Origin of the sequence: Rhodococcus sp. MS13, assembly GCF_013277835.1 — a bacterium.
GTDB classification, from domain to species: domain Bacteria; phylum Actinomycetota; class Actinomycetes; order Mycobacteriales; family Mycobacteriaceae; genus Rhodococcus_F; species Rhodococcus_F erythropolis.
This window is the reverse complement of the sequence record NZ_VBTL01000004.1, coordinates 461,374-688,305: the sequence shown is the minus strand read 5'-3', so window position 1 is coordinate 688,305 and position 226,932 is coordinate 461,374. Positions and strand designations below refer to the sequence as shown.

Sequence of the window (226,932 nt, the reverse complement as noted above, 5' to 3'; positions counted from 1 at the left end):
CTGCCCGTGTTGCTTCCGCAGCATCCGGTGGACCGGCAAATTTCCCGATCAGTGTCTCCATCGATGAACGGGGATCTGAGGGTCCGTCGTTGCTCAGGCGTTCCAGCATCGCGCTGTGATCGGGTGAAGGCTGTCCGCTGGGAATGCGCCTGGCGTCGTTCATGGCAATCAGTGTGGTTGTCGAAGTGAAGGCGACGGTGTAAGCCTGAGCGGCTTCTTCCCCGAACCCGGCGGCGGTCAGTGAAGCCAATCCGGCCTCCATGAGTTCCCGGCTGCGCTGGGTGGCAACTCCGTTCATCAGCAGCCACTGTGCCGCGCCTGGACACTCGATCAAGGCCTCTCGCATCTGCAAGAGCAGATGCGTCAGCCATTGACGCCAATCTTCTTGTGCGGATGGCACGTTCACGGCCGACACCGCACTGTCGACCACCGCAGCCGAGAGTGCGTCCCGATCTCCGACGAGTCGATAGACGACGGAGAACGACGTATCGAGTTCGCTGAGCAGCTGCCGCAGCGACCAGCCCTCGACTCCGTGCTCGCGACTGAGCCCGAGCGCCACGGTCAGCACGGCGTCCGCAGTGATCCCGGTGTTGTAACTCCGGCGGCGCTGTGATTTCGCGGCGGACTTCTTGTCAGGTGATGGCGCAGTCATGGTCCGACCGAGCTTAGCGGCGTCGGATCGGGTCGCGTAGTCGACGCAACCGATTGACGGATGAACTTAGGTGAGGTTTACTTGCCAAATCCGAGCGGTGCTCCGATTTGTAGCGAACCCCCGATTATTCGAAGCTGAAGGACACCATGAAGTTGAAAACGCGACCCGGTTACCTATCGAGGCTGGGTGCTTCGCTGCTGGTCAGTGTCGTTGCCCTGACTGCGGCCGCCTGTAGCTCGAGTGAGGCGGGACCGACGACGGAACCTGCCGAGGGAACGCGTGTTGTGTCCCACGAATTCGGTGAGACGTCGGTTCCGGGCGACCTCGGGCGAATTGTTTCCCTCGACGAATACGCCGCACTCGGTCTCCTTGCCGTCGGCATCACCCCTGACGTGGTCTTCACGTCGTGGGGATCGGAGATCGGCCAGGACATCTTGGCGTCAGCGGGTACCGAGGTGGTCACGGTGCCGCCGCTCGGTGCACCCCCGATCGAGCAGGTCCTCGCCCAGGATCCTGGACTGGTCATCTTCACGTCGATGGGCGATCGGAGCTACTACGACTCCCTTGCGTCGACCGTCCCCACAGTGCCGGTCCCGGCCGTCACAACTCCGTGGCGTGAGAATCTTGCCTTCTTCGGACGCGCTTTTGATCGTCAGTCGGTTGCCGACAAGTTGACTGTCGCTTTGGAAGGCAAGATCGCTGACGTCTCTGCTCGGTCCGGTGGTGAAGCGAACACCGTGTCGGTGTTGATGAGCAGTTCTGGAATCCTTGCCACTACCACCGAGCAGGCGCCGCCGTCGTTGCTGTTGGCGGAGAGCGGCTTCGGGCGTCCGGAATCCCAGCGAGCGAATGCCGCTGGAGGACTGCCGTATGCGCCCCTGTCCGACGAGGCGATCCCGGCGCAGGATGCTCGGATCGTAGCCGTGTTCGACGAGGGCGTGTACGAGTTCGGCAAGGTTGCCGGTGTTCCCGGGTTCTCGAGTCTTTCAGCGGTGCAGGAGAACCGAGTGGCCAAGGTCAACGGAGACATGTGGCTCGCCACTCATCCCTTCGCCACTTTCTGGATGATCGAGGACATGGATGCCATGGCTGCCGGCAATCTGACCGGCACCGGAACCGAAGCTGTTGCCGCGACGCGCTATCAGGAATTCACGGCGCTGACGGCATGAGTTCGAGTGCGTTGAGTCGGCGCCTGGCTCTGCGATGGGGAGCGGTGACTCTCGGCTCTGCGGCTGTGGGTTCTGCGGCTTTGGGTTCTGTGGCACTAAGTGCGTGCAGCCGTGGCTCGGCGAACGAAACCAGTTCTGAGATTTCACCGTTCGACGACGAAGTACGTGCTGCCGAACAGGCGAGAATTCGTAGCGGGCACACAGTCCAACGGAATCTGACAGCTGCACCCGCTCGGGTGAGTCTGGGCGCCAGAGGGGTGGACACATGGTCGTACGGTGCAGAAGCGGTGGGTCCGGAGATTCGAATCTCCAAGGGAGACCGGCTCAACGTTCGGTTGCAGAACGACCTTCCGACGGAGACCTCGGTGCACTGGCACGGCATTGCGATCCGCAACGACATGGACGGTGTCCCACCGGTCACCCAGGAACGAATCCGACCAGGTACCGAGTTCACCTACGACTTCGTGGCCCCGGATCACGGAACATATTGGTACCACTCCCATTCAGGATTGCAGGCCGATCGAGGGCTATTCGGTGCACTAGTGGTCGAGGACCCGAACGACCGGACCGGAGCCGACGAGGACGTCGTCATCGTGATCGACGACTGGCTCGACGGGCTGGGAACAACCCCGGATGGAGTGCTTCGCGCTTTGTCACCGGACGTGCAGGGAGGACACCACGGGAACGGCGGAGCTCCACCGGAAGTCGATGATGCAGAGATTGATTCTGCCGCAGAACTTCTCGCCAGCGGTCACGGTAATTCCGAGGCGCTCGGTGGAATGGCAACGCACATCACGTATCCACTGCACCTGATCAACGGACGGCCTGTGGAAGATCCCTTCGTCGTCAGTGCAGCGGCCGGAACACGGCTTCGATTGCGGGTGATCAATGCCGGGGCGGAGACTCCGTACCGTTTCTCTGTCGCCGGGCACGAGTTGACCGTTGTCAGTGCTGACGGGCAGGACATCGCCTACACAGCCGGAGACGAGATTCTGATCGCACCCGCGCAGCGATACGACGTATTGGTGACGGTGCAGTCCGGTTCGTGGCCTATCGCCGCGAAGGTGGAAGGGAAGCCAGGTGGCGCCGCGTGCCTGCTTCGGACACCGGATTCGGTAGCGAGCGTCGACCTGACTTCTCCTGCAGTGCTGTCAGGGTCCGGCGGCCGACTCGTTCTGGAACCGACGCTTCGACCGTCGGGCGCGTGGGAACAGCGGGTACCGGATCGTGAGTATTCGGTTGATCTCATCCAGGCCGGGGATCGATACGTCTGGGGAATGGCGGGCACCGATGTGGGTCGGTTGATCATGAAGCAGGGCGAGCGAATACGAATCGTCATGAACAACAACACCGATATGTGGCATCCGATGCACACCCACGGGCACACCTTCTCGGTTCCCTCGTACGGCGGGCTTCGCCGAGACACCGTGATCGTACTTCCGCGTGCACAATTGGCGATCGACTTCGACGCCGACAATCCAGGACGGTGGATGTTCCACTGTCACAACGCGTACCACTTCGAGGCCGGGATGACTGCCGACCTCCACTACGTTCGATGAGGAGAGCAGAATGTCAGTTCGCACCGGGTTGACCACATTGATCGCTGTTGCAGCGGTGTTCACGCTGACGTCGTGCGGAGGTGAATCACAGGGTTCCACCGAGCAAGCGCCGGTCGAGATCTCGGTGAAGAACCTTGCGTACTCACCGAACTCCGTCACTGTGCACACAGGACAGACGGTCACGTGGATTTTCGAGGACCAGGGAATGCCGCACGATGTCGTGTTCGCCGAGCTGGGGATCAAGAGCGATCTCCAAGGAAGCGGAACCTACAGTCAGACCTTCGACAAAGCCGGAACGTTCACCTACACGTGCACACCACATCCGAACATGACCGGCACGATCATCGTCGAAGAGTGAGTAACTCGATGACAGTGAACTCGATGACAGTGAAGGAGACTGTGGCCTTCGAAGACTCGCCTGGTCTGGTCGACCGAGACGCTTTGGGCCGCATGATCGCTCCCGTGAGAAATCGCCTGCTCCTGGGTGCGGGTTTGTCGGCGCTGTCGGTGCCGCTACGATTCCTGCCCTACGTTTCGGTGGTCGAGATCGCGCGGGTGCTCCTGACCGACTCGTCGTTGAACCTGGTCTGGCTGTGGGCCGCAATCGGTGCAGCGGGCACAATTCTCGGGTTTGTCGTCTACAACGCAGCGCTGACCGTGTGCCACACCGCCGACGCGCATTTCAAATACTCGATCCGCTCGCGTATCGCTCGGCATCTGTCCCGAGTTCCTCTGGGGTGGTTTGCAAATGGTGGCACCGGTGAAGTGAAGCAGGCGATGACCGACGACGTGAAGCGGATGCATCTTCTCGTCGCTCACCTTCCCGCCGACGTGGTACCCGCGATCCTGTCGCCGATAGTGGCCCTGATCTATCTAGTGGCGATGGACTGGAAGTTCAGCCTGATCTTGGTCGGCTACATCGGAGTGTGTCTCGCTCTTGCCGCGCCGTCGATGCGCAGAGCCTATCGAACGAACGTCGACTCCTGGAATCTTGCAATGTCGACATTGACTTCTGCGACAGTAGAACTGGGCGACGGTATCGAGGTCGTCAAGACGTACGGGAGTGGGAGTCGCGCATTCGCGCGCTACTCGAGCGCTGTCGATTCGATGGTTGCGGTGTGCGTGCGATGGATGTCGGGGATGGGAAGGCCGGTGGTCGCGATGTCGATCCTCCTCTCACCGGCGGTACTCATCGTGGTCATCACGGCGACGGGAACCGCAATGTTGTCCGGGGGTTGGATTACCCCGGTAGCTCTTGTTGCCTTTCTGGTCGTCGGAATCGGTGTTCCGTCGTCGGTTCTGCACATGGGAACGATGGCCAACCTCTACCGCGAAGGCCAACTGGGAGCGACTCACGTCGAGAGCATCCTCGGCGAACCAGAGCTGGCCGAACCTCAGGATGCATTGCCTGCTCGCAGCACTTTGATCGAATTCGACAGCGTCGGCTTCGAATACACCACTGGGCAGCGCGTCCTCGAGAACATCTCCTTCGAGATGCAACCGGGCACCGTGACCGCGATCGTTGGCCCCTCCGGCTCCGGAAAGACCACTTTGGCGCGTCTACTTCCGCGGTTCTGGGACGTCACGGACGGGTCTATTCGACTGGGCGGAAGCGATTTACGAGATCAGTCCAGTCGTGAAGTCTTGAAATCGATGGCCATCGTCTTCCAGGATGTCGTGCTCCTGCGGGACAGCGTGCGCGAGAATATTCGGCTCGGTCGACCGGATGCAACGGATCTGGAAGTGGAGACAGCGGCGAGGCGGGCGCAGATTCACGACGTGATCATGCGACTGCCGGACGGGTATGACACCGAGATCGGTGGTGGTTCGGGCGGTGAGCTGTCGGGTGGGGAGAAGCAACGCCTGACGATCGCCCGCGCCATCCTTCAGAACCCGCCGATCGTCATCCTGGACGAGGCGACTTCGCAGGCCGATCCCCACAGTGAATCGGCCGTTCAACGCGCACTGGGCGAGATCAGTGCAGACGGCGGCACCCTGATGGTGATCGCTCATCGACTGCACACCGTCCGATACGCCGATCAGATACTCGTTCTCGACGCCGGACGGATCGTGGAAAAAGGTACGCACGAACAGTTGTCGGCGCTCGGCGGAACCTACGCGCGGATGTGGGCGCTCCAGAACCCTCTCGTCGAAGACATATCTCCGCGAAAGGCGCTGCAATGATTCGAGACCTGGACGAAATCCTCGGGCGCGACAATGGGATGCGAGGTCAGATAGCAGGTTTCACGCTCGCCGGGATACTCGAGGGTGTCGTCTTTGCACTGATGATTCCGATCCTGAAAGCGGTGGTTCGCGGCGATTACGACGCCGCAGTTCCGTGGGTTGTCACGGCTGCTCTCGTGGCGGTGGCCTGTGGCGCCGTACGGTGGATCGCCGAGAATCGGGCGTACCGCATCGGAATCGAGGGTTTTGCCGGTGGAATCATGCATCGCCTCGGTGAGCACTTGGTGCAGGTTCCGCTCGGGTGGTTCAGCAAGGCAAACCGTGGAGCGTTCACTCGCCTGGTCACCGAGGGCACGGCTATCTTGATGAGCATCCCGGGAATGATCATCGCGCAACTCGTCACCGTCACGGTGACTCCAGCGACAGTGGCGATCGCTGTCTTGTTTGTGGACTGGCGACTGTCTCTCGCGATGGTCGTCTTCGTTCCACTGGGGATTCGGGCTTACCGCAACGTGCAACGGGCGGTTGTTCCCGAATACGAGGCGATCGGCAAGAGCGAATCCGAGTTGGCATCGCGCGTCGTCGAATATGCACAGGCGCAGCAAGTTCTACGTTCGGCCGGTAAGAGTGGCGAAGGCTGGACTCGGTTGGACGAAGCTCTTGTGTCCAACCGGTACGCACACCTGCAGGAAATCGGATCGGTCGACAAGTATCTGCTGCGCTTCATGATCGTCGTTCAGGTTGCCTTTCTCACCGTCCTGGTTCTGGCGGCACTGCTGGTCACCACCGGGTCCATCGACACAGCAAGCGTGATCGTTGTTCTCGTGTTGGCCGTGAGGTTCGTGGAGCCGATGCAAATGCTTGCAGGATTCGGTGAAGGTATCTCACTGGCCGGGGTGTCGCTCGGATCTGTCCGAGAGATGATCGATGTACCGGTGCTGGCGGAGCCTGAGGTGCCGAAAGAGCCTACCTCGTATGATATTCGGTTCGATTCGGTCTCCTTCGGCTACGGCCCGGATCGCGTGATTCGTAACGTGAGCCTCGAATTCCCGGACTGCTCGGTCACTGCTCTGGTCGGTCCTTCCGGTTCCGGAAAGACAACTCTGGTTCGGCTGATCTCCAGATTCTGGGACGTCGACGAAGGTGCGGTATCCATCGGGGGAGCCGATGTTCGCGACATCGGAACGAGAGCATTGATGTCTCGGATATCGACTGTCTCACAGCAGGTTTACCTGTTCGACGGAACCATCCTGGAGAACGTTCGGTTGGCGAGACCGGATGCCACCGACTCGGAGGTCCGTCAAGCAGTGGTGGATTCCAGGCTAGGCGAAGTGATCGACCGTTTGCCGAGCGGTGAGGAGACCAGGGTAGGTGAAGGCGGATCACTGCTGTCCGGCGGTGAACGTCAGCGGGTCTCGATTGCGCGGGCATTCCTCAAGGACACTCCGATTGTTCTTCTCGATGAAGCGACTTCCGCCCTCGACGGAGAGAACGAAGTCGCCATCACCGAGGCAATTCACCGATTGGCCCGTGGTCGAACGGTGGTGATCATCGCTCATCGCCTGTCGACTATTCAGGGAGCAGATCGCATCGTCTACCTCGAAGCCGGAGGGGTGGAGGAGGTCGGTTCCCACGAGGACCTGATCGCGCGAGGTGGAAAGTACTCGGGTCTGTGGGCCGAGCGCAGTGGCGCGGAGGGATGGAGGATCGACCGAGCACTCGAGCCATGAGCAAACCGTGTGGTTTGATCGACGAATGGACGAAGCTGCTGCAGATCCAGTGAAACCGCCGCGCAAGCGCAGGTGGCCTCGTTGGGTCGCAGGCATTGCGGTGCTCGGAGCAGTTGTCTACGCGGGCTCGATCGTGTGGATCTCCGTGGCGTCGGCCGGACATACGTCAGACGCCGCCGATGCTCCCGACGCTCCGGTTGTGATCGTGCTGGGCGCGCAGATCAAGGACGGTAAGCCGATGGCTTTCCTGAAAGGGCGGCTGGACGCAGCAGTCGAACTGGTGGAAGCGGGAAAGGCTAAAGCGGTCCTGGTCTCCGGCGACGCGAACGGCGGCTCGGGTGACGAGATCGCGGCGATGACGAACTACCTGGTGGAGCAGGGAATAGATGAGCGTCGCATCGTGGGGGATCCGTACGGCCTCGACACCTATGACACCTGCTTTCGGGCCATACATACGTATGGGGTAGCCAAGGCGTTGATCGTCACTCAGGGGTATCACGTGCCCCGCGCTGTTGCGTTGTGCCGAGACGTCGGCATCGACGCAGACGGTGTGAACAGCGATTGCGGGTGCGCAACTCCGACGCTGATCAAGAACGCCGCGCGGGAGTGGGTTCTTGCCAAGCCCAAGGCAGCGCTGGACATGCTCTGGAGTCGGGACGCAAAGGTGACGTCGCCGTCGGAGGACTCGGTCCAGGTGGCGCTGTCGATTCCCTGACGCGGGGTGAGTGCGCACGGTTTCTGTCGAGTGAACACACGCTCCGGAGAGTCGGAGCGTGTGTTCACTCGAGGTGAAGGGTGCTAGCTCGACAGTCAGATCAGTGCTGCGGCGGCGAATGCTCCCAGTGCGATCAATGCCGCGCCGGTGACGCTCTGCACGCGACGGTCCACGACGCACATGATCGAGAGGAATCCCGGCATCGACCCACCACGCTTGGTGTGCACGATTGCCGCGAGGCTGGGCATGCAGCGGCCAAGGGATACGACCGTGAACAGCGCCGCCCCGAGAGCCGGTGAACCCGAAGCCATGACGCCGAGTGCCAGGAGGTAGTACGCACTCGAGCGGATGAAGATCAGAAATCCCGGACCGATGATCGCGCCGAAGATCAGCGAGACCTTCCAGGGCGCCATTGTGCGGCGCAGATGGCGCGGAAGCTGTTGGCGCCGCATCGGAGTCGGCATCCTCACCGCACCCAACTCGTGCAGCCCGTACGCAACCGCGATGACGGCCCAGACGCCCAGCGCCCAGCCGATCGGGACGTACCCGGACATCGCCGCACCGAGAGCGCCGATCAATGCCCCGGTGACGGCTCCCGTCGTGACCGAACCCAGAGCGTGCCAGCCGAGTCGGCGGACGGGGGTCGAGGATCCCTTCCGATCTACCTGCTTCGGCGCGGCAACAACTCCGGCGACAGACATTCCGCAGGTCGACCAGTTCGCAGCCAGCGACGTAACCAGTCCGGCGCCGATAACAGCTGTGGTCAAAGCTGTTGTCGCAGATGGCGTGGCCACGAGTGCGAGGCCGGCACCCGCAGCAGCGCCCGCCGCGACGAGGCTGACACGGGTCGCGGTGCCGACCGAGCCTTGAAGGGTCGGCCGGATGTCAGGGACATCGGTCTGCAGTGGGCCGTGTGAGAGAACAGTAGTCATCAGATCCTCCGAAGTGTTTGTGGTTCAGGAAAAGTGTTGAGCCGAAGTCGCAGCGAAAAGTGATGAGCCAGGTTTCACAGCACTGTGATGACGCCGATCATGTACGGGTGGACGGAGCACGAATATTCGTAGACTCCGACACTCTCGAACGTGTGCCGGAATGTTCCGTCTCCGGTGATACCGCTGTCGAACAGGCCGGGTGATTCCACGTGATGCAGGAGTCCACCGTCGTCGAAGCGCCACTCGACGGTGCCGCCGTGCTCCACGGTGACGTCCATCGGGCTGAACTGAACATTGCTGATCTCGACCACCACGTCGGGGACGGGATCTTCTGTGCCGCAAGCTGGGACACACGTCGCCGCGACAGCGAGGCCGAAGCCGACGATCCACCTCCTCACTATTGAACGATCACGGTGCCCACCATCATCGGGTGGGGCGTGCAGTGGTAGGTGAAGGTGCCGGCGTCGTCGAACGTGTACGAGAAGGTTCCCTCGGTGAGCAACTCGCTCTTCAGTTTCCCGTCGAGATCACCGTTGCCGACCACGTCGTGGGGGAGTCCGCTGTCGTCGAACTTCCATTCGACGGTCTGTCCCTTCTCGATGGTGACCGATGCCGGTGTGTACGCCATGTTCTTCACCTCGATCACGACTGCAGGTTCGTCCGAAGACGCACCGGCATCACTACTGCAGGCGGTGAGGCTCAGGGCAGCGCACGCGGCCAGGAAAGCGGGAACGAGTTTCTTCATGAGGTGTTCTCTCCATTCTTCGACTTGTCAGCGGACGTAACGCAGATTTGCCGTCATGCCGGCCTCGAAGTGGTAGGCGTTGTGGCAGTGGAACATCCACTCGCCGGGATTGTCGGCGTCGAACTCGATGGCAAGCTCGGTGCCGGGTAGGACGTTGACGGTGTCGCGGCGAAGTCCGCCGTAATCCGGTACCGCAAACGTGTGGCCGTGGGTGTGCATGGGGTGCCACATCGTGGACGTGTTCTTCATCGTGATCCGGACCCGTTCGCCCTGTTTCATGACGAGCTTGCCCGCATCGGCTCCCGCCATTCCCCAGACGTACCGATCGCCGGCCTGGATCAATTCGATGTGGTAGTCGCGATCAGGCGACTTCGTCTCGAGCCGTGCGGATTCCGTGGGCCGGAGTTCGCTTTCGATGACCAGTCGGCCGGCCAGTTCCGAGAGGTTCCCGCCCACATCCGGATTCGCCAGCGCCAACGCGTCGGTGCTGCGTAGGACGGTCGACGCATAACCATCTCGGCCCTCGACCTTCGCCACCACCGGCCATGTTCCCGACTTCACCGTCACCAGTACGTCGTAGCGTTGGGCCATTCCGACGATGATGGTGTCGGCGGGAGTTGGTTCCACGTCGTAGCCATCGGTAGCGACGATTGTCATCTCGTGACCGGCCACAGCAAACCGGTATGGAGTTTCGGCCGCTGCGTTGATGATTCGCAGTCGAAGGGTCGAACCGGGCGCTGCAGTGACGACAGCAGGATCGTTGGGTGGCCGCCCGTTGATCAAGTGCAGTGGATACGCGATGTGTTGAGTCATCCCGCCGAGTGGTTCGGAAGAACCGTGTCCACCGCTCACCAACTGTTGCGCGACGGACATGTCGGCTTCCGAGTGTTCCGCCGGAGTCGTTGCCCCACCGCCGTGTCCGCCGTGCCCGCCCGAAATTGCCGGGTTCAGGGCCATCAGGACGGAATCCGGTGTGGTACCCAATCCGTCGAGCCAGTCGTCGAGCACCAGAACGGCATCGGCGTCGGCCCCGGTGATGTCGTTCGGATCCTCGACGATCATGGCGCCGAAGAGCCCCCGATCGGCTTGTAATCCGCTGTGCGAGTGGTACCAGTACGTTCCCGGATCCGGTGCGATGAAGTTGTACTCGAAACTCGAACCGGCGCCGATGGGGGCCTGCGTGGTGGGTGCCGCGCCGTCCATGTCGTTGCGGATTCGAATTCCGTGCCAGTGCAGTGTTGTTTCGGCATCGAGGCCGTTCTGGACGCTGACGTTCACCCGGTCACCGGACTTCAGTCGAAGTTCCGGAGCCACCGCAGCGCCTCCGTACGTCCACGTGTCCACGAGGCGTCCGCCAAGATCTACCGTCGAGAATCCGGCGGCAAGGGCAAACGCAGCGGTGGTCCCGTTCCAGGCTCGCGCCGATTCTGCGGCGGCAACTTCGGGGTCGGTGGGCAGAATGTAGTCGAGATCGGTTGTGGGCGTCGGAGATGCTGCAGTGGAACTGCATCCGGCAATCGTCCCCATTGCGCCGAGCCCGAGTGCTCCGGCGCCGAGTGCTCCCAAACTCAGGAAGCGGCGCCGGCCCATCACCACACCGGATCCGGGACGACTCATCGGAGTACTTCTGGTGTGATCAACCCGCTGACATCACCGACGTTGCCCGAGACATCGACGGAACTGACCTGCTCGCCGGTGCTCGCGTTGTAACCCACGATCTTCTGCGGAGCGGAGCCTTCGACCTCAGGTCCGGTACCGAGCACGTAGAACGTGGCGCCGTCGACGGAAAAGGTCATGCTCTTGATGTCTGTCAAGCCGAGGTCTGCCAGCGTCAAGCTCTTCACCGGGGCGAAGGTCGTTGCGTCGGACAAGTCGATCTTGACCAGTGAGCCTCCCCGAGCAGAGTCCGGATGAATAGCCGTGTCCGTGTACGCGATTGCGAGCCGGGTTGCGTCGGCATTGATGACGTTCTCCGAGAATCGACCGGAGTCCTGCCCGGCGTTTCCGATCGGCTTGACACCTTCCTGAGGCAGTCCGTTGGAGAAGTCGAAGACGTACACATCGCCGTTCTCACTGACCAGCAAGGCTTTTTGTGCTTCCGATGCCCACGTGACCTTGCGGGTGGAGACAAAATCCTCGGGTAGGACCTTGCTTCGGGCGGTTTCCTTCGGAACACCGTCGTCACCGATCGTGACGTGCAGCAGTTCCCGGGTGTCCTCGCAGACGCTGTACAGCTCGTGATCGACCATCCACGTGAACGGACCGCAGCCGACTATCTGGAGTGCACCGGTCGCTTCCTTCTTCTCGAGGTCGACCACTCTGATTCCGTACAAACCGTCGTCCCACGTGACGAAGAACTTGCCGTCGGACGTCACGGCGTTCGAGCCGGGACGGGAATGTACGCGTGCGACGTCCGGAAGCATGACCTCGGCTGGTTCCAGCAGGTTTCCGGAGTAGGTGCTGACCGTGAAATCTGCTGCGCCGCGGGAACCTCGGGGGCGCCACACCTCGGCAGCGAGCACCGCAGGATCCTCGGCGGAATCCCCGACGAATCCGTGAATGACCGGATCCCAGATACCCGGGCCGACGGTGATTCGGCTCTCGGCCACACCGGTTTTCGGATCGATGACGTTGACGCTGAGCTCGAGCTGGCCGAATCCACCTTCGACGCCCAGCAAGCGGTCAGCTGCGATCGGGGTGATCGAACCGACGTGCAATGGCTCGGGAATGGTATCGCCGATTTCCTGGTCGTCGTGACCGAGGGAGATCCCCTCGCCCGGAGCAGTGAACGGAACTGTCGGATAGGTGACATCACCTGCGCTGGACGGTTCGTCGTTGTCGGACGAACTGCAACCGGCCAGCGCGAGTACGACGGTGAGTGGGATGACGGCAACGGCGGGTCGCGCCAGTTTTCGGGTTCGCGGACTGCTCATGATCCGGCACCGACCTTGGGGCGCTCGGCCGGTCGAGTCTGGCAGTCCTCACCGATGATGGGCGCCATCGTGCAGGTGTATGCCTGAGACTCGTCGGAGACACACCAGATGATTTCCTGGTCGTAGCTTCCGGAGACCGGGTTGTACATCACGGCCTGCATGTCCGGTTCGCCGCAGAATGCGTTGGAACACGAAGGTGCACCGCAGCAGTCGTAGTAGGCGATCAGATAGGTCTTGCCGGTATCAGGGTTGGTGCAGCATCCGACCCAGAACTCTGCGCCGGGCTTGCTGCCGGGGGCGCAGGTGGTGACACCGCCGCCGTTGCATGCGGCACAGGACGTTCCGTCCATGTTGCACCAGCGCCAGTACTCGCACTCGGCCGGATCTTTACCGTCGTAGACAGGGACAAGAGGTTCGGGGCCAGGTGCCGGCGCAGGAACCTCGGGTTCCTGGGCGAAGGCACTACGTGTCACAGGAAGTGTGCTGATCAGTGCCACTCCTGACACACCCATGGTCCACTTGCCGATCCGACTGATCATGGATCGCCGCGAAACTCGTTCGGAGAGTTTGCGTCCGGTTCGACTGGTGAGCGAACCGCCCTGGCCCGCCATCCATTCGGCCTGGGCCTGAACTGTCGCCTCGTCGACGGGATATCGGTTCTCCGTCATGTTGTGCTGCGGGAATTCATTGTCGTCCAACGATTTTCTCCTGATTCGTGAAGAGGATCGAACTGTGCAGGAAGATCAGGCCGCGCTGCCGGATTTCGCCTGGGCATGAAGGTGCTGGAGTGAGGGGGTGCCGGATTCGAGCGCATTGAGCAGGCTTTCCACCTGAGCCATGTGATTGCACAGGCCCTTTCCTCGGATCTTGCCGTGCTCGTCGAGAATCACGCCGTACGGAGTGGTGCCCACCTGGTACGCGATACCGACGTCTCGAGCGTCGATGTAACTGAGCTCGGAACCGATCCCGCTGCCGGCCAGGAACTCGCGATGCTCTTCGGGTGTTCCGTCGGAGATGATGATCACGTCGAGATCCGATTCGGCTCGGGCCATTGCCCTTACGCCGGGAAGAAGACTCTTGCACGTCGAGCAACTCGGAGCGGTGAACAGCAGGAGTTGCGGCTTGTCGCGGTGACCACCGACTCCGACGGTCCGTCCTTCCTGATCGATGAGACCGGCAAACGACGGGCCGGCCTGTTCGACCTTGGGGCCGGTATCCATCATCCGGGCACCGAGAGGTCCGAGACGTACTTGTACGCGGCCGATTTCACGAGCCAGAGCAAGAACCATCAAGAACAGTACGGCTACGGCGATCACCAGGATCACTGTCGCGACAAGGAGGAAAGTGGTCATCGTGGTAGTCCTGCCTTCGAGTTTTCAGTGGTGGGGATGTGAGTCACGAGCCGTACCGGGACGCGGTTTCGGCGGTTCGTAGGCGGATGGAGGCGCTCGACAGGTAGTCGTCGACCGGGCGTCGTCCGAGGTGGACCACCGAACGAATCTGTGCGAGAGCAACTCCAGCCAGAACGAGGAGGAATCCGAAGGTCGCCGCCACGACCTGGACGCCGATCTCAGCCTGTCCGGCGGTGACCGACAGTGCCACAGCGATCACCGCGAGTGTTCCGGCGCGAACGGCGTGGAACCATCCGATACGCGGAATCTCGCCGACTCCGAATGCAAAACATCCGCAGTCCAGATCGCGTCGCCCACGCAGGAGGTTGATCGTGAGGCCCGTGAAGAACGACGCGAACATGATGGCAGCAACCAAGGCGGCGAGGCGATGGGCCACGCCGAGAACCAGAAGGATGCCTACGACGGTTTCCGCGACGGGAAGGATGCGAGCGATCGGTACTTCGAGTCGCACAGGCAACACTTTGTATCCGCGCACCGAACGAAGGACCCCGTCGTGGTCGTTCAGCTTGGGAATGCCGGCGAGCAGGAGAACAAATCCGATGATCGTCGAAGTGGTGGCGCTGACCAAGTCCATGCTTCCTCCGTTCCTCTCGGGTAGTGCCGGTGGTGTGTGGGACACATCCTGTACGGGCGATGCTGCGAACCCGCGTCGACCGCGCTACGCCTGGACGAGGTGCAACTGAGAGAGCAGCTGTCGTGTGAGAATCGGAGAACTCACAGGTCAACGTGCTGCCGGAGGGGCCGGATACCGTCGGCCGCCCTTGATCCGGCATGACGCTGGGTGGGAAACAGAGTCGGATTCTCACTTGAAAGTTCTGTGCGCGCCATCGTGGAAACTGCGCGGAAACATAAGCGGACTAACTTGACCGAATTCTGACAATTCGCTCGTAGGTTCGGGCCTGGACGCGACGGACGGTGACACATGGCCGTGAGTGCGGCACTGCGTGCGGCGATCACGCGAGCGCAGAATGCGGATCAACACAGTGAGCCCGTGTTCTCCCCGCTCCGTGGTCTCGGACGAGGACGTTTGACCCCGATCGACCTGTTGGGGCAATCACTCTCCACGATCGCGCCGGCAACGGGAATGGTGTTCATCGCCCTGTGGATGATCACCTACAGTCCCGGCTACGTCGGGTTGGCTGCGATTGCTGCGACAACTTCGGCGGTGTTTCTCGTTGCGTTCTGCATCACTCAATTCACGCGGAGACTGGCCGCAGCAGGATCGTTGTACAGCTTCGTCTTCCAAGGCTCCGGTATCCGGGCGACACTGACGGCGGGCGCCGCACTGGTACTCGGGTATCTCGGAATCTCGGTTTCGGTTTTCTCACAGGCAGTTCCGAGTCTGCTCGATACCATCGCCATTGTCGGCCCCGACGTGCGAGGGACTGCCGCGACGGTGATCACGACGGTGGCGATTGCCGTGGCCGTCGCGTGGATTGCAGTGCGCGGCGTCCGGTTCGCCACCCGAGCGATCTTGGTCGTCGAAGCGTGCTCGTTGATTCTCATCGTCGTGGTCATGCTGGCGACGCACAGTGACACGACAACTGCTGTTGCCCTGCCGAATCCGTCGCTGAGTGCAGTTCCGTTTCTCGCGATGCTGACGGTGCTCAGCATGGCGGGCTTCGAAAGTTCGGCCTTCTTCGGCCCGGAAGCGAAGCGACCACTCATCAGCGTCACACGCACGGTTCTCATTTCGCCGATCATCTGCGGGGTCCTCTTCGTTTTTGCGGCCTGGGCGGCGATGACCGGCCACGGCGCGACGATCGTCGGAGCGTACTTCGAGGGAACGGCATCCGGGGCCAGCGCGGAGGTGGTTCTGGCAGTCAAGATCGGAATGACGTGTTCCTGGTTCGCATCCACTCTCGGTTGTGCGCAGGCGGGTTCGCGGTTGTTGTACTCGATGGGGATCGAACGGGTACTGCCTGCGCCGCTCGCTCGCGTGCACAGACGGTTCCGCACCCCGTACGTTGCGGTACTTGCGTTCGTCGCGGTAAGTGCGGCAGGCGTATTCATCTATTCGGATACGGTTCGCGACGATTCGGGATCCTTCGACGGCGTGGTGGAGACCGCGTTGGTCTGCGCTTACACGCTGGTGGCCTTTGCTTCGTGGAAGTTCTTGCGCCGAATCGGGGAACATACGTCGCTGACCCGGATATGCACCCTGTCCGTGAGTACCGCCGGTGCGGGTCTACTGGTCTACATCGTTCTCGACGGTGCGGTTCACGGGATGTGGGCACTGCCGATCGCTGCTCTTGCTGTTGCTGTGTCGGGGACAGTGTGGAGCGCATTGCTCCGTAGAGCCAGACCTGAAAGCCTTCTGATGGTTGGCGCTTTCGACAGCGTCGAGACGGCGGACCTGTTGCCCGGTGCTGGCACTCTGCTGATCGACGGTGACGGGCGAAGGCGACTCGTTCCGGATCGTGGGACCTCCGAGGGTGACTCGCCGGAGCATGGGCGGTGACCGCGGACCGTGCAACCGCTGGTCCACGATCAGGAAAACAGATCGGCGAAGAGACCCACTTCAGTGGACAACAACCGCGTGCGGTTCAAAAGGCGCTGGGGATGCTCGAGGCGGTGGCTCATCTGGGACCGGGAACAACCGCGAAGGAGATCGCCACTTTTGCAGGCGTTCCATCGGCCACGGCGTACCGGATGCTGAATCTGCTGGTGGCGGAGGGCTTTCTCGTGCGGGTGCCGGACCTGTCAGGGTTCGCGTTGGGACGTCGGACTGCCGAGCTCTCGCATGCGGCGTCGTCGAGTGGTCCGGCGCCGACGCTGCACGAGCGCGTCGAGGACATGCGGACACACACGAGGTTCGGATTGCACGTCGCGTCATTCGCCGGTGGGCGCTTGCGGTTCGTCGACAAGGATCCGGATCACGAGATCATCGGAATAGCGGCGCTGCCGAAGAACCTTCACGCGAATGCGCTGGGGAAGGTTCTGTTGGCGCACGACGAGCGGTTGCTTTCGGGTTTGGAACTTCGCCGGGTCACGGAGTTCACCCTCGGTGATTTCGATGCGTTGTATGAGCAGCTGAGGTCTGTTCGCCTGCAGGGTTTTGCATTCGAGAACCAGGAATGCCGCCTGGGTCGATCCGCGGTGGCAGTACCGGTTCGAGATCACGCAGACCAGGTGGCCGGCGGTTTGTGTGTTCAGGGAGCGAGCGGGCGAGTGACGGACGAGGATCGAGAGTTGGTCGGTTTCCTACTCGATTGTGCGCGTCAGCTCACCGGATTGCTCTGACGTCACACGCGCAGGCTCAGGGGGAGCCCGGCGGTCATCAGGACCACGGACTCCGATTCACTGGAGATGCGGCTGTTCACCAGACCGAGTAGATCGCGGAACAGCCTCCCGGACTTCGTGTCCGGGACGACGCCGCTTCCCACTTCGTTCGTGACGGCGACAATCGGAACCGGACAGGCGGTCCAGGCGTCGGCCAAGACGTCGATATCTGCGTGGACGGCGCTGAGATCTTCTGTCGCCCACGCCTGATGTCGGTCCAGACGTGCGGTCAACCACGTGCCGAGGCAGTCGAGCAGGATCGGTGTTGTTGCGGCCGCGAGAATCTCGGCGACTTCGGAGGTCTCTACCGTCGTCCACGTCGACGGCCTCCGCGCGCGATGCGACGCAATTCGTTCGATCCAGTCGGGATCGTCGTCCTGCGGATCCCCGGTGGCGATGTACGTGACGTTCCGGTAGCCGGCAAGCAGGCCCTCCGCGTAAGTGGACTTGCCCGAGCGGGCGCCACCGGTGACCAGAGTTCGATGGCCCTGTCCTACCCCGATCTCGAGCACAGCTCCATCCGGAACCGCTCGCGCCCCGGACAAGCGAAGTGCTTCCGAGAGTTCGTTTTCGACTGGGTTGTGGTGCCCGAGGTGTACGGCGACCACATCGGTTCGATCGGTGATCGCGGTGCAATTGCGTAGTCGGGTCACCGTCTCCGCGAAACTCGGCAGATCATGGTGCCCGGTGCCGTGATCAGTTTTGTGGCCGAAGGTCTCTTCGAGAAAGACGGCGTCGAAACGCGCGTCGGCAAGTGCGTCGACAGTGGATTCGGGCAGAGGCCCGGTGTCGGTGGCCCAGAAGATTCGGGTTCCGGATGCGTCGGTGATGTCGTAGAGAAGGGTGGGTACTTCGTGCGCGGCTTCGAGTGCGCGAACACGATAGGTGCCCAACATGATCGACTGGCCGGTCTCGAGCGGTGTGAAGGTCACCGGGTCATCCGGGCCCACCCAGTCTCGGCAGAGAGCGAGCGCGTCGGGTGGTCCGAGAACCTGTAGTGGTTCGGTGCGCGAGGCCCAGGACCGGAACAGCAATGCCATCGGGCCGAGGTGATCGGGATGAGAGTGCGTCAACAGGATGTGTTCCACGTGTGCCAGCGTGCGACCGAATCGCGACGCGGCACGCGGTACTTCGGGTCCACAGTCCAACAGGATTCTGTTGTCCACCAGGACAGCAGTGTGCCCGCGGATGGTTTCACTCGACAGGGCGGACAGGCAGGAAGGGCAAGTGCAGAACGGGTTCGGCCAACCGTCGGCAGCGCCGGTGCCGAGCATCACCAATTCCATCAGCGGGTGCCTTCCTGCCGAATCGGAACAACTATGGGACCGCTGGGCCGGTCCAGGATTTCGACCCGGGCGCCGTACACGCGGCCGAGGAGGTCTGCCTCCAGCACCGCTGAGGGTGTGCCGTCGGCAACCACGCTGCCCTTGTCCAGCAGCACGATTCGTCGACCGTACTGACCCGCGAGAGTGAGGTCGTGCATCGCGGCGATGACCGTGATGTTGTCGGCTTCACGCAGTTCCTCCACCAAGTCGAGAACCTGCTGCTGGTGACCGATGTCGAGGGCGCTGGTGGGTTCGTCCAAGAGCAGTACCTGCGGTTCTTGGGCCAGTGCCCGAGCCAGGACCACGCGTTGCAATTCGCCACCGGAAAGTTCGGTGGCTCGTCGATCTGCGAACTCGGTGAGGTCGAGCCTCTCGATCACCGAAGAGATCACCGAACGGTCAGTGGCGGTTTCGGTTCCGAACCGTCGTAGATAGGGAGTGCGGCCGAGCGCAACCAGTTCCTTAACCGTTGAGCCCTCGGGTACTACCGGACGCTGAGGCATCAACGCGACGACGGCGGACATCGCCTTGCGGCTGGAATTGCGAGGACTCAGTCCCCCGACCGAGAGCTCACCGGTAGACGGAATCAATCCAGCGAGGGCATGCATCAAGGTTGTCTTGCCGGCGCCGTTCGGCCCGACCACGGCAACCCAATCGCCGGGTGTCACATCGAGATCGATGCCGTCGACGACGTCCTTGCCGCCGAGGTTGACTCGGAGGTCGCGGCACCGCACTGCGCTGTCGGTCATGCCGAGACCCGGCTGCGGCGCAGAACCAGAAGGAAGAACGGAGCGCCGATCATCGCGGTTACAACCCCGATGGGGAGTTCGGCCGGTGCCATGACCGTGCGGGCGGCAACGTCGGTGAGGACGAGAAACGCCGCTCCGAGCATGAGTGACAGGGGGAGAAGCAGTCGATGCGACGGGCCGACGACCAGTCGAACCGCATGGGGAACAACGATTCCGACAAAGCCGATCAGTCCACTTGCACTCACGACCGCCGCCGTTCCCAGAGTTGCGGCGAGCACCAGTACCAGGCGTGATCTGGCCGGGTCGACGCCGAGGCTGGCGGCTTCGACGTCACCTACGGCCATCACGTCGAGTACGCGTCGGTGTACCAGGATGACGGCAGATGCCAGCGCGACGTACGGCAGGACAACCAGAACTTCCGACCAACCGTCGGTGGATAGTCCGCCGAGCAGCCAGGAATAGACCTCGCGGAGTGAATCGTCGAACCGCTGCTGGACAAAAGTCTGCGCTGCATTCGTGAACGCCGCGACTGCGACACCGGCGAGGATGATGACTACCGCGTTCTGCGGCCCGCCAATGCTGCGGCCGAGCGAATAAGTTGCGAACACGGCCAGCACACCGCCGACGAAGGCGGCCATGGGAATTCCGAACATGCCCAGCGCTCCACCCGAAACGATGGCGAGGGTTGCGCCCAGTCCGGCTCCGCTGGAAACTCCGAGGAGATACGGATCTGCCAAGGGATTTCGGAACACGCCCTGGTAGGCGGCACCGGCAACGGCCAACATTGCTCCGACCAACGCGCCCAGGACTACTCGCGGAAGCCGGATCTGCCAGAGAATCGCCTGCTGTGTCGCGGTGAGACCGGAATCGAGGTGGATGCCGGGTATTCCGTCCAGAAGTTCGAGAATGGTTCGATCAGGCGTCAAACCGGCCGGCCCCACCAGAACACCGATCAGCAAGGCAGCGCACAGAATCAGCGCGGCGCCGAGCAGAACGGCCGTCCGATGATGGGAGATACCGGCTTTGATCATCGAGTGCTCAGGCCGCGGGAACTTGGGCAACGATGGCCGCGACGGCCTTCACCTGATCGGCGACACGAGGTCCCCAGCGGCTGGAAAGGTCTTCGTCGAGCACATGGATCTGGTTGCCGGTAACCGCTTTCATGCCGCTCCACCCGGGCCGGGCGGCGACGGATTCTGCTGTCACTCCACAGCATTGGGAGTCTGCGAGAAAGATGAGATCGGGATTGGCCTGCACCACGAATTCGGCGGACAGCTGCGGATAGTCGCCCTGCCCCGCGGCGTCGGCGATGCTCTTCATTCCGAACAGCGAGTAGATCTGCCCGACGAAGCTCGAGCTCGTGACGGTGTAGAGCGAGGAGTCGAGTTCGTGGAAGTACGTCAGCGGCTGTTGGCGCGCAGGAACACTGGCGACAGCGGCGTCGATGTCCGAGCGCATGGTGTCGACAACTTCGGTGCCCTTGTCCTCGTGGCCGGTGGCCTTCGCGACGCGCTCGATCTGGGCGTAGACGTCGTCGATGCTTGTGGCTGCCGGTAGCAGGAGTGTCGGCACCTTCGCCTTTTGCAGCCCGGAGACAAGATCGTTCATGTCATCCGATGCGATCACCAGATCCGGTGCGTAGCCGAGGATGGCTTCGACGTTCGGTTGAAAGCCCGAGAGATCGGTGACCGGGATACCGGCCGGGTAGTCGGACTGATTGTCGACGGCCTTCACCTGGTCGCCCGCGCCGACGGCCCACAGGGTCTCGGTGGCGCTGGGACTGAGTGACACGATCGACTGCGGACGTGACTCGATGGTGATGTCCGTGCCGGAATCCGTGGGACCGGAAACAACAGTCACCGGGAACGAGCCGTCCGAGGCGGCTGTGGTTGCGGGTGCATCGGACGTCGAGCTACTGCAGGCACCGGCAAGCAGTGCGGTGCTCACCGTCAGTGCTGCAAGTACAGATCTGAATCTACGTGTCGGCCGAGTACTCACAGCCACCCCTCCACTAGTGGTGAAGGGTCGCGAGCAGCGCGGCCACGAGGCGAAGCGCCACGAGCGGTCCTTCGTCCGAGAACCATCGTGTCGCCACGAGGCCGGTGACCTGACTCGTTCGCCTCGAGTAGTGACGGGCGAATTCACAGTTGCGTCGACAGTGCCGGGGTTTCACCGAACTTCACACGAGCAGCGTGGCACCCCGGTGAACCGGGGCATCTGCACTTTACAGGGGTCGTCTGGCTTGACCCGGGAGGTCAAGGCAGGGTAAATATCTATTCCACTAATGAACTAGTGAAAGGGTTCGGATGATCGACTTCCGTATCGACCGCCGATCCGGCATTCCCACTTACGTGCAATTGGTCCTTCAGGTGAAGCAGGCGCTCAGGCTCGGTGATCTCCAAGTCGGGGATCGGCTGCCCACAGCCAAGGACGTCGTGGGAGCGCTCGCGATCAACCCGAACACAGTCCTGAAGGCCTACAAGGAACTCGAGCGCGACGGACTTGTTGCCCCGAGGCCCGGATTGGGCACGTTCGTCGTGAAGTCCCTGGCCAAGCCCGGTATGGCGGAAAGCTCTGCGCTACGTCGTGAGTTGGCGCGTTGGGTTGCAGATGCCGTGGCCGCCGGACTCGAGCGCACGGACATCGAAGCATTGGTGAGTTTGGAGCTCGAGAAGACGTTCATCGAATCGGATCCGTCCGGAAAGCAGGGGGAGGCATCATGACTGCGCAAGAATCGGCACTGACGATGCAGGACGTGGACAAGCGCTTCGGCAAGAAGAAGGTGCTCGACGCCTGCACATTCGAGGTCGCGACAGGAAGCATCACTGCCCTGGTCGGGGTGAACGGAGCGGGCAAGTCCACACTGATGTCCTTGGCTGTCGGGTTGACGATGCCTGACCACGGTTCGATCTCCGTCCTGGGCAGCACGCCGGATCAGGACGGCATCTGCCCAGGCCTGTCGTACCTCGCTCAGCACAAGCCGCTGTATCCCAAATTCACTGTTGCAGAACTTCTTCGATTCGGTGCGTATACCAACGACAAGTGGGATGCGAAGTACGCTCTGGATCTGGTGGAGCGCGCTGGGATTGCTCTCGATGCAAAGGCGAAGACTCTGTCACCAGGTCAACGAACCAGGGTTGCACTGGCTTTGGCGCTCGGACGCAGACCGCAGCTGCTTCTACTCGACGAGCCTCTGGCAGATCTCGATCCGGTTGCACGGCGGTCTGTGGCGACCACTCTGCTCGAAGACGTTGCCGAGTACGGCACCACGGTTCTGTTGTCTTCACACATCGTTTCCGAATTGGCAGACATCTCGGATCGACTTCTTCTGCTGGGCGGCGGAAACGCGAGATTGTCTGGTCCGTTGGATGAATTGATCGCTGCCCATTACGTATTGATCGGGGACGGCGATCCTTCGGACGTGGTCGGCGCCGGTGCGGTCATTCATACCGACAAGGGGATGCGGTCGAATTCTCATGTGGTGGAGGGAGTCCGTCCGAGCCCTCGGGCCGGCTGGGTGATCGACGACGCAACTCTCGATGACGTGGTGCTCGGGCACCTGAGCGCAGAAACGATGGTGGCGGCATGATCTGGGTTACGTGGCGGCACCACCGGATATCGCTCGTTGTGTCGTTGGGATTCCTCGCGGCATTAGCAGTCATTGTCTTGTCGAGTGGTGCGATCATCAAGAGCGGCGGACAAGCCCAACTCTTCGGATCGCCTCTCAGTTGCTTCGATGACATCACCGCTATCTGCACGGCAGAGACTGCTCTCACCCTGACGACAGTGGTTGCGACGGCTCTGCCGGTGTTCCTCGGCGTGTTGATCGGTGTCACCGTGTTTTCGCGGGATATCGAACAGGGAACGCACGTATTGGGGCTTACTCAATCGGTCAGTCGGACTCGTTGGTTCTGGACCCGGGTGTTGATCGTCTTCCTGCCGATTTCTGTGGCTTCGGCATTGCTCGGATTTGCACTGCAATGGGCTCGATCTCTCCCGGACAACTCCCGGTATGCATTTGTTGCCGGGCGTTCGACTTTCGTCGAGATATCGAACCTGTCGTATCCGCTCTTTCAATCCAGCGGACTGGTCTTGGGTGCATACACATTCATGGCACTCATGCTCGGAGCAGCACTGGCTTTGTTGGTGCGTAGTTCGATCGGCGCAATGGCGATCACGATGGTCGGTGTTGTTGCGATCCTGGCAGCATTTCAGTTGGTTGCACGACCCGATTACGCCGAGCCGAGTGTCCGAACGTCACCCGTCGCCGGATTCAATTCCTACTATTCGAGCGATACCAGTATCCCCGCGGTCAATTGGGAACTCGCGCAGGGATATGTCGACCTCCGAGGTAACTGGGTCGACATCAAATACGACGAGTGCACGTGGGGTGGATCAGGCGGCGAGAACCCGTACGACCAGCGCCCGGAGGAGACCGGCGCCGAGTACAGCCTCCGCATGGATGTGCTCTCAGCGCAGCAGAACAGAGAGATGGAGATCTGTTTGCGGGAACACGGCGTCGACCACTACGAAGTTCGCTACCACTCAGCTGATCGGTTCTGGCGTTTCCAGTTCACGGAAGCTGCACTCGTCCTGATCCTTTCGGGCTTGTTCCTCCTGCCGGCGCTCTGGGGCCTACGACGCCTCAAGCCGTGACTCAGCGGGCGACCGGCGCGACCGTCAGCTGGTTGATGTTCGCGCCGGTCATCGAGCAACCCTTTGTGGGATAGGCAAGGAAGACCGAGTCGTAGCTGTTGGGCGGGTAAACCCTCAGTCCCGCAACGTCGGTCACGCCGCACTGATCTGCCGGGTAGTTCTCGACGTTCGTGGCGCGCACCAAAGACGTTGCGGCAGAGCCAGGGGCAAGGGAGACGAGTGAACCGGATCCGGAGCGGCCGGCTGCAGCACCCACTTCGCTTCCGGACGCTCCCGTGACATAGGAGACGCCGGGGAAACCGTCGAGCGTGCACGTGCGGCCGCCCGTGTTGGTGAAGACCACCGGAAGCTCCACAGAACCGGCGGCGCCACTCGACTCGCCTAGGGTGACGTTCAGTTCCCCGATCGCGCAGCCTTCGGGATTGGGTGCCGTCGAGGTTGTGGTTTGGGTGTGATCGGTATGGGTCGTCGAAGGTGCGGCAGTACCGGTCTGGGTCGTCGGCGCAGAGGCGCTCGTGGTTGAGGCGGGTGCCGGTGAACTCTCGGCCGTTCCCGTTTCATCCGAGCCGCAACCGCTGAGAAGGGCGAGAGCAGCAAGTGGAGCCGCCAACAAGCCGACGTTGCGCATGCGGTTGGGATTCATCGCTCTGTACTCCTCAAGTTGGTCGACAACTGGCTCCGGAACATCCGTGTCCGGTATATCCGAATCCGAGCCCGGATGTGCAGAAACGAATCAGGCTCGCCGGTGATCAGGACCTACTTCCCGGATGGATTGCCGCTGCGGATCTAGCATGAGAAATGACCTGTCCGGATCGCGACCACCGGGAGTAGCGCATGTTCACCTTCACCAGCGACGACGGAGTGGTCATTCATGTCCACGAATGGCCCACCGAGCAGGAACCTCGAGGGGTTGTTCAACTCGCGCACGGTATGGGTGAGCACGCAAAACGCTACGCACACGTCGCCGAAGCCCTGAATGCTCGCGGTTTCCACGTCTACGCGGCGGACCACCGCGGCCACGGTGAGAGCATGCACGCCGGCCCAGGCAACATCGGCGACGACGGCTGGAACCGCTTGGTGGCAGACATGGTGACCCTCACGGGCATCATCCGCGACAAACACCCCGGCCTGCCCGTCGTACTGCTCAGCCACAGCCTCGGTTCGTTCGCTTCGCAGCAGTACATCCTCGATCATTCGCACCTGATCGACGCCGTCGCACTGTCGGGGACCACCGCGGTCGATCAACTGATCGAGAGCCTCGTCAACGACGGCCCGGACGTCCTCGCCCAGTTCAACGCCGAATTCGAACCGGCCCGTACTCCGCACGACTGGCTCAGCCGTGACGAAGCGCAGGTGGATTTGTATATCAACGATCCGCTGTGCGGTTTCAGCCTGGACGACGCCGGCATGGGCGGACTTATCGCAGCGGGACCGAGGTTCGTCGAGGTCGAGGGTGTGCGGCAAGACCTTCCGATCCTGGTCTTCGTCGGCACCTCGGACCCTCTCAACGCCGCGCTGAGCCGTACCGACGTCGCAGTCGAACGGTACAACTCGGCGGGGATCGAAGACGTCACCTATTACACGTATCCGGGCGCCAGGCACGAGATCTTCAACGAGACCAACCGCGACGACGTCATCAATGATCTGACGACGTGGATGGACCGCGTACTCGAAGCGTGACCGCCTCACCGGAAGGGGAACACGATGTCCACAGTTCCGGCCGCACGACCCGATCCAGACCCGCGAGATGTCAAGCGCTGGAGACGATACCTCGCCGACGAACAAGCCGAGGCCGCCGTCTACCGCGACCTCGCGAGTAGGCGCAGCGGCGAGGAGCGCGAAATCCTTCTCGCCCTGGCCGACGCGGAGGGCCGACACGAGGCGCACTGGCGAGCGCTTCTCGGCGATCACGTCGGCAAACCACTACGCGGCGATATCCGCACTCGGATACTGGGCTTTCTGGCCAGGCGTTTCGGTTCCGTGTTCGTGCTCGCTCTTGCCCAGCGCGCGGAGACGCGGTCCCCGTATCCGAACGACGCCGACGCGACCGCATCGATGGGCGCGGACGAGAAGATCCACGAAGAAGTGGTGCGGGCCTTGGCCACTCGGGGTCGGAACAGACTTTCGGGGACGTTTCGTGCCGCCGTCTTCGGAGCCAATGACGGCCTGGTCAGCAACCTCGCTCTCGTGCTCGGCATCAGCGGTAGCGGCGTCTCCAACCAGATCGTTCTGATCACCGGCATGGCCGGGCTTCTGGCCGGCGCCCTGTCGATGGGAGCCGGCGAGTACGTTTCCGTCCGCTCGCAGCGAGAGTTGTTGGAAGCGTCCAATCCTGGTCCCGCGGCCAGCGAAGCCGTCGGACTGCTCGACGTCGATGCCAACGAATTGTCCCTGGTCTACCGGGCCCGCGGCATGTCCGCCGAGGAAGCGGACCAGCGCGCCGCCGAGGTCCTCGTGAACAGCACCTTCGGCGCCGCTGACGTTGTCGACGACCATGAAGCCGTCGGAACCGGGTTGGGCGCAGCGGCGGCAAGTTTTTGCTTCTTCGCCTCGGGCGCCATCATTCCGGTGCTGCCGTATCTGTTCGGCCTGGAAGGCATGACGGCTCTGATCGTCGCATCTGTTCTCGTGGGGATCGCGTTGCTGACGACGGGCGTTGTGGTCGGGTTGCTGTCGGGCGGGCCGCCGTTCAAGCGGGCGCTACGCCAACTTGCGATCGGCTACGGCGCTGCCGGCGCAACGTATCTACTCGGCATGTTGTTCGGGACCTCGCTCTGAGCGTCGGCTCATGCGCGCAGGGCTGGATCGCGGTGAGCGGGATCGATCCGGACCGGAATTTGGCACACCACGGCCTCGGTGTGTTTGCGCAGTGCATGAGCGATCTCATCGGTCCGTTGGCTCGGGAGGAATCGGTGCCATCTGGTCGCCGGGTCGATGGTGGCGACGACAACAAAGGTTTCTCGGTGGGGGAAGTGTGTGCGGATGTATCGAGCGAGGGTATTCCCCACGGAATTCTCGGTGTCCTCGATGACGATCAAACGCGAATTCGGGTGTCGGGCTTGCCATCGGCGGGTGAAGTCCGTCGTCGATTCGTGGGCAAGGCAGACTCGAATTGCGATGGGCTGCGACGACATTGCCGTTGCCGCGGCCATCGCGCGGGTGGAGAGCGACGTAATTTCGGACACGGGTACTAGGACCGCTGGTTTGTATCCGATAGACAGAGAATCGTTCTCACCCTGAACGGTTAACCGCGTACCGATATGTGTGTACGCACCGCGGATGCGTTCCATGCCGAGGACGAGCGCAGGGAGCGCGAGAGCGATCAGCCAGGCGCCCTCGGTGAACTTCATGGCGGTAGTCACCACTGCTGCGATCGAAGTCAACGCAGCCCCGAAACCGTTGAGCGCCAATCGCCACTTCCAGCCCGGTGTCCGTTCAGTGAGCCAGTGGCGCACCATGCCGAACTGCGCGAGCGTGAATCCGATGAACACACCGATGGCGAACAGCGGCACCAAGGTGTTCATGTTTCCGCCGGATCCGATGAGCAGGAGAGCACCGACGCCACCGAGCGACAAAACGCCGTACGTGAAGACGTCGCGCGTCGACTTCCGGCTGAAGCGGTGCGGGAGCACGTTGTCGTCGGCGAGGATCCGCATCAGGTTGGGAAGTCCGCCGTACGAGGTGTTCGCGGCCAACGCCAACAGAATCACGGTGGAGAATTGGACGACGTAGTAGCCCACACCATTTCCGAGGGCAGCGGAAGTGAGTTGCGACAGGACCGTTGTTCCAGGGACCGGGGCCAGTGAGAACTTCTCGATCAACACGGCAAGGCCGATCAGCATGGTGCCCAACAGGATTCCCAGAGCTACTTCGGCACGCTGAGCGCTACGCACGCGAGGCTTCTTGAAACTGGGTACCGCGTTGGCGATGGCTTCGACACCGGTCAATGCGGCGCAACCACTCGAAAAGGCCTTGAGCAGAAGGAGAATGCCGATCGTGTGTGCGTTGTCGGCGAGGAAGGGAGCCGTGGCGGCGGCAGGGTTTTCCCGAAGTAGTCCGGCACCGATCACCGTGAAGATGCTGACGACAAAAACCACGGTGGGCAACATGAATACCCGCGCGGAATCTGCGATGCCCCGCAGATTCAGTGCAGTGATGCCGCCGAGTATCGCCAGTGCGATCCAGACCGTGTAGGGAAGAAGCGCAGGGAAGGCGGAGGTCAGAGCCGCGACACCGGCTGCGATCGACACCGCGACGTTGAGGGTGTAGTCGACGATCAACGATGCGGCGGCAGTCAGGCTTGCGCGAGGACTCAGATGCTTCTTCGCGACGGCATATGCGCCACCGCCTTCGGGAAATGCGGCGATCACCTGGCGATACGACGCCACCAGGACCACAAGCAGCACGGCGATGGCGATCGTCACCGGCACGGTGAAGCCGATCCCCGCGCCGCCGGCGAGGGCCAACACCAACACGATGGCCTCTGGACCGTACGACACCGAGGCCATCGCGTCGAGCGACAGACCCGCCAGTCCGGTTGCGACGGAGAGCTTTTGCTTCTCAGGTTCGCCGCCGGCGCGGGTGGTCGACGATATGACTCCACGGTGTCCGAGTATCACTGCATGTCTCACCGAGTCAGTATCGTCATTTCCCGTAGCTCTGAGACTGATCTTGACGATGCCTTGACGCGATCACCAACAAATCTGTACGGGTTCACAACGGCGGTTCGAGTCGCGGGAAGCCTTGTGACAGCTGATCAATCCAGCGGGCGCGCATGGCGAGAATATCGCGGTTCCGAGACTCCGATTGGGCGGCGACGTGCGAAAGTAGGTCGCGAAGTCGGCCCAGAACGAGTGGTGAGTTCGATGCCGAGGCTATGACGTCGTCCAGTCCGGTTCTGACGAAGCTCGTGAAGTCGGGCAGCGGAATCACCACACGCAGATCACCACGCTCGTCGACGGCCCGGATCGAATCTGCGCGCACGGAGGCCACCAGAGAGAGGAGGTCCTCGATCTCGTCCAGAGCCTGCACGGCCGTCGCAGGATCGTTGATAGCGGGTGAGAGCGCTCTGAGCGCGATGTCAGCCAACAACCGAATCGCGAGTAGGGGGTCCTGGGTGAAGGTCCGCTCACTCCCACTGACCAAGGCGTCAAGGATCGTGTTGGCGGGCATGGGTCCGCCGTAGACGTCGGCGAGCGGCAATCCGTCTCGCAGCGTGCTACCCGGCGACACTCGGAGGACCACCATGGATCGGCAGTTCCGAGCGCTCTGCAGGAGATCTTCGACGAGGATCTGTTGCAGAACGGCTGGCGGTCGATGCCACTCGATAGTCGTGATCACCGGAAGTGTTGGTAGAGGAGGCAACTCCACATCGGTGGCGGGGTACACGGCGGCGAAGACTGCTCGGCCACGACTCGAGATCGAGGTCAGTACAGGAGCCAACTGGATGGCCGAGAATGCGCGCAGCTGGAGCAGCCTGATCAGCGTCAGCGTGGCCAAGAGTGCCAGCACTGCGAGACTTGGCACGACCACGGACACATCCGTTTCGTTGCTGATGGCGAGCGCTGCAGTGATGTCGAAAACCGACTGGCCTATGGCGAAGGCAAACGTTCGCCACACGATGGGGTCGTCGCGGAACAACAACAAGCGAGGAGTGAAGGTGGTCGCGGCCCACTGGACGACAAGGAACAGTAGCGAGAAGATCACTGCGACTACACCCAGTAACCCCAGCCCGAGTGCAACGAGCATCTCGCTGACCTGACGGGCGGGAATCATTGGGCCGCTACGTAAATATGGCATCGCCAGTCCGGCAGCCAGTCCTACGACGACGCACAGGATCTGGGTCAGGCCGGCACGCACACGGCGCCGGGGGACGAGGAAGGCATGCCCGATCGGGGTGGGAGCGAAACGTCCGGGCTGGTCCACACTTCAAGCCTCCACGCTGCGGCAATGGTGCGCCTTCACCCGAAACGGATGATGTCGACGTCGTCGTGATCCTGAAACGCTTGAAAGAGCCATGTGAGAGACAGAAGGCGAGACGTCATGACGGATCCGACAGGCCAGAGCCGCGCTGTACTACCGATTCCGGATCGACAACATCTTGGTCTGGTGACGTACGACGCGAAGGATCCGGACACGGAGTTTCCGCCGATCACTCCGCTACTGCCGCCGGCCGGGGCACCCAATGTTCTGGTGGTCCTGTTGGACGACGTGGGATATGGCGCGAGCAGTGCCTTCGGCGGACCAGCGGACACACCGACTGCTGAGCGATTGCAAAGTAATGGGCTCACGTACACGCGGTTTCACACGACTGCGCTGTGCGCACCGACCCGCGCCGCACTGCTGAGTGGGCGCAACCACCATTCGGTCGGAATGGGCTCGGTCACCGAAACCGCGACCTCGGCTCCTGGACTTTCCGGTCTGCGCCCGAATACCAAAGCCGCACTGCCGATGACGTTGAAACTGAACGGATACTCGACGGCGCAGTTCGGCAAGTGCCACGAGGTACCGCCGTGGCAGACATCCCCGGTGGGGCCGTTCACATCGTGGCCGACGGGAGAAGGCGGATTCGAGCACTTCTACGGATTCATCGGCGGGGAGAACAACCAGTACTACCCGGCGCTGTACGAGGGTGTCGCGCCCGTGGAGGCGGGCAAGACACCGGAGGAGGGTTACCACCTCACCGAGGACCTGGCCGATCACGCCATCGACTGGGTTCGGATGCAGAAGTCATTGGCTCCGGACAAGCCGTTCTTCGTCTACTTTGCACCCGGCGCCACACATGCACCGCACCATGTTCCGAAGGAGTGGGCAGATAAGTACGAGGGCCGGTTCGCAGGAGGTTGGGACGCGCAACGCGAATCGATTCTCGAGCAGCAGAAGCAGCGGGGAGTCGTCCCCGCGGATGCGGTCCTCACCCCGCGCCCCGAGGCCATTCCGGCGTGGGAGGACATGAGTGAGGAGATGAAGCCTGTCCTCGAACGCCAAATGGAAGTCTATGCAGGGTTTCTCGAACACACCGATTTCCATGTCGGCCGGCTTGTCGATGCGATCGAGGAACTCGGAGCTCTCGACAACACCCTCGTGTACTACATCATCGGCGACAACGGAGCGTCCGCAGAGGGGACGATCAACGGAGCCTTCAACGAGATGGCCAACTTCAACGGACTCGCCGCCATCGAAACACCCGAGTTCATGGCGGAAGTGAAAGACAAGTTCGGTACCAAGGACGCGTACAACCACTACTCCGTGGGGTGGGCATGGGCAATGTGCACGCCGTACCAGTGGACGAAACAGGTTGCCTCGCATTGGGGTGGCACTCGCAACGGAACGATCGTGCACTGGCCGGCGGGGATTCGGACCAAGGGTGAGACGCGGTCGCAATTCACCCACGTCATCGACGTCGCACCAACGATCCTCGAGGTCGCGAAACTGCCGGAACCGACCTTCGTCAACGGCGTCCAACAATCACCGATCGAGGGGACCAGCATGGTCTACACCTTCGACGACGCCGAAGCCGCCGAACGTCACGATCTGCAGTACTTCGAGATGGCCGGCAATCGCGGTATCTATTACAACGGTTGGAGTGCGGTCACCAGACACAGCACTCCGTGGCTGTTCGCGGAGGCACTCCCCGCTCTCGACGACGACGTGTGGGAGCTCTACGACGGGTCGCAGGATTGGACGCAGTCCAAAGATTTGGCGGCCGAGTTGCCGGAGAAACTCGCTGCACTGCAACGGTTGTGGTTGATCGAAGCGGTCAAGTACAATGTTCTTCCGATCGACGACCGAAGATTCGAGAGGTTCAACCCTCACATCGCGGGGCGTCCCCAGTTGGTGTCCGGGAATCGACAGGTTCTGTTTCCCGGAATGAAACGGCTGAGCGAGCACAGCGTGCTGAGTATCAAGAACCGATCGTTCAGTGTCACAGCAGCAGTCGACATCGCGGATGGCATTACTGCCAACGGTGTGATGATCGCGCAGGGAGGCAGGTTCGGCGGCTGGGCACTTTACGCGCGGGAAGGTCGCGCCAAATTCGTCTACAACCTGCTCGGCATGACCGAGTTCGTCGTCGGGTCCGAGGTTGACATTCCGGCAGGATCACATCAGATCAGAGTTGAGTTCGCCTACGACGGCGGTGGTCTCGCGAGGGGCGGCGGTGTCACGATCTATCATGACGGTCGCGAGGTGGGCTCGGGTCGCGTCGAGCAGACCCAACCGATGGTCTTCTCCGCGGACGAGACCACCGACATCGGTGACGATTACGGCATGCCTGTCAGTGTCGACTACAGTGGCGCAACCACATTCAACGGCCGTATCGAGGTAGTGCAGATCGACGTCGGCGACGATGACCATACCCACCTGATCGACCCGGAGGAGGTGGCGCGAGTGGCGTTGTCCAGACAGTGATTCCCCTGACAAGAGCAGCAGTCACAATCTCCTGAGGGAGGGTCGCAATGCCGACCGTCATCCGTACTGTTCACGATCTGGTCCGCCACGCGCGCGGGCCGACGCACCATCACCACCATCAATCCGTGCACGAGGCACGGCGAATGCGCGCCCACCACATACTGGTCACGCATTCGCTCGCCTGATTTCGGGGCTACAGGTCGCGCGCCAGTGCTCGTCCGGCTGCGCGGCCCGAGAAGATGCAGCCACCGAGGAAGGTCCCTTCGAGCGCGCTGTAACCGTGGACTCCGCCGCCGCCGAAGCCCGCGACCTCACCGGCTGCGTACAGGCCGTCGAAGACACTGCCGTCGGCCTTGATGACCTGTGAATCCAGGTTGGTTTCCAAGCCGCCGAGGGTCTTGCGGGTGAGCAGGTGCAACCGGACCGCGATCAGTGGGCCGTTCTTGGGGTCCAGGATCTTGTGCGGTGCAACGACGCGCACGATCTTGTCTGCCAACAGATTACGGGCACCGTGGATGGCGGTGACCTGGAAGTCCTTGCTGTACTTGTTGTCGACTTCGCGGTCGCGGGCGATCATCTCGCGCTCGATGTCCTCGTAGTCGAGGAGCGGTTCGTCGGTGAGGGCGTTCATGCCGTCGACCAGATCACGAAGGTTGTTGCGCACCACGAAGTCTGCGCCCTTCTGCTTGAACGCCTCGACCGGTCCCGGCGCGCCCTTCTTGATTCGTTCGAGGAGGAGCTTGAAGTCGCGGTTGGTGAAGTCCGGGTTCTGTTCCGATCCCGAGAGTGCGAACTCCTTCTCGATGATCTTCTGATCGAGGATGAACCACGTGTACTCGTGGCCGCTGTCGAGGATGTACTTGAAGGTTCCCATCGTGTCGAAGCCGGGGAAGTTGGGGACCGGCAGACGCTTGCCGGTGGCGTCGAACCACATCGAGGACGGTCCGGGGATGATTCGGATTCCGTGGTTGGGCCAGATGGGATTCCAGTTCTGGATGCCTTCGGTGTAGTGCCACATGCGGTCGCGGTTCACGATGTTCCCGCCCGCGGATTCGGTGATTTCGAGCATGCGTCCGTCGACGTGTGCAGGTACTCCCGTCAGCATGTGCTTCGGTGCCTTGCCGAGTCGCTCGGGCCAGTTCTTCTTCACCAGTTCGTAGTTGCCGCCGATTCCACCGGAGGTGACCACGACGGCCTGCGCAGCGAACTCGAATTCGCCGATGGGGGTGCGCGAGCTCTTCACGCCGCGTAGATCACTGGAAGGTTCGAGGACGGTTCCGCGTACACCAGTGACCGCACCATCGGTGACGACGAGTTGATCGACTTGGTGGCGGTGCTTGAACGTGACCAGTCCGCGCTTCTGGGCGGCGATCACCTTGGTCAGGAAGACATCGACCACGCCGGGGCCGGTTCCCCAGGTGAGGTGGAATCGCGGTACCGAATTGCCGTGTCCAAGAGCCATTCCGCGGCCGCGTTCGGCCCAACCGACATTCGGCATCAGGCGAAGCCCCAGGTCGTGCAGGTACTGACGCTTGTCGCCGGCCGCGAACTCGACGTACGCCTTGGCCCACTGGCGAGGCCAGTGATCTTCGCGCTCACGGTCGAATCCGGCAGTGCCCATCCAGTCCTGCATTGCCAACTCGAGAGAGTCCTTGATGCCGAGTCGGCGTTGCTCGGGGCTGTTCACGAGGAAGAGTCCGCCGAGCGACCAGAATGCCTGCGCGCCGAGGTTGGCTGCGTTCTCCTGTTCCACGACAAGGACTTTGCGGCCGGCGCGTGTCAGTTCGTAGGTGGCGACCAGTCCCGCCAGCCCTGCCCCGACAACGATGACGTCAGCTTGTTCGCTCACGACAGCTCCTCTTCCGATTGGTTGTTCTGGATTATTTCGCTGTAGGACAGCAGGATTCGAGTGAAGATATCGCGGCGCAGTGCGAAGGCGGCGTTGGTGTCGGTGTCGACGAGACACTGCACGCTGGTGCCGTCGTGCACTGCGACCAATGCCCGTCCCAACGCAGTCGGGTCGCCGACGATTGTTCGCCCGACGTCGCTGAGTGCGGACTCCACAATAGGCAACAGGGTGCGAAGGATCGCGTCTTCACGGTCGGCAAGGGCTTTGCGAAGTGCCGGGTTGCGGAGCGCGTGGGCTGTGAATTCCGCGTTGATCCGGTACCACTGCGGGTCGACCGGAACCACCGCCACGATCCGGGCGACAGCGGCATGGATGTCGACGGTGTTACCGGCGGTTATCGACTCCGTCGCCAACCGCAGATCAGCGAGCATTGCTGCAGATCGTTGCTCCCACATCGCGAAGAACAGTTCGTCGAGTGAATCGAAGTTGGAGTAGAACGCGCCTCGGGAGTAACCGCCGCGTTCGCAGATCTGCTCGACCGTGGCGTGCCCGAACCCCGATTCAGAGAAGGCGTCCGCAGCCGCGTCGAGCAGGCGCTGCCTGGTTTGACCACGGCGTTTGGTGACACGCTTGGCCGGCGAGTTGTCCGTTCCAGTCGTCATCGGCGCCTCCGTCGGGGTGGAACCCAAACGATACACCGATGTATCCGATGCGAAGACGTATCTCGATTAGATCTTCTTGGCAGGTATTTCTATCTATATCTAGCAAATATGCAAGATAGGAAGATATTTGTATGACGACAGCTACAAGTGCAGATCACGCTTCCTGATCGCCGCAGTGGCGACGACGCTGATCGCCGAGGTGGCCACGAGATATCCACATGCCAGCCACGGTGAACCGCCACTGGCGCCGATCAGTGCCGTCAGAATCAGAGGTGTGACGCCGGAGGCGTAGATACCAGAGAACTGGTAGACGACCGACAACCCGGTGTACCGGATTTCTGTGGGGTAGAGGCTCGCATACAGGGTTCCCTGGGCGCCGTAGAACAAGGCATGAATCACTCCGAAGACCACGACCATCGCGACTCCGAAGAGCAGGAGATTCTCGGTACCGAACAGTGCGAAGGCGGGGAAGATCGCGAGGCCGTACGCGGCGATGCCCACGATGTAGACCCGTTGCGGGCCGAACCGATCAGTGAGTAATCCGGAAAACGGCAGCAAGATCGCCATCACTAATGCGGCCACGGTGACCACAAGAAGTACGGGAACCTTTTCGAAATGCAGAGTCTTGGTTGCATACGTGATTGCGAAGACGCCCCAGGTGTTGAACGCGGCGCCCTCGCCCCAGCGAGACAACATGCCCAGTACGGTGTTTCGCGCGGCTTTTCCTTGAAAGACTTCCCTGAGCGGGGCGGACGAGCGCTGTTCGAGGTCGCGAACGGCCTGAAAGGCGGGCGTCTCGTCCACCTTCAAGCGGACCACCAACCCCACGATCACGAGCACCAGGCTCAGGACGAAGGCGATGCGCCAGCCGAAACGGAGAAACTGGTCGTCGTCGAAGACTGTTTGAAGCAGCGCGAACATTCCTGTGCCCAATGCCAACCCGAGAGCCAATCCGATCTGCGGGATGCTGCCGAACAGTCCACGCTTCTTCTCCGGACTGTGTTCGACTGCCAAGAGAACAGCTCCGGCCCACTCGCCACCGAGAGCGAATCCCTGCAGGATACGAAGCAGCAGAAGCAGAATCGGTGCAACGACTCCGATCTGAGCGGCGGTCGGAAGAACGCCCATCAGCGCCGTCGCGATACCCATGATGAACATCGTGAGAGCGAGCGTCTTCTTGCGCCCGATGCGATCGCCGATGTGACCGAACACCACTCCACCGATGGGGCGAACGAGAAAGCCGACTGCGAAGGTCGCAAAAGAGAGCATGGTCCCGACGAACGAACTCTGGTTCGGGAAGAACAGTTGGTTGAAGACCAGACTCGCTGCCGTTGCGTAGAGGAAGAAGTCGTACCACTCGACCGTCGTGCCGAGCAGGCTCGCGGCGACGACGGTTCTCAATCTGGATCGCCGCTCGTCGTCGGTCTCGTTCGAGAACGGTGAATTGTGCTCGACTTCGGCACCCCGGGTCGCGGTGCAAATTCACGAAGGTATCGCCGGCGCCGAAAGTGGGCACCCCTAGCGATCAGGGTGATTTCAACCCTGTTCTTCGAGGTGGACTGTGGTTGTAATGACAGAAGAGTTCTGCCTGTACGTCGACGAAAGGAATCACCGTGTCACTGCGCTTCCACTGGTTCTTGCCTACTTACGGTGATTCCCGGAATCTGATGGCGGGTGGGCACGGCAGCTCGATGTCCGGTGATCGTCCGGCGACGCTGAAATACCTCAATCAGATCGGCGCGGCCGCCGAGACGAACGGCTTCGAAGCCGTCCTCACGCCCACCGGCGCGTGGTGCGAAGACGCATGGCTGACGACGGCGATGATGCTCGAGACCACCGAGACACTCAAGTTTCTGGTTGCTCTGCGCCCGGGATTGCTCAGCCCCACGCTTGCCGCTCAGATGGCCGCAACCTTCCAATGGCAGTCGGGCGGTCGTCTGCTGCTCAACGTCGTGACCGGCGGGGAGGACCACGAGCAGCGCACGTTCGGTGACTTCCTCGACAAGAACCAACGGTACGCACGATGCGGCGAGTTCCTCGACGTGATCCGCCAGTTGTGGTCCGGTAACGGTCCGGTTGATTTCTCCGGCGAGTACGTCAACGTGGAAAAAGCTACGCTGCAGCGTATTCCGGATCCGGTACCGCCCATCTTCTTCGGCGGATCCTCGCCGGCGGCCGGCACCGTCGCATCGCGCTACGCGGATACCTACCTCACCTGGGGTGAGACGCCGTCCGCTGTCGCCGCCAAGATCGCCTGGATCCGCGACCTCGCGGAAGTCCAAGGTCGTCACCTCGACTACGGAATCCGTTTGCACGTCATCAGCCGGGACACCTCGGAACAGGCATGGGCAGAAGCGGATCGGCTGCTCAGTGCGCTCGATCCGGCGACCGTCGAGCAGGCTCAGGCGAGTCTTGCGCGATCCGGCTCCGAAGGTCAGCGTCGGATGCTCGAATTGCACGGCGGTGGTTCGGCTTACAAGGAGGGCATCGGAGCGCGGTCGCTGGAGATTGCGCCGAACCTGTGGACCGGCGTCGGATTGGTGCGAGGGGGAGCAGGTACCGCATTGGTCGGTTCGCACCAAGAAGTGGCTGATCGGATTGCCGAGTACGCGGCGATCGGACTGGATCACTTCGTATTGTCGGGCTATCCGCATCTCGAAGAGGCGTATCAGTTCGGTGAGGGTGTGCGTCCGATCCTCGAAAAGCGTGGATTGGTAGCACCGCACGGTTCGGTCGGCGGACCGGTGCGAACGCCCTTCGTCTCCAGTGGGAACTGAGTCGAAAAGCTAGCTCTTCGAGAAGGGGACGTTTGTCCCGATCTTTCGGGCATGCCCTCCCGGCGGGGTAATTGGGCCATTTCGGGCGCTAGATCCGATCTAGGCTGCGCACTGTTGCCGAACTCAAGGCGCAGTACGAAAGGATCCTCGATGAAGCTGGGCACGAGTGGAGTACGTCGCGTAGTGGGAACCGTGGCAGTCGCCGCTGCAACTGCAGCAGGCGTCGCGATGGTCAATCCTGCGACTGCGTCGGCCGAGGTGGTCCCGCCGGTCGTCTCGTACAAGGTGACCGGAAACGATCTGGCGCTGACGATCACGAACAACAACACGGGAATTGCCCCGTTGTGCCAGGCGTTTGTCGTCAATGCCGCGGATTCTGCTGCTGTGCTTGATGATCCGCTGAAACTGCTTGATCCGAACCTTGTGGTGTACCCCAAGATCACCGATCCGGCCTCGCTGTTCGACGTGGGCAAGGGGCAGACGGTCACCGATACCGTGACCGATGTTCCGGACGGAACCTACGCCGTGCTCGGTGCCTGCTCCGATCTTCTCGATCTCGAGACGTTGGGTAAGCCCGTTACTGGCGTGCCGAGCCTCGTTGTCATCGGTGGACCGTTCAGCGGCATCAATACCGGAAGCCTGAGCGACCTGTTCGGTAGCGGCAGCCTCGAAGGACTTTTCGGGTAGCTCGCTGCCTGTCTCCCCAATTTTCCGACTGAGCGGTCTATTCTTCATGCATCTGGTGATCTGACCGACTTGCCTGGAGGTTCGGAAATGCGAAGTCGTGGATTCAAACGCGCTCTCGGAAGCGTTGTCGCGGCGTCGGCCGCCGTCGTGGGACTGGTTGTCATGACCCCGGCGACGGCGTCGGCAGCACCGGCGATTCTTCCGCCTCCGGTATCGGTGAGCGCAGCGGACAATGCGATCACCTTCACCATCACCAACCCGAACCCGCGGTTCAGCTTCATCAACTGCACGGTGGCGATCCTCAATGCCAGGGATGTCCCCGACGTGATTCGTGATCCGGCAAAGCTGCTCCAGCCTGGCGTGTTGGTGTACCCGACCGTCAGTAACATCCTCGATCTGTTTGCCGTTTCGCCTGGGCAGACGATCACGCGGACCGTCGGTAATCTGCCGGCCGGGGTTTACGCCGTTGCGGGAGCGTGCGTTCGACTACTCGATCCGACCAACCCCACTATCGCGATTCCGCAGGCAGTTGTGGTCGGCGGCTGGTTCGAGGGCGCGGGAACCGGAAGTCTCTCAGGATCTTTGGAGGATCTGGGATACAACACGGTTCAGGACTTGATCGACGCATGGAATCGGATCAGCTCGGGAAGCAGCGGCGGTAGCTTTCAGTTCGAGTACCAAGGTGGCTCGGATTTCGAGGTAGTGGGTCCCACGTCGTAGTAGGTGCAACTCACTTGCGTGCACGATGTCGCCGCACCGCGTCGCGGTTCGCGCACGTGGGGGAGCAGTACCGCTGATTGCCGTTGCGGGAGGTGTCCGCGTAGATGTTGGTGCACTCGTCCAGGGTGCATCGACCTAATCGGTGCATACCGCGGCCGACGAGGTGTAGCGCCGTGCCTACCGAGAAGAGTGCCTTGAGGACCTCGGCGAGCGACTGTTGGGGATCGCGGTAGTGCAGATGCCAGCCGTCGTTCGCGTGGTTGGTCATGCGCGGATACGCCGACGCTTGCTCGAGCATGACGTTCACAAGTTCGGCGCGGGCTGCCTCCTCCGTGACGTCGACGATTTTCGACCACTCGATCAGAAGGTCGAGGGTCTCGTCGAGGTCCTTCTCGGCGATGGGGAAATCGAGAATGATGCCTGCATCGACGCAGCGTTCGACGAGTTCGGCCAAGGTCTCGGGGTTTCGATTGGCGAGGTCGGCGGCCAGCGTCACCGCATATTCGCCGTAAGGGTTGAGATGCACAATGCCATTACATCATGCTCGTTGCATGAAGAAAACAGAGATCACGCCGATCGGTTGCATCCATCGCTGGGAGGTCGAATCCCGGCACCGAACCAGCGAGGGGACGGTCACCTACCTGCGCTGCCATTGTGGGTCGTGGCAGACCTTGCTCGCCGAGTGGATGTCGGGCGGGGCAGCCTCGGCCGTCGCCGCACCGATAAAGGTCAGGTCCAGGTAATGATCAGCTAATCGTTCCGTTTTACCTCCGGCGACATGGAACGTGTTCTAGATTCAGGGTTATCTGCCTCGATGTCGCGGCGCGGACTCTGAAAGGAAAGACAATGCAGTTCAATCTTGCTGACATATTCGAGACCGTTGCCGGCTCAGTCCCTGATCGCGTTGCATTGACTTACGAGGGAGAGAACTTCTCCTACTCTCAGTTGGATGCGGAGGCTAACCGAACGGCCAACCTGTTCGCGCAAGCTGGCATCTCGAGCGGCGATCATGTAGCCCTGTTCCTGAAGAACAGCGTCGAACATGTCACGTCGATCCTCGGGTTGATCAAGATCCGTGCGGTCCCGATCAACGTGAACTACCGGTACACACCCGCCGAGCTCGAGTACATCTTCACCAACTCCGACTCGGTCGCAGTGGTCGTGGAACTCCCCGAGCATCAGCGTGTCCTTGCTTCCCTCTTCGGTGCATGCCCGAAGGTGAAGACGGTGATCGTGATCGGCGAGATCGACGCCGAACTGGTCGCCGCAGCAAAAGCGCATGAAGTTTCTGTGGTTTCGTTCGACGACGCTCGTGAACAGTCGCCGGTGGGGGAGTTCGACGCTCGTTCTGGCGACGACGTGTACCTCCTCTACACCGGCGGGACCACCGGATACCCGAAGGGCGTCATGTGGCGTCATGACGACTTCTTCCGTAAGCCGCTCTCCGGCGGCAATCCGTACGGTGAGGGAGCGCGGCAGGACCTCGCCGAGATTGCCAGTGCTGCAAAGGAATTTCCGGAACTCTCGTTCCTCATTGCTGCCCCGCTGATGCATGGCGCCGCGTTGTACTCGCTGTTCACCTTCCTCACCCTCGGTGCGCGAGTTGTTCTACGACGCGAGTTCGACGCGGAGAAGGTCGTCGAAGCGATCGAGAAGGATTCGGTACAGGTGATCTTGATCGTCGGCGACGGCATGGGACTGCCGTTGGTCGACGAGATGGAACGACGCAAAGACGAGGTCGATTTCAGCACCCTGTTCTCGATCACCTCGGGTGGCGCGATCTGGTCCACGAGTGTTCGGGATCGCATGCTGGCGGTGAAGCCGGACCTGCTGCTGCGGGACAACTTCGGAGCCTCCGAGTCCGGTAACGACGGCGCCTTCTCCATCGACGAGGCGGGCAATCTGCGAATGCCGCCCTCGCCGAACATGATTCTGGTCGACGAGCGCCTCGAAGAGATTCCAGCGGGCTCTGACGACGTGGGCTACATCGCTCGTATCGGAAACGTCCCGCTCGGGTACTACAAGGACGAAGAGAAGACCGCCCGCACGTTCCCGACCCGCGCCGACGGCACCCGCCTTTCGGTGCTCGGCGACATGGGCAAGGTGGAAGCAGACGGCACCATTGTCTTCCTCGGCCGTGGCTCGCAGTGCATCAACACCGGTGGCGAGAAGGTCTTCGCCGAAGAGGTCGAGTCTGCCCTTCACGCACATCCGGCGATCTCCGACGCGCTCGTTGTTCCCGCACCCGATGCGCGCATGGGGCAGCAGGTCGCAGCGGTGATCGCGACCTACCCCGGATCCGACGAGCTGACTCTCGAAGCGGTACAGGAACATTGCCGCAAGACGTTGGCCGGCTACAAGGTGCCGCGCACGATCGTGCTTGTCGATGAAGTCAAGCGAACCCCGGCCGGTAAGGCGGACTACCGCTGGGCGACGACTCTGGCGTCGTCCTAGCGGCGTGGAGTGGGCGACGACGATCTTTCACACGGATTTCACCACGACATAAGAGACATACCGGAAAGATGGTGCAGAGTAAGTCGTTCGCGCCTTGCGTCGTCACTCCACGAAAGGGCCTTGTCTCATGCTCATCATCGGAATACTCCTGTTCGGGATCGTCATCGGAGCGGGAGCCCAGCTGATTCTGGGGAAAACGACCGCACGAGTGGACTGGACCTTCGCGTTCATCGCGGGAATCGGTGGTTCGCTGGTCGGCGGATTGCTCGTGAGTTTGATTGCAGGCGACGGATTATCGTTGCGCCCGAGCGGCATCCTCGGGTCCCTTGCCGGCGCTGTCATCATCACCGCGGGGTGGCAGTGGTACCGCGGGAGGAACGCAACTACAACTACGCGTCCGTCTGATCGCTGATTTCCACAGTTCCGTCAGGGGACGGAGAGCGTCGACATATGAACGAACTACTCGATGAAGTCCTCACCGCACATGGCGGAGTCGAACATTGGCAGTCCATTTCAGCGATCACGGCACGGGGACGTTTGGGCGGTCTGCTGCCTCAGCGCTTCCCAGGCAACAAGTTGGCGAAGTTCACGGTCGAGGTTGAAGTCGCCGAGCAACGCACTGTCCTCCAAGACTTTCCGCGTGTCGGCGAGTGCGCTGTGTTCGACAAGGGGGTCGTGCGGATCGAAACTCGTGACGGCGAAGAACTCGGGAGTCGAACCAACCCACGTTCAGCGTTTTTCGGGTTGAGTGGAGTCCGGCGCAACCTCCACTGGGACGCACTCGACACCGCTTACTTCGCCGGCTACGCCTTTTGGAACTATCTGACGGCACCGCTGCTGCTCGCCCGCGACGACATCACTGTCACCGAAGCCGAACCTTGGCAGGAATCCGGGCAGCAATGGCGACGACTTCAGGCAACATTCGCGCCGGCGATCGATACCCATTGCCGGCAGCAGACCTTCTATGTCGACAACGGTGGCCTCATCCGCCGTCACGACTTCGTCGCCGAACCGGTAGGCAGCTGGGCGAAAGCTGCTCTCTACTGCGACCAGCATCGCGAGTTCGACGGTCTCACCTTTCCCACTCGGCGACGGGTGCTCCCGAGGGGCCAAGGCGGCCGCGTTCTCTCGCGGCCGACGCTCCTGGCGCTCGACTTCGACGACATCGAGATCAAGCGATGAAAATCGGTTCTCGGTTACCTGTTGTCGAGTGTGAACAAACGGAACACGGTCCGCATGCACAGAACGACGCCGACGAAGCCCAGTACCGCACTCACGAGTGCATAGCCCGACAGCTGAGGTGTGAGTTGTGGTCCGCCAGGTACGAACAGCAGGATCGCCGCGACAATCAGCGCGGTCACTCCCGCCGCCATACCCAGGGCGTTGTTCGCCGACCGTCGTAGCCATCGCCTGTCGTCGGGGTGTGCGACCGAGCGAGTGCGAAGTGTGAAGCTTCCCGATGCGATCGAGGTCGCGATCTGGTCGAGCTGACCAGGAAGGCGCCTGACCACCGCGGTTGTGACCGCCGTCGTCGACAGGATTGCCTGCGCGGCTGCAGTCGGGCTGGCGACCTGGGTCAACAGTCGGGGTACTTCGGCCCGAACAGCAGCGACGAGGTCGATCTGCGGATCCAGGAGCCGGAGGGCGCGCTCCAAAGACGCGAGCGAACGGAAAGCGGCGGCGACGTCTCCCGGCACTCCGATTCGGTGTTCTCGAAGCACGGTGAACATTCTCGCGAACGATGCCATGGAAACATTGGGTTGGACACTGAGCAGGGTGATCTCTCGGCCCACCTGGTGACGTAGTGCTCCGCGATCCACTTCGGGCGGTACGTCGAATGCCATCAGCATGGCGTCGACTGTCGCCACCGGATCACCTGCGAGGGCAGCGTTGAGGAGCACTGCGAACAAGATCCGTGTCTCGCCGTCCAGAACCCCTACTGCGCCGAAGTCGAGGAGCCCGACCCGGCCGTCATCGAGGATCATGATGTTGCCGGGGTGCAGGTCCGCGTGAAACACCCCGTGGACAAAGATCCCGTCGAGCAACGACGCAAGAAGTTCGTTGGCGACGCTGCTGCGGGTGTCGCGGTCGAGGCCGGTGAGCGCGGCCTCACCGTCGGAGAGCGGTGTGCCGTGAAGCCGTTCCATCACGAGCACCCGTCCACTACTGAGGTTGGGGTAGATGTGCGGAACGACGATATCCGGGCGGTTCGACATGGTGGAAGAAATCGCGCCGGTATTCGCTGATTCGGTGCGGTAGTCGAGTTCCTCGAGTAGTGACGTGACGAGGCCCCCGGCGAGTCGATGAACTCCGATATCGCGTGCCCAGGGAAAACGGGTCTCCGCGAGCGCCGAAACGCGAAGGAAGATATCGCAATCCACGCTCACTTGTGCGCTCGCCTCGGGACGTTGAACCTTCACCACAACGTCGACGCCTTCAACGGTGCGCGCGGAATGTACCTGTGCGACAGAGGCGGCGGCGAACGGCTCCACATCGAACGACGCGAACACCGACTCTGGTGCGTCGCCGAGTTCCGATGCCAGTAGCTCCGCGATACGGTCGGGATCAGCCGGGCGTGCCGAACTTTGCAGAGAAGAAAGGGCGCGAGCCAACTCGGGTGGTATGAGGTCGTCTCGCGTGCCGAGGATCTGTCCCAACTTGACGAAAGTGACACCGCACCGGTTGATTACTTCCACCAGTGCGTCCCCGAACTGAGGCGCTGACGGCCCAGCACGGAGAGCGGGCCCGCCTCCCGCTCGCACGACGATGCCCATGATCTGGACGTACCGCTTCGTTCGGCGCCACGATTTTCGGCTGCGCCGCAATGCTTCCGACGGACCTGGTAGGGATCCTGTAGGAACCACGACTTCGAGGAAAACCAATGCGGCCAGGCATGCTGCGAACACCCATAGCGCGACAACTCCGAAGAATATGAGTGCTGTTCCCACGCTCACCAGAAGTTGATCGTCCTGGCTGGCAATTCCTGCGAATGTCGCGGCGTAGCCAGACAGGGGGACACCCACCGAGAGCGCTATCACCGCGACCAGAAGTGTTCGTGGCCATCCGACTCTCGTCCCCAGCGTTCGTCGCATCACACCCGCCAGTGCTGCCGCAAGAAATGGCGTCGTGACGATCCAGACCATCAAGTCCATTGCGATAGCGTACGGGTTCGCAATCTGCGATACATCCAGGAAAACCCCGAGCCCACCCCGACTGACGGGTAACAAGCCCGACAGTGCCCAAGCGTCGAACATGCTTGGGCACTTCGGTGTTCATTCGCTCCGATGGCGACTCGTCCTGATCGACCGTCCAAAACTGCGTTCACTGACCATCCGCGAGGCCGAACTACGCATCATGCTCGTCAGCGATGTCCCGGCCCCCTTCGCGCGGAGCTGTACAGCCGAAGAACAGGCTGCGATGGACGCCGAGCAGAAGTGGAACCGAGTGGGCTCCTTTAAAGAATGGGGCCGCCGGTGAACAGGTTGACGAGACTCACCGCGAAGAACTGGACGATCGCTATGGCGGTGGCAAACGGGTCGCCCGCATACGTAGCTTGGTTGACCCATTCGTTGAATGCGTTGATCGAACCCATTGTGATTCCTCCTGAGTAGTGATGGCGTGATTGATTGAAACTGGTGGTATGACACTCGACACGAGGGACGTCAGTACGGACCCGGCGCAGTTGGGCATATGAGGCCACGAAAGGTCAGTGACGAGCGCCGATGGTACGCTGCGGTTGGTTGCCCTCTGCGTTTCGAATGTAGTTCCTCGACTTAGGAATACCGTGAAGGACGGGCGGATTCGGTTACGAGTATCCCGCGACAGACGACATCGTCAATATTACGATGTCGGCAACAAACGCGACGACGGCACCAATCGGATTCTGGACAATCCACGAAATTACTTCAGTCATGTTCTCGGTCCTTCCTTAGCGTAAGACGCGTGATCGAATACTCGACCAGCTATTGCAGTACCCGGCCCCGTTCGGCGAATTAAACCGTTACCGAGGATGATTGGCGCAAATAGATAGATCGCACACCGGGGGCGTTGAATCAACTCGCCCAATCGTTGCACCTCTATGCTCGGGGTTCGATTCGTTACCAACATCTTTCAGAGAAGGGGTGATCAGTCCCATCAGCGATCGGTACCCCGCGTGCGAAATCCTTCTTCGTAAACACCTGCCCAGCAACGTCGTAACGTCAGAGGTGGCAGTTGGCAAGGCCGACCGTCTTCTCGAGATCGTGGCGAGTTTTGCTGGGCAGATGTGACACTACCTCGCGGTCTCGCCGGATCAGTCTTCCTTTCGGACATCGATGGCTGTTCTTCGTGTGGTTGTTACACAATCGACGGAATCGCTGTTGGGGGTGGCGATGCGCAGCTATTTCCCCTACGAACCTTCAGGAATTGCCTGCGACACCCGTGGATACGGATCCTCGATCTCCACCGAGCACAATTCCGTGTGCCGACAACATCGCAGTGCTTCCGACCGGATCGATGCACCCAGAACCAATCGCCGTCACGCACAAAGGGCCAGACGGTTCTGGGAAAGACCCAAGCGCTCCTTCAGTTCCCGGCGATCTGTTGCGCCAGTTCGAGTTCACACCTGATCTAACTGGTCGACGCATAGTGGTGTACCGGTAGCCAAAAGAGTCCCGCCGGTCGGTTAGTGTTGACGGTGAAATACGACGCGGAGGTGACTGTGAGAATCTGGAACTGGTTGATGCTCAAAATTTCAGCAATCGGTGGGTCGCCGAAGTTTCGGAAGATAGTCGACAGTCCGATTTGGGCGGGCGCCAATGACCGCAAGCTCTGACTGAGCGGGCGGCAGATTCTCCAATTTGCAATTGCCGACCTGAAACTGCGAGCACGCTCACGGCCTGCTGCGACGGGAACGCGACTGTCGACCTGAATTTATCCGCAATCGATATGGGAGGGCTTGTGGGAGTCTGGGGTCCGGGAAACTTTGACAGTGACACCGTCGCGGATGGGTTGGGGGCCCTGACCGGTCGAATCGTGGACGACATCACTGCCGAGTTCGAAGACGATTCGAGTCTGGAGCCGGATGAATGGGGCGGGGAGATGGTGCCGGCGTGGCTCGAGATCCTCACCGATATTGCCCAGACGAAACGAGTCGGTGTGACCTTTCCATCGACGCAAGTGCTGATCGACTGGCGCGATCGATATCTGCGCGTGTGGGATGGCTACATTGACGAACTCGAACCGGACGAGGATCACAAGGTCGCTCGACGTGCAGTGCTCGTCCATACCTTTGAACAGGCGGTCGCCCTCGCCGCCGAGCGGGAACAGGCATAAACCTCGCGCGGCCGCGCTACTGACCATAGATCCGTCAGTTCCCCGGTGGAACGACGGTGAACGTGAACCCTCCGGAAGTCATTGCGTTGGCTTCTTCGAACATCGAACAGAGAGCTTCGGCGGCGTCGGTCGCCAATGCTCGGGCGGCGCTGGGGGTTCGACCTCGGGCCGTCACCGCGAGCCCAGGTACGTCCGCATCTGTGATCGTCAGATCGGACTCGTAGTCGGAAGCACTGCCGCCGAGTATCTGCGCGAGTTTTTCAGCAGGAACAGACATGCCGTTGGAGGCTTCCCGTTCGCCGATGTACGCATCGCGCGGGGACCCGTCGTAGAGTCCGGTTCGATTACTACTGAACTGAACTACTGCAGTTTCGGTGAAGGAGATGGTCTTCGTCCACCACAGACCTCCCGCTACGACCAAAATGGCGGCGGCAACGGCCACCATTACCTGACCGCGGCGGTCGGAGAGGAATGTTCTCATCTGTCAGTTGTACCGCCTTGGCCGGCTGATTGACCGGCTTCATCACTACCTTGTCGGCGGCTGGTCCGCGAGATCACGTCCGCTTCGCGTCGTCATGATTGCGGACGAACTTCATGAGTCGGGGAATTACCCGATCAGGTATGTGTCCCAGGATTCCGTGGCCGGTTCCGGCATAAATCTCCACTTCGGCTTCAGATACAAGATCAGCTAACCTCGCGGCCACCCGCTCGGGGCTGGAGACCACCGTCTCAGCGCCGGAGATTACGAGCATTGGAACCGAGATCGACTGCACTTCTGCATCTTTGAGCATTCGTGCCCACCCGACACCGGGCCGGTAGTTCAATGCCTCTGTAACCAAAGCGAACTCGCGATCGCCGATGACGTACCCGGGGGACAGCCAATCGTTGAGCTTGCGAATATTTTTGTCGGTGCGGCGCATACCGGCGCGGACCATCTTCAGCAGCACACGCCACGAGGGCTTGTCGAAGACTCCGCCCGGTTCGATTAGGGTCACACTCGCCAGTCGTTCAGGGGCGTGAAGTGCTACTAGAACGGCGTGCCACGCACCATGCGAGTAGCCGACCAGGTGGACGCGATCGACCCCGAGTTCGTTCAATACCTCGCCCACCCAGGTGGCGAAGTCGGATTCCCCGGTCAATGGAGCGGTCTGCACACTGCGGCCTGCAGTACCGATCGTGTCCAGCGCATAAACGACTCGGTCCCGGCACAGGTCCTCGATGACGATGTGCCATTGCAGACAATTGGCGCCGACTGCGTGCAGCAGGACGATCGGCGTCTCCGTGCCGGTCCCGACCTACGGACATGGGTGGTTCCGAACGATGTCGGCACGTCGAGTTGTGTCGACGGAACCGGCCAGGTGCCCTCCAGTTCTCGGTAGATGCTCTCGTACGCCTGCTTTGATGCTTCGTTCTTGAATCGTCCGATCTTCGGCATGAGCCTCCCTCTCGCTGCATTCAATTTTGATGGTATGACCGTATCACTAATGCGGTACGTGCGTATCATTAACGAGTCAAAGTCATCCATTCGAAAGGGGAAGGACAGCCTCATGCCGCGACTGGTCGACCATGAAGTGAGGCAACGGGAGATCACCGATGCGGTGCGGCGAGTGATTGTCGACGGTGGGCTCGCGGCGGTGACATTTCAGTCCGTTGCTGCCGAGGCTGGGATTTCGGTGCGACTTGTGCAGTACTACTTCGGCACGAAGCGGGAATTCCTTCTCGCGACGCATCAAGCTGTGCGTCAGGATGCGGGTGCTCGCTTGATGCAGGAGTTGTCTGTTCTTGGCGCGGAAGCGACACCCCGCGAGGTTATTTCAGCGTTCCTTGTCGGCATGCTGCCACTCGATCGACAACGTCGGGAGGAAGCGATTGTTCTCGGTGCCTTCCACGCTGCCGCACTGACCGGACAAGGAATCGCCGCCGAGGAAACCCTCACTGCCCCAAGAGAGTTGACAGCGCTCATTTCCGGCCAGCTTCAACGAGTGACCAATCGGGACGCGGTTGCGCCGTCAATGGATCCCGACCTCGACGCCGAGCTCATTCTGGCGGCTGTCGCCGGGCTCGCCCAGGGGATGCTTCCCGGCTACGCCACAGCAGAATTGGCGGCCCAGTTGGTTGAGCGTCTCCTCGATCGCATTCTCGGGCCGACGAGACCTCAGGCCACGAATGAACCCGAAGTCGGCCGCCGTTAGTATTCCGGGATGTCTCCTGTGAACCCAGCGCTCGCCGGCCGGGTGTTTCCCTCGTCTTCGTACCTTGTCGGGCGCGAGAAGATTCGCGAGTTCGCTCTGGCGGTGCGTTCGAGCAATCCCTTGCACCATGATGTCGGTGTCGCCAGGGAGGCCGGGTTCGTCGATGTCATCGCGCCGACAACATTCACAACCGTTGTCCAGCAACGAGCGATCATGGCACTGCTGCGCACACCGGATACTGGGCTCGATCCGACTCGTGTGGTCCATACTTCCGAGAAGATCGAGCATCAGCGTCCGATAGTCGCCGGCGATGACCTGTCTACGACACTGACGATTACAGGGGTGACAGTGCGAGCAGGCAGTGCGATCCTGTCGACAGTTTCCGAGATTCACGACGTGACCGACGCTTTGGTCGCAACGGTCACCTCGACCCTGCTGGCGCGAGGAGAAGGCGCATGACCGTACCCGCCGTGCCGGTTTTCGAAAACCTCGTCCTTGGTGACATCGTCGCGAAGGTTGATCTGGTCCTCACTCGTGATGACCTAGTTCGCTACGCCGGTGCCTCCGGCGACATGAACCCGATCCATTTCAACGACGCAATCGCTGCTGCGGCTGGGCTACCGGGAGTTCTGGCGCACGGAATGCTCACTGCCGGAATTGCTTTGCAGGTCATCGTCGACTGGGTTGGTGACCCGAGCGGTGTGATCTCGTATGAAACTCGCTTTACTCGGCCCGTCGTAGTCGATGCCGTCGATGGTGCTGATCTCTCCATCGCTGCGAAGATCGCGCGGATCGACTCCACAACGCGGACTGTGCGTATCGATGTCACCGTCATGCACAAGGGCCAGACGGTTCTGGGAAAGACCCAAGCGCACCTTCAGTTCCCGGGCGCCTGACAGGATTGCGGGCTGTCACTGGTCACATCGGGACCTACGCATCCGGGCGGGAGATCAACTGCATTGTGGCGCAGCACTACCGGAAAGACACCAACAGCTCGTCCGACGCTTGCATCGGTGCGTATCCGTCGGCGATGACGCGCCGACAGCCGTCGAGTTCGACGGTGAGTAATCGTTCCTCGTTCGTAGGACGGTCCACGTAGATCGTCGACGCCACCTCGGTGGCCACCGCGTCACAGTCGGGAGCGGGTGAAAGTCCGTCGAAGGTTTCCGTCGTAGACGATGTGCCTACGAATTCGGTGGCGGAGAATCGGCAGAAAACGCTGCCCGCCGACAGCGACGTCAGCGCCGCGGTACCTGTTGTGGCTGGTCGGTAGGCCGGCCGGCAATGCGACAGTTCGTAGATCTGGTCGTCGGACAACGCTATTCGGTGTTCGGTACTGCCGACCGGTGTCAGTTCCTTGATGGCGGCCAGGCCACCGGGTTTCGGTAGTCCACACGAATCGGAGGGATACCCCGGCCGAGTTGCTCGGCCTCGATCGTCGACCAACCAGAATTGGTCCAGGACAGCCAGGCTGTAGTTGTCACCGCAGCCTTCGGGGAACCAAGTCTTGTGCGCGGACGAGCGGTTCAGCATTTCCACCGCCCGACTGAAATCGCCCTCCCAACGATGAGCAGAGAAGCTGACGGTTCGGTCGGCTGCCACGTTGTCGCTGACAAACGGGTCGCACGTGACTGCGGCGACGGGTACGAAATCGTCTGGAACCGTCGCCGTTGATGTCGTCTGGAGCGGGCCGATCGGATACGGGGTCGCGCACCCCAGCGTCTCGGCGTCGACTATTGCGGCAACTGGTCGATCGGGGATGGTCACGTGCCAAATGCCGGCAACAGCGAGGATGACGATCACGACTGCGAACCAACGCCAGAGCATGAGCACACCGTATCGTTCCCGATGTACGCCGAGCGGGAACAGGCCTAGTCCTCCGTTAACCGCCGAAGTCCTCGCATCCAAATTGAGTGGATCCAGGTTGCGGCTCGCAGATATGGTCCACTGGTGACGCATCCGAATGGCCGAAACGACAGTCCGATCCTGGTGATTGGTGCCGGTGTCGTCGGCGCGTCGATCGCGTATCACCTGGCGCGCATTGGTCTCCGAGTCACGGTGCTGGACCACGGCTCGGTGGCAGGAGGGGTGACCGGCAACTCCTTTGCCTGGGTCGGCCTCTCGAAGAGTGCCGCAGAAACTTACTCAGATCCGTTCCGGCAAGGCGCTGCAGTCGAATTCGACCGCCTGGAGCGCGAACTCGTCGAGCCAATCGGTGTGCGCCGCAGAGGCGCGATCACCTGGGAAGAGACGGAAGCGGAGACTCGAGCGTTCGTAGATGCTCATCGAGCACTCGGCCATCCCGTCGACCTCATCGGTAAAGAGGAAATCCTTGCTCGTGAGCCGGGATTGCGGACGGCCCCCTCGGTCGCAGCGTACGCGCCTGATGACGGTGGCGTTGACCCGGTTGCGTTCGCTCGATCGCTCCTGCGAGGTGCCGAAGAGTGCGGTGCCACAGTGTATTCCGATGTCAGTGCGCGCGGGGTGCTCACGGAGGGCATGAGAGTGTACGGAGTAATGACTGCCGACGGTCCCGTCTACGGATCGGCCACCGTGCTCGCTGCGGGTACCGCGATCCCTGGACTCGCGGCGTCGGCGGGAGTCGACGTCGAGGTCGACGCCTCCCCGTGTTGCCTCATCAGATTCTCGACGCCCCACCCATTGGTGAACGGAATACTGTCCTCTCCGGATTTCGAGATCCGGCAATTGGACGACACGACACTGATTGCGGCTGAAGATGTTCCGGCCGGGTTCTCCGGAGATGCTCGTGAGCTTGCGGGGCCGACGCTGCACGCGATCCGCAGTCAGCTCGTGGACGGTGACCAAGTGGAACTGATCGAGGCGGTAGTCGCTGACCGTCCCATCCCGCGTGGTGGCCGCCCGCTGCTGGGCTTCGCCGAAGGCGTGTCGGGGCTCTATCTGGCCGCGACGCATCCGGCGATCATTCTGGCCGGAGCAATTGGAGCCCACGTGGCCGGGGACTTCGCCCGAGCGTCGAGCCTGGACGGTTAGACGACGATGCCGGAGCCCGGTTCGACAAGGTCGAGCCGATATTGCGGTTCCTAGTTCTCTCTAGGACACGCGCTAGAGAGCGGGATATTCGTCTACTCGGCTTGTACCGTCGATGGGCATGGACCCCGTGCGCAATCCGTATGCCCCCGGTGCCGGTCAACGCCCGCCGGAACTCGCCGGGCGCGACAAGCAGATCGACGCCTTCGACGTCGTTCTCGAGCGAATTGCGCGTGGCCGCCCGGAACGAAGTGTTGTCCTCACCGGCTTGCGTGGCGTCGGCAAGACCGTCCTGCTCAATCAGTTGCGTTCGGCCGCGATCTCCCGAAGTTGGGGGACCGGCAAGATCGAGGCGCGCCCCGATCAGGATTTACGACGCCCACTCTCGTCGGCGCTGCACATGGCAGTCCGAGAGATCGCGGTCTCCCATCGCGATCCCGAGCGGGTCGAGCAGTTCCTCGGAGTCCTCAAATCGTTTGCCCTACGCGCCACTGCGGACAAGGGAATGCGCGAGCGCTGGCAGCCAGGCATCGATGCACCCGCGATCAAGGGTCGGGCAGACAGCGGCGACATCGAGATCGACCTCGTCGAGTTGCTGCTCGACGCGTCGTCGCTGGCCAGGGATGTCGGCGTCGGGATCGCCATCTTCATCGACGAGATGCAGGACCTCGGTGCCGCGGATGTCTCGGCGATCTGCGGGGCCTGCCACGAGTTGAGTCAGGACGCGGCACCGTTGATCGTCGTCGGGGCGGGGCTTCCGCATCTGCCTGCTGTGCTGTCGGCGTCGAAAAGCTACTCGGAGCGCCTGTTCAGCTACCACCGGATCGATCGGCTCGAGCGGGAAGCTGCAGATCAGGCACTGATTGCGCCTGCTGAGCGTGAGGACGTCGAGTTCACCGAATCTGCGCTCGACGCTCTGTACGAAGCGGCTGACGGGTACCCGTACTTCGTTCAGGCCTACGGAAAGGCCACGTGGGATGTGGCGGCGTCGAGTCCGATCACGTCGGAAGACGTGCGCGTCGGCGCGCCGACGGCTGAGGAAGAACTCGCTGTCGGCTTCTTCGGATCACGGTACGAGCGAGCAACGCCCGCGGAGCGTGAGTACATGCGCGCCATGGCCGATCTCGCCGGTGACGACGGACCCGTCGCAACCGCGAAGATCGCCGTCGAGTTGGGGCGCAAGCCGGCTTCCCTTTCGCCGGCACGCGATGGACTGATCAAGAAGGGACTGATCTATTCGGCAGAACGTGGGTCCATCGGATTCACGGTCCCTCACTTCGGCCGATACCTGCGCGGACAAGCGGAGTGAACGCGCTCGAAACCGCGTGGGATCGGGTGGCGGCGCTCAGTCCCAATCCGCCGGCGTGGGTAGTTCAACTGGCCGCGTTGATCGCCGTGATCATTGTTCTCGAACCACACCTGTGGCGGATCGCCCGTAACGTCGTCACCATCGCACACGAGGGCGCTCATCTGATTGTCGCCGTCCTGGTCGGTCGACGGTTGAAAGGTCTTCGCCTGCATTCGGATACGTCGGGTGTCGCTATTTCGTCGGGCAAACCGACCGGCTTCGGCGTCATTCTGATGACGTTCGCGGGGTACGTCGGACCGTCGATTCTCGGACTCGGCGCGGCCGGGTTGTTGGGCGCGCAGCGTGCGGTCTCGGTGTTGTGGATCGGCGTATTCGTGATCGCGGTGATGATGGTTCTGATCCGAAACCTCTACGGAGTCTTCTCACTTGCCGTGGTGGGAGCCGTGTTGTTCGGACTCGTCTGGTGGGGGACCCAGGAGCAGCAGGTGGCTGCTGCCTACTTCTTGACGCTCTTCCTGCTCTTTGCCGGACCGCGCCCGGTCGTGGAACTTCAACGGCAGCGAATGCGGCGAGGCGGGGCACCGGACTCGGACGCCGACCAATTGGCCAGGCTCTCACCGATACCCGCGATCGTCTGGGTCGGTTTGTTTCTGCTCGTGAACGTCGCGGTGCTCGTGCTCGGCGGATGGTGGATCCTGCGCCCGGTGGGTGGCTGACCGCATTGATCAGTTGTCCTGACGGGACAACTGATCAACGATTATTGATGCTCCGCGGCCGTAGTCATCGCGTGAAGGCGCTCATATCGTGGAAGTCGACGAGTGGTCGTGCCGGGACTTCCCGCGGCCACAACCGCAGCGACGAAGACCGTCGACGATGACAAGGATTCGTTTTGGACGACAAGAACTTCCGCGGACGAACCGCGATCATGTCCGGGGGAAGCCGTGGCATCGGACTTGCCATCGCCCGTGCGATAGCGCGCCGCGGCGGAAACGTCGTGTTGCTCGCCAAGACCGATACGCCTGACCCCCGGTTGCCCGGAACAATCCACACGGCTGTGGACGAGTTGAACGAGCTTGGGGGTCATGCCGTTCCCGTCGTCGGTGACGTGAGGAACGACGACGACATCGCGCACGCCGTCGATGCAGCGGTAGAGCACTTCGGTGGTATCGACATCGTGGTCAACAACGCGAGCGTCCTCGACATTTCGAAAACCGAAGACCTCGCGATGAAGCGATTCGATCTGATGCAGCAGGTCAACGTCCGTGGCACTTTCGCGCTCACCCGAGCGTGCCTTCCGTACCTTCGGGTTTCGGCCAACGCGCACGTATTGACGCTGTCGCCACCGCTCAACTTTTCGCCGCACTGGTTGGGTGCTCATCCGGGCTACATGCTGGCCAAATACGGAATGACATTGGCGGCCTTGGGTATCGCCGCGGAGTATTCAGGTGCACCGATTTCGAGTAATTGTCTGTGGCCGGAGACCATGATCGCCACGGCGGCCGTCGGAAACCTGCTCGGGGGAGACGAAAGTATCGATCACTCGCGTTCACCCGAGATCATGGCTGATGCGGCTATCGAGATTCTCGGACGTCCCGCCGGCACGGATACCGGTCGGACGGTGCTCGACGTCGATGTCCTGCGCGAGGCGGGGATTTCGGACTTCTCGCAGTACGGCGGTCAGTCACCGTTGGCTATCGACATTTTCGTCGATGCTCCAATTCCGTGATCTCGGGCGATCTACAGGTATCTAGCCAAATCGCTAGATACCTGTAGATCTTCCTCACGCCACCTCGTGCTCGCCGCCCGGGGCAACCTTCTGAAGTCCGCGATATGCGTCGCTGGCACTTTGGCGACCACCGATGACGGCCTCGACCTCCGCGGCAATCGGCATGTCGACTCCGTATTCGCGAGCCAGATCCATGACGGTAGGGGCAGTTTTTACTCCCTCGGCGACCTGGCCGAGCTTGGCGACCGCCTCCTCGACGGTCAATCCCTGCGCCAGAGCTTCGCCGACGCGACGGTTGCGAGAAGTCGGAGCCATGCAGGTGGCGATCAAATCGCCGACGCCCGTCAAGCCGGCAAAGGTGCGCGGGTTGGCGCCCATCGCTTCACCGAGTCGGGTCATTTCGGCGAGACCGCGCGCGAGCACCATCGCACGAGTGTTGTCCCCGACTCCCAGGCCGTCGGCCATGCCCGAGGCGATGGCAACGATGTTCTTGAGGATGCCGCCGAGTTCACAGCCGAGCACGTCGGTGTTGCGGTAGACACGGAAGACCGACGACGCGAACAGGGGTTGCAGCGCGGCGGCGACGCGATCGTCCTGGGTGGCCACGACCGATGCCGCGGCCATGCCGTCGACGATCTCTTTGGCGATGTTGGGGCCCGCGAGCAGTCCGACGGGATGGCCGGGCAGGCACTCGGCGATCACTTCGGTGGGGCGCTGCCGGGTGCCGGGCTCGAGGCCCTTGGACAGTGACAACACCGGGACCCACGCCCGAACCTCGTTGGCGATCTCGGCGAGGGTGGCGCGAACGGCGTGCGAAGGCACCCCACATACGAGTACGTCCGCTTCACGAGCGGCTTCGACCAGATCCGAGGTTGCCTTGAGTCCCTTGGGAAGTTTGCGCTCACCAAGGTATTTGGAGTTGGTCCGTTGCGAATTGATCTCGTCGGCCGCTTCGGAATTTCGTGCCCACAGCAGGGTGGGAGTGTTGCGGGCAGCGAGGCCGGCCACCGTGGTTCCCCACGATCCGGCACCGAGGACGACGACGCGTACCGGGCGGGCCATCAGAGTGCGCTGTTCTGGGTAGCGAGTGCTGTCATGGCGCCAAGCGTTCCACTTGCGGAGCAGTTGCGGGCCAATTCCGGCGAGTCTGTGGCTCGACTTACAGATGAGGCGGCGGTTCGGGGCTTTCGCGCATTGTTTCGACCGCTTCTGCGGATTCCGCGACGATCGAGCGCATCGCGGTTTCTGCAGCGTCGGCGTCGCCGGACTGAATGGCTGATGCGACCACTCCGTGCAGGTGAATCGCTTCGGGGTCGGCTTCGTGGGGCATCAAGGAGTGGCGTGTGCGGCCTTCGAGTATCTCGACGACGATCTGCGACATCGCCCGCAGCATCGGGTTACCGGAGGCGGCGAGCAGGGTGCGGTGGAAGTCGGAGTCATGGCCGAGATAGGCACCGGTATCGGCAGCGCGAGAGGTAGCTGACATGCCGATGACGGCTGCGGTCAGAGCGCCGCACTGCTCGGGTGTTGCGCGAGTTGCGGCCAGTCGCGCCGCCAGGGGCTCGATACCGGAACGGAGTTCACTCAGGATCGAAAGCTGCTCGAACCGATCAGGACCGGCCAGTTGCCAGCGGATGACATTGGGGTCGAGCGAGTTCCAGTGTTCGGAGCCCAGGATGGTGATTCCGACGCGTCGACGAACCGAAGCCAATCCGAGAGATTCGAGAACGCGGACAACTTCGCGGATGACGGTTCGCGACACGTCGTAGCGCGTTGCCACCTCGTCGGCGGAGATCGTGGTTCCCGGGGGGAGCACACCACCGACTATGTCTTGGCCGAGCTGTTCCAGCATCGAGTCGTGTAACTGCTGAAACGGGACAGAAGGCATACGTAGATCGTCCCATGCGTATGGAGTAAGCCCGGTGCAAGGCGAATAAATACTACAAATTAGTGTCTGCTCTTGAAATTGTAGGTTAATTAAGGAACAGTGACCTCAATCACTCATCGGACTGGGAGTCCCTATGAACACCACAGCATTGCTGGCGGCCGAGGTCGTCCCCGCTGGTAGCGACGCACGATTGATCATCGCTGCAGTCGCCGGCGTCGCGGTCATCATCGCGCTGATCACCTGGCTCGACCTGCATCCCTTCCTCGCGCTGTCCATCGGCGCGGTAGGTGTCGGTCTGGCGGCCGGCCTCGGTTCGGCAGAGTCGGTTGCAGCATTCGCCACCGGTTTCGGATCGACCATGGGAAGCGTCGGAATCCTGATCGGTTTCGGCGCGATGTTCGGCAAACTCCTCGCCGATTCCGGTGGTGCCGACCGAATCGTCGACACACTGGTCGGCCGCTCCAGCACCAAGGCACTCCCGTGGACCATGGCTCTGGTCGGCGCTGTCATCGGTCTGCCGATGTTCTTCGAGATCGGTCTCGTTCTGTTGATGCCGGTCATCATCCTCGTCGCGCGGCGATCCGGATTGTCCCTGATGCGCATCGCGATCCCCACCCTCGCCGGCCTCTCGGCCATGCACGGGTTGGTTCCCCCGCACCCCGGGCCGCTGGTTGCAGTCTCGGCATTGAACGCAAACCTCGGCCTCACGCTCGCGCTCGGTGTCCTCGTCGCGATCCCCACTGTTGTTCTCGCCGGACCGGTCTTCAGCAAGTACGCAGCGCGGTGGGTCGACGTGAAGGTTCCGGATCTCTTTGTCACAGGCGAAGATCGAGGTGAAGAAGAGAAGCAGCAGCGCCCTTCGTTCGCGGCGACTCTCGCAGCGATCCTCCTCCCGGTCGTTCTCATGCTGGGCAAGGCATTCGCCGACGTGATCGCACCCGATTCCGAGGCACTCCCCAAGTCCGTCCTCGACTTCCTCGGAACACCCGTTGTGGCTTTGGGTCTCGCGGTTCTGGTCGGAATGGTGCTGCTGGGTCGCGGCGGCGGAATGGACCGCAAGGCCATCTCGAAGTCACTCGAGAGTTCCCTACCTCCCATCGCAGGCATCTTGTTGATCGTCGGCGCCGGTGGCGGTTTCAAGCAGGTCCTGATCGACACCGGTATCGCCGGAGTGATCGCCGACGCGATCAAGGGCAGCAGCCTTCCCGTGCTGTTCCTGGCCTGGCTGGTAGCGGTATTGATCCGCGTCGCAACGGGTTCGGCAACGGTGGCAACGGTGACGGCGTCGGGCATCCTCGCTCCGGTTGCGGCAGACCTCTCGTCCGCACATGTCTCGCTGATGGTCTTGGCGATCGGTGCGGGCTCGCTCTTCCTCTCGCACGTCAACGACGCCGGATTCTGGTTGGTGAAGGAGTATCTGGGCGTCAGCGTGGTACAGAACCTCAAGACCTGGACCGTGATGGAATGCATCATCTCGGTATCGGGTCTGGCCGGAGTGCTCGTGTTGAGCGCATTCATCTAGGTAGGCGAGCACATGAACAGCGAAGCGGCACAGCAGAAGCAGTATCCCGTGCTCGTCCTGATGGGTGTCTCGGGTTCGGGAAAGTCGACGGTCGGCGGCATGCTCGCCGGAGCGATGGGCTGGGACCTTCAAGAAGGCGACGATCTGCACCCGCAGGCGAACATCGACAAGATGGCGACCGGGCATCCGCTGAACGACGACGATCGCTGGCCCTGGCTCGACAAGATCGCCGTCTGGATCAAGAGCCATACCGACGCCGGTCAGCCGGGCATCGTCACGTGTTCGGCACTCAAGCGCAGCTACCGCGACGTCCTTCGCGGTGAGCACGTCGTATTCGTGCACCTCGCCGGTTCGCGGGATCAGATCGGCCAGCGATTGACCGCCCGCCTCGATCACTACATGCCCGCCTCGCTCCTCGACTCCCAGATCTCGACACTCGAGGCAGTCGACCCGGACGAGCAAGCCATTGTCGTCGACGTGGGCGGGAGTCCCGCCAAGATCGCGGAGGAGATCCTGCGACGGGTGGAGACGTTCGAATACTGAGCATGCCAGGCGTGTAAGCACCCGAGGTTCGGGTTACGGTGCATGGGTGACTGCTGCTGCTCAGACGGCCTGATCGTGACCGACTTCGACTTCCACAGCGTCTGGACGCTCCAGGCCTCTGCCGACCGCGTCTACGCCGTTCTCGCGGACGCCGAGCGGTATTCGCAGTGGTGGCCTCAGATACGCCGAGTCCGGGCGACCGACGAGCACTCGGGCTCCATGGCCATCCGCAGCGCTGTCCCTCTGACCCTGCTGGTCTTCGGACGACGCGAGGTCGAAGACCCCATTGCCCGCCATCTGCAAGTGCGTCTCTCCGGGGCAATGACCGGGTGGAGTAGCTGGGTGGTACGCCCCGCTGAATCTGGCTGCGTCGCCGACTTTCGGCAACAAGTAGCGGTGTCCGGAGCGCTCGGTCTGGCCTCGAAGATCGCGAAGCCGGTATTCGAGTGGAATCATGAAGCGATGATGCGTGGCGGGCACCGCGGACTCTCCGCTTATCTCTCCCAGCCGTGATTGCGAGCCGAACTTGCACATACTCGAGTAATTCATGCCTACCCGTCGTGTCGTTTTGACGCAGCGTCAGTTATCGTTCACAACAGCAGTCGACAAGTATGTGTAACTCACATGCACAAAACGTCTTGACCTGGGAGGACGCTATGCGGACGCGAGATTCGACGGTATGGCATTGGAACGTGAGTCCCCGAGCGCGGGTTATCTTCTGTCTGACCAGGACGTTCGTGAAGCCGATGTTCACCCTCTGGCCGACCACCGAACGCGGCATCCGCCAACTCGAGCGACTCGACGCGATGGCGGACAAACTGCCGAAGCCGAAGAACCTCGACATCGAGCCTTTCACGCTTGGTGGTGTGCCAAGCGAGAAGGTGCAGCATCCACGCAAAGCGCAGGGCGAGTTGGCCGGAGCCACGATCCTCTACTTCCACGGCGGGGGATTCGTCTTCTGCGGTCTGGCAACGCACCGAGCACTGTGCGGTTTGCTCTCGGCGAAGGCCGGAGTGCCGGTGATCTCCGTGCGCTACCGTCAGCTGCCGGAAGGTTCCATCGGCACCTCCGTCAAGGATGCGATGGCCGCGTACGCTGCGTTGCTCGAGACAGCGGAAGACCCGAACAAGATTGTGCTTGCCGGTGATTCGGCGGGCGGTTACCTGGCCATGAAGGTCGCCGAAATTGCCGCACTGCGCGGAATCACGCGGCCCGCTGCCGTGGTGGGATATTCCCCTCTTCTCAACGTGAACCTCGAGGACCACGATCCCGATTTCATGAAACGCGATGCCTACCTACCGATGTCACAGGTCGAAAAGCTCAAGGACCGGTGGCTGGAGGGTCCGGACGAGATTCCTGGTGCGCAGTCTCCGATCAACGCCGACGCCAGTCTGATTCCGCCGTCGTTCCTGGTGGCCGCCGAATACGAACTGATGCGTCCGGACGTCGAGATCATGACCGAAAACCTGATCAAGGCAGGACAAGCCGTCGAAACGCACATCTGGAGTGGGCAGATCCATGCTTTCCCGGTGATCGGCAAAGCTCTTCGGGAGGGTAAGGCGATCGTTGATCTCACGGTCAAGTTCCTCGAGCGAACGATGGCCTCGCAGAACCAGATCAGCGCCTGAGGTGTTTGTCAGCCGATCGACGTGAGTGTTGCGTAGTCGTCGTTGTCGAGAACGCCGTCGACGACTGCGCGAACTTCCGAGGCATGCAACGTGATCGAACCGCCGTGGTTGTCGAGGAAGGCGGTATCCGCGGCGTCTCGCCCGGTCGAGATCCGCACAAGATTGCTGCGCGGCGCCAATTGCGTTGCGTCGACAACGCGCCACACGTTGTCGATACTGGCTTCGACGACGGCGTGAAAATCCATCGGATCGCAGCCCGGCGCGTAGACGGCCACCAGGCGAGCGGGAATCCCCACCGCGCGTAGCAGCGAGATGGTCAGGTGCGAGTAGTCGCGGCACACTCCGGCGCCGGCCAGCAAGGTGTCTACCGCACTGTCGGTGCCACGGCTGGTGCCCGGGACATAACTCAAATGTGTACTCACCCAGCGCGTGACTTCGAGGAGGAGTTCGGCCGGGGGAGTGGCGAGATCGAATTGCCCGGCGACAAAACCGAAGAACTTGTCGGCCTCGGCATAGCGACTGGGGCGCAGATATTTCGACACGTCGTAGTCGCCGACCGACGCCGGTTCTGCGCGGCCGATGACGGTTGCGTCGTAGCTGACGATCAGTTTGCCTGGGGCGCAGTCGAGTAGGTGAATCCGGGTGCCGTGTTCGGCGATGACCTCACGGGGTTCGATCGGATTGCCGTCATGGACGAACGACATCGTTTCCAGCAGTTCGACACCCGGCGCGCGCGTCACCGCGATCTTGAACTCCAGGTTGGTCGCCTCGTCGATCTCGATGTCGAGCAGGGCGGCGACGGTACGTTTCATCGGATCATCTTTACACCGAATTCGGACACCCACCACCTGGGAGGATTGTGACAGTGCGATCAGGCTTCGGGATAGTCGACGTCGACGCCGCTGCTGAGGTCGCTGCACTCCACCAACTCCACGCCGTGTTCGCGTAGATAGGTGTTGGCGCCGCCGTCCCCGGTGAGTGACTCTGCAAGCGTCGGCCAATGGTCGCGTCCGATCAGGACAGGATGGCCGGGCCTTCCGTGAAAGACAGCTCTTCGCAGTATGTTTCGTGATGGGATGCCCTGACCCGCGATTCGCGTCACGGTGTCGGTGTTCAGGTCCGGGACATCGACCAGGGAGATCGCTGCCGCCTCGGCACCCTCGATCTGCATGGCTGCCTCGAGTCCGCAGCGTAGTGATGCGCTCATTCCCCGTTCCCAATCCGATTTCACCACAATGACATCGGCGGTGGGCAGCAGTTCGACGGCGTCCTCGGCCTGTGCGCCGAGAACCACGATGACCGGTGAGAGTCCGGCGGACTGCAGTGTCGCCACCCCGTGGCGAAGCCAAGGCTGGCCGTCCGTGCCCGTAACGAGAGCTTTCGGTTTGCCCATGCGGGATCCGGCCCCGGCAGCCAGCAGGATCCCGCACGTCGACATGATTATGCTCCGGTGACCCGCGGGCGCAGCCACTCGATCAGATCGTTCAGAACCTCTTCCTGCTCAGGCTCATTGAAGATCTCGTGATACAAGCCGTCGTACACCTTCAAGGTGACGTCCGAAGAACCGGCCAACTCTGCTACGAGCTTGCTGCCGGCGGGGTCCGTCAATCGGTCGTCCGAGCCGTGTTGAAGCAGTACGGGAATGGTGAGCGATGGCAGGCGCGCCGGGAAGCCTTCCGCGGCGGTGATCATGCCGCGCGCAATTCCGGCAGGAACCTTGCCGTGGTGAACCAGCGGGTCGGCGTTGTACTTGTCGACGACCTTCTGATCACGCGATACGGCAGCCGCTTCCAGGTTCTCGACAGGCACGTCGGGGAGGTACTTGCCGACGATCTTGCCCAACTGCATCACGATCTTCGGAGTGCCGGTTGCGATGATCACAGCAGGTCCGGACAGGGCGAGCGCTTTGAGATCGGCCTGATGGTCGAGGGCATAAGAAAGTGCGATTGCGCCTCCCATACTGTGGCCGAGCAGGAACTTGTCCTTGCCGGGATGTGCCGCCGTCACGATCGAGAACAACGTGTGGACGTCGTCGGTGAAGTCGGAGAATTCCTTCAGGTGAACGCGCTTGCCGCCAGAGCGCCCGTGTCCGCGATGGTCGGGTGCGTACACGATGAGCCCGAGTTCCCCGAGCCGCGCAGCAACATGGTCGTAGCGCCTCGCGTGTTCGCCGAGTCCGTGGCACAGGACAAGAACCCCGGTGGGTTCGCGGTCCGGTGTCCACACGTCGTAGACGATCTTGGTGCCGGCTACTCCGGTGAACGACGACTCTTCGTGCTGCATTGTTGCGCCCTCTCTGCGACCGGTTCCGGTACGCGGATTCTCACATGCTATTCGCCCCGTGGGCAGGGCGCGGGTGTTCAGGGTGTGAGGTCGTCGAGGAAACTTCGACACTTGTTTGTTACGGCTGGTTACATTAACTTAGGGGCGTGACCGGACAAACCGTTGATCGTTCCGACCCTGTTCCAGCCACCCGCTCGCGCCGATTGTGGCGACCCGCGGTTCGGGCCTTGCTGGACGGCGCGCTACCGCTGATCGACAAGCGAATGGCGGAATCGGTACGCCCGTTCGATCGGCCCGAGATGATGCGTCCGCACCTGGCTTCGCGGAAGTTCGCGTGGACGCACTACGGGATCTTCGTTCCCCGGCTGCCAGGGCCTTTCCGTTACCTCAACATCATGACGTTGATCGGTGCAACCGGGACGGTGGTGTTCGACAACGACTATCTCGCTGCACCCGACGCGCGAAACACTGCAACCGTGCTGAGTTCTACCGCAGCGCCGGGGCATCACTTCTATCGGGCGTACGACGCGGCCGATGAGTGTGCGTTCGAAGAAGATGGTTCGCGAATCGCCTTCGGTGACAACCTGATCATCGACAACAGCTATCCGAAGTTCCGTGTCACCGGACGATACGACTCTTTCGACGTCGATCTCGAGATCGTGGCATCAGATCAAGCGTCGTGGTTCGTGCGCAATCCCGTCTACGACCACGTCAGTCTGCTGGCGCAGTGTTCCGGGACGATCTCGAGTCCGGATGGCCCGGTGAGTATTTCGGCTCCGTGCACCGTCGAATACGCGCGGTGTATGACACCGCAATCGTTGACCCGCCGCGCCCTTCCCGAGTCCTGGAAGCTCCCGGCCGATTTCTTCACCTACCAGATCGTTCAGCTCGACGACCGGCATCAATTGTTGCTCACCGATGTTCGAGCTTCAGGGGTTACGGCGTGCAAGCTCGCCTACATTCGGACGGTGGACGGCAGCGCAAGAGTCTTCGACGATGTGGTGTTCGACGTACTCGAGTACGCTGACGCATTGCATGTCGACCCCCAGGGACGTGAGATGCGTGTGCCGCGCGTACTGCGTTGGCAGGTACGCGATTACGGCAGGGCGATTGTCGAGTTCGAGGCCGAGATCGACTCGGAGTGGCGCTATGGCCACGGTAAGGGATACGTCGGCGCGTACACCTACCGGGGAAGCTTCGACGGTGCGTCGATCAACGGCACCGGTTACATCGAATGGGTGGACTGCGAAGTGTAAGGCACCTAGTGTGTATCGGTGCCTTTCGTAGACCCCGCCTCGCTGACGACTCGTCCGCAGAAGATCCTTGTCGCGGGGACCTCGGGCGCCGGAAAGACGACTCTCGCCGGTCGAATCAGGCAGCTTCTCGGGATCGAACACACTGAGTTGGACTCGCTGTTCCACGGGCCCGACTGGGTTCCGCTCGAGAGTTTCGAAACCGAAGTACGACGCTTTTCCAGCGAGCCGGCCTGGGTGACCGAGTGGCAGTACGGCGCGGTGCGTGAGCTTCTGGCCGAGCGTGCGGACCTGATGCTGTGGTTGGATCTGCCTCGGCGGACGGTGATGCGCCAGGTGATCACACGAACCGTGCGTCGGCGATTGCAGCGAGAGGTGTTGTGGAATCGCAACATGGAGCCGCCACTGCACACCATTCTGTTCGATCCGGATCATGTGGTGCGCTGGGCCTGGCGAAGCGACGGACGCAACGGCGAGCGTATGGCCACGGTCCTTGTCGATGTGCCGTCGCTGCCGATAGTTAAGCTGCGCAGTCGAGACGAGATCGAGGCTGTGCTCGAAGTCCTCGGCCGTCTGCCCTCAGATCGTCTGAGCTAGGCGAAATCCCAAGTCGTCGATAGCAAACGTCGGGTGGCTTCGCCTCCTTACGGTAGCGCCGCAACCGCGCTCACTTTCGGCCCAACTGCCGCCGCGGAAGATCCGGTACGTGCCGTAGACCTCGGGGTCGTAGAGATCCCAGCACCATTCCCAGACATTGCCGATCATGTCGTACAGGCCCCAGTTGTTGGGTGCCTTCATCCCGACGTCATGTGCTCGTCCTTCTGAATTGTCGCTGTACCAGGCAATCTCGTCGATTTCGCCGTAGCGGTAGCCGGAGGTGCCGGCTTTGCACGCGTACTGCCACTCGGCCTCGGTGGCGAGTCGGTAGCCGGTTGCCGCCCGGTCCCACCGGGGAGACTCGGTGTCGATGTCGTGATACGCGGGCGACAGACCGTCCGCGACTGACAGTGTGTTGCAGGTTGCGATGACGTCTTTCCACGAGAGGTCGACCGCGGGTTTGCTCGGATCGTCCGCTGAATCTCCGTGAAGCAGTGCCCTGGTGGTGAGATGACGAGCGAGGCGGAATGATTCGACTTTCGAGGTCCACGCAGTGCCTTTGCGATCGTCTCTGAGATGCACCTCGCCGGCAGGGATCTCGATCATCAATTCCGCTGCTCCGGTCATTCGTTCATCATCGCAGAGGTTGTCGCTCACCCGGGGAGACGCTCGAACGCAGCTTGTGGGTCAAGGCCGGTACGCATGCGCCATGCGGTCAGTGCAAGCCCGAGACACACCACCTGCGCAGGATCGTCGAGGGAAACTCCCATCAGCTTCTCGATACGAGTGAGCCGTGCATAGAGCGACTGGCGCCGAATGCCGAGGAAATCCGCGGTTCTCGCCTTGCCACCCCGGTGTGCGAGGTACGCGTCGAGTGTCCGGACGAGATCGGCGGAATGTGCTGTGTCGTAAGCGATCAGCGAACCGAGTTGCTCCGTGACGAACGAGGACAAGGAAGCGGGCGTCGTGCCGGCGGCGAGCAGTCGTTGGACGCCGACGTCCCTGGCGAGGATCACTCCGGTCCGGGTGCCGAAACGCCGTGCGATCTGGACGACTTCGCGAGCTTGCGCGACCGCCGCACCGACGCCCGACAGATCCTCGACCGGCGTCGCCACTCCGAGCGTGCGTACCGCGGAACCGCCCGGCCCGCGGCGTAGCAGCTCGTCGGCTTCGGTGAACGCAGTCCGCACTCGAGCGGGGGATGCGGACGCCCACCCATGCGCGAGCACGATGACGTGATTGGCCGCAGTCCCGACGACACAGGAGCCGAGCACGGCCCGTACGGCGTCGCGTACTTGGTCAGCGAGCTCTCGAACCGGCGTTTGCCGATCGATGTCGACAGCGGCGACGAGGACGTGGTGCCCCTCCGACAACGGCGTCCACCCGGCCGCTGTCAGTCGCTCGGACAAGTCGCCGTGCGATGTGAGCACACCTCCCACCACGTCGGTGATCACCGATTGGGCGAGTGACTGTCTTGGGCCGAGATCGCCGTGACGGCCGAGTTCCAGAGCCACCGCGACGGCGGCGCAGTTTGCGACGGCGGTTCGGCGTGTAGTTGCGGGCCCGCACAGGACAAGTCGACCGAGTGAGTTCGTCGGACCGCGTACGTCGTGGATCGTGCGTTCGGTCTCGGATCGCTCTGCGCCGGTTGTGCTGCGCTCGACGGTTCTGCCATCCGCGTCGAGGAGATCGACGCCGCACCCCGCGAGTCGTGACACCTTGTCGAGCAGCGCGGTCATACCCTGGCCTGCCACCACGAGACTCAGAAGTTCTTGCCAGACAGGCTCGCCCGCCTGTGCCGAACCGAGAGTGCGGCGGAGCATGAGGTCGTGAAAGTCTTCGACCATCCGCTCGAAGGGCACTACTGCGTGCAGGGCCAAGAACGCGAGCCCGCGTCGGCGCGATGCTTCGACGAGTTCGGGAGGGGCCGTGAGGAACGAGCGGCCGACCTCCATCGCGAGCGCGACGCATCCCGCGTCCGCCAACTGGTCGATGTAGGCGGTGAGCTGCTCGGGAGATCGCCCGTGCAGACCGAGGCCCGTGGTCAGGAGGACCTCACCTCCGGACAGCAGCCCACCCATCTCGTACACCTCGGACGAATGGACCCAGCGGACCACCGCGGTATCGACGTCGCCCGCGAGCACCTCGATTGCGGCGGCCTTGAACGAGGGCATCGCAAGAACTTGTCGCAGAGTCGGGAGCATTTCTATATCGTCCGCCGAGGGGGCACTTCGTCATAGAGCTAGTTCTGCCGAACTGACAGGTTGTCCCTTGTCGGGCTGTTACCACCGTGGTCGGATTGTGACACGAGCCACAATCGACGATTTTGGTCAGACTCCAGGAGCGCACATGAACCACCCGGCACACACCGATGAGCATTTTCTCGGACTTGCGATCGAACAGGCGAAGATCGGTTGGGAGGAGGGCGGCGTGCCGATCGGCGCGGCGCTGATTCACCGCGGCGAGGTTCTCGCAGTCGGACGCAACCGCCGGGTCCAGATGAACAGCGCCATCCGTCATGGAGAGACCGACTGCATCGAGCGCGCCGGACGACTGCCGGCCTCGGTGTATCGCGAGTGTGTCCTCTACACGACTTTGTCACCGTGCTTCATGTGCGCCGGAACGGCGCGCCTGTACGAGATCCCTCGAATCGTGGTCGGCGAAAATCGTTCCTTCGAGGCGTCGGAAGAATGGTTGCGCAGCAGCGGAATTCAGGTCGACGTCGTCGATGACGCGGAGTGTGTGGCACTGATGGACCGCATGCTGGCCGAGCGCCCGAGCCTGTGGCTCGAAGACATCGGCGAAGTTGTATGAGCAGCGCCGTCGAACCTGCCACGGCCGCAAGCGATTCGGAGAGTGCGGGTCACCCCGTCGATCCGGACTATCCCGTTAGTCCGGTTCCGCTTCATGCACGAAAGCCGTTCTTCTCGCTCGCGGTGGTGTTGCTGGGGTTCACCATCTTCACTCCGACGATGTTGGCCGGAGCAGCGCTCGGTACCGCGTTCTCGTTCTGGAAACTGATGGTGGTGATCGCCGCCGGATCCGCCATCTTGGGGGTCTACGTCGCCATGATGGGGTTCGTCGGAGCCCGAACCGGGCTGACAACAGTTGTGATGGCGCGCTACAGTTTCGGCACCCGCGGGTCCAAGCTCGCTTCGATCCTGCTGGGCGGTACCCAGATCGGCTGGTACGGAGTCATCATCGGCACGATCGGCGATCTCACCGCGCAGGCATTGGGCTGGGATTCCTATCTCGCGCGGGCGTCGGTGATGATCGCGGCGAGCATCTTGATGTGCATCACCGCCTGCTACGGCTACCGCGGAATGTATTGGGTCTCGCTCGTCTCGACGCCCTTGATCCTGGCGTTGGCCTGCTGGGTCGTGTTCCGGTCCCTCGAGGAAGTCGGTGGGTTCTCCGGCCTGGTCTCGGTTCAACCGCAGACGACCATGACGATCGCGCTCGCAATCACCACTGTGGTCGGCACGTTTGTATCGGCGGGAACGCAAGCGCCCAACTGGACCAGGTTTGCCCGTTCCGGATCACAAGCGGTGTGGGCCTGCGTTATCGGGTTCCTCCTCGGAAACGGATTGATGATCCTGTTCGGTGCCATCGGAGCTATCACGTTCCACGAAGGTGACTTCGTGCTGATTCTCTACAACCTCGGGCTTGTCGGCTGGGGCCTGGTCTTGCTGTTCGGGAACCTCTGGAAGAGCAACGCCGACACCGCATACGCCTTCGGGGTGGCCGGCGCCGAATTGTTCAGAAAGCCCCGCAAGACCCCGTTCGTCATCGGTGGGTGTGTGATCGGCACGGCGCTCGCTCTGACCGGTGTGCACAACCATCTTGTCGACTATCTGAGCCTGCTCGGAACGTTCATCCCGCCATTGGGCGGTGTGATCATCGGGGACTTCCTGTGCCGCTGGCGGCGCGGCATTCCCGAGGGTTACACCCCGCAGCCGGTCCACTGGCGAAACCTCGCCGTCTATGCCGTCGCAGCCTTCCTCGCTTGGCTTTCCGGTGAGTTCGAGGTGGGAATCCCGCCGCTGATCGGAATCGTGGCAGCAATTGCTCTGACGATGTTCCTGCACAGGGTGTTTGGCAACAGCTCGGCAAATCGGGAGGTCTCGACCTCCACCGTCTGAATCGTGCGTCAGGCACCAGCGAGCCCCCGGTGGTTTCGACCCCGCCGGGGGCTCGCGTAATTGATGGAAAGGGCAGTCGATTCCGTTTCAACCGTCAGCGCAGAACAGGCAGGTACGGTGCCTCGATTCCCTGCTCTTCGAACGCAGTCAGCGCCGAGCGTGCAAATGCGCGCTGGACTGCCCACTGGCGCCCAGGCTTGACCTGCGCCGTCACTCGAATGGTAATTGCCTCGGCAGTAACCGAATTGACTCCCAGCATCTCCGGCTTGTCGATCATGTCCGCCCTGATCGGTTCGGACTCCGCCGCCTCGAGGACAGCTCGCGTCGCCACCTCGCACGCTTTGTGCACGTTCGCATTGTGGGCGATGGGGAGATCGAGAACTGCAGTGGCGTAACCCTGACTCATGTTGCCCACTCGCAGGATTTCGCCATTGCGGCAGTACCACAAGGTGCCGTTGGCATCTCGAATCGTGGTGACACGCAGGCCCACTGTTTCGACGGTGCCGACCGCGTCACCGAGATCGACGACGTCGCCGACACCGTACTGATCTTCCAGCAACATGAAGATGCCGGAGAGGAAGTCACGCACCAGGTTTTGTGCACCGAAACCGATGGCAAGACCGATGACGCCGGCGGATGCGATGAACGGCGCGACGTTGATCCCGAGGATGCCGAGGATCTGCAGCACACACCAGACGAGGATGACGATGGACACCGTCGATTTGAGTACCGAACCGATGGTCCGGGCTCGCTGCGATCGGCGCTCGTTCACCTTGGCGTTCGGAGACTTGCGAGGCTTCGACATTCGATCGATCCCGCGGTGCAGTGCGAAGCGCAGAACGACTGCGAGCGCCACGTAGATCGCGATCTCGACGGGTCGGTGAATCAGCCAGTCTCGGTTGGTGTCGGTCAGTTCCCATGCTTGTATTTCGGAAATCATCCCCATGCATTCTACGGATTCCGGCCGATCCGGGCATCGTCGCAGGGCAGGCGGTCCAAAGCCGTACAGGCAGCTAGGCTTACGCCATGGCTGCGTTCACTGGCATACCCGTTGCTGCACTCGACTTCTACGAAGACCTGGAGGCCGACAACAGCAAGACCTGGTGGGCAGCGCACAAGGAGACGTACGACGAAGTGGTTCGTCGTCCGATGGCGTCGTTGACCGCGGCGTTGGAGGACGAATTCGGCACGGCCAAGCTCTTTCGGCCATATCGTGACGTTCGATTCTCGAAGGACAAGATCCCGTACAAGACGCACCAGGGAGCGTTCGTCGGTCTCGCCGAGAGCTGTGGCTACTACGTGCAGATCGACGCGGCAGGGTTGATGGTGGCCGGTGGTTTCTACGCCAGCAGTTCGGAGACCATCGCGCGTTATCGTGCGGCTGTCGACGACGACGTTCGAGGGCCGGAGCTCGAGAAGATCCTGGCCTCCGTCGAGAAGGCCGGATTCACGATCGGCGGCGACAAGCTCAAGACGGCGCCTCGCGGATACACGGTCGACCACCCGCGGATCGAATTGCTGCGTCACAAGTCGCTGACTGCTGGTCGTAGTTACCCGAGCCCGTCGTGGCTGGACAGCGCCAGGACATTGAAGGAAGTTCGCACAGCGTGGCGCGCACTGACGCCTTTGGTCGAATGGTCCGGGCAGGTGCTCGGACCGAACTGACCGTCGGGGAGAAAAGTGTGACGTAGCCGTAGGAGAGTTCACCTCGAGTTCATCGAAACTCGAGACGCCTGGGGCTAGCGTGGTGTGTGTAACCGCAAGTTTCGGCCCCGCTTCGAGTCGCAGCGCCGCAGTTCGAAGCCATTTTCTCTCGATCGACATCGTGAACAACCCGTGTCAGTGGAGACCATCATGGCTATGTTTCTCGCTCTCGTCCTGATCATCTCGGTCCTCGGAATCGTCGGCACCTACCTCGCGTTCAGTGCGGTCTACTTCGTCGAGATGCGCAAACTCGACAAGTGAGGGGTGCGAATTGGCCTGATTCGACTATTTCTGGGCCGATCGCGACGACCCTCCCTGCGTACGCTGTTAGGGCATCCTTATCCGCTCGCAACAGTGGATGATTCATTTCTTCTGGAGGTTCGACACGCATGCCCGCTCAATCCACGCTCTTGCTTCCCGAGGGCTACTCCGACAACCGCCTCGTTTCGGACCTCACACGTCGGCAGTTCGGCTTCGGCGCCGGGATCGCCGGACTGGGCGCGTTCCTGGCGGCCTGCGGTGACAGCGGGAGCAGTTCGGGTGAAACCGAAATGCGTTCTGTGACGACACCTCTCGGTACCTACGACATTCCCGTCAATCCGAAGAGGGTTGTCGCGATCGACTCGCGGCTCGATCTGGAACCTGCTGTAGCTCTGGAACTTCCGCTCGTCGGCTACACGTACGCCCAGGCGACACCGTGGGTGCCTATCGATTCGTCGGTACCGTTCCTGTCGGAGATCCCCAACCGCGAACAGATCTTGGCGCTCGAGCCCGACCTGATCGTGTGTCTCAACTACGAGAGCGAGTGGTGGCCGGTAGCCGAGATGTCCACCATCGCACCGGTTCTGACGACCGAGTTCACCGACGACTGGCGTACAAACCTCTCGCGGTTGTCGGGCTGGCTCGGTCGAACGGCCACACTCGATCGATTGACGCTCGACTACGACAATCTGATTTCCGACATCCGCAGTCGTCATGCCGAGAAGATTGCGTCCAAAACCGTTGCCAGTGTCTCGTTCATGCCAGACACGAACACGCTGTACGTCACGAGCATCCGTACGTCCGAGAAGGGCGACAAGCCCAGCGACATGACGCTCGGCGACATCGGTGGCAAAACTGCCACCTCGGAGGGCCTCGATCCCGAGGGCGGCGTCAGCCTCGAAGGCCTCGATGTGCTGGCCGGCGTCGACGGCTTCATGATCACCGAAAACGAGGACAGTGCCGCGTACCAGGCATTGGTGGCGAGCAAGCTGTGGCAGCGACTCCCGGCAGTGCAGGCTGGCAACGTCACCAGTCTGGGCGGCTCCACGTTCTACGGTTCGATCTACACGATTTCATACGTGGCACAGGGTTGGGATGCCCTGTACAACAAGATCAGCTGAAGCCTCTGCCGACCGGACCGATGAGTTTCGGTAACGCGGGCGGTCTAATCAGGTAGGCATTGACCAAACCTGAGGAGATCGACGTGCAAACAGAGCAATCCCCAGCGGTAGTGCAATCCCGCGACGGTACGACCATCGCATACGAACGCTCCGGTGCCGGACCAGCAGTGGTTCTGGTTGCCGGAGCGTTCTGCGATCGAGGATGGTTCGATTCTCTCGCTGCTGCGTTGGCGGCGGACTTCACGGTGTACTCGTACGACAGGCGCGGACGCGGGGACAGCGGTGACAGTCGCGCGTTCTCGATCGACGCCGAGGTGGAGGACTTGCGGGCGGTCGTCGCTGCCACCGGTGAAACGCCGCTGGTCTACGGATTGTCGTCGGGTGCTGCGCTGGCTTTGGAAGCCGCAGCGCAGGCCGTGCCGATGCGTAAGCTCGCCGTCTACGAGGCGCCGTACATGGATGACGACCAGCGTGACGAGACTGCCCAAAGTGACCTGGAGCGGTTGATCGCGGCCGGCGACAGGGAAGGTGCTGTGACGCGTTTTCTGGATCTGACCGGTGCATCCCCCGGGATGGTCGACGAGATCAAGCGGAGCGCCGATTGGCCCGACATGTGCGCCATCGCGCACACCTTGCCTTACGACGTCGCCGTGTGTGATCACGGCTGTCAGTCGCTCGACTGGCTTGCCTCCATTACCGTCCCTACATTGGTCATGTACGGCGGTGACAGTGGTCAATGGGCACCTGCCTCGGCGACGAGAATCGCTGCAAAAGTCTCGGGGACAAAGACTTTGGAGATCCCCGGTCAGGGGCACGGCGTTGCCGACGACGCTATTGTCCCGGCTCTGCGAGAGTTCTTTTCCGGCTAATCGCAGTGCGGCGAAAACGATCGTCAACCTAGGGTTGACGTTTTCGATTGCGTCAACCTATGGTTGACGCATGAGCAAGCCAGTGGAAATGACCAACAAGGTTCGACTCGACGACCTCATCGACGCGATCAAGAAGGTGCACACCGACGCGCTCGACCAACTTTCCGACGCCGTGATCGCAGCTGATCATCTCGGTGAAGTTGCAGATCACCTGATCGGCCACTTCGTCGACCAGGCGCGCAGGTCGGGAGCGTCGTGGACGGAGATCGGTGCGAGCATGGGTGTGTCGAAGCAGGCTGCGCAGAAGCGTTTTGTTCCCAAGGTGCCGAGTGATCAGAAGCCGATGGATCCGAACGAAGGGTTCAACCGGTTCACTCCCCGGGCGAAGAACGTCGTCATGGCCTCGCAGAACGAAGCCCGCGCCGCCGGTAACGCAGAGATCCAGCCGGAGCACCTGCTCCTGGGGCTTGTCGAGGAGCCTGCCGGGTTGGCTGCGAAGGCGATAGTGGCGCAGGGGGTGGAGCTCGGGTCCGTCCGAGCTGCAGTGGCCGGTGTACTCCCGGCTCCGACTTCCGAACTGCCAGAACTTATTCCGTACGACGCTCGCGCGCGCAAGGTGCTGGAACTGACGTTCCGTGAGGCTCTTCGCCTGGGCCACAACTACATCGGAACCGAGCACATCCTGCTCGCGCTGCTCGAACTCGAAGACGGATCAGGTGTTCTGGCTGATCTCGGATTCTCGAAGTCGGTTGCGGAGTCGAATATCGTGGGAGCGTTGGCCGTCATTCAGGATCAGTGATTCAGGGGTGAATCTGATGCAGAAGAGGGCCGCACCCTTGCGGGTGCGGCCCTCTTCTTGTGTCACTGATTAGACAGCGCGCACATTGGTGGCCTGAGGACCCTTCTGGCCCTGGCCAACCTCGAACTCCACACGCTGGTTCTCGTCGAGCGACTTGTAGCCGTTGCCCGAGATTTCAGAGTAATGAACGAACACGTCCGGTGTTCCGTCGTCGGGAGCGATGAAACCAAAGCCCTTTTCGCCGTTGAACCACTTCACGATGCCCTGTGCCATACCGATACTCCCTACAAACTCGATCCGGGCCCTCACATCGAAGTCCCGATCTCGATGTGTCTATCCTCCCACGCCGCGCAAGTCGAACGGTGGGCGACGTGCAAAAGACGGTAATTCGGACGCTTTCGAGGAGGGAATGGCAACTGATCTTCGACTGATTTTCGACGCTGGAGCGACCCGATCGCCGAAGGCAGGGACTGGTGGCTCGCCCAACTGCCTGCGGTGATAGATCAGCGGGAATGTACTTGTCCGCTCGAGAACGGTCCATATTTATCGCTCCGATCTCTCGGAATCGCAAACGTAGGAACCCTATGGAAGATGAGGGTGGGCTAACCTCTCATTCGCTGTGCCCTCGGCGCGCGCAGCAGTCGCCGAGAAGGAGAGTGCATACATGTACGGAACGATTTGTGAATCCACGACGTCTGAACTGGTGGACCAGCTCAGTCGCCGTGGGTTCTTCGGCGTCGGCGCAGTGGCAGCGGCCGCCATCCTTGCGGGTTGTTCGACTACGTCAGATGCCGCTGATACCGGCGAACAACGCGAGGTGATCAATGCGCTCGGCACCACCACGATCTCGGGGAAGCCGGAAAGGATCGTTGTTGCCAGCGACTTCACGGATCTCGAATTTCTGCTCTCTCTCGGCGTTCACCCAGTCGCCTACGGCAATACGGGTGCGTGGGACCGCGGTGCACTGCCTTGGCAGAGCACCGCTGGAATAGCCGATCTCGAAAGCTTCGACACCACAGGCGAAATCAGCCCGGAAATCATCGCGCGCTACTCACCGGATCTCATCATCGGAATGAAGACCTATCTCGAACCGGTAGCCGAGAGGCTCAGCCAGATCGCGCCGGTCATCGCGCTGGACTGGACCACCTCGTGGCGTGACGGCGTCGCCACGGTCGGGCAGGCCGCTTTTGTCGACGAGGCCGCTGCTGCAGCGATCGCCCGGACCGACGCCCTGATCTCCGACACCGCCGCTTCGCTGAATGGCTTGGGTGGCAAGACGATCATGATCGGCTCGATGTACGGCGATCAGTTGTATGTGCAGGGGGATGCCAGTGCGCCCGGGGTTCTGCTGCGCGAACTCGGACTCAACTATCGCGGATACAACGCCGAGCAGATGACTGCGCTGTCGATGGAGCAGGCGGAGGTACTCGCACCCGCAGACATTTTGCTCAGCCTCGCTTCTGATCAGGAAGCGACGACGAGGCTGGAGAACTTCGCAGTTTTCCAGAACCTCCCCGCGGTGAAGGCGCGAGCCTATGCGCCGGTCGAACTTCTGCTCTCGAATGCCTTTGTCGACAATTTCGGTCCACTGAGCGCGCCGTACGCCTTGCCGCAGCTCGCCGAGGTCTTGACCGGGCTTGCGGCGGGCCAGGGAAAACAACTCCCCTGACCTCGCTTCCGAGCGTACGGACCCTGCGTCGGCCTAGCATCGAAACATGGTGGACATAGATCTGACTGGCCGCGCCGCAGTTGTCGGCGGATCACAACCGCTGCGAGCGATACTCGAAACCCCCACTACCCCCGGCCCGTGGCCGGGGGTAGTGATGATTCACGAGGCCTTCGGGCTCGAGGAGGTGATGCAGCGGCAAGCCAAGCGGCTGGCCTCTGCGGGATTCCTGACGCTCGCTGTCGACCTCTACAGCGCGGGCGGGGCGAAGCGGTGCCTCGTGCCCACCATGACGTCGATGCTTCGAGGACACGGCAAGGCGTTCACCGACATCGAAGTCGCTCGCAGTTGGCTGTTGGAATCCCCGGACTGCACCGGAAAGATCGGTGTCATCGGATTCTGCATGGGCGGCGGCTTCGCGATGGTCAGCGCCGGAGATTTCGACGCTGCCTCGGTCAACTACGGTCAGCTTCCACGCAAACTCGATGAGGCCGTGGTGGATGCGTGCCCGATCGTCGGGAGTTTCGGAGGCAAGGACTTCTCGCTCCGCGGTGCGGCAGCGAAGCTGGAGACGGCGCTCAGCAATGCCGGTATCGAGAACGACGTCAAGGAGTACCCCACCGCCGGCCACGCGTTCCTCAACGACGCGGAGGCCGGACCCAAGGTGCTTCGTCCGTTGGAGCGCATCCTCGGAATCGGTCCCGATCCTGTTGCAGCGCAGGATGCCTGGAAGCGAATCGACTCGTTCTTCGGGCGCCACCTGGCATGATCAGCGACTGGTTCTCTCACCGCCGTTGACTGCCAATACCTGACCGGTGATCTGCCGGGCGCCCGGTGAGGCCAAGAAGTGGACGGCTGATGCGATGTCGTCCGGTGTTCCGGCGCGCTTGGTGCTGGTGGACTCGATCAGCATCGCGCGACGCTCGTCCGTCAGAAAGTCTCGGAAGAACTCGGTGTCAGCGATGTAGCCGGGGGAGACGATGTTCGCGGTGATGCCTTCGGGCCCCAGCTCGGCGGCCAGATCGATATTCCACGTCGCAACTGCGGCTTTGGCAGCGCCGTACGCGCCCGCGCCCTTGTCGGCGGCAATCGATCCGATGGTGATGACGGCACCGCCGCTGGGGATTCGATCGCGAACTGCGGCTGTGGTCAGCACTGCCGAGATGAGATTGGAGTCCAGATTCGCACGCCACCCGGCGGCCAGGGATTCCAGATCTGACGGTGCTTCGCGATCGAAGTCCGTGTTGCCACCGGCGCAGTGCACCACGACGTCGATGGTTCCCGGAAGCGAATCCTGCAGCCGCTTCAGGTCTTTCGGGTCGGAGTTATCACACGTCAAGGCGTGAACATCGGAACCCAACTCCTCCGCGGTCTTTTCGAGTGGTTCCGTGCGTCGGCCGGTGACAAAAACTGTGTCTCCGTCTCGGGCGAACGCCGCTGCAACTGCGCGCCCGATCCCTGTTCCGCCGCCGGTTACCAGAACTGTGCGTGTCATGCCTACCTCCGTGAGCTACGTTTAGACCTATACGAAGAACGTATCATTTAGAGCTAAATGAGGTGTGCAGTGGTGGGCGATTACAACCCGGACGACGCGGTGGACGCGGTTGCGTTGGCCTGGCTTCGCGAAAGGCCGGGCACGCCCGTAGAGGGTATCGGCATTGTGACCAGGCTGTGGATGTGCGCCAAGCTGCTCGGTGAGGATCGCCGACGGGTACTCGCCTCGGCCGGTGCGGACACAGCCACGCTGGACCTACTCAGTGTCCTGCGGCGATCCGGCGAGCCGTATCAGTTGACGACTCGCCAGATCACCGAGCAGACCGGAGTCACGGCCGGTGCGATCTCGCAGCGACTCGCGCGCGCGGAGAACGCGGGTCTGGTGGAGAGGTCCTCCGCCGCGCAAGGGTCACGACTAGTGCTCGTGACCCTCACTGCCGCCGGTCACGAACTGGTGGAGCAATTGGTGGACCGAGTCCTCGGCCGTGAAGCCGAACTGACGTCGATTCTCACCGAGCAGCAGCAGGCCGAACTCACCGAACTGCTGCGTGTCTTTCTCGACGGTCTACGCGGCGAACTCGGTGACCCTGGCGTCGCGCACGTCGGGGCTTGATCAGGACAGACGCTCGAACACTGCAGCCAGGCCCTGCCCGCCGCCGATGCACATCGTCTCGAGGCCGTAACGCGCTTCGCGACGGTCCATCTCGCGCAACAGGGTGGCCAGGATTCGTCCACCCGTGGCACCGACCGGATGGCCGAGGGAGATGCCGGAGCCGTTGGGGTTGACGCGTGGGTCGTCGGCTTCGAGCTTCCAACTCTGCAGGACTGCAAGTGCTTGTGCCGCAAAGGCTTCGTTGAGTTCGATGACATCCATGTCCGCCAGGGTCAATCCGAGGCGGCCGAGTGCCTTCTCCGACGCCGGGACGGGACCGATGCCCATGGTGCGCGGGGGAACTCCGGCAACGCTCCAACTTGCCAGGCGTACGAGGGGTCGCAGTCCGAGTGCGCGGGCTTTGTCTGCGGTGGTGACGATCGCCAGCGCTGCGCCGTCGTTCTGGCCGCTGGCATTACCTGCCGTCACGGTGGAGTCCGGGTCGATCTTTGCGCGCATGGGACGAAGGCGTGCAAGCGATTCCATCGAAGTGTCGGCCCGCGGATGCTCGTCGGTGTCGACGAGCAGGGCCTCACCCTTGCGCTGCGGAACGGATACCGGAACGATTTCCTCGGCGAAGACGCCGTTCTTCTGTGCGGCAACGGCACGCTGATGCGACTGCACAGCGAGTGCGTCCTGATCTTCGCGACTGATGGAGAACTCGGCGCGCAGGTTCTCTGCCGTTTCGATCATTCCGCCGGGAACCGGGAAGTCGCGTCCGCCGGCTGTCACGCGGGCGCGCGCGAGACGATCGCTGAGCGCAACACCTTCACCCTTGACACCCCAACGCATTCCGGTTGCGTAGAACTCTGCCTGGCTCATCGACTCGGCACCACCCGCGAGGACCAGATCACTGCCACCGGACTGAACCTGCATGACGGCCTGGATGATTGCCTGCAATCCCGACCCGCACCGGCGATCCACCTGCATGCCGGGAACATCGACGCCCAGACCGGCGTTGAGCGCCGCGATGCGTCCGATCGCCGGAGCTTCACCGTTCGGCGAAGCCTGGCCGAGAATGACGTCGTCGATCTCCGCGCCGGAAATGCCGGTACGTGTGACGAGTTCGGCGATCAACGTCGAGGCGAGATCTTCCGGGGCTACGTCACGGAAGACACCGCCGAAGCGGCCGACAGGGGTGCGGAGCGGTTCACAGATGACAACGTCAGGCATTGGTTCTTCCTTGGGTATGCCCGGTCAGCGAGTGGCTGCCGAGTGATTGTTGGACGACTGAGTACGTCCGAGATCGACGGAGATGGCGTCCGCGGTGGCGACTGCGGCCGGAACCAGTTCACCGCGAACAGCTTCGGCGCTGTAGCGGGCGGCTTGGGTGGAGATGTTGACAGCCGCGACCACATCACCGGTTGCGTCCCGGATGGGTGCGGCGAGCGAGCGCAGACCCTCTTCGAGTTCCTGATCGACAATCGCGAATCCGTCGGCGCGAATCTTCTCGAGTTCGGCACGCAGACCGTCGGCGGTGGAGATGGTCTTGCCGGTCAGTCGGGTGAAGGACACTCGGGCGAGGTAGGCGTCCAGTGCGTCGTCCGGCAAGCCGGCGAGCAGAACTCGACCCATGGATGTGGCGTACGCGGGAAAGCGCGTGCCGATGGTGATGGAAACCGTCATGATGCGGCTGACCGGAACACGGGCCACGTACACGACGTCGTCACCGTCGAGGATCGACACGGACGTGGATTCACGGACCTTGGCGGACAAGGCTTCCAGATGCGGCCCGGCGATCTCGGGAAGGGACAGACTGGAGAGGTAGCTGTAGCCGAGTTCGAGGACTCGCGGCGTCAACCAGAACACTGAACCGTCAGTACGTACGTATTCGAGTTCGACGAGTGTGAGCAGGAAGCGGCGAGCAGTCGCACGCGTGAGATCGGTGTGCCTGGCAACTTCGCTGAGGGTCCGACGCGGGTGCTCACCGTCGAAAGCCTTGATGACGGACAGCCCACGGGCCAGCGACTGCACGTAGTCCGGTGACGGTCCCGGCGCTTGCTCGCTGCTGTTCTCACTCATGTTGTCTCGTTCTCCTCAGGTTCGGCCGAGAGGTCCGCGAGTGCTTGCTTTCCCAGCGCAAAAGCCAAGTTGCTGTTCGGCACACCCGCATAGACCGCGGTATGGAGAAATACTTCCACGAGTTCGTCGGGATCGATCCCGGCACGCAGCGCAGCGCGAATGTGCATGTCGAGTTCGTGTTCGTTGCCGACGGCGGTGAGGATCGCGAGAGTGAGGAGCCTGCGGGTGTGGTGATCGAGGCCGGGGCGTGACCAGATGTCACCCCACGCCGTGCGAGTGATGAAGTCCTGGAACGGGGCCGTGAATTCGGTGGCACCGGCGATGGAACGATCGACGTGGGCGTCGCCGAGCACCTGACGTCGTACGGTCATACCTGCCGATACCGCGGCGCTACGTTGGGCGAGCGCAGATGTGTGCGAGGCAATATGCGTTGCAAGCAGTTTGGTGACGCGCCCGGCCTGTTCGACGTTGGCGAGGTGTGCGCCGGGATCGACCACGTGCAGTACCGCATCGGCGATACCGTCGGCGATCGCGCTCAACGTCGCCGGAGGTGTCGACGGATCCTGCTCGCCCGCGACGAGGAGCGTCGGAGCGACGATGCGGGCCAGGTCGGCACGGCCGTCCCACACCGAAAGCGCCTCGCAGCAGGCGGCATAACCCTCGTCGGGTGTGGCTTCGACCATCGCGACGTGGCGGGCGACAAGTTCCGGATCGTTTTCGGCCAGTCCCGGCGTGAACCAGCGTCCGACGACGGCGGCCGCGATGGACGCGATGCCGTCCGCACGGACAGCCTGCGCACGATCGATCCACGGCTGAGCCGGGGCGAACTGCGAGGACGTGCACATCAACGTCAACGTCTCGACGCGAGTGGGGTGGTGCGCGGCGATCCATTGGCTGACAGCGCCGCCGAGGGAGAGCCCAACGAGATGTACGGACTCGAGTTCGAGCGAATCGAGGAGAGCGATGACATCGCCGGCAAGATCGGCAATGGAGTAGGGGCCCGCAGGCACCGGTGACTTGCCGTGGCCGCGATGGTCGACGGCGATGACGCGGTAGCGATTCGACAGCGCGTGAATCTGCGGCTGCCACATGGACAGATCGGATCCGAGTGAACCCAGGAGAACCACTGCCGGGGCATCGGGATTGCCGGTCTGTTGAAAGTTGAGCGCGACGCTCATCGAGATCCTCCTGTGGGGCGTTCGGCGAGGGCGCGGTCGACCAGATCGGTGGCGTGGCCCAGATAGTGTGCGGGGTCGAGTAGTTCGGCGATCTCGGTTTCGCTCAGGTGCTCTGCGATGGCGGGATCACGATCCAACCTGGTTCCGGAAGTGGCTGCCGCGGTGACGATGTCGCGTGCTCGATCAGTGTGTGCGGACAGGGCCTTGGTGACACGCTCGGCGAGAATCAGGCCACCGGTGATGTCTAGATTACGAGCCATCGACTCGGTGTGTACTTGCAGGCCGGTGAGGCTCACGGAAAGCTGGTGCGCTGCTCCGCCTGCCAGACGCAAGAGATCGGTGACTGTTTCCCACTCGGCGTGCCAGGGGCCTGCGGCGCGAGCGAATTCGTGATCCATGTTCGACAGGGCTGTGGCCACCAGTGCGGGAGCACGTCGCGCTGCCGCGCGGGCGGTGATCGCGGCAACCGGATTCTGCTTGTGCGGCATGGCCGATGAGCCGCCCGGAGCGCTCTCGGCGACCTCGGACAGCTCGGTGGACGCCATGACGGTGATGTCGGTGGCGGGCTTGGAAACGGCGCCGGCGACGATACCGAGTGTGGTCGCGAGTTCTGCGATGGTCACGCGGTCGGTGTGCCAGGGAGTGACCTGCCTGGCCAGACCGAGTTCGTCGGCCAGCGCGTCCGCGATCCTGAGCCCGTCGGGATACAACGCAGCGAGTGTTCCTGCGGCTCCGCCGAATTGAACCGGCAACGTGGACAGCACGATTTCGAGACGAATCGCTGCGGCGTCGAGCGCGGTGAACCAACTCGATGCCAGTAGCCCGAAGGTGGTCGGAAGTGCTTGTTGTCCCAGGGTTCTCGCGACCATCGGAGTAGAGCGATGTATGCGGGCGAGGTGGGCGGCGGAATCGGCGGCGCGGGTCAGGTCGGCGAGAACCACTGTGCCCGCGCGTCGCGTCAACAGCATCAGCGCACAGTCCATGATGTCCTGACTGGTGGCGCCCGGGTGCACCACGGAGGCAGGCACACCTTCCTGTCCCACCCTTTCGCGCAGCATCTTCACCAGCGGAATGACGGGATTTCCGCCGGTGGCCGACGCGCGGCCGAGCGCCACGATGTCCAGGCCGCCCGGTTGTGAGAGTTCAGCTGCGGCGGTCGCCACCGCGGCGCAATGTTCCCCGTCGGCCAACCCGACAGTGGCCATCGCACAACTCAGTGCGGCTTCCACGTCGAGCAGCGCGGTGACCCACGCCTGGTCGGACAGGTGCTCCGATACTCGGGTGGCCCCGAACACCGGGTCGAACAGTGCGCCGCGAGTGGGCATGTGTACTCCTCTTACAGCTCGAAGAAGGGCGTCTCGACGCCGTTCGCGTCCTCGTCCTGAACATAGACCGTCCAGGAGTACCCACCGTCGACCTTGGTTGCAACCAACTTCGCGCGTTCGGTTTCGCTCAGTGAGGACAGCACCGGATCTGTTACGTGTGCGTCGGTGTCCTCGGGGAAGTACAAGCGGGTGACCAGGCGGTCGAGCATCCCTCGAGCGAAGACCGACACGTTCACGTGTGGGGCCTCGTCCGCATCCGTTTCAGTGGGCTGCGCTCCGGGCTTGACGGTGTAGACCAGTGCGGTACCGGTGGAATCTGCTGCGCTGCGGGCGAATCCGCGATAACCCGCCGGAGTGAGGTCCACTGCGCCGCGGGGATCGTCCGGATGGTTGAAGCGTCCGAGCGTATCGGCCTGCCACGTTTCGATCATCGCGTCGGCGACGGGTGTGCGGGCGCCGTCGATCACCGTGATGGCCAGCGTGATTCGTCCGGGGGTGTCGCTCGGGGCAGCGTCGGGGCCGTCCGTCCAAGGGAGGCCGATGTGCCAGTACGGTCCGACGGTCTGAGAGGGCGTGACCCCGAAGGGGGCAGTGGTGAAGTCTCCGGGGACGACCGGATAAGTGGGTGCGGGCTTCGCGGTGCGATCAGTCATCGTGGTCTTCCTCGTTCTCGAATACGGAGGCATTACGGCCGCGCAGGACGATGTCGAAGCGGAACCCGAGAGCCCAGTTGGGGACTGTGGCGTCGTAGTCGAAGACGCTGACCATGCGGTGACGGGCTTCTTCGGGCACTGAGTTGTAGATCGGGTCCTGGAAGAACATCGGATCGTCGGGGAAGTACATCTGCGTCACGAGGCGCTGCGTGAATGCCGTGCCGAACAGCGAGAAATGGATGTGGGCCGGTCGCCAGGCGTTGTCGTGGTTCATCCACGGGTAGGCGCCCGGCTTGATCGTGGTGAAGCTGTAGTGGCCGTTCGCGTCGGTCACGCAGCGACCGAGCCCGTTGAAGAACGGGTCCAGCGGCGCGGGCCAGTTGTCGCCGGTGTGGCGGTAGCGTCCACCGGCGTTGGCCTGCCACACCTCGAGCAGTGTGTGGGGGACCGGCTTTCCGTCGCCGTCGAGTACACGGCCGTGAACGACGATGCGCTGTCCCTGTGCTTCGCCGCCGTTGGCGATGGTCAGGTCGTTTTCGCCGGCGCCGACGCGATCTTCGCCGAATACCGGCCCGGTGAGCTCCGTGAGGCGCTGGGGGAGCAGCTTGAGCGGTTGCTTCGGGTGGCGAAGAGAAGTGGTCTTGTAGTCCGCGAAATCGGCCGGGGCGTTGACGCCAGTCGGCCGCTGGTACCTCGGCGGTAGATGCAGCATAGGGAACCTCGTCGTTCGGTTACGTGAAGTTGTTCGCAATGTGTACATGTGTTGCGCTCTGCGAACAGAATAGTTCGTAGATGTGACCCAGGCAATGCCGGGGGCGAAAAATGTTCGTAATGCGCACGGGGGTTCACAATACGTACGCACCGCGCTACTGTGATCGACATGATGGACAAAGTCATTCCCACTGCTGCCGAGGCCGTCGCCGACGTGCCGGACGGCGTCACGATCGCTGTCGGAGGTTTCGGGCTCGTCGGAGTGCCGGAAATCCTCATCGATGCGCTCCTAGAGCAGGGCGCGACATCACTCGAAACGGTGAGCAACAACTGCGGCACCGACGGGTTCGGGCTCGGAGTGCTTCTGGAGAAGGGGCGTATCCGTCGTACTGTCAGCTCGTACGTCGGCTCCAACAAGGAGTTCGCGCGTCAGTACCTTTCCGGTGAGCTGGAAGTCGAACTCACGCCGCAGGGCACGCTCGCCGAGCGCATGCGCGCCGGGGGCGCGGGCATCCCCGCGTTCTTCACCCCGGCCGGCGTCGGCACCCAGGTCGCCGACGGCGGCCTGCCACTGCGCTACGACGGCAACGGCGGCATCGCAGTTGCCAGTCCGCCCAAGGAAACTCGTGACTTCGACGGCGTCACCTACGTGATGGAGCGCGGCATCGTCGCCGACTATGCACTGGTCCATGCCTGGAAAGGTGACCGGCACGGCAACCTCGTCTACCGCGCGAGTACCCAGAACTTCAATCCGGCTGCAGCAACGTCGGGGCGCATCACCATTGCGCAGGTCGAGCACCTCGTCGAGCCGGGTGAGCTCGACCCCGCCGAGATCCACACGCCGGGCATTCACGTTCAGCGTGTTGTCCACGTCGGCCCCGTGACGGTCGGCATCGAGAATCGGACGGTACGAGCATGACTTCTGTACTACCCACCAAACTCACCCGCGAAGAGATGGCGGCCCGCGTCGCGCGAGAACTCGAGGACGGGCAGTACGTGAACCTCGGCATCGGTATGCCGACGCTGGTTCCGAACTACCTCCCGACCGACATCACCGTTGTATTGCACTCGGAGAACGGCGTTCTGGGTGTTGGGCCGTACCCGACCGAGGACGAACTCGATCCCGAGCTGATCAATGCGGGCAAGGAGACCATCACCGTTCTCCCCGGTGCGTCGTTCTTCGACTCCTCAGCGTCGTTCGGCATGATCCGCGGCGGCCAGGTCGACGTTGCCGTGCTCGGTGCCATGCAGGTCAGTGCCACCGGAGACCTCGCGAACTGGATGATCCCCGGCCACATGGTCAAAGGCATGGGCGGCGCGATGGATCTGGTCCACGGCGCAAAGCGCGTCATCGTGATGATGGAGCACGTCTCGAAGAAGGGTGAGCACAAGATCGTCGAGGAGTGCTCGCTTCCACTGACCGGTAAGGGCTGCGTCCAGCGAATCATCACCGACATGGCCGTGATCGACGTGACTGACGACGGTCTCCGCCTGGTGGAGACGGCGCCGGGCATCAGCGTCGAGGACGTGGTTGCTGCCACCGGAGCGAAACTGATTCTTTGACAGTATGTTTCATCTGATGGCTCAGCCGCCGGGTCGTGACTTCCATCCGACCCGGCGGCTGTTTTACGCCCCGACGTCGTTCAGCTCGCTCTCGACCGGAATCCAGAGCTCGAACCGTGCGACGGTGAAATCGTCGTTGTATTCGGTACGCATGATCTCGGGACCAGGTACGGAGCGAAAAGGGTTGGCCGGGAACCATTCCGTGTAGATATCTCGCCACAAGTACTGCACAGATTCGATTGCCGACCCGTCGGCGGTGAACACGGCCCACGTGTGTGCGTCGACCGTCAGCACATCGAAACCCGTGGGTGAAGGTTTGCCGGTGACCACTCCCAGGTAGTAATCCAGTTCTGTGCCTTCGGTTCTGGGATGCGCCAAATTGTCGACGACACTGACGATTCCCGCCGGTTCCTGATCGGACAGCTCGCGCAACCCGCGCAACGCAACCTTGTCCACGGAGCGGGTGAAATCTTCGATCGCAGAATTGGGACCTTCGTGTACCAGTGGAACCCGGGTCTTGAACCCGACTACCGTCAGGGCAGGTTTGTCCACAAGCATGTAGTCCATCGGTGTGGCTCCTTCCAACGTCACGTGAATGACAAGTTTCGGTTGTGATTTGAGAACGGCGGGAGCGCGTTTGACCGCGCCCGGGCTCACGCCGTGAAATGCGGTGAACGCTCGTGTGAAGGCTTCCGCGGACGAGTAGCCGTACTTCACGGCGGTCTCCAACACTCCTGATCTGCTGACGGACAACTCGGCACCGGCCAGGGTGAGTCGACGTCGACGGATGTATTCGGATACGGGAATGCCGGCCAGGGCCGAGAACATCCGCCGAAAGTGATACTCCGAGGTGGTTGCCAGCCTTGCCATCTCGGCTGTGTCGATCTCGCCGCTCAGATTGCTTTCGATGTAGTCGAGCGCGCGGTTCAGTCCGTCGATCATCGTGTCTTCCTGTTCACGGGTTTCACGCTACGCAGATCACTTGGGCCGTACCCGACTATCCGTGCCCGAAAAAGTAGGGCAGGAAATGCATCTGGACAACTCAGTTAATCATCATTATCTTGAATCGAACATCGATGGTTGACCAGGAGGCACAGTGAGCACCCGTTTTCCGCAGGCTGAATTAACCGAGGTGCCCGAGGACATCGCCGCCAAGATTCTCGAGATCCAGGAGAAGTCAGGGTTCGTGCCCAACGTCTTCCTGATGTTCGCTCGGCGGCCAGCCGAGTTCCGGGCATTCTTCGCATACCACGACGCGATCATGCTCAAGGAAGATTCCGCACTCACCAAGGGCGATCGAGAAATGATCGTCACCACGATCTCTGCGGCCAACAAATGTACGTACTGCGTTGTCGCGCACGGCGCGATTCTGCGTATCTACGAGAAGAAGCCGCTGGTTGCCGACCAGGTTGCGGTCAACTATCGCACCGCAGAGATCTCCGATCGTCAGCGCGCGATGCTCGACTTCGCCACCAAGGTGAACTCCGCCTCGCACGAAATCGCCGACGCCGACTTCGACACCCTCCGTGAGCACGGCTTCGGCGACGAGGACGCGTGGGACATCGCCGCGATCACTGCATTCTTCGGACTGAGCAATCGCATGGCGAGCTTCTCCGGCATGCTGCCCAATCCGGAGTTCTACCTGATGGGGCGCGTTCCGCGGTCCTGATTCCTGCGACTCGAACATAAGCTTTCAATTTTTCGGACCGACCGGTCGTAACGTCTGGAACTCAGCCGACGAAGTAAAGGCTGTCCACGCCGGAATTGCCGTCTTCGTAAAGAAGGCCGAAAGGTTGAGCGCTATGTCGGAGAAGTCCATCGCCCATTCTCGGAGGGTCCGCTCTGCGGCCGCCGGTGCCGTACTAGCTCTCGGATTGGCGGTGGGCGGCACAGGAATTGCATCGGCAGAGCCTGAAACCGTGTGTACCCCGAGTACCGATCCGCTGGTGACCTGCGCAGAGGAAGAGGCAGCTGCCACCACCGACGCCGACGCGGCGACGAGCACCGAGACCACACCCGAGAAGGTTGAAGCCGGGGTCGCGGGCGCGGGCAGTGCCGAAACCGCAGTTACGGACGCCGCAGCACTGGCGGAAGCCGAAGCAAAAGCCAAAGCAGCAGCCGACGCGGCAGCGAAGGCCGCCGAAGCAGCCGCGACGGCAGGGGTCGACTCGTCCGCAGCGACAGACACTTCGGTGAAGGCGACCGAGGCAATGACTCAGGCGAGCGTCGAGGCAACCAAGGCGGCGGTCGAATCGACCAAGGCCAAGGCGGAGGCAGGGGCCGCGGAACAGTCCGCCAAGGAAGCTGAAGAGGCAGCCAAGGTTGCGGAGTCCGCGGCGGCCGATGCGAAAGAGGTAGCAAAAACAGCTCAGGCAGAAGCAGACGCGGCCGCAGCCAAGGCTGCCGAACTCGAGGAAGCTGCGAAGGCCGCCGGTTCGGGGCCCAAGACCGAAGAGGCAGCACAGGCGCGCGCCGAGGCTAATGCTCTGCAAGCCAAAGCCGATGAGGCGAAGGCTGCCGCGGATGCAAACGCCAAGCTGGTTGCGGACAAGAACAAGGAAGCCGAGGAAGCCTTCAAGAACTGGGATTTCGCGAAGGCAGCCGTCGCTAAGGCTCAGGCGCTGGCCGCCGCATGGAACGCCAAGCAGCTCGCGATCACCGTCAAGGAAACTCAGAAGGTGGCCACCGCCGCTGAAACCACGGCCAAGGCAGCCGAGTCCGCAGCTGCCACCGAGGTAGAAGCTGCTACCGCCGCCCGTAAGGCCGCAGATGAAGCGGCGGCTACTGCGGCTTCCGCACAGAAGGACGCCGACGCTGCGCAGAAGGCCGCGGAGACGGCCCAGGCCGAAGCCGATGCTGCGGGCGAGGCTGCCACCGACAAGCGAGCCATTGCCGACGAAAAGGCTGCCGAAGCCGCCAAGAAGGCCGAAGCTGCCGAAGCGGCGAGCAAGAAGGCGCAGGATCTCTACCTCGCCGCCGAAGACGCGAAGGCCGCAGCCGACGCCGCAGCAGCAAAGGCCAAGGAAGCTCAGGCCGCTGCAGCCGCGGCAAAGGCTGAAGCGGATGCAGCGCAGAAGATCGTCGACGAGCTCAAGGCAAAGGGCGAGAAGGAGATCGACAACGGAACAGTCGTCGGCGGTGAAGTGATCATCGGTGAGCACACCGACGACGGCTCCGGAGTCACGAAGGTCGACGAGACCACCGCTGTAGTGAACAAGACCGGCGTCAAGCTGGTCGGCTACTACAACAACAAGGGCGCCTTCGACGTCGTCGACTACTACGTCACCGATGCCGACGGCGATCCGGCACTTGCAGGAAGCCTGCCCCCCGTCGAACTTGCTCTCGGTGACACTGCAAGCAGCAGCACCAGCGGTAGCAGCAACTCCAACCTGCCGGCTGTATTGATCGGCGTCGGAGTCGTGGGCGCTGCCGCCGCAGCAGCTACGACGGTGGTTGTTCGTCGCAAGCGTCATGACGGCCCGGGCAACACGTCTGCGTAGCGCCGGCCTCTCGGCGGTAGCGATCCTCGCCCTCCTCGCATCCGGATGTTCGGGCGAGAATGCGGGATCGCTACCTGACCGCTCGCCGGTGCAGTCGCATATCGCGGCTGCACCGGCTTCGGTGACCGTCGATCCGGCAGAACCCGAGAGGATCGAGTTGAGGTCTGCGTCCGGGGTCACGTACCTGAGCAGTCCGTTGCACTCGGAGAAACTGATGCGCGGCGGCGAGAGTGGGCAGCAACTGAATCCCGTCGACGAACTGCCGGTGTGGTGGGGTGAAAGCGGAATGCCGGGAACGTCGACCACACAAACAGTTGTTGTGGTCGGCCACAACTACACCACTCGCGAAGCACCGTTCCGGGCGCTCCGGGTAGTGGAGCCGGGCGATCGAATTCTCCTGGCTACACCGAACGGCACACTCGAGTACGACGTCGAAACAGTCGGGCCGCTGCACAAAGGTTCGCTGCTGGGCACTCACGAGTTGCGCGAATCGGTTCCGGGACGGTTGATCCTCGCCAATTGTGATGTCGTCGAAGGAGAGTCGACCGACGACAATTACGTCGTCATCGCCCAGCTGGCAGCGCACTGAATCCGTGGCAGTGCAAGAATAGGTACATGGATTCCCTCGGACTTCTCTCGGAACTGGTAGCTCTCGACACGGTCTCGGGAGAGGCCGCTCCTCAACGGCGGGCGATGGATTCGATTGTCTCGTTGGTTCTCTCACGTGCGCCACAGGCGAAGGTCGAGTCAGACCTGACCGGCAATCATCCCTGGGCCTTGATCACCAACGAAGCTGCACCCTCGGCAGCCAGACTATTGTTCGCCTGCCACGTGGACACGGTGCCAGTGGGAACTGTCTCCGACTGGGAGTTCGACCCGTACGCCGCACAGGTCGACGGCGAATTGTTCCTCGGCAGAGGGACATCGGATATGAAGGCCGGCCTTGTTGCCGCTACTGCCGCGGTTGTCGACGCTTTCGAACGTGGAGTTCCGGTCGCACTACTGCTGACGAGCGACGAGGAAATCGGATCGCTCGGGGCCGCTCGTTCGGCCGACGCCGTGGCGAATCTCGAGGTCGGGGCTGTCATCGTTCCCGAGGCGACCGGCAATCGCATCAACCTGGGGCACCGCGGTGCACTGTGGCTCGAAGTGTCCGTCAAAGGAAAAGCCGCGCACGGGAGTACGCCGCAGCGAGGAACTAACGCTGTCCTCAAACTCCTTGACGTCGTCGATCGAGCTCGGCGTGAGCTTCCGCTGTCGTCCGACGCATTTCTGGGCGCTGAAACCTGGAACCTCGGTTTGGTCGGCGGCGGTTCGGCTCCGAACATCGTGCCGGACAATGCACGTGCGGTGATCGATCACCGCACGGTGGGAGACGGCGCAGACCTGCTTGCATGGTGGCGCGCCCAACCCGAAGTCGACTCGGTAGAGACGTCGATTCACCTGGGAGGTGTGCGTACCGACGCGTCGGATCCGTGGTTGGCCACCTTGCCGATCCCTGTTGCAACCGAACCGGTTTCGTACTTCACCGACGCTTCGGTGCTGGCAGCGGCCGCCCCCGGCGCTCCCGTCGTGATCTGGGGCCCTGGCACTCCCTCGCTGATGCATGCGGCCAACGAAAGCGTCAAGGTGTCCGAACTGGACGATGCGATCGCTGCCTACGGTGCCGTGGCTGCTGCTTGGCCGACGGTGGACTGACGGACAATCAGTTCAGGAGCAAGCGCAATGTGGGCTGTCGACTCGGAAGAGTTGTTCATCGCCTGATCCAGAAGTCGCACAGCTTCTTCCGCGATTCTCTCCTGCGGCTGTCCGACGGTGGTCAACGGCGGATTGCACAGTTCGGAGAAGGGGATGTTGTCGAAACCGGTGACCAGAACGTCGCCGGGGACGTCGATGCCCAATGCGTGGCAGGTCTGCAGCACACCGAGCGCGATCAGGTCGTCGGCGCAGACCAAGGCGTCGGGGCGAGTCTTGCCGGTCAGGATGGTGTTGGACGCCGTGCGTCCCCATTCGATCGAATACTCGCCGAGTTGTGTCCACTCGTCACGAGTTTCGATTCCCATTCGATCCGCATGGCGGAAGAATCCGGCCCGGCGAAGTTCGGTCGACGAATTGGTCAGCTCGGAACTGATGAAGGCAGCCGATCGCGCGCCGCGCTCGGACAGATGCTCCATCACGAGTGATTGAGCGGCGTCGTCGTCGACACCGACCCAGTCCGTCTGGGTATCCATTGCAAACCGGTCCAGTTGAACGACCGGAAGCGTTGCTGCGCTGGCTCGTACTGCTTCGGCACTCAATTCGCCGTGGCACGGGCTGATGATGATTCCGTCCACCTGCCGCGAGACGAGCGACTTGAGCCGCTGCGCTTCCACGTCGGGATCGGAACGAGAATCGCACAGGAACAGTTGTAGGCCGCGCTGAGCCAGGACGTGTTCGACGTTGACCACCAGCGAAGTGAAGAAGGGATTCGCGATACTGGGAACCACCATGCCGACAGTGTCCGTCCGATTGCGACGCAGTGAGCTGGCGATGATGTTTCCCGAGTATCCGAGAGAATCCGCGGCTCGTTTGATCGTCGCTGCAAGCTCGTCCGAGACAGGGCGGGATCCGGACAGTGCCCGCGACACGGTGGCAGTCGAGACCCCGGCCAGTTCCGCGACATCGCGAATGGTCGCCTTGCGCATGCGTCCCCCGTTTTCTGCTCGATTCGGGTCCGAGGTTATCGAACCGCACGGTCCAGTGTCCCGCATGTAACGCGATTGAGGCAATCGTTTACAAATTCGAATTGTGAAATCCTTGACACAACCCGGTGTTGATCGCATAACCTGCTAATTCATCAAGGCAATCGATTACATCGTGTGCAGATCTTGTGCATGGACATACAGCGCAAATCTTGCGCATGGAATGGGGTAGCTGAAGTGACCGCATCACCGCTCGGAGTCTTTCCGCCCAAGCCCTCGGCGTTGGCAGAGATGTTCACCGGCACGCCTTCTCTCATCGGGGCCATCCACCTCCCTGCTCTGCCGGGCAGCCCGCACTACACCGGGCAGCCGGTTTCGGAAATTGCTCGCTTCGCTGTGGAGGAAGCGCACGCGTACGTCGACAACGGTTTCGACGGTGTGATCGTCGAAAATCACTGGGACATACCGTTCCTCAAGCCCGGCGAACACGGATACGAAACCGCCGCCAGCATGGGAGTCATCACGGCAGCGGTGGTCGGTGAGTACGGCAAGGCCGTCGGCGTCAGCATCCTGTCCAACGCCGGCGAGTGCGGAGTGGCCGCGGCGTGGGCGGCAGGCGCGAGTTTTGTGCGCGTCAATCAGTGGGCCAATGCCTACATCGCCAATGAGGGCTTCATCGAGGGTCAGGCGGCCAAGACGACGCGCTTCCGTCATCGCATCGGCGCCGACCCGGTCCGGATCTTCGCTGACGTGCACGTCAAGCATGGTGCGCATGCCATTGTTGCGGACCGCACCGTCGCGGAACAGACCGAGGACGCCGAGTTCTTCGACGCAGATGTCCTGATCGCGACCGGTTCGCGCACCGGTGACGCCGCTTCGGTCGACGAGGTTTCCGTGATCCGAGACAACACCGTTCTTCCCGTGATCATCGGATCCGGCATCACGGCTGCCAACGTCGCAGCGCTGATGAAGGAATGCGACGGCGCCATAGTTGCATCCTCGGTGAAGGACAATGGACGCTGGTGGGGACGAGTCGCAGGCGAGAAGGTCCGCGAACTGTCCCGGGCCGCAGGAAAGTAACCATGATTGTCTTTTGTGGATACGCCAACAACGATGTGACGGTACATGTTCCACATGTACCGGTGCTCGGAGAGCGCGTGCAGGCAACGGCCATCAGTCAGATCGACGGTGGAATGAATGCGAATGCCGCGGTATCCGCGGCCAGAATGGGCGCGCAGGTGATCTTTGCCGGTGCCGTGGGCCCGGATGCGCGGTCCACCGAGTTTCTCGAAGCCCTCGAGGCTGACGGCGTCGACACCAGTTGGTCGCCGCGAGATGCGTTCCTGTCGACGGCAGTTGTACTCATCGCGCAGGACGGCGATCGCTCCATCATCAGTCAAGACGACCCGAACGATGCCGAACGCATCGGAGTTGTCATCACGCGATTGGCTGCTGCCGGTGGTGGACGGCTGTTCCTCGACGGATACCGTGCGGGCTTCCTGCAAGAGGAATTGCCGGGAAGCGTAAGTCTGGTAATCGATCTGGACGGTTGTCAAAACAAAGCCGCGGCACTGCGCGCATTCGCGCTCGCTGACCACGTCGTCGTAGGGCGTGCCCTGTGGGAAGGCGAGTTCGGGATCGGTTTCGATCAGTGGCAGGCACTGGCCGCCGAGCACAACACACACCTGCTGGTGACCGACGGCTCGCGAGGTTGGACACTGGCCACACCGGGCGGCGAGGTGACGAGCGAACCGGCAGTAGTGGTCGACGTCGTCGACGCCGTCGGGGCTGGTGATTGCTTCGGCGGTACGTACATCGCTTTTGTCGACGCCGGGCGCTCACCGGTGGACGCTGCACGACTCGCGGGAGCCTCGGCTGCCTTGGCTTGCGCCACCGCCGGACCCCGCGGATGCCCCACCCGAGATGAATTGGACAGCTTCACAGCAACATTGACCCCTCACACCCTTTTGGAGACTCGATGATGAAACGTGCATTGCCTCTGGCGCTGGGAGCTGCAGTCGCGCTCACGCTCACCGCTTGTGACTCGGCTTCGTCGAGTGACTCGAAGGACGCATCGGGTGGCTCGTCCATCCCGCAGCCGACCCGAGTCGCCGAAAGCTGTGACGGGACGAACGGCAAGCTCAAGGTCGGTCTGGTGACCATCAACCTTCAGGCGCTGTACTTCAACCAGATCAACAATGCCGCCAAGAACGTCGCGGACAAGGCAGGTGTCGACCTGCAGATCATCAGTGGCAACGACGATTCCGTGGCGCAGGCCAACGCCTTCGACAATCTGATCGCAGCCGGAGTCGACGCGATCATCGTCGATGCAATCGACACGGACGGAATCAAGCCGTCGGTGGTCAAGGCCAAGAACGCGGGCATCCCCGTCGTCGCGGTCGACGCGACCATCGACGATCCGGCACTGTCGACTCAGGTCGGTACGGCCAATGCCGAGGGCGGTGCCAAGATCGGAAACACCTTGGCCGACGTCGCGAACAACACCGGAACGGTCGGTATCGTCGGCGCGCTCAACAGCACTGTCCAGTTGGAGCGGCAGAAGGGCTTCACGGAGACGGTGACCGGCCGCGGAATGACCGTCGGCACCGTCGTGGACGGACGTAACATTCAGGAGAACGCACAGACCGCAGCGGAGAACCTGCTGACCGGCGGCGGCGACATGAAGTACGTCTACGCAACCGGTGAGCCGGCTTTGATCGGACTCGTTGCGGCGGTCAACAGTCAGAAGGCGCAGGATCGCATCGAAGCAGTCGGTTGGGATCTTTCGGATCAGGCGGTAGGCGGACTCAAAGCCGGTTGGCTTAAAGGCGTGGTCCAGCAGAACACCTTCGAATTCGGCCACGAGGCAATGAATTCGGCAATCGACCTGGCTTGTGGTCGCGGCGCTCCGGCGAACATCCCCGTCCCCACCCAGATCGTGACCCCGGAGAACGTAGCCGACTACATGTACTACTTGGAGAAGTAATCATGGCACCTCCACTGATCGAACTCTCGGGCATCACCAAGTCGTACGGACCGGTGAAGTCCCTTCAAGGAGTTGACCTTCGGCTGGCGAAGGGTGAAGTACTCGGAGTTGTCGGCGACAACGGCGCCGGCAAGTCCACCCTGATGAAGATCCTCGCGGGCGCCGTCCAGCACGACGGCGGCGAAATGCGCGTCAACGGTGAACCAGTGCGCTTCTCGACGCCGCTCGACGCGCAGCAGAAGAAGATCGGCATCGTATACCAGGACCTGGCGCTGTGCGACACGCTCGATGTCGCGAGCAACCTGTTCCTCGGCAGAGAACCGCGAAAAGGTCCATTCCTCGACCGGCATGCCATGCACGAGAAGGCGGCTCACATTCTCGCCGACCTTCATGTCAAGGTGAAGTCGACCTACCAGGAGATCGGGCAACTGTCCGGCGGGCAGCGGCAAACCGTCGCGATCGCCCGCGCTGTTTCCTTTCGGCCAGACGTACTGATCCTCGACGAGCCCACCGCAGCGCTTGCCGTCGCCGAGGTCGAGTCGGTGCTCAAGCTGATCACGGACGTCGCAGCGGCCGGAGTGGGCGTCATTCTCGTGACACACCGCCTGCAGGACCTGTTCCGCGTATGTGACCGAATCACGGTCATGTACGAGGGGCAGAGCGTCGACGACGTTCCGATCGGCGACCTGAACATCGAGTCCCTCGTCGGACTCATCACTCGAACTCCGGTGCCGCAACGGACATCGGCAGCAACACAGGGAGCCACGGCATGACCACTCTCGAGAAGACCCAGGCGCCGATCGAGCGCAAGCTCGCCGCGAAACCCTCCTTGTGGGACAGCGTCAACAAGCCCACCCTCGCGATGCTGGCGGTGACAGTTGCTGTCGCAGCCGTCTTCTCGGCGACCACGTCGTCGTTCCTGACATTCACGAACCTGTCGAACCTGGCAACCCAGATCGCTCCGGTTCTGATCATCGCGGTGGCGATGACTTTCGTGATCACGGCAGGTCAGATCGACCTGTCCGTCGGTGCGATCGTCGCGTTCGTCGCGGCGATGAGTGCCGAGCTTATCCAGGCCGGCGTCGATTCGTCCCTGGTCTTCGTCGCCGCCCCGGTAATGGGTGCGGCCTGGGGCCTGGTCAACGGATGGCTCGCTGCCTATCAGGGCATTCCGCCGTTCATCGTGACTCTGGCGACGATGTCCGTCATCCGCGGTATCGCGCTGTATCGGACCGAAGGATTCTCCGTTCCGGTTCCGGCCGACACTTACTTCGCGAAGCTCGGAACTGCTGAGTTCCTCGGGTTCTCCGCCAGCGCCTGGATTGCTCTCGTCGTCGTGATCATCGGAGCAATTGCGCTCAACCGCATGCGCTTCGGGCGCTACGTCACCGGTATCGGATCCAACGTCGAATCCGTGCGACGGTCCGGCGTCAACACGCGTCGTGTGCTCATGATGACGCTCGTCTTCACCGGCTTGGCTGCCGGTATCGCGGGACTGCTGATCGCGGCTCGACTGGGCTCGGGTTCGGCCAACTCCGCAACGGGATTCGAGCTCACGGTGATCACCGCGGTGGTTCTCGGTGGTACCAACCTCTTCGGCGGTCGCGGCACCGTGATCGGTACCGTCATCGGCGCCGTCCTGACCGGAATCATCGCCAACGGACTGACCCTGCTCGGCGTGAGCCCGTTCCTGACGCCGATCATCACCGGTGTCGTTCTGCTACTGGCCATCTGGATCAACATGCGGGGACACACCCTGAGCGCGCTGTGGCGACACCTGCAGTCCGCACCCTCGGGGCCTGCACGCTCATGAGCAAGGTTCGTACTGTCACGGGAACTGTGGACAGTTCGGAACTCGGACTGGTTCTCCCACACGAACATCTGCACAACGACGTCACCGGTGCGTACACCGAGGCCCCGGATCCGGTTGTGGCACAGCGGTTGGCCGGTCCGGTACGCGCCGAGGATGCCTGGCTTCTTCACGACAATCCGTATTACAGTCTCGACAATTGTCGAGTCGACGACGCAGCGGCCGTGGTGGAAGACCTTGTGGACTTCGCCCGCCTCGGTGGTCGGACGATCGTCGATCTGACACCGCCGGGACTGGGCCGGGCACCGGAGAAGTTGGCGGAGTTCTCGCGAAAGTCAGACGTGCGAGTGATCATGGGTTCAGGGTGGTACCTCGAGACGACCCATCCGGTCGAGGTGCACGAACTCGGTGTCGACGATCTGGCCGGTTCGCTCGTCGAGGAGTTCGATCCGGCAAAGGAATTGGCTCCTGGCGTGATCGGGGAGATCGGAGTCTCCCCGCTCTTCACTCAGAACGAGGCGAAAGCGTTGAGGGCGGCATGCATCGCCCAGCGCGAGGTGGACGTGCCCCTGTTCGTCCACCTTCCGGGATGGCAGCGCGTCGGACATCACGTCGTCGACATCGTGGTCGACGAGATGGGCGTCGATCCGCAAGCAGTGGTCCTGTGCCACATGGACCCGTCCGGACACGACGCCGACTACCAACGATCGCTCGCCGACCGCGGTGTCTTTCTCGAGTTCGACATGATCGGGATGCCTTTCGATTTCCCCGGCGAGGGTCTTTCGCCGCATCCGGCGGAAACAGCCACTGCGGTAGCCGGATTGGTCACCTCCGGTCACGCATCACAGCTCCTGCTCAGTCACGACCTCTTCCTCAAATCAATGCTCAGAAAGCACGGCGGAAACGGATTCTCCTACGTACCACTCGCCTTCGCCGCCCGGTTGGTGCGCGCAGGCGTAGATCCCCAGCAAGTGTCCGCACTGATGCGAGACAACCCGAGGTCGCTCTTCGAGCAGGCCGCGAAAGGAAACAGAAGCAGTCATGGGTAAACGAGTACTGATCGCCGGCGAGAGCTGGATGACGACGTCGACGCACGTCAAGGGCGTCGACGAGTTCAGTGTCCATTCCTACGTCGAGGGAGTCGGTCCGCTTCGGGATGCGCTCACCTCACGTGGCCACGACGTGACACACATGCCCGCACACCTGGTGCCGACGCAGTTCCCCGGTACTGCAGAAGCGTTGTCCCAGTTCGACGTCGTCGTTCTCTCCGACATCGGAGCGAACTCGCTGCAGTTGGCTCCCGGTGTCTTCGACCAGTTCCGCGCCGGGGAGGATCGCCTTGTCGCGCTTCGTGACTGGGTGAACGCCGGCGGCTCACTGATGATGATCGGTGGCTACCTCTCGTTCTCCGGGTTCCAGGCGCGAGCAGCTTTCCGCCAGACCGCGATCGCCGAGGTACTGCCCGTGACGATGCTGGCCGAAGACGATCGCGTCGAGACACCGGCCGGGATCGTTCCCACCGTTGTCGATGCTGCTCACCCGGCTCTCGGTGGTGCCGGCGATTCCTGGCCGGCGCTCCTGGGATACAACCGCGTCGTCGCGAAGGACGGTGCCGTGGTTCCCGCCACCATCAACGGCGATCCGCTTGTCGCTGCCGGTGAATACGGCGCCGGACGGTCGATCGTCTTCACCTCGGACTGCTCGCCGCACTGGGCTCCGCCGGAGTTCTGTGAGCAGTGGCCTGGATACACCGACCTGTTCGACGGCTTGATCAGTTGGGTCGCCGGCGAATGAGTCGCTCCTCAGACCTGCTCGCGCGGCAGCAGAGTAATCTCGCTGCCGCGCGGGCGGTTCCATTCATCGAGGACACCATCGGCGGGACGTTGAGTGATGAGGGATTCCGCCGTTACCTCGTGATCGAAGAGGCATTCGTACTGACCGCCGTCAAGGTGTTGGGGTTGGTGGTCGCCGAATCCCCGACGCTCGACGACGCGTTCGACCACGTGACGTCGATGTCGAACCTGGTGGGCGAACAGCGCGAGTATTTCGCGCAGTTGCGTTCCCGCTTCCCGTACGCGGGGGACGCAGCGGCTCTGGTCGAGGAGTCGTCTGTGCTGTCGACGCATGCCTTGACCCTCGCTGGCGAAGAGGGCAGGGCGGCGGCGCTGGTGGGCATGTACGCCGCGGAAACCCTGTATCTGTCGTGGTGTCGGGAGGCGGCGGCAGTGAACGTAGAGCGCGAACCAGCGTTGCAGGACTGGGTAGACATGCATGTCGCTCCGCCGTTCGTGTCTCAGGTGGCGGTGCTGGCGTGCGAGGTGGACGCCATGCCCGAGTCCGTCACCGACGAGGACCTGGATCGGTGGTTCTCCGGCATGCTGGCCGCAGAGATCGATTTTCACAACGTGGCGGTGTGAACCACTGCTGTGCGCCTTTATTAACCCCCGGCGGTTAATAAAGGCGCACAGCAAAAGGCCCGTAGGTCGCTTTCGTAACCTACGGGCCTCTTCTTTGTAGCGGGGACAGGATTTGAACCTGCGACCTCTGGGTTATGAGCCCAGCGAGCTACCGAGCTGCTCCACCCCGCGTCGGTGTGAAACCAACAGTACACGACTTCTGGGGGTGCAATTACCACCCCCTGTCACCGGCTGGAGTGAGCGCTTTCCGAGTAGTAACCGCGGATGTGTCCGACTATGCGCTGACGTGCGAGTTCGCCGTCACCCGCGTTGACCGCATCGACCAATCCTCGGTGTTCGTGACGCAGTCGCATGCAGGTGCTCGGCCAGCTGTCGATCTGCACGCCCGCGAGAACGTAGGCCTCGATGGACTCTCGTAGGCCGGTCATCATGGCTGCGATCACCTGATTGCCCGCCGCGTCGGCGAGCGCTACGTGGAATTGCGCGTCGAGTAGTAGGAATTCCTCGGCCGACAGATCTACGTCATCCATCGAGTCGAGCAGTTCGACGGCCGTGCTGAGGTCGGGCGTCGGGGTCCGCGATGCCAGGGACTGCATCACCTCGGATTCGAGAACGAGTCGTGTCTTCACCACATCCGAGACCGGAAATCCTTGTGCTGCAACCTGCATCCGCATCAGCATGGTCATGCCGCCGGTCGGTTTGGCCACGATCATCGCGCCGGACGTCGGGCCGGAGCCAGTCTGCGCCTTGAGGAGGCCGAGTGCTTCCATGACCCGCAACGCTTCTCGGACCGATGACCGTCCGACGCCCAACTCTGCTGCCAGAATTCTCTCTCCCGGCAGGCGCTGGCCAGGAGACACCTCGCCTGAAACGAGCCGACGTTCGAGGTGGCTCAGTACTTGTTCCCACGCTCGCGGGCTCGGCTCGGTCGGCATGAGGCAAGAGCATAACCGGGTGGACGCCGTTTACGGGGTGGCCTGTCCGGGGATGTATTACTGTGGTCAGACCACACCGACAGATTGCGGGGAACCACATGCGAGTAGCGCTGTTCGCCACCTGCATCGGGGACACGATGTTTCCCGACGCCGTCAAGGCCACCGCCCTCCTGCTCACCCGTCTCGGGCACGACGTCGTGTTTCCGTCCGGGCAGACCTGCTGTGGGCAGATGCACGTCAACACCGGCTACCAGCCGGGCGCGCTGCCACTGGTCGCGAACTACGCCGATACTTTCGGTGATGCGTCGATCGACGCCGTTGTCGCACCATCGGGATCGTGCGTCGGTTCGATCCGTCATCAACACGAGATCGTTGCCGAGCGCTACGGCACCGCGTCGCTGTGTGGGCAGGTGCAGACAGTGAAGGCAAAGACGTACGAGCTTTCGGAATTCCTCGTGGACGTTCTCGGTGTCACCGATGTGGGTGCGCACTTCCCGCACCGGGTCACCTATCACCCGACCTGTCACTCACTGCGCATGTTGAGAGTGGGAGACAAACCACTTCAGTTGCTGCGCAACGTCCGCGACATCGATCTGGTCGAACTCCCGGAAGCAGATTCCTGCTGCGGCTTCGGCGGCACGTTTGCCATCAAGAACGCCGAGACGTCGACGGCCATGTTGGCTGACAAGATTCGCCATGTGGCCGACACCGGCGCAGAGTTCTGCAGCGCCGGAGATTCGTCCTGTCTCATGCACATCGGCGGTGGGATGTCACGACTGCAGATGGGCGCCAAGACCATTCACCTCGCGGAGATTCTGGCATCGGTGGAAAGCCGGGTGCACGCATGAGCGCTGTGACGCTGGGTCTGCCCAGCTTTCCGCCGAGGTCACCCGAAGGTGCAGGGTTCCTGCGAGGTACTGAGAAGTTCCCTGTCGCAGCACATCACGAGCTGGCCAACGCGCAACTGCGACGCAATATCGGCAAGGCAACGCATACCATCCGTGCCAAGCGCATCAACGTAACTGGAGAGCTCCCCGATTGGGAGGAGCTGCGGGATGCGGGTTCGGCGATCAAGGCCGACGTCATGGCGCGGTTGCCGGAACTGCTCGAACAGTTCGAAGCTGCAGTAGTCGCTCGCGGTGGGCAGGTGCATTGGGCAGCGGATGCCAACGAGGCCAACGCCATTGTGACCGAGCTTGTCAAAGCCACCGGCTCCGACGAGGTCATCAAGGTCAAGTCGATGGCAACGCAGGAGATCGGTCTCAACGAGCATCTCGAAACCCAGGGAATCATCGCCTACGAGACCGATCTCGCGGAATTGATCGTCCAGCTCGGCCACGACAAACCGTCGCACATCCTGGTTCCTGCGATCCATCGCAACAGGTCAGAGATTCGCGAGATATTCCTGCGTGAGATGCCAGATGTCGATCCGAACCTCGGGGAGAACCCGGCCGAACTTGCCGCAGCTGCACGAAAGTTTCTGCGCCACAAGTTCATGACGACGCCCGTCGCAGTCTCCGGCGCCAATTTCGGCATCGCGGACACGGGCACTCTGACCGTCGTGGAGTCGGAGGGCAACGGGCGAATGTGCCTGACGCTGCCGAAAACACTGATCACCGTCATGGGCATCGAGAAGATTCTGCCGACCTATCAGGATCTGGAGGTCTTCCTTCAACTGTTGCCGCGGTCGTCGACGGGGGAGCGGATGAACCCGTACACCTCCCTGTGGACCGGCGTGACGCCTGACGACGGTCCACAGGAATTTCACCTGGTCCTCCTCGACAACGGCCGGACCGCCGCGCTTGCCGACAAGATCGGGCGGGAAGCCCTGAGCTGCATACGGTGCTCGGCGTGCCTGAACGTGTGCCCGGTCTACGAGCGCACCGGTGGCCACGCCTACGGATCCACCTATCCGGGACCGATCGGCGCGGTACTGACTCCGCAGCTCGCGGGCATGCATGGCAAAGACGATCCGAATTCGACTCTTCCTTTTGCCTCGAGTCTGTGCGGTGCGTGCTTCGACGCCTGCCCGGTCAAGATCGACATCCCGTCGCTGCTGGTCGAATTGCGGCACCAGAAGGTCGAGCAATCCGGCGTCACGGCAGAGTCTTTGGCGATGAAAGCCGCATCTCTGGCGATGTCGACCGAGGGCAGGTGGACGCTGGCTCAGAAAGCTGCCGGGCTCGGACGCGTCGTGGCCGGCAGGAAAGGGAAGATCTCCACGTTGCCCCCTCCACTGAACGGTTGGACAGCTGCCAGAGACATTCCCGCTCCACCCAAGCAGACCTTCCGATCCTGGTGGGACTCCGACGAAGGCCGCGAGGCATTGGACGAGGCTCGTCGTGACGGGAAGGCAGACAGATGAATTCACGTGACGTGGTGCTCGGACGCATTCGTGATGCCATCACCTTGGCGCCCGCCGGTGAAGGCGAGATACCGCGAAACTACCGGACTGGCAGAACCATGTCCGACGGGGAACTCATCGATTTGTTCGTCGACCGTCTGGTGGACTACAAGGCGCACGTTCACCATTGCGCTGCAACAGAAATCGCCGAGGCCGTCGCCGGAATACTGAGACAGCACGGACTGAACACTCTGGGGATCCCCGCCGGCCTCGACCGATCATGGGTAGCCAGGTTCGACGGAACGCTGGTGGTGGACAGCCCGGACGTACCGGCTCCCGAACTCGAGAACCTCGACGCCGTTGTCACCGGCTCGAAGGTAGCGTGCGCCGAGACCGGCACCATCTTCCTCGACGCCGGTCCGGAGCAGGGACGTCGTGCGTTGACTCTGGTACCGGACACACACATCTGCGTCGTGTATCGCAGCAGTGTGGAAGTGGGAGTGCCGGAGGCGATTGCGCGGCTGACGCCGCAGCGTCCCACCACCATGATCAGCGGCCCGTCGGCAACCTCCGACATCGAACTCGAACGCGTCGAAGGTGTACACGGTCCGCGAAATCTGCACGTCGTGATCGTGGATGGCTGATTCCCGCCGAGCGGGAACTCAGGGGCAGCGGGCCACATCAGCGTCTAACGTCCCGGCCATGACACAACTCTTGGCAGGCAAGGTCGTCTTCATCACCGGTGCAGCGCGGGGTCAGGGACGCAATCACGCGATCCGACTCGCGCAGGAAGGTGCCGACGTCATCGCTGTCGACGTGTGCGCGTCGGTGTCTGAAGACGTGGGTTACGCGGCCGCGACTGAAGCCGACCTCGAAGAAACGGCCCGTCTCGTGCGAGCAGAGGGGAGCGAGATCGTCACCGCGGTAGCGGATGTGCGTGACCTCGAGGCGCTGCGGGCGGCGGTGGCGTCGGGCGTCGACAAGTTCGGTCGCCTCGACGTCGTGATCGCCAATGCGGGCATCGCTACGTGGAATCGTTTCTGGGAGATGCCGGAAGAACAGTGGTCGACGCTGGTGGACATCAATCTCAATGGTGTGTGGCGCACGATGGCGGCTGCGGTTCCCTCGATGATCGAGGCGGGCAACGGTGGTTCCATCGTGATCGTCAGCAGTGCTGCCGGCGTCGCCGAAGCGCCTGGTTGTGCGCACTACTCGGCGGCCAAGCACGGTCTCGTGGGTTTGGCTCGCACTGCGGCAACGGAATTGGGTAGCTTCGACATTCGAGTCAACAGCATCCACCCTGGCGCGGTGGAGACTGAGATGGGTAACGATCCCAACGTGGGTAAGGTGCTCACTACTCATCCGGAGTACATGAACTCGTACAAGTGGCCGCTCACGTCCGTCCCACGCACCACCGTCGAGGACATCTCCAACGCCGTGGTCTACCTTGCGACGGACCTCTCCCGCGCGGTCACCGGGACGAAGATCGTCATCGACATGGGTCAGACGATGGCGTAGTCGCGCTCAAAGCAGATTGAACTGCGCCACCTCGATGGTGTTCTCGACCGCCTCCGAGAGCGTGCGAATACGTTCGTCGGCGCCTGGCGCGGTCAAAATCGCCAGGCGATCGGCGTCACCCATCGGAATGCTCCTGGCGAGGGCATACAGCCGAGAACCCAGCGGATCCAAGGGATCCGGTGGGACGGGCATTCGCGGAGTCTGTTCGCCGGCCCGAAGTGCGAGCTTTCCCAACATTCCGTACATGAACTCGATGCGCTCGAGGAGAGAGTCGTATTCGTAAGCGGTGACAGGTGTTCCGTTGTTCTCGTCAGGCCACAATTCGACCTCGGCGAGTGGGTAAGGATCGTCCGGCAGCCAGCGATTGACGCGGATGCGGTCTTCGGTCCGGCAATACAACTGATACCGTCCGGCACCCATTGCGACATGAGACTCGATCCGAGCCAGAGTGCCGACGTCGTGGCGTGATTCGCCGCCACCGACCTCGTGGCCACGAGCGATGAGCACTACTCCGAACAGTGGGCCGTCGGCAGCTTCGAGAACGTTCTCTACCAGTGCGCGGTACCGAGGCTCGAAGATGTTCAGTGGCAACACCTCACCCGGAAGCAATGCAGAGCCGAGCGGAAACATGGGGAAGATGGGCATCAGGGGATTCTCAACCTCGGAATCGGAGGGGCGGGGAAATCGCCGGGGCGATCGATTTCAGCGAGCAAGTGCTCGGACCACATCAGCAGGCCGGGGACGTCGAGGCCGTGCGGGCTTTCCACTTCGTAGTGCCTGATGCGGTCGTGACCCTGGCCGAGAAGTGAGACGGCACCGGTGTTGTTGCCCCGAAGTAGATGGGTGAGCCCGACGGCCAATTGAGCCAGTCCCTGCCACAGGTCACGCTCCTCGGCGGGAGCGTCCTTCCACGTTCCTTCGAAAATTTCGTGCGCGTGAAAAGGCATCCCGTGGTCGAGAAGACGCTGAGCCTCGGTGATCGACTCGTCCGGCGGGAGGCGCACATCGTCGGGAATGCGCGGGACGCCGCCCGCTGCGTCACGTGGCAGTGGACGGCCGAGTCCGTCGCGGGGCCGCGAATTGAGGGGCTTTCCAGCGGCGTCCCGGTCGCGTTCGGTCATACACTCAGCCTAACGGCAGCACCTCGGACGAACCCGCCGAAAGTTTTTTCGAGTCGCCTGTCGATTCCGGGGAGAACCGTTCGTCGTCATGTTGTAAGGCAAGAAAGCCGGAAGAGAAACAACAGACCAAGGAGTCAGTCATGAAGTACATGTTGCTCATCTACACCGCGCCCGGCGGAGACACAGAACCCCAGTGCACGTTCGAGGACTGGCAGCAATACGACAAGGAAATGAAAGATGCCGGTATCTGGGTGTCCGGCGATGCCCTCGCCGACCTGACGACTACGACAACGGTTCGAGTCTCGCAGTCCGGAGAAAAGACCGTCACCGACGGACCCTTCGCTGAAACCCGTGAGATCCTCGGCGGCTACGACGTCATCGACGTTCCTGATCTGGACGCGGCGCTGGCCTGGGCCGCGCGGTGCCCCGGCGCGCGCGACGGCGGCAGCGTCGAGGTGCGTCCACTGGCCGGGTTCGGGGACTGATGCGCCGTGGACGAGCAGGCCGAGAACTCCATCGAGTCAGTGTTCCGGGAGGAACGTGGACGACTCTTGGCCTCGCTCGTCCGCCGTTTCGGTGATCTGGATCTGGCCGAGGAAGTTACCTCCGAAGCCGTCGAGGCCGCGTTGGTGCACTGGCCGGTGGACGGAGTGCCGGCCAAACCCGGCGCCTGGCTGCTGACCACGGCGCGTCGCAAAGCCGTCGACAGGCTTCGTCGTGATCAGGCCTATGCGGCGCGATTGGCGGTGATGCAGGTGGACGCCGATCGTGCCGATCCGGCGCCGCCCACGGTCGACGGAGAACTTCCCGACGAGCGGTTGCAGCTGTTCTTCACCTGCTCGCACCCAGCGCTGGCCGAGGACGACCGAATCGCACTCACCTTGCGTTGCCTCGGAGGGTTGACGACGCCCGAGGTTGCTCGGGCCTTCCTCGTGCCTTCGGCGACCATGGCGCAGCGGATCGTGCGTGCGAAGAAGAAGATACGTCAGGCTCGGATTCCCTTCCGAACTCCCAGCGCCGAAGAACTCCCGGAGCGTCTGCCCGGTGTTCTGCAGGTGATCTATTCGGTGTTCACCGAAGGGTATGCCGCCAGTTCGGGTCCGGATCTGCAACGCGTCGACTTGGCGGTAGAGGCAATCAGGCTGGCGAGGATCTTGCGCGCTTTGCTTCCCGATGAGCGCGAGATCGCCGGGTTGCTGGCGTTGATGCTCCTCGTCCACGCGCGTCGGGATGCCCGTACCGACGCCGGTGGCGGGATCGTCCTCCTCGAAGATCAGGATCGCGGGTGCTGGGACCAGCCGATGATCGAGGAAGGCAGCGACCTCGTCGTGGTCGCGTTGACCGGGGGAGCGCCGGGGCCGTACGGGGTGCAGGCTGCCATCGCCGCATTGCATGACGAGGCGGCGGATGTGGAGAGCACCGACTGGCCGCAGATCTGCGCGCTCTACGGAGTGCTCCTCACGTTGACGCCTTCGCCTGTCGTCGCAGTCAACAGGGCAGTGGCGCTGGCGATGCGCGACGGCGAGGAGGTTGGGCTGGCAGCTTTGGAAGAACTGGCAGCGGAGCCCAAACTTGCCGACTACCACCCGTATCACCTCGCGCGCGCCGAACTGCTCGCGCGGTTGGGGCGCACCGACGCGGCAATGTCTGCATACCGACGTGCGCTGAATCTGGTTGGTACGGAACCGGAGCGGGCCTACTTGGAGCGTCGGCTCGGTGAGATCTCTGACTGATCGGTGGTTATTGCGGGACGTCGAGATCGAAGTACAGGGTCTCGGACCAGTAACCGAGGCCGAGCTCGCGTAGCGGTTCCTCGACGCTCTCCTGAGTCGGCGTGAACAGCCGCTCCCAGAAGCGCGGCTTGGCGGGTGCGAGTGTGGCCAGCGCCGCCTCCATCTCGGCGTCGATGTCCGCCAGACCGGTCATCAGGGCCGTGCCCTGTTCGGCGAACGGTTCGTCGTCCATGTCGAAGATCTCGCCACACTCGAGGACGAAGTAGTGGTCGGGCTCGGTGTGGCTGCGCAGGAAACGCAGCGCATCGCCGGCCATCGTGCCGAGTTCGGGGTGATCGATTCTGCCGAGGAAGTCTTCGAGCCGGGCGATACCAGGACCACAGGCCGCGGTGACCGCGATCAGGTCTGGGGTGTCGTCCCAGATGACCGACTGGTGGGCGAAGGGATTCACGGACACAAGGATCCTCGGGACCAGCGGAATCGCGTACGACCACTCGGAGATACCGGTGAGACCTCGGGCGCGAGCGGCAGCCGGATTCTCATGCGGAGCAACAGGGGTCGAGTAGAGATAGGTGCGGTTGGCCACTGGCCGAGTCCTTTCTGCGGTCGGTGTCACCTGATTCAGGCGGCGCCCACCATCCTCAATGCCAGGTCTCCGTACAGTTTTCCAATGTCTTCCGGATTCGTGTAATTGCCGGCCGGGAACCAGCGGCACACGTCGACGCACAGGGACATCAAGGCGAGGGTGACGCCTTCGGCATCGGGGATCGTGAAGTCGCCCGACTGGACGCCGGCGTCGACAACCTCCCGGACCACCCGCGTCGTGCTGCGGCGAAGCGCGACGACGGTTCGGTAGTGCTCTGGTGTGAGTGCAGTGAGTTCGTATTGGACGACGCGAGCGAGTGAGTGGTGCCCGGCCTGCCAACTGGCGAAGGTGCTGACCAGTTCCTGGAGGCGAACGGACGGCTCTTCACCCGGTCTGTCGGCGCCCTCGACCACCTTCAACGCTTCGGTGTGCCCTTCGAAGCTGATCGCGAAAAGCAGCTCTTCTTTCGAGCGATAGTGCGGGTACATGGCGGCGGGACTCATGTCGAGTCGTGCGGCGATGTCACGGGTGGTGGTGCCGCCGTAGCCCGCGGAGGCAAAAGCGTCCACGGCTGCCGCGCGGATACGGGCCGCAGCTTTGGAGGGGCTGATCACCACGTCAGGTGAATCGCTCACGGTTTCCTCCAGGTGTGACGGATTTCGATGTTGACAATATCCCGCTCTCGATTCACTATAAGCAGATGCTTAGATTCTAAGCGGATGCTTAGGAACATCGTTACGTGTGGCATTGCCACGCCGAAAGGAAGCAACTCGTCATGCGTCGCACTCTGTACGGACCCGATCACGAGGCATTTCGCGAATCTGCCCGCGAATTCGTCAACCGGAACATCCTTCCGGTCGCAGAGAAGCTGATCGACCAGCGCTTCATCGATCGTGAAATCTGGCTCGAAGCGGGACGCAACGGCTTCCTCGGACTCGAGGTTCCAGAGGCGTACGGCGGAAGCGAAGCCGGCGACTACCGCTTCAACGCTGTTCTGGCCGAAGAACTCTCGCGTGCCAGTGCAGCTGTTGCCTCGAGCTTCGGCATCCATGCCGACGTCGTTGCTCCGTACCTCGTTCAGCTCACCACCGAAGAGCAGAAGCAGCGTTGGCTGCCCAAGTTCTGCACCGGTGAGATGCTGACGGCCATCGGCATGACCGAGCCTTCCGGCGGATCCGACCTCGCCTCGCTCAAGACCACTGCGGTCAAGGACGGCGACGACTGGATCATCAACGGCTCCAAGACCTTCATCACCAACGGCTACAACGCTGATCTCGTGATCGTGGCGGCGCGGACCAGTCCCGAGAAGAAGTCCAAGGGCATCACGCTCTTTGCCGTCGAAACCGGCATGGAAGGTTTCGAGCGCGGACGCAAGCTCGACAAGGTCGGCCAGCACGAGTCCGATACCGCCGAACTGTTCTTCGAGAACGTTCGCGTGCCGTCCACCAACATCATCGGTGAGATCGACCGCGGCTTTATCCACATGATGGAAATGCTGCCGCAGGAGCGCGTCGGCGCTGCGGTGTCCAACATCGCGCACGCTGCTCCGATCCTCGAAGAGACGCTGCAATATGCCAAGGACCGCAAGGCTTTCGGTCAGCCGATCGGCTCGCTGCAGTGGAACAAATTCCTTCTCGCGGATCTCGTGACCCGCATCGAGGTCACCCAGGCTTACGTCGACAACTGCGTCGCAGCACACGCTGCCGGCGAGCTGACCGCCATCGACGCCGCCAAGGCGAAGTGGTGGACCGCGCAGGTTCAGAACGAGGTCCTCGATCACTGTGTTCAGTTGCACGGCGGCTACGGCTTCATGACCGAGTACCGCGCCGCTCGCGCGTGGATGGACGCCCGCGTCACCAAGATCTGGGCCGGATCCAACGAAATCATGAAGGAACTCATCGGCCGCGATCTCGGCCTGTAATTTCGCAACTGCAGTCCATATGTCACTGCAGTCCATATGTCACTGCAGTCGATACGTCACTGCAGTCCATACGTCACTTCCCGAACCCGACGACACAGGAGCATCACCGCGCATGTCTGTTCTCGACAAGTTCTCTCTGACCGATCGAGTGGTCATCGTGACCGGTGCGTCGTCGGGCCTCGGGGTGGCGTTTGCGAAAGCCGCAGCAGAGGCGGGTGCGGACGTCGTCCTCGCTGCTCGCCGCGTCGACAAGCTCGAAGACACGGCCAAGCTCGTGCGTGACGCAGGCCGCGAAGCGTTGTGCGTGGCCACCGACATCGTCGATCCGGCTCAGGCTCAGAACATGGTCGACGCCGCGATGGAGAAGTTCGGCCGCGTGGACGTACTGGTCAACAACGCCGGCGTCGGAACCGCTGTTCCGGCGACCCGTGAGACCCCGGACCAGTTCCGCGCCGTCATCGACATCAACCTCAATGGGTCCTACTGGGCAGCACAGGCCTGCGGCCGCGTCATGCTCCCGGGCAGCTCCATCGTCAACATCTCGAGCATTCTCGGATTGACGACCGCCGGACTCCCACAGGCCGCCTATGCGGCGAGCAAGGCAGGCGTCGTCGGATTGACCCGTGACCTCGCACAGCAGTGGGGAACGCGCAAGGGCATTCGCGTCAACGCGATCGCGCCAGGCTTCTTCAAGTCGGAAATGACCGACCAATACAACGACGGCTACTTGGACGCGATGGCTCCGCGCCTGATCCTCGGCCGCATGGGCGATCCTGAAGAGCTCGCGGCCACCATGGTGTGGCTCGCGTCCGAGGCAGGCGGATACGTCACCGGTCAGACCATCGCCGTCGACGGAGGAATCACCATCACCTGACGCCGATGCCGAGATGTCGCCGGCTTTGCCGTATAAGTAGCTGGTGACCTCTCGCGCCGAACCTCAGGAGAACTGGGAAGACCGTCCGCCACCATCCATGGCTGCGACGGAGCTTCTGCGTGACCTGCCGGTGACTGCCCGCGGCGTCCGGACCAGGGCTTCTCTGGTCGCAGCGGCTCGAACGGTGTTCGAGCGCGCAGGGTATCTCGATGCCCGTCTGACGGACATCACCAAGGAAGCGAACTGCTCCACCGGCACGTTCTACACCTACTTCGACAACAAAGAGCAGATCTTCGCCGCAGTTCTCGACGTTGCGCAGGAAGACATGTTGCACCCCGGCATGGGACGGGTCCGCGACGTCGACAATCCGTATGCGGTCCTCGAATCGAGCAACCGTGCCTACCTGACGGCGTTTCGCCGCAACGCCAAACTGATGGGTCTGCTCGAGCAGGTATCGCACATCGATCCGGCCTTCGCGAAACTGCGTCGGGACCGAGCCGAGACCTTCATTTCTCGTAATGCCCGAGCCATCGAACGCTTGCAAGCAGCTGGCAAGGCAGACGGCTCGTTGGATCCGCTGTTGGCTTCCCGAGCACTGTCGGCGATGGTGAGCCGTCTTGCCTACAGTTCGTTCGTCTCCGAGGAACCTGGCGCCGACGGCAACCCCGTCCCGTTCGAGGACGTCGTCAAGACGGCTACTCAGGTGTGGGCCAACGCGCTGGGCCTCGAAGGCGACCGCGGGTAGTTTCAGCCTTCGCCGCGGGCCGCGAACTGCTGCTCGAGGCTGTGGCGCAACGTCTCCTCGCTGTTCCTGACAGCGTTTTCGACGAACGGCCCGATCAAGCGGCCGAGAGCTTTGCCGGCAATGCCGCCGGGGAGTTTGTAGGCGAAGTCGACGGAAAGCTCGGTCTTGGAATCGTCGATCGCGGCGAACTCCCACGTGGACGAGTTGGATACACCGCCGAGCGAAGACAGCTTGATGATCCGATTCTTCTCCCACTCTGTGACCTCGAGCTTGGAGCGCAACGTGCTTGGCCCGATCTGCATGGCCGCGTCGAACGTGGCGCCGAGCCCCTGATCGAACTCTCCGAACGGTGTGAACTCGGAAACACCGAACATCCACGTCGGGACGTTGCGGTAGTCGTCGATGTAGTCGAAGGCGACATCAACCGGCACGGCAGCAACCGCGGAGTGGCGAACATGGATCATGACTGGTCCCTGTCTTTCGGTGAACATCGACTGTAACCAATGGCACCGACGCGTTCGGCGGCGGCGCAACGGCGATCTACGGTATCGGTATGACGAACGAGCTTCCGGTACGCGGGTCCTGGCGCGATTACGAAGACCTGGGACTACCGAAACCGCTCGCTGCGGCGCTGGAGGCGTTCGTCGAGCAGGGCTATCACGGGACTTCGATCCGTGACGTCGCGTCGCGGTCCGGGCTGTCGGTGCCGGGGCTCTACCATCACTACCCGTCCAAGCAGGCTCTGTTGATCGGTCTGGCGACCGTGGTGATGACGGAGTTGTTGGAGCGAAGCCGCGCCGCCGAACTCGACGCAGGGGACGATCCCTCTGATCGCTTCGACGCGGTGATCGAATCTCTGTTGCGGTTCCACATGTTTCGACGCGAGCAGTCGTTCGTCGCCTCCTCCGAGATCCGCAGCATGGAGCCCGACAGCCGGGCTGGTTACATCGCGCAGCGCGACGAACAGCAGAAGCAAGTGGACCGGATCGTCCTCGACGGCGTTGCTTCGGGCGTGTTCGAGGCCGACCATCCCGAGGATGCCAGCCGAGCTGTCGTGACGATGTGCGTCGCCGTCGCGGTGTGGTACCGACCGGACGGTGAGTTGTCTCCGGACGAGTTGGTGGAGAGGTATCTGGAGATAGCGCGTCGGATGGTGGGGGCGAAGCGGGTGGGGGAGTGACTGTGGGGGCGAAGCGGGTGGGGGAGTAACTGCTGTGTGCAGTGTCGCGGTAGGCGGTCGCCAGCGTTTGGTGTCGGCCACGACGCGTTCAACCTCGCTTTTGTTTGCCTGGGAAATCGCATAGGTCGGTCGCATTGACCAGCGCGCGGACACGGTTTGCTGCGTTGCGAAGGCGTTCTCCAACTATCGGATTCCGGACGGCCGCGGCGGCCAACGACTTTGCGACAGTGGCGACTTCATCGCCGCCGGGGATCAGTAGGCGGTCAGCGCCGGCCAGGAGGCTTGCGAGTGCGGTCTCGCGGGTGACCGTCCACGCGTCGTTGCAAAACAGTGCAGGCTCGCTGTAGCGACTTTTACACCGGCACGAGGCTCACCTTCGGGCATACGGCTCGGTCGATCGATTACCAGTGCGCTGATTCTTGCCGTATTGACTCTTCCACGTGCGGTGATACGTTTAACCGCACGAGACTGGTGAATGTTATCCCCCGGTGTCGTTACGCGCAATGATGCAGTGCGCAGTGTCGACCTGGCGGGCGTGCGGCTGCGGGGACTGTTTGGCCTAGGATGTGCGCGATATGTGCATATTTATGGTGAATTAGTTCTCGCACTGCGCATCGTTGTTGTGATGGCGACTCCGTAACGTGATTTGGACAACGCTGATTGCAGTACATGACGTGCCTCGCAACCCTATTGAGGGGCACGCGTGTGCAGATTGAGGACTCACAATGACTACGAACATTTCGGAAGACCGGCCGGCGCTGAGCCTCCAGCGAATTCGGCTTGCCCGGGTTGCGACATTCTTCGGATTCGCGCAATTGGGAGCGGTCATGCTCACGTGGTCGACGAACACCACTGCGCTCCGTGCTCACCTGGGGTGGTCGGGGGAGGGCGGAGACTCGAATTTCGGGCTGGTGGCATTGGCGATCGGCGTCGGCGCTGCAGTCGGCTGCTTCCTCATCGGGCCGTTCGTCGACAGGTACGGTCCGCGAGCCACCTGTATGCCCACGATGATCATCTACCCGTTGATGTATATCCCGTTCGCGTTCTTGCAGGGTATTGCCAGCGCAATGTTCCTCGGCGTGATGATCGGCTTGTTGAGAGGTGCCTTCGACACCGCCTTCAACACACACGGTGTGCAGGTGGAGCGTTACTACGGCAGGCCCATCATGTCTGCGTTCCACGCGGCCTATCCGGCAGGCGGATTCGTCATCGGCCTGGTGGCCAGTGCAATCGCCCGTCACTATGTCGAGAGCCCCGCGGTGGCCTACATCTCGATCGGTGTCACGATGTCGGTTCTCGGAGCTGTGTTCGGTCGCTGGTTGTTGACTCGCGATGAGCTGCTACCCCCGGATGCCGCAGCCGTTCTCGGGAAGCAATCGACAACCGGGAGATCGGCGTCGACGACGACTTTGCTGATCATGGCCGGATTCGGCCTCTTGATGCTGGCATCGATGCTCAGCGAAGGCGCAATTCTGGACTGGGGACAAGAGTTCGTCCGGCGCCATGCCGATACCAGCGCTGGTATGGCTGCGACAGCTGTGACCTTCTACTCCGGTGCACAATTCGTGGGGCGCCTCTTCGGTGACCGGCTCGCCGAGTACTTCGGTGCGCGCGTCATCGTGGCCGTCAGTGGTGTGATCGGATTCGTCGGTGCCTTGCTTGCGATCGGGGGTGCGTCAGCTCCGTTCGCCCTGGTGGGATTCGTTCTCCTGGGGCTCGGGCTGGCATGCATGGCTCCGCTGATGCTCTCTGCTGCCGGCCGTCGTGACCCCGAGAACGCCGGAAGAAACATCGGAATTGTCAATGCGATCGGCTACGTCGGCATGCTCGTCGGGCCGGCTGCGATCACGCTCATCGTCGACGGATTCGGAATCGGCTGGATGCCGGCGCTGCCGGCAATCTTGCTCCTGCTCATCGCCGTCGGCGGTCCTGTATTGATGAAAACCGTTCCGCGATACTCGGAAACTGAACGTACGGGAAATGCTCTGAAGCCGGAGCATCACACGGTCTCCCACTGAGGTCGAACAAGCAGTGGCCCACGTGCGAGTACATCGAAATCCGGTGTACTCGCACTTGTGTCACCGAACGGAAGGAAATTCTGTTCGGGATTTGAGGAAGAAACAGGATGAGCACTGGCGGACCTTCGGAGTCGATCAGACGTTCTGCGCGAGCGCTGATCGTGGATCATTCGTATCGAATACTGTTGTGCAACTTTCGATCTAGATCCGATGAATCCTATTGGATCACGCCCGGTGGCCGTTGTGAGGAACGTGAGACCCCACGCGGCACACTCGAGCGAGAGCTTCGAGAAGAGGTAGGGCTCGAACTACACACGACGCAGCCGCTCGTCTGGCGCCAAACGATCATCGATCCAGAGCACTTTCCCGGATTCAGCGGCGTCGACAACTTCTATTTCCTGGTTCGAGTTCATGGATTCGAACCACGAGGGGCATTGACCGACGCAGAATTGCGCGATGAGCACCTACACGGTTTCAGATGGTGGACTCTGGAAGAGATCGAGAACTATTCAGGTTCGGCCCTTTTCGCGCCTCACGATATCGCCGAGAGACTCGATCTCACCCTTCGTCGCGGGTCGCCGTGCCCGGTAGTGTGTTTCGGCTCGGATTGATCCAGGTTGCTACTCGTACAGAATCGGGCCGCGCGATCGCTGGCGACACCGTCGCTCTGTACAGGAGAATATGCCGTAACTGGGCAGCGACCCGTCGTAGACAACCCCGTGGACGACTCGTGATGCCAATGCTGTTCGAGGTCGACGCGGTTATGTTCGGCGCACCAGGACTGTGCCGTTGGTCGCAGAGTTGGTTCCAGACACGTGAAACATTGCGTGCGCCCAGGGGCGGTCCGCGTTCAGCAACGAATTCTCTTCGATCATCCTGTCGTCGTGATAGCCCTGTGGATCCTCGCCGAGCTCGACCAATCGTTGTCGCGCTGTCTCCGGTGCGGTGTCGACCCACACTGTCGCGTCGTACAACATCCGCAATGAACGGCGGATCGACCCGGCACCTTCCACGAGAAGCAACGTCGTCTGGTCAGAGACAGCGATATCGCGAGGCTTGTCGTGGTTCGACCGGAAGGTGAATGGAAGCCCAGCTCGCCGTATAGGTTCCAGTAATTCCTTGGCGAGCAAGGTATCCCAGCCAAAAAATGTTCGACTGCACGCGATGTCATCTGTGTGCACGATGACCGTCCCTGTGCAGTTTGCCGATAACAGTGCGGCCAGCGTCGACTTGCCGGAACCACCCCTCCCATCGATCCCTACGATTGCCGGGCCGCGCCCAACTGAACCGGACCGCAGAAGTTCCACGAATTGTGGGATCGCGAATCTATTCCAATCCGAATTTTCGTCACGTTCAGTGGGACGTTTCATGAACCTCTACCTTGGATCGAACCAGCTCCGAGTGTGAATTGTGAACGGCTACTGTCCACAGAAGTCGACTGTGACCCGGCTAGCCGTCCTGGCCGACTCGAGTATCGAGATGCTCACTGCCAGTGCGTTGGTCGCGTCGAGTCCGTCGACGACTGGTCGGCCGTCACCGCGCGTGGCACGGGTGAAGTGTTCCAGCGTGATGTCGTACGTGTGCCGGCGGTCTTCGACATCGATCTCGTGTGATCCCCGGCGATCGTGCAGAACGACCGACCCGATGGGTTCCGGAGTCATGACGTCGGCTGCATGAAGGCTGCCGGCTGTCCCGTGCACCTCCACATACGTGGGTGCGAATGGCGTAGTGAAAGTGTCGTGGAATCGTACAAGGACGTTGTTCTCGTAGAGAATCGACGAGGAGGCTGCATCTTCGGCTTCGGTCACCCAATCTCCTTGAGCCACAGTGATCGCGCTCGCCGTCAGTGCTCTTGTGCCGAGTAGCGGATTCACGACTGATGCGTTGTGGCAGGAAAGATCCATGACGGCGCCTGATCCCGGCGCGCTACCGAGTCGCCACCCTCGCAATCGTTCGGGTAGGAGTGACGTGTGGCGAACACTGACCGACAGAATCCGGCCTATGTCGCCGCGCGTCACTGTGCGTCGAATGGCCTGGTGCGTACCTGCGGCAGGCAGGTGGTGGTTGACACCTAGGACTACGCCGGCGGATTGGCAAGCGGCGGTCATCTTCCGCGCATTGTCGATGCTCGTCGACAGCGGCTTCTCGCAGAGAACGTGTTTTCCGGCTGCTGCCGCCGCGCACACCTGCTCGAGGTGGCGATCATTTGCACTGGAGATGTAGACCGCATCGATGAGGGGATCGCTGAGCAGATCGTTCAGCTTGTTCGTTCGGTTCGATATCTCGTTCCGACGTGCGTACTGCTCGGCGTGGTCCGCATTTCCGCTGTACACGGAACTGATGTGGTGGCCGGTCCTTCGCAGTGCGGGAATCATTCGCGTTTCGGCGATATCACTCGCACCGACGATTCCCCAGACGAGATGCGGTTGTTCGCTCATCGAAGTATTCCTTCTCGGGCATCGACGATGTCGAATAGACAACGACGGCTCCGGGTATTGGCCGACTCGACGTCAGGAGTTCGGCGCGGACGAAATCTTGTAGGCCAACACTACGAAGTGGCGATAAATATCGACAGCGCCAAAACGTGCAAGCGTGAGCCGCTGATCGACCACTGTGAGCAGGCGCGAGCGCTGCACCTGCTCTGACCGTGAGCTTTCGAACGACCGGCATATCATGCACGGATTGGGCAGAATTTGGCAGAAGTGGTTCCCCCTATGTGTCTGTCCGCTGGATCACTTCGCAGGAAAGCTAGGGCTATCAGTTTGATTTCATGCCTCACCTCGAAGGAGCAACCCGCCAATGTCGTTCGTTCTCAAAGCCGCAGTCGGCGAACCAGCGCAGCGTGCCAGCAATCCGGCGGTGGTCGACACTGTCGCGGGTGTGATCGCAGACATTCGTGCCAACGGTGACGACGCGGTCCGCAAGTACTCTGACCGTTTCGACCGGTGGTCACCGGATTCGTTCCGGCTCGACGAAGATCAGATCCGCGAGATCGTCAAGTCCGTCCCGACAACGGTCCTCGAGGACCTGCAGTTCGCGCAGCGTCAGATTCGCGACTTCGCCCAGGCGCAGCGCGACACCATCACAGACCTCGAGGTCGAGACTCTGCCCGGCGTGTTCTTGGGGCACCGGAACATTCCGATCGACGCGGCTGCAGCTTACGTTCCGGGTGGCAGGTACCCGCTGACAGCGTCGGCGCACATGACGGTGCTGACCGCGAAGGTCGCAGGCGTCGAACGCGTCGCGGCTACGACGCCCCCGAATGACGGGCTTCCGCCCCAGATCAGCATCACCGCAATGCATCTCGCCGGGGCCGACGAGATTTTCGTGCTCGGTGGCGTACAGGCGATTGCAGCGCTGGCTCTCGGTACCGAGACGATCGATCCTGTCTCGATCCTCACGGGGCCGGGCAACGCATACGTGGCAGAGGCAAAGCGTCAACTCTTCGGTGAGGTCGGAATCGATCTCTTTGCAGGTCCCACCGAAACACTGATCGTTGCCGACGAGTGCGCCGACCCGTTCACCATCGCAGTGGATCTACTCAGCCAGGCTGAACACGGTCCGGATTCACCGTGTGTGTTGATCACGACGTCCGAGGCTGTGGGCAACGAGGTGATCAAACACATCGACGCATTGCTACCCGGTCTGGAGACGAACGCGATCGCCGGGCCTGCCTGGCGCGACCATGGACAGATCCACGTTGTCGGGACTCTCTCCGAAGCATATGAACTCGCGGACAAGTTTGCCTCCGAGCACGTACAGATCCTGACGCAGAATCCGCGTGAAGCGCTCGACAACATGAGCAACTACGGTGCCCTTTTCCTCGGGGAAGGAACGTGTGTTCCATACGGCGACAAAGTGATCGGGACCAACCATGTACTTCCTACTCTTGGCGCTGCGCGCTACACCGGAGGGCTCTGGGTAGGGAAGTTCCTCAAAACCCTCACTTTCCAGGAGGTGCGCGATCCGGCGGCGAGCGCCAGGATCGGCGAGATCGCTGCGCGACTGTCCCGATTGGAACGCTTCGAAGGCCACGCCCGTTCAGGTGACCTGCGTGCGGCGAAGTTCGGTGGAGCCGAACTACCGTGGGGCGAGATCCCGGTGGCGGCAAACCTCAAATGACGATGCGCATCGAGCACGACCTGCTCGGTGATCGTGAAGTGCCTGCGGAGGCCTACTACGGCATCCACACGCTGAGGGCACTGGAGAACTTCCCGATCACCGGTATTCCTCTCTCGGTCCACCCGGACATGGTATCGGCGTTGGCCGCGGTCAAGCAGGCCGCGGCTCGGGCGAACGCCGACCTCGGAATCCTCTCGCCCGAGCATGCAACAGCGATCGAGCAAGCTTGTAAGGAGATTCGCGCGGGCAGGTTCGCCGACCAGTTCGTCGTCGACGTCATTCAGGGTGGTGCCGGCACGTCCTCGAACATGAACGCCAACGAAGTGGTCGCGAACCGCGCGCTCGAAATGCTCGGCCGCGAACGGGGGCAGTACCAATTCCTCCATCCTCTCGAACACGTCAACATGAGTCAGAGCACCAACGACGTCTACCCCACCGCGATCAAAATCGGCTTGCAAGGTGCGGTCACCAGGCTTCGAGGTGCGATGGACGAACTTGCAGGCGCATTCGCGGAGAAAGCAGCCGAGTTCTCCCACGTGCTCAAGGTCGGACGGACTCAGTTGCAAGACGCGGTCCCGATGACTCTCGGTCAAGAGATCGTCACGTTCGCCGTGATGATCAAGGAGGACTCTCAGAGACTGGAAGAGGCCGCTCGGTTGATCTCGGAGATCAACCTGGGAGGGACGGCGATAGGCACCGGTCTCAATGCGCACCCGGAGTACGCCAGACGTGTGCGTGAGCACCTGGTGTCGATCACCGGTCTCGACATCTCGACGGCATCGGATCTCATCGAAGCAACCCAGGACGTCGGGGCCTTCGTTCAGTTGTCGGGAGTGCTCAAGCGCACTGCGGTCAAGCTGTCCAAGATCTGCAACGATCTGAGATTGCTGTCCTCGGGCCCACGCGCAGGGCTGGGTGAGATCAATTTACCTGCGGTGCAGGCGGGTTCGTCGATCATGCCTGGCAAGGTCAATCCGGTCATTCCCGAAGTGGTCAATCAGATTGCCTACCGGGTGGTGGGAAACGATCTGACCATCACCATGGCTGCCGAGGCGGGTCAACTGCAGCTCAACGCATTCGAACCTGTCATTGCACACAGCCTGTTCGAGACTGCAGAACTCCTCACGCGGGGCTGCACTGTGTTGCGCGAGCGATGCGTGATCGGCATTACCGCCAACGTCGCGCATCTCGAACGAACGGTCGCGGCTTCGATCGGTGTCGTGACCGCGCTCAATCCCTACATCGGCTACACAGCCGCGACGGAATTGGCGGCGGACGCGCTTGCTTCCGGTCGCACCGTCGTGGAGTTGGTGCTCGAACGCGGGTTGTTGGGCAAGGAGGATTTGGACGCGATCATGGAGCCTGCGAATTTGGCACGAACTGCGATCGTGTCGGCTCCCGATTTCGATCCGCTCGTCCCGTCGACCTGACCAGGTCTTCAGGGCGGTTGACACCGCACATGTGGGCGGTATCGTTTAGTGATACGTATAACTACTTGCAGTCCTGTTGCGTCAGGATTGACAGAAGCTGAGTCGGCACGGTTCAAGGACGTACAGCGTCAAGCCAGCCAGGAGACGGAAACCATGTTCGAAAAGACACGAATGGACAGTCATCCCCCCTGTAAGAGCAACTACGACGTCATCGTCGTGGGAAGCGGAATGGGGGGTGGAACGATGGCATACGCTCTCAAGGATTCCGGCCTCGATGTGCTCTTGATCGAGAGGGGAGACTTCCTTCCACAGGAACGTCAGAATTGGGACCCCCGAGCGGTGTTCGAGAAAGATCGGTACAAGAACGCCGAAAAATGGGTCGACACCGAAGGGCGGGAGTTCGCCCCCGGCACCTACTATTACGTCGGCGGAAACACCAAATTCTACGGTGGCTCGCTGGTCAGGTTCAGGCGAGAGGATTTTCAGTCCTCACGGCATCACGACGGTGAATCGCCGGCATGGCCGTTCTCGTACGACGATCTCGAACCCTACTACGCACGTGCCGAGCAGGTGTACAAGGTTCACGGCGACCACACCGACGACCCGACGTTGCCACGCAACGAACCGTTTCCGTACCCTCCCGTAGGGCACGAGCCAGCGATACAGCAGGTCGCCGACGATATGCGTAAGGCGGGTTTCACCCCTTCCAATCTCCCGCTCGGGGTCGACCTTCGGCAGGGTGGGTCATGTATTCGATGCAAGACATGCGACGGGTTCCCTTGCCGTACCTTGGCGAAATCGGATGCCGACGTCTGTTGCGTGCGACCCGCACTCGATTCGGGCAACGTCGAAATCGTCACGAACGGGTACGTGGAGAAGGTGCTGACCGACGATTCCGGACGTCGAGCATCAGGCGTCGAAGTGACCCATCGCGGCGTCACCTCCACCGTACGTGCGGATACGGTCGTAATCTCCTGTGGTGCGGTCAATTCTGCAGCGCTGCTGCTACGTTCGGCCACGTCTGTCCATCCTGACGGGCTCGCAAATTCCTCCGGAATGGTCGGTCGTAACTACATGGTGCACATGAACTCGATCATGGTGGCCATCGACCCACTCAAGAAGAACAAGTCCGAGTTTCAAAAGACGTTGTACTTCAACGACTTCTACCTGCGTGGCACTGACGATCATCCGTATCCGCTGGGCCACGTGCAACTGATCGGGAAGCTCCAGGCGGAGATGATCAAGGGGCAACGGCCCCACATCCCCAAATGGGCGTTGAGCCTTGCCACGAACCGTAGTACCGATTGGTGGCTGTTCACGGAGGATCTGCCCAACCCTGAAAATCGTGTCACGCTGACTCCCGGAGGGCGTATCCAGATCGCGTGGGAACCGAATAACGTCCGGGCACACGAGGTTCTGGTTCGCGAGACGCGAAAAATGCTTCGCAAGATCGGATTTCCGGTGGTCATCAGTGAAGGAACCGGGATAGAGGTGAACTCGCATCAGGCCGGAACCGTTCGGCTCGGTACCGACCCGGCTACATCGGTCCTCGATCCGAGTTGCCAGGCACACGATGTCGACAACCTGTATGTCGTCGACTCCTCCTTCTTTCCGTCGCTCCCGGTGATGAATCCGGCGCTGTCGATCGCGGCGAACGCGTTGCGTGTTGCAGATTCGATCATCGCTCGAAGCGGCGACTCCACGGCGGGTGCATCGCACGGCTCGTCGATCTCTGCATAAATTGCTCACCCCAATTCTTTTCAATTCGAAAGTGAAGAACATGACTGTGCAAAAGCTCACCGGTGGCCAGATGGTGGTCGACATACTGATCCGTGAAGGAGTTGAAAAGGTATTCGCTATTCCGGGACACGGCAATACAGCGTTACTTGATGCGTTCGTCGACCGGGCCGACGAAATCGAGTTGGTTCCCGCCATCCACGAGCAGGGCGCCGCACACATGGCCGACGGCTACTACCGCGCATCGGGCAAGATCGCGGCCGTCTGTACTTCCATCGGACCGGGAGCGACGAACACCGTAACCGGAATCGCGACTGCGTTCGCGGACTCGCAGCCGATGATTCTGATCACCGGCGCCGTTCACACGTATATGGAGAACCGCGGCGTCCTCCAGGAGATCGATCGGCCGCACGGGAACAATTTCCCACGGATGGTCGAGCCGGTCGTCAAGCGCTGGTGGCAGCCCGGTCGACTGGAGCAGCTACCTTCCGCGATGGCTCAGGCGTTCAACACGATGCTCGAAGGTCGCAGAGGGCCTGTCCTGGTGGATATCCCGCAGGACCTGCAAGCTGAGTACGGCGACTATGTTCCAGAGTTGTACTCGCGCCGAGCTCAGACCCGGGCGACTGGTGATCCCGTCGCCATTGCCGAGGCAGCCAAGCTACTGGCGGGTGCTAAGCGTCCCGTGATCCTCGCTGGCGGAGGCGTCATCGCAGCCGAGGCCGGTGCGGAACTCCTCACACTGGCGGAACGTCTCGGCGCTCCCGTGACGCACTCCTTCCAGGGCAAAGGCGCATTCCCCGCAGACCACGATCTGTACGCGTGGCCGTGCGGCGACATGGGATCGATTCCTGGTAACGGAGTCACCAAGACCGCCGACGTCATTCTTGCAGTGGGTTGCCGGTTCAGCGATCGCATCACGTCCTCGTACCGCCCGGGAGTCACATTCGACATCCCTAACACGAAACTCGTTCACATAGACATCGACGGATTCGAGATCGGCCGCAACTACCCGGTCGAGGTCGGGATCGTCGGCGACGCCAAGACCTCGCTCGCGTCTCTGATCGACGAACTCGGCGCACCGGCAGCGGATTACGACTTCCGAGCAACCGACTACTACGCCGAACTTCAGGACTTGAAGGCGCAGTGGGACGAGCACCTGCGCCCTATGCGTGAGACCGATTACTTACCGATGACCAACTCACGGGCAATGGTCGAGATCCGAAAGGTTCTTCCGCGTAACGGAATTCTGGTCACCGATTCCAGCAACCCGGCAAACCAGGCGTTCAACGAATTCCCGATCTACGAGCCGAAGAGCAACATCGTTGCCGGCGGATTCTCCGGAATCGGATTCGGTGTACCTGCCGCGATCGGCGCCGCGATCGGCGCACCGGACAAGCCGGTTCTCGCGCTCGTCGGCGATGGCGCGTTCCTACAGACCGGCACGGAGATCGCAGCTGCCGCCATGAGCGGCGTCAATGTCGTCTTCGTCGTTCTGAACAACGGTGGCTGGGAAGCAATCAAGGACCTTCAGATCAATCTCTTCGGCGCGGAACGGGAAATCATCTCAGGGTGGAAGTTGCCGGATGGATCCCCGTACTTCGCCGATATCACTGCGTTCGCCCAGTCCCTCGGATGCAAGTCCGAGCGTGTCGAGGATCCGGCAAAGCTCGGCGCCGCTGTTCAGCGCGCATTCGAGACCGAGGGCCCCGTAGTCATCGAGGCGATCAGTGCTCGCGAGCTGCCCTGGACCGAGATGCATGCAATGGGTTGGTGGGATATCACCGTACCGGCGTACCACGGCGAAGTTCGAGACGACTACGTGAACCAGCGCGGCTTCTGACCCACCCCTCACCGGAAAGTAGTTGTAAGTCATGGGCAACATCAAACTCGGACTTAATCTGGAGTTCGCGCGATACGAGAACGGCTCTTTCGATTGGGCCATGGACCAAGCTGCTGAGATCGGCTACAAGTACGTCGAGCCGATGGTGCACTGGGGTCGTGAACTGCTCAGTGCAGCAGGATATTTCCACAGTCGTTCCATGCTCGACGATCCGTTGATCCTACGGAATGCGGCCGAAGATCGCGGTCTCAGCATCTCGTCGCTGTCGAGCCACGCGCCACTCGCCAAGCCGGAGGTGGCAGTGGAGTACTTCCGCCAGGCCATCCGTTACGCCGCGGAGGCAGGTTCTCCGATGATCATGGTCGACGATGGACCCACCCCGTCTTGGACCACGGAGGAAGAGAACTACACGCTCATGCGGTACACCCTGAAGGAGGCAGCGCTGGTCGCGGAACCCCGGGGTATCAAGATCGCAATCGAGACCCACGGGCCGTACACCGCGACTCCGGAGCGCCTCGACAGGATCATGAATTTGGTCGACAGTCCTGCCCTGACGATCAACCTCGATACCGGAAACAGCTACCTGAGTGAGAACGATCCGCACGAGTGGCTCGAAGCCATCATCGGTCAGGTCACGCACCTGCACGCCAAGGACATCGCGTTAGACGACGCGAAACGTCTACGCGGAAAAGTGCGAGGCATGCTGGGATGCGCATGCGGTGAAGGCGTCATCGACTGGAAGCGCATCGTCGACACACTCGCCGCGGCCGACCACGACGTCGTCTTGTCGGTGGAGTGCGGCACGCTCGACGCCGCGAAGAAGAGCTACACCCACCTCAGCGCATTGATCGAAGCAGTCGGTCAGTAGCCGTGTTCGGTTTGGAGACGCATCCGGGAAACATGAATACAGTCGTGATCATGGACCCGTCCGTGATGAAGCCGAGGATTCCGAACGGTGAAGTGCCGACCGTCGAGGAGTTCGTGACAGCCCCGCCTGCCGTACGCGCACTGCCGATCCCGCGGATCGAAGCCGTCGACGGCCGAATACAGATCAACTAACCGAACACCGAAAGTGCTCGGGCCCAACCTCATCAGGTTGGGCCCGAGCACTTTTCGTCTCGGCGGCTGTAGTTCTGCCTCGTCTGGGGCGGTGGGGGCCAGATGGGTGATGGAAAGGGTCTCGGATGTCCGACGCCGACGGTGACGGTGAGACAGTGAGTCTCGGATCCGCGACACGAACAGGCCCGTCGACAGTCGTGGTGACTTCAGACGGGCCTGTACGTCGATCTGCTTGCAGCTACAGCTGCTTACGTGACGGCTTCTGCTGGTCGGGCGCCGGTGATCATCGAGACGATCTCGTCGGCGGTGGTTTCCTTGGTGTTTCGGCACCCGACGACCTGGCCTCGCCGGAAAACGTACACCCGGTCGGTCAGTTCCAGCACCTGTTGCATGTTGTGGCTGACGATGATGACCGCGACTCCGCGTTGTTTGAGGCGTTTGATGATGTCGTGGACGTGGGCGGTCTCCTGCAGGCCCAATGCCGCTGTGGGTTCGTCCATGATGATGAGCTTTGATCCCCAACCGGATGCGCGGGCGATGGCAATACCCTGGCGCTGGCCACCGGAAAGACCCCGAACGGTCCGGTGTACCTCGGGCACGTTCACTCCGATCTCCGTGAGCAGTTCGGTTGCACGCTTGGCCATCTTGCGTCTGTTGAGCACGCTCAAGCCGCCCAGGTTGATCAGCTTCTCTTCACGCCCGAGGAACAGGTTGGTCAGGACGTCGAGGTCATCTGCGAGTGAAAGATCCTGATAGACGGTTTCGATCCCGGCTTCGCGTGCATCGATTGGGCTTTGGAACTCACAGTCCGCACCGTCGAATCGGATGGTGCCATCACTCGACGGTTGCGCGCCGGAAAGGATCTTGACGAAGGTGGACTTGCCTGCGCCGTTGTCGCCCATGATGGCGATGTGCTCACCGTGTCCGACGCTGATGGAGGCGCCTTGCAAAGCTTTGACGCCGCCGTAGAACTTGGAGAGGTTCGTAGTCTGGAGAAGAGGCTCGGTGGTGTTGGTGATAGTACTCATTGAGGTGGTTCCGATCTGGGGGGTCGTCTCGAATCAGTACGCTGCGGGAGAGTCGGCGACATTGGCGGATGTTACGGGCGGGATCGGGACGAAGATCTTGGGTTGCACCGTGCCACCGTCCAGCAAGGTCAGCATGGCGGCGACAGCTTCTCGCGCCATCTCCTTGGGATCGCCGTTGATGGTTCCGTACGTGTCTCCCGCGAGGATGCTCTCGCGCATCTCTTCCGGATAGTCGTTGCCAACGAAGACGATTTCGCTTCGGCCCATCGACTTGGCCAGGCGGGCGCCCGCAGCCAATTCGGGTCCTTGCGCGACGACGGCGTTGATCTGCCCTGCCGGATACTTCGCGAGCCAGTCCTGGGTCAGGCTGATGGTCTTGTCGTTCGCCCAGTTGTTCGGCTGCTCTTCGACGAGTTTGACGTCGGGGAAGTTCTCCTGCAGTTCGGCACGGAACCCTTCCGACCGACCGATCTGCGGCCCACTGCCGAGGATGCCGGTCATCAAGGCGACGTTGCCCCGATTGCCAATTGCTCCTGCGACCATCTTCGCCTGCTCGCGTCCGACCTGAACGTCGTCGGTCCCGACGAACGAGGAGACCGGGGCGTCTTCTGACAGCGCCAGGGAGAATGCGATGACCGGGATTCCTGCTGCTTCGGCTCGTTTGATTGACGGAGTCATGCTGTCCTGGTCGCTGGGGGCGAGGAGAATTGCGTCGACCTTCTGCGTGACCAGCTGGTCCATTCCGCTACTCATCTGAGCGATGTCGTTGTGCCCGTTGACAACACTGAGCTTGTATCCCGCAGCTTCAGCTTCTTCTTGCACAGTCGAGATGGCTACGTTCATCCACGGGTCGACGCCGACGTCGTACACCACGAAGCCCAGCGTCTTGTTCGCACCCGAGGAAGGTGCGGTTCCGCAGGCCGTGAGTGCGACGGCGACGAACGCGGCCAGGCAAAGGGCAAATGCGGTTTTGATCGTTCGGGACGTTCTTCTTACGGTCATATGTTGTCACTCCTGGAATGTGGTTGGCTGCGAGTGGAATCGGACGTATCAGCGTTTGCGGGCGCTGCGGAACGCTTCGAAGCCGACTGCGAGCAGAACGGCCGTACCCGTCAGCGCCGGCTGCCAGTAAGCGGAAACGCTGTACAGGTTCAGTGCGTTTGTGAGGACGGTGAGCGACAGGATGCCGATCACCGCGGAGCTGATGCCGCCGACTCCGCCAGTGAGTGGTGTGCCGCCGATGATGACGGCGGCGATGGCGAGAAGTGCCCACTGTGTACCTGTTGCCGGACTCCCGATTCCCGAGATCGAGACGAGAAGAATTCCTGCGATGGCAGCGCACAGTCCGCCGATCGCATAGACGGCAATCAGAACCCGATCGACATGGATTCCGGCACGACGCGAGCCTTCCTTGTTGCTCCCGACGGCGTAGATGTGCTGGCCGAAGAGCGTGCATCGTAAGACGAACAACAGAATCAGGATGACCACGACGAATGTGAGACTGGCAAAGGAGATTCCAGCGATGTTCCTCAAGCCAAGATCGGTCCATCCGGAAGGAAGAGGAGCGATCGGGGTGGCGCCGGTTGCGGCGTACAGCAGTCCGGTGACGACGGCTTGTGTACCGAACGTGGCCACAAATGGGTTGATGCCGATCTTGGCTACGAGGATGCCGTTCACGAAGCCGGCGAGTAGACCGGCGACCAATCCGACGAGAATTCCGATGGCTATACCGTGCTGGAGACTGACGTACGCTGCCGCGCATCCGGCTGCCGCTGCCACGATTCCGACCGAGAGATCGAAGCCACCTGAGATAATCATCAGCTGCATACCGCCGGCAATGATTCCGACCATCGCCGCCTGTTGCAGCACGTTCAGCAGGTTGTCCGACTGCCGAAAGATCGGGTTGGCGATGCACAGAATCACCACCGATGCGGCCAGTACAGTCAGCATCACCCGCTGAACGACCTGCGACGGTGTGCTTGGCAGAATGCGTTTGAGCAGAACAGGTAGCCATTCCTGCGAGGATGCGTGGGGCGGCTGGGGTGCCGCGGAACGAGTGGAACGGCCGATGTCATCGACAGAGATTCGCGCGCTTGGCGGCCGTTTCTGCTGGTCTTCGGTCAGGGGCATTGAGGACTCCTCGAAAGGGTGTGTCGGTGTTCGGTCGAAAGAGCGAAATCAGGTCACCCGGCGGCACGGCGTTGTGCGTGTCGAGATTTGGATCGGTGCCATGCAGTTCGCGTTCGGTTCGTGAACCGGTAGCGATTACTCGGACGGTGGGCCGGGTCTATATGGGCGCTGAAACAAATCTTCGGACAGGTAGGAAGCGGGTTCGCCATGTGTCTCAACTCTGTTTGGCGCCCCCCGGTGAAGCCCTGGGGTTGTAGAAATACTGTCCTGTGACTGCATTCACAGCTAGACGCAAGGCGGGAAAGATGTCTCGGCTGAGCGACACGTTTTGTGTAGTGTCTTTGACATGTCTTTCACGGTTGCGGACGCTCTGGAACTCTCACTGATCCGCGCGGCCGGTCCTCACGTACTCACCAACGGAACGGATCTGGATCAACGCGAAGTCCGATGGGTTCATTCGTCCGAGATCCCCGATATCGCACGATTTCTCAGCGGCGGCGAATTGTTGCTGACGGCGGGCCTCGGTATAGGGGAAACAGAAGCCGAGCAGCGTGCTTACGTGAAGGCGGTTTCTCGAGCGGGTGCGGCAGCTCTGGTGATCGAAGAATCCGGTCGCATGTTCGATCGAGTTCCTGAAGCTGTTGTACAGGAAGCCCAACAAATGCTGCTTCCGGTGATCGCGTTGACCCACGAAGTGTCGTTCGCCGGAGTCTCCGCCCAGGTGCACGAAATTCTGACCGAAATGCGACTTCGGAGCCTGACTCGTGAGCGTGAGGTCGAAGCAACATTCTCGGGATTGCTGCTCGACGGCGCAGACCATCTCGGAATAGTGGAGACTCTGGCGGCGCTCACCGACAGCACGGTGGTTCTGGAAAACATCGCGCACCGGGTGACGGTCTATTTTTCAGTGGACGGTGTCGAATTCGATGACGACGAGTGGAATCGTCACGCCAGAGTATCGCACGACAATGAAACTGATTGTGTCCGAAGGCCCGTCGTCATGCGTGGTCAACCGTGGGGGTGGATCCACGTGCTCCAGGGACAATCGCCGACCGCGCCGTTCTCGGCTGAATTCGCGGCGGAGCGGGCAGCAGCAGCGATCGCGATCTCGCTTCTCACCGATCGTAGCCGCGAGGCGCGTGACGATCAGCGCAGTACCGCTTTGATGACACACTTGCTGCTGGGAGAAATTTCCGGCGATGAGTTCGTGAAGCAGGCCAGTCGTCTGGGGTATCGGCTCGGATCTGGCCTGATGCGAGTGTTCGTGGCCAACAAGAATACTCGTGACGATTCTGGTGGAATCCGGCCCAAGCGCAGGAGCAGTCCCAATGCGATCAGTGCCGACATGGGTGATTACATCGTCACGGTGGCGCCGGAAGTGAGTGGCCGTCCGCCGGAGATCGAGGATCTTGTCGGTTTCGTCGGAGCGGGTGTCGGTGTGAGCCGCGCTATTTCACGTGACATGGTTGCTGTCGCGCTCACTCAAGCGCGCAGTGCTGCGGCGGTCGCCCGAGCTTCTGGTGGTGTCCTTCACTTCGACGAACTGGGGGTCGAGCGGATTTTGGTGACCCTGGCGCAGGGCCCGGAACTGGCGAGCTTCGTCGAAGACGAATTGGGTCCGTTGTTGACGAAGGATGCGCACTCGGCCAGTCCGCTGCTGCCGACACTGCGTGCGTTTCTCAGCGTCGACGGGCGCAAGACTGAAGCGGCGGACAAACTCTACGTGCAGCGCAGAACTCTGTACAACAGGTTGGAGCGGATCTCCACGATTCTCGGAAAATCCCTTGATGCCCCGGAAACACGGCAGCGCTTGCTGTTGGCAGTCAAAGGTCTTGAGCTGCTGGAGGGTTCGGCGATCAGTTCGTCGCGACGTTCCGGAAGGAACTAGCGTTCCGGCTTCGATGAGGGGGACGGCGGTTCCTGCCGTGGCTAAACCTATACTGATCGCCCTGCTAGCTCCGCGCGCGGCAATGAGACGGCCTGTTGCCAGCAATCCGCACAGGGAACCACCGGGCAGTCCCAAGATGACGAAACCGAGTCCGCTGGTGGTGAGCTCGAGTGCATTCTTGACGTCGGGTGTCACTGTCACCCAAGAGGCTTGGCAAGCTCCGAGAAGTGCGAAGATGACAAGCTGTGCCCATTTCGTGCGGCCGAGCACGAAGGGCAACTTCGGGTAGAGCATTTCGTTGATTCTCTTCGTGGAGAGTTAAGTGAATCGTATCACCCGGTGATACGATTCACTCGTGTCTGTGGTGGTGAAACAAGGTGAGGTTGAGATGTGGCGCGACAGGCGGAAGTATCGCAAACCACGGTGTCGCGCCTACCGTCTCCCGAAGTGTTCGGTCGGGGTAGTCGCCGCTGCCGACAGTACCTCTCATGGACGTCATCGTTCGTACATTCGCGGGACCTTCAGTGCAGAAACATCTTTGAAACTATCGAGGCAACGGCAGGAGTGGGGCGACGAACATGGCTAGTCACCGTATGGAGGAAGAAGTGGGGTACGTCTGTGTCACGTGTCGCCATATCGGTTCGTCTTTGCCTATGCCCAAGCCGTCTGTGCCGCTGGCCGTGCGAGCTCGATGCAATCTCTGTGGCGAGATCGACACGGCGATGTCGGGGCGGAAAGACGATGTGCCATACCGTGTCGAGCTCTTCGGGGGCTTTCGTAGAGCTTGGACGCATGCAGTCCGGTGTGGGCGAATGTGTGAACACCATCTACTGTGACGACAGGTCAACCGAAGCCAGCACTCGGTTGAAACGAGACCACGATAGAATTCGTGAGATCGTCAAGGGTTACGGCGGATGATTCGTCCGGAGCAAGGGGAGTCGCTTCAGTGGTTACGATGAAGGACGTGGCGCGGGCAGCAGGCGTCTCCCAAGCCGCTGTCTCATACGCGTTCAGTAACTCTCCGAAAGTTTCTGCATCGCAGCGCGATCACATCTACGCAGTCGCTCAGTCTCTGTCCTACGCCGGGCCGAACATCGTCGGCAGTAGCCTGCGCTCCGGCCGAGTTGGAGCGGTAGGCATCATGGTGATGGAGTCGTTGGGGCACGCACTGGAAGACCCGTCGACCATGCTGTTGATGAAGGGGGTAGTCGAAGTCAACGAACTCGCCGACGTTGCCCTCACTTTGTTGCCGTTGGTCTCCAGTAGGGAAGAAGGATTCAATTCTCCCGCGGTCAGAGGTTTGGTCGACGGAGTAGTCCTGCACAATGTAACTCCTACCCACCCGATCATTGCGGCCCTGATTCACTCAGGAACGCCGGCAGTTGCGATCGATTCACCCGCGGACTGCGGCTTGCCGTTCATCGGAATCGATGATCGCGCTGCGGGATTCAAGCAGATGGCCCATCTCTTGGATCTCGGGCACCGAAGAATCGGTGTGGTCTGCGAACGTTTGAACATCGGTGGCACCGACGGGCCGATCTCCAAGGCAGTTGTCGAACACTCTTCCGAGCGGGTCCAGCGAGATCGGATCCTCGGGTACTTCGATGCTGCAACTGCACGGGGAGATGCCGGTATCTCGATTGAGGTTTACGAGGCTTCAGGTATCGATCGTGACAGCGGCGTCCGTGCTGTTCGCTCGATGGTCGAGAAACTGAATCCGACCGCAATAGCCACGACATCAGATGTCTTTGCCGTCGCTGCCTTGAGCGTGCTTCGTAGCATGAATATCTCAGTACCTGAGGTTGTTTCGGTTGTCGGATTCGACGATGCGCCAATCGCCGAACTCATGGATCTGACCACTGTGCGTCAACCGCTGGTGGAGAAGGGGCGCGCCGCAGCCTCCATGCTGCTCGACAATATCGACGGCGCCAAGCGGAGGCAGAAAATCTTCAAAACCAAGCTGATCGTCCGAAACTCGACAGGCCCGGTCAGCACAGTCTGAACGAGACCATGCTGAGCGGGCCGAAGTGGTCAGGATCGATAGACTTTCCGGTACAGTTCGGCGATTTCCTGTGCGCTGGGCACCACCGGGTTGTTCGACGGAGAACCCGACGCCAAGGCCTGTTCCGCCATCAGTGGAATGAGCTCCTCCCAGCGGGACTCGTCGATGCCGAATGTGTGCGGACTGGGTACCTCTACGTCGACGCACAAAGCATCGATGAAGTCGACCAGCTTGTGCGAGGCCGCCTCGTCTGAATCGCCGCGATCGGCCGCGCCCAGCTGCCTGGCGCAATCGGCGTATCGATCACGCGCCCCGGGTATGGAGAACGCGGTGATCGCCGGAAGTAGCATTGCATTGGAAAGTCCATGCGCCACATGGAAATGTGCGCCGATCGGACGACTCATCCCGTGTACCAGGCACACGCTCGCATTGGAGAATGCCATACCCGCCTGAGTGGAAGCATGCATCATCTGTTCACGTGCTTCTCGATCTGAGCCGTCACGGTACGCGCGCAAGAGGTACGCCCCGATTGTCTTCATCGCAGACAGTGCGAGCCCGTCCGAGATGGGGTTTGCCTTCTTACTGACGTAGGCCTCGATCGTGTGTGTGAGTGCGTCGACACCTGTGTCGGCCGTCAGTCTCGGCGGCATCGACATCGTGAGGTCGGAATCGACGATCGAGGCGATCGGAAGAAAAGAAAGCCCAGGGCATAGCATCTTCTCGTCGGTGGCAACATCCGTGATGATCGTGAATTGTGTTGCTTCCGAGCCACTTCCTGCCGTCGTCGGGATGGCGATGATCGGAAGCGCCGGCCCCGCGTACACCCGAGGGGCTTTGAAATCGCGCATGACGCCGCCCTGCTTGAACAAGACGGCAAGTGCTTTTGCCGTGTCCATCGGGCTGCCGCCGCCGAACCCGATGATCGAGTCGGCATCGTGGGCGGTCAGAGCGTCGAGACCAGCCTTTAGAGAATCGGTAGTGGGGTCGGGAACCGTCTCGGAGAAGAGTGCGGCCTTCTTTCCTGCTGCTGCAACGATCTTCAGCAATCGATCGGCAGAACCATTGCTGACCATGAACGCGTCGGTGACAAGAAGCGGACGCTCGATGTTCAGATCCGTCAGCACTTCGCCGAGACTCTCGACGGACCCAGGACCAAGTTTCAAGAACCGGGGAAATGAAATGTTGGCAACCATGCCGATCCCTTCGAATGTTGTGAATGTATTTCCCGGCCCGTCGTATTCGGACGGGACAAGAACTCAGTTGTTTTCGGGGAAGCCGAGGTTGATGCCGCCGTGGCTGGGATCGAGCCAGCGGGTAGTGACGACCTTCCCACGGGTGAAGAAGTGGACTCCTTCGGTACCGTGAGCGTGCGTGTCGCCGAACAGGCTGTTCTTCCAACCGCCAAAGCTGTAGTAGGCCATGGGGACGGGAATGGGGACGTTGATCCCGACCATGCCGACCTCGATCTCGTTCTGGAAGCGACGTGCTGCGCCACCGTCATTGGTGAAGATCGCGGTGCCATTCCCGAATGCACTCGAATTCACCAGGTCGAGTGCTTCGTCGTAGGAGTTCACTCGCACGACCGAGAGCACAGGGCCGAAGATTTCGTCTGTGTAGATGCTCATGTCGGTGGTGACGTGGTCGATCAGGGTCGGGCCGAGCCAGAATCCGCCCTCACCACCGTTCGCCTGCACGTGCCTGCCATCGACGACGAGCGTCGCGCCGGCCGCCTCACCGGCGTCGACGTAGGAGGCGACCTTGTCGCGGTGGGCCTTGGTCACCAGAGGACCCATGTCTGAGTTCTTCGTGCCGTCACCGGTTTTCAGGGTGCGGGTTCGCTCGGCGATCTTGCCAACGAGTTCATCGGCGATGTCGCCGACGGCGACCAGTGCCGAGATCGCCATGCAGCGCTCGCCGGCCGAGCCGAATCCGGCGTTGACCATTGCGTCGGCGGCCAGATCGAGGTCTGCGTCAGGCAAGACGATCGCGTGGTTCTTCGCTCCTCCGAGAGCCTGAACGCGCTTTCCGTGGCTGGTGCCGGTGCTGTACACGTACTGGGCGATGGGGGTTGAACCGACAAACGAAACGGCCTTGATCGCAGGGTTGGTCAGAAGTTCGTCGACAGCTGTCTTGTCGCCTTGCAGGACGTTGAACACGCCCGCTGGAAGTCCTGCCTCGGCCCAGAGCGCCGCGATCCACAGCGAAGCAGATGGAACTTTTTCGGACGGCTTGAGTACTACCGTGTTTCCGGTGGCGATCGCGATGGGGAAGAACCACATCGGGACCATCGCGGGGAAATTGAACGGCGAGATTATCGCGACCGGGCCGAGCGGTTGACGGATCGAGGTGACGTCGACGTTCGTCGAGGCATTCTCGGTCATACCGCCCTTGAGCAGGTGCGCGATGCCACAAGCGAATTCGACGACCTCCTGGCCTCTTGACACCTCGCCGAGTGCGTCGGAGAGGACTTTGCCGTGCTCGGCGGTGATTATCTCTGCGAGTTCGTGCTTGCGGTCATTGAGCAGTTCGCGGAACGCGAAGAGGATTGCGGTGCGCTTGGCGAGCGAACTGTCGCGCCAATCGGGAAACGCAGCAGCAGCTGCGTCGATAACGGCGCGTGCGTCTTGCACGCTGGCGAGCGCGACACTGCCAGTGACGGCGCCGGTCGCAGGGTTCGTGACCGGAGCGGAGTTTCCGCTCGAACCGGGGGCGATCTTGTTGTCGATCCAATGTGCGATGACAGTCATGACTATTCACTCCTGAGGCTGGGGTTGATTCGAGTCTGTGCCGCAGAATTGCCGTCGTCAACAAGTAAGATCGCAGTACTCAATGCAAAATTGCAGCCAAGAACGGGAATGGCGATGTTCACTTCTGACAACCTGCGCTTTCTGCTGGAACTGTCACGCACGGGGCGTATTTCGGATACGTCGAAGCGACTGGGGGTCGATCAGACCACGGTCTCCAGGAGAATCTCTAGGCTTGAAAAAGACATGGGAGCAAGGCTTTTCGATCGCGGCGTCTCGGGCTGGCAGCTGACCGAGGCGGGCAGGCGATTGGTTCCCTACGCGGAGAGTATCGAGTCGACGCTACTTTCTGCGCTCGGTGAGACGACCGCCTCGGCGTCGCCGAGCCTCAACGGGACGGTCCGGATCCTGACCCCAGACGGCTTCGGTGCCTTCGTATTGGTTCCGGGCCTGCGCTCTGTACGTGCCCGGCACCCGGATTTGTACACCGAAGTGCTGACTTCGACTACCCACGATGTGTTGACCGGGCGTGACTTCGACGTCGCCGTCACATTGGAGCGTCCCTCTCCCCGATCTGTGGTCGTCAGCAAACTTGCGGACTACAACTTGCGGCTTTACGCCTCGCGTCGGTATCTGGAGACGCACGAGTCGATCTCGTCGGTGGACGACCTACGTCATCACACGCTCGTCTGGTATGTGGACGCGTTCTTGGATGTCGAACCTCTGCGTATCCTCGACCGGATACTGCCCACCGGGCGAGCGCAGATCCAGACCAATAACATCGCTGGTCACTACGAGGCAGTCAGGCACGGTGTGGGAATCGCGCCCTTGCCGACGTACATCGGCGCGACCGACGATGACCTCGTGCCGGTGTTGCGTGACGAGTTCGTAATTCGGAGGTCGTATTGGCTCGTTGTCCCGCGCGAGCTGATCAGATTGGCCCGCGTGCGGGCGATAACCGATGCCTTGCATGAGATTGTCGACAGGAACCCCGACCTCCGTGCGCGGTGATGTGCGGGTTTCCTGTATTCGTCGGGCGAGGCGATGGTTGACGGTCAGTTTGTGGCGCCTATGAGGAATGATCTCGATTTCAGGTGTGGACTCTGTCGAAGGGTCTTCTGGAATGTGTGGAGAGGGGTGGATCACCCGGAATGCTTCAGCATTTCGAGGGCCGCATCCCGGCCGACGTCGAAGGGGTCGGTGCCGATACCGATACCGTCTGCGACGAGGGCGCCTTCGTGAAGCAGCATGATTGCCTCGACGAGACGTTCGTCGGCTTGCCCGTCCGTCGCCAGAATGCGCCGGAAAAGGTCTAACATCTCCCGCTTCTGTTCGGCGATGACAGCGAACACCGGGTGTGACCGATCGCTGAACTCGGCGTGAGCGTTGACCATGCTGCACCCTTTGCCTCCGCTCGCCTTGGACCAGGAGGCGGAAGCGTCGAATGCCGCACTCAACTGCTCGGCGCGGCTGTGTCCGGCTGATGCGAGCTTCTTGTCGCGAAAGGCGCGCCACCGCCGATCTCGATCCTTCAAATATTCCACGACGAGGCCGTCTTTCGAGCCGAACCGCTCGTACAGAGTCTTCTTCGTGACCCCGGCGTCCAGTGCGACGGTATCCACGCCTACGGCGTGAATTCCCTTTTCGTAGAACAGCTTCGATGCCGACTCCAGAATGCGACGTGCTTTCGGAGTCAAGTCGGGTACGGATTCGTCTGCCATGGACAAAAGTATACCGATCTGTATAGTCGACTCCATGAGTAAACAGATCGGTATACCTCGGATCGTAACCTCGAGATCTGCCGTGACGGCCACCTTGTCGGTCCTGTTCGTCGCGTGCTGGAGTTCGGGATTCATCGGAGCCAAACTCGGCGCCGGCAGTGCCGAGGTCCCCACGCTGCTGATGTGGCGTTTTCTCCCGCTTGCGGCGGTACTGGTCCCGATTGTCTGGCTGTCCGCCCGGCGCCGGAACGCGATGCCGACACCGCGGGCTCTCGGCAGGCAGGTGGTGATCGGAATACTCTCCCAGAGCGGCTATCTGTTGTCCGTGTACTGGGCAGTCGATCTCGGCGTGAACACCGGAACCACAGCGCTGATCGACGGTATTCAGCCGCTGGTGGCAGCCGCGCTACTCGGTCCGGTCCTCGGTGTCGCAATCCCGCGGATGCAGTGGATCGGATTAGCGATCGGACTGGCCGGCGTCGCGACGGTCACGGCAGCCGACGCCGGGGCGGGTACATCGGCCCCGTGGTGGGCGTACGCGATTCCGTTCCTGGGAATGCTCGGCCTCGTTGCATCCACCTTCGTCCAGCAACGCGCTCCCGCGTCCACACCGCCACTGCAGGCCTTGGCCATCCACTGCTCAACCAGCGCAATAGTTTTCACAACTCTGGCGATCGTCTCGGGTGCTGCCGTACCGCCGAGTGTCAGCATATTCTGGATCGCATTGCTCTGGTTGATCGTGTTGTCGACCTTCGGCGGATACGGGCTGTACTGGTTGTTGCTTCGTCGCATCGGCATCACGTCCGTCAACACCTTGATGTTCTTGATCGCCCCCGTCACCGCAGTCTGGGGCGCACTGATGTTCGGAGAATCCTTCACTCCGTTCACCGCTCTCGGCTTGGCGGTGGGCATCGTCGCCGTCGTCGTGGTCACCCGGGTGGACAATCGACCGAAGAAGCAGGACGAGAGCACGGATTCCTGCCCGGTAAGAGCTCCGATCACGTCGCGCTGACGAAGCCCGATCGTGATGTGAACCGCTCGCGGAGCGCGGTGATTTGTTCTGAGGTGAGCTTGAGTCCGTTGATTGCGTAGTCCTCGACTGCGCCGAATTGCGTGCGCATTTCGTCGAGCGCGGCGTCGAAGTAGCTGTCGCGGACTCCGAGGAGCGGCCGGAGCAGTTCTCCGTCAACGCCTTTGCTTGCGGCGAAGTCGAGGATCGGTTCCGTCATAGGTGCCAGATCGGTGTTCGTCTCCAGGTAGTCGGCGCGTACATCGGCTTCGTCGGCGCCGAGGAGGAGCAAGAAAGAGGTCGCGGCCCACCCGGTGCGATCCTTGCCGGTGGTGCAGTGGAAAAGTGCTGCACCGGTGCGTTTTTCGTCGATGAGGTCGAGATAGAACGCGCGGTAGGCGTCGAGGGCGGACGGCAGGCTGACGAAGTTGCGGTTCGCTTCCTCCATCTGTGCGATCCCACGTCCATCGCTGATGGTCTCGGCGTATGCGACCGGGTCCGTCATGAGTAGTCCGGTGGCCGCGGCGTTTTGGGCATTGTCGGCGAGTACGTCGAGCCAGACCGTCCGCGTCGAGTCAGGGAGATTGTCGAGTGCGCCGTCGCGCTCGGCAGCGGTCCTCAGGTCGTAGACCGTCCGGACGTCCAAGTCGGCGACCGCGGCGACGTCGTCGCCGTCGAGTTTCGCGAGCGTCGCCGAACGGTAGAGCGCGCCGGCGCGGACGGTGCCATCAGCAACGGGAATGCCACCGAGATCCCGGAAGTTCGGAGCGGTCTTCAGGAGAACGCGACGATCGAGCGGGTGAGTTGGCATGGCTGACTCCTTGTGGGCTCCGTTTCCGAACTGATCATTCATGCCTTCTGCACACTGCGCACGAGCTTTTCGGCATTGCGTCTCTTGATCCACTTGTCGATGACGAGAGCCATGAAGATCCATCCTCCCAACGCGGTGATCACCCACACGATGATCGGGGCGAGGATCCAGGACCCGACGCCGCTGATCTCAATGCCGTCGGGGACCAGGGTCGCAACCCAGAGCGCGAGCAGCGTGGCGACCAAGCCGACACCGCCCGCGAGCGGAGCCGCGTAGTGCAGTGCCACGCTGAGCACGAATGGGCCGAGAATCATGTGGGCGAGGGTGAATACACCGATAGCGGCCAAGAAACCGTTGACGCTCAGGCTGACCCCGGGAAGAGCGAAATGCACGACGATCAGCGCGATCGCGCCGAGTACGCATTGCGAAACGAGCTGAAATAACAGACGCATGGCTTGTACCTCCGTGATCAGGTCGAGTCACCCGAGAGTGGTGTGTGCGTGGGGAACGCTTTGCTGGAGGGCCTCGGGACGAGGTGCCGTCCAGGTGCCGTCGAGCACGTCGGGGCGGGGGCGGTACAGGCGCAGTACGTAGTTCCAGCCCGGCATGATGGGCAGTGCGTTCGCGACGCCGTCGAGATTGACGCCGAACCGGATGGTGGTGCTGCCGTCGGAGTCGGGGGTGGCTGTGAGGCTGTTGATGCTGTTGACGCCCAAGGCGTTCTCTTCGAAGTATCCGGCTGCGTTGTACAGCGAGACCGACCAGAACGCATCCACGGGAACATCGTTCAGGCGGAGACGGTATTCCCCGACCGGGAGACGTTCGTCGAAGTTGACGTAGGTGGCCTCGTACTCGGGAAGGCCACCCCAGCCGGATGCGGTACCGAGCAGGTGCCTGATCGGGTCGACTTCCGTCGCGGTGCCGAATGAATGGTCGTAGGTGGTGATGCCACGCGCGAGTGCGAGGAGCGCGTCGCGGGTCTCGGTCTGCGACTGTTCGTCGTAGTCGGGCAACGGGAACTCGCCCGTTCCGCCGCCGTCGATGGTGAGGGCGTCCTGCAACCGGTTCACCTCGGCGACGTCTTCGGGGCTGTTCGGATCGACGAGGATGCGCACGATCAGTGCGGCGTAGTCGGTCCCGACCAATTCGCGTGTGAGCAGGTGCTCTCCCGGATCGCGCAGGATGACGGGACCGAAATGATCTTGACTGACCACCCAGACGGAGATGTAGCGCTTGCCGGTATCGGGCACCGTGATCGTGACGTTTTCGTGCACGTCGATGATCGCGCTGCTGTACAGGGTGTCGCGGTTCTGGCGGATGATCGGCTGGTTGTCGAGTGACCCGAGCTCGCGAGTGTGGTTCCACGTGCCCAGGCCGACGCCCGCGGCCAGGCGAGCGAACATGAGATCGGATTCTGCCCGATTGAAGTTCAGGACGTTGACGGCGATCGTGGACATAGCGGGTTCCAATCGGTGTCGGGGTACGGAAGCGGGCGCGGTAATCCATGGCCCGTCGGGTGAATCAGCCCAGCAGTCGTGCTTTCGCGGCTTGGAACTCGGCGTCGCTCAGTAGGCCTTGTGATTTGAGATCGCCGAGTTTCTGCAACTCGGCGACGAGATCGACCGGGGGTGCGGGTGTGGGGAGTACGGCTTGCTGCTGGGCGAATTCGTACTGCACCTGCTCGTAGTCGGCCTGAGCTCTCCTTTGCCGGCGGGTGGCCATACCGTCGCTGACGGCGGTCGCGGTACCGGTCACGACCGCGGTGCGGGCGGCGAGGCCCAGCAGTCCGGGGCGTCCTCGTCTCGGGATGTACGGCATGTCAGACCTCCAATTTCGGGATGATCGTGTCCATGAGGGCATTGACGACGGGTGCGGGTATCCGCTCGTAACCCAGTAACACCGCGCCGGACTCGGCGGTCCGGGCGGCGAGTTCGCGCTGATAGACCAGCTCGAGAGCGACCAGCAGCGCTGAAGCGCCGGCGGGAATTGCCTCTGCGAGTTCGGTGATGTCTTCATGCCCGAGCAGACCGGACGCGCCGAGCATTTCGACGTTGATCTCGAAGCCGTTCGGCAATTCCTCGACCTCGACGAGGGTGAGTTCACCGTCGTCGGACTTGGAGATGACGATCAGATCGAGTAGTCGTACCAGGCCGGTATCCGTGAGGTCGGTGAGCGCGGAGAACGCGGCGGGGTCGAGGCTCTGCCCCGGCAGACCGAGAAGGTAGAAGTCGACGGGGCCGAAACGCGCGTCACTCACGAGAGCACCTTCAGTTTGAGTGCGGCAAACTCTTCCTCGCTGATCGATCCGGCTTCGAGGAGTGCTGCAGCTGTGGCGATTTCCTCGCTGGGACTCTTTCCTGCGACTTCGCGGATATACGATTCGGCCGCGCTCTCGGCCTCGCGTGCGGCCTTGTTGCTGCGTTCCGTCATCCCATCGCTGCGGGCGACGAGATAGACGAGCGCGGTGAGGATGGGTAGGAAGAGCAGGAAGAATATCCAAACAGCTTTCAACCAGCCGCTCAGCTTGTGGTCGCGGAACAGGTCGGCGACGATCGCGAACAGCGCGAAAAGATATCCGACGAAGACGGTCGCCCACAGCATCCAGCCGAGGCTTTCCCAGAAACTCATGTGTCTTGTCCGTTCGTGTCAGGCCTGCGCGTCGGCATTCCGCCGACTCGCGCTTTTCAGTTGATTCCGGCAATTCTCACCGGTTTCCGCATGCTTCGATCGCTGTCTCATCCGAAGCGGATGAGACGGGATTTCCACGGCCGTCGAACGTCTCGAGTATCTTCGACACATGATCGAAGCCGTGCGTGACGCACTTGCCTCCGGTGAGGCGGAGCAGGCTCGACGCGTCCTGCGGAAGAATTGGCTCCGTCTGATTCTCGAATCTCATACCAGGGAACTCGAGCAACTCTGCCTTGCGCATCCCGATCCGCACGATCCACACATCCTGCTGATACGGGCGTGCTGCCGCGACCTCAGCGGCGATCCGTACGGCGCGGAGTTTCTCCGCGGGCAGGGTCTACGGGTTGCGTCCGACGATTTTGTCGTCTGTTTCACCGACCTACTGCTCGCTCCGGACACCTCGACCAAGGCCGTCATCGCCGATCGCGCGCGTCACGCCCTCGCCCAGTGCGAGCCCGAGGACGATTACCCGTCCGCACTTTTCCTCCTCGGGTGGACCGAGATCAGGCTTCGTCGTGATCTACCTCGCGCCATCGCGCTACTTCGCTCCGCCGGCGATGAAGCGCGGTTGCAGTTGCGTGCGGAGACGTTGCGTCTCGCGCAATCCAATTTGGCTTTTGCACTCACCCACGCGGGAGTGTTCACCGAAGCCGAACAGATCCTCGACGGCCTTCCTGCCCGAGAGGTTGCATCCGACTGGGAACGCTTCGAAGGTGGACTCCCACAGTCGGATCGAGGGTGCATCGCCTATTGGCGTGGCGACTTCGAGGAAGCGATCGCTCAGTTCGACTCGATAATCGTGGAGGGCAGTCCCGGAACCAACTTCGAGGCGCTCGCCCGTCTGTACCTGGTGATGAGCCTGATCGCTCTGAACCGGAAAGACCGGTACCACAACGCCGCTCGGCTGCTGCGAGGCGTGAGCACTGCGGACAAGCACGGCATTCCTTGGGATACGCTGCGGCGCGTCACCACGGCCTGGCTCGCCCACGCTCAGGGGCAGGACGAGCAAGCGCGCCGCATCGCGAAGCCCACGCTGACCAGAACAGGTGCTGCGGTCGCTCACGCGCTGCTCGCCGAGCTCTATCGAGTCTTGGGGGATCCGGAACCGTCGGCGCAGGCGCTTCGGTTGGCAAGCTCGGCCGCGCTGCCGCGATATGCGCTGGTGAGCACACTTGTCACCTCTGCAGCGCTGAGCTCCGTCGCAGGGCGTGGGCCGCAGGCGCACGAGCAGCTGGATCGTGCGCTGGCTGAGGCAATCCCGGAGCAGATCCTCGCCCCCTTTCTCAGCGGCGATCCGGTAATTGTCGATCTCTTGAACGCGCACGCAATACGGGGGTCGAGACACCAGGACCTCCTGCGCACGATTCTGGAAAAACGGAGCCGGCTCTCTGCCCAGCTCGCGGGAGTCCTGACCGAACGCGAGAACGAGATTCTCACTTTTCTGCGCACCACGATGACTGCAGACGAGATCGCTGCGCACCTCGGCATCGCTTATCCCACTGTGAAGACTCACATTCGCTCGATCTACCGCAAATTAGGTGTGGCCAAGCGGCGTTCCGCTGTTCAAGCAGCCGACAACCTAGACCGCGGGATCGGGGGCGATTCCGCGACGGAGGCTGCGAACCGTCAGATCCAAGGCTTGTAGTCGCGTCCCGGAACCGCGGTTCACGTAGTCCATCGACGTGTAAAGCAGTGACCACAGCAGGTTCTGCACCCAGTCCGAACCCATGTCGGGGTCGATGGACCCGTCGGAGTGTCCGCGTTCGATGGCGTCGGTGACTCCGTCGTCGTTCGACGCGGCCTCGGCAAACGAATCTTCTTGATAGACGCCGGGAGTGAAGAACAGGACCGTCAAAAGGTCGGCCAGTTCGAAGTATTCGTGGCAGAGGCGAACCAGTGCCTCGGCTCCAGTGCCCTCACCGAGTCGCGCCGCTGCTGCGGCCTCACCGACGGCGCGAGTGGCCTCGGCCGCGACTGCGTCGACCAGGTCGGATCGTTCGGGAAAGTAGCGGTGCAAAGTGGTCCGGCCGACCTTCGCGGCCGAAGCGATCTCGCTGAGGGTCGCAGCAGGCTTGGATGCGAACACCGAAACGGCAGCATCGAGGATGGCCTTCCGTGTGCGCTCGCGGGTCGCGCTTTGTTCTGGTGCGCTGTGGATCGTTGTCACGAATTCGAAGCGTAGCCGTGTCCGGTTTCGGTATCCAGTGTTTCCGAATCGGAATTTCTCTTGCCCTTTATGGAACATTCGTGTTCCATAAATTCATGCTTGAATCCGACGCTTCTCAGCCCGCACCGAAATGGAGCAATCTCCGCGTCCTCTCGGAGTTCGCTCGACCGCATCTGCCGTCGCTCCTCCTCGGGTTGGTACTGGCGCTGTGCGGCTCGGCGGCGACGCTGGCAACGCCGATGGTCACCAAGTGGGTTCTCGACACCCTCGATACCGGTGCGTCGCTGAAGGGACCGATCCTCACGCTCGTCGTCCTTCTGATCGTCGGTGCAGTGCTCGGTTGTGCTCAGTGGATCGTTCTCGGAACCGCCGCCGAGAAGGTTGTCTTCGACGCCAGGTCTTCGCTGGTGAAGCGATTCCTGGCGGCGACCGTACCTTCGCTGCAATCGCGATCCGTGGGTGAATTGGTCACCCGGGTCACGTCGGACACCTTGCTGCTGCGGGAGGCGGCGTCGTCGGCCGCGGTGAATATTCTGAACGCAGCCGCGTTGACCATCGGAACGATTGTTCTGATGGGCGTTCTGGATCTGCCGTTGTTGGGGGTCACCATGGTGGCAATCGTGTTCGCCTCCATACTCTTTGCCGTTCTGATGCCTCGGATTTCCGCAGCCGAAGCGCGAACCCAGGAATCGCTCGGTCAGCTTGGCGGCGTACTCGAGGGTGGCTTGCGTGCGATCCGGACGGTCAAGGTTTCCCTCGCCGAAGATCGCGTCGGCGCTCTGGTGACGAACAATGCGTCCGATGCGAAAAAGCATGCGATCACGGCGGTTCGAGTGTCGGCAACCGCGTGGACTGTCGCGTGGACCGCCATTCAAGGATCGATCATTGCCATCCTGGGCTTCGGTGCCTGGCGAGTCGCCGACGGCGAAATGGCAGTCTCGACGCTCATCGCGTTTCTGCTCTACGCCTTCACCCTGATGGGGCCGGTGTCGGAGCTGGCGCAGAATGTGACTTCCGTTCAGTCGGGAATCGCGGCAGCTATCCGGATTCGCGAGATGCAGTCGTTGCCCACCGAGCAGTACGACGAGGTCGTGGACGTGGTCGCGAAAACAAACGCTGCCGCGCCGCTGATCGAGTTGCGCGACGTCACCGTGAGTTACCACGGGTCGAACCAGCCGGCGTTGCGCGATGTCTCGCTGGTCATTCCGACGCGTGGGCACATGGCCATCGTCGGCCCGTCGGGTGCCGGAAAGACGACCTTGCTCTCGACTGTGCTGCGATTTGTCGAACCGCGATCGGGTGAGGTTCTCCTGCATGGAGTCGGTTACGACGCGCTCGATCACCGCGCTGTGCGCGAGAGTCTCGCGTACGTGGAGCAAGAGACGCCGGTGGTGCCCGGAACGATTCGGGAGAACGTCGTCTTCAGCCATCCCGACGCGACGGACGAAGAAGTCCAGGCCGTTCTGCGCTTGCTCCGACTCGACGACGCGATCGAGGCCCTGCCGAATGGACTCGACACCGCTCTGACGGCCACCTCGCTGTCGGGCGGCCAACGTCAGCGGATCGCGATGGCACGCGCAGTTCTGCGACCGAGTGCTTTGCTTCTGCTCGACGAAGCCACTGCCCAGGTCGACACACTCACCGAAGCCGCGATTGTCGACGCGATCAACGAACGTGCACGTACCGGGGCCGTGGTGACTATCGCTCACCGGCTCTCAACGGTGCGTGACGCCGACTGGATCGTGGTCATGGAAGACGGTCGGATCCGCAACATCGGCAACCATGACGAGCTCATGGACAAGGACGATCTGTACCGCGACATGGTGGTTGCCGGCCGGCTCGATCAGGGCGAGGCGATGCTCGAAGATTGTTGACCCGGCGCATCGGCATGTGCGAGAGTGCTGTTACCGAGCGATCGCTCGGTCGGGATGTTCTTTCGGAGGTGGCTGGTGGCAATCGATCTGACGTACGCGCCCGAGGTGGTGGCGCTGATCGAGAAGACGCGCGACTTCACGCGCAACGTAGTGCTCCCCATCGAAGACGAACACGCCGGTGACATCGCCGTCGCGGGTGGCGATGCCATCCGCATCGAGATGCAGGCGGCAGCAAAAGAAGCCGGTGTCTTCGCACCGCATGCACCGATCGAGTACGGCGGCCACGGACTCAACATGAGTGATCGCGCGCCTGTTTTCGAGGAAGCCGGCTACTCGCTCTTCGGGCCGACGGCGCTCAACATCGCTGCGCCGGACGAGGGCAACGTTCACATGCTGGCCCACGTCGCGAACGAAGCACAGAAGCAGCAGTTCCTCGCGCCGCTCGCAAGCGGGGACATGCGGTCGGCATTCGCCATGACCGAACCCGCGCCGGGAGCGGGATCCGATCCCTCGGCTTTGAACACCCGCGCCGAGAAAGTCCCCGGTGGCTGGAAGATCAACGGTAAGAAATGGTTCATCACCGGCGCCGACGGCGCCGGATTCTTCATCATCATGGCGCGTACCTCCGGCGAGCCCGGGCAGCGCGGCGGAGCGACCATGTTCCTGACGCCGACGGACACAGCGGGTCTCATCGTGGGTCGACACATCGACACTCTCGACAAGTCCATGATCGGCGGACACTGCGAGGTCACGTTCGAGAATCTCTTCGTTCCCGACGAGGCCGTTCTCGGTGAGGTCGATCAGGGATTCGCCTACGCGCAGGTTCGTCTCGGTCCCGCCCGCATGACGCACGTGATGCGCTGGCTCGGTGCAGCACGCCGCGGCCACGACGTCGCCGTGGCCAGGGTTGCCGAACGAGAAGGCTTCGGCTCGAAACTCGGTGATCTCGGAATGATCCAGAAGATGGTCGCCGACAACGAGATCGACATCGCAGCCAGTCGCGCACTTCTGGTGCAGGCCTGCTTCGAACTCGATCAGGGCGGGCACGCGAGCAACGCGACGTCCATCGCCAAGACCTACGCGGCCGAGGCGATCTTCCGGATCGTCGACCGCTCCATTCAGATGTGTGGCGGAATGGGCGTGTCCGGCGATCTGCCGCTGGCACGGTTGTCCCGCGAAGTGCGTCCCTTCCGCGTTTACGACGGTCCGTCCGAGGTTCATCGCTGGGCAATTGCGAAACGTGTTGTCGGCGCTGCGAAGCGCGCTGCTCGGGAGGAGGCGAAGTGACGGACTTCCCAGGACTCGATCTCGCGGCGCTCCACAAGTATCTGCAAGCCGCAGGCGTCGAGGTGAGCGGTGAGTTGCGAGCCGAACTGATTTCAGGCGGCAAATCCAATCTCACCTACGGAATCTTCGACGACAACTCGAAGTGGATTCTGCGTCGTCCACCCACGGCCGGCCTCACGCCTTCGGCGCACGACGTTGCGCGCGAGTTCCGAATCACCTCGGCGTTGCAGAACACTGCCGTGCCGGTCGCGCCGACCGTCGTGCTGTGCGAGGACGCCTCGGTGATGGGTGCGTCGTTCACGGTGGTCGAGTTCGTCACCGGTCAAGTGATCCGGACCAAAACCGAGTTGGAAGCTGTTCCGGCAGAGCAGGTCACGCAGTGCACTGACGAGTTGGTGCGTGTTCTCGCTGCCCTGCACGACGTCGATTACAACGCCGTGGGTCTCGGCGAACTCGGCCGTCCCGACGGTTATGTCGCCCGCCAGGTGAAGTTGTGGGCCGGTCAATGGTCGCGCGTCAAGACCGAGGACTCGGCCGATGTGGACAGGTTGGCGTCGAGCCTCGCAGAATTGATTCCGGCTGAATCGGCTTCGTCGATCGTGCACGGCGACTACCGGATCGACAACACGATTCTCGCGGCGAACGACGTCACCAAGGTTGCCGCAGTGGTGGACTGGGAACTCTCGACGCTGGGAGATCCGCTGGCGGACATCGCGATGATGTGCGTCTACCGGCACCCCGCCTTGGATCTGGTTCTGGGTGAACCTGCCGCGTGGACGAGCCCGTCGCTACCCTCCGTTGTCGATCTGGCGCAACGGTATTCGACCGTATCGGGTCGAGAGCTGGCGCACTGGAACTTCTACATGGCGCTTGGGTTCTTCAAACTCGCCGTCGTGGCGCAGGGCATCGATCACCGATTCCGAGCAGGAGCCACCGTCGGCGGAGGATTCGACAAGGCTGGATCTTCTGTGCCGGAACTGATCTCGGCCGGACTCAACGCACTGCAAGGGAAATTCGAATGACTCGATCAGCACTGGTCACCGGCGCCTCCAAGGGAATCGGGCTCGGCATCGCAACACGCTTGGCTTCGCAAGGGTACGGGCTGACCATCACGGCGCGTGATGCCGAACGGCTCGCCGTTGTCGCCGAAGAACTTACGCGCGCCGGATCGCCGGACGTCGTCGTCTCGGCCGGCGACATGGCGGACGAGAACTTCGCCGCAGCACTCGTAGCCACGCACGGCGAGCGATTCGGCTCCATGCGAGCCCTCGTCCTCAACGCCGGAGTGGGAACCAGTGGGCGAGTGGCGGATTACCCGATGCGCCGTTTCGACAAGACCGTCGCCGTCAATCTCCGGACACCGTTCGCACTATTGCAAGCGTCGCTGCCGCTCCTGCGTACAGCGGCGGACGCGGACCTCGCCGGCGGAGCAAAGGTGATCGCTCTCGCCTCGATGGCCGGTGTGTATGCCGAGAGCGGCTTGGCCGTCTACGGAGCCACCAAAGCTGCACTCATTTCGATGGTCGAAGCACTCAACGCCGAGGAATCCGGAAACGGAGTGAGCGCGACGGCCATTGCTCCCGGTTACGTCGACACGGACATGTCGGCGTGGACGCACGATCGGATCACACCGGACACCATGATCAAGGTCGACGACATCGTGGAGTTGGTGGACGGTCTGCTCAAGCTCTCGTCTCGAGCGGTCGTTCCGAAGGTCGTCATGGCGCGGGCCGGGACCAACGGCTACTCCGCCTGAAATTTCAATCCAGCTTGGCTTCGCCCCGCTTGCGAAAGAAGTGAAAGCCAGGCACTCCGACGATCGCCTGACGCAGGTCCTTCACCACTCCGAGGAGTTCGTGGATCTCGGGCGAGACGGAGTCCAAGGTTCCGAGGATGGGCAGCACCGCGGTCACGCGGTCGGTGAGCTCCGGCAGTTGGTCGATCAGTTTGATCGCGGCGCTGACCTCCGCCTCGGACAGGTCGTCGGCGAATCTGGCCGCCAGCGGCGCGAGCTGCAACGCAATGGGCTCGTAGATCTCGAGGAGTTGTCCCGCGATGTCCGAGGTCTGTTCGACGGCCTCGACCAGCGTCTCAGCTCGAACGGTCACGGCGGCGGCTCCGATGACGACGCGGTCGGCGTTGTCGGCGATCTGGTTGATGCGTGCCACCAACCTCTCGACCGAGAAGAGGAGCGCCTCGAGTCGAGTGGGCAGGGTGACCGCAAAAGCGACCGTGGACAGGGACCAGTGCACCACGTCGCCGACGGAGCGGACGACGGTGGAGCTGCCGGGCAAAACTAGAGCCATCCCTCGATACTGCCTGATGTGACGTCAAAGTACAGGTAAATCTCACATTCACGAGGCCAGCGGCGTCTTCGAGGTGTCGGTGCCGGCGCGGACAATCAATTCACCCGCTGCCTGCTGCACCGCGCAACCTGGAAGGATCGAGACATGACGGCTATCCGTACGCACACCGTGATCGACTCGCCGATCGGGGCGTTGACGCTGGTAGCAGCAGGTGACGACCTCTGCGGGCTGTACATGGCGGAGCATCGCCACAAGCCGGACGAGTCCACGTTCGGTGATCGTTCCGCGGCGGTCTTCGGTGAAGTCGAATCGCAGCTCACCGAGTACTTCGAGGGTGATCGCACGGAGTTCTCCGTGCCGCTGGCGCCCGTGGGTACCGAGTTCCAGAAGCGGGTGTGGGATACCTTGCGAACGATCCCGTACGGCGAAACCTGGACATACATGGAGCTCGCGCAAACTTTGGGTAACCCGCTTGCGATCCGTGCCGCCGCCGCGGCAAACGGCAAGAATCCGATCAGCATCATCGTTCCCTGTCATCGTGTGGTCGGTAGCGACGGAAGTCTGACCGGTTTCGCCGGCGGCCTCGAACGCAAGCGGTTCCTGCTCGACCGCGAGCACGGCGGCGAATCGGATGTCCTCTTCTGATGCGCTCGCCTCACAATTCGGTGATCGGGAACGTCTACCGATCGTGAGACTCAAACCGTTCGAAGACGTCGTGACCGAATACGGTGCAGTGGTCCTCCGTGTCTGCCGCGCGGTGGTCGGTCCCGTCGACGCCGAGGACGCGTGGTCCGAGACGTTCATCGCAGCGATGCGGGCATATCCGGATCTGAATCCGGACGCGAACATCGAAGCCTGGCTGGTGACCATCGCGCACCGCAAGGCAATCGACATCACCCGAGTGCGCGCCCGCGTGGCCGTGCCGACAGACGAGGTTCCGGAGTTGCCGACGCGAATCGGCGTACCCGGAACGTGGGATCACGAACTCTGGGACGCACTCGAACAGCTACCGCTCAAACAACGTGCGGCAGTCGCCTATCACTTTCTGGGTGGGCTGCCGTACGCAGAGATCGCGGACATCCTCGGCAACACCCCGGCGGCCGCCAGACGCGCGGGTGCCGACGGTATCGCCACACTACGAAGAACCTACTTGTCCGCTACCGCTGCGGAAGGGAGTCACTCATGAGTAACGATGTGTTCGAGGCGCTTCCAGCCGTTGACGCTGACGCCATGATCCGCCTACGGGCGCGCCTGGCTGCTCAGGCGTCCGAAGCTGAATTGATCGACGTGGCATATCGAACCGTCGATTCGCCGGTCGGAAAGCTGCTCCTGGCGGCGACCGATGTCGGCCTGGTGCGGGTTGCCTTTGCCGTCGAAGGGCACGACCTCGTTCTGGAACGTTTGGCGGACACCGTCAGCCCCCGTGTGCTTCATTACCCGCGCAGGCTGGACACTGTCGCTCGCGAGTTGGACGAGTACTTTGCCGGTGCGCGTCGAGAATTCGATCTGCGCTTGGACTTCCAACTCGCGAAGGGGTTCCGACGCGAAGTGTTGCGTCATCTCCCCGAGATCGAATACGGCCACACTGCAAGCTATTCGGTGGTCGCAGCAGCGTCGGGAAGCCCACGTGCCGTGCGTGCCGTGGGGACCGCATGCGCAAAGAATCCGCTGCCGTTGGTGGTCCCGTGTCACCGGGTGGTGCGCAGCGACGGCAGCCTCGGGCAGTACGCCGGCGGCCCCGAACTGAAAGCGATTCTGCTGGATCTGGAAGCCGGCCGGTGAGCGCAGTGATCCTGTGCTTTCAGGCGCCCTATGCAGTCGAACCGCTTACCGGTGCCCTGCGGGCTCACTGCGTCGCAGGCCTCGAACGTCACGACGACGGTGTTCACACCAGAGTCATCCCGTTGCCTTCCGGTCCGGTAGTTGTGTCGGTGTCGTGGACAGACGGCAGCGTCGTCGTGGATTCCGACGTGCCAGCGGGGGATTCCGCAGTGCTGGAGGTGATCGTGCGTCGTTGGCTCGACCTCGACGCCGATCACACTGCTGTCGAAGCAGCGTTCGGTAGCGATGAGTTGTTGGCCCCACTCGTTGCCGCCCGTCCGGGATTGCGGGTGCTCGGCTCGGTGGACGGGTTCGAGACCGCAGTGCTCACCGTTCTGGGACAACAGGTTTCGCTCGGCGCGGCGAGGACGTTCGGTGGTCGTTTTGTCAGCGCATTCGGAGCGCCGGTGGAAGGAGAGTTTCTTGCCTTCCCGGATCCGGACGCGGTTGCAGCGCAATCGCCGGAGGACATACAGAAAGCCGTCGGATTGACTACGGCGCGTGCAAGAACAGTGCACACGTTGGCAACTGCGGCAGCGAACGGTCTCGATCTCTCCTGGGATGCGGATCCTGTCCAATTTCGACAAGAGTTGTTGGCGCTACCGGGAATCGGACCGTGGACCGCTGACTATCTCACTGTTCGAATTCTCGGTGATCGCGACGCCTTCGTACCCGACGATCTGGTGTTGAAGCGAGCGTTGGGGGTCTCGTCGGGCAAAGAAGCCGCAGCGTTGTCCGAGCGCTGGCGACCCTGGCGAGCGTACGCACTCTTTCATCTGTGGACCAAGGAAGCGTTTCTGTAGTGGTCAGTCTTTCGCGCGGGCCAGTTCGGACGGCCACCATATACGTTTCCCGATGTCGTGAGAGAGCGCAGGCACCAGGACACTGCGCACGATGATCGTATCGAGCAGCACACCGAAGGCCACGGCAAATCCGATCTCGGCGAGGAAGACCAGCGGCAGGATGCCCAGTACGGCAAATGTTGCGGCCAAGACGATTCCGGCTGAGGTGATCACACCGCCGGTCACCGCAAGACCGCGCAGGACACCTGCACGGGTACCGAATTCTCCGGTCTCCTCCCGGACTCTGGTCATCAGGAAGATGTTGTAGTCGATACCCAGAGCGACCAGGAACACGAAGGCGAACAGTGGGAACGATTGATCCGCCCCGGCGAACCCGAATACGTGTGTGAAGAAGAATCCGCTCACACCGAGGGTCGCCGCGAAGGAAAGTACCACGGTGACAATGAGAATCACCGGGATCAGCAGAGCACGGAGCAAAGCGGCCAAGACCAGGAAGATCACCACCAACACGATCGGGATGATCAGGTTTCTGTCGCGGACCGAGGCGGCCTGGACATCGAGGGTGGTGGCCGTGCTGCCGCCGACGAGCGCGTCGGCGCCGGGCACGTCGTGGACGGCAGTCCGCAGTCGCTTGACAGTTTCGAGTGCCTGCGGCGAATCGTAAGAGTCGGCGAGGGTTGCATTGATCATGGTTCGGCCGTCGATCGGTGCAACGGTGAAAGCCGCAGGGGCGCAACCCGCAGCGGCGGCTTGTGCGACTGCAGCGGGGTTGGTCTTGATCAGCTCGCTGACCTTTGCGACGTCCACCTGGGTGCAGACGGCGCCGGGATCCTGCGAGATACCTTCGACGCCGCTGGCTGCTTTGATGACGGCGTCGGCCTGGTCGGCGTTTGCGGTGATCACGGCCGGTGCGCCGGCTCCGGGATCGAACTTCGAGTCGTAGAGTTCCTGTCCGACAACAGCGTCGGGACGATTGGTGAAGCTTTCGGTGGATGTCAGGCCATCGGTTTTGAGACTGCCGATCCCGGCCGCGAACAGGATGATCAACAAGACTGTGGCGCCGATCCACAGTGGGCGGTCCTTGCTGCCGACGGCCTCGGCGATCTTGCCCCACATCCCGTGCGTCGTAAGGTCTGCGGCGTGATCGACCTTGGGCTTGCGCGGCCAGAAGACCCACCGTCCGGTGGCGGCCAGAGCGACCGGCATGAACGTCATCATCACCAGATAGGTGCAGGCGATCCCGATGGCGGCGACGGGTCCGAGGCTCTTGTTGGAGTTGAGTTGAGAGAACGTCAGGCAGAGCAGACCGAGAATCACGGTGACAGCCGAAGCGGTGATGGCCGGCGCAGACTCGCGCCAGGCCTTGATCATCGCGTCGAAGCGGTTGGGATACGTGTGCAGTTCTTCGCGATAGCGAGAGATCAAGAGTAGGGCGTAGTCGGTACCGGCACCGATCACCAACACGAAAAGGATGCCTTGAGATTGTCCGGTCAGAGTGAGTAATTCGGCTTTCGCGAGGAAATAGATCACCATCGACGACAAGCCGATGGCGAGGAGCGCGGAGAACAGCGGGAAGAACCACAACACCGGCGATCGGTACACGACAAGCAGGATGAGGATCACGACCAGGAGTGCCGCGCCAAGGAGCGCTCCGTCCAGACCGGCAAAGGCGTCGATGAACGCAACGAGTAGCCCACCTGGCCCGGCTGGGAGTACCTCGACATCACCAGCTGCTTGTTTTGCTGCGTCGATGACGTTCTGCTCGGTGGTCGCCAGGACATCGCCTGCCACGGATGTGTCTCCGTCCTTGGCGACGAGTGGCACGAAGATCGACGCAGTTGTGCCGTCGGCGGAGTACTGAGTGGGTTGCATTCCGTCGGCGTCTACTCCGGAGATGCCGGCAATAGCGCCGTACGCCGAGTTGATTGCAGATTTGTCCGCCTCGGTGAGGGCCGAATCTCGATGGAACAGAACAAAACCAGGGATCGTCTCGACCGCGAGGAAGTTCGCGGATTGATTGCTGACGATCGTCGATTCTGCGGAACTCGGAAGGTACGAGGCGTTGTCGTTCTTCTGAACCTCGGCGAGTTTGCCTTGGAACGAACCGCCGAATCCGCCTGCGACGAAGGCAAAGATTGCAAGCGCGATCACGGTGAAGATCGGCAGTCGACGGCGTTTGACCGTTCCGCGCTCGTTCCGTTCTGCATCAGTTGTATCCAGCTTGGTCATGGTTCTCCTCGAACGCAGTCGACCAGCACCAACAAAGCAACGTTTTCCAGTAGAACACGCAATACGGGCGCGGTGGAACCACTTGGAGTGGAATTGACGACGCTACGAAGTGCCTTTGCCGTAAGTCTCGCGGGCTGCGACGTCCATGGGAAAACGAACGACTGTGTCGCCGAACAACAATCGAGTTGCCGAAGCCGCAGCGGCCAGCACGTGGGCGGCACCTGACTCGGGGTTTCGGGTATGCACGACCACTTCGTCGTGCTGGAAGAAGACCAACTCGCCGTCCGGATCTTCGGCGAGGCGTCGCCTGAGGTCGGCGAGCAGGCACAACGCCCACTCGGACGCAGTGGCCTGAACGACGAAGTTTCGCGTGAAACGACCGCGGGCATGAGCATCGCCGTGGGAGTAGAAGTCGGGAGACGGTGGGGGACAGGCCCGGCCGAGCAGTGACTTCACCACCTCGCCGCGCTCACCTGCCTTGGCAGCTTGCTCGACGTACTCGACGGCGACCGGGAATCGCTTCCGCAACAAGATGAGCAGTGCTTTGGCTTCACCCGCCGTCGCCCCGTACAGGACTCCGAGGATTGCGACCTTGGCTTTTGCGCGATCCCCGCCGAACGCTTCGGCACCGACAAGTGCGTACAGATCGTCGTCGCCGGCGGCAGCCATCATGCGGCGGTCGCCGGACATGGCGGCCAGAATTCGGGGTTCGAGCTGACCGGCGTCGGCGACGACGAACACGTGGCCCGGATCTGCGACGACGCTCGAGCGCATGGTCTTAGGAATCTGGAGGGCCCCGCCGCCCCGGCTCGCCCACCTGCCGGACACGACACCACCGGGAACGTAGATCGGGCGGAATCGATCGCCCCGCACCCAACTGTCCATCCACTGCCAACCGTTGGTGCTGTACAGCTTGGCGAGTTCGCGGTGACGTAGGAGCAACGGCACAGCCGGATGATCGACTTCCTGCAGAAACCACTTGCGCGTCGACGGCAGTTCGATGCCCTGACGCCCGAACGCCTCGGTGATCTCCACCGAAGACGAAGGATTGACGGTGCGCCCGAAGACCTCGCTGATCTGGGCGGCAAGTTCCTGCATGCGTGCGGGGAGGTCGTATCCCGTCGGCCGCGGCCCCAGTCGTTCTTCGAGGAGTTCGCGGTGCTTCTGCGTCGAGAACGGCAGGCCCGTGTGCGTCATCTCGGCGGCGCTGAGAGCGCCGGCCGATTCTGCTGCGATCAACAAGTCCAGTCGAGCATCCGTGCCGATGGTTGCGCGCTGATCGGCGAATTCGGTGGCGACGGCGAGAGGATCGAGAACGGGTGCAGTGTCGAAGAGTCCGAGTCGATCGTCGTCGAACTCCTCGGCAGGCGGTGACGGTTTGCCGACGCGCATTCCGAGTATCGCGCGGGTCAGGGAGATGTCGTGGCACCGCTGAACCCGTACGCCTGCCCGCAGTAGCGGTGGGTACACGGTCGCCGTACTCGGCCACACCCACCGCGGGTGCTCGGCTTCCTCGATGGTGCGCACCGCTGCGATCAGGTCGGGGTATTCGACGGGATCGGCGAGCGGCGTTCCACCGGGGTCGGTCCGTAGGACAGTTGCCGTCACAGCTCCCGTGGACGTCGTACTACCGGGGACCAGGACAACTCGCACGACATCAGTGTGACGGCAGGGTCCGACACGCCATCGCTCGGCGCTGCTCAGGCCCCGACGAACCGGATGTGCTGACCCGGGCGGGCTTGGCCGAGTCGGTCGATATCTGCGTCCGCGACCACTCCGACCACCGGATACCCGCCGGTGATCGGGTGATCGGCGAGGAACACGACAGGTTGGCCGCTGGGTGGGACCTGGATCGATCCGAGCGCTACGCCTTCGGTGGGGAGTTCGGCGTCATTCGTTCGTTGCAGCAGTTCGTCGGTGCCGACACGATCGAGTCGCGCCCCGATTCGGTCCGAGTAGGTCGAGACCGCCCACTGCCCCCGCAGGAGCGATTCGGGGTTGGTGAATCGATCTGCGCGCGGCCCGAATACGACTCGAATGTCGAGAGTCTCGTTTGTCATCGGTGGAACTGGTGCAAGGTCGACGAGCGAGAACGCGGTCGGCGAAGGCCCGATCGGGAGAACAACCTTGGGCTCGAGAGGCGCCGGACCTATCCCGGACATGGTGTCGGTGCTGCGCGATCCCAGGATCTCGGGAACCACAATGCCGCCCCGGACGGTCAGATACGTCCGCAGGCCACTCGGTGCGTAGTCGAGGCGGACGGCCTGACCGACGTCGAGAGCGATCACGCTCGAATGCCCGACCGGAATGCCGTCGCGGTAGGCCTGTGCGGGCGCCCCGGTGAACGCGATCGTTGCCTGTTGCTGCGCTCGAATGCTCAATCCGCCCAGGAGGACCTCGACGCCTGCCGCGCCCTCGTCGTTGCCGACGAGCCGGTTGCCGAGTTTGAGCGATCGCCTGTCCGCAGCACCGGAAACCCCGACGCCCGAGCGAAGGTGTCCGGTCCGTCCGAGGTCCTGGATCAAGCTCAGCGGCCCGGTGTCGAGTATCTCCAGACCGCTCATCGGTCGTCCTCGTTGACGAAGCGCACGCGGCACCCGGGCTGAACGGCGGCCGGTGGCGTTGAGTTCAGGTCCCACATCACGGCGTCGGTGCTCCCGATGATCTGCCAGCCACCCGGCGATGCCCGCGGGTAGATCGCGCTGTATCCAGCGGCCAGGGCGACGGAACCGGCTGGCACTGCGGTTCGCGACTGAGTTCGACGTGGAACGTCGAGCCGAGTGTCGCCTGAAGTCAGGTAGGCGAAGCCGGGTGCGAATCCGATGAAGGCGCAACGCCACATCGCCCCGGTATGGGCCGCAACCACCTCGGAACGGCTCATTCCGAGTGACTGTGCGACGTCGTCGAGGTCGGGCCCGTCGTACCTGACGGCGATGGTGAGTGCATCCGTCTCGGAATGCTCGTCTGTGGTCGCGGCAGAATTGGTTTGCTCGAGATCGTTCAAGCACTTCCGGACGTACGTGAGATCTGCCGCCGGGGTGCACGTGACCAGGACCGTGCGAGCTGCGGGGAGGAAGTCTTCGACCCCGACCGGGGTGTTACGCGTCAGTGCTTCGGTGAACGCGAGAACGTCAGCTTCGGAATCGAGGTCTACGAGAAATGCGCGTTCTCCCGCGGGAAGTATGCGAGTCACAGGGAGGGCTCCCGATCGATTCGAGTCCGCTCCACGTCCGCTCGCATCGCCACGATGAAACTCGCGATGGTAGCTCGCTCGGCCGCGGTGTAATTCCCGACGGTGCTCGCAGCCCGTGAAATGAGGGGGCCGAAGAAGCTCTCGCCCAGAGTGACCGCCGATGGTGTGACCTGCAAGAGCACCCGTCGACGGTCCGCCGAATCTCGCTCCCGAGCTACGTGCCCCGCTTTGACCATCCGGTCGACCAGTGCAGTCACCGACGCAGAGTTGATCCCGAGCTGTGAGCCCAACCAACCAGGCGTCGCCGGTGTGTCCGAGCGCTCGGCATCGAGAAGGCAGATCAGTGCGCGGACGTCGGTCGAGTGCATTTTGTACTTGTTCGCAAAGCCGGAAACCGCCACGTTCAAGTCGACGGTCAGTGCGCGAAGCGAGTGGACGATCGCCATCGCTTCGTCTTCTGCATCGCCGACGCTCATGGATGCCTCCAGCCCTGGTGTGTTGTCTCTCGATTGTCTACTATCTCGATAGTCGAGAGAAAATGGGGGTGGGGAATGGATTTCAATCGCGCATACGACGCCGTACTGACCAAATGGCCGCAAAAACCGCTGGGTGTGGATCTCGCAGGCCGGTTCGGCCGAACGCATGTGAACGTCTGTGGACCTGAAGACTCGCGGCCGTTGATCCTTCTGCCCGGGGGAGGTGCCACTTCGACGGTGTGGTTCGACAACATTGCGGCGCTGTCGAAATCCCGGCGTGTTTTTGCCGTCGACACCCTGGGCGATGCCGGACTCAGCATTCCCAATGGTGATCCGATGAAGTCCGTCGACGATCTGATCGAGTGGATGGACTCGATAGTCGATTGCACCGGCGCCGACACCGTCGATGTGATCGGACATTCCTACGGCGCAATGATTGCGTTGGCCTTTGCGCTGCATCGACCGGATCGTGTCGGGAAACTTGTTCTGCTCGATCCTAATTCGAGTTTCTCAGGCATGAAGGCGGGCTACCTTCTGCGTGCGCTTCCGCTGTTGCTGTCCCCGTCGCGAGCACGCCGAAAGCGACTGCTGGAGTGGGAGACAGGTGAGTTGAGTATCGACTCCGACTGGCTGTCTCTTGTGGAAGTGGGCACTTCGGATCTACCGCGACCCGATCTCGTAGTGCCTCAACGTCCTTCGAAAGAGGACTTGAGCGCACTGGATGTCGAGTTGTTGGTGGTCCTCGCACAGGACGGACGGGTGCATGATGCGGAAACGGTGTCGACGTCGGTGCGGGAGAGGATTCCCGCAGCACGTGTCGAGGTGCTGAAAGATGCTTCACATCACAGTATTCCGATGGTTCCCGCCGATGAACTCAACCGAGTGCTCGTCGACTTCTTGGAGGGCTAGCGGATCAGGGTGCGACGACGCACCCCGGACCGATCGGGGTGGCCGGATTGACATCGACCGTTGTGACCGGCCCGCCCGCGGACGTCTGGTAGGCCATCAGAGAATGTTCGCCGGGTGCGGTCGGAGTCCACAGCGTGACGGCGTGGCCGAGTACAACCGGCAAGGTGAAATAGGGATTGACGGTGTCCCAGATCAATTCCTGCGGGAACATGGTCGACGCCCGGTTCAGGTCGACAATCGAGACGTTCGACTCGTCCAACGCTGCTGTCCTGGCAACCACCAGATACGTGCAGCCCGCCCCGTACGGCGTTGTCGGCCCGCTACTGAGACCCGGAAGGACCGTGACGTCTACTACGTCCGCGGAAGCTGACGTCGCGGAACAGATGGCGGCGCTCGCGCTGATGGCGGCGGCGATCACGGTAGTGCGAGCGATTCGTGAAAGTGTCATACCAGCAGGTCGGTTTCATCCTGCGGAGCGTTACAGTTGAAAGGCCCCGACCTCAACAGAGATCAGGGCCTTCCTTTGTATTGCGCTACTTTTGCACCGAGCTACTTCTTGGAGACGCGGAGCAGCTTCTTGTTCACGAACTCGTCCATTCCCCACGGACCGAGCTCGCGGCCGACTCCGGAGCGCTTGACTCCGCCGAAGGGCAGACCGGGCAACGTCGTTCCGTGCTCGTTGACAAACGCCATTCCCACGTCGAGATCGGCAGCGACCGACCGGGCGGAATCGAGATCGCTGCTCCAGACGGACCCGCTCAGACCGTAGACCGACGAATTGGCAAGTTCCACAGCCTCGCTGGCCGACTTGACCTTGTAGACGACGCCGGCAGGTCCGAACAGTTCTTCGCTGTAAGCCCGCATGTCCGGGGTCACGTCTGCGAGCAACGTCGGCTGAACGTAGGCGCCCGGGCCGTCGATCTTCTTTCCACCGGTCAGCAGCGTCGCTCCCTTGGACACAGCGTCGTCGATCTGCTCGATCAGAGTGTCTGCCGCGCTCTGTGAGGACAGCGGGCCCAGGACGGTGGATTCGTCCAACGGGTCACCGGCAGAAACGGATTCGAAGGACGTCGCCAATTTGCGGGTGAAGTCGTCGTAGAAATCTTCGGTGACGATGAAACGCTTGGCCGCATTGCAGGCCTGGCCGGCATTGGACAGACGCGCCTTGGTTGCGGACTTGACGGTGGCATCCATGTCGTCGGAATCGAGGACGATGAACACGTCCGATCCGCCGAGTTCGAGGACGACCTTCTTGAGATTGCGTCCCGCAGTTTCGGCGACGCTGGTGCCGGCGCGTTCGCTGCCAGTCAGTGACACACCTTGAACTCGGGGATCAGCGATCATGTCCGCGATCTGCTCGTTGGTCGCGAAGACGTTGACGTAGGCGTCGTCCGGCAATCCGGCTTGTCGCAAAATCTCTTCCATCAGCAGAGCCGACTGGGGACAGTTGGACGCGTGCTTGAGAATGATCGTGTTGCCCAGCATGAGATTCGGTGCCGCGAAGCGGGCGACCTGGTAGTACGGGAAGTTCCACGGCATGACGCCGATCAGGGCGCCGATCGATCGCCGGTACACAACCGACTCCTCGGCCCCGGGAACGTCGAGCCGTTCTTCCTCGAGCAACGCCGGACCGTGGTCTGCGTACCACTGATAGATCGCGGCCGAGAGTTGTACTTCGCCCTTGGCCTCGCGGACCGGCTTACCCATCTCCAACGAGATCATTCGGGCCAGTTCGTCCGCCCGCTCTGTGTACAGTTCGGCGGTCTTGCTCAGGACTGCCGCACGTTGCTGTGGCGCACTGTTGCGCCAGGTCAAGTAGCCGCGATGCGTGTTCGCAAGTGCGGCTTCAACTCCGGCGTCATCCAAAGTATCGAATTCCCTGACGGTTTCACCTGTCGCGGGATTGACTGTTTTGTAATTAGCCATAGTTGTACAACGTGCGGAAGGGGGTCGAAGATTCCCGAAACGCGCAATCACATTGAATCGGCCCAACAGGTTTCGATCAAATCCCGGCTGGGTACCATCTCACGCCACCTTGGGGCGATGGGTGCGTTCGTAGCCCTTGCGGTCGTAGAAACGGGTGGTCACGATGCCGAGTACGACGCCGATCAGTAGACCCACCAACGTCATCCAGACGGCATGCAGCAGCCCTGCCTCACCGCGTGCGCCGAAGAACAGGATCGATCGCGTACCCATGTAGATCTGGTGCATCGGCTCGAATTGCGCCAGCCAGGCATACAACCTGGGGCTGGCTTCGAGGGGGATGGTGCCACCGGAAGAGGGCAGCGCGAGAATGACGAACACGAACAGGTTGATCAACATGCCCAACGAGCCGAATGCGGCCATCACCGACATCGCCGTGATGCCGACTGCAGTGATGACCAGCGCGCCGTACTCCCACAATGCAAGCCCGTGAGTGACCGGCATTCCGAGGGCGCGACTGATCCACTGGAACAACGCGGAGACTATGCCGGACAACACGATCATGAACGCCCATTTGACGAGCAGCGTCCGAAACCTGTTGATACCCACAACGTCGTTCTGAACGAAGAGCGGACCGAATTCGGTAGGCGCATATCCGAGCATGCCGTCCACCAAGGAATTGACCACGGTTGCTCCGGTGAATCCCGCTAGGACCAACAGCAGCGCGAAATAGAATGCAACCAAACCGAATCCGGTGCCGTCGGGAAGCGGATCGTGGGCCACCGTGAGTACGTTCACCGGATTTTCGAGCAGCAGGCGGCTCGCTCCTGAGATCTGGGTTCCGGTGCCTCCCGCTTCCAACTGCTGGGTGACCAGGGTGGTGAGTTGCTCGCCCATGTTCTTGTTGACCGAGGCGAGGGCTGTAGTTCCGATCGACTGGACCAGAGATGCGGATACGGAACCGGCGCGCGGATTGGTGTAGATCGTGATGATCGGTTGCTCTACGTCACCGGCGACGACGCTGGCCTCCGCCAGGATGATCGTCCTCTTCGTGAAATCACTGGGAATCACGATCGCGCCGTACAGCGTGCCGGAGTTCAACCGAGATTGGGCTTCGGCGATACCGATCTGCTGCAGGTCGATCTTCTGGTGGTCGATTCCGTTTTCGAGGCCGGCGACGATGTCGTTTCCGAAATTCTTGCGGTCGGCGGGGTCGCCGCCGGGGAGGGTGTCGCCTTCGTCCTGGTTGACCAGGGCGATCGGGAACTGGTCCAGGTGTTTCTTGGGGTCGAGTATTCCGCCCATGTACAGCGCTGCCAGCGCCGACATCAAGAGGGTGACCACTATCAACGGCGTCAACCAGAATCGTGGTGTGTGCATGACGGTGCGGGCAGACGGCTCCGTGTTCTTGCTCATCGTCAGTCGACCGGCTTTCTTTCGCGCGGAGTTCCTCGGGCTGAGCGTAAACGCAAAGGTGCGCCGGGGCAGTCTTTCGATCTGCCCACGGCGCTGGAGACCTGCCCGGCCGGCGGCGGGTCAGTTTGCCGGCAGTCTCATCCGAAAAGGCTGAGAACGGATCGGTAGGGTATGGCCCGCGGCAACCCTGCCGAGACGATTTCGGAGAAACCGTTGACCAACGTGCTGATAGTTGTCCTGATACTCGTAGTGATCGCTGCCGTCGCGTTTGTGGTCCTGCGTGGACGCCAGGGCAAGCCGAATGCTCGCGTGGACCCGCTCGCCGACTATCCCGAGGTGTACGACCCCCACAAGATCGGGGTCGGCGACATCATCACGTACGCGGGTATCGACCACGTTGTTCGAGGGACCATCACGCTCGACGAAGAGGGGTACATCTGGCGTGAGCACCTTCTCGACGGGTCGACCGGTCGTCGTTGGCTGACAGTGGAGGACGACGAGGGCGAACTCGAGATGACTCTCTGGATGCGTCGAGAAGGAACCAACCTGGTCCCGAACGGCGACGTCATTCTCGACGACAAGGTTCACCGCAAGATCGAAAGTGGAACGGCGAAGTTCACGGCCGAGGGTACGACGGGTACGGCCCCCTCCGGCTCGATGGAATACGCGGACTACGCGACCGCCGACAAGACCGGGCTGATCGCATTCGAGAAGTGGGCGCGCGGACAGTCGTGGGAGGTTTCCACGGGACGGGCGGTCACCCGCAGCGAACTCACCGTGATCCACTCGGGCCCACCGGAATGAGTCTGTATCGACTCGATGTGGAACCGACCGACGTGAATGCCTCGGCACTGGGGTTGGTGCTGGGAGCCCCCTCGCCGCCGACCCTCGCCGAGTTGGTGATCGAAACTTCCGATGCGACGTTGACACTCGGAGTGCTCGGGGCATCTCACGTGGTGACGGCCCGGGCATCGGGAAAGGAACTGACCGAGCAGGTTTCGTGCGATGCTCTTGCCGCCGGCGGTGAACCCTTGCCGGCAGTGGAGTCCACGGGAAACTACCGCTTCGAGTCTTCCTCGCTGGTCCTGGACCGAGTCGAATTCGATTCGGAAGCTGCATCGTTGAGAGAGTCCGCCGGCCAGGACGGTTGGATCTGCGGATCCTTTCCCGGCGACGACACAGCGTTGACCGCGTTGTGTGGCGTGCGAGACCGCCAGGGGTGGAGTTGGCAGAGTTGGCATTTGTACCCGGGGGAGGGGACAGGAGTGATCGTGAAGACGCGCAGTAGGTGGCGCCCGTGAGGGGGCGGACGTGGTTTGCTCCGGTGATGGTGGCAGCCGCAATTATGTTGTCGGCGTGCGGTGGTGGAGCCAAAGACTTCATCGCGGACAACTATTCCAAGACGTCCCAGGATGGCGACGTCGTGTTGTACTCGTCGAAAGATCCAGTGGGCACGACCGTCTCACGGATTGTCGACGCGGACGAACCAGCGGCGCGAAGTGCTGACGGCGGCAACGAATACCTGCGCTACGACGACGACATCGTCACTGTCAGTTCGGCTTCGGGCGGTGGCAGCACCATCAAGGTAGAGGACATCGACGGCACGTATCGCAGCGGCGGATACGCGTACCTGGGACCGGGCTTCAACCCGGGATCCCCGGCGGGTGGAAGCAGTGGCAGCGGCGGCTCGGGTAGTGCCAAATGACGGTAGTGCTCAATGAGAAGGAGAACGGCGTGACGAACATCTTTGCATCCACTTCCGTCGAGATCGGAACGGTGGATCCGGCATTGCTCGTCGGGGGCGTTCTCGGCACCCTCGCCTACTTCGTCGTCGGCGTAGCGGTTCTGGCGACGGGATTCCTGGTCCTCGACCTCATGACACCCGGAAATCTCCGCCACCAGGTTTACGTCGACAAGAACCCGAACGCTGCGATTCTGTTGGCTTCCAACCATCTTGCGCTGGCGATCATCGTGGTGACGGCAATCCTGACCAGTTCGGACGGCTTTGCCCAGGGACTCGCCGACTCCGCGGTGTACGGACTGTTCGCGATCGTGTTGCAAGCGATCGCGCTGCGTTTGATGAACGCATTCCTTCCCGGCAAGTTGGTTGCACTGGTGCAGGATCCGAAGATGTGCGGCGCCGCGTGGGCGGTGGGTGTGAGCTTGTTGTCCATCGGTTTGGTGAACGCCGCAGCGCTCACCTGATGGTTGCCGCTGATCGCGATGTGAAAGTTGCCGAGCGTTCGACGATGCTCGGCTCACGCGCACGCGTGCTTCTCCTTGCGGCTGTTGCCGCGTGCGCGGCGTGCGGCCTGATCTACGAGCTGGCCCTGTTGACGCTCAGCGTGAGTCTGACCGGCGGCGGCATCACCCAGACGTCGTTGATCGTCGCGGGATTTGTTGCGGCGCTGGGTATCGGAGCGCTGGCCGCCAAACCGCTGTTGGGGCATGCGGCCATCTCGTTTGTGACCGTCGAAATCCTGCTCGGGCTGATCGGCGGATTCAGTGCCGTCACGCTGTACGTGACCTTCACGTTCTTCGGTTCCAGCGCAGCAGTTCTGGTGGCTGCGACCGCGCTGATCGGTATCCTCGTGGGTGCTGAAGTGCCTCTGCTGATGACGCTGTTGCAGTCCGGTCGCAGCGACAACGACGCACAGAGCACCGGAAAGGTATTGGCCAACCTCAATGCAGCCGACTATCTCGGCGCGCTGATCGGCGGCCTCCTGTGGCCGTTCGTATTGTTGCCGTGGGCGGGCATGATTCGCGGTGCCGCACTCACCGGCATGATCAATCTCGTGGCTGCGGCAGTTGTCGCGCTGATACTTCTTCGGTGGCAGCTCAGCCTGCGTGCACGATTGATCGCCGTCGTCGCAATGCTGTTGGCGGCGAGCTTGATCGGGTGGCTGCTGATCGCGGCCTCGGACATCGAGACCACGTCGAGGCAGCGGCTCTACACCGATCCCGTGGTGGCCGCCGAGCGATCGGTGTACCAGGAAATCGTCGTCACCGAGCGGGCAAACGACGTGCGACTTTTTCTCGATGGAGACCTGCAGTTCTCCAGTGTCGACGAGCATCGGTATACCGAGTCGCTGGTGTATCCGGCCCTGGTGAACGACCCGCGGCGCGTGCTGATTCTGGGCGGCGGTGACGGCCTCGCTGCACGGGAAGTGCTGCGAATGAACAGCGTCGAGCAGATCGTTCAGGTGGAACTCGACCCGGCAGTCATCGAGTTGGCCAACACGCGTCTTCGTGATCTGAACGCGGGAGCACTCGAGGATCCACGGGTGGACGTCGTACTCGACGACGCGTTTCGGTGGTTGCGCGAGCGTCCGGATCCAGGCTTCGATGCGGTCATCGTCGACCTCCCGGATCCGGACACCCCCGCACTTGGCCGCTTGTATTCGATGGAGTTCTACGGACTTGCCGCTGCCGCGATGAATCCGGGCGGGCTGATGGTCGTCCAGTCCGGCAGTCCGTACTCGACACCCGATGCGTACTGGAGAACGGTGTCGACGGTATCGGCTGTCGGACTGAGCGTCTCGCCCTATCACGTTTTCGTGCCGAGCTTCGGTGACTGGGGATACGTGCTCGCGCAAAGAGGTTCCACGCCGCCCGAGCTTCGTCTGCCCGCTGATGTGCCGAACCTGCGGTTCCTCGACGAGCCCACCCTGGCGTCGGCCTCGGTGTTTCCTCGCGATCGCCCGAGGCGGGAGTTGGAGCCGTCAACACTCGACCGGCCGCGCATCGTCGACGATATGCGCAAGGGCTATGAACGCTGAACTCCCGACCGAGTAGCTTGAATCGAGACTCTCGGCCACGACGGAGGTACGGATGACTGTTCGGATCGAGGAGCACGCACCGGGAGTCCGGTTGCTCACGATGGATCGCCAGGAGAGGCGCAACGCGCTCGACCCCAAGACTTACCGCGAACTGACGAACGCGATCCGGGAGTCTGACGACGATGACGCAGTGCGGGTTTCGGTGCTGACGGGCGCCGGTGGTGTCTTCACCAGCGGCAACGACATCGGAAGTTTCCAGGACACTGCCGGGAGAGACGGCGGCGAGGCCAAAGACCTGCTGATCGCACTCGTCACCGCACGCAAACCGATTGTCGCAGCGGTCGAGGGGTTTGCAGTCGGAATCGGCACCACGATGTTGTTGCACTGCGACTTGGCATTCGCGGGGCGAGGTACACGATTCCGATTGCCGTTCGTTCCGCTCGGGCTCTCGCCCGAGGGCGGATCGAGTTACCTGTTGCCGCAGATCGCGGGGCTCAAGCGGGCAACGGAACTACTGATGCTCGGAGAAATGTTCGGGGCGGAGGAGGCTGCCGAAGCCGGCCTGATCAATCGCGTCGTGGAGGCCGAGACCGCGCTCGACGTGGCATTGCAGCGCGCGGTGCGCATTGCAGACTCCCCGGCTGAATCGGTGACGCTGACGAAGATGCTCCTCCGCCGCCCACATCTCGATGCCCTGCTGGAAACCATCGACGTGGAGTCGGATCATTTCGCGAGACGGCGGCGATCCGACGAAGCGCAAGAAGCCTTCGCAGCTTTCATGAAGAAGAGGTGACCGAAATGAATGGTGCACAATCGCTTATCCAGAGCTTGGTCGACTCGGGTGTCGAGGTGTGCTTCGGCAATCCCGGAACGTCCGAGATGCATTTTGTTGCCGCACTCGATTCCGTTCCCCAGATGCGTGCGGTACTCGGCTTGTTCGAGGGCGCCGTCACCGGTGCCGCGGACGGGTACGCGCGTATCGCCGGAAAGCCTGCCGCGACGCTGCTTCATCTCGGCCCCGGAATGGCGAACGGACTGGCGAACCTTCACAACGCGCGCCGCGCCCACACCCCCATCGTGAACATCGTCGGGGACCACGCGACCTACCACCACGGTTTCGACGCTCCACTCGAATCGAATATCGACGCGCTGACCGAGTGGCTGGAGGGATGGAGTCGACGTTCCGACTCCACCGCGACCGTCGGTAGCGATGCGGCCGACGCCGTTGCCGCCTCCATGGATCCGCCCGGACGCATTGCCACACTTGTCCTCCCCGCCGACGTCTCGTGGAGCGAAGGTGGAGTTCTTGCGGGTCCTCGAGACATACCGGGGCGGGCGGAAGTAACTGCAGCACAGATCGACTCGGTGGTAGGCGCGCTCAATGCCGAGGGGCGCGCCACGCTACTGCTGGGCGGCGTAGCGTGTTCCGAAGCCGGACTGCGCGCCGCTTCCCGAATTGCAGTCGCGACCGGTGCACAGATTCTGGTCGAGACCTTTCCGGCCAGGCTTCAACGCGGTGCGGGACTACCGTCATTCGAGCGCTTGGGATACTTCGCCGAGCACGCCACCGAACAACTTCGCGGAACAACTCAGCTCGTCCTGGCCGGCGCGGTTTCGCCGGTCTCGTTCTTTGCGTATCCCGGAAAACCGAGCGATCTGGTCCCGGACGGCGCCGCGGTGACAACGCTGGCGAATGTCAGCGACGATGTTGTCGGCGCGTTGGAAGCAGTGGCGGAACTCGTGGCACCCGGAGTGGAACCCGTTCTGCAGGAGGCAAATCGGCCGTCGCTGCCGAGCGGGCCTCTCGACGTGCGAAATTGGGCCGACGTGATCGGGGCCCTGCTGCCAGACGACTCCATCATCTCCGACGAGGCGGCCACTTCCGGTTGGGCGATCCCGATTGCCCTTGCCGGAGCGCCGCGCCACGACGTGCTCACGCTCACCGGAGGTGCCATCGGCCAGGGCATCCCGGTGGCGACGGGCGCCGCTGTGGCAGCGCCGGAGCGGCCGGTGATCAATCTCGAAGCCGACGGAAGCGCGATGTACACCATCACGGCGTTGTGGACGCAGGCGCGAGAACAGTTGAACGTCACGACGATTCTGCTCAACAATCGCGCGTACGCCATTCTGCGTGGCGAACTGCAACGAGTCGGCGCAGAAGGTGGCGGCGTCGTCGCACAGTCGATGTTGGATCTGTCGTCTCCGAACATGGACTACGTCAAGATCTCCGAGGGATTGGGAGTGCCCGCGTCGCGGGCGAACACAGCGGAGGAGTTGGCCGAACAGTTTGCCGCAGCGCTGGCGGAACCCGGCCCGCATCTCATCGAGGTCATGCTGCCTCCGCCGTCGTGATTTCGACCTCGAATCGATCGTCGATCGTGCATTCAACTGGAGGTTTTCGGTGCTAGCTGCGATCGGTCTGTCTCTTCCGATTGCCCTCGGCTTGCTTTTCGTCTCGATGCCCATGGCGGTGATCGTGCTCGTCATGATCACCGCTGGAGCACATCGAGGGGCGGTATCTTTTCTACTCGGGTGGGTCCTCGGAATCTCGGCAGTCGTTGCGGTGACGATCGTGATCGCGGACTATTCGTTTGCGGAGTCGGAGTCGTCGCAGACTTCGGTGTGGTCGAGCGTCGTACGAATCGTGTTGGGGCTCGTTCTGTTCGGATTGGCGTACAAGCAGTGGCGAGCGCGTCCGAGGGACGGAAGTGATCCGACAGTTCCGAAGTGGATGAAGAGCATCGACGGGTTGACTCCGCGGAAGGCGTTCGGGTTGGCGTTCTTGTCCGCGGCGGTCAATCCCAAAAATGCAGCGCTGGCGGTATCCGGTGCGGCCACTATCGCGGTCGCCACGAATGTTGTTGTCCAACAGATTGTTGCCGCGGTGATCTTCACGGTCATCGCGAGCGTCGGCATCGCGTCGCCGATCCTGGTCAAGGTGTTCTCCGGCAAGCGAGCCGACGAGATCCTCGCATCAGCGAAGTCATGGATGACCGCGAACAACGCAGTGATGATGGCGGTCATCCTGGCGATCCTCGGCGCGACCGTGCTGGGCGAGGGGCTCAGTGGACTGCAATAAGTCGCCTACCATTGGCAGGTGACTGATTTCGACGACGAAACCGCTGGTTCCGACGCTGCTGGTTCCATTGCCTCCGCTGCTTTGGCTGTTCTGCGCGAGCAAGGCCCGCTGAGTCTCGAAGAGTGGGCGACCCATCTCGAGGAGTACGGAACTGCGACCGAGTTGGCCGACGTGCTCGAGTATCTGTCCGAACCGATGCTCGGGTACCTGCCCAACGGAAAGTACGTCGCCCTCGACACGGTCCTCGAAGGCCTCGTGTTCACTCACCGGCTAAGCGAGCTCGAGATTGCGTCCGACATCCTCGACGCGAGCCCCGACCTGGAGCCGATCTTGGCATTCGGCGACGGCGACGGCGACGGCGAAGACGGGGCGATCCGGGTGGCCCTGGCGGAAGAAGCGGCCGTGGAACGTGGAGCTGCTCCCTTCCGGAGTCGACGAGTTGTGGTTCTTCCAGCCGGAACCCTCGGCGAGTGCGCCGACGGTGATCTCATCGGCCTGGCAGTCGAAGACGGAAGACTTGCGTTTCGTCTGGTCGAGATCGAGGACGAACCCGATCTTGCTCCGGCGCTCGGCGAACTCTTCGAGGAGGACGGAGTCGAGGCCCTGGATTCGGTGTGCTGGCAACTCCTGCTCGAGGATCCGTCTCTCTTCACGGTTCCTGTTGCGCCGCTGGGTGAGATCTTCGAGGCGGCAGGTTACGAGCACGAGCGTGAACTACTGGCTCGGCGGGGATTCGACTTCGATGCCTACGACCTGCAGATTCGGACAGCTTTGGTCGCCAGTACCTACGACCTGACCCACGACGAGGCCGTCGCTGCTGTTGCATTTGTCGATCTGGCGGACCGCGGATACACCGATGCCGTCATCGCCGACTTCGACATCGTGGACTGGGCTCGCCGTCACGTCAGCGCCGCCCCGGACTTCTTTGTCTCACTGGCAGATCCGGGTGCTGCAGTGGCCGTGTTCGATCTCGGATTTCGGAATCAGGACCCGGTGACCGACGCAATCCTCGAAGCGCTTGCCTCCGAGCTGGCCGAGCGAGGGCCACGGTCGGTCAGGGCGGCGGCTCATTGGCTCGCAGGTAAGGCCGTCGATCGGCTGGGGCGCGTGCTCGAAGCGGAGGCGCACTACGAGAAAGCGCTCCTTGCCGAATCCGGTTGGGGTCCGGCCTTGTTCGAGCTGGCTCAGTTCGCGTCGGACCGCGGCGACGCGACCCGGGCGCTGTCACTGCTCGGGCGGATCGACGGCGGAAGTGAAGAGAATCTCTACGCCGTACTGCAGGACTTCGTCCCAGTCGATCACCCGGAACTCGGGCGAAACGACAAGTGTTGGTGCGGTTCCGGCCGCAAGTACAAGGTCTGCCACCTCGGAAAGGCCGATGAATCGGTCAAGGCAGATGGTCGCTGGTTGTACAAGAAGGCGTGCCTGTTTGCGTTTGCCTCCGAATTCGTCGACGTCGTGACCGGGCTCGACGATCTCGAAAACGCGAATCTCTCCGAGGACGAACTGATCGCCGCCACGATCTTCGACGGCTCGGCACTGGACGTGGCTCTGTTCGAGGGTGGGATCTTTGCCGACTTCCTGGCCAGACGCAGCGAACTACTTCCCGAGGCGGAAGTAGTGACAGCCGCACAGTGGCTCGGGGTCCGGAGGTCGGTGTGCGAGGTGATCGAAACTTCCGACACCGGCGTCGTGCTGCTCGATCGTGTGTCCGAGGAAACCGTCACCGTTGGTCACCCGGTCGAAGGAAAGCCCGGCGACCTGATCAGTGCCAGGCTCCTGACGGCCCCCACTGGCGCGCTTGCGGTGGGCGTAGTCGTCATGTCCTCGGAATCGCAGGCTGCGAGGGTACTCGAGGTTCTCGCTTCCGAGGAACTCGACGCCGAAGAACTGGTGCGCGAGTCGCGTGGAGGCGCCGATCACTCGACCGATGACCGGTGACGATGTATCGAGTCGACCCCGTTAAAGTTGGATAGGTGAACGAACCGATGGATGCCAATGACTTGATCGCCGAAGCCGCGATGGAGTTGTTGCGTGAGCACGGCCCGCAGACAGCGGCGGACTGGGGCACCCTGTTGGCCGATGCCGGCCACGGTACAGCCGACGACATGGCCGAATTCGTCGAGTACGTCGAGGACCCACTGCTCGGCTACTTGAGTGAGGAGCGGTACGCCGCACTCGACACGTTGTTCGAGCATCGAGTGCTGACCCATCGGCTCACCGAAGCCGAAATAAAGTCCGGCGTTCTCGACGCGAACCCTGATCTGATGATGCTGCGGGTGTTCCTCGATCGTGACGACGACGAGATTCATGGCATCAGCGTCGTGCACCGCGGGATCGACGACGACCTGTTGGCTGATCGTGGGATCGAAGATCCGGAGTTCCCGCACGACGAGGGATTTCTCCTCGACACCGATACTCTCGCCGAATGTTCTGCGGGCGATTTGATCGGATTGTTCGTCGCTGATCGTGAGCTGACGCTCTGCACCATCCCCGAGGTACTGGATCCCGCACCCGGATTCGGCGAGAGCCTGGGGACGGTCCTCGCAGACATCGGTGCTGACACCCTCGATGCCATTGTCTGGCAATTGATGCTCGACGAGCCGTCGCTGTTCCGTCAGCCCACCGCACCGCTGGGCGAAATGCTCGAGGCGGCAGGTTACGTCCGCGACGGTGATTACGTTGCGGTCGACGGATTCGATTTCGAGGCATACCACCTGGCGAACCGAGCCCGCATGCTCGAGGTTCGGGAGAACCTGCACCCGGAAGAAGCCGCCTCGGTGATTGCCTTCGTCGATGTGGTCGTGGCAGTGAAAGCCGAAGCCGTCGAGGATGTCTTGGACTGGGCGCGCAAGCAGATCAAGGAGGATCCGCAGACCTTCGCCGGCATCGCCGAGCCGCCCGCGGCTGCGGCAGCGTTGGAGCTGTTGTCCGAACTCGACGATCATGATTCCGTATTGCATTCTGTTGCAACTGCTCTCGCCGAGAAAGGGTCGCGTCGTGTCAAGCCGGCAGCGCATTGGCTGGCAGGCAAGGCTTCGGATCGTCTCGGAAAGATCCTTGTCGCTGAGGCGTCGTACGAAACGGCGCACGATCTCGATCCCGACTGGACTCCCGCGATCTTCGATCTGGCACTGCTGGCGGCCGATCGCAGCGACGTGACCCGCGCGCTGGCACTTCTCGGCCGGATCGAGGGTGGCGAGTCCGAGGTTCTGCACGAGGTTCTTCAGCGCTATGCCCCGGCCGAGCACCCCGAACTCGGCCGAAATGACAAGTGCTGGTGCGGTTCCGGTCGCAAGTTCAAGGTCTGCCATCTGGGCAAGTCCGAGGTGACGTTCGATGATCGGGCCAACTGGCTCTACGTCAAGGCTCAGTTGTTCTCGCGCACACCGGAGTACTTCGACGCCGTGTTCGATCTTGCGCTCATCCGTGCCGAGCAGTTCAACAGCGAAGAAGCACTGACGTTGGCCGTCGAAGGCGGGTTGGCCGTCGACGCTGCCTTGTTCGATGCGGGTATTTTCGCGGCATTTGTCGAGCGGCGCGGAGAACTGTTGCCTGCCGACGAACGCGAACTGGCCGATCAGTGGTTGTCGATTCCGCGCTCGGTGTACAAGGTCGCCTCGACGGAGCCGGGACAGTTGGTGACCCTCAGCGACGTCCGCAACGGGCATCTGGTGAAGGTCACGGACGAGTGGGGCTCAGTCAATCTCGAGCCGGGCACGCTCGTCTGTGCACGCGTTCTCCCTGCCGGCTCCACGATGCGCACCTTCGGTGGCATCGAACCGCTTGCAGCAGAGGACAAGAGGGAACTGATCCAACTGATCGAGTCGGTGGATACCGAACCCGGTCAGCTGGTGGAGTTCCTCAGCCGCGGCCTTGCCGGTGCGCCTTTCCGGTAGCGTGCACTACCAAAAAGGCGCACGGGGCCGGAGGCCTCAGGGCGTGACCTGAGCCAACATCATCTGCTCGAAACCCTCACCGTACGGCGGGAGCATTCCCCATTCACCGCGCGGGTCATGCTGCGCTGCTTCGAATACCGTTCGGGCGTGACTGAACTCGAGGAAACCCTCGCGGCCGTGGTAGTGCCCGATACCCGAAGCTCCGACGCCGCCGAAGGGTGCGTCGCTCAGGCCCGGGTGTGCCATCGCGTCGTTGATGGTGACGCCGCCCGAGACGGTGCGTTCGAGTACGGATTCCTTCTCGTCCAGGTCGGTTCCGAAGTAATACAGCGCCAACGGTTTCGGCCGTGAGTTGATGTCGGCGACGACGCTGTCGAGTTGGTCGTACGGCAGGATCACGACGGCCGGTCCGAAGATCTCCTCCTTCATGATCTGCGCGTCGGTCGGAGGGTCGACCACGATTCGCAGTGGGCGGCGACGAGTGTCTGCGGAGAGTTCTTCGTCGGGAACGGTGATGATTCGTGCCCCACGTTCTTCCGCGTCCGCGATGTACCCCTCGATGCGTGCGAGGTGACGATCGCTGACTATCGAGACCATGTCTTTGTTGTCGGCGATCGTGGGGAACAGTCCGGTGAACTGATCGGTGAACGCGTCGATGAACGCTTCTGTGTTCTCGCGCGGGACGTAGATCAGGTCGGGAGAGACGCAGAGTTGGCCGGCATTGGTCGACTTCGCGATGGCCAAACGTGATGCAGCAGAGCTGATATCGGCACTGCGGCTCAAGACGCTCGGTGACTTGCCGCCGAGTTCGAGGGTGACCGGCACCAGGTTCTTCGCAGCATTGGCCATGACCAGCTTTCCGACGGTTGTGCTGCCGGTGAAGACGAGGTGGTCGAAAGGCAGCGATGTAAGCAGATCAGCGACCTCCGGTCCACCTGTCACCACCGCGACCTCCACGGGGTCGAGCGTTCGACGCGCCGCCTCGGCCAGGACCGCCGCAGTGTTCGGCACGATCTCCGACGGTTTGAGAACGGCGCGATTTCCCGCTCCGAGGGCGCAGGCGAGCGGGCTCAGGAGAGTGAAAAGGGGAGCATTCCAGGTTCCGATGATGCCGATCGAACCCTTCGGCTGGTACGACACGTACGCCGTGGCACCCAGCTGATCCTGCATCGCCCCGGTGGCTCTCGGTGAGCGAATCATCCACTCTTCGAGCGAATCACGAACGTGCTTGAGTGAAACCATGGATCCCAGAACATCATTCATCACCGAGTAGGCCGGGATTCGGCCGCCGAAGTCTTCGTTGATCGCTTCGGTCAGATCCTTGTGGTTTGCCACCAGAAGATCGACGACGCGTTGGATGCGCTCGCGTCGTGTCTGCGCGGACGGAAGACCAGCGGCGCGAGTTGCTTCCTGCTGGGCCCGCAGAATCTCTTCGAGATCGGTGGTGACGGCGGCATCGGTGCTCATGGGCACTCCTCGTAGTGGCGAAGTATTGACCGGACCGTATCGACGCGGCGCGAACAGATGCCCCTTTCGTCTCGTTGACCGGGACGGATTCGATTGGTAGAGAGAACACATGTCGCAGACACAGGTAGAAGACACTGCAGTGAAGATTTCCGTCGAGGAGTCGGTGGGACTCGGATTCCTGACGCTCGATCGGCCGGCGCGGCGCAATCCGCTCTCGGCGGAGACCATGCGCGAGGTGACGGCTGCCCTTCTCGAATTGTCTGCAGACGAGCGCGTGCGGGTCGTGATCGTGCGCGCCGAAGGCCCGGTGTTCTCCGCCGGCCACGATCTGACGGAGATGATCGGGAGAACCCTCGAAGACGAGCGGGCGATCTTCGACGGCTGTACCGAGATGATGGAGACCGTACAGCGGATTCCGCAGCCGGTGATTGCCGCAGTACAGGGCCCGGCTATCGCGGCGGGCTGCCAACTGGCCGCGTCGTGTGATCTGGTTGTTGCTGCGTCGAACGCTGTCTTCGGTACTCCCGGCGTCAAGATCGGACTGTTCTGCTCGACGCCCATGGTGGCCCTGAGCAGGGCAGTAGGGCGCAAGCGCTCGATGCAGATGTTGCTCACCGGGCAGACGATCGACGCCGACACCGCTGCGGACTGGGGTCTGGTGAACTTCGTCGTCGCGCCCGAAGACCTGGACCGAGAGGTGCGCGAACTGGCCGCCAAGATCACGACGGCCAGCCCCCTGACGGTGAAGATCGGTAAGCAAGCGTTTTATCACCAGATCGATCTGCCGCAAGCCCAGGCGTACGAGGCGATGGCGGAAACGATGGCAACCAATGCCGTGACCTGCGACGCTCAAGAAGGTATGCAAGCTTTTGTGGACAAGCGAAAGCCTGAATGGCGCAATAAGTAACGATCGCTCTTCCGGATTAGTTGGACGTCCTATAACCTGAGCGAATGAGCCTGGATCCACGCACCAACACCGTCGACGGAGTGCTTCGGCGCTCGGCAGCCAAGTACCCCGACCGCGTAGCCGTCGTCTTCGAAGATCGCACTCGCACCTACCGCGAACTCGACGACGCGGTGACGCGGGTCGCGGCCCACTTGCTCGGTCTGGGCCTCGAACACGGCGACCGCGTCGCGGCATACGGAACCAACTCCGACGCCTATGCAATCGGATTCCTTGCCTGTGCGCGAGCAGGTTTGGTGCATGTTCCGGTCAATTACGCACTGAAGGGGGAGGAACTCCGGTACCTCGTGGCGCAGTCAGGCGCCCGCGCGGTGTTGGTGGATCCGGCATTGGCGTCGACGCTCGACTCGGTTCGCTCCGACCTCGATCTCGACCACGTGATCGCACTGCGGGACGCGGAACTGTCGGTGGTCACGATCGGCGAGGCCGGCGAGGTGCCTGTTTTCGAACCGCGTGCGACGTCGACGGATCTGGCGCAACTGCTGTACACCTCGGGCACCACCTCGAAGCCCAAGGGCGCCATGATGTCTCACGGCGCGCTGGTTCACGAATATGTGTCCTCGGTGATCGCGCTCGGGCTCGACAAGAACGACAACCCGCTGATCTGCATGCCGATGTACCACTCCGCGGGCATGCACGTCTTCATGCTGCCGTACCTGTCCGTCGGTGCGACGGTCAGTCTGATGCAGGCGCCGGACATCCCGGAGATCCTGCGCCGCGTCGAAGCAGAAAAGATCGGATCGCTGTTCCTGGCCCCGACCGTGTGGGTACCGTTGGCCAACCATCCGGACCTCGAGACCCGCGATCTGTCTTCGCTCAAGAAGGCGCAGTACGGCGCCTCGATCATGCCGGTCACGGTGCTCAATCGTCTGCGTGTGCGTTACCCGGACATCGGCTTCTACAACTGCTTCGGCCAGTCCGAAATCGGTCCGCTGGCAACAGTTCTCCAGCCCGGCGAGCATGCTGATCGTCCGTCTTCTTGCGGGCGAGCGGTGTTCTTCGTCGAAACCCGCGTCGTCGACGCCGACGGAAACGACGTTACCGACGGTGAGTCCGGTGAGGTTCTCTACCGCTCACCGCAGCTGTGCAACGGCTACTGGGAAAATCCGGAAGCCACCGCCGACGCCTTCCGCGACGGCTGGTTCCATTCGGGCGATCTTGTCGTGCGGGACGAAGAAGGGTTCATCACGGTCGTCGACCGAATCAAGGACGTCATCAACACCGGCGGCATCCTGGTGGCGTCGCGCGAGGTCGAAGATGCGGTCTACACACACCCGGCTGTGGCAGAAGTTGCCGTGATCGGTACGCCCGACGAGAAGTGGATCGAGGCCGTCACCGCGATTGTCGTGCTCAAGGACGGCAACGACGAGTTGACGCCTGAGGCGTTGATTGCCCACGTCAAGGAGCGAATTGCCCCGTTCAAGGTCCCCAAGCACGTGCGTTTCGTGGCCGAACTCCCGCGAAATCAGAGCGGAAAGCTGCTCAAGCGGGAACTGCGCACCGTCTGACACCTGCTATAGGTTCTGCCTTACCTTCGGTTCGTTTTCAGGTCTTTGACTCCGATTGCCTCACGGTATTGACTTCGGAGGACGGCATGGACTTCGGAAACAGCAAGGTGAGTGGTGGGAATGCAGGTCGATGCAGATGACTTCGCAGATATCTTGGCGACTGCGCGGGAGTTCATCCGTAAGGAAGTAGTTCCGCGTGAGCAGGAGATTGCCGACACCGACGCCATTCCTGAGGACATACGCAAGAAGGCCGCAGCCATCGGGCTGTTCGGCTACGCGATTCCTCAGGAATGGGGTGGGCTCGGACTCGACCTCACCCAAGACGTCGAACTGGCAATGGAATTCGGCTACACGTCCCTGGCGCTGCGTTCGATGTTCGGTACCAACAACGGAATTGCCGGGCAGGTGCTGGTCGGCTTCGGTACCGACGAGCAGAAGGCTCAGTGGCTCGAGCGCATCGCCTCCGGCGACGTCGTGGCTTCCTTTGCTCTCACCGAACCCGGCGCGGGCTCAAACCCGGCCGGCCTTCGGACCAAGGCCGTTCTGGACGGATCCGAATGGGTGATCGACGGCAACAAGCGGTTCATCACCAATGCTCCACTGGCACAGCTGTTCGTGGTGTTCGCGCGCACTCGCCCGGCGGATTCCGATGGTCCGGGAATTGCAGTCTTCCTGGTTCCGGCTGACACGCCAGGAGTCACAGTTGGTCCCAAGGACAAGAAGATGGGTCAGGAAGGTGCCTGGACCTCCGAGGTCACCTTCGACAACGTCCGGGTTCCCGAGTCGGCCCTCGTCGGTGGCGACCAGGACACCGGATACCGCGCAGCGATGACGTCTCTCGCGCGCGGACGAGTCCATATCGCGGCGCTCTCGGTGGGAGCAGCACAGCGAGCGCTCGACGAATCTGTCGCGTTCTCCGTGGTCACGGAACAGGGCGGCACCGCTATCGGTGACTTCCAACTGGTTCAAGCGATGCTGGCTGACCAGCAGGCCGGTGTCATGGCCGGGCGTGCGATGGTGCGTGAGGTGGCTGCGCGGTACGTCAGCGGTGAGGATCGACGTCTCGGCCCCTCGGCGGCAAAGCTTTTCTGCACCGAGATGGTGGGCAAGGTCGCGGATCTCGCCGTGCAGATCCACGGTGGCAACGGGTACATGCGCGGTGTGCCGGTCGAACGCATCTACCGTGAAGTTCGCCTGTTGCGCCTGTACGAGGGAACCAGCGAGATCCAGCGACTGATTCTCGGCGGTGGGCTCGTGGCGCAAGCGAAAAAGCAAAACCAGCGCTGACACCTTTACCTGACGAGCTTTAACCTCACGAACGGAGTGGACATGGGATTGTTGGACGGCAAGGTTGCGGTAGTGACCGGCGGAGCGCAGGGCATCGGGCTCGAAATTGCGCGCACCTTCATCAAGGAAGGTGCGAACGTCGTTCTCGGCGACATCAACGAAACCGTCGGAACGGCTGCGGTCGCCGAACTCGGTGGAGAGTCGGTCGCCCGTTTCGCTTCCTGCGACGTGCGTGATTCCGGACAGGTCGAGGCCATGCTCGATCTGGCCGAAAGTGCTTTCGGTCCAGTCGATGTCATGGTCAACAACGCCGGCATGACGCGCGACGCCACGATGCGGAAGATGACCGAGCAGGACTTCGACGACGTGATCGCCGTTCACCTCAAGGGCGCCTGGAACGGAACACGCGCTGCCGCCGCCCGCATGCGCGAGCGTGAGGCGGGCGCAATCGTGAACATCTCGTCGATCTCCGGCAAGGTGGGCATGCTCGGGCAGACCAACTACTCGGCCGCCAAGGCCGGCATCGTCGGTCTGACGAAAGCCGCGGCAAAGGAGGTCGCGTTCAAGAACGTTCGCGTCAACGCCGTTCAGCCCGGACTTGTCCGCACGGCGATGACCGAGGCGATGCCCGAACGGATCTGGAACGAGAAGCTTGCCGAGATCCCGATGGGGCGCGCGGCCGAGCCCTCGGAGGTTGCTTCGGTTGTACTGTTCCTCGCGAGCGACCTCTCGAGCTACATGACGGGCACGGTTCTCGAGATCACCGGCGGCCGCCACATCTGATCCGTCCTGTTCGAGTGCAAGAATTCAGAGTGTAAAACTTCTGGGTGTAAAACTTCTGGGGTGACTACTGACATGGGACAGCCGAACTCGGATCTTCCGCTCGACGGAATCACCGTGGTTGCACTCGAACAGGCGGTGGCGGCACCGCTCGCCACCAGGCATCTCGCGGACATGGGTGCGCGGGTGATCAAGATAGAACGCGTCGGCGAGGGCGATTTTGCGCGTCACTACGACCGGGCGGTTCATGGTCAGGCGTCACACTTCGTGTGGCTCAACCGTTCCAAGGAATCGATCGCTGTCGACGTGAAGTCGGAATCCGGCCGGCAAATCGTTCTCGATCTTGTCGCGCGAGCCGATGTGTTCCTACAGAATCTGGCTCCCGACGCAGCTGCGCGACTGGGGTTCGGCGCGGAGGAACTGCGCGAGAAATTCCCACAGCTCATCGTGATCGAAATGTCCGGATACGGCAGTGCCGGCCCACGGCGTGAGCGCAAGGCCTACGACATGTTGGTCCAAGCCGAGACCGGAATGATCTCCGTGACAGGCACACCGGAGACGGCCACCAAGACCGGCATCCCGGTCTCCGACATCGCGGCAGGAATGTACGCGCTGACTTCGATTCTGAGCGCCCTGTTCCGTAGAGAGCGAACGGGTAAGGGAGCGCTCGTCGAGGTCTCGATGTTCGATTCCACCGTCGAATGGCTCGGGCATCCGATGTACATGAAAATGTATGCAGACAAGCAGATTCCGCGGGTCGGTCTCGGCCATGCGGCGATCGTTCCCTACGATTCGTATCCCACGGCCGACGGCGAGATCCTGATCGGCGTCCAGAACGATCGTGGATGGCGTGCACTGATGGTGGACGTGTTCGAGCGAGAGGATCTGGTCGACCATCCGCGCTTTTCCACCAACATCGTGCGCGTCGAAAATCGCGTCGAGGTAGACGAATTGGTGGGTTCCCTGACTCGTCTGTATTCGACGGCAGATCTGGATCAACGCCTTGCCGCCGCCGGTGTCCCGGCCGCTGCACTCAACGACATGGCAGGTCTACTGGAACATCCGCAGTTGGAGAAGCGTGCCAGGTGGAGGTCCGTGGGCACCGAAAACGGGCCGATCGATGCGGTGCTGCCTCCGATGACGTACTCGGACGTCGAAATGCGCATGGGTGACGTTCCGGCACTCGGCCAGCAGACGGATTCTCTGCTGGCCGAGTTGGGGCGTACGGGAGACCAGATCGCGGACCTTCGCCGCGACGGATCGATCGGTTGACGCTTCTAGCGTCGCAGGTTCTCGAACACCGCTGCAATCCCTTGTCCGCCACCGATACACATGGTCTCGATCCCGTACCGTCCCTGGCGCCGGTCGAGTTCGCGCAGCAGATTGGCGAGGATCCGCCCACCGGTGGCACCGACAGGATGTCCGAGCGAGATCCCGGAACCGTTGACGTTGAAGCGCTCCTCGATGTCCTGCGCGCTCAATCCCCAGGCCTTGGCGCACGCGAGAACCTGTGCGGCGAATGCCTCGTTGACTTCGATGAGGTCGATGTCGTCGAGCGACAGATCGACACGGGAGAGAGCTTTCGCCACGGCAGGCACCGGTCCGATGCCCATCCGGTTCGGCTCCACACCCGCCACACCCCAGCTGACCAGTTTCGCGAACGGTCGCAGGCCAAGGCGTTCGGCGTTGGCCGCAGTGGTGACGATGGCCGCGGCTCCGGCGTCGTTCTGGCCGCAGGCGTTTCCGGCGGTGACTGTGGCTTCGGGGTCGACTCGACCTCGAATGGGGCGCAGTGCAGCAAGATCGGACAGCTGAATCCCTCGGCGTGGATGCTCGTCGCGAGTGACGACTGTCTGCTCACCACGGCGCCCGCGCACCGAAACGGGAATGGTCTCGTCGTCGAAATGCCCACTGTCCTGGGCATGAACGGCCCGTTCGTGCGATCGCACCGCGTATCGGTCCTGCTCGTCGCGGGTGATCGAGTACTCCCGGCGCAAGTTCTCGGCGGTCTCGATCATGCCGCCTTCAACCGGAAAGTTGACTCCGCCGGAGTTCGTGCGCGGTTTGGCCAATCGGTCGTGGAACTCGACTGAAGGGCGCTTTGTGCCCCAACGCATATCGGTGGAGTAGAACTCGGTTCCGCTCATACTCTCGGCGCCGCCGGCGATGACCAGATCACTCATCCCGGTCTGTACCTGCATCGCGGCGTAGATGATCGCCTGCAATCCCGAACCGCAACGGCGATCGAGTTGTATTCCGGGAACGGACACGTCCAGACCGGCGTCGAGTGCCGCGATTCGTCCGATGGCCGCGGCCTCTCCGTTGGCGTAACCCTGACCGAAGATGACGTCGTCGACATCGGTGGACGCAATGCCGGTTCGTTCGACGAGGCCACGCACAACAGTGCTGGCGAGAGTGGTGACGGGAACGTCCTTGAAGACTCCGCCGAATCCGCCCACCGGGGTGCGAACGGGTTCACAGATGACTGCGTCGTGCATGGAATGCGCCTGTCTCGAGGAGAGGTGGGGAATGCGTCGCGTGAACGGGCCGATCGAAGGGCCCCATCGCGACCTGGCCACTCGAATATCCAGCACGCGTGGCGCGGTTGTCAACAGCAGGAACGACCTGTTCGGACATAGTTTCCGCCATACGGTTCGTATGCGAAATCGACTTTGACACATATACCGTTCGGGGATTGAATGGATGCAGCGTCTCTGCCGCACACATGTCGCGGTGGGGTGAAAGTTCCTGGAGTCGAATCAGTTTCGTCGACAGGAGAGCACGAAGTACCGACAGACAGGTGGAACAGTGACTCGTTTGGCGCAGACGGCGGGATTGACCGAGACCCAGAGCGACATCGTCGGGGCGGTACGCGAGTTCGTCGATCGTGTGGTCATCCCCGCGGCGCAGGAGCTCGAACACTCCGATACGTACCCGACCGACATCGTCAAGCAGATGAAGGACATGGGTCTGTTCGGACTGACCATCGACCCCGAGTACGGGGGTATCGGCGAATCATTGCTCACCTACGCGCTGTGCGTCGAAGAGTTGGCCCGTGGATGGATGAGCGTGTCCGGCGTCATCAACACGCATTTCATCGTGGCTCACATGATCTCCGCGCACGGGACGCCGGAACAGAAGGCGAAGTACCTGCCACGTCTGGCGTCCGGGGAACTCACCGGCGCATTTTCCATGTCGGAACCGGCCCTGGGTTCCGATGTTGCTGCCATATCGACCAAGGCGAAGCGTACGGAGTCAGGCGATTACGTGATCACCGGCCAGAAGATGTGGCTGACCAACGGTGGTTCGTCGACGTTGGTGGCAGTCCTCGTCAAGTCGGACGAGGGCGCGGAGAAGCCGCACAACAATCTGACGACGATATTGATCGAGAAGCCCGCAGGTTTCGGCGAGGTACTCCCGGGCCTGACCATTCCGGGCAAGCTCGAGAAGATGGGCTACAAGGGAATCGACACCACGGAGATGATTTTCGACGGCTTCGAGATCGGAGCCGAAGAGGTCCTCGGTGGCATTCCCGGCTTGGGATTTCGGCACATGATGGACGGCGTCGAGGTCGGCCGGGTCAACGTCGCCGCGCGTGCGTGCGGAATCGCCCAGCGCGCTTTCGAACTGGCTGTCACCTACGCCAAGCAGCGCGAGACGTTCGGCAAGCCGATCGCCGAGCATCAGGCCATCGCGTTCCGGATCGCCGAAATGGGCACCAAAGTCGAAGCGGCACATCTGATGATGGTCAACGCTGCCAGGCTCAAGGACTCGGGTGAGCGCAACGACGTCGCCGCGGGTATGGCGAAGTATCTGGCGAGTGAATTCTGCTCGGAGGTCACGCAGGACAGCTTCCGTATCCATGGTGGATACGGCTACTCCAAGGAATACGAGATCGAGCGGTTGATGCGTGAGGCGCCGTTCCTTCTGATCGGTGAAGGCACCAGCGACATCCAGAAGCAGATCATCAGCAAGGGCCTGCTTCGCACGTACAACTGAGCCGAGAAGCGGCACCGCGAACATGCGCGGTGCCGCTTTGTCGTGTCGGGTCAGCGGGTGAAGGCCAGGGTTGTCACCGGTGACCGGTTGCCGTATGCGTCAACGGCTTCGACGCGGGCTTCGTATGCGGTGCCCGCTGCGGCATCGGGAATCGGAATGTCGAGGCTGTTCGGCCGCGGCATGAAGTAGAAGTCCGAGAGCACCTTCGACGAGACCACCTTCGCTCCGGTGGCTGTGTCCGTGACCTCGACGGCGTAGTGGTGCACCATCTGATCGTCCTTGGCCTGCGCGATCCGTAGCGCAGTTTCACCGTTCGCTCCGGTGCTCACCGAGAGTGGGGTGGCTGTGGTGAATTCCGGTGCATTCGTGTTTCGTGCACCCGAGGTGTAGCGGAAGTTGTCCTTGATCTGCTGGTTGGTCGACCCGTCGAGTTCGACCGTCCAACCCGAGCCGCTCAGCGTGCCCGCGCTCGAGTACGGCGGCTGCCAGTTGGCTGACCACGCGCCTCCGGTGTAGATGTCGTGCTTGTCTGCCGCCATGTTGATGCGGTTGATTTCCGTGCGGTCCTGGTAGACCTCCACGAAGAGCGCTTGGGCAGTGGGTGATTCGAAACGGTTCGCGAGACCGGACTCGGTCACCATCTGGTAGCCGTGATCGATTTCGATGTACGACATCGAGCCGTCGTTGACCGACGTGAAGTCACGCTGATGGATCGACCGGTCGTCGTTGTTGTTCAGATGTGAGTGCCCGGAGAAGAAGATTGCCTGAGGGAAGGCGCTCAAGTCTTCGGTCAGTCGAGGGTTCGACGCCTGCTGGCCGTCCATGGCTGTGTTGCTTGCCGGCCGGTGTCCCTGGACCAGGATCGGTTTGGTCAGGTTCCCGGACTCCGCGGTGATTTCGGTCAGGCGGGACTTCAGCCAATTACGTTGCGCTGAATCATTGTTGTACGTCTCGGTGTTGACCGTGAAGAGATGGACACCGCTGACGTCGGATTCGTAGTATCCGCCACCGGAATCCGGGAACCACTCCGCCGGATATCCGGCTCTGATTGCCGCGAGACTTGCATCGTGATTGCCGTTGGAGATCAGGAGTTGTGTGTCGTTCATGCCCTTCCTGGCGAGGTTTGCCTGGAAGATTTCTGCGACGATCTTGTGGTCAGGCCCCTTGCCGTCTCCGTTGTCGTTGATCATGTCGCCGTTGGAGAGGATCGCGTCGGGTTTCGGAAAGATGGAACCGATTGTGTCGAAAAAGCTTTCGTACTTCTTGTCGTTGTTCGCGTGGTCGCCGACGTGGACGTCGGACATCACGACGACCTGAGCCAGCGGCTTCTCCGAGGTCTTGATCAGGTAGCCGAACGAGACGGCCGCGCTCGCGTGATCGCCGCGGAAAGCGGCGACAGTGACGTTGGTGTCCTGTGCGATCTGCAGCGGACGTCCCGGTGTGGCAGCTTGGCTGTCGGTGGTGGGTGTCGTTCCGTCCAAGGTGTAGCGGACGGTGGCGCCGCGCTCGGCGGTGAAGGTCAGATCGACAGGGTGCTCGTACCGTCCGCCGGGGACGCTGACGCCGGGCGCCGCGGGCGGCGTGTTGTTCTCGCCCGAAGAGCTACCCCATTCGAAGGATGAACTGCCCCAGCTGGGTTCGGCTTGGGATTCGGCGGGGGCGATGCCGGGAACGGCGAGAGCCGCGGTCACGGCTGCTATCGCGATGGTCGTACGTCTCACGAGGATTCCTTGTCTTCGACGCGGTGGTTCAGACCCATCCGTAATTGGTCTGGACCAATTACGCTAGGTGGCGCCGGGTAGAAAAAGGTGTGTCCTGTATGTCCGACTAGTGAAGCGTGTATGAACACCGTCCGCGCTTGCCGGCGGTACTGTCGGCTGCGCTTATGGCAAAGTCGATGGCGTGGACCTACGTCAGATCGAGTACTTCCTTGCCGTTGCCGGTGGGGAGTCCTTGTCGACGGCTGCGCAGAATCTGTCGGTCACCAAGCCGTCGCTGTCGCAGGGTATTCGTGGTCTCGAGCGTGAACTCGGAGTCGAACTGTTTCACCGTGTCGGTCGCGGTTTGGTTCTGACGGCGGCAGGTCGGGCGTTGGTAGGGCCGGCGCGGCAGATGATGCGCAGCAGTGCGGCCGCATTCAATGTCGCGACCGGGACGGCCGACGAGCCTCGTGGGCGGTTCGACATCTGCTCCGCGGCACATGGTCTCGAAGGTCCGATCGCACGCATCGTGGCGGACTTTCGAGAGCGGTGGCCGGCTGTGACCGTTCGGGTCGGTGAACTGCCGCAGGGTGCAACGTCTGAGCAGGTGTTGGCAGACGGCGCATGTGAGGTGGTCTTCAGCTATTGGCCACCCGACATGTCGGCGCTGTCCACGAAAGTGATCGGGGTGAACGAATACTGGCTGGCAGTGCCGTCGGGGGTTCATCCTGACGTCTGGCCGAATGGTGTGAAACCCGCTGCGGGAGAGCCGGTGTCATTGACGGCATTGCCCGATCTCCCCGTGGTGGGTGTGCTCAAACACTCGCGGGCTCGGCTTGCCATCGAGTCGTCTCTGCAGGCCGCCGGGGCCCGGACTCGGATGTCGACGGAGTTGGCGCAGCGGGAGACCGTCGGCGCCTTCGTCTTTGCGGGTTTGGGCATGGCATTCATGGAGCGTTCGTTGGCCGAGAGATCGGTCGCGTCCGGCGCGGAGATATTTCCGGTGGAGCCCGCGATCTCACTGAATTACGGCATCGAGTTCGATCCGGAGACGCTCTCGCCGTTGGGCAGGCTGTTCGTGGACGGTTTGTGACGTGTGGAGACGTTCTCGATGTACGCAGACCCGGCCGGCGAGAGCGGGCCGTCGCGGTAGACCAAGATCGTCTGCCCCGTGATCGGTGGGAGAAGCGAGCGAACCTCAGATGCTGGGGAGTCTTGTTCGGCGATCGATCTGGGCAGCAGCGCGGCGCCTACACCTTGCCCGACCATTTCCCGGACGGCAAGGCGATCAGGTACTTCCACGACGACGTTGGTGAGCTCCAGATCGTCGTCGATCGAATGCCCGCGCCGAAATGTCGATGGCTCGACCACCATCGGCAGGCGCGCAACCACGGCGCGCGCAACCGGATCGGGGAGGTCTGTGGCCAGGCGAACGGGGATCGACAAGACCGTTTCCTGGGTACTCACGGCAATTTCTCGAAGCCCGTCGGAGACATCGGTACCCGGGTGGGTCTCGAGAAACCCGAGTTCACACGTACCTGCTCTGACCAGCGCGCGCACGTCCTGTGCGTTCGGGACGGCGTTCGTGGAGAACCGAATTCCGGGCGCCGTCAGATGGAGGCGTCCGGCGACCTCTGCAACGGGGTCGATGGCAAGATCGGACTGAACAGCTATGGCGAGTTCGCCGGCGCGCAAAGCGGTTACTGCGGCCACCGCGGCTTCGGCCCGAGCAACGTCGGCGAGCAACGCACGTGCAGAATCGGTAATTGCCAGTCCGACTGTGGTGGGAGCCAGACCGCGAGTGGTGCGCTCGAAGAGTGTGGCTCCGAGTGCTCGTTCGAGGTTGCGTACGGCCTGCGAGAGTGACGGTTGCGAGATACGCAGGACGTCCGCGGCGGCGGTGACGCTGCCGTGATCGACGACGGCGACGAGATACTGCGCGCTGCGTATGTCCATCCCGGGTGCCTGCATCTGACAAATTCTCGCAGATGACGACGCCTTGGCGCCTGCGACTTGCTGCGACCTGCAGACATAGGTCTCAGCTATGGCTCTGTGCGCCTTCTCGTCTTTGTGGCGCAGGCCATAGCGATGGTCGACTGTTCCAGTACCACCGACCGCGGTTCGTGCTCGGTGAGTACCTGGAACACAGGAGCGTGATGTGAGCGAGCTTCACCTACCCAACCGGATACGCCACTCGGCGTCGACACGGCCGTCCGATCCGGCGATCACGTGCGGCGACCGAACTTTGACATGGGCTGAGCTGGATGGCGAGACCAGTACCTTGGCGAGCGCGCTGGCAGAAGTGACCGCAGCCGGTGCTCGCGTCGGTGCGCTATTGCGGATGGGGCTCGAAGGTGCGGAAACCTTCATCGCGTGTGCGAAGGCAGGCGCTGTGTTCATCCCGTTGAACTGGCGGCTCAACCCACTCGAACTCGTCGACATCGCCGAGGACGCGGAGCTCGACGTCTTGATCGTCGATGACGAGTTCGCCGCGGGGGCGGCGGCGATGTCCGCAGCGTTGCCGGAGATCGAGGTCATAACCGTGGGAGCTGCAGGGGGCCTGCCGGATTCGCGAACCTGGGCGGAGTTCGTGGCCTCCGGGAACGGCGTCGACCCCGGACAGGGGCACGATCCGGACGCAGCAGTTCTGCAGCTGTACACGTCCGGGACAACCGGCCGGCCCAAGGGCGTCGTGGCCACGCACCGGAATCTATACAACGAGCCAGAGGGGTTCGATGTCTACGAATTCGGTTCGAATGCAGTCGCACTCGACGCACTTCCCCTCTTTCACATCGCCGGCGCCGGCTGGATGAGTACGTGCTTGTCGGCCGGAGTGCCTTTGGTGCTGCTCGGAGACATGGCGCCGACTCGGGTTGCTGATGCCATCGCGACTCACCATGTCACCCACGCATTTCTGGTGCCTGCCGTCATTCAGACGCTGGTAGATCTGCCCACTCTCGACAGTTTCGATCTGACCAGCCTGGAGGTGGTCGCCTATGGGGCGTCGCCGATCACTCCGGCACTCCTCGCTCATGCGATGACTGTCTTGAACTGCAAATTCGTCCAGCGATACGGGATGACCGAGACAACTGGTTCGGTATCCGTCCTTCGTGCCTTCGACCATCATGTGAGCGGTCCGCGTTCGGAGTTGCTCCGCTCGGCGGGAAAACCGATGATCGGCGTCGAGATCTCCATTCGAGACGTCACAACTGGGGAGGTATTGCCGCCCAACAAATCCGGTGAGATCGTTGCACGCAGCAGAAACAACACTCGCGGGTACTGGCGACGTGACCGAGAGACCGCGGAACTGTTCACTAAGGACGGCTTTCTCCGAACAGGCGACGCCGGCCATCTGGACGACGAGGGGTATCTGTTCGTCACCGATCGCCTCAAGGACATGATCATCACCGGCGGTGAGAACGTCTATCCGATCGAGGTGGAATCCATTCTGGCCGAACACCCCTCGGTTGCCGAGGTCGCGGTGGTCGGGGTTCCGGACAAGCGCTGGGGTGAATCCGTCACCGCGGTGGTCAAACTGGTCGACGGTGCCGACGTGCCGAGCGTCGACGAGTTGATCGCGTTCAGCACAGCGAAGTTGGCGTCGTACAAGAAACCTCGCCAGATCCATTTCGTGGACTCCTTGCCTCGCAACGCGAGCGGGAAACTGCTCAAGTCGAGCCTGCGGACCATGCTGAACGCGAGCGGAGAAGCATCATGATCGTGACCGAAGACGTCGGTGTCGCACAACGTGAGGCGTGGGCGAACAAAGTCCTTCCACCGGTGGAACAGGTGCGGGACGGACTGTGGTCGATCCCTGTTCCCATGCCGGACAACCCTTTGCGTTACGTGCTCGTCTACGCACTCGCGCTCGACGACGGACTTGCCCTCATCGACGTCGGTTGGGATCACGAACAGTCGTGGCAGGCTCTCGTCGACGGCATAGCATCGATCGGATACCACGTTTCCGAAGTGCGCTATGCGGCAATCACGCACCTGCATCCCGATCACTTCGGTCTGGCGCCGCGTCTTCGGCAGGTCAGCGGCGCAACGCTTGCGATGCACGTGGCCGACGCGACGCTCCTCGGATACCACGGTCCCGAGCAGACCCGCGACGACATCAGTGGCTGGAACCTGCAATTGTCCGAACTCGGCGCACCGGCCGAAGTGCTCGACGCGTCTCGGGTCGACCTGGTGCGGTTCGCTGAGCACGAAACCATCGACATTGTTCTGGGAGATGGTGATTCACTCGATCTTCCCGGGTGGAATCTCCGGGCTCAGTGGACACCGGGGCACACTCCCGGACATCTCTGCTTCGTGGAAGAGGACAGAGGCTTGTTGTTCAGCGGCGATCACATGCTGCCGAGGATCAGCCCGAACATCTCCACGATTCCCGGTGAACTCGAGAACCCGCTTCATCGTTATCTTCTCTCGCTCGAGGCGACGACAACACTGGGCGAGTGCGAAGTGCTTCCGGCACATGAATATCGATTCCGTGGGATCGCCGATCGTGCACGTCAATTGATGGGGCACCACGAGGAGCGATTGGCGGAGATCGTGGCTGCGGTTCAGGATGAGCCCGAATCCACGGCCTGGGAACTCTCACGCACGATCTCCTGGTCTCGCCCGTTCGAACAGATGTCGCCGCGACTACTTCGCTTGGCAGTCCGCGAAACCCATGCTCATCTCGTTGTTTTGGCCAAGCGGGAGATCGTGACACCGTCCGGCGGCACACCCGTGCGCTGGAGCATTCGCGCGCAGTGACCTTTCAAGAATCTCATCACGGAAGTAGGAACCGAACATGAGCGTCGTGCTCACCGACTTCGCCGACGGCGTTGCCGTCATCACCCTCAATCGTCCCGAGGCCAAGAACGCGGTCAATCTCGAACTTGCCGAAGCCTTGGCTGCCGCCATCGACGAGTTCGAGAACAGGTCCGACCTCACCATCGGTATTCTGACCGGGTCCGGTGGAACCTTCTGCGCCGGTATGGATCTCAAGGGATTTGCGCGCGGGGAACGGCCATCGCTGCCGGGTCGTGGTTTTGCCGGTCTGACCGAGGCTCCGCCGTCGAAGCCGCTGATCGCAGCCGTCGAGGGGTGGGCCCTCGCCGGCGGGTGCGAACTTGCGTTGGCGGCCGATCTGATCGTGGCGTCCACGGATGCGAAATTCGGCTTGCCCGAAGTGAAGCGTGGGCTTGCCGCGGCCGCCGGTGGCCTTTTGCGTCTGCCCAAGATCCTCCCGTACCAGTTGGCCATGGAAATCGCGATCACCGGGGATCCGCTCAGTGCCACCGTGGCGCATCATCACGGCTTGGTCAATCGGCTCGCCGAACCTGGACAGGCGCTGACCGTCGCACGCGAGCTTGCGGCCCGAGTAGCGGCAAACGGTCCACTGGCTGTTCGCGCGACCAAGCAGGTACTGGCGATGTCCGCCAAGTACACCGATCCGGATGCCTTTGTCGCGCAACGCGAATTCATCGATCCGGTCTTCACCTCACGTGACGCCAAGGAAGGTGCAACGGCATTTGCTGAGAAGCGCTCTCCCGTGTGGAGTGGTTCATGAGTGCCGAGACGATCGAGCGCGCGGCCGTAAGCATCGAACGTGACGGTGCTGTCGCGACGATTGTTCTGTGTCGGCCGCACCGCCGCAACGCTCTCGATCTCGACGCCTGGATCGCTCTACGTGAAGCAGTCCTCGAACTTCAAGAGGATTCGCAGATTCGCTCTGTGATCCTGACCGGCGCGGACGGGACCTTCTGTGCGGGATCCGATCTGGACAAACGCGGCTCGTCGCACCCTCTCGATCGCATGCGTGTCATCAACGCAACGGCCATCGCACTGGGTGAGTTTCCCAAGCCTCTGGTGGCGAAGGTCGACGGGTTTGCCGTCGGAGCCGGATGGAACATGGCGTTGCTCTGCGACTTCGTCGTGGCAGCCAAGGGCGCGAAGTTCAGCCAGATCTTTGCCAAACGGGGGTTGTCTGTCGACTTCGGGGGTTCGTGGATCCTGCCGAGACTGGTCGGCCTCCAGCAAGCGAAGCGACTGGTGATGCTCGCCGAGACGATCGACGCACAGGAAGCCTACGAGCTCGGGCTGGTGACCTATCTGGTCGGGCCGGGTGAACTGGACGAACACACGTCGAAGCTTGCGCAGCGGCTCGCTGACGGTCCGCCAGCCGCATTGAGTCAGTCTGCCGCCATGCTCGAACATCACAGCTCACTCTCGTTGCGGGAAGCCTTGGACAACGAGGCGAGGGCGCAAGCGGTCAATTTTGCGACGGATGCTACCGACGCGGTTCGTGCCTTCGTTGAAAAGCGGGAGCCGGTCTTCACCGGAGAGTGGGCCGTACCAGGGCTAACTCGAGTGGAGTGAGCGTCAGATCGCTGGTCGTATGATGGATGAGTGGATCTGCATTTCGTTACCTACTTCGTCGCTGTCGTCGACCACGGTGGGATAACGAAGGCCGCTCAGGCTCTCTACATTTCGCAGCCCTCGCTGTCTCAGGCAATTCGCACGCTCGAGCGTCGACTCGGCGCCACGCTGTTCGACCGGACCGGTAGGCGGTTGGTTCTTACCGACGCGGGCCGCACGTTCGATCTCGCGGCCAGGAGAATCCTTGCCGACGTCGAGCGCGCGAAGGCGAAAGTGACCGCCGTTCGCGAACTCGAGTTCGGCCGGGTGGACGTCGTCTCGTACTCGGCGTTCTCCATCGATCCGATGGTCGAGTTGGTTCGTCGATTCCGGGCCAACTTTCCGAAGATCGTCGTGCGCGTCCTCGACACGTACGGCCCGGCCGGGGTCGACAATGCGTTACGGCGAGGGTCGGCCGAGGTCGGCGTCACCGATCTGAGTATCGGGTACGAAGGTTTGGTCACGGCTCCGATTGCCGCTCAGGAGTTGGTACTCGCCACCCATGCGTCGTTGTCCGGGCGGCTTGCAACGCCGTTGGCGGATCCGGTTCCGCGAACGCTCTTGCACAGTTTGCCGCTGGTGGTCGATCTCGGTGATCAATCGAATCAGTTCCGGGGTCTACTCAGCGAAGGCGCCGAGAACGTAGTCGTGGACTGTGTTCACCCAGTGACGACGTGGGAACTGGTTCGCCGCGGAATTGGCGCCACTGTCGTGCCGAGAAGGGTTGCGCAACAGCAGATGACAGACGTCTGCGCCTTCTCCTTCGATCCGCCGCTGACACGCGACGTCGGCATCGTCTATCGCTCGGGCGAGCAATCCCCGGCAGCCGCTGCATTCATCGCGACGGCTGCGGAAATGGCCACCTCCGCCGTTCCGTCCAAGGAAGAGGAGTGAACTGTGGAGTTCCGGCAGATGGAGTACTTCCTCGCGGTCGTCGAAAACAAGGGGATCAACGGCGCCGCAGCTGCTTTGGGCGTTGCTCAGCCGACCGTGTCACAAGCGTTGCGCGGGCTCGAACGTGAACTGGGAGTGCGGCTTTTCCATCGCATCGGGCGCGGCATGGTGCTCAGTGCGGCCGGTCGCAGCCTGGTCGGCCCGAGTCGACAGGTTTTGCGAGACGTAGCTGCGGCGGCTGAACAGTTGACGGCATCCGATGGCGCCATCGTCGGTCGCCTCGACATCATGGCTTTCCCTGCACTGACCTCGGGGACGATCGTCGATCTGATTGCGGAGTTCTGTCGACGGTATCCGCAAGCACGAGTCAGATTTTCGGAACTCGAGCGTGAGGACAATCTGGAAAGTCTCATCAGGGACGGCCACTGTGAATTCGCGGTGGCTCATCTGCCTCTCGAAGCGGGCGAAGGGCTCGAGATCGTCGAATTGGGGGAGCAGGAGTACCGCCTGGTCTACCCGGCGGGAACCGAACTACCCGAGGGGCCGGTACGCCTTTCGGAAATGCCGGACATTCCCATGGTATTCGTTCCTCGCGGGGCAGCGATGGGCGACGCGATCGAAGATTCGATCCGAAAGGCCGGTACCAGAACGGAACTCGCGGTGGTGACCGAGCAACGGGAGTCACGGCTCCCGATGGTCATCGCCGGCCTCGGCGGTTCGTTGGTCGAGCGCTCGGTGGCGAAATCGATGCCTGGTCAGGTCGTGGAACGGGCCTGCGAGCCGAGATTCCTGCGTGCGTACGGTCTCGCCTTCGACCCCTCGACGTTGTCGCCGGTGGGACAGGTATTCGTGAACCTGATCCACGAGTACCTGTCCGACGAATCCCTGTCCGACGAACACCGGTCACAGCACTAGAGTCGGCAGATGCGTTCTCGAGCGGCAGCGTACTCGGCGGCGAGACGCTCTACTACTGCATGCGTCGGAAGTACGGCGTCGATCGCTCCGATGCCCTGTCCGGCGCCCCAGATGTCACGCCACGCCTTGGTATCGGTGTCGGTGGTCGCGAAACTCATTGCGGAAGGATCGGATTCGGCTAGGTTGTCGGGATCCAAGCCGGCGGCAACGATGCTGCCCCGCAGGTAGTTTCCGTGTACTCCGGTGAACAGGTTGGAATAGACGATGTCGGAGGCCCCTGAACCCACGATCATCTCCTTGTACGCAGGATCCGCGTTAGCCTCTTCGGTTGCGATGAAAGCTGATCCGACGTATGCCAAATCGGCTCCGGCCGCGAGCGCAGCGAGAATCGAATCACCATGAGCGATGGCACCTGACAACAGCAGTGGACCGGCGAACCACTCACGAATTTCCCGAATCAGGGCAAACGGCGACTGCCTACCGGCATGACCACCGGCCCCGGCAGCTACCGCGATCAGTCCGTCGGCGCCCTTCTCGATCGCCTTGCGTGCAAAGCGATTGTCGATGACGTCGTGAAGAACGATTCCACCGTATGCGTGGACGGCGTCGTTGATGTCGGTGCGAGCGCCGAGGGACGTGATGACGATCGGAACCTCGAACTCGGCGATGGTCGCCAGATCCTCTTCCAAGCGGTTGTTGGACCGGTGGACGATGAGGTTGACGGCAAATGGCGCCGACGGATTTTCCGGGTGCTCACGATCATGTTCCTCACGAGCCACGGTGATCAGTTTGAGCCAATCCCGAAGTGCCGACTGCGGACGAGCATTCAGTGCCGGGAAGGACCCGATGATCCCAGCGGTGCACTGCGCGATGACGAGGTCAGGAGTCGAGATGATGAACATCGGTGAAGCGAGAACCGGGACACGCAGTTGCGACGTCAGGTCTGCGAAGGTCGTCACCTGGAACCGCCTTTCTGATCGACGGATTCGAGAAGTCTCGAGCGGAGGTCGGTCTTGAGGACCTTACCGGCAGCCGATGTCGGAAGGAGTTCTACCTCGACGACCTCGCGAATCTTCTTGTACGGCAGCACCTGCTCGGCGACAAACGCCTTGATCTGCTCGGCGTCGAACTCGGCGCCCGGAATCATCACCACGAAGGCTACGGGCTCCTGGCCGTTGCTCCCCACTTCGCGGCCGACAACCGCGGCAGTCGAGATCGCCGGGTGCGAAACCAGAATCTCTTCGAGTTCCCGCGGATAGACGTTGTACCCCTTGTAGATGAGCATGTCCTTCGCCCGGTCACAGATGAAGAGGTATCCGTCCGAGTCCAGGTACGCGATGTCACCCGTGTCCAACCAGTCGTCGACGAACTGTTCTGCGGTGGTTTCCGGGTGTCCGAGATAGCCGTCGGTGACCTGAGGCCCACGCACCCACAGTTCGCCGCGTTCGTTCTCGCCCAGAACGGTCTTCCGGTCCAGCTGATCGCGAATCTGGATTTCGGTGTCGAAGATCGGGAGGCCGACGCTGCTCTGCCGGTACTCCGAGCCGTTGATCAGCGGAGCTGCCGTGACCACACAGGTGGCCTCGGTCAGCCCGTATCCCTCGACGACGAGCGCTTTGGGAAATGCCCGGCGGAGTGCGGCGAGCGTGACGCTGTCGATCGGGGCAGCGCCCGAAGACACGACGCACACGCTGTCGGTGTTGCGCACCGTAGCGTCGGGATGAACCGACAGTGCATGCCACATGGCAGGAGACCCGGTGAGATAGGTGGCCTCGTGCTTTTCGATCAGCTCGAGCATCCGGCCGGGTTCGAACCGACCGGCAAATACCTGGGTGAGACCGGAAATCAACAGGAACGACGTGTTGAGCAACGAATGTGCGTGGAAGAGAGGTGAGACCACGATGGTCGCCCCGGTTCCCGGCGTCGGACCGAGCACGTCGAGGCCGTCGATGCGTCGAGGCGTGACGAGACCGTCAGGACCTGCCTCCAACTCGTGCCCGGTTCTCCACCCACACATCTGCGTGATGTTGCCGACGACGTTGCGGTGAAGAACACGAACACCTTTGGATACTCCGGTGGTTCCGCCGGTGAACGCGATGTGTGCGATGTCGTCGCTTCGGACGGAGGCAGGGGTGAATTCGGTGGGTAGATCGGCGATGAAGGCGTCGAACGCGACGACCGACTCCGGTGTGTCGAGCGCACCCTCGGTGTCCTGGACCATCACGATCGTACGTACGGAGGTTCCGGAAGAGGCCGCGAGCAGTGTGTGCAGCTGCGAACTCTGAGTGACCGCAGCAACGGCGGACGTCTCCTCGATCTGCTTGCGCAGTCCAAGTTCTGGCTGCAGCGGATTGACCAATGTAACGGTCGTCCCGGCCTGCAGGCAGCCGTAGTAGGCCTGGAGGAACTCGACGCAGTTCCCGAGATGTAGCAACACGACGTCGCCGACGCCGACCCCGGCCTGCCGCAGTGCGCCGGCGAATTGTGCACTGCGCTGACCGAGTTCGCGGAACGTGCATGTGCGCTCGCCGTCCACGACGGCGAGGCGATCACCGTAGAGCGCCGCCATGCTGGGTGCCCAGTAGGCCATGGTGGTGTCCGGGTAGTGCATGTTGTGGCGCAGTTGTGGATTGGCGATCACGCTGATGCCCGTCACCGGGGAGCCATTCGGATAGCGCCGTCGAGTCTGATGGTTTCGCCGTTGAGATAGCCGTTCTCGAGCATCGAGACGGCCAGCTGGCCGAACTCGTCCGGGCGACCCAGCCGTGAGGGGTTGGGAACCGAGGCTTCGAGGGCCGTGCGCACGTCTTCGCGCAGGCGCGCCAGCAGGGGAGTGTCCATGATGCCGGGAGCAATGGTGTTGACGCGGATTCCGCGGCTGGCGAGATCGCGGGCAGCGGTGACCGTCATACCGACGATGCCGGCTTTGGACGCCGTGTAGTTGATCTGACCGATCTGACCTTCGAATGCTGCGACCGACGCCGTCATGATGATGGCTCCTCGCTCACCGTCCACGGCATCGAGTTCTGCCATCCGCTCGGCGCCGAGACGGAGTGCGTTGAACGAACCGACAAGATTCAGTTTGACGACGAACTCGAAATCTTCGACCGATCCGGCTTTTCCGTCCTTGTCGAGAATGCGCATGCGACGCCCGGCACCCGCGCAGTGGACGACACCGCGAAGGCCGCCGCGCTCGTGCGCCGCGTCGAGTGCTTTGGCGAATTGTTCGCTGTCGGTGACGTCGGCCGGGGCGAATTGCGCGGCAGCTCCGAGATCGGCCGCCACCTGCTTACCGTCGGACGAAGGCAGATCGATCAACGTGACCTGCGCTCCGGCGTCGAGCAGCCGTCGAGCGGTTGCCAGGCCGAGACCTGAAGCGCCGCCGGTGATCGCGGTGGAAAGTCCCTCGAGTTTCATGGATCAATTCTTCTTTCCTGCTGGATGACGTGTCGGCCCGAAAGCGTTGTCGGGTCAGATCAATTCGAGAATGGTCGCATTGGCCATGCCGCCGGCCTCACACATCGACTGGAGACCGTATCGAATTCCGTTGTCGCGCATGTGATGTGCCAGGCGAGTCATCAAGATCGCACCTGATCCGCCGAGTGGGTGGCCGACCGCGATAGCGCCGCCGAGCGGATTCACACGATCGATGGCTGCGCCGGTTTCAGCCTGCCAGGCAAGCGGGACGGGGGCGAAGGCCTCGTTGATCTCGAAGGCACCGATGTCGTCGATGGACAATCCGGAGCGGTCCAGTGCCTTTGCGGTGGCGGCAATCGGACCGGTGAGCATGATGACCGGGTCGTCGGCTGCGACCACTGCGGTGTGAATACGAACGAGCGGCTTCCAACCGCGTGCCCGGGCGTACTCGCTGGTCGTGACGAGTGTGGCGCCCGCCCCGTCGGAGATCTGAGAAGAGTTGCCGGCGTGGATGACACCGTCGGCGTCGAAGGCCGGGGGCAACTTCGCGAGCGACTCCAGACTTCCACCTCGCCGAATGCCTTCGTCCTGGGAAAAGTCGGCGATCGGAGTGATCTGCCCGGTGAATGCTCCAGCATCGGTGGCGCTGGCCGCGAGTTCGTGTGAGCGGAGGGAATATTCGTCCAGGGCCGTTCGGGTGAGTGCCCATTTCCGGGCCATCATCTCGGCGCCGGTCCCCTGGCTGAAACTGTCCACACCGTAGCGTTCGAGTACCGAAGCCGGGAAATGCTCACCGTTCTTGCTGGCGGTCCCCATCGGAACTCGCGACATCGATTCGACGCCTCCGGCTACGACCACGTCGTTCTGACCGGAGATGACGGTGGCCGCAGCAAAGGAAACTGCCTGCTGGCTCGATCCGCAGGCCCGGGTCAATGTGACGCCGGGAACGCTGTCGGGCCAGCCGGCGGCGAGTGCCGCTGTGCGGGCGATGCTTCCGGCCTGTTCGCCGACCTGACTGACGCATCCCCAGATCACGTCGTCGACCGTGGCCGCGTCGAGTCCGGTCCGTTCAGCGAGTGCACGCAGTACATGTGCGGACAGTTCGGCCGGATGGATCTCCGAGAGGGCGCGTCCTCGACGGCCGATCGGTGTACGTACTGCGTCGACGATGACGGCATCTCGCATGTATCTCTCCTGCTGTTCGTGCCCGGTGTTGCGATTGTGCGGTCGGGGCGTACCTCGAGTCGATCACGAGCGGGTTGACCCGGCAATGTCTTTCGGTGAATAGCTTTGTTAGCGAATGGCTATACGTGGAGCATTCAGCCGCGGATGAGCTTGCGATCGCGCTCGGGATTGGCGAAGACGAGGACCAGAACCGCGGCGACGACTCCGATGATGCCGATTGCCTGGAAGGACTGGGCGTAACCGTCGGCCGGGGTTGCTGCGTTGTCCACGATGACTCCCGTTGCGTAGGGAGCAATCAGGCCACCGATCGACATGATGGCGAGGAAGAATCCCATGGTGCCTGCAGTCTGCTGCGGCGGGCACAGTTCGGAGATCGCAGCGTTGATGAGCGGGAAGGTGATTGCCGAGAATCCGTAGCCGATCGAGACCATGGCGACAGCGACGATGGGAGTGGAGATCTGTGGCAGGAACAGGAGAATCGATCCGCAGATCAGAACGCCGACACAGGGGACGATGACGCGAACCGTGCGAGAGGTGAAGCCGCGGCCGATCAACTTGTCCGTGACGGAACCGGAGGTGATCATGAGGACGAGACCGACGATCGAGGGCAGTGCGAACATCGAACCGGCTTGCATCGCACTGTATCCGAGGCCGACCTCGAAGTACGACGGCAACCAGGTGAGAACGACGGTGGTCAGTGCGTAGATGGTGGCGATGAGGAAGCAGCAGCTGACGAAGGTGCGGGAGAGCAGGATCTTGCGCCACGGAACGTTGGGCTCGGTGACTGCCTTCGTTGTCGTCCCGGTCGCCTCGGTTGCTTCTGTATCTGCAGTCTTGGTCGCCTTGACGGCCTTGCTCGTGTACGGGCCTTCGGACCAACCGGCCAGCCAGCAACCCATCCACACGAGTCCGAGGACAGAGAGCGAGAGAACCGCTGCGCGCCAGCCGTAGTGAACGGCGATGAAGGTCAGTACGGGCGCGAGGGCGATCTTCGCGACGGAGGCGGATCCGGCGAGCATTGCACCGGGAAGGCCGCGCTTGGCCGGCGGGTGCCACGAGTACGCGGCGGTGTGCATCAGCGCCGAGCTGGGGCCTTCGGCGAATCCGAGGAGCATGCGCGAGACGATCAACATCGCGAGGCTGGCACCGAGAACGAGGGGGAGCATGACCACGGACCAGATTGCGGCCAGGATCAACAGCGCCCAACGTAGGGTCAGGTACTTGTTGAGCGGTCCGGCGAGAAATCCGCCGATGCAGAACATCAGGAAGAACAGCGAGCCGACCATGCCGATTTGCGAAGACTTCAGTCCGAGCTCGCGAGCGAGGGGCTGAGCGATGATTCCGAGGACTGCTTTGTCCGCGTAGTTGACGATGTAGAGGAAGACGACGAGCCCGGTCATCGTCCACGCACGCTTGCGGGTACCGAAGACGGGGACTGCTGACGAATCTGGCGTTGCTGTTGCTTCGGGCTGGACGTCGTTACGCTGTGGCGCGATGGGGGTCACGTGGCGTCCCTTCGAGACTGGTGGGCGGATGCGATCGTGCTCGAAGCGCGGCCTCGAAGCGATCGATGGTGTTGTGTTTGCCGGCTGACCCATTCAACGTGTTCTGGATCACTTTGAGCAATGTCGCGTCGATGATCGGAACGATAGCGGTTGCCTATGTATCGCAGGTCAGGCCATATTGGTAAGCCCTATCGGACGCATAGCCGATGAGTGTTGGATCGAATGCGGAGCCTTGAGGCAAGGTGAGATCAGGATCACCCTGTTCCCTTGACCGACTGGAGTTCATACATGCAGCGCACCGTGTTCAACGAGGATCACGAGGCATTCCGGGCTACCGTCCGCGATTTCATCGCGAAGGAAGTAACCCCGGTCCACGAGAAGTGGGAAGAGGACGGTCACCCGCCCCGCGACTTCTACCGACGACTCGGAGAGCTTGGCGTACTCGGAATTCAGGTGCCGGAGGAATACGGCGGAGGCGGCGAGAAGTCGCTCAAGTTCAACGTCGTCGTCGCCGAGGAGGTTGCTGCCGCCGGGGCGTCTTTCGGCTCGCAGTCGGTGCATACGAACCTGATCCTGCCCTACCTGCTCGAGTACGCGAACGACGAGCAGAAGAGCCGCTGGTTGCCGGGCTTCGCCTCCGGCGATCTGATGTTCGCGATTGCGATGACCGAACCGGGAACAGGGTCGGATCTGGCGAACATCGCGACGACGGCCAAGCTGTCGGAGGACGGTACGCACTACGTGGTCAATGGTTCCAAGACGTTCATCACCGGCGGGGTACTTGCCGATCGCGTCCTGGTGGTGTGCCGCACCGCGCCCAGCACAGCGGAGAACCGACGCACCGGGTTGTCGATCCTGGTGGTCGACACGTCGTCGCCCGGATACTCGGTGGGGCGCAAGATCAACAAGATCGGTCTCAAGACCTCCGACACTGCGGAGCTTTCGTTTGTCGACGTACAGGTGCCCGTCGAGGACCGGCTCGGAGAAGAGGGCGACGGATTCAGCTATCTGACCCACAACCTGGCTCAGGAGCGGTTGACCATCGCTTTCGGAGCGGCCGCCACTGCCAGTGCAGCGCTTCGCTTTGCCATCGACTACGTCAAAGACCGCAAGGTGTTCGGCAAGCCCGTCGCGGCATTCCAGAACACCAAATTCGTTCTGGCCGAATGCGCTACCGAGGTTGATGCCATCCAGCTGGTGTCCGACAACGCACTCGAATGTCATGACCGCGGCACTCTGACGATTCCCGACGCCGCGAAGGCGAAACTGTTCTGCACCGAGGCAGCAGGTCGAGTGATCGACAAGTGCCTCCAGTTGCACGGCGGGTACGGCTACATCACCGAGTATCCTATCGCGCGTCTTTACGCAGACACGCGTGTCACACGAATCTACGGTGGCACAAGTGAAGTCATGAAGACCATAATCGCGAAGGATCTTGGTCTCTGACGCACTCTCGACATGTTTTCGGCCTCGGAACATTTGTTCCGAGGCCGAAAACATGCTCCAGGTAGATCAGTTCGCCGGAACGCCGACGATGCCGTCCGCGATCAGTGCCGAGGCGTGATCGGCAGTGGTTCCGAGGACATCCGCGAGCACCGCAATCGAATCGCCGCCGACCTCGGAGGCCGGTCCGGCGCTCAGGTGGGCGCCGTCGAACGAGGCTGGGTTCGCGGCAGCCAGATAACTTCCGATTCGAGGCTGATCGAGTGCAGAGAACATCGGGTTGTTCTCCAGTTCACCGGAATTCACCACTTCCTCGAAACTGCGGTACCTCTCGAACAGAACCGACGATGTGTCCAGCGCTGCAGCGATCTCGGCGCCGCTGTGTTCCCGGAACCAATGTGAGAACAGAGCAGTGAGTACCTCTCGATGACGGTAGCGATCCGCTTCGGCGGAGAAGTCGGCTCCGAGTGCAGCTTCGACGGCGTCGACAGCCGCCGTGGTGCCGGTGACCGACGCAAGGTCGCGGAAATGGCGGGTAGTGAGTGCAACGATCATGAACCGTTCGTTGTTGCTGGAGACGAAATCGATTCCGTACGTGCCGTAGACGGCGTTTCCGCCGGACTCGCGACTGCGACCGTTCACTTGGACTTCGGTGAGGTAGCCGAGGGTTCCCGCGGTGGCCAATGCGACGTCTTCGAGTGGCAGCGTGATCTGCGTGCCGTGTCCGGTCGAGTCACGTTGGCGCACTGCGGCAGTTATCGACAGGGCGGCGTAGAGCCCGCAGGCGACGTCCCAGGCGGGCAGTGCGTGGTTGACAACTCCGGCGTAGTCGGCGGGGCCGGTGATCTGTGGAAATCCCAACGCGGCGTTGACCGTGTAATCGACCCCGGGGCTGCCGTCGCGGCGTCCCAGAACCTCGAGGGTGATGACGTCGCTACGCAACTGGGCCAGGGAGTCGTAGCTCATCCAGGTGCGACCGCCGGCATTGGTGACCAGGATTCCGCCGCCAGGCCCCGGAGCCGTGACCAGTTGGCGAATCAGTTCTTGACCGCGCTCGGCGCGCATGTCCACTGACAGTGACCGTTTGCCTTTGTTGAGTCCGGTCCAGTAGATGCTTTCACCCGTGTCGGTGACGGGCCAGCGTTTGTAATCGGAGGCACCTCCGATCGGGTCGATCCGGATCACCTCGGCGCCGAGCTGGGAGAGAGTCAGTCCGCACAGGGGTGCGGCGACAAAGCTCGAGACCTCGACGATGCGAAGCCCGGACAGCGGGCCTTGGGTCTGAGTCATCTGTGATCCTCCGTGGTAGAAGAGTGTGCGATCATGCCATCAACACGGTGAAACGCCAGTCGAGAACCGGAGTCTGTGTTGCAGAAGCATTGTGGGAGAACACGAGCGAACGCAGTTGCACTGCGGTTCCGTGTTCGAGGGGCGACGAACTTTCGACGTGCAGTTCGCTCGTGAGGGTGTCGCCCTCGTGAACGGGCCCGGTGTGATCGCACGAGTGCCATCCGAGAACCGTCACCACATTGGGCAGAGCGCGAGTTGCCTGGGCAAGTGCAATTCCGATGGTGTGGCCGCCGTAGACGAGGCGACCGTGGGTGCCGACGCGATCGTCGTGGTGCGTCGCTGCGATGTTCAAGCTCAGCCGGGCAAGTTCGGGTGCACTGGTGACGACGTCGCCGCTGCTACGGAATACCGAGCCCACCAAATCCGACTCGAAGTGCCTGCCGGGTACCCGATCTCGATATGTGTCGAGGTCCCAACCGTCAGGTGATACGTACGGCGCCGGTTCGGACGGACCGATCACGGAGAGGTCGTCGGCGTGGCGAGTTCTCGTCTCGATCGGGTCGGGGCTCAGTGGGAGCATGGCGCAGCGGTAGAAGTCGAGGACCGTGTTGCCATTCTGATCAGCGGACGTCATCCGTAGCGCGGCAAGTCCGGTGGCGCCGCGTCCCGGCTTGGCCGAGTTCTCGCGTAGACCGACAACCTCGGTGCGCGTGTACAGGGTGTCACCGAGTACCGGGAAACGGTGGAATCGCAGTCCACGGTAGAAGAGGTTTGCCTTGACGTGGTGTGTGACCACGGTTGACTGGCCGATGGCGACGTCGGTGACCAGTCCTGGATTCGCAACTGGTGCAGCGGAACCTGTGACGCTCGACGACAGATGTGCGTCGAGAGGCAAGCGCATGCGGTCACCGAGGATCGCCTGATGGGAGGCGGCGAGTCCACTGGTCAACGTCACCGCTGGTGCTTCGTCGAAGATCTGACCGTGGGTGAGTTCGTCGAAGTACGGTCCTCCCACGTAGTGCTCGCTCATGCGGTGACTCCTTCGGCTCGGGCAAGCGTACGACGCGCTGCCACGGCCACTGCTTCGTCGAGCATTTGGCCGTCGAGCTGGGCGGCGCCGGAACCCAGGGTTTCGGCTTCTTCGAGTGCGGTCAATACCCGTCTGGCGTCATTGACGGCGTCGTCCGAAGGAGTGAATGCGGTAGTGGCCGAGTCGATCTGCGCCGGGTGGATGACCCATTTGCCGTCGAACCCGAGAGCGCTGGTCCAGTGCGCGGCGCGGCGGAAGGCGTCGTCGTCGGTGATGCCGAGAAAGGGTCCGTCGATGGCGGCGACGCCGGCTGCGCGGCAGGCGATCAGGATTCTGTCCTGGACGGCAAGCCAGTGTTCGGGCAGTGCCGAGCGTGAGCGACCCAGCGCTGCACCGAGATCGGCGTATCCGATGATCGCGGCCTGCAGACGAGGAGTCGCGCGGGCGATGGAGTCGGCATTCTGGACGCCGAGCGGAGTTTCGATCAGGGCTTGCAGGGTGGTGTGGTGCCCACCGCCAGTGAAGAGAATGCGCTCGGCCTCGAGGAGTTCGTCGGCGGACTCGACCTTCGGGACGATTACGCTCGTCAGCGATTCTCCGAGGGTGCCGCAGGCGATCAGGTCGTCGCGGGCCCATGGCGTGGTGAGGCCGTTGATTCGGACCGAGATGGTGCGCGCTCTACCGAACTCGTGCACCAAGGAACTCACGAGGGTTCGCGCAAGGTCCTTGTTCGCCGAAGTGACGGCATCTTCGAGGTCGAGAATCACCTCGTCTGCGTTCGAAGAGAGTGCCTTGCGGGCCTTGCGCTCGTCTGAACCCGGAGCGACCAGGGACGCACGGCGTCTAGTCGCGCGGTAGTGGTTCTCGTCCATAGTGTGTCGATTACCTCGATCTGGTGATCAAATGTACGGCCAGTTGCGAAATAGATGTGCTGCCGTGAACGGCGTTGATGTGCAGCGAACTGCCTCGATGCTGGCAGTTGCTGCGTATCGATGTCAAGGCGCGGTATTGACATTGCGCGAACAATATCGAAATATGGCCGTACAAACTTATTTCAAGTCGAGGCGGATTCATGCTCAAGCTCAACGACGAAGAGACATTCCTGATCGAAACCGTGCGCCGGTTCGTCGACCGAGAGGTCAAACCCACGGTCCAGGAGGTGGAGCACGCGAACGAGTATCCCGAGAAGTGGATCGATCAGATGAAGCAGATCGGGATCTACGGCCTCGCGATTCCCGAGGAGTACGGCGGATCGCCGGTGTCCATGCCCTGTTATGCGCAGGTGACGCAGGAACTGTCGCGCGGATGGATGTCCCTGGCAGGAGCGATGGGCGGACACACAGTGGTTGCCAAGCTCATCTCGCTGTTCGGTACCGAAGAGCAGAAGGTGAAGTACCTGCCGCGAATGGCAACCGGCGAGATCCGGGCAACGATGGCCCTCACCGAGCCCGGCGGTGGCTCCGATCTGCAGGCCATGACGACCAACGCCAAGAGCGACGGCACTGATCTGGTCGTCAACGGCGCCAAGACATGGATCACCAATGCCCGCCGATCCGGCGTGATCGCATTGCTGTGCAAGACCGATCCAAGCGCAAGCCCTCGTCATGCGGGCATCTCGATTGTTCTCGTCGAGCACGGCGAAGGGCTGACCGTGTCCCGCGACCTCCCGAAGCTCGGATACAAGGGCGTCGAGAGCTGTGAACTGTCCTTCGACAATTACCGCATCGCCGAGTCGGCCATTCTGGGCGGCACTCCCGGAAAGGGTTTCGGGCAGATGATGAAGGGGCTCGAGACCGGCCGTATCCAGGTGGCTTGCCGTGCACTGGGCGTCGCCACGGCTGCACTCGAAGATTCACTTGCGTACGCGCAGCAGCGCGAGAGCTTCGGCCAGCCGATCTGGAAGCACCAGTCGATCGGCAACTACCTCGCCGACATGGCAACGAAGCTGACGGCCGCACGGCAGCTGACGTGGCACGCGGCACAGATGTACGACAGCGGCGAGCGGTGCGACATGGAGGCAGGCATGGCCAAGCTGTACGCCTCCGAAGTGGCGATGGAAATCGCGTTGTCCGCCGTCCGCATCCACGGCGGTTACGGCTACTCGACGGAGTACGACGTCGAGCGGTATTTCCGTGATGCGCCACTGATGATCGTCGGGGAGGGAACCAACGAAATTCAGCGCAACGTGATCGTTTCGCAGCTGGTTGCCCGCGGCGGTCTGTGACGGACCGGTGAGCAAGTAGGATCATGTCGCTATGAGCGGTAAGGAAAGAGAGACGGAGCCGGCGTACCAACGCCTCTCTCGTGAGCTTCGTCAGCAGATCTCTGCCGGTACCTACCGCGACGGCATTCAACTGCCCACCGAATCCGAACTGGCGCAGCATCACGGCGTGAGTCGGCAGACGGTCCGCCGAGCCTTTCACGATCTTGTTGCCGAGGGCATCGTGTACCGAGTACCCGGGCGCGGGACTTTCGTGACCGAGAACAGCGGCCGCTATCTCCGTCATCTCGGATCCATCGAAGATCTCATGAACCTTTCGCGGGACACGACGATGGAAGTGGTGTCACCGCTGCAACGGCGCGTGGACATCGAGGCGGCCAGTCGGCTTCGGCTCGACACCGACGTCGTGTACACCGTGGTCTTCCGACGGATACACGAGGGAGTTCCGTTCGTGCAGACGACGGCGCATCTGCCGGAGGCGATAGCTCGGCAGATCATCGACCTGCCCGCCATGGCGGCCGGTGCGGTGAGCGCCAATACGGTGATCGGCCTGCTGGAACCGCTGATCGACAGTCCGATTGTCGAAGCAGCACAATCGATCACGGTGTCCCCGGCAACGGCAGACGTTGCCAGGGACGTCGATTGCGAGATCGGCCACGCCATGTTGCGGGTGGACCGTTTGTACTCCAACGCGCAGGGCGTTGCCAACGAGTTGTCGGTGAGCTATTTCTTGCCGGAGCAGTACACGTATCGGGTCACGCTGCGCCGCGGCGCACATTAGCGCTGCACTTTTCTTTGCTGTTCAACACCTTTCAGGAGAGAACTATGCGAATTTTCAACGGAATCGACGAAGTTGAGACGGCTGTCGGTGAGCACTTGGGCTACAGCGCGTGGTTCCCGGTCACACAGGATCGGATCGACAAGTTCGCCGACGCCACCGAGGATCACCAGTGGATTCACGTGGATCCCGAGCGCGCAGCGCAGGGTCCGTACGGCGGCACCATCGCCCACGGCTATCTGACTCTTTCGTTGTTGCCGGTGCTCGGCGCTCAGGTGATGCGTGTCGACGGAATCTCCATGACCGTGAACTACGGCAGCAACAAGGTGCGATTCCCCGAACCGGTCAAGGTCGGTTCTTCGGTGCGGGCAGGTGCGGAGATTCTTTCCTTCGAGCGCACCGCGAAGGGCGCGACGATTGTCGTGCGGTACACGATCGAAATCGAAGGAGCAGGTAAACCTGCGCTGGTGGCGGATACCGTGCGCCTGTTGGTCTCCTGAATCCTTTTCCATTCTTCCAGAACGAGATTCGAGGTCAGTTGTGAAACGAGCAGCATTGGTCGCGCCGGTCAGAACCGCGGTGGGCCGTTTCGGAGGGGCACTTCGTGACGTGCCTGCGGAAAGTTTGGCTGCCACTGTCGTCAAGGAGACCGTGCGTCGTAGCGGAATCGATCCGTCCCGCATCGACGACGTCGCGATGGGGCAGTCGTATGCCAATTCGGAGGCACCGTGCATCGGAAGGTGGGCGGCGCTCGAGGCAGGGTTGCCGATTTCGGTAGCCGGCTTCCAGACGGATCGCCGATGCGGAACGGGTCTGCAGGCCATCGTTACCGCGGCCATGATGGTCCAGACGGGTGCTGCCGACGTGGTTCTCGCGGGTGGCGTCGAATCGATGAGCGGGATCGAGCACTACACCACCGGAGCGCGGTGGGGCACCAAATCCGGTGGGCTGCAACTGTTCGACCGCCTCGATCGTGGTCGAGAGCGCTCGCAACCCGAGTGGCGTTTCGGCCGGATCAGCGGAATGATCGAAACGGCCGAGAACGTCGCGACACGATGCGGGATCACGCGGGAAGAGTCGGACGCCTTCGCCGTCGAGAGTCACCGAAAAGCTACACTGGCAAGAGAATCCGGCCGATTCGATGCCGAAATCGTCGCCGTCGAACTGACGGATCGAAAAGGGAACGTCACACAGTTTCGTGCTGACGAGGGGATCCGTCCGGATACCTCACTCGAAACCCTGGCACGGCTGCGTGCGGTGACCGAGGGAGGCGTCGTGACCGCCGGTAACGCCAGCCAACAGAATGACGCTGCGGCAGCGATGTTGGTGGTCGCCGAGGATCGTCTGGACGAGCTGGGGCTGGAACCCATCGGGTTCCTCGACAGTTGGGCCGCGGCCGGTTGTGAACCGGCGCTGATGGGCCTCGGACCGGTTGCCGCCGTCTCGAAACTGTTTGCTCGCACAGGGGCAGGCTTTGCCGACTTCGATCTGGTCGAGCTGAACGAGGCGTTTGCGTGCCAGGTTCTCGGCGTAGTGAAGGAATGGGGCTTCGAGGACCTCGATCGACTGAACGTCAACGGTTCCGGCATCTCGCTCGGGCACCCCGTGGGAGCGACGGGTGCGCGTATGGCAACAACCGCGCTTCACGAACTCGGCCGTCGCGGCGGCGGAAAAGCGCTGTTGACCATGTGTATCGGCGGTGGCCAGGGCATGGCAGCCGTGGTGGAGTCTGCCTGACGAGGTTCGCTTCTGGGTACACTTGCGGCGGGGGATCGGAAGTTCTACGGAGGCAGTCGGTTGACGAATGCAGGCGCAGCAGACACCAGTGGCGCGCTGAGCGTCGAGGATGTTCGTCGCGCCAGGGCTGCACTCGAGGGTCTCGATGTCACCAGTTGGTCCGGTCGCTTCGAGCTTCTCTCCGACGCCAACCGTCTGCGTCTGTTGCTCTGCCTTCACCACGCACCGGGTATCTGCGTCACGGATCTGTCCGTGGCGCTGGGGATGAGCGGCACAGCCGTCTCACATGCGCTGCGGCTACTGCGTAGCCAGGGGTGGGTGAGCGCGACGCGCGACGGCCGATCGATGCGATACCAACTGGCAGACGACACCGTTCACCAGCTGTTGCATTCGATCGGCGCCACACATTTTCACGACGAGACACCCACCCCCGGGCACACGCACAGCTGAGCGTCTCTCAAGGAGTCGCGAAGAACTTCTCGACGGCCGGCGCAGCGTTCGGGTTTCCGTTGGTGATTCCCGCGCCGACTCCGGCAACCGTGCCGATGACTCCACCGACGATGCAGCCGGCGATGAAGTTCGGGAAGATCGACAGGCAGCCGATTCCGACGCCGAGGTTGGCTCCGATGAGCGTCGACTGCACGCCGCCGTTGTTCCAGCCGATATTGACCTCGTTGGCCATCGTGTCGAACGCGGCTTGCTTCGGATCGTTACCGGGGAAGAGCATCAACGCCGCCTGGCTGTTCGACTCGGCGGTCGGGGTCAATAGGGGTTGGGACGGATCGAAGCCCGCATTCGGGGGCGCTGCGACCGCGGTGCCGGCTCCGGCGCCGACAGCGGCGACGACGAGTACGGACATGGTGAGAGTTCGGGACAGTTTCATGGGGACGGCCAATCTGTCTGTGTGGAACCAGTCGTGAATGGTGGCGGTGCAGTTCGTTAACCAGAACTCCACCGTCTGGATCGATCGTGCGGACCTCCTCGGGCACAACGGGACCCGTCGTCTCCGCGCGACGGGCCGTGTTTGGTGGCTACCCGACTCAGGGGGCCCTGAAACCGCCCAGTCTCATTCGTTTTTCGACAACCGCGCGCGCAATTCTTCGACCTCGGCAGTAAGCCGATCGACCTCGGCTTGCAGGGGTTGGCGTGCCAGAGCGAGGGATTCGTCCATGCGCTCCTTGTCGAAGCGAGGTGTGATATTTCGACTGCAGTTCCAGTCGAACGCTTCGACCTCGACGACGATGGAGCGCTGCGCTTTTGCTGTCATGGTGCCGCCGGGGACCTGCAAGAGTTGTTGCAGCAGTTCAGGGTCCTCGTCCGCTTCGATCACGTGTGCACGCCCGTAGATCTTCAATCTCGTTCGCGTCGGGTAATCGATGACGAACAGCGAGATGCGATTGTTCTCTTCCAGATTGCCGAGCGTCACGAACTGCTGATTGCCGGGGAGATCGGCGAATCCGATTCGATTCGGGCCCAACACATGCAGGAATCCGCGCGGGCCGCCGCGATGTTGGACGTACGGCCAACCGTCGGGCGTCACAGTGGACATGAAGAAGGAATCCACGGATTTCACGAATCCCTGAGCGCGGAAATCGAATTCCATCGGACCTTCGTCGGGCTGATCGAGCTTTGAACCGTAGACGGTGAAACTCCCGGTCGACCGCTGACGCTCCACCGCAGCGGGGGAGAAGGCGATGTGTGCGTATCGGGTCGACATTCTTTATCTCCTGGTGCTCAGTGCCAGCGGTGGTCGGCAACGGCAGTTCGCGGACCGAACTTGGGTTTGACGGCTTGACCGCTGACCTGCAGAAGCCGCACCGCGCGGTATCGATGCGGTTGGAGGGGAGCGAGGTACTGCACCATCTGGGCGTCGTCGATCGGTTCGCCCAGGAGCGACCAGCCGACGACCGCAGCGAGGTGGTAGTCGCCGACCGAGAGTGCGTCCGAATCGCCGAAGGCGCGCTGAGCCACTTCCGCGGCAGTCCAGATCCCGACGCCGGGCACCGCTCGCAATCGTTTGGTCGCTTCGGCCCTGGGGAACGATGACGCCTGCTCGAGGCGGTCGGCGACCCGAGCGCACTGAACGATCGTCTTGGATCTCGCGGGATCGACATTTGCGCGATGAAACTCCCACGACGGCATTCGTCGCCATTGGTCCGCGGTGAGTGGAACTCGCATTCCGTCGGGCGCGGGGCCGGGTGGGCGCTCTCCGAATTTGGTCAGCAGCCGGCGCCATGCGGCAAACGCGTCGATGCCGTGGACGCGTTGCTCGAGGATCGCGGGAACGAGGGCTTCCATGACGCGTCCGGTGCGGCCGATGCGCAGATGAGGGAAGCGTCGATGAGCTTCGGCGAGCTTGGGATGCTCGGGCGCAAAATCTTCGGCCTCGTCGTCGAGACCGAGCAGAGCTTCGGCGCCGGTCAGAAATTCCGTGGCGCCGGGACCCCAGGCCTGTACCCGGACCGTATGGCGATCCGACTGCGTGATGCGGTAGGTCACAGGACCCGAAAGTTGGCGGGAAACTCGCCAGATCGCTCCGTCGGCTGACCGTCGATGTGCGGGGTCGCCGGGTCCGCGCTGATGCGGGCTGAGCGTCAGCGCGGCATCGAGTGGTCGCTGAGAAGTCACCGTGACTTCGTCGACCGGAGATAGCGGCGTCATCGAGGTCAGCGTATCGCCACCGTCCATCCTCCGTTAAGGCGTGTGTCGGTGGCGCAACGTATTGTCCGAGCCATGATCATCGTGAGCACCGACGGATCCTGTCTGCGAAACCCCGGCGGGGCTATCGGCTGGGCATGGGTCAATCACGAGGGTCCGAGCATGTCCGGCGGAGAAGCGTCCGGCACCAATCAGATCGCCGAGTTGCGTGCGCTCTTCGAGGCCGTCGTCGCCCATCCCGGTGCTGATCCTCTGCTCATCGAATCCGACTCGCAGTACGCCATCAAGTGCGCGTCGGAATGGCTGCCGAGTTGGAAGCGCAAGGGCTGGAAGACCGCGAGCGGCGGGGCGGTCAAGAACCTGGAACTGGTGCAGAGCATCGACCGAGCCATCACCGATCGAGTCGGTCCGGTGCGCTTTCGTTGGGTGCGCGGGCACGTCGGCAACCACTACAACGAAATGGCAGACAAGCTGGCCGGCGAAGCCGCCCGCGCCATCGTCTCGGGGGACATCGCATCGGTCCCGCTTGCTGCCCCGGTGAAGAAGGAACCGACCGCCGTGAACTCCCCTTACAAGGAGAAGTCCACGACGGCCGAAGAACCGGCAGATCTGTTCACACTTTTCTGAGCGGTTCAGAAACCGTCGGCAACCTGAACCAGCGCCCGGCCGGTGTACTTGCCTTCGCGCACCTGATCGATCACCGAGACGACGTCGCGGACGGCAACGAGGTTCGTGATCTCCTTCAGATGACGTGGGGTGAGGTCGGAGCCCAGGCGGGCCCACAGCGCGCGACGGGGTTCGATCGGCATCAATACCGAGTCCATGCCCAGCAGTGAGACTCCGCGGAGAATGAACGGCAGCACGGTCGTAGGCAGCGCGGCGCCGCCGGTCAATCCGCTGGCGGCCACAACACCGCCGTAGTTGATCGTGCTCAGAACGTGAGCGAGAGTCTTCCCACCGACGCAGTCGACGGCCGCCGCCCACTGAGATTTTCCGAGCGGGCGAGGCTTGGCGTCGGGATCTTCGGGGAGCCGGCCGATCACCGAAGACGCACCGAGTGACGTCAGAAGGTCTGCCGCGCCTGGCTTGCCGCTGGAGGCGACCACGTCGAAGCCTGCGCTTGCCAGAAGGTCGACACTGACGGTGCCGACTCCGCCGCTCGCGCCCGTCACCAGGACAGGACCGTCGGCGGGCTTCACTCCGCTGGCCAGAATGGCTTGGACGCTCATGGCTGCGGTGAATCCTGCCGTGCCGATCGCAGCAGCGTCGGCGGTGGAAATGCCGTCGAGCTTCACGACCCACTCGGCAGGCAAACGGGCGATCTCGGCGTAGCCGCCGTTGCGGGCGGTCCCGATCTCGTAGCCATGTGCGACGACCTTGTCGCCCGGGGCGAATGCGTCGGACTCGGAGGCAATGACCTCGCCGGCGACGTCGATGCCGGGGACGATCGGGTACTCGCGAACCACCCCGCCTTTCGGCGTGACCGCGAGAGCGTCCTTGTAGTTGACGCTCGAATACTCGACGCGAATGGTGACCTCACCTGCCGGGAGGAAGGATTCGTCGACGGTTTCGGGGGCGAAGTCGATGGTGCCGTCGCTTTCGCGGGCGACCCAGGCGTTGAAAGTAGTCATGGGTCGAACATAAAGGCCTTCGGCCCTGTGCGCCTTTTCGGTAGTGCGAACTACCGGAAAGGCGCACAGGGGCGGAGCCCCTAGATCAAGCTGCCCTCATGCACCGCTCGATCGAATGCCGGCAGCGGACTACCGTCGCGCAGGGTTGTCGCCAATGCCGGATCGGCGAGGTGGAGACGGCCGATCGCGATCAGATCGAACTCACCGCTGCCGATGCGTTCCTCGAGCTGTGGGATGTTGTCGACGACAGGGGCGACGCCTTCGATACGGCTGTCCCGCAGCGACTTTCCGATACCGACGCTGCCGACGGCCATCGTGACGGCGCCGGTCAATTTTTTCGCCCAGCCGGCCAGCGAGAGATCGCTGCCTTCGAAGGCGGGGACGTCGAAGCGCCTGATGCTGGCATCGAGAACGTCGACTCCGGCGTCGACCAGCGCGCCCAGGATGACGCCCAACTCCTCGGGGGTCTCCGCGATCTTCGCGGTGAAATCCTGCTGCTTGTGCTGCGAGAAACGGTAGATGATCGGCAGATCCGGTCCGATGGCCGCGCGGATCGCAGCGACGACGGCGGCCGGGAACTTGGTACGACGCTCCAGGTCGCCGCCCCACGCGTCGTCGCGCTGGTTGGTGCCCTCCCAGAAGAAGGAATCGAGGAGGTAGCCGTGACCGCCGTGGATCGCGATACCGTCGAAGCCGAGTTCGACGGCGTGCTTCGCGCTACGGACATACGCGTCGATGACGTCCTGGATGTCCTGCTCGGTCATCGCTTCGGTGCTCGCCTGCGCACGTTCGACGTAGGCCGCGGAGTACGAGGTGACGCCCAGCGGACCCCACTCACCCGAGGGACGCATCGGCTTGAGCGAAGGGTCCATCTGCGTCATCGCGCCCCACAGAGGCCCGACGTGCCAGAGCTGAGGCACGATCTTGCCGCCAGCAGCGTGCACGTCGTCGACTACCTTGCGCCATCCGGCCTGAGCAGCGGGAGTGTGGAGGTTGGGGACGTTGGCGTGGTCGACAGCAGTCTCGTGATCGATCGCGACGCCTTCGGTGACGATCAGTCCGGTACCGCCCTCGGCGCGTCGGCGGTAATAGTCGGCGACGTCGCGGCCAGGCACGCCCTCGATGGAGTACGTGCGCGTCATCGGCGACATGACTATGCGGTTGGACAATTCGAGCGAACGGATGCGGAGCGGTTGAAACAGCGGGTTGGTCACTTCGTCACAGCGCTTTCATGAATCGGAAGAATCCGGGGTCCTGGTCGACACGGAGCCGGGTGAGGGTTCGGTAGCTGATCAGCCACTTGCCGTCTTCTTTGCGGTATTCCTCGTGGTAGTGGCCGTAGCCGTGCAGGTGTAGTTCTTTCTCGCCGTCGTTCCACCACAGCATGTCTTCCATCGCCCAGATACCGGTTGCGGTGGTGGGTGAGGTCAGCACGATTTCGGGAGTGTGTGCGTGGTGCGCCGTGGTGAGGGGGATGTCGCCGTCGAGCATGTTCCGAATTGCCGCGGTGAGTTTGTCGATGCCCACTACCTGGTTCGAGGTGTCACCGGTCTTGGGTTGCTTGTCTGTCGGGAGTCCGCCCCACGTCTCGCTGACGACGTCTGCGGTGTGCAGGGTTGGGTAGACGTGCCACTGCTTGGTGTCCATGCAGCGTAGGCGCGCGGCGAAGACACGTTTGATTTCCTCGATTGCGAGCAGTTCCTCGACGGCACTGATCGATCCCACTTCGGACTCGGCCTGAGACATTCAACCTCCAACGGTGATCGGCAAGATGGGTTCACATTCGGGTGCTCAGCGCGGGCCGTCAACGACCTGTCCCGGTGAGCGCGACGGCACTCGGTATGGTCGAGCGAACGAAAGGGGTGTCAGACGTGTGTACCGAAGAGGTCCCATCGACCGGACCGGAGGAGATCGCCGAGGTTCGGGCTTTCTGGCGCGAGTTGGGTGTTCCTGGCGTGATCGACGTCCATACCCATTTCATGCCGAAGAGCGTCATGGACAAGGTGTGGGGCTACTTCGATTCAGCGGGACCGATGATCGGTCGACCATGGCCGATCGCGTACCGACTTGCCGAGGAGGAGCGGGTACACCGTCTCCGCGAGTTCGGTGTCCGGGCTTTCACGTCGATGATCTACCCGCACAAGCACGCGATGGCCGAGTGGCTCAATCAGTGGGCCGTCGAATTTGCCGCGCAAACACCTGATTGCCTGCACACGGCCACGTTCTACCCCGAGGAGTCGGCGGCGTCGTACGTCGGAAAGGCTCTGGAGTCGGGCGCGCGAATCTTCAAGTCCCACATCCAGGTCGGAAACTACGACCCGAACGACCCTCTGCTCGACAAGGTCTGGGGTCAGCTCGAGGACTCCGAGACGCCCATCGTGATTCACTGTGGATCGGGACCGGCGCCGGGGGAGTACACGGGACCCGATCGCATTGCTTCGCTGCTCGCACGGTACCCGCGCCTGTCTTTGATCGTCGCCCACATGGGGATGCCCGAGTACAGCGAATTCCTCGATCTGGCAGAGGCTTACGGCAACGTCCGCCTGGATACGACCATGGCGTTCACCGATTTCACGGAAGAGCAGTGCGCCTTCCCGAAGGCAGACGTTTCACGGCTCGTCGACATGCAGGACCGGATTCTGTTCGGTAGCGACTTCCCGAACATTCCGTACCCGTATCTCACAGCCTTGCAAGCGGTTACGCGCTTCGATCTCGGAGACGAATGGCTGCGAGCCGTCGTGCACGACAACGCTGCGAAACTCTTCTCGGTGAGCTGAGCCCACCGAGAAGTATTTCGCTCAGCGCAATTTGATGCTGCCGCCGTCGGCCATCAACGTCTGTCCGGTCATGTACTTGGAATCCTCGCTTGCCAGGAATACCACGACGGGAGCGATGTCGGTTTCGGGATCACCGATGCGTCCGAGAGGTACCTTGGCAACCGATGCGGCTGCGCGCTCGGGGAAGGCTTCCTGCCACTTGACGACGCCTTCGGTGGCGGCGAACGGGCAGACCACGTTGACCCGAATGCCTTCCGGCGCCCACTCGTTGGCGACGACGCGCGTCAGGCCTCGCACAGCTTCCTTGGCCGCAGCGTAGGACGTCTGGGTGGGCATTCCGTCCAAACCTGAACCCGATGCGAAGTTGACGACCGAACCCTTGGTCTTCGCGAGTTCGTCATGGCATGCCTGCATCAGGTGGACAACGGGGTAGAAACCGGTGTTGAAGGACAGGTCGAACATGTCCTGCGTGGTTTCGAGCAACGGAGCCTGACGGGATGCATGAGCGTTGTTCACCAGGATGTCGAGCTTGCCGAAAGCCTCGAGCGCGGCGTCACGGATCTGCTCGGCCGAACCGGCGGCAGCAAGGTCGACGTTCAGGAACTTGCCGGAGCCGGCCAGTTCTTGTTCGAGGGCCTGGCCCTGCTCGTCGTTGATGTCGACGAACAGGACCTTCGCGCCTTCACGGGCGAAGACTCGGGTGATGGCACGACCGATTCCACCGGCGCCGCCGGTGACGATCGCTACCTTGCCGTTCAACCTCATGAAAACGCTCCTCTTCGTAAGTGCTGCTTAAACTGTTGCGGTCTCGTCGACTGCAAGTGCGATCTTTTCGAGGCCGGCGATGCTGTAGGCAGCGTAGGTTTCGTACGGCCCACGGCCGGAGAAGTAAGACGAGAGCTGACCACCGAGTTCTTCGACGGTGAACGCGGATCCGGCTGCGTCGAAACGGTTCTCGACCTTGGGTGCTTCCATCAACGCCACCATCTTGCCGTAGACGACGAAGACCTGTCCGTTGATCTCGTCGGAATCGGGGGATGCGAGGTAGCTGACCAGGGTTGCGACGCGCTCGGGTGCAAGCGGATCGAGGCCGACGACGCCGGTGTTGTTCTCGCCGAAGGCTTCTGCCGTCATGGCGGTGCGGGCACGGGGGCAGATCGCGTTCGTGCGGACGCCGTAGCGGGAGAGACCTGCTGCGCTCGAGAGCGTCAGAGCGGTGATGCCGGCCTTGGCTGCCGAGTAGTTGGGCTGTCCGGCGCTGCCGAAGAGGAAGGCCTCGGAAGAGGTGTTGATGATGCGGCCGTAGACCGGTGCGTCGGCTGCCTTGCTGGCTGCGCGCCAGTGGACTGCGGCTGCGTGCGAGGTGGCGGCGTGGCCCTTGAGGTGCACGCGGATGACGTCGTCCCAATCGGATTCGGTCAGGTTGAAGATCATCTTGTCGCGCAGGATGCCTGCATTGTTGACGAGGATGTCGAAGGATCCGAAGTTCTTGACAGCCTCTTCGATGATGCGCCCGCCGAGCGACCAGTCGGAGACGTCGCCGGTGATGGCGAGTGCCTGTCCACCTGCGGCCTTGATCTCGTCGACCACGTCGTTGGCCGCTGCACCCATGTCGTTGACGATGACGGCTGCACCGGCAGCCGCGAGTCCGAGTGCTTCGGCGCGACCCAGGCCGGCGCCGGCGCCGGTGACGGCGGCAACTTTGCCTTCCAAGCTCAGTGATTGCGTCATGTCGTGCTCCTTCGATCCGGGCTGGCGGGTAGGTACAGCAAAATTAGTATTCATTCTAATTTGAAGTCGAGAGTTCGGCAGTCTTTCCGAAAAAATCATTCGAGCGAAATCAGAATTAGTTCTAGTTTTGAGCAGAAGTTTGACCAACTGAGGAGCAGTCTCACTCAGCGGGAGCGGTGATCTGGGTCACGAGCGCTGCATGCCACCTTGGGTCGACGCGGCGATCCCACCGCGTACGCGTTTGCGTCACCACCGATCCGCTCAGTTCTCGGCCGCACTCGTCGGCTCCAGGGTCGGATAGTTCTCACCGAAAACGCAGTACGGTCGGCCCCGAATTCACCGGGCCGGACATCAAGGAAGGCACCAGCAGTGTCACTGAATTTGGCAGATCTGTACGAGGGCATTTCGGATCTGATTCCGGACCGCACGGCGCTCGTGTGCGATGGCCGTCGTCGCACCTACGTCGAACTGGACGAGGGATCGAACCGCATTGCCCGCCACTTGGCGAGTGTCGGTGTCGGGCCGGGCGATCTCGTCGCTCTGCACATGCGCAACAGCGTCGAGTTCGTCGAGAGTTTGCTCGGCTGCCTCAAGATTCGTGCGGTCCCGATCAACGTCAACTATCGCTACGTCGACGCCGAACTGACCTACCTGTACAACGATTCGCAGTCGGTGGCACTGATCGTGGACGAGGAGTTCGTTTCCGTCGTGGAGACGGTTCTCCCGGCCGCGCCCGGCATCAAGCACGTCGTTGTCGTCGGCGAGTCAGCCGTCCGCGATATCGAAGGCGTCGACGTCGTTCGATTTGCCGACGCTGCCGCGGAGCAGCCCGCAACTCGTGACTTCGCGCCCCGCAGCAACGACGACCTCTTTGTCATCTACACCGGCGGCACGACGGGTATGCCCAAGGGTGTCATGTGGCGTCATGAAGACTTCTACTTCGCGGCGCTCACCGGCGGAAATCCGTTCGGTCCGCCGCACACGACCGCAGAGGCTCTGTTCGCCGCGGTGCCGAACGTCCCCGCGATGAACATGCTCAGTACCGCACCCCTGATGCATGGTGCGGCGTCGTACTCGCTGTTCACCGGATTCTTCATGGGCGCCAATGCAATTCTCATGGCGCGGTTCGACGCGAAGACGACCCTGCAGCTCGCCGGGAGTGAGAAGGCCGTCTCCATCACCGTCGTCGGAGACGCGATGGCCCGTCCGCTCGCAGACGAATTGGCAGCAAACGCAGCAGATTACGACCTCAGTACGGTCGGCATGGTCTCGTCCGGCGGGGCCTTGTTCTCGCTCTCACTGCGGGAGCAGCTCAAGTCGATACTTCCGAACCTGGTGATCCGCGACGGATTCGGCTCCTCGGAGTCGGGCGTCGACGGCAATCTCGAGATCGGCGAAGACGGCCTGATGCGCATCGCCGCTCGCGACGAGACCCGCGTCGTGGACGAAAGGATGCGGCCGCTGGAGCCGGGATCGCCCGAGACCGGTTACATCGCTCGCAGTGGTCACGTGCCGGTCGGTTACTTCAACGATCCGGTCAAGACCGCGGCTACGTTCCCGGTGATCGACGGGGTGCGGATGTCGGTGCTCGGCGACGTCGGGCGCGTGGAAGCCGACGGCTCGATCGTCCTGCTGGGGCGTGGTTCTCAGTGCATCAACACCGGCGGGGAGAAGGTGTACCCCGAAGAGGTCGAGCAGGCACTCAAGAGTCACCCGGCGGTGCTCGACGCTCTGGTCGCGGGAATTCCGGATGCGAAGTTCGGTGAGCGCGTCGCTGCGGTCATCACGACCCGAGAAGGTTTCGACGTTCCGGACGCTGCCGAGATCGGTGAGCATTGCGCGTCGCAGGTCGCTCGGTACAAAGTGCCGCGCACCGTCATGAACGTTCCGTCGATCAGGCGTTCTCCCAGCGGAAAGGCCGACTATCGCTGGGCCAAGGCCACTCTCGCCGAGCAAGTTTCCTAGTCCGGCCGGAGCCATCCAGCGCGTTTGTGAGGGACGCGTTGGGTGGCTCCGGTGCTCTAGCCTGTCACCGTCAGAACCAGCAGAGCGACGTTGAGTGCAACGATCAAGCCGGCCGCAATCCATGCCGCGACGGTCGTGAACGGGGCATTGCGCGCGTCGCCCATGAGTTCGGGGTCCGAGGTCATTCGCACCAGCGGGATGATCGCGAAGGGGATGCACAGGCTCAAGACCACTTGGCTGAGCACGAGTGCCAGCGTCGGGTCGACGCCGAGTCCGAGCACGATCAGTGCCGGGATGAGAGTGACGATTCGGCGTGTGATCACCGGAATGCGAATGGCCAGAAGACCATGCATGATCTCGGCGCCGGCCGCGCATCCCACGGAGGTCGACGCGAGTCCGGAGGCGAGGAGTCCGATCGCAAACACCACGGCTACGCCCGGACCGAGTGAATTCTCGATCGCGGCATGCGCGCCGTCGATGGTGTCGGTGCCGGGTACTCCGCGCAGAGCCGAAGCGGCCAGAAGCAGCATGCCGATGTTCACGCCACCGGCGATGATCAACGCGACGACGACATCCCAACGGGTGACTTTGAGTAGTCGCTGCAACCGTGGCCCGGGTTTGATGTGGCCGTGGCGATCACGTGCCAATGCGGAGTGAAGGTAGATCGCGTGCGGCATGACCGTTGCTCCGAGCATGCTGGCGGCGAGCAGTACGGTCTCGGTTCCTTCGAAGCGGGGGACCAGTCCGGCGACCGCTTCGCTGCCGGAGACGTCGGTGAAGGCGAGCCCGGTCAGGAAGCCGATGGTGATGATGGCCAGCAATCCCATGACCACGAACTCGAAAGTGCGCTGTCCGCGCCGACTTTGGATCGTCAGGATCACCATCGACACGCATCCGGTGATCAACCCGCCGAGGAAGAGCGGGATGTTGAAGAGCAGGTTGAGTGCGATGGCGCCGCCGATGACCTCGGCCACGTCGGTCGCGATCGCCATCATCTCGGCCTGGAGCCAGAAGGCGCGGCGGTTGTTCTTACGCAGGCGCTGACCCAGCATTTCGGGCAAGGATCTGCCGGAGACCAGCCCGAGTTTCGCGGACAGGTACTGCACCAGGACGGCCATTGCATTGGCGAGTACCAGCACCCAGATGAGGAGGTAGCCGTACTTCGCGCCGGCGGTCAGGTTGGCGGCGACGTTACCCGGATCGACGTACGCGATTGCCGCGACGAACGCCGGACCGAGCAGGGCGATGGATCTTCCCGTGGGTCGTCGGCGCGGAGTCGTCGGCTCTTGCGTACTGGTGCTCATCGGTCTCCTGGTCACACGTACTCGGACCTGTTGGTTCGAATAAGTGAACTATAGAGTTCGGGGAGCCGAACTTTCAACAGCTGTGCGCGGTCAGCGACCCCAGAGGGTCCCTAACCGCGCACAGGGGGTTAGGCCGTCACCCCGGCGGCCAGGAGAGCGCGGGCCTCGGGTCGGCCGTCGAGGAGGGCGTTGGTACGCAGTTCGACCTTCCACTCGCCGTCGGTCTTGATCAGTTCCCAACGGTTCGCGGTGATACGGAGGACCTTGAACCCCGTCGGGTTCTCGGGGTCCTTGATGACCAACTGCGAATGGCAGGTCGCGACGGCCTTGTTGCCGTCGATGCGGATGTGCGCGGGCGTCATCATGTGAGCCGCGCCGTTCATGATCCAGTTCTGGTGAGAGGCGCTGTGAACCATCGCGCGCAGTTCGCCGCGGCCGTGCATCGCGCCGGTGTCGACGTCGTAGACACCGTCCTCGAGCCACAGGTTCGCGACCTCGTCGGCTGATCCACTGTCGACGGCAGGGCTGTACGTGGTCAGCAGTTCGGTGATCGCGAGCTTGTCCTCGAGCAATTCCACTCGGGCGAGCAGAGATTCGATCAGGGCGGTCGAGTCGGTCATCGGTACGTCCTTTGCATTGGATTGTCGGCAAATCAGGAAGTGGTGAAAGAAGAGCCCTCGGCGAGGGCGATTCGGTGAAGTTCTTCGAGTTGTTCGCAGTAGTGCTCGACGCTTCGAGCGCCGACCGAGCAACTGGCTATGGTCGCCCCGGCGTCACGGACGCGTGTCAAGGCGCGAAGGGCGGATTCGCGATTGCCGAGGGGGTCGAGCGGAGCACCGGCGGGAAGCACTACGTCGAATCCGTCGGGGAGCGTCGTGGCGTCGAGCATTTCCTTCAGTTCGGAGAATCGCAGCCCGAACGGCACCCACCCGTCGCCGTGTGTGGTGGCCCGGCGCAACGATCTCTTGGTCCGGCCGCCGATCCAGAGGGGCACACGTTTCTGGACGGCATGGGGTTCGACGACAAATCCGGAGTAGTCGTAGAACTCGCCGTGATACTCCGGAGTCGGAGTCGACAGTGATGCTCGAAGTGCTGCCAGGGCGTCGTCGGCACGTGCTCCTCGGTCGACGAACGGAGCATTTATGAGATCGAATTCTTGTTTCAGAGTCCCCACTCCGAGACCGAGTATCAGGCGTCCGTTGCTGACGCGATCAAGCGTTCCGTAGCGCTTGGCGATCTCGAGGGGGTGGTGATAACCCAGTACCAGCACCTGCGTCGCCAGGAGGATCCGCGACGTGCGGGCGGCCAGGTAACCCAGCGTGGCGAGCGGATCCCAATAGGTTCCGCCGCGTTCGGTGGCAATTTCTTCGGGAACCGCCACGTGTTCACTGCAGGTCAGATGATGGAAACCGAGTCGATCCGCCGTGGCAGCCACTGTGGCGATCTCGCCGATGTCAGCACTCGCCTCCCACTCCGAACGCGTGCTCGGGTGCTGAATCAGGACCGGCGTGACGATTCCCAGGTGCATCGGGCGTTTATAGCGCTCCCACCGACGCGGCGGCGGGTGAATTACCGCTGATCGGGATCGAAACGACCGATTCACTTTCCAGAAACTGTGACCTGGGTTATAGTCGGTAGAATCAATTCCAGTTTTCGGGAGGCGTCCATGACCATCGTTGACATGAACGACACACTGTCCACCGTCCAGAACGCCGCCGGGCAACCCAAGAAGGATCTGCCGCCGTCGATGGTCGAGCGGATGACATTGATTCTCGACGCCTTCGACGGCCGCGCCGCGCGGCTGACGCTGGAAGAAGTCGCGTGCCGCACTCAGTTGCCGCGGTCCACCGTCCACCGCATTCTCGATCAGCTCGTCAAGCTGGACTGGGTCGATCACGCATCGTTCGGCTACTGCCTCGGGCGCCGCGCGCTCGGCCTCGGTGGTGGCGACGGCGGCCACAGCCAGATCCGCGAAGCCGCAGCACCGCTTCTGCACGAACTGCACCTGCAGACCGGCATGGTCGTTCACCTGTCGGTGCTCGACGGACGCGAGAGCGTCTACCTCGACAAGGTCGGCGGACGATTCGCCGCGGCGCTGCCGTCCCGCGTCGGCGGCAGAGTGCTCGCTCATTCGACGGCCGGCGGCAAGGCGATGCTGGCATGGATCGACCCCGAGCGCGTCGACGCTCTGTTCGGGTCGGCTCTTCCCCGCTGCACCGAGAACACCATCACCGACGTCGCCGTGCTCCATCAGGAACTGAACCGCATCCGTCAGCGTCGGGGACTGGCCTTCGAACGCGGGGAGTCGGCGCGTGGAGTCGCATGTGTGGCTTCGGCAATTCGCGGACACGAGGGTCCAGTCGGCAGCATCGCGTTGTGTGGTGACATGCGGACCGCTCAGCTCGAGCGAGTTGCTCCGCTGGTCGTCGACGCGGCTCGCGAGGTCTCGCGGACGTTGTACCCCGAACTGGGTGCTCCTCGCCGCGGCCGCAAGACGCCTCCCGTTCCGACCAATACGTTCTCGGCGGAGACGATGGATCGCCTGCTGGCAGCGTCGTCCGACCACTGGATCTGACGTATTTTGATCGACTTGTCTCGCTGATCGGGACGAGTCATAGCAGCTCAGCGGTACTGATGGCACCGTTCGGACCATGACGACTGAACTGAGCTACGAGGGAACCCTGAAGGAACTGCAGACCGATCTCGGTGTGCTCCGGTACCACGAAGCCGGCGACGGCCCGCCGCTCCTGCTGCTGCACGGTTCGGGCCCCGGTGTCACGGGTTGGCGTAATTACCGCGGCGTTCTCGCCGACTTCGCGGAGCACTTCCACTGCTACGTTCTCGAGTTCCCCGGATTCGGCGTCAGCGATCCCGGCCCCGACCACCCGATGATGATGGCGCAGGCATCGGTGGGGATGTTCCTCGACGGCCTCGGCCTCGGACCTGTCCACATGATCGGCAACTCCATGGGCGGCATCGTCGCCACCAAGGTCGCGATCGACGAACCGCACCGGGTGAGCAAGCTCGTCACCATCGGCGGCATGGGCAAGAACACCTTCTCTCCCGGCCCTGGTGAAGGCATCAAACTTCTCATGGAGTTCACCGACAACCCCACCCGCGAAGCTCTGGTCCGGTGGCTGCACTCGATGGTCTTCGACCGCGCGGTCGTCACCGAGCAGTTGATCGAAGAGCGCTGGGCTCTGGCCACCGAGCCGACGACGCTCGAGATCGCCCGACGTATGTACAGCAGCAAGGCCATGGCCGCCATGGGCGCGGCTGCCGCTGCGTCGACCGCCGTGCCGTACTGGGCGCAGCTGAACAAGATCAAGGCGCCGACGCTGTTGACCTGGGGACGCGACGACCGCGTCAGCCCCGTGGACATGGCGATACTGCCGATGCGCGACATCCCCAACGGCGAAGTTCACATCTTCCCCAACTGCGGACACTGGACGATGATCGAAGCCCGTGACGCCTGGGTCGCGTCCGTTCTGGCATTCCTGACGCGTCCAGAAGGCAAGTAAGGGGCTTCGCCCCCGTGCGCCTTTTTGGTAGCTCCCACTACCAAAAAGGCGCACAGGGGGTGCTCCCACTCACCGGGAAGCGTTTCTGCACTTCGGCGGGCTACCTGCCACCGTTTCACCAACAGATTTTCATTCTGCCCAGGCACTCGCCGGGTAGCGAAACCAGAAAGCCGGAAAAATCATGGGTCAGGTTCTGGACAACATCTCACAGTTCGCCGACGAGATCCGCGCCGACGGAGTCGAGGGCGACAAGCTGATGCGCTTGACGGACGGCAGCGCGAAGCGCCTGCGCGACTCCGGCGTCATCCGGATGTTCCAGCCGAAGGAATTCGGAGGCCTCGAGGCACATCCGCGTGAATTCGCCGAGACGGCAATGGCTATCGGCGCGATGGACGGTGCCACGGGCTGGGTCAGCGGCATCGTCGGTGTTCATCCGTGGGAGCTTGCGTTCTTCGACCGCAAGGCTCAGGAAGAGGTGTGGGGAACCGATCCCGATACGTGGATGGCGTCACCGTATGCGCCGATGGGCGTGGCGAGGCCGGTCGAGGGTGGCTACATCCTCAACGGGCGCTGGTCGTTCTCCTCCGGTACCGATCACTGTGACTGGATCATGATCGGCGCGATGGTCGGTGACGAGTCCGGTAAGCCGTTGATGCCGCCGAAGCACCTGCACGTACTGCTGCCGCGCTCCGATTACGACATCGACCAGGACAGCTGGAATGTCGTGGGGCTGCGCGGTACGGGGTCGAAGGATCTGATCGTCAAGGACGCGTTCCTGCCCACCTACCGCACGATCGACGCCGGAAAGGTGTACGACGGGACGGCGTGGAAGGAAGCGGGCCGTACGGAGACGTTGTACAAGTTCCCGTTCTCCTGCATTTTCCCGTTGGGGATCACTTCGTCGTTGATCGGTATCGCGGAGGGTGCGTTGGCGTGCAACATGGCGGCGCAGCGTGAGCGTGTGACGGTCAGTGGTGTTCCGATCAAGGAAGATCCGTACGTGTTGTTCGCGATCGGTGAGGCTGCGGCCGAGATCGCTGCTTCTCGGGCTGCGATCTTGGAGACGGTGGATCGTTTCTGGGACATGACCGAGAAGGGGCAGGAAGTTTCGTTCGAGCTTCGTGCGATCGGTCGGCGTACGCAGACTGCTGCGGCGTGGCGGGCGGTGCGGGCGGTGGACGAGATCTTTGCTCGTTCCGGTGGTGGCGCGTTGCAGTTGAACACGCCGATGCAGCGGTTCTGGCGTGACGCGCATGCCGGTCTCGCGCACGCGATCCACGTACCCGGTTCCATCTTCCACGCGTCGACGCTCTCGCAGCTCGGTGGCGAACCGCAGGGCATCCACCGCTCGATGATCTAGTCCCACAATCACTCTCGAAGCAAGGACGGTTAGGCATGACTGAAATTCGGGGCCTGGGGTATCTCAGGATCCAAACGCAGGACGTGGCTCGCTGGCGCGAGCTCGTGGTCGACGGACTCGGCCTCGCGGTCGGTAGTGGCCCGGAAGCCGACGGCCTCTACTTGCGCCTGGACGAGCGTCGTGCGCGACTGATTGTCCTGCCCGGTGAGACGGACAAGGCCCTCGCAGTGGGCTGGGAAGTGCGAGATCAGTTCGCGCTCCAGCGTGTTCGTGAAGAGGTCGAGAAGGCCGGAGTCGAGGTCGAGGTTCTTTCCGAGGTCGACGCCAGCTACCGCGATGCCGAGCAGGTCATCGCATTCGACGATCCCAACGGCAACCGTGTCGAGGTCTTCTTCGGACCGGTACTCGACCACAGCCCGTTGGTCACCCCGCACGGCGGCCGCTTTGTCACCGGTGATCAGGGACTCGGCCATGTGGTGCTTCCGGTTACGCGTTTCGACGAGGCGTACACCTTCTACACCGAGGTGCTCGGATTCCTCCCGCGCGGTTCCATCCGTCTCGGCGGAATCGATGCGCCGCCGCCGGCTCGCCGCGTTCGCTTCATGGGTGTCAACCAGCGCCACCACAGCCTGGCGCTGTGCCCGGCGCCGCCGGTTGACGAACCCGGTCTCGTGCATCTGATGATGGAAGCCGAGACTCTCGACGCCGTCGGTCAGGCTCTCGATCGTGTTGCCAAGCTCGGCTTCTCGATCTCCTCGACGTTGGGTCGCCACACGAACGACAAGATGGTCTCGTTCTACGTGCGCGCACCCGGTGGCTGGGATCTCGAGTTCGGTTGTGAAGGCACGCTTGTCGACGAAACCTTCTACACCGCTGAGGAAATCACGGCGGACAGCTACTGGGGCCATGACTGGTCCGACAGTGAACCGCTGGCCGCGTTCACTCCCAAGAGCTAGTTCTGACGCAACAAAAAAGCTCGGTCCCGACGCCTGTCGGGACCGAGCTTTTTCGTGTGCTCGATCAGGAAGCTGCTGCTGCCAAACCGGTTTCGAGGTCGGCGAGGATGTCGTCGATTCCTTCGATACCGACCGCGAGGCGGACGAGCCCCGGGGTGACACCCGAAGCGAGCTGCTCCTCGGGGGTGAGCTGCGAGTGCGTCGTCGACGCGGGGTGGATGACGAGTGAGCGAACGTCACCGATGTTGGCGACGTGGCTGTGCAGCGTCAGTGCGTTGACGAACTTCTTGCCTGCGTCGACTCCGCCGGCGAGCTCGAACGCGACGATGGCGCCGGTTCCCTTGGGAGCCAGCTGCTTTCCACGCTCGTGCCAGGGTGAGGATTCCAGTCCGGCGTACGCGACCGACGTGACTTCGGCGCGGCCCTCGAGGAATTTCGCGACCTTCTGGGCGTTGGACACGTGGCGCTCGATGCGCAGGCTCAGTGTCTCGATGCCCTGCGAGATGAGGAAGGCGTTGAACGGTGCGATGGCCGAGCCGAGGTCGCGCAGAAGCTGAACGCGTGCCTTGAGGGCGTAGGCGGGTGCACCGAGGTCTGCGAAGGTGACGCCGTGGTAGCTGGGGTCGGGGGTCGTGAAGTTGGTGTGGCGTCCCTGGGTCCAGTCGAATGTGCCGCCGTCGACGATGACGCCGGCGATCGCGGTGCCGTGTCCACCAAGGTATTTGGTGGCGGAGTGGACGACGATGTCGGCGCCGTGCTTCAGCGGCTGAATGAGGTACGGAGTTGCAACCGTGTTGTCCACGATCAGTGGGATGCCGTGTTCATGGGCGACTGCGCTGATGCCGGGGATGTCGAACACGTCGTTCTTGGGGTTGGAGATGGTTTCGCCGTAGAACGCCTTGGTGTTCGGACGGATTGCCTCACGCCAGTGATCGAGGTTGTCCGGGTCCTCGACGAAGTCGACGGTGATGCCGAGCTTGGGCAGCGTGTAGTGGAAGAGGTTGTACGTGCCGCCGTACAGGCGGGGGCTGGAGACGATGTGGTCCCCGGCCTCGGCGAGGTTGAGGATCGCGAAGGACTCGGCGGCCTGACCGGACGCAACCAGCAGAGCCGCGACTCCGCCTTCGAGAGCGGCGATGCGCTGCTCGACGGCGTCCTGCGTCGGGTTCATGATGCGGGTGTAGATGTTGCCCGGCTCGGCGAGGCCGAAGAGCGCCGCCGCATGGTCGGTGTTGTCGAAGACGTAGCTGGTGGTCTGGTAGATCGGAAGCGCTCGAGCGTTGGTAGCGCTGTCCGGGCCCTGTCCGGCGTGGACCTGCTTGGTTTCGAACGACCAATCGGCGGTCGGATCGGTGTCGACGGGGGTGTTCTCGCTCATGAATTCATACTCCGTGGTGAAGGTGGGTTGGTGCGGGTCAGGCGGTTTCGACGACTGTATGCACTGGGACGGGATTTCGGGTGAGATCGAGTACGGGGCAGTGGGCGTCGACCGTCTCCTGCAACTCGAGGTATCGCTCGCGAGTTTCCGGACCGGTCAGGGTCACCACGACGCGAACCTCGGAGAATCCCGGGCGGACGGCATCGTCGAATCCGAAGAATCCACGAACGTCGAGGTCGCCTTCTGCCCTGGCCGAGATGTCGTCGAGCGCGATACCGAGCTTGTCCGCCCACACACGGTAGGTGACCACCTGGCAGGAGAGCAGGGATGCGAGGTAGTACTCGACGGGATTGGCTGCGGTGTTCTCGCCGCCGAGGGCCGGCGGCTCGTCGACCTCGACGGTGTACTTACCGAGAGAAATGGTGCTGGCAACGGCGTCGTGCGCCTGAGCGGATGCCTTGAAGACGACGTGCGCTTTGCTTGCGTCCTTGTCGATGGCGTCGGCATTGGCTGCTACGACGGAACTCAGGTGCGAGATCGAAGCGGTGGTCATGACAGAAATGTCCCCTGATCTGGGTGTACATACGAGTATCGACGTGAGCGGCGCTCACGTCGTAGGTCCGATCAGTAGATCGGACACCCGGATGTACAGACGTGCGCAAAATCGACATGGCGTCGCCGCGTCAGCAGCGTGCCCGTCTCGTATGCGCCAATTCCCGTCACGGAAGAGACTGTAACCGGTTCACACCCTTTCCGACCAGCCCTATAGGAAATCCGTCTCGGATCGTGGTCGCTCATGTGGGCGGCAGTCCGCTCCACTGCGGCGCCCGACGGCTCGCAAAAGCGTCGAGTCCTTCGGCGATGTCCGGCGATCGGAGCACCGCGTCCTTGGCGTCGTCGGTGATAGTCCATCCGGCAGTATCGGCCTCGGCGTAGAGAGCGTCGATTGCCTTCAGGCTCAGGCTTACCGAGGTCGGAGAGGACTCGCAGATCTCGGCCGCCATCACCAGAGCCTCGTCGAGCGCCTTACCCGGGGCAGTCACTGCATTGACGACGCCGAGATCTTTGGCCCGATCGGGATCGAGAGTGCGCCCGGTGATCAGGAGTTCGCGAGCGACATTGATCGGAAGGGCACGTGGCGCCCGAAAGAGCGCACCGGACGTCGCAACCAGACCGCGTTTGGTTTCGGGTAGACCGAATTGGGCTGTGGCGGAAGCGACGATCAGATCGCAGGCCAATGCGATTTCGAAGCCGCCGCCCAGCGCGTATCCCTCCACTGCGGCGATCAGAGGCTTGTTTCGCTGACGCCGAATGACGCCGTACTCACCGCCGCGAGGCATGCGAAGGTCGGCTCGCTCTCGGATATCGGTTCCGGCGCAAAAGATGTTGGGGGTTCCGGTGATGATGCCGACCCACAGAGAAGGGTCGTCGTCGAGAAGGTTCAGTGCGGCTTCGATTCCCTCGGCAGTTTCACGATTGATCGCATTACGACGTTCTTCGCGTTCGATTCTGACGATGAGAACGCGGTCGTGGCGTTCTGTGGAAACAGTCGACATAATTGGACTGTAGTCCATCTATCGAAGGGGTGGTGCGTCAACTGGCGAGACCGACATTGGACACATTCCGGACTGTGGCGAAGACTGTGTCCTGAGGCGGAGAAAGGCAGGTCGACGTGATTTCCAAACGAGAACAGAACAAGCGCGATACCAACGACAGGTTGCTCTTAGCTGCTCGAATTCTGTTCTCGGCAAAGGGTTTCGCCAGCACGACCGTCGACGACATCGCCGAGCGAGCCGAGGTGTCGCGAGCCACCTTCTTCAATTACTTCCAGGGCAAGGACTCGGTTCTCGAGGCGCTGCACAGTGATCATCTCGATCAGCTTGCGGCACTGGTGGATCAGCTCATGGAATCTCCGATGCCGACCTCTGATCGGATCTCCCGGATTTTTCAGGACTTTGCGCAACAAGCGATCATGCATCCGCGCTATCTGCGCATGGTGACTGCAGAACTCGAGCGCGACTTCGCCTCCTCCGGAGCGGGGGCGGCACACGATCATCGGTTCCATGTGGAACTTCTGCGGATCGTCACTGCCGGTATCGAAGCCGGCGAAGTTAGATCGGACTACCCGCCGCTGTTTCTCGCGCAGATGATCGGCGGTACGTACGGAGCGTTGGTTCGCTTCTGGCGGCAAGACGCCGATTACGACGTGGTCGGCGAATTCGATCGCGGTGCCAGGTACGTCGCGGAAGGCATCGCTGCTCGCTGAGCCGACTCAGGACGTGGTGCCGGCTCAGGGTGTGGGCACTACCAGGGGCAGCATCTGCTGGACGCTCTCCGAAAGATAGTTCGCGGCAGTC

At 62.2% G+C, this 226,932-nt stretch carries 227 protein-coding genes and 1 tRNA gene (2 of these 228 cut by a window edge); 127 read left to right on the top strand and 101 right to left on the bottom strand.

What is annotated here, in order from left to right; genetic code table 11:
• Positions 1-652, bottom strand: partial view of a TetR/AcrR family transcriptional regulator C-terminal domain-containing protein gene (locus FEZ59_RS11700; protein WP_019745586.1) — the 5' portion only. 80 nt of this gene lie to the left of the window's left edge; only the first 652 of its 732 coding nucleotides appear in the window; the start codon lies at positions 650-652; the stop codon falls past the left edge of the window.
• A 284-nt stretch (positions 653-936) separates the two neighbouring features.
• On the opposite strand from FEZ59_RS11700, the gene FEZ59_RS11695 reads away from it, so the two are divergent.
• Genes FEZ59_RS11695 through FEZ59_RS11670 form a run of 6 tightly spaced genes read left to right on the top strand, consistent with a single transcriptional unit; the run spans position 937 to position 8,009 of the window.
• On the top strand, positions 937-1,821 hold the full coding sequence (locus FEZ59_RS11695; protein WP_225989551.1) for an ABC transporter substrate-binding protein: 885 nt from the start codon (positions 937-939) through the stop codon (positions 1,819-1,821).
• Complete coding sequence (locus FEZ59_RS11690; protein WP_172932655.1) at positions 1,818-3,380, top strand: multicopper oxidase family protein; 1,563 nt, start codon at positions 1,818-1,820, stop codon at positions 3,378-3,380. Before FEZ59_RS11695 ends, FEZ59_RS11690 begins: the two co-directional genes overlap by 4 nt.
• Positions 3,381-3,390: 10 nt before the next feature.
• On the top strand, positions 3,391-3,738 hold the full coding sequence (locus tag FEZ59_RS11685; protein ID WP_021331818.1) for a plastocyanin/azurin family copper-binding protein: 348 nt from the start codon (positions 3,391-3,393) through the stop codon (positions 3,736-3,738).
• A 23-nt stretch (positions 3,739-3,761) separates the two neighbouring features.
• Positions 3,762-5,564 (top strand): ABC transporter ATP-binding protein, encoded by a 1,803-nt coding sequence (locus tag FEZ59_RS11680; RefSeq protein ID WP_242459773.1) that lies wholly within the window; start codon positions 3,762-3,764, stop codon positions 5,562-5,564.
• On the top strand, positions 5,561-7,294 hold the full coding sequence (locus FEZ59_RS11675; RefSeq protein WP_172932654.1) for an ABC transporter ATP-binding protein: 1,734 nt from the start codon (positions 5,561-5,563) through the stop codon (positions 7,292-7,294). Before FEZ59_RS11680 ends, FEZ59_RS11675 begins: the two co-directional genes overlap by 4 nt.
• 25 nt (positions 7,295-7,319) lie before the next feature.
• Positions 7,320-8,009 (top strand): YdcF family protein, encoded by a 690-nt coding sequence (locus FEZ59_RS11670; RefSeq protein ID WP_172932653.1) that lies wholly within the window; start codon positions 7,320-7,322, stop codon positions 8,007-8,009.
• Between the two features lie 95 nt (positions 8,010-8,104).
• On the opposite strand, the gene FEZ59_RS11665 is transcribed toward FEZ59_RS11670, so the two are convergent.
• From FEZ59_RS11665 to FEZ59_RS11630, 8 genes are all read right to left on the bottom strand, one after another.
• Complete coding sequence (locus FEZ59_RS11665) at positions 8,105-8,941, bottom strand: methylamine utilization protein (RefSeq protein ID WP_172932652.1); 837 nt, start codon at positions 8,939-8,941, stop codon at positions 8,105-8,107.
• Positions 8,942-9,015: 74 nt separating this feature from the next.
• Entirely contained in the window at positions 9,016-9,339 is a 324-nt protein-coding gene (locus tag FEZ59_RS11660; protein WP_019745578.1) for a cupredoxin domain-containing protein, read from the bottom strand.
• A complete protein-coding gene (locus FEZ59_RS11655; protein WP_003940240.1) occupies positions 9,339-9,686 on the bottom strand; it encodes a plastocyanin/azurin family copper-binding protein in 348 nt (115 codons plus the stop codon). Before FEZ59_RS11655 ends, FEZ59_RS11660 begins: the two co-directional genes overlap by 1 nt.
• Positions 9,687-9,713: 27 nt before the next feature.
• Positions 9,714-11,303, bottom strand: coding sequence for a multicopper oxidase family protein (locus tag FEZ59_RS11650; RefSeq protein ID WP_020970990.1), 1,590 nt, complete (start codon positions 11,301-11,303; stop codon positions 9,714-9,716).
• Complete coding sequence (locus tag FEZ59_RS11645; RefSeq protein ID WP_042925925.1) at positions 11,300-12,619, bottom strand: hypothetical protein; 1,320 nt, start codon at positions 12,617-12,619, stop codon at positions 11,300-11,302. The genes FEZ59_RS11650 and FEZ59_RS11645 overlap by 4 nt, the downstream gene beginning before the upstream one ends.
• Positions 12,616-13,287 carry a methylamine dehydrogenase light chain gene (locus FEZ59_RS11640; protein ID WP_029256402.1) on the bottom strand — a complete coding sequence of 224 codons (672 nt, stop codon included), beginning with the start codon at positions 13,285-13,287 and terminating at the stop codon, positions 12,616-12,618. Before FEZ59_RS11640 ends, FEZ59_RS11645 begins: the two co-directional genes overlap by 4 nt.
• Before the next feature lie 75 nt (positions 13,288-13,362).
• Entirely contained in the window at positions 13,363-13,971 is a 609-nt protein-coding gene (locus tag FEZ59_RS11635; RefSeq protein ID WP_019745575.1) for a redoxin domain-containing protein, read from the bottom strand.
• A gap of 43 nt (positions 13,972-14,014) precedes the next feature.
• The gene (locus tag FEZ59_RS11630; protein ID WP_041815327.1) at positions 14,015-14,605 is read right to left on the bottom strand and encodes a MauE/DoxX family redox-associated membrane protein; all 591 of its coding nucleotides are present in this window, start codon (positions 14,603-14,605) and stop codon (positions 14,015-14,017) included.
• A gap of 348 nt (positions 14,606-14,953) precedes the next feature.
• On the opposite strand from FEZ59_RS11630, the gene FEZ59_RS11625 reads away from it, so the two are divergent.
• Positions 14,954-16,492, top strand: coding sequence for an APC family permease (locus FEZ59_RS11625; RefSeq protein WP_172932651.1), 1,539 nt, complete (start codon positions 14,954-14,956; stop codon positions 16,490-16,492).
• A complete protein-coding gene (locus tag FEZ59_RS11620) occupies positions 16,489-17,274 on the top strand; it encodes an IclR family transcriptional regulator (RefSeq protein ID WP_141488298.1) in 786 nt (261 codons plus the stop codon). The genes FEZ59_RS11625 and FEZ59_RS11620 overlap by 4 nt, the downstream gene beginning before the upstream one ends.
• A 2-nt stretch (positions 17,275-17,276) precedes the next feature.
• On the opposite strand, the gene FEZ59_RS11615 is transcribed toward FEZ59_RS11620, so the two are convergent.
• The 4 genes from FEZ59_RS11615 to FEZ59_RS11600 are packed head-to-tail and all read right to left on the bottom strand — an operon-like array spanning position 17,277 to position 21,385.
• Positions 17,277-18,599 (bottom strand): bifunctional adenosylcobinamide kinase/adenosylcobinamide-phosphate guanylyltransferase, encoded by a 1,323-nt coding sequence (locus FEZ59_RS11615; protein ID WP_172932650.1) that lies wholly within the window; start codon positions 18,597-18,599, stop codon positions 17,277-17,279.
• Positions 18,599-19,387, bottom strand: coding sequence for an ABC transporter ATP-binding protein (locus tag FEZ59_RS11610; RefSeq protein WP_020970985.1), 789 nt, complete (start codon positions 19,385-19,387; stop codon positions 18,599-18,601). The genes FEZ59_RS11615 and FEZ59_RS11610 overlap by 1 nt, the downstream gene beginning before the upstream one ends.
• Positions 19,384-20,418 (bottom strand): iron ABC transporter permease, encoded by a 1,035-nt coding sequence (locus tag FEZ59_RS11605; protein ID WP_020970984.1) that lies wholly within the window; start codon positions 20,416-20,418, stop codon positions 19,384-19,386. Before FEZ59_RS11605 ends, FEZ59_RS11610 begins: the two co-directional genes overlap by 4 nt.
• A 7-nt stretch (positions 20,419-20,425) precedes the next feature.
• The gene (locus FEZ59_RS11600; RefSeq protein WP_020970983.1) at positions 20,426-21,385 is read right to left on the bottom strand and encodes an ABC transporter substrate-binding protein; all 960 of its coding nucleotides are present in this window, start codon (positions 21,383-21,385) and stop codon (positions 20,426-20,428) included.
• Between the two features lie 308 nt (positions 21,386-21,693).
• On the opposite strand from FEZ59_RS11600, the gene FEZ59_RS11595 reads away from it, so the two are divergent.
• From FEZ59_RS11595 to FEZ59_RS11585, 3 genes are read left to right on the top strand one after another with little or no spacing between them, the layout of a single operon-like run.
• Positions 21,694-22,110: a GntR family transcriptional regulator gene (locus FEZ59_RS11595; protein ID WP_021345721.1), complete on the top strand. Its 417-nt coding sequence runs from the start codon at positions 21,694-21,696 to the stop codon at positions 22,108-22,110.
• Complete coding sequence (locus tag FEZ59_RS11590) at positions 22,107-22,976, top strand: ABC transporter ATP-binding protein (RefSeq protein ID WP_134998905.1); 870 nt, start codon at positions 22,107-22,109, stop codon at positions 22,974-22,976. Before FEZ59_RS11595 ends, FEZ59_RS11590 begins: the two co-directional genes overlap by 4 nt.
• Positions 22,973-24,043: a hypothetical protein gene (locus FEZ59_RS11585; protein WP_037249688.1), complete on the top strand. Its 1,071-nt coding sequence runs from the start codon at positions 22,973-22,975 to the stop codon at positions 24,041-24,043. The genes FEZ59_RS11590 and FEZ59_RS11585 overlap by 4 nt, the downstream gene beginning before the upstream one ends.
• 1 nt (position 24,044) lies before the next feature.
• Here the strand turns inward: FEZ59_RS11585 and FEZ59_RS11580 are convergent, their stop codons facing one another.
• The gene (locus FEZ59_RS11580; protein ID WP_134998904.1) at positions 24,045-24,686 is read right to left on the bottom strand and encodes a DUF4232 domain-containing protein; all 642 of its coding nucleotides are present in this window, start codon (positions 24,684-24,686) and stop codon (positions 24,045-24,047) included.
• A 191-nt stretch (positions 24,687-24,877) separates the two neighbouring features.
• Between FEZ59_RS11580 and FEZ59_RS11575 the strand changes: the two genes are divergently transcribed.
• Together FEZ59_RS11575 and FEZ59_RS11570 are read left to right on the top strand one after the other, a co-directional pair.
• Positions 24,878-25,723 (top strand): alpha/beta hydrolase, encoded by an 846-nt coding sequence (locus FEZ59_RS11575; RefSeq protein ID WP_021345716.1) that lies wholly within the window; start codon positions 24,878-24,880, stop codon positions 25,721-25,723.
• A gap of 24 nt (positions 25,724-25,747) precedes the next feature.
• Positions 25,748-26,821, top strand: a complete 1,074-nt coding sequence (locus tag FEZ59_RS11570) for a VIT1/CCC1 family protein (RefSeq protein WP_021345715.1) — start codon at positions 25,748-25,750, stop codon at positions 26,819-26,821.
• Positions 26,822-26,829: 8 nt separating this feature from the next.
• Here the strand turns inward: FEZ59_RS11570 and FEZ59_RS11565 are convergent, their stop codons facing one another.
• The gene (locus FEZ59_RS11565; RefSeq protein ID WP_134999003.1) at positions 26,830-28,662 is read right to left on the bottom strand and encodes an APC family permease; all 1,833 of its coding nucleotides are present in this window, start codon (positions 28,660-28,662) and stop codon (positions 26,830-26,832) included.
• Positions 28,663-28,756: 94 nt separating this feature from the next.
• The gene (locus FEZ59_RS11560) at positions 28,757-29,968 is read right to left on the bottom strand and encodes a DUF2254 family protein (RefSeq protein ID WP_021345713.1); all 1,212 of its coding nucleotides are present in this window, start codon (positions 29,966-29,968) and stop codon (positions 28,757-28,759) included.
• A 117-nt stretch (positions 29,969-30,085) separates the two neighbouring features.
• Here FEZ59_RS11560 and FEZ59_RS11555 point away from each other — a divergent pair, with 117 nt between their 5' ends.
• Both FEZ59_RS11555 and FEZ59_RS11550 read left to right on the top strand, forming a co-directional pair.
• The gene (locus FEZ59_RS11555; protein WP_134998902.1) at positions 30,086-32,452 is read left to right on the top strand and encodes an arylsulfatase; all 2,367 of its coding nucleotides are present in this window, start codon (positions 30,086-30,088) and stop codon (positions 32,450-32,452) included.
• 47 nt (positions 32,453-32,499) lie between these two features.
• Positions 32,500-32,637, top strand: a complete 138-nt coding sequence (locus FEZ59_RS11550) for a hypothetical protein (RefSeq protein WP_153211511.1) — start codon at positions 32,500-32,502, stop codon at positions 32,635-32,637.
• Between the two features lie 8 nt (positions 32,638-32,645).
• Here FEZ59_RS11550 and FEZ59_RS11545 read toward each other — a convergent pair whose 3' ends face one another.
• The 3 genes from FEZ59_RS11545 to FEZ59_RS11535 all read right to left on the bottom strand — a co-directional run bounded on the left by FEZ59_RS11545 (position 32,646) and on the right by FEZ59_RS11535 (position 36,364).
• Positions 32,646-34,301: an FAD-binding dehydrogenase gene (locus FEZ59_RS11545; protein WP_019745556.1), complete on the bottom strand. Its 1,656-nt coding sequence runs from the start codon at positions 34,299-34,301 to the stop codon at positions 32,646-32,648.
• The gene (locus FEZ59_RS11540; RefSeq protein WP_029537099.1) at positions 34,298-34,963 is read right to left on the bottom strand and encodes a TetR/AcrR family transcriptional regulator; all 666 of its coding nucleotides are present in this window, start codon (positions 34,961-34,963) and stop codon (positions 34,298-34,300) included. The genes FEZ59_RS11545 and FEZ59_RS11540 overlap by 4 nt, the downstream gene beginning before the upstream one ends.
• Before the next feature lie 141 nt (positions 34,964-35,104).
• Entirely contained in the window at positions 35,105-36,364 is a 1,260-nt protein-coding gene (locus tag FEZ59_RS11535; RefSeq protein WP_021345709.1) for an MFS transporter, read from the bottom strand.
• Between the two features lie 212 nt (positions 36,365-36,576).
• Between FEZ59_RS11535 and FEZ59_RS11530 the strand changes: the two genes are divergently transcribed.
• From FEZ59_RS11530 to FEZ59_RS11520, 3 genes are all read left to right on the top strand, one after another.
• Positions 36,577-37,740, top strand: coding sequence for an LLM class flavin-dependent oxidoreductase (locus tag FEZ59_RS11530; RefSeq protein WP_019745553.1), 1,164 nt, complete (start codon positions 36,577-36,579; stop codon positions 37,738-37,740).
• A gap of 150 nt (positions 37,741-37,890) precedes the next feature.
• Positions 37,891-38,427 (top strand): hypothetical protein, encoded by a 537-nt coding sequence (locus tag FEZ59_RS11525; protein WP_037133520.1) that lies wholly within the window; start codon positions 37,891-37,893, stop codon positions 38,425-38,427.
• Between the two features lie 87 nt (positions 38,428-38,514).
• A complete protein-coding gene (locus FEZ59_RS11520; protein WP_113682634.1) occupies positions 38,515-39,147 on the top strand; it encodes a hypothetical protein in 633 nt (210 codons plus the stop codon).
• A 10-nt stretch (positions 39,148-39,157) separates the two neighbouring features.
• Here the strand turns inward: FEZ59_RS11520 and FEZ59_RS11515 are convergent, their stop codons facing one another.
• Positions 39,158-39,673 (bottom strand): CGNR zinc finger domain-containing protein, encoded by a 516-nt coding sequence (locus FEZ59_RS11515; protein ID WP_003940315.1) that lies wholly within the window; start codon positions 39,671-39,673, stop codon positions 39,158-39,160.
• Positions 39,674-39,698: 25 nt separating this feature from the next.
• Here FEZ59_RS11515 and FEZ59_RS11510 point away from each other — a divergent pair, with 25 nt between their 5' ends.
• The 4 genes from FEZ59_RS11510 (at position 39,699) to FEZ59_RS11495 (ending at position 42,783) form a co-directional block, all read left to right on the top strand.
• A complete protein-coding gene (locus tag FEZ59_RS11510; RefSeq protein WP_021331840.1) occupies positions 39,699-39,890 on the top strand; it encodes a hypothetical protein in 192 nt (63 codons plus the stop codon).
• A 103-nt stretch (positions 39,891-39,993) separates the two neighbouring features.
• The gene (locus tag FEZ59_RS11505; protein ID WP_172932649.1) at positions 39,994-41,601 is read left to right on the top strand and encodes an AMP-binding protein; all 1,608 of its coding nucleotides are present in this window, start codon (positions 39,994-39,996) and stop codon (positions 41,599-41,601) included.
• Positions 41,602-41,728: 127 nt separating this feature from the next.
• The gene (locus FEZ59_RS11500; protein WP_003939785.1) at positions 41,729-42,013 is read left to right on the top strand and encodes a hypothetical protein; all 285 of its coding nucleotides are present in this window, start codon (positions 41,729-41,731) and stop codon (positions 42,011-42,013) included.
• Positions 42,014-42,051: 38 nt separating this feature from the next.
• On the top strand, positions 42,052-42,783 hold the full coding sequence (locus FEZ59_RS11495; protein WP_172932648.1) for a hypothetical protein: 732 nt from the start codon (positions 42,052-42,054) through the stop codon (positions 42,781-42,783).
• 14 nt (positions 42,784-42,797) lie between these two features.
• On the opposite strand, the gene FEZ59_RS11490 is transcribed toward FEZ59_RS11495, so the two are convergent.
• Together FEZ59_RS11490 and FEZ59_RS11485 are read right to left on the bottom strand one after the other, a co-directional pair.
• Positions 42,798-44,753, bottom strand: a complete 1,956-nt coding sequence (locus FEZ59_RS11490; protein WP_242459772.1) for an AarF/UbiB family protein — start codon at positions 44,751-44,753, stop codon at positions 42,798-42,800.
• A 302-nt stretch (positions 44,754-45,055) separates the two neighbouring features.
• On the bottom strand, positions 45,056-45,193 hold the full coding sequence (locus FEZ59_RS11485) for a hypothetical protein (RefSeq protein WP_021345701.1): 138 nt from the start codon (positions 45,191-45,193) through the stop codon (positions 45,056-45,058).
• Positions 45,194-46,614: 1,421 nt separating this feature from the next.
• Here FEZ59_RS11485 and FEZ59_RS11480 point away from each other — a divergent pair.
• Entirely contained in the window at positions 46,615-46,914 is a 300-nt protein-coding gene (locus tag FEZ59_RS11480) for a DUF4259 domain-containing protein (RefSeq protein ID WP_223304584.1), read from the top strand.
• A gap of 34 nt (positions 46,915-46,948) precedes the next feature.
• Here the strand turns inward: FEZ59_RS11480 and FEZ59_RS11475 are convergent, their stop codons facing one another.
• On the bottom strand, positions 46,949-47,395 hold the full coding sequence (locus FEZ59_RS11475) for a hypothetical protein (protein ID WP_020970971.1): 447 nt from the start codon (positions 47,393-47,395) through the stop codon (positions 46,949-46,951).
• A gap of 73 nt (positions 47,396-47,468) precedes the next feature.
• Entirely contained in the window at positions 47,469-48,134 is a 666-nt protein-coding gene (locus FEZ59_RS11470) for an alpha/beta fold hydrolase (protein WP_346343231.1), read from the bottom strand.
• Between the two features lie 327 nt (positions 48,135-48,461).
• On the opposite strand from FEZ59_RS11470, the gene FEZ59_RS11465 reads away from it, so the two are divergent.
• Genes FEZ59_RS11465 through FEZ59_RS11455 form a run of 3 tightly spaced genes read left to right on the top strand, consistent with a single transcriptional unit; the run spans position 48,462 to position 50,002 of the window.
• Positions 48,462-49,106, top strand: a complete 645-nt coding sequence (locus FEZ59_RS11465) for a TetR/AcrR family transcriptional regulator (RefSeq protein WP_020970969.1) — start codon at positions 48,462-48,464, stop codon at positions 49,104-49,106.
• A 9-nt stretch (positions 49,107-49,115) separates the two neighbouring features.
• Entirely contained in the window at positions 49,116-49,565 is a 450-nt protein-coding gene (locus FEZ59_RS11460) for a MaoC family dehydratase N-terminal domain-containing protein (protein WP_019745537.1), read from the top strand.
• On the top strand, positions 49,562-50,002 hold the full coding sequence (locus FEZ59_RS11455) for a MaoC/PaaZ C-terminal domain-containing protein (protein ID WP_020909310.1): 441 nt from the start codon (positions 49,562-49,564) through the stop codon (positions 50,000-50,002). Before FEZ59_RS11460 ends, FEZ59_RS11455 begins: the two co-directional genes overlap by 4 nt.
• 76 nt (positions 50,003-50,078) lie before the next feature.
• Here the strand turns inward: FEZ59_RS11455 and FEZ59_RS11450 are convergent, their stop codons facing one another.
• On the bottom strand, positions 50,079-50,933 hold the full coding sequence (locus tag FEZ59_RS11450) for a hypothetical protein (RefSeq protein ID WP_172932646.1): 855 nt from the start codon (positions 50,931-50,933) through the stop codon (positions 50,079-50,081).
• Positions 50,934-51,056: 123 nt separating this feature from the next.
• Between FEZ59_RS11450 and FEZ59_RS11445 the strand changes: the two genes are divergently transcribed.
• The 4 genes from FEZ59_RS11445 to FEZ59_RS11430 all read left to right on the top strand — a co-directional run bounded on the left by FEZ59_RS11445 (position 51,057) and on the right by FEZ59_RS11430 (position 55,150).
• The gene (locus tag FEZ59_RS11445; protein WP_172932645.1) at positions 51,057-52,118 is read left to right on the top strand and encodes an FAD-dependent oxidoreductase; all 1,062 of its coding nucleotides are present in this window, start codon (positions 51,057-51,059) and stop codon (positions 52,116-52,118) included.
• A 118-nt stretch (positions 52,119-52,236) separates the two neighbouring features.
• Positions 52,237-53,424 carry an ATP-binding protein gene (locus FEZ59_RS11440; protein ID WP_021331853.1) on the top strand — a complete coding sequence of 396 codons (1,188 nt, stop codon included), beginning with the start codon at positions 52,237-52,239 and terminating at the stop codon, positions 53,422-53,424.
• Positions 53,421-54,140, top strand: coding sequence for a M50 family metallopeptidase (locus tag FEZ59_RS11435; RefSeq protein ID WP_003940327.1), 720 nt, complete (start codon positions 53,421-53,423; stop codon positions 54,138-54,140). The genes FEZ59_RS11440 and FEZ59_RS11435 overlap by 4 nt, the downstream gene beginning before the upstream one ends.
• Positions 54,141-54,313: 173 nt before the next feature.
• The gene (locus tag FEZ59_RS11430) at positions 54,314-55,150 is read left to right on the top strand and encodes an NAD(P)-dependent oxidoreductase (protein ID WP_046379384.1); all 837 of its coding nucleotides are present in this window, start codon (positions 54,314-54,316) and stop codon (positions 55,148-55,150) included.
• Between the two features lie 54 nt (positions 55,151-55,204).
• Here the strand turns inward: FEZ59_RS11430 and FEZ59_RS11425 are convergent, their stop codons facing one another.
• Together FEZ59_RS11425 and FEZ59_RS11420 are read right to left on the bottom strand one after the other, a co-directional pair.
• Positions 55,205-56,212: an NAD(P)H-dependent glycerol-3-phosphate dehydrogenase gene (locus tag FEZ59_RS11425; RefSeq protein ID WP_019745531.1), complete on the bottom strand. Its 1,008-nt coding sequence runs from the start codon at positions 56,210-56,212 to the stop codon at positions 55,205-55,207.
• Between the two features lie 97 nt (positions 56,213-56,309).
• Positions 56,310-57,038 (bottom strand): FCD domain-containing protein, encoded by a 729-nt coding sequence (locus tag FEZ59_RS11420; protein WP_019745530.1) that lies wholly within the window; start codon positions 57,036-57,038, stop codon positions 56,310-56,312.
• Between the two features lie 133 nt (positions 57,039-57,171).
• On the opposite strand from FEZ59_RS11420, the gene FEZ59_RS11415 reads away from it, so the two are divergent.
• From FEZ59_RS11415 to FEZ59_RS11400, 4 genes are all read left to right on the top strand, one after another.
• Positions 57,172-58,560, top strand: coding sequence for a gluconate:H+ symporter (locus FEZ59_RS11415; protein ID WP_019745529.1), 1,389 nt, complete (start codon positions 57,172-57,174; stop codon positions 58,558-58,560).
• 12 nt (positions 58,561-58,572) lie between these two features.
• Complete coding sequence (locus FEZ59_RS11410) at positions 58,573-59,103, top strand: gluconokinase (protein ID WP_020909302.1); 531 nt, start codon at positions 58,573-58,575, stop codon at positions 59,101-59,103.
• Positions 59,104-59,178: 75 nt separating this feature from the next.
• Positions 59,179-59,616, top strand: a complete 438-nt coding sequence (locus tag FEZ59_RS11405) for an SRPBCC family protein (protein WP_019745526.1) — start codon at positions 59,179-59,181, stop codon at positions 59,614-59,616.
• 143 nt (positions 59,617-59,759) lie between these two features.
• Complete coding sequence (locus tag FEZ59_RS11400) at positions 59,760-60,731, top strand: alpha/beta hydrolase (protein WP_172932644.1); 972 nt, start codon at positions 59,760-59,762, stop codon at positions 60,729-60,731.
• A gap of 8 nt (positions 60,732-60,739) precedes the next feature.
• Here FEZ59_RS11400 and FEZ59_RS11395 read toward each other — a convergent pair whose 3' ends face one another.
• Genes FEZ59_RS11395 through FEZ59_RS11385 form a run of 3 tightly spaced genes read right to left on the bottom strand, consistent with a single transcriptional unit; the run spans position 60,740 to position 63,014 of the window.
• A complete protein-coding gene (locus FEZ59_RS11395) occupies positions 60,740-61,543 on the bottom strand; it encodes a transglutaminase-like domain-containing protein (RefSeq protein WP_172932643.1) in 804 nt (267 codons plus the stop codon).
• A gap of 59 nt (positions 61,544-61,602) precedes the next feature.
• Positions 61,603-62,169, bottom strand: coding sequence for a nucleotidyltransferase family protein (locus tag FEZ59_RS11390; protein WP_172932642.1), 567 nt, complete (start codon positions 62,167-62,169; stop codon positions 61,603-61,605).
• A gap of 2 nt (positions 62,170-62,171) precedes the next feature.
• Positions 62,172-63,014, bottom strand: a complete 843-nt coding sequence (locus tag FEZ59_RS11385; protein ID WP_020970959.1) for an alpha/beta hydrolase — start codon at positions 63,012-63,014, stop codon at positions 62,172-62,174.
• A 146-nt stretch (positions 63,015-63,160) separates the two neighbouring features.
• Here FEZ59_RS11385 and FEZ59_RS11380 point away from each other — a divergent pair, with 146 nt between their 5' ends.
• Positions 63,161-64,270: a DUF6670 family protein gene (locus FEZ59_RS11380; RefSeq protein WP_060937911.1), complete on the top strand. Its 1,110-nt coding sequence runs from the start codon at positions 63,161-63,163 to the stop codon at positions 64,268-64,270.
• A gap of 18 nt (positions 64,271-64,288) precedes the next feature.
• Positions 64,289-64,864, top strand: a complete 576-nt coding sequence (locus FEZ59_RS11375) for an AAA family ATPase (RefSeq protein WP_092764224.1) — start codon at positions 64,289-64,291, stop codon at positions 64,862-64,864.
• Here FEZ59_RS11375 and FEZ59_RS11370 read toward each other — a convergent pair.
• A complete protein-coding gene (locus tag FEZ59_RS11370; protein WP_030243927.1) occupies positions 64,847-65,491 on the bottom strand; it encodes a formylglycine-generating enzyme family protein in 645 nt (214 codons plus the stop codon). The genes FEZ59_RS11375 and FEZ59_RS11370 overlap by 18 nt on opposite strands.
• Positions 65,492-65,517: 26 nt before the next feature.
• Entirely contained in the window at positions 65,518-67,038 is a 1,521-nt protein-coding gene (locus tag FEZ59_RS11365) for a PucR family transcriptional regulator (protein ID WP_223257826.1), read from the bottom strand.
• Between the two features lie 175 nt (positions 67,039-67,213).
• Between FEZ59_RS11365 and FEZ59_RS11360 the strand changes: the two genes are divergently transcribed.
• Positions 67,214-67,678, top strand: coding sequence for a nucleoside deaminase (locus FEZ59_RS11360; protein WP_134998895.1), 465 nt, complete (start codon positions 67,214-67,216; stop codon positions 67,676-67,678).
• On the top strand, positions 67,675-69,006 hold the full coding sequence (gene codB, locus FEZ59_RS11355) for a cytosine permease (protein ID WP_134998894.1): 1,332 nt from the start codon (positions 67,675-67,677) through the stop codon (positions 69,004-69,006). Before FEZ59_RS11360 ends, codB begins: the two co-directional genes overlap by 4 nt.
• Positions 69,007-69,100: 94 nt before the next feature.
• Here codB and FEZ59_RS11350 read toward each other — a convergent pair whose 3' ends face one another.
• A complete protein-coding gene (locus FEZ59_RS11350; RefSeq protein ID WP_024487521.1) occupies positions 69,101-69,946 on the bottom strand; it encodes a mechanosensitive ion channel family protein in 846 nt (281 codons plus the stop codon).
• Positions 69,947-70,032: 86 nt separating this feature from the next.
• Here FEZ59_RS11350 and FEZ59_RS11345 point away from each other — a divergent pair, with 86 nt between their 5' ends.
• The 4 genes from FEZ59_RS11345 (at position 70,033) to FEZ59_RS11330 (ending at position 73,760) form a co-directional block, all read left to right on the top strand.
• On the top strand, positions 70,033-70,671 hold the full coding sequence (locus tag FEZ59_RS11345; protein WP_003939783.1) for a DUF2461 domain-containing protein: 639 nt from the start codon (positions 70,033-70,035) through the stop codon (positions 70,669-70,671).
• 428 nt (positions 70,672-71,099) lie between these two features.
• Positions 71,100-72,092 carry an ABC transporter substrate-binding protein gene (locus FEZ59_RS11340; protein WP_007729992.1) on the top strand — a complete coding sequence of 331 codons (993 nt, stop codon included), beginning with the start codon at positions 71,100-71,102 and terminating at the stop codon, positions 72,090-72,092.
• Positions 72,093-72,175: 83 nt separating this feature from the next.
• Positions 72,176-72,961, top strand: a complete 786-nt coding sequence (locus FEZ59_RS11335) for an alpha/beta hydrolase (protein ID WP_092764256.1) — start codon at positions 72,176-72,178, stop codon at positions 72,959-72,961.
• 70 nt (positions 72,962-73,031) lie between these two features.
• Complete coding sequence (locus FEZ59_RS11330; RefSeq protein WP_082148450.1) at positions 73,032-73,760, top strand: Clp protease N-terminal domain-containing protein; 729 nt, start codon at positions 73,032-73,034, stop codon at positions 73,758-73,760.
• A 69-nt stretch (positions 73,761-73,829) separates the two neighbouring features.
• Here the strand turns inward: FEZ59_RS11330 and FEZ59_RS11325 are convergent, their stop codons facing one another.
• A complete protein-coding gene (locus FEZ59_RS11325) occupies positions 73,830-74,033 on the bottom strand; it encodes a cold-shock protein (RefSeq protein ID WP_003939930.1) in 204 nt (67 codons plus the stop codon).
• Positions 74,034-74,379: 346 nt separating this feature from the next.
• Here FEZ59_RS11325 and FEZ59_RS11320 point away from each other — a divergent pair, with 346 nt between their 5' ends.
• Together FEZ59_RS11320 and FEZ59_RS11315 are read left to right on the top strand one after the other, a co-directional pair.
• Positions 74,380-75,429 (top strand): ABC transporter substrate-binding protein, encoded by a 1,050-nt coding sequence (locus FEZ59_RS11320; RefSeq protein ID WP_346343226.1) that lies wholly within the window; start codon positions 74,380-74,382, stop codon positions 75,427-75,429.
• Between the two features lie 46 nt (positions 75,430-75,475).
• On the top strand, positions 75,476-76,195 hold the full coding sequence (locus FEZ59_RS11315) for a dienelactone hydrolase family protein (protein WP_047888312.1): 720 nt from the start codon (positions 75,476-75,478) through the stop codon (positions 76,193-76,195).
• On the opposite strand, the gene FEZ59_RS11310 is transcribed toward FEZ59_RS11315, so the two are convergent.
• Positions 76,196-76,921, bottom strand: a complete 726-nt coding sequence (locus FEZ59_RS11310) for an SDR family oxidoreductase (protein ID WP_020909286.1) — start codon at positions 76,919-76,921, stop codon at positions 76,196-76,198. It abuts the gene before it with no gap.
• A 72-nt stretch (positions 76,922-76,993) separates the two neighbouring features.
• Here FEZ59_RS11310 and FEZ59_RS11305 point away from each other — a divergent pair, with 72 nt between their 5' ends.
• The gene (locus FEZ59_RS11305; protein WP_020970947.1) at positions 76,994-77,533 is read left to right on the top strand and encodes a MarR family transcriptional regulator; all 540 of its coding nucleotides are present in this window, start codon (positions 76,994-76,996) and stop codon (positions 77,531-77,533) included.
• On the opposite strand, the gene FEZ59_RS11300 is transcribed toward FEZ59_RS11305, so the two are convergent.
• From FEZ59_RS11300 to pcaH, 6 genes are read right to left on the bottom strand one after another with little or no spacing between them, the layout of a single operon-like run.
• Positions 77,534-78,745: an acetyl-CoA C-acetyltransferase gene (locus FEZ59_RS11300; RefSeq protein WP_047888311.1), complete on the bottom strand. Its 1,212-nt coding sequence runs from the start codon at positions 78,743-78,745 to the stop codon at positions 77,534-77,536.
• A gap of 24 nt (positions 78,746-78,769) precedes the next feature.
• Positions 78,770-79,594 (bottom strand): IclR family transcriptional regulator C-terminal domain-containing protein, encoded by an 825-nt coding sequence (locus FEZ59_RS11295; protein ID WP_020909283.1) that lies wholly within the window; start codon positions 79,592-79,594, stop codon positions 78,770-78,772.
• Positions 79,591-80,772 carry a 3-oxoadipate enol-lactonase gene (gene pcaD / locus FEZ59_RS11290; protein WP_134998892.1) on the bottom strand — a complete coding sequence of 394 codons (1,182 nt, stop codon included), beginning with the start codon at positions 80,770-80,772 and terminating at the stop codon, positions 79,591-79,593. Before pcaD ends, FEZ59_RS11295 begins: the two co-directional genes overlap by 4 nt.
• Positions 80,769-82,097, bottom strand: a complete 1,329-nt coding sequence (pcaB, locus tag FEZ59_RS11285; protein WP_020970943.1) for a 3-carboxy-cis,cis-muconate cycloisomerase — start codon at positions 82,095-82,097, stop codon at positions 80,769-80,771. Before pcaB ends, pcaD begins: the two co-directional genes overlap by 4 nt.
• 11 nt (positions 82,098-82,108) lie before the next feature.
• Positions 82,109-82,750, bottom strand: coding sequence for a protocatechuate 3,4-dioxygenase subunit alpha (pcaG, locus tag FEZ59_RS11280; RefSeq protein ID WP_172932641.1), 642 nt, complete (start codon positions 82,748-82,750; stop codon positions 82,109-82,111).
• Positions 82,743-83,462 carry a protocatechuate 3,4-dioxygenase subunit beta gene (pcaH, locus tag FEZ59_RS11275; RefSeq protein ID WP_070795617.1) on the bottom strand — a complete coding sequence of 240 codons (720 nt, stop codon included), beginning with the start codon at positions 83,460-83,462 and terminating at the stop codon, positions 82,743-82,745. The genes pcaG and pcaH overlap by 8 nt, the downstream gene beginning before the upstream one ends.
• Positions 83,463-83,633: 171 nt before the next feature.
• Between pcaH and FEZ59_RS11270 the strand changes: the two genes are divergently transcribed.
• Both FEZ59_RS11270 and FEZ59_RS11265 read left to right on the top strand, forming a co-directional pair.
• Positions 83,634-84,380 (top strand): CoA transferase subunit A, encoded by a 747-nt coding sequence (locus tag FEZ59_RS11270; RefSeq protein WP_007730016.1) that lies wholly within the window; start codon positions 83,634-83,636, stop codon positions 84,378-84,380.
• Positions 84,377-85,024 carry a CoA transferase subunit B gene (locus tag FEZ59_RS11265; protein ID WP_007730017.1) on the top strand — a complete coding sequence of 216 codons (648 nt, stop codon included), beginning with the start codon at positions 84,377-84,379 and terminating at the stop codon, positions 85,022-85,024. The genes FEZ59_RS11270 and FEZ59_RS11265 overlap by 4 nt, the downstream gene beginning before the upstream one ends.
• A 63-nt stretch (positions 85,025-85,087) precedes the next feature.
• Here FEZ59_RS11265 and FEZ59_RS11260 read toward each other — a convergent pair whose 3' ends face one another.
• The gene (locus FEZ59_RS11260) at positions 85,088-85,966 is read right to left on the bottom strand and encodes an AraC family transcriptional regulator (RefSeq protein WP_019745501.1); all 879 of its coding nucleotides are present in this window, start codon (positions 85,964-85,966) and stop codon (positions 85,088-85,090) included.
• A gap of 154 nt (positions 85,967-86,120) precedes the next feature.
• On the opposite strand from FEZ59_RS11260, the gene FEZ59_RS11255 reads away from it, so the two are divergent.
• The 4 genes from FEZ59_RS11255 (at position 86,121) to FEZ59_RS11240 (ending at position 90,222) form a co-directional block, all read left to right on the top strand.
• Entirely contained in the window at positions 86,121-86,693 is a 573-nt protein-coding gene (locus FEZ59_RS11255) for a peroxidase-related enzyme (protein WP_134998891.1), read from the top strand.
• 133 nt (positions 86,694-86,826) lie between these two features.
• Complete coding sequence (locus FEZ59_RS11250; RefSeq protein WP_172932640.1) at positions 86,827-88,524, top strand: hypothetical protein; 1,698 nt, start codon at positions 86,827-86,829, stop codon at positions 88,522-88,524.
• Complete coding sequence (locus tag FEZ59_RS11245; RefSeq protein WP_092764207.1) at positions 88,496-89,113, top strand: sortase; 618 nt, start codon at positions 88,496-88,498, stop codon at positions 89,111-89,113. Before FEZ59_RS11250 ends, FEZ59_RS11245 begins: the two co-directional genes overlap by 29 nt.
• Positions 89,114-89,139: 26 nt before the next feature.
• The gene (locus FEZ59_RS11240) at positions 89,140-90,222 is read left to right on the top strand and encodes a M20/M25/M40 family metallo-hydrolase (RefSeq protein ID WP_019745497.1); all 1,083 of its coding nucleotides are present in this window, start codon (positions 89,140-89,142) and stop codon (positions 90,220-90,222) included.
• Here FEZ59_RS11240 and FEZ59_RS11235 read toward each other — a convergent pair.
• Positions 90,183-91,208 (bottom strand): LacI family DNA-binding transcriptional regulator, encoded by a 1,026-nt coding sequence (locus FEZ59_RS11235; RefSeq protein WP_019745496.1) that lies wholly within the window; start codon positions 91,206-91,208, stop codon positions 90,183-90,185. The genes FEZ59_RS11240 and FEZ59_RS11235 overlap by 40 nt on opposite strands.
• A gap of 234 nt (positions 91,209-91,442) precedes the next feature.
• On the opposite strand from FEZ59_RS11235, the gene FEZ59_RS11230 reads away from it, so the two are divergent.
• Genes FEZ59_RS11230 through FEZ59_RS11195 form a run of 8 tightly spaced genes read left to right on the top strand, consistent with a single transcriptional unit; the run spans position 91,443 to position 98,418 of the window.
• A complete protein-coding gene (locus tag FEZ59_RS11230) occupies positions 91,443-92,285 on the top strand; it encodes a BtpA/SgcQ family protein (RefSeq protein WP_134998890.1) in 843 nt (280 codons plus the stop codon).
• Positions 92,286-92,287: 2 nt separating this feature from the next.
• The gene (locus FEZ59_RS11225) at positions 92,288-93,187 is read left to right on the top strand and encodes a carbohydrate kinase family protein (protein ID WP_134998889.1); all 900 of its coding nucleotides are present in this window, start codon (positions 92,288-92,290) and stop codon (positions 93,185-93,187) included.
• Entirely contained in the window at positions 93,184-94,191 is a 1,008-nt protein-coding gene (locus tag FEZ59_RS11220) for a substrate-binding domain-containing protein (RefSeq protein ID WP_019745494.1), read from the top strand. Before FEZ59_RS11225 ends, FEZ59_RS11220 begins: the two co-directional genes overlap by 4 nt.
• 2 nt (positions 94,192-94,193) lie before the next feature.
• A complete protein-coding gene (locus FEZ59_RS11215; RefSeq protein ID WP_003939830.1) occupies positions 94,194-94,964 on the top strand; it encodes an ATP-binding cassette domain-containing protein in 771 nt (256 codons plus the stop codon).
• A complete protein-coding gene (locus FEZ59_RS11210) occupies positions 94,961-96,004 on the top strand; it encodes an ABC transporter permease (protein WP_020970933.1) in 1,044 nt (347 codons plus the stop codon). The genes FEZ59_RS11215 and FEZ59_RS11210 overlap by 4 nt, the downstream gene beginning before the upstream one ends.
• On the top strand, positions 96,001-97,050 hold the full coding sequence (locus FEZ59_RS11205) for a phosphotriesterase (RefSeq protein ID WP_003940279.1): 1,050 nt from the start codon (positions 96,001-96,003) through the stop codon (positions 97,048-97,050). The genes FEZ59_RS11210 and FEZ59_RS11205 overlap by 4 nt, the downstream gene beginning before the upstream one ends.
• A complete protein-coding gene (locus FEZ59_RS11200) occupies positions 97,043-97,795 on the top strand; it encodes a glutamine amidotransferase (protein ID WP_003939869.1) in 753 nt (250 codons plus the stop codon). Before FEZ59_RS11205 ends, FEZ59_RS11200 begins: the two co-directional genes overlap by 8 nt.
• A complete protein-coding gene (locus FEZ59_RS11195; RefSeq protein WP_092764198.1) occupies positions 97,792-98,418 on the top strand; it encodes a TenA family protein in 627 nt (208 codons plus the stop codon). The genes FEZ59_RS11200 and FEZ59_RS11195 overlap by 4 nt, the downstream gene beginning before the upstream one ends.
• A gap of 97 nt (positions 98,419-98,515) precedes the next feature.
• On the opposite strand, the gene FEZ59_RS11190 is transcribed toward FEZ59_RS11195, so the two are convergent.
• Positions 98,516-98,589 (bottom strand) — tRNA-Met (locus FEZ59_RS11190).
• A gap of 53 nt (positions 98,590-98,642) precedes the next feature.
• The gene (locus FEZ59_RS11185) at positions 98,643-99,353 is read right to left on the bottom strand and encodes an FCD domain-containing protein (RefSeq protein ID WP_029256358.1); all 711 of its coding nucleotides are present in this window, start codon (positions 99,351-99,353) and stop codon (positions 98,643-98,645) included.
• A 98-nt stretch (positions 99,354-99,451) separates the two neighbouring features.
• Between FEZ59_RS11185 and FEZ59_RS11180 the strand changes: the two genes are divergently transcribed.
• Genes FEZ59_RS11180 through FEZ59_RS11165 form a run of 4 tightly spaced genes read left to right on the top strand, consistent with a single transcriptional unit; the run spans position 99,452 to position 103,215 of the window.
• Positions 99,452-100,201: a (Fe-S)-binding protein gene (locus FEZ59_RS11180; protein WP_134998887.1), complete on the top strand. Its 750-nt coding sequence runs from the start codon at positions 99,452-99,454 to the stop codon at positions 100,199-100,201.
• A complete protein-coding gene (locus FEZ59_RS11175; RefSeq protein WP_134998886.1) occupies positions 100,198-101,718 on the top strand; it encodes a LutB/LldF family L-lactate oxidation iron-sulfur protein in 1,521 nt (506 codons plus the stop codon). Before FEZ59_RS11180 ends, FEZ59_RS11175 begins: the two co-directional genes overlap by 4 nt.
• Positions 101,715-102,341 carry an LUD domain-containing protein gene (locus tag FEZ59_RS11170; RefSeq protein ID WP_172932639.1) on the top strand — a complete coding sequence of 209 codons (627 nt, stop codon included), beginning with the start codon at positions 101,715-101,717 and terminating at the stop codon, positions 102,339-102,341. The genes FEZ59_RS11175 and FEZ59_RS11170 overlap by 4 nt, the downstream gene beginning before the upstream one ends.
• Positions 102,342-102,399: 58 nt before the next feature.
• A complete protein-coding gene (locus FEZ59_RS11165) occupies positions 102,400-103,215 on the top strand; it encodes a mycofactocin-coupled SDR family oxidoreductase (RefSeq protein ID WP_134998884.1) in 816 nt (271 codons plus the stop codon).
• A 6-nt stretch (positions 103,216-103,221) separates the two neighbouring features.
• Here the strand turns inward: FEZ59_RS11165 and FEZ59_RS11160 are convergent, their stop codons facing one another.
• Complete coding sequence (locus tag FEZ59_RS11160) at positions 103,222-103,860, bottom strand: LON peptidase substrate-binding domain-containing protein (protein ID WP_003940076.1); 639 nt, start codon at positions 103,858-103,860, stop codon at positions 103,222-103,224.
• Positions 103,860-104,336 carry a DUF309 domain-containing protein gene (locus tag FEZ59_RS11155; protein WP_019745486.1) on the bottom strand — a complete coding sequence of 159 codons (477 nt, stop codon included), beginning with the start codon at positions 104,334-104,336 and terminating at the stop codon, positions 103,860-103,862. Before FEZ59_RS11155 ends, FEZ59_RS11160 begins: the two co-directional genes overlap by 1 nt.
• 140 nt (positions 104,337-104,476) lie before the next feature.
• On the opposite strand from FEZ59_RS11155, the gene FEZ59_RS11150 reads away from it, so the two are divergent.
• Together FEZ59_RS11150 and FEZ59_RS11145 are read left to right on the top strand one after the other, a co-directional pair.
• Positions 104,477-104,821 (top strand): YciI family protein, encoded by a 345-nt coding sequence (locus FEZ59_RS11150; RefSeq protein ID WP_007730031.1) that lies wholly within the window; start codon positions 104,477-104,479, stop codon positions 104,819-104,821.
• 6 nt (positions 104,822-104,827) lie between these two features.
• A complete protein-coding gene (locus FEZ59_RS11145) occupies positions 104,828-106,069 on the top strand; it encodes an RNA polymerase sigma factor (RefSeq protein WP_080909891.1) in 1,242 nt (413 codons plus the stop codon).
• A 7-nt stretch (positions 106,070-106,076) separates the two neighbouring features.
• Here FEZ59_RS11145 and FEZ59_RS11140 read toward each other — a convergent pair whose 3' ends face one another.
• Together FEZ59_RS11140 and FEZ59_RS11135 are read right to left on the bottom strand one after the other, a co-directional pair.
• Complete coding sequence (locus FEZ59_RS11140) at positions 106,077-106,655, bottom strand: hypothetical protein (RefSeq protein ID WP_134998882.1); 579 nt, start codon at positions 106,653-106,655, stop codon at positions 106,077-106,079.
• A gap of 35 nt (positions 106,656-106,690) precedes the next feature.
• Positions 106,691-107,290, bottom strand: a complete 600-nt coding sequence (locus tag FEZ59_RS11135; protein ID WP_020970923.1) for a TetR/AcrR family transcriptional regulator — start codon at positions 107,288-107,290, stop codon at positions 106,691-106,693.
• Positions 107,291-107,430: 140 nt separating this feature from the next.
• Between FEZ59_RS11135 and FEZ59_RS11130 the strand changes: the two genes are divergently transcribed.
• From FEZ59_RS11130 to FEZ59_RS11120, 3 genes are all read left to right on the top strand, one after another.
• Positions 107,431-108,576, top strand: a complete 1,146-nt coding sequence (locus FEZ59_RS11130) for an acyl-CoA dehydrogenase family protein (protein ID WP_007730036.1) — start codon at positions 107,431-107,433, stop codon at positions 108,574-108,576.
• Positions 108,577-108,688: 112 nt separating this feature from the next.
• Complete coding sequence (locus tag FEZ59_RS11125; protein ID WP_003939707.1) at positions 108,689-109,450, top strand: SDR family oxidoreductase; 762 nt, start codon at positions 108,689-108,691, stop codon at positions 109,448-109,450.
• Between the two features lie 97 nt (positions 109,451-109,547).
• Positions 109,548-110,195: a TetR/AcrR family transcriptional regulator gene (locus FEZ59_RS11120; RefSeq protein WP_019745481.1), complete on the top strand. Its 648-nt coding sequence runs from the start codon at positions 109,548-109,550 to the stop codon at positions 110,193-110,195.
• 2 nt (positions 110,196-110,197) lie between these two features.
• Here the strand turns inward: FEZ59_RS11120 and FEZ59_RS11115 are convergent, their stop codons facing one another.
• A complete protein-coding gene (locus FEZ59_RS11115; RefSeq protein ID WP_019745480.1) occupies positions 110,198-110,659 on the bottom strand; it encodes an SRPBCC family protein in 462 nt (153 codons plus the stop codon).
• An 89-nt stretch (positions 110,660-110,748) separates the two neighbouring features.
• Between FEZ59_RS11115 and FEZ59_RS11110 the strand changes: the two genes are divergently transcribed.
• A complete protein-coding gene (locus FEZ59_RS11110) occupies positions 110,749-111,375 on the top strand; it encodes a TetR/AcrR family transcriptional regulator (RefSeq protein ID WP_030536574.1) in 627 nt (208 codons plus the stop codon).
• A 725-nt stretch (positions 111,376-112,100) separates the two neighbouring features.
• Complete coding sequence (locus tag FEZ59_RS11105) at positions 112,101-113,393, top strand: MFS transporter (RefSeq protein ID WP_080909893.1); 1,293 nt, start codon at positions 112,101-112,103, stop codon at positions 113,391-113,393.
• A gap of 761 nt (positions 113,394-114,154) precedes the next feature.
• Here the strand turns inward: FEZ59_RS11105 and FEZ59_RS11095 are convergent.
• A complete protein-coding gene (locus tag FEZ59_RS11095) occupies positions 114,155-114,406 on the bottom strand; it encodes a hypothetical protein (protein ID WP_133727159.1) in 252 nt (83 codons plus the stop codon).
• Between the two features lie 405 nt (positions 114,407-114,811).
• Complete coding sequence (locus tag FEZ59_RS11090; RefSeq protein WP_021331882.1) at positions 114,812-115,831, bottom strand: Gfo/Idh/MocA family oxidoreductase; 1,020 nt, start codon at positions 115,829-115,831, stop codon at positions 114,812-114,814.
• 361 nt (positions 115,832-116,192) lie between these two features.
• Here FEZ59_RS11090 and hisD point away from each other — a divergent pair, with 361 nt between their 5' ends.
• The 6 genes from hisD (at position 116,193) to FEZ59_RS11060 (ending at position 123,584) form a co-directional block, all read left to right on the top strand.
• Positions 116,193-117,515, top strand: coding sequence for a histidinol dehydrogenase (gene hisD / locus FEZ59_RS11085; protein WP_097386816.1), 1,323 nt, complete (start codon positions 116,193-116,195; stop codon positions 117,513-117,515).
• Positions 117,512-118,945, top strand: a complete 1,434-nt coding sequence (locus tag FEZ59_RS11080) for an aspartate ammonia-lyase (protein ID WP_019745471.1) — start codon at positions 117,512-117,514, stop codon at positions 118,943-118,945. The genes hisD and FEZ59_RS11080 overlap by 4 nt, the downstream gene beginning before the upstream one ends.
• 153 nt (positions 118,946-119,098) lie before the next feature.
• Positions 119,099-120,685 (top strand): GMC family oxidoreductase, encoded by a 1,587-nt coding sequence (locus FEZ59_RS11075; protein WP_029537086.1) that lies wholly within the window; start codon positions 119,099-119,101, stop codon positions 120,683-120,685.
• 40 nt (positions 120,686-120,725) lie between these two features.
• Positions 120,726-122,525: a thiamine pyrophosphate-binding protein gene (locus FEZ59_RS11070; RefSeq protein WP_070796055.1), complete on the top strand. Its 1,800-nt coding sequence runs from the start codon at positions 120,726-120,728 to the stop codon at positions 122,523-122,525.
• Positions 122,526-122,556: 31 nt separating this feature from the next.
• Complete coding sequence (locus FEZ59_RS11065) at positions 122,557-123,393, top strand: sugar phosphate isomerase/epimerase family protein (RefSeq protein ID WP_172932638.1); 837 nt, start codon at positions 122,557-122,559, stop codon at positions 123,391-123,393.
• A 50-nt stretch (positions 123,394-123,443) separates the two neighbouring features.
• The gene (locus tag FEZ59_RS11060) at positions 123,444-123,584 is read left to right on the top strand and encodes a hypothetical protein (RefSeq protein ID WP_153211537.1); all 141 of its coding nucleotides are present in this window, start codon (positions 123,444-123,446) and stop codon (positions 123,582-123,584) included.
• 248 nt (positions 123,585-123,832) lie between these two features.
• Here the strand turns inward: FEZ59_RS11060 and FEZ59_RS11055 are convergent, their stop codons facing one another.
• The 3 genes from FEZ59_RS11055 to FEZ59_RS11045 are packed head-to-tail and all read right to left on the bottom strand — an operon-like array spanning position 123,833 to position 126,742.
• Positions 123,833-124,612 carry an ATP-binding cassette domain-containing protein gene (locus FEZ59_RS11055; protein WP_019745466.1) on the bottom strand — a complete coding sequence of 260 codons (780 nt, stop codon included), beginning with the start codon at positions 124,610-124,612 and terminating at the stop codon, positions 123,833-123,835.
• A 33-nt stretch (positions 124,613-124,645) separates the two neighbouring features.
• Positions 124,646-125,614, bottom strand: coding sequence for a sugar ABC transporter substrate-binding protein (locus FEZ59_RS11050; protein WP_080909898.1), 969 nt, complete (start codon positions 125,612-125,614; stop codon positions 124,646-124,648).
• 48 nt (positions 125,615-125,662) lie between these two features.
• Positions 125,663-126,742, bottom strand: a complete 1,080-nt coding sequence (locus FEZ59_RS11045; RefSeq protein WP_080909899.1) for an ABC transporter permease — start codon at positions 126,740-126,742, stop codon at positions 125,663-125,665.
• A 346-nt stretch (positions 126,743-127,088) separates the two neighbouring features.
• On the opposite strand from FEZ59_RS11045, the gene FEZ59_RS11040 reads away from it, so the two are divergent.
• On the top strand, positions 127,089-128,630 hold the full coding sequence (locus tag FEZ59_RS11040; RefSeq protein WP_019745463.1) for a PucR family transcriptional regulator: 1,542 nt from the start codon (positions 127,089-127,091) through the stop codon (positions 128,628-128,630).
• A 955-nt stretch (positions 128,631-129,585) separates the two neighbouring features.
• The gene (locus FEZ59_RS11035; RefSeq protein WP_097386820.1) at positions 129,586-130,632 is read left to right on the top strand and encodes a LacI family DNA-binding transcriptional regulator; all 1,047 of its coding nucleotides are present in this window, start codon (positions 129,586-129,588) and stop codon (positions 130,630-130,632) included.
• Positions 130,633-130,661: 29 nt separating this feature from the next.
• On the opposite strand, the gene FEZ59_RS11030 is transcribed toward FEZ59_RS11035, so the two are convergent.
• Both FEZ59_RS11030 and FEZ59_RS11025 read right to left on the bottom strand, forming a co-directional pair.
• The gene (locus FEZ59_RS11030) at positions 130,662-131,825 is read right to left on the bottom strand and encodes an iron-containing alcohol dehydrogenase (RefSeq protein ID WP_134998879.1); all 1,164 of its coding nucleotides are present in this window, start codon (positions 131,823-131,825) and stop codon (positions 130,662-130,664) included.
• A 63-nt stretch (positions 131,826-131,888) separates the two neighbouring features.
• Positions 131,889-133,379 (bottom strand): CoA-acylating methylmalonate-semialdehyde dehydrogenase, encoded by a 1,491-nt coding sequence (locus FEZ59_RS11025; protein ID WP_021331897.1) that lies wholly within the window; start codon positions 133,377-133,379, stop codon positions 131,889-131,891.
• A gap of 114 nt (positions 133,380-133,493) precedes the next feature.
• Between FEZ59_RS11025 and FEZ59_RS11020 the strand changes: the two genes are divergently transcribed.
• A complete protein-coding gene (locus FEZ59_RS11020) occupies positions 133,494-134,387 on the top strand; it encodes a LysR family transcriptional regulator (protein WP_058037608.1) in 894 nt (297 codons plus the stop codon).
• 131 nt (positions 134,388-134,518) lie between these two features.
• Here the strand turns inward: FEZ59_RS11020 and FEZ59_RS11015 are convergent, their stop codons facing one another.
• On the bottom strand, positions 134,519-135,097 hold the full coding sequence (locus FEZ59_RS11015; RefSeq protein WP_172932637.1) for a TetR/AcrR family transcriptional regulator: 579 nt from the start codon (positions 135,095-135,097) through the stop codon (positions 134,519-134,521).
• Positions 135,098-135,179: 82 nt separating this feature from the next.
• Between FEZ59_RS11015 and FEZ59_RS11010 the strand changes: the two genes are divergently transcribed.
• A complete protein-coding gene (locus FEZ59_RS11010; protein WP_134998878.1) occupies positions 135,180-136,109 on the top strand; it encodes a DMT family transporter in 930 nt (309 codons plus the stop codon).
• Here FEZ59_RS11010 and FEZ59_RS11005 read toward each other — a convergent pair.
• The 6 genes from FEZ59_RS11005 to FEZ59_RS10980 all read right to left on the bottom strand — a co-directional run bounded on the left by FEZ59_RS11005 (position 136,096) and on the right by FEZ59_RS10980 (position 139,545).
• Complete coding sequence (locus tag FEZ59_RS11005; RefSeq protein ID WP_230091007.1) at positions 136,096-136,917, bottom strand: tyrosine-protein phosphatase; 822 nt, start codon at positions 136,915-136,917, stop codon at positions 136,096-136,098. The two genes, FEZ59_RS11010 and FEZ59_RS11005, sit on opposite strands and share 14 nt — an antisense overlap.
• Before the next feature lie 38 nt (positions 136,918-136,955).
• Positions 136,956-137,369: a phage holin family protein gene (locus tag FEZ59_RS11000; RefSeq protein ID WP_003940418.1), complete on the bottom strand. Its 414-nt coding sequence runs from the start codon at positions 137,367-137,369 to the stop codon at positions 136,956-136,958.
• A 27-nt stretch (positions 137,370-137,396) separates the two neighbouring features.
• The gene (locus FEZ59_RS10995; protein ID WP_113682610.1) at positions 137,397-138,374 is read right to left on the bottom strand and encodes a DUF1214 domain-containing protein; all 978 of its coding nucleotides are present in this window, start codon (positions 138,372-138,374) and stop codon (positions 137,397-137,399) included.
• Between the two features lie 64 nt (positions 138,375-138,438).
• Positions 138,439-138,735 (bottom strand): SHOCT domain-containing protein, encoded by a 297-nt coding sequence (locus tag FEZ59_RS10990; RefSeq protein WP_021331903.1) that lies wholly within the window; start codon positions 138,733-138,735, stop codon positions 138,439-138,441.
• A 1-nt stretch (position 138,736) separates the two neighbouring features.
• Positions 138,737-139,174 (bottom strand): DUF6325 family protein, encoded by a 438-nt coding sequence (locus FEZ59_RS10985; protein ID WP_021331904.1) that lies wholly within the window; start codon positions 139,172-139,174, stop codon positions 138,737-138,739.
• Positions 139,171-139,545 (bottom strand): PLDc N-terminal domain-containing protein, encoded by a 375-nt coding sequence (locus FEZ59_RS10980; RefSeq protein ID WP_134998877.1) that lies wholly within the window; start codon positions 139,543-139,545, stop codon positions 139,171-139,173. Before FEZ59_RS10980 ends, FEZ59_RS10985 begins: the two co-directional genes overlap by 4 nt.
• Positions 139,546-139,714: 169 nt before the next feature.
• On the opposite strand from FEZ59_RS10980, the gene FEZ59_RS10975 reads away from it, so the two are divergent.
• Positions 139,715-141,250: a LuxR C-terminal-related transcriptional regulator gene (locus tag FEZ59_RS10975; protein WP_172932636.1), complete on the top strand. Its 1,536-nt coding sequence runs from the start codon at positions 139,715-139,717 to the stop codon at positions 141,248-141,250.
• Here the strand turns inward: FEZ59_RS10975 and FEZ59_RS10970 are convergent.
• Entirely contained in the window at positions 141,185-141,772 is a 588-nt protein-coding gene (locus tag FEZ59_RS10970; protein ID WP_134998875.1) for a TetR/AcrR family transcriptional regulator, read from the bottom strand. The genes FEZ59_RS10975 and FEZ59_RS10970 overlap by 66 nt on opposite strands.
• Positions 141,773-141,867: 95 nt before the next feature.
• On the opposite strand from FEZ59_RS10970, the gene FEZ59_RS10965 reads away from it, so the two are divergent.
• The 4 genes from FEZ59_RS10965 (at position 141,868) to FEZ59_RS10950 (ending at position 146,689) form a co-directional block, all read left to right on the top strand.
• Positions 141,868-143,646, top strand: coding sequence for an ABC transporter ATP-binding protein (locus FEZ59_RS10965; RefSeq protein WP_007729612.1), 1,779 nt, complete (start codon positions 141,868-141,870; stop codon positions 143,644-143,646).
• A 75-nt stretch (positions 143,647-143,721) separates the two neighbouring features.
• Positions 143,722-144,933, top strand: a complete 1,212-nt coding sequence (locus FEZ59_RS10960; RefSeq protein ID WP_172932635.1) for an acyl-CoA dehydrogenase family protein — start codon at positions 143,722-143,724, stop codon at positions 144,931-144,933.
• A complete protein-coding gene (locus tag FEZ59_RS10955) occupies positions 144,930-145,955 on the top strand; it encodes a phosphotransferase family protein (protein WP_134998873.1) in 1,026 nt (341 codons plus the stop codon). Before FEZ59_RS10960 ends, FEZ59_RS10955 begins: the two co-directional genes overlap by 4 nt.
• A complete protein-coding gene (locus FEZ59_RS10950) occupies positions 145,952-146,689 on the top strand; it encodes an SDR family oxidoreductase (RefSeq protein ID WP_134998872.1) in 738 nt (245 codons plus the stop codon). The genes FEZ59_RS10955 and FEZ59_RS10950 overlap by 4 nt, the downstream gene beginning before the upstream one ends.
• Before the next feature lie 4 nt (positions 146,690-146,693).
• Here the strand turns inward: FEZ59_RS10950 and FEZ59_RS10945 are convergent, their stop codons facing one another.
• A complete protein-coding gene (locus FEZ59_RS10945; RefSeq protein WP_019745442.1) occupies positions 146,694-147,239 on the bottom strand; it encodes a hypothetical protein in 546 nt (181 codons plus the stop codon).
• Positions 147,240-147,383: 144 nt separating this feature from the next.
• On the opposite strand from FEZ59_RS10945, the gene FEZ59_RS10940 reads away from it, so the two are divergent.
• Genes FEZ59_RS10940 through FEZ59_RS10925 form a run of 4 tightly spaced genes read left to right on the top strand, consistent with a single transcriptional unit; the run spans position 147,384 to position 149,863 of the window.
• A complete protein-coding gene (locus tag FEZ59_RS10940; protein ID WP_019745441.1) occupies positions 147,384-147,884 on the top strand; it encodes a methylated-DNA--[protein]-cysteine S-methyltransferase in 501 nt (166 codons plus the stop codon).
• Positions 147,871-148,425, top strand: a complete 555-nt coding sequence (locus tag FEZ59_RS10935) for a sigma-70 family RNA polymerase sigma factor (protein ID WP_020970894.1) — start codon at positions 147,871-147,873, stop codon at positions 148,423-148,425. Before FEZ59_RS10940 ends, FEZ59_RS10935 begins: the two co-directional genes overlap by 14 nt.
• Positions 148,422-149,021 (top strand): methylated-DNA--[protein]-cysteine S-methyltransferase, encoded by a 600-nt coding sequence (locus FEZ59_RS10930; RefSeq protein ID WP_007729599.1) that lies wholly within the window; start codon positions 148,422-148,424, stop codon positions 149,019-149,021. Before FEZ59_RS10935 ends, FEZ59_RS10930 begins: the two co-directional genes overlap by 4 nt.
• Positions 149,018-149,863: an AlkA N-terminal domain-containing protein gene (locus tag FEZ59_RS10925; RefSeq protein WP_134998871.1), complete on the top strand. Its 846-nt coding sequence runs from the start codon at positions 149,018-149,020 to the stop codon at positions 149,861-149,863. The genes FEZ59_RS10930 and FEZ59_RS10925 overlap by 4 nt, the downstream gene beginning before the upstream one ends.
• 3 nt (positions 149,864-149,866) lie before the next feature.
• On the opposite strand, the gene FEZ59_RS10920 is transcribed toward FEZ59_RS10925, so the two are convergent.
• From FEZ59_RS10920 to FEZ59_RS10900, 5 genes are all read right to left on the bottom strand, one after another.
• Positions 149,867-152,092, bottom strand: coding sequence for an MMPL family transporter (locus FEZ59_RS10920; RefSeq protein WP_046379348.1), 2,226 nt, complete (start codon positions 152,090-152,092; stop codon positions 149,867-149,869).
• A gap of 102 nt (positions 152,093-152,194) precedes the next feature.
• Positions 152,195-153,745: a bifunctional 3'-5' exonuclease/DNA polymerase gene (locus FEZ59_RS10915; protein ID WP_020970891.1), complete on the bottom strand. Its 1,551-nt coding sequence runs from the start codon at positions 153,743-153,745 to the stop codon at positions 152,195-152,197.
• A 47-nt stretch (positions 153,746-153,792) separates the two neighbouring features.
• Positions 153,793-154,656, bottom strand: coding sequence for a biotin-dependent carboxyltransferase family protein (locus FEZ59_RS10910; protein ID WP_172932634.1), 864 nt, complete (start codon positions 154,654-154,656; stop codon positions 153,793-153,795).
• A complete protein-coding gene (locus FEZ59_RS10905) occupies positions 154,653-155,285 on the bottom strand; it encodes an allophanate hydrolase subunit 1 (protein ID WP_097386833.1) in 633 nt (210 codons plus the stop codon). Before FEZ59_RS10905 ends, FEZ59_RS10910 begins: the two co-directional genes overlap by 4 nt.
• The gene (locus FEZ59_RS10900; protein WP_019745433.1) at positions 155,282-155,761 is read right to left on the bottom strand and encodes a MarR family transcriptional regulator; all 480 of its coding nucleotides are present in this window, start codon (positions 155,759-155,761) and stop codon (positions 155,282-155,284) included. Before FEZ59_RS10900 ends, FEZ59_RS10905 begins: the two co-directional genes overlap by 4 nt.
• 75 nt (positions 155,762-155,836) lie before the next feature.
• Between FEZ59_RS10900 and FEZ59_RS10895 the strand changes: the two genes are divergently transcribed.
• A complete protein-coding gene (locus tag FEZ59_RS10895; protein WP_134998870.1) occupies positions 155,837-156,670 on the top strand; it encodes an alpha/beta hydrolase in 834 nt (277 codons plus the stop codon).
• Positions 156,671-156,674: 4 nt separating this feature from the next.
• On the opposite strand, the gene FEZ59_RS10890 is transcribed toward FEZ59_RS10895, so the two are convergent.
• The 3 genes from FEZ59_RS10890 to FEZ59_RS10880 form a co-directional block, all read right to left on the bottom strand.
• Positions 156,675-157,118 carry a hypothetical protein gene (locus FEZ59_RS10890; protein ID WP_020970887.1) on the bottom strand — a complete coding sequence of 148 codons (444 nt, stop codon included), beginning with the start codon at positions 157,116-157,118 and terminating at the stop codon, positions 156,675-156,677.
• Between the two features lie 101 nt (positions 157,119-157,219).
• Entirely contained in the window at positions 157,220-158,596 is a 1,377-nt protein-coding gene (locus tag FEZ59_RS10885) for an NAD-dependent succinate-semialdehyde dehydrogenase (protein WP_134998869.1), read from the bottom strand.
• A gap of 99 nt (positions 158,597-158,695) precedes the next feature.
• Entirely contained in the window at positions 158,696-160,009 is a 1,314-nt protein-coding gene (locus FEZ59_RS10880; protein WP_021345628.1) for a DUF3533 domain-containing protein, read from the bottom strand.
• 171 nt (positions 160,010-160,180) lie between these two features.
• Between FEZ59_RS10880 and FEZ59_RS10875 the strand changes: the two genes are divergently transcribed.
• Genes FEZ59_RS10875 through FEZ59_RS10830 form a run of 10 tightly spaced genes read left to right on the top strand, consistent with a single transcriptional unit; the run spans position 160,181 to position 170,766 of the window.
• Positions 160,181-160,813 carry a DUF4178 domain-containing protein gene (locus FEZ59_RS10875; protein ID WP_019745427.1) on the top strand — a complete coding sequence of 211 codons (633 nt, stop codon included), beginning with the start codon at positions 160,181-160,183 and terminating at the stop codon, positions 160,811-160,813.
• Positions 160,810-161,310, top strand: a complete 501-nt coding sequence (locus tag FEZ59_RS10870) for a DUF2617 family protein (RefSeq protein ID WP_046379342.1) — start codon at positions 160,810-160,812, stop codon at positions 161,308-161,310. The genes FEZ59_RS10875 and FEZ59_RS10870 overlap by 4 nt, the downstream gene beginning before the upstream one ends.
• Before the next feature lie 26 nt (positions 161,311-161,336).
• Positions 161,337-161,714, top strand: coding sequence for a DUF4247 domain-containing protein (locus FEZ59_RS10865; RefSeq protein WP_044480673.1), 378 nt, complete (start codon positions 161,337-161,339; stop codon positions 161,712-161,714).
• Between the two features lie 29 nt (positions 161,715-161,743).
• A complete protein-coding gene (locus FEZ59_RS10860; protein ID WP_024487862.1) occupies positions 161,744-162,214 on the top strand; it encodes a DUF350 domain-containing protein in 471 nt (156 codons plus the stop codon).
• Positions 162,215-162,258: 44 nt separating this feature from the next.
• The gene (locus FEZ59_RS10855; protein ID WP_242459792.1) at positions 162,259-163,788 is read left to right on the top strand and encodes a polyamine aminopropyltransferase; all 1,530 of its coding nucleotides are present in this window, start codon (positions 162,259-162,261) and stop codon (positions 163,786-163,788) included.
• Between the two features lie 52 nt (positions 163,789-163,840).
• The gene (locus tag FEZ59_RS10850; protein WP_172932632.1) at positions 163,841-164,581 is read left to right on the top strand and encodes an enoyl-CoA hydratase-related protein; all 741 of its coding nucleotides are present in this window, start codon (positions 163,841-163,843) and stop codon (positions 164,579-164,581) included.
• A 5-nt stretch (positions 164,582-164,586) separates the two neighbouring features.
• A complete protein-coding gene (locus FEZ59_RS10845) occupies positions 164,587-166,140 on the top strand; it encodes an acetolactate synthase large subunit (RefSeq protein WP_170320384.1) in 1,554 nt (517 codons plus the stop codon).
• Positions 166,141-166,189: 49 nt separating this feature from the next.
• Positions 166,190-166,867 carry a GAP family protein gene (locus FEZ59_RS10840; RefSeq protein ID WP_172932631.1) on the top strand — a complete coding sequence of 226 codons (678 nt, stop codon included), beginning with the start codon at positions 166,190-166,192 and terminating at the stop codon, positions 166,865-166,867.
• A gap of 18 nt (positions 166,868-166,885) precedes the next feature.
• Positions 166,886-168,808 (top strand): SEC-C metal-binding domain-containing protein, encoded by a 1,923-nt coding sequence (locus FEZ59_RS10835; RefSeq protein WP_172932630.1) that lies wholly within the window; start codon positions 166,886-166,888, stop codon positions 168,806-168,808.
• A gap of 35 nt (positions 168,809-168,843) precedes the next feature.
• Complete coding sequence (locus FEZ59_RS10830; RefSeq protein WP_346343225.1) at positions 168,844-170,766, top strand: SEC-C domain-containing protein; 1,923 nt, start codon at positions 168,844-168,846, stop codon at positions 170,764-170,766.
• A 36-nt stretch (positions 170,767-170,802) separates the two neighbouring features.
• On the opposite strand, the gene FEZ59_RS10825 is transcribed toward FEZ59_RS10830, so the two are convergent.
• Entirely contained in the window at positions 170,803-172,233 is a 1,431-nt protein-coding gene (locus tag FEZ59_RS10825; protein WP_031333810.1) for a coniferyl aldehyde dehydrogenase, read from the bottom strand.
• Between the two features lie 109 nt (positions 172,234-172,342).
• On the opposite strand from FEZ59_RS10825, the gene FEZ59_RS10820 reads away from it, so the two are divergent.
• The 5 genes from FEZ59_RS10820 (at position 172,343) to FEZ59_RS10800 (ending at position 178,044) form a co-directional block, all read left to right on the top strand.
• On the top strand, positions 172,343-173,140 hold the full coding sequence (locus tag FEZ59_RS10820) for an enoyl-CoA hydratase (RefSeq protein ID WP_172932629.1): 798 nt from the start codon (positions 172,343-172,345) through the stop codon (positions 173,138-173,140).
• A 44-nt stretch (positions 173,141-173,184) separates the two neighbouring features.
• Entirely contained in the window at positions 173,185-174,705 is a 1,521-nt protein-coding gene (locus FEZ59_RS10815) for an acyl-CoA synthetase (RefSeq protein WP_172932628.1), read from the top strand.
• 120 nt (positions 174,706-174,825) lie between these two features.
• Positions 174,826-175,992 carry an acyl-CoA dehydrogenase family protein gene (locus FEZ59_RS10810; protein WP_019745415.1) on the top strand — a complete coding sequence of 389 codons (1,167 nt, stop codon included), beginning with the start codon at positions 174,826-174,828 and terminating at the stop codon, positions 175,990-175,992.
• A 42-nt stretch (positions 175,993-176,034) separates the two neighbouring features.
• Positions 176,035-176,775, top strand: coding sequence for a 3-oxoacyl-ACP reductase FabG (gene fabG / locus FEZ59_RS10805; RefSeq protein ID WP_172932627.1), 741 nt, complete (start codon positions 176,035-176,037; stop codon positions 176,773-176,775).
• A gap of 72 nt (positions 176,776-176,847) precedes the next feature.
• Positions 176,848-178,044 carry a CaiB/BaiF CoA-transferase family protein gene (locus FEZ59_RS10800; RefSeq protein WP_021345615.1) on the top strand — a complete coding sequence of 399 codons (1,197 nt, stop codon included), beginning with the start codon at positions 176,848-176,850 and terminating at the stop codon, positions 178,042-178,044.
• Positions 178,045-178,049: 5 nt separating this feature from the next.
• Here the strand turns inward: FEZ59_RS10800 and FEZ59_RS10795 are convergent, their stop codons facing one another.
• On the bottom strand, positions 178,050-179,270 hold the full coding sequence (locus FEZ59_RS10795) for an acetyl-CoA C-acetyltransferase (RefSeq protein ID WP_151532262.1): 1,221 nt from the start codon (positions 179,268-179,270) through the stop codon (positions 178,050-178,052).
• A 310-nt stretch (positions 179,271-179,580) separates the two neighbouring features.
• On the opposite strand from FEZ59_RS10795, the gene FEZ59_RS10790 reads away from it, so the two are divergent.
• Positions 179,581-180,771 (top strand): acyl-CoA dehydrogenase family protein, encoded by a 1,191-nt coding sequence (locus tag FEZ59_RS10790; protein ID WP_069145558.1) that lies wholly within the window; start codon positions 179,581-179,583, stop codon positions 180,769-180,771.
• Positions 180,772-180,821: 50 nt separating this feature from the next.
• On the opposite strand, the gene FEZ59_RS10785 is transcribed toward FEZ59_RS10790, so the two are convergent.
• Positions 180,822-182,492, bottom strand: a complete 1,671-nt coding sequence (locus tag FEZ59_RS10785) for a chitobiase/beta-hexosaminidase C-terminal domain-containing protein (RefSeq protein WP_092764250.1) — start codon at positions 182,490-182,492, stop codon at positions 180,822-180,824.
• 181 nt (positions 182,493-182,673) lie between these two features.
• On the opposite strand from FEZ59_RS10785, the gene FEZ59_RS10780 reads away from it, so the two are divergent.
• A complete protein-coding gene (locus FEZ59_RS10780) occupies positions 182,674-183,564 on the top strand; it encodes a LysR family transcriptional regulator (protein WP_172932626.1) in 891 nt (296 codons plus the stop codon).
• Here the strand turns inward: FEZ59_RS10780 and FEZ59_RS10775 are convergent.
• Positions 183,498-184,442: a LysR family transcriptional regulator gene (locus tag FEZ59_RS10775; protein ID WP_172932625.1), complete on the bottom strand. Its 945-nt coding sequence runs from the start codon at positions 184,440-184,442 to the stop codon at positions 183,498-183,500. The genes FEZ59_RS10780 and FEZ59_RS10775 overlap by 67 nt on opposite strands.
• A 187-nt stretch (positions 184,443-184,629) precedes the next feature.
• On the opposite strand from FEZ59_RS10775, the gene FEZ59_RS10770 reads away from it, so the two are divergent.
• The 6 genes from FEZ59_RS10770 to FEZ59_RS10745 are packed head-to-tail and all read left to right on the top strand — an operon-like array spanning position 184,630 to position 190,688.
• Complete coding sequence (locus FEZ59_RS10770; RefSeq protein WP_172932624.1) at positions 184,630-186,189, top strand: long-chain-fatty-acid--CoA ligase; 1,560 nt, start codon at positions 184,630-184,632, stop codon at positions 186,187-186,189.
• Positions 186,186-187,232 carry an MBL fold metallo-hydrolase gene (locus FEZ59_RS10765; RefSeq protein ID WP_003940131.1) on the top strand — a complete coding sequence of 349 codons (1,047 nt, stop codon included), beginning with the start codon at positions 186,186-186,188 and terminating at the stop codon, positions 187,230-187,232. The genes FEZ59_RS10770 and FEZ59_RS10765 overlap by 4 nt, the downstream gene beginning before the upstream one ends.
• A gap of 37 nt (positions 187,233-187,269) precedes the next feature.
• Positions 187,270-188,031, top strand: coding sequence for a crotonase/enoyl-CoA hydratase family protein (locus FEZ59_RS10760; protein ID WP_042952989.1), 762 nt, complete (start codon positions 187,270-187,272; stop codon positions 188,029-188,031).
• Positions 188,028-188,840 carry an enoyl-CoA hydratase-related protein gene (locus tag FEZ59_RS10755; protein WP_172932623.1) on the top strand — a complete coding sequence of 271 codons (813 nt, stop codon included), beginning with the start codon at positions 188,028-188,030 and terminating at the stop codon, positions 188,838-188,840. The genes FEZ59_RS10760 and FEZ59_RS10755 overlap by 4 nt, the downstream gene beginning before the upstream one ends.
• A 30-nt stretch (positions 188,841-188,870) precedes the next feature.
• Complete coding sequence (locus FEZ59_RS10750; protein WP_019745405.1) at positions 188,871-189,773, top strand: LysR family transcriptional regulator; 903 nt, start codon at positions 188,871-188,873, stop codon at positions 189,771-189,773.
• A 3-nt stretch (positions 189,774-189,776) separates the two neighbouring features.
• On the top strand, positions 189,777-190,688 hold the full coding sequence (locus tag FEZ59_RS10745; RefSeq protein ID WP_021331933.1) for a LysR family transcriptional regulator: 912 nt from the start codon (positions 189,777-189,779) through the stop codon (positions 190,686-190,688).
• On the opposite strand, the gene FEZ59_RS10740 is transcribed toward FEZ59_RS10745, so the two are convergent.
• The 5 genes from FEZ59_RS10740 to FEZ59_RS10720 all read right to left on the bottom strand — a co-directional run bounded on the left by FEZ59_RS10740 (position 190,685) and on the right by FEZ59_RS10720 (position 196,888).
• Positions 190,685-191,647 (bottom strand): nitronate monooxygenase family protein, encoded by a 963-nt coding sequence (locus tag FEZ59_RS10740; RefSeq protein WP_019745404.1) that lies wholly within the window; start codon positions 191,645-191,647, stop codon positions 190,685-190,687. The genes FEZ59_RS10745 and FEZ59_RS10740 overlap by 4 nt on opposite strands.
• The gene (locus tag FEZ59_RS10735) at positions 191,644-193,299 is read right to left on the bottom strand and encodes an AMP-binding protein (RefSeq protein ID WP_172932745.1); all 1,656 of its coding nucleotides are present in this window, start codon (positions 193,297-193,299) and stop codon (positions 191,644-191,646) included. The genes FEZ59_RS10740 and FEZ59_RS10735 overlap by 4 nt, the downstream gene beginning before the upstream one ends.
• Positions 193,300-193,340: 41 nt before the next feature.
• On the bottom strand, positions 193,341-194,105 hold the full coding sequence (locus FEZ59_RS10730; protein WP_172932622.1) for an SDR family NAD(P)-dependent oxidoreductase: 765 nt from the start codon (positions 194,103-194,105) through the stop codon (positions 193,341-193,343).
• 54 nt (positions 194,106-194,159) lie between these two features.
• Entirely contained in the window at positions 194,160-195,290 is a 1,131-nt protein-coding gene (locus tag FEZ59_RS10725) for a thiolase family protein (RefSeq protein WP_029256317.1), read from the bottom strand.
• Between the two features lie 134 nt (positions 195,291-195,424).
• Positions 195,425-196,888: an MFS transporter gene (locus tag FEZ59_RS10720; RefSeq protein ID WP_172932621.1), complete on the bottom strand. Its 1,464-nt coding sequence runs from the start codon at positions 196,886-196,888 to the stop codon at positions 195,425-195,427.
• Positions 196,889-197,083: 195 nt separating this feature from the next.
• Here FEZ59_RS10720 and FEZ59_RS10715 point away from each other — a divergent pair, with 195 nt between their 5' ends.
• Positions 197,084-198,241: an acyl-CoA dehydrogenase family protein gene (locus tag FEZ59_RS10715; protein WP_020970861.1), complete on the top strand. Its 1,158-nt coding sequence runs from the start codon at positions 197,084-197,086 to the stop codon at positions 198,239-198,241.
• 66 nt (positions 198,242-198,307) lie between these two features.
• Here FEZ59_RS10715 and FEZ59_RS10710 read toward each other — a convergent pair whose 3' ends face one another.
• The 3 genes from FEZ59_RS10710 to FEZ59_RS10700 are packed head-to-tail and all read right to left on the bottom strand — an operon-like array spanning position 198,308 to position 201,430.
• Complete coding sequence (locus tag FEZ59_RS10710) at positions 198,308-199,528, bottom strand: CoA transferase (RefSeq protein WP_172932620.1); 1,221 nt, start codon at positions 199,526-199,528, stop codon at positions 198,308-198,310.
• Between the two features lie 31 nt (positions 199,529-199,559).
• Positions 199,560-200,558 carry a MaoC family dehydratase gene (locus tag FEZ59_RS10705; protein ID WP_047888283.1) on the bottom strand — a complete coding sequence of 333 codons (999 nt, stop codon included), beginning with the start codon at positions 200,556-200,558 and terminating at the stop codon, positions 199,560-199,562.
• Positions 200,555-201,430 carry a CoA ester lyase gene (locus FEZ59_RS10700; RefSeq protein ID WP_172932619.1) on the bottom strand — a complete coding sequence of 292 codons (876 nt, stop codon included), beginning with the start codon at positions 201,428-201,430 and terminating at the stop codon, positions 200,555-200,557. The genes FEZ59_RS10705 and FEZ59_RS10700 overlap by 4 nt, the downstream gene beginning before the upstream one ends.
• 200 nt (positions 201,431-201,630) lie before the next feature.
• Here FEZ59_RS10700 and FEZ59_RS10695 point away from each other — a divergent pair, with 200 nt between their 5' ends.
• The 5 genes from FEZ59_RS10695 to FEZ59_RS10675 are packed head-to-tail and all read left to right on the top strand — an operon-like array spanning position 201,631 to position 205,744.
• A complete protein-coding gene (locus tag FEZ59_RS10695) occupies positions 201,631-202,782 on the top strand; it encodes an acyl-CoA dehydrogenase family protein (RefSeq protein ID WP_019745395.1) in 1,152 nt (383 codons plus the stop codon).
• A gap of 31 nt (positions 202,783-202,813) precedes the next feature.
• On the top strand, positions 202,814-203,560 hold the full coding sequence (locus FEZ59_RS10690; RefSeq protein WP_003940169.1) for a GntR family transcriptional regulator: 747 nt from the start codon (positions 202,814-202,816) through the stop codon (positions 203,558-203,560).
• 44 nt (positions 203,561-203,604) lie between these two features.
• Positions 203,605-204,057 (top strand): MaoC family dehydratase, encoded by a 453-nt coding sequence (locus FEZ59_RS10685; RefSeq protein ID WP_003940415.1) that lies wholly within the window; start codon positions 203,605-203,607, stop codon positions 204,055-204,057.
• Between the two features lie 40 nt (positions 204,058-204,097).
• Positions 204,098-205,294 carry an acetyl-CoA C-acetyltransferase gene (locus tag FEZ59_RS10680; RefSeq protein ID WP_019745394.1) on the top strand — a complete coding sequence of 399 codons (1,197 nt, stop codon included), beginning with the start codon at positions 204,098-204,100 and terminating at the stop codon, positions 205,292-205,294.
• Between the two features lie 60 nt (positions 205,295-205,354).
• Entirely contained in the window at positions 205,355-205,744 is a 390-nt protein-coding gene (locus FEZ59_RS10675) for a metalloregulator ArsR/SmtB family transcription factor (RefSeq protein ID WP_019745393.1), read from the top strand.
• 7 nt (positions 205,745-205,751) lie between these two features.
• On the opposite strand, the gene FEZ59_RS10670 is transcribed toward FEZ59_RS10675, so the two are convergent.
• The 3 genes from FEZ59_RS10670 to FEZ59_RS10660 form a co-directional block, all read right to left on the bottom strand.
• On the bottom strand, positions 205,752-206,249 hold the full coding sequence (locus FEZ59_RS10670; RefSeq protein WP_019745392.1) for a glycine zipper family protein: 498 nt from the start codon (positions 206,247-206,249) through the stop codon (positions 205,752-205,754).
• 111 nt (positions 206,250-206,360) lie between these two features.
• Positions 206,361-207,011, bottom strand: a complete 651-nt coding sequence (locus FEZ59_RS10665) for a pyridoxamine 5'-phosphate oxidase family protein (RefSeq protein WP_019745391.1) — start codon at positions 207,009-207,011, stop codon at positions 206,361-206,363.
• A gap of 17 nt (positions 207,012-207,028) precedes the next feature.
• Complete coding sequence (locus tag FEZ59_RS10660) at positions 207,029-207,982, bottom strand: DNA-3-methyladenine glycosylase (RefSeq protein ID WP_019745390.1); 954 nt, start codon at positions 207,980-207,982, stop codon at positions 207,029-207,031.
• A gap of 45 nt (positions 207,983-208,027) precedes the next feature.
• Here FEZ59_RS10660 and FEZ59_RS10655 point away from each other — a divergent pair, with 45 nt between their 5' ends.
• Positions 208,028-208,579: a ribonuclease H gene (locus tag FEZ59_RS10655; protein WP_007729467.1), complete on the top strand. Its 552-nt coding sequence runs from the start codon at positions 208,028-208,030 to the stop codon at positions 208,577-208,579.
• 5 nt (positions 208,580-208,584) lie between these two features.
• On the opposite strand, the gene FEZ59_RS10650 is transcribed toward FEZ59_RS10655, so the two are convergent.
• The 3 genes from FEZ59_RS10650 to FEZ59_RS10640 all read right to left on the bottom strand — a co-directional run bounded on the left by FEZ59_RS10650 (position 208,585) and on the right by FEZ59_RS10640 (position 211,329).
• Positions 208,585-209,583 (bottom strand): MDR family oxidoreductase, encoded by a 999-nt coding sequence (locus FEZ59_RS10650; RefSeq protein WP_020909206.1) that lies wholly within the window; start codon positions 209,581-209,583, stop codon positions 208,585-208,587.
• Between the two features lie 80 nt (positions 209,584-209,663).
• Positions 209,664-210,797 carry a 12-oxophytodienoate reductase gene (locus tag FEZ59_RS10645; protein WP_019745388.1) on the bottom strand — a complete coding sequence of 378 codons (1,134 nt, stop codon included), beginning with the start codon at positions 210,795-210,797 and terminating at the stop codon, positions 209,664-209,666.
• A 4-nt stretch (positions 210,798-210,801) separates the two neighbouring features.
• Positions 210,802-211,329, bottom strand: coding sequence for a nuclear transport factor 2 family protein (locus FEZ59_RS10640; RefSeq protein ID WP_019745387.1), 528 nt, complete (start codon positions 211,327-211,329; stop codon positions 210,802-210,804).
• Positions 211,330-211,424: 95 nt separating this feature from the next.
• On the opposite strand from FEZ59_RS10640, the gene FEZ59_RS10635 reads away from it, so the two are divergent.
• Positions 211,425-212,360 carry an amidohydrolase family protein gene (locus FEZ59_RS10635; RefSeq protein ID WP_020970853.1) on the top strand — a complete coding sequence of 312 codons (936 nt, stop codon included), beginning with the start codon at positions 211,425-211,427 and terminating at the stop codon, positions 212,358-212,360.
• Positions 212,361-212,381: 21 nt separating this feature from the next.
• On the opposite strand, the gene FEZ59_RS10630 is transcribed toward FEZ59_RS10635, so the two are convergent.
• Both FEZ59_RS10630 and FEZ59_RS10625 read right to left on the bottom strand, forming a co-directional pair.
• Entirely contained in the window at positions 212,382-213,125 is a 744-nt protein-coding gene (locus tag FEZ59_RS10630) for an SDR family oxidoreductase (protein WP_019745385.1), read from the bottom strand.
• A 27-nt stretch (positions 213,126-213,152) separates the two neighbouring features.
• On the bottom strand, positions 213,153-214,091 hold the full coding sequence (locus FEZ59_RS10625) for a 3-oxoacyl-ACP reductase (protein WP_007729451.1): 939 nt from the start codon (positions 214,089-214,091) through the stop codon (positions 213,153-213,155).
• Between the two features lie 369 nt (positions 214,092-214,460).
• Between FEZ59_RS10625 and FEZ59_RS10620 the strand changes: the two genes are divergently transcribed.
• On the top strand, positions 214,461-216,056 hold the full coding sequence (locus FEZ59_RS10620) for an AMP-binding protein (protein WP_172932618.1): 1,596 nt from the start codon (positions 214,461-214,463) through the stop codon (positions 216,054-216,056).
• 56 nt (positions 216,057-216,112) lie between these two features.
• On the opposite strand, the gene FEZ59_RS10615 is transcribed toward FEZ59_RS10620, so the two are convergent.
• The 3 genes from FEZ59_RS10615 to FEZ59_RS10605 form a co-directional block, all read right to left on the bottom strand.
• Positions 216,113-217,360, bottom strand: a complete 1,248-nt coding sequence (locus FEZ59_RS10615; RefSeq protein ID WP_021345600.1) for an Nramp family divalent metal transporter — start codon at positions 217,358-217,360, stop codon at positions 216,113-216,115.
• A gap of 128 nt (positions 217,361-217,488) precedes the next feature.
• A complete protein-coding gene (locus FEZ59_RS10610) occupies positions 217,489-217,980 on the bottom strand; it encodes a nuclear transport factor 2 family protein (protein ID WP_003939809.1) in 492 nt (163 codons plus the stop codon).
• A 32-nt stretch (positions 217,981-218,012) separates the two neighbouring features.
• Positions 218,013-218,888, bottom strand: a complete 876-nt coding sequence (locus FEZ59_RS10605; RefSeq protein ID WP_060937959.1) for a TIGR03619 family F420-dependent LLM class oxidoreductase — start codon at positions 218,886-218,888, stop codon at positions 218,013-218,015.
• Positions 218,889-219,026: 138 nt separating this feature from the next.
• Between FEZ59_RS10605 and FEZ59_RS10600 the strand changes: the two genes are divergently transcribed.
• The 4 genes from FEZ59_RS10600 (at position 219,027) to bphC (ending at position 223,197) form a co-directional block, all read left to right on the top strand.
• A complete protein-coding gene (locus FEZ59_RS10600) occupies positions 219,027-219,935 on the top strand; it encodes an IclR family transcriptional regulator (RefSeq protein ID WP_020970849.1) in 909 nt (302 codons plus the stop codon).
• 76 nt (positions 219,936-220,011) lie between these two features.
• Positions 220,012-220,881: an alpha/beta fold hydrolase gene (locus tag FEZ59_RS10595; protein ID WP_019745379.1), complete on the top strand. Its 870-nt coding sequence runs from the start codon at positions 220,012-220,014 to the stop codon at positions 220,879-220,881.
• 181 nt (positions 220,882-221,062) lie between these two features.
• Positions 221,063-222,241, top strand: coding sequence for an acyl-CoA dehydrogenase family protein (locus FEZ59_RS10590; protein WP_003940250.1), 1,179 nt, complete (start codon positions 221,063-221,065; stop codon positions 222,239-222,241).
• Positions 222,242-222,276: 35 nt separating this feature from the next.
• Positions 222,277-223,197 (top strand): biphenyl-2,3-diol 1,2-dioxygenase, encoded by a 921-nt coding sequence (gene bphC / locus FEZ59_RS10585; protein ID WP_020909199.1) that lies wholly within the window; start codon positions 222,277-222,279, stop codon positions 223,195-223,197.
• A 64-nt stretch (positions 223,198-223,261) separates the two neighbouring features.
• Here the strand turns inward: bphC and FEZ59_RS10580 are convergent, their stop codons facing one another.
• The 3 genes from FEZ59_RS10580 to FEZ59_RS10570 form a co-directional block, all read right to left on the bottom strand.
• Positions 223,262-224,575, bottom strand: coding sequence for a bifunctional o-acetylhomoserine/o-acetylserine sulfhydrylase (locus tag FEZ59_RS10580; protein WP_019745377.1), 1,314 nt, complete (start codon positions 224,573-224,575; stop codon positions 223,262-223,264).
• Between the two features lie 37 nt (positions 224,576-224,612).
• Complete coding sequence (locus tag FEZ59_RS10575) at positions 224,613-225,128, bottom strand: OsmC family protein (RefSeq protein ID WP_019745376.1); 516 nt, start codon at positions 225,126-225,128, stop codon at positions 224,613-224,615.
• Positions 225,129-225,369: 241 nt separating this feature from the next.
• Complete coding sequence (locus FEZ59_RS10570) at positions 225,370-226,131, bottom strand: enoyl-CoA hydratase-related protein (RefSeq protein ID WP_172932617.1); 762 nt, start codon at positions 226,129-226,131, stop codon at positions 225,370-225,372.
• Positions 226,132-226,247: 116 nt separating this feature from the next.
• Between FEZ59_RS10570 and FEZ59_RS10565 the strand changes: the two genes are divergently transcribed.
• A complete protein-coding gene (locus FEZ59_RS10565) occupies positions 226,248-226,841 on the top strand; it encodes a TetR/AcrR family transcriptional regulator (RefSeq protein ID WP_019745374.1) in 594 nt (197 codons plus the stop codon).
• Positions 226,842-226,865: 24 nt separating this feature from the next.
• On the opposite strand, the gene FEZ59_RS10560 is transcribed toward FEZ59_RS10565, so the two are convergent.
• Positions 226,866-226,932 carry the final stretch of a TetR/AcrR family transcriptional regulator gene (locus FEZ59_RS10560; RefSeq protein WP_070386443.1) on the bottom strand. The gene runs 620 nt beyond the window's last position, so only the last 67 of its 687 coding nucleotides appear in the window; the start codon falls outside the window, past its right edge — the gene reads right to left on this strand; it ends in the stop codon at positions 226,866-226,868.

Coding starts and splice junctions, on each gene's coding strand:
- FEZ59_RS11475 (WP_020970971.1), bottom strand. CDS start 47,395: ATGAGAACATTCCTCTCCGACCGCCGCGGTCAGGTAATGGTGGCCGTT.
- FEZ59_RS11580 (WP_134998904.1), bottom strand. CDS start 24,686: ATGAATCCCAACCGCATGCGCAACGTCGGCTTGTTGGCGGCTCCACTT.
- FEZ59_RS11045 (WP_080909899.1), bottom strand. CDS start 126,742: ATGCCCCTGACCGAAGACCAGCAGAAACGGCCGCCAAGCGCGCGAATC.
- FEZ59_RS11260 (WP_019745501.1), bottom strand. CDS start 85,966: ATGATCGACGGACTGAACCGCGCGCTCGACTACATCGAAAGCAATCTG.
- FEZ59_RS10865 (WP_044480673.1), top strand. CDS start 161,337: ATGGTGGCAGCCGCAATTATGTTGTCGGCGTGCGGTGGTGGAGCCAAA.
- FEZ59_RS11415 (WP_019745529.1), top strand. CDS start 57,172: ATGAACACCACAGCATTGCTGGCGGCCGAGGTCGTCCCCGCTGGTAGC.
- FEZ59_RS10600 (WP_020970849.1), top strand. CDS start 219,027: ATGACCATCGTTGACATGAACGACACACTGTCCACCGTCCAGAACGCC.
- FEZ59_RS10930 (WP_007729599.1), top strand. CDS start 148,422: ATGAGTAACGATGTGTTCGAGGCGCTTCCAGCCGTTGACGCTGACGCC.
- FEZ59_RS11110 (WP_030536574.1), top strand. CDS start 110,749: ATGACGAACGAGCTTCCGGTACGCGGGTCCTGGCGCGATTACGAAGAC.
- FEZ59_RS11040 (WP_019745463.1), top strand. CDS start 127,089: ATGTCTTTCACGGTTGCGGACGCTCTGGAACTCTCACTGATCCGCGCG.
- FEZ59_RS10910 (WP_172932634.1), bottom strand. CDS start 154,656: ATGAGCGGTCTGGAGATACTCGACACCGGGCCGCTGAGCTTGATCCAG.
- FEZ59_RS11640 (WP_029256402.1), bottom strand. CDS start 13,287: ATGACGGAGAACCGATATCCCGTCGACGAGGCGACAGTTCAGGCCCAG.
- FEZ59_RS10590 (WP_003940250.1), top strand. CDS start 221,063: ATGGGTCAGGTTCTGGACAACATCTCACAGTTCGCCGACGAGATCCGC.
- FEZ59_RS10980 (WP_134998877.1), bottom strand. CDS start 139,545: ATGAGTTTCTGGGAAAGCCTCGGCTGGATGCTGTGGGCGACCGTCTTC.
- FEZ59_RS11235 (WP_019745496.1), bottom strand. CDS start 91,208: ATGCGCAAGGCGACCATTCGCGATGTCGCGGAACTGGCCGGGGTCTCG.
- FEZ59_RS11170 (WP_172932639.1), top strand. CDS start 101,715: ATGAATTCACGTGACGTGGTGCTCGGACGCATTCGTGATGCCATCACC.
- FEZ59_RS10595 (WP_019745379.1), top strand. CDS start 220,012: ATGACGACTGAACTGAGCTACGAGGGAACCCTGAAGGAACTGCAGACC.
- FEZ59_RS11655 (WP_003940240.1), bottom strand. CDS start 9,686: ATGAAGAAACTCGTTCCCGCTTTCCTGGCCGCGTGCGCTGCCCTGAGC.
- FEZ59_RS10625 (WP_007729451.1), bottom strand. CDS start 214,091: ATGACGCAATCACTGAGCTTGGAAGGCAAAGTTGCCGCCGTCACCGGC.
- FEZ59_RS11630 (WP_041815327.1), bottom strand. CDS start 14,605: ATGGACTTGGTCAGCGCCACCACTTCGACGATCATCGGATTTGTTCTC.
- FEZ59_RS11215 (WP_003939830.1), top strand. CDS start 94,194: ATGGCACCTCCACTGATCGAACTCTCGGGCATCACCAAGTCGTACGGA.
- FEZ59_RS11195 (WP_092764198.1), top strand. CDS start 97,792: ATGAGTCGCTCCTCAGACCTGCTCGCGCGGCAGCAGAGTAATCTCGCT.
- FEZ59_RS11400 (WP_172932644.1), top strand. CDS start 59,760: ATGCGGACGCGAGATTCGACGGTATGGCATTGGAACGTGAGTCCCCGA.
- FEZ59_RS11485 (WP_021345701.1), bottom strand. CDS start 45,193: ATGGGTTCGATCAACGCATTCAACGAATGGGTCAACCAAGCTACGTAT.
- FEZ59_RS11160 (WP_003940076.1), bottom strand. CDS start 103,860: ATGCCCATCTTCCCCATGTTTCCGCTCGGCTCTGCATTGCTTCCGGGT.
- FEZ59_RS11675 (WP_172932654.1), top strand. CDS start 5,561: ATGATTCGAGACCTGGACGAAATCCTCGGGCGCGACAATGGGATGCGA.
- FEZ59_RS11055 (WP_019745466.1), bottom strand. CDS start 124,612: ATGAGTACTATCACCAACACCACCGAGCCTCTTCTCCAGACTACGAAC.
- FEZ59_RS10580 (WP_019745377.1), bottom strand. CDS start 224,575: ATGAGCGAGAACACCCCCGTCGACACCGATCCGACCGCCGATTGGTCG.
- FEZ59_RS10630 (WP_019745385.1), bottom strand. CDS start 213,125: ATGAGGTTGAACGGCAAGGTAGCGATCGTCACCGGCGGCGCCGGTGGA.
- FEZ59_RS10775 (WP_172932625.1), bottom strand. CDS start 184,442: ATGCAGGCACCCGGGATGGACATACGCAGCGCGCAGTATCTCGTCGCC.
- FEZ59_RS10995 (WP_113682610.1), bottom strand. CDS start 138,374: ATGTCCACGATCGCCGTCAACGTCCTGAACTTCAATCGGGCAGAATCC.
- FEZ59_RS11540 (WP_029537099.1), bottom strand. CDS start 34,963: ATGACGACTGGAACGGACAACTCGCCGGCCAAGCGTGTCACCAAACGC.
- FEZ59_RS10705 (WP_047888283.1), bottom strand. CDS start 200,558: ATGAGCGAGCACTACGTGGGAGGACCGTACTTCGACGAACTCACCCAC.
- FEZ59_RS11125 (WP_003939707.1), top strand. CDS start 108,689: ATGTCTGTTCTCGACAAGTTCTCTCTGACCGATCGAGTGGTCATCGTG.
- FEZ59_RS11265 (WP_007730017.1), top strand. CDS start 84,377: ATGACTTCTGTACTACCCACCAAACTCACCCGCGAAGAGATGGCGGCC.
- FEZ59_RS10885 (WP_134998869.1), bottom strand. CDS start 158,596: ATGGCTAATTACAAAACAGTCAATCCCGCGACAGGTGAAACCGTCAGG.
- FEZ59_RS11525 (WP_037133520.1), top strand. CDS start 37,891: ATGAAGCTGGGCACGAGTGGAGTACGTCGCGTAGTGGGAACCGTGGCA.
- FEZ59_RS10605 (WP_060937959.1), bottom strand. CDS start 218,888: ATGCACCTGGGAATCGTCACGCCGGTCCTGATTCAGCACCCGAGCACG.
- FEZ59_RS11670 (WP_172932653.1), top strand. CDS start 7,320: ATGGACGAAGCTGCTGCAGATCCAGTGAAACCGCCGCGCAAGCGCAGG.
- FEZ59_RS11455 (WP_020909310.1), top strand. CDS start 49,562: ATGACCGTACCCGCCGTGCCGGTTTTCGAAAACCTCGTCCTTGGTGAC.
- FEZ59_RS10820 (WP_172932629.1), top strand. CDS start 172,343: ATGTCGCAGACACAGGTAGAAGACACTGCAGTGAAGATTTCCGTCGAG.
- FEZ59_RS11495 (WP_172932648.1), top strand. CDS start 42,052: ATGAACGAACTACTCGATGAAGTCCTCACCGCACATGGCGGAGTCGAA.
- FEZ59_RS11070 (WP_070796055.1), top strand. CDS start 120,726: ATGACTGTGCAAAAGCTCACCGGTGGCCAGATGGTGGTCGACATACTG.
- pcaG (WP_172932641.1), bottom strand. CDS start 82,750: ATGACTGATCGCACCGCGAAGCCCGCACCCACTTATCCGGTCGTCCCC.
- FEZ59_RS10710 (WP_172932620.1), bottom strand. CDS start 199,528: ATGACTCAGACCCAAGGCCCGCTGTCCGGGCTTCGCATCGTCGAGGTC.
- FEZ59_RS11615 (WP_172932650.1), bottom strand. CDS start 18,599: ATGGAATTGGTGATGCTCGGCACCGGCGCTGCCGACGGTTGGCCGAAC.
- FEZ59_RS11680 (WP_242459773.1), top strand. CDS start 3,762: ATGACAGTGAAGGAGACTGTGGCCTTCGAAGACTCGCCTGGTCTGGTC.
- FEZ59_RS11220 (WP_019745494.1), top strand. CDS start 93,184: ATGATGAAACGTGCATTGCCTCTGGCGCTGGGAGCTGCAGTCGCGCTC.
- FEZ59_RS10635 (WP_020970853.1), top strand. CDS start 211,425: ATGGTCGAGCGAACGAAAGGGGTGTCAGACGTGTGTACCGAAGAGGTC.
- FEZ59_RS11465 (WP_020970969.1), top strand. CDS start 48,462: ATGCCGCGACTGGTCGACCATGAAGTGAGGCAACGGGAGATCACCGAT.
- FEZ59_RS11340 (WP_007729992.1), top strand. CDS start 71,100: ATGCCCGCTCAATCCACGCTCTTGCTTCCCGAGGGCTACTCCGACAAC.
- FEZ59_RS10650 (WP_020909206.1), bottom strand. CDS start 209,583: ATGACTACTTTCAACGCCTGGGTCGCCCGCGAAAGCGACGGCACCATC.
- pcaH (WP_070795617.1), bottom strand. CDS start 83,462: ATGCTGCATCTACCGCCGAGGTACCAGCGGCCGACTGGCGTCAACGCC.
- FEZ59_RS11225 (WP_134998889.1), top strand. CDS start 92,288: ATGATTGTCTTTTGTGGATACGCCAACAACGATGTGACGGTACATGTT.
- FEZ59_RS11025 (WP_021331897.1), bottom strand. CDS start 133,379: ATGACTGTCATCGCACATTGGATCGACAACAAGATCGCCCCCGGTTCG.
- FEZ59_RS11590 (WP_134998905.1), top strand. CDS start 22,107: ATGACTGCGCAAGAATCGGCACTGACGATGCAGGACGTGGACAAGCGC.
- FEZ59_RS11450 (WP_172932646.1), bottom strand. CDS start 50,933: ATGCTCTGGCGTTGGTTCGCAGTCGTGATCGTCATCCTCGCTGTTGCC.
- FEZ59_RS10845 (WP_170320384.1), top strand. CDS start 164,587: ATGAATGGTGCACAATCGCTTATCCAGAGCTTGGTCGACTCGGGTGTC.
- FEZ59_RS11065 (WP_172932638.1), top strand. CDS start 122,557: ATGGGCAACATCAAACTCGGACTTAATCTGGAGTTCGCGCGATACGAG.
- FEZ59_RS10825 (WP_031333810.1), bottom strand. CDS start 172,233: ATGAGCACCGATGCCGCCGTCACCACCGATCTCGAAGAGATTCTGCGG.
- FEZ59_RS10765 (WP_003940131.1), top strand. CDS start 186,186: ATGATCGTGACCGAAGACGTCGGTGTCGCACAACGTGAGGCGTGGGCG.
- FEZ59_RS10725 (WP_029256317.1), bottom strand. CDS start 195,290: ATGCGAGATGCCGTCATCGTCGACGCAGTACGTACACCGATCGGCCGT.
- FEZ59_RS10815 (WP_172932628.1), top strand. CDS start 173,185: ATGAGCCTGGATCCACGCACCAACACCGTCGACGGAGTGCTTCGGCGC.
- FEZ59_RS10755 (WP_172932623.1), top strand. CDS start 188,028: ATGAGTGCCGAGACGATCGAGCGCGCGGCCGTAAGCATCGAACGTGAC.
- FEZ59_RS10720 (WP_172932621.1), bottom strand. CDS start 196,888: ATGGGTCAGCCGGCAAACACAACACCATCGATCGCTTCGAGGCCGCGC.
- FEZ59_RS11015 (WP_172932637.1), bottom strand. CDS start 135,097: ATGGCAGACGAATCCGTACCCGACTTGACTCCGAAAGCACGTCGCATT.
- FEZ59_RS10880 (WP_021345628.1), bottom strand. CDS start 160,009: ATGAGCAAGAACACGGAGCCGTCTGCCCGCACCGTCATGCACACACCA.
- FEZ59_RS11330 (WP_082148450.1), top strand. CDS start 73,032: ATGAGCAAGCCAGTGGAAATGACCAACAAGGTTCGACTCGACGACCTC.
- FEZ59_RS11585 (WP_037249688.1), top strand. CDS start 22,973: ATGATCTGGGTTACGTGGCGGCACCACCGGATATCGCTCGTTGTGTCG.
- FEZ59_RS10795 (WP_151532262.1), bottom strand. CDS start 179,270: ATGCACGACGCAGTCATCTGTGAACCCGTTCGCACCCCGGTGGGCGGA.
- FEZ59_RS10695 (WP_019745395.1), top strand. CDS start 201,631: ATGCTCAAGCTCAACGACGAAGAGACATTCCTGATCGAAACCGTGCGC.
- codB (WP_134998894.1), top strand. CDS start 67,675: ATGAGCAGCGCCGTCGAACCTGCCACGGCCGCAAGCGATTCGGAGAGT.
- FEZ59_RS11080 (WP_019745471.1), top strand. CDS start 117,512: ATGACGATGCGCATCGAGCACGACCTGCTCGGTGATCGTGAAGTGCCT.
- FEZ59_RS11370 (WP_030243927.1), bottom strand. CDS start 65,491: ATGACCGGAGCAGCGGAATTGATGATCGAGATCCCTGCCGGCGAGGTG.
- FEZ59_RS11105 (WP_080909893.1), top strand. CDS start 112,101: ATGACTACGAACATTTCGGAAGACCGGCCGGCGCTGAGCCTCCAGCGA.
- FEZ59_RS11520 (WP_113682634.1), top strand. CDS start 38,515: ATGCGAAGTCGTGGATTCAAACGCGCTCTCGGAAGCGTTGTCGCGGCG.
- FEZ59_RS11315 (WP_047888312.1), top strand. CDS start 75,476: ATGGTGGACATAGATCTGACTGGCCGCGCCGCAGTTGTCGGCGGATCA.
- FEZ59_RS11685 (WP_021331818.1), top strand. CDS start 3,391: ATGTCAGTTCGCACCGGGTTGACCACATTGATCGCTGTTGCAGCGGTG.
- FEZ59_RS10850 (WP_172932632.1), top strand. CDS start 163,841: ATGACTGTTCGGATCGAGGAGCACGCACCGGGAGTCCGGTTGCTCACG.
- FEZ59_RS10615 (WP_021345600.1), bottom strand. CDS start 217,360: ATGAGCACCAGTACGCAAGAGCCGACGACTCCGCGCCGACGACCCACG.
- FEZ59_RS11325 (WP_003939930.1), bottom strand. CDS start 74,033: ATGGCACAGGGCATCGTGAAGTGGTTCAACGGCGAAAAGGGCTTTGGT.
- FEZ59_RS10800 (WP_021345615.1), top strand. CDS start 176,848: ATGGGACAGCCGAACTCGGATCTTCCGCTCGACGGAATCACCGTGGTT.
- FEZ59_RS11050 (WP_080909898.1), bottom strand. CDS start 125,614: ATGACCGTAAGAAGAACGTCCCGAACGATCAAAACCGCATTTGCCCTT.
- FEZ59_RS11490 (WP_242459772.1), bottom strand. CDS start 44,753: ATGGACTTGATGGTCTGGATCGTCACGACGCCATTTCTTGCGGCAGCA.
- FEZ59_RS10575 (WP_019745376.1), bottom strand. CDS start 225,128: ATGACCACCGCTTCGATCTCGCACCTGAGTTCCGTCGTAGCAGCCAAT.
- FEZ59_RS11005 (WP_230091007.1), bottom strand. CDS start 136,917: ATGCCAACTCACCCGCTCGATCGTCGCGTTCTCCTGAAGACCGCTCCG.
- pcaB (WP_020970943.1), bottom strand. CDS start 82,097: ATGCCCACTCGCGGCGCACTGTTCGACCCGGTGTTCGGGGCCACCCGA.
- FEZ59_RS11075 (WP_029537086.1), top strand. CDS start 119,099: ATGTTCGAAAAGACACGAATGGACAGTCATCCCCCCTGTAAGAGCAAC.
- bphC (WP_020909199.1), top strand. CDS start 222,277: ATGACTGAAATTCGGGGCCTGGGGTATCTCAGGATCCAAACGCAGGAC.
- FEZ59_RS11030 (WP_134998879.1), bottom strand. CDS start 131,825: ATGGTTGCCAACATTTCATTTCCCCGGTTCTTGAAACTTGGTCCTGGG.
- FEZ59_RS10920 (WP_046379348.1), bottom strand. CDS start 152,092: ATGACCAAGCTGGATACAACTGATGCAGAACGGAACGAGCGCGGAACG.
- FEZ59_RS10570 (WP_172932617.1), bottom strand. CDS start 226,131: ATGTCGACTGTTTCCACAGAACGCCACGACCGCGTTCTCATCGTCAGA.
- FEZ59_RS11690 (WP_172932655.1), top strand. CDS start 1,818: ATGAGTTCGAGTGCGTTGAGTCGGCGCCTGGCTCTGCGATGGGGAGCG.
- FEZ59_RS11610 (WP_020970985.1), bottom strand. CDS start 19,387: ATGACCGACAGCGCAGTGCGGTGCCGCGACCTCCGAGTCAACCTCGGC.
- FEZ59_RS10760 (WP_042952989.1), top strand. CDS start 187,270: ATGAGCGTCGTGCTCACCGACTTCGCCGACGGCGTTGCCGTCATCACC.
- FEZ59_RS11200 (WP_003939869.1), top strand. CDS start 97,043: ATGGGTAAACGAGTACTGATCGCCGGCGAGAGCTGGATGACGACGTCG.
- FEZ59_RS11155 (WP_019745486.1), bottom strand. CDS start 104,336: ATGACCGAACGCGACCGGGACGCCGCTGGAAAGCCCCTCAATTCGCGG.
- FEZ59_RS11425 (WP_019745531.1), bottom strand. CDS start 56,212: ATGGCCCGCCCGGTACGCGTCGTCGTCCTCGGTGCCGGATCGTGGGGA.
- FEZ59_RS11625 (WP_172932651.1), top strand. CDS start 14,954: ATGGCCGTGAGTGCGGCACTGCGTGCGGCGATCACGCGAGCGCAGAAT.
- FEZ59_RS11150 (WP_007730031.1), top strand. CDS start 104,477: ATGAAGTACATGTTGCTCATCTACACCGCGCCCGGCGGAGACACAGAA.
- FEZ59_RS11350 (WP_024487521.1), bottom strand. CDS start 69,946: ATGATTTCCGAAATACAAGCATGGGAACTGACCGACACCAACCGAGAC.
- FEZ59_RS11090 (WP_021331882.1), bottom strand. CDS start 115,831: ATGAGCGAACAACCGCATCTCGTCTGGGGAATCGTCGGTGCGAGTGAT.
- FEZ59_RS10700 (WP_172932619.1), bottom strand. CDS start 201,430: ATGGACGAGAACCACTACCGCGCGACTAGACGCCGTGCGTCCCTGGTC.
- FEZ59_RS11365 (WP_223257826.1), bottom strand. CDS start 67,038: ATGCCCTCGTTCAAGGCCGCCGCAATCGAGGTGCTCGCGGGCGACGTC.
- FEZ59_RS10950 (WP_134998872.1), top strand. CDS start 145,952: ATGACTCGATCAGCACTGGTCACCGGCGCCTCCAAGGGAATCGGGCTC.
- FEZ59_RS11185 (WP_029256358.1), bottom strand. CDS start 99,353: ATGCCGACCGAGCCGAGCCCGCGAGCGTGGGAACAAGTACTGAGCCAC.
- FEZ59_RS10975 (WP_172932636.1), top strand. CDS start 139,715: ATGATCGAAGCCGTGCGTGACGCACTTGCCTCCGGTGAGGCGGAGCAG.
- FEZ59_RS11635 (WP_019745575.1), bottom strand. CDS start 13,971: ATGACCACTTTCCTCCTTGTCGCGACAGTGATCCTGGTGATCGCCGTA.
- FEZ59_RS10895 (WP_134998870.1), top strand. CDS start 155,837: ATGGATTTCAATCGCGCATACGACGCCGTACTGACCAAATGGCCGCAA.
- FEZ59_RS10890 (WP_020970887.1), bottom strand. CDS start 157,118: ATGACACTTTCACGAATCGCTCGCACTACCGTGATCGCCGCCGCCATC.
- hisD (WP_097386816.1), top strand. CDS start 116,193: ATGTCGTTCGTTCTCAAAGCCGCAGTCGGCGAACCAGCGCAGCGTGCC.
- FEZ59_RS10685 (WP_003940415.1), top strand. CDS start 203,605: ATGCGAATTTTCAACGGAATCGACGAAGTTGAGACGGCTGTCGGTGAG.
- FEZ59_RS11120 (WP_019745481.1), top strand. CDS start 109,548: ATGGCTGCGACGGAGCTTCTGCGTGACCTGCCGGTGACTGCCCGCGGC.
- FEZ59_RS11390 (WP_172932642.1), bottom strand. CDS start 62,169: ATGTCGACGTGCGGGATCCTGCTGGCTGCCGGGGCCGGATCCCGCATG.
- FEZ59_RS11165 (WP_134998884.1), top strand. CDS start 102,400: ATGACACAACTCTTGGCAGGCAAGGTCGTCTTCATCACCGGTGCAGCG.
- FEZ59_RS11175 (WP_134998886.1), top strand. CDS start 100,198: ATGAGCGCTGTGACGCTGGGTCTGCCCAGCTTTCCGCCGAGGTCACCC.
- FEZ59_RS11360 (WP_134998895.1), top strand. CDS start 67,214: ATGAACCACCCGGCACACACCGATGAGCATTTTCTCGGACTTGCGATC.
- FEZ59_RS11300 (WP_047888311.1), bottom strand. CDS start 78,745: ATGCCTGACGTTGTCATCTGTGAACCGCTCCGCACCCCTGTCGGCCGC.
- FEZ59_RS10875 (WP_019745427.1), top strand. CDS start 160,181: ATGGCCCGCGGCAACCCTGCCGAGACGATTTCGGAGAAACCGTTGACC.
- FEZ59_RS11385 (WP_020970959.1), bottom strand. CDS start 63,014: ATGCAGCACGAAGAGTCGTCGTTCACCGGAGTAGCCGGCACCAAGATC.
- FEZ59_RS10655 (WP_007729467.1), top strand. CDS start 208,028: ATGATCATCGTGAGCACCGACGGATCCTGTCTGCGAAACCCCGGCGGG.
- FEZ59_RS10990 (WP_021331903.1), bottom strand. CDS start 138,735: ATGCCGTACATCCCGAGACGAGGACGCCCCGGACTGCTGGGCCTCGCC.
- FEZ59_RS11345 (WP_003939783.1), top strand. CDS start 70,033: ATGGCTGCGTTCACTGGCATACCCGTTGCTGCACTCGACTTCTACGAA.
- FEZ59_RS11245 (WP_092764207.1), top strand. CDS start 88,496: ATGACGGCCCGGGCAACACGTCTGCGTAGCGCCGGCCTCTCGGCGGTA.
- FEZ59_RS11180 (WP_134998887.1), top strand. CDS start 99,452: ATGCGAGTAGCGCTGTTCGCCACCTGCATCGGGGACACGATGTTTCCC.
- FEZ59_RS10640 (WP_019745387.1), bottom strand. CDS start 211,329: ATGTCTCAGGCCGAGTCCGAAGTGGGATCGATCAGTGCCGTCGAGGAA.
- FEZ59_RS11240 (WP_019745497.1), top strand. CDS start 89,140: ATGGATTCCCTCGGACTTCTCTCGGAACTGGTAGCTCTCGACACGGTC.
- FEZ59_RS11595 (WP_021345721.1), top strand. CDS start 21,694: ATGATCGACTTCCGTATCGACCGCCGATCCGGCATTCCCACTTACGTG.
- FEZ59_RS11505 (WP_172932649.1), top strand. CDS start 39,994: ATGCAGTTCAATCTTGCTGACATATTCGAGACCGTTGCCGGCTCAGTC.
- pcaD (WP_134998892.1), bottom strand. CDS start 80,772: ATGAGCGTCGCGCTCAACTTTCAACAGACCGGCAATCCCGATGCCCCG.
- fabG (WP_172932627.1), top strand. CDS start 176,035: ATGGGATTGTTGGACGGCAAGGTTGCGGTAGTGACCGGCGGAGCGCAG.
- FEZ59_RS10690 (WP_003940169.1), top strand. CDS start 202,814: ATGAGCGGTAAGGAAAGAGAGACGGAGCCGGCGTACCAACGCCTCTCT.
- FEZ59_RS11130 (WP_007730036.1), top strand. CDS start 107,431: ATGCGTCGCACTCTGTACGGACCCGATCACGAGGCATTTCGCGAATCT.
- FEZ59_RS11270 (WP_007730016.1), top strand. CDS start 83,634: ATGGACAAAGTCATTCCCACTGCTGCCGAGGCCGTCGCCGACGTGCCG.
- FEZ59_RS11650 (WP_020970990.1), bottom strand. CDS start 11,303: ATGAGTCGTCCCGGATCCGGTGTGGTGATGGGCCGGCGCCGCTTCCTG.
- FEZ59_RS10660 (WP_019745390.1), bottom strand. CDS start 207,982: ATGGACGGTGGCGATACGCTGACCTCGATGACGCCGCTATCTCCGGTC.
- FEZ59_RS11295 (WP_020909283.1), bottom strand. CDS start 79,594: ATGAGTGAGAACAGCAGCGAGCAAGCGCCGGGACCGTCACCGGACTAC.
- FEZ59_RS11440 (WP_021331853.1), top strand. CDS start 52,237: ATGGACCCCGTGCGCAATCCGTATGCCCCCGGTGCCGGTCAACGCCCG.
- FEZ59_RS10945 (WP_019745442.1), bottom strand. CDS start 147,239: ATGGCTCTAGTTTTGCCCGGCAGCTCCACCGTCGTCCGCTCCGTCGGC.
- FEZ59_RS10735 (WP_172932745.1), bottom strand. CDS start 193,299: ATGCACTACCCGGACACCACCATGGCCTACTGGGCACCCAGCATGGCG.
- FEZ59_RS11205 (WP_003940279.1), top strand. CDS start 96,001: ATGAGCAAGGTTCGTACTGTCACGGGAACTGTGGACAGTTCGGAACTC.
- FEZ59_RS10810 (WP_019745415.1), top strand. CDS start 174,826: ATGCAGGTCGATGCAGATGACTTCGCAGATATCTTGGCGACTGCGCGG.
- FEZ59_RS11420 (WP_019745530.1), bottom strand. CDS start 57,038: ATGCCTTCTGTCCCGTTTCAGCAGTTACACGACTCGATGCTGGAACAG.
- FEZ59_RS11605 (WP_020970984.1), bottom strand. CDS start 20,418: ATGATCAAAGCCGGTATCTCCCATCATCGGACGGCCGTTCTGCTCGGC.
- FEZ59_RS10935 (WP_020970894.1), top strand. CDS start 147,871: ATGTCCTCTTCTGATGCGCTCGCCTCACAATTCGGTGATCGGGAACGT.
- FEZ59_RS11555 (WP_134998902.1), top strand. CDS start 30,086: ATGACGGATCCGACAGGCCAGAGCCGCGCTGTACTACCGATTCCGGAT.
- FEZ59_RS11395 (WP_172932643.1), bottom strand. CDS start 61,543: ATGAAACGTACCGTCGCCGCCCTGCTCGACATCGAGATCGACGAGGCG.
- FEZ59_RS10900 (WP_019745433.1), bottom strand. CDS start 155,761: ATGAGCGTCGGCGATGCAGAAGACGAAGCGATGGCGATCGTCCACTCG.
- FEZ59_RS11035 (WP_097386820.1), top strand. CDS start 129,586: ATGAAGGACGTGGCGCGGGCAGCAGGCGTCTCCCAAGCCGCTGTCTCA.
- FEZ59_RS11570 (WP_021345715.1), top strand. CDS start 25,748: ATGTCCACAGTTCCGGCCGCACGACCCGATCCAGACCCGCGAGATGTC.
- FEZ59_RS11665 (WP_172932652.1), bottom strand. CDS start 8,941: ATGACTACTGTTCTCTCACACGGCCCACTGCAGACCGATGTCCCTGAC.
- FEZ59_RS11645 (WP_042925925.1), bottom strand. CDS start 12,619: ATGAGCAGTCCGCGAACCCGAAAACTGGCGCGACCCGCCGTTGCCGTC.
- FEZ59_RS11500 (WP_003939785.1), top strand. CDS start 41,729: ATGCTCATCATCGGAATACTCCTGTTCGGGATCGTCATCGGAGCGGGA.
- FEZ59_RS11310 (WP_020909286.1), bottom strand. CDS start 76,921: ATGACACGCACAGTTCTGGTAACCGGCGGCGGAACAGGGATCGGGCGC.
- FEZ59_RS10965 (WP_007729612.1), top strand. CDS start 141,868: ATGCTTGAATCCGACGCTTCTCAGCCCGCACCGAAATGGAGCAATCTC.
- FEZ59_RS10715 (WP_020970861.1), top strand. CDS start 197,084: ATGCAGCGCACCGTGTTCAACGAGGATCACGAGGCATTCCGGGCTACC.
- FEZ59_RS11250 (WP_172932640.1), top strand. CDS start 86,827: ATGTCGGAGAAGTCCATCGCCCATTCTCGGAGGGTCCGCTCTGCGGCC.
- FEZ59_RS11575 (WP_021345716.1), top strand. CDS start 24,878: ATGTTCACCTTCACCAGCGACGACGGAGTGGTCATTCATGTCCACGAA.
- FEZ59_RS10610 (WP_003939809.1), bottom strand. CDS start 217,980: ATGACCGACTCGACCGCCCTGATCGAATCTCTGCTCGCCCGAGTGGAA.
- FEZ59_RS11510 (WP_021331840.1), top strand. CDS start 39,699: ATGAAGAAAACAGAGATCACGCCGATCGGTTGCATCCATCGCTGGGAG.
- FEZ59_RS10940 (WP_019745441.1), top strand. CDS start 147,384: ATGACGGCTATCCGTACGCACACCGTGATCGACTCGCCGATCGGGGCG.
- FEZ59_RS11460 (WP_019745537.1), top strand. CDS start 49,116: ATGTCTCCTGTGAACCCAGCGCTCGCCGGCCGGGTGTTTCCCTCGTCT.
- FEZ59_RS11060 (WP_153211537.1), top strand. CDS start 123,444: ATGGACCCGTCCGTGATGAAGCCGAGGATTCCGAACGGTGAAGTGCCG.
- FEZ59_RS11115 (WP_019745480.1), bottom strand. CDS start 110,659: ATGATCCATGTTCGCCACTCCGCGGTTGCTGCCGTGCCGGTTGATGTC.
- FEZ59_RS10665 (WP_019745391.1), bottom strand. CDS start 207,011: ATGTCGACCCGATACGCACACATCGCCTTCTCCCCCGCTGCGGTGGAG.
- FEZ59_RS11210 (WP_020970933.1), top strand. CDS start 94,961: ATGACCACTCTCGAGAAGACCCAGGCGCCGATCGAGCGCAAGCTCGCC.
- FEZ59_RS11550 (WP_153211511.1), top strand. CDS start 32,500: ATGCCGACCGTCATCCGTACTGTTCACGATCTGGTCCGCCACGCGCGC.
- FEZ59_RS11000 (WP_003940418.1), bottom strand. CDS start 137,369: ATGCGTCTGTTATTTCAGCTCGTTTCGCAATGCGTACTCGGCGCGATC.
- FEZ59_RS10870 (WP_046379342.1), top strand. CDS start 160,810: ATGAGTCTGTATCGACTCGATGTGGAACCGACCGACGTGAATGCCTCG.
- FEZ59_RS11020 (WP_058037608.1), top strand. CDS start 133,494: ATGTTCACTTCTGACAACCTGCGCTTTCTGCTGGAACTGTCACGCACG.
- FEZ59_RS10730 (WP_172932622.1), bottom strand. CDS start 194,105: ATGAAACTCGAGGGACTTTCCACCGCGATCACCGGCGGCGCTTCAGGT.
- FEZ59_RS10855 (WP_242459792.1), top strand. CDS start 162,259: ATGCTCGGCTCACGCGCACGCGTGCTTCTCCTTGCGGCTGTTGCCGCG.
- FEZ59_RS11410 (WP_020909302.1), top strand. CDS start 58,573: ATGAACAGCGAAGCGGCACAGCAGAAGCAGTATCCCGTGCTCGTCCTG.